This window comes from Streptomyces sp. NPDC090045, from assembly GCF_044747975.1.
In the GTDB taxonomy this organism is placed as follows: domain Bacteria; phylum Actinomycetota; class Actinomycetes; order Streptomycetales; family Streptomycetaceae; genus Streptomyces.
The window spans coordinates 223,584-443,118 of the sequence record NZ_JBIVFA010000005.1 but is presented as its reverse complement, the minus strand read 5'-3'; the positions used below and the strand labels follow the sequence as shown (position 1 = coordinate 443,118).

Annotated in this window: 212 protein-coding genes, 1 tRNA gene, 2 pseudogenes and 1 riboswitch (2 of these 216 only partly in view); of the genes and pseudogenes, 121 read left to right on the top strand and 94 right to left on the bottom strand. The window is 72.5% G+C overall.

The window, feature by feature from the left end:
• The 7 genes from pstB to mshD all read right to left on the bottom strand — a co-directional run.
• On the bottom strand, positions 1-180 hold the 5' portion of the coding sequence (gene pstB, locus ACIPYQ_RS17470; protein ID WP_361769254.1) for a phosphate ABC transporter ATP-binding protein PstB. It extends 597 nt beyond the left edge of the window; the window shows 180 of its 777 coding nt (coding positions 1-180); the start codon lies at positions 178-180; its stop codon lies off the left edge, out of view.
• A 30-nt stretch (positions 181-210) separates the two neighbouring features.
• Complete coding sequence (gene pstA, locus ACIPYQ_RS17465) at positions 211-1,293, bottom strand: phosphate ABC transporter permease PstA (protein WP_401251783.1); 1,083 nt, start codon at positions 1,291-1,293, stop codon at positions 211-213.
• Positions 1,293-2,282: a phosphate ABC transporter permease subunit PstC gene (gene pstC, locus ACIPYQ_RS17460; protein ID WP_393750816.1), complete on the bottom strand. Its 990-nt coding sequence runs from the start codon at positions 2,280-2,282 to the stop codon at positions 1,293-1,295. The genes pstA and pstC overlap by 1 nt, the downstream gene beginning before the upstream one ends.
• 127 nt (positions 2,283-2,409) lie before the next feature.
• Positions 2,410-3,546: a phosphate ABC transporter substrate-binding protein PstS gene (gene pstS, locus ACIPYQ_RS17455; protein WP_401251780.1), complete on the bottom strand. Its 1,137-nt coding sequence runs from the start codon at positions 3,544-3,546 to the stop codon at positions 2,410-2,412.
• A 244-nt stretch (positions 3,547-3,790) separates the two neighbouring features.
• A complete protein-coding gene (locus tag ACIPYQ_RS17450) occupies positions 3,791-4,759 on the bottom strand; it encodes a CHAD domain-containing protein (protein ID WP_401251777.1) in 969 nt (322 codons plus the stop codon).
• Complete coding sequence (locus ACIPYQ_RS17445; protein ID WP_401251774.1) at positions 4,740-7,040, bottom strand: RNA degradosome polyphosphate kinase; 2,301 nt, start codon at positions 7,038-7,040, stop codon at positions 4,740-4,742. The genes ACIPYQ_RS17450 and ACIPYQ_RS17445 overlap by 20 nt, the downstream gene beginning before the upstream one ends.
• A gap of 357 nt (positions 7,041-7,397) precedes the next feature.
• On the bottom strand, positions 7,398-8,324 hold the full coding sequence (gene mshD / locus ACIPYQ_RS17440) for a mycothiol synthase (protein WP_361753159.1): 927 nt from the start codon (positions 8,322-8,324) through the stop codon (positions 7,398-7,400).
• A gap of 170 nt (positions 8,325-8,494) precedes the next feature.
• Here mshD and ACIPYQ_RS17435 point away from each other — a divergent pair, with 170 nt between their 5' ends.
• Positions 8,495-10,312, top strand: a complete 1,818-nt coding sequence (locus tag ACIPYQ_RS17435) for a bifunctional metallophosphatase/5'-nucleotidase (protein WP_401251771.1) — start codon at positions 8,495-8,497, stop codon at positions 10,310-10,312.
• Positions 10,313-10,389: 77 nt separating this feature from the next.
• On the opposite strand, the gene ACIPYQ_RS17430 is transcribed toward ACIPYQ_RS17435, so the two are convergent.
• A complete protein-coding gene (locus ACIPYQ_RS17430) occupies positions 10,390-11,175 on the bottom strand; it encodes an alpha/beta fold hydrolase (protein ID WP_401251768.1) in 786 nt (261 codons plus the stop codon).
• A gap of 122 nt (positions 11,176-11,297) precedes the next feature.
• Here ACIPYQ_RS17430 and ACIPYQ_RS17425 point away from each other — a divergent pair, with 122 nt between their 5' ends.
• A complete protein-coding gene (locus ACIPYQ_RS17425) occupies positions 11,298-11,867 on the top strand; it encodes a helix-turn-helix domain-containing protein (RefSeq protein ID WP_361753165.1) in 570 nt (189 codons plus the stop codon).
• 115 nt (positions 11,868-11,982) lie between these two features.
• Complete coding sequence (locus ACIPYQ_RS17420) at positions 11,983-12,900, top strand: phosphatidylinositol-specific phospholipase C (protein ID WP_401251765.1); 918 nt, start codon at positions 11,983-11,985, stop codon at positions 12,898-12,900.
• Here the strand turns inward: ACIPYQ_RS17420 and ACIPYQ_RS17415 are convergent.
• The 5 genes from ACIPYQ_RS17415 to ACIPYQ_RS17395 all read right to left on the bottom strand — a co-directional run bounded on the left by ACIPYQ_RS17415 (position 12,880) and on the right by ACIPYQ_RS17395 (position 18,372).
• Positions 12,880-14,316, bottom strand: a complete 1,437-nt coding sequence (locus tag ACIPYQ_RS17415) for a sensor histidine kinase (RefSeq protein WP_401251762.1) — start codon at positions 14,314-14,316, stop codon at positions 12,880-12,882. The genes ACIPYQ_RS17420 and ACIPYQ_RS17415 overlap by 21 nt on opposite strands.
• On the bottom strand, positions 14,313-15,044 hold the full coding sequence (locus tag ACIPYQ_RS17410) for a response regulator transcription factor (protein ID WP_401251760.1): 732 nt from the start codon (positions 15,042-15,044) through the stop codon (positions 14,313-14,315). Before ACIPYQ_RS17410 ends, ACIPYQ_RS17415 begins: the two co-directional genes overlap by 4 nt.
• A 75-nt stretch (positions 15,045-15,119) precedes the next feature.
• Positions 15,120-16,319: a S1C family serine protease gene (locus tag ACIPYQ_RS17405; protein WP_401251757.1), complete on the bottom strand. Its 1,200-nt coding sequence runs from the start codon at positions 16,317-16,319 to the stop codon at positions 15,120-15,122.
• Positions 16,320-16,485: 166 nt separating this feature from the next.
• Positions 16,486-17,508 (bottom strand): LacI family DNA-binding transcriptional regulator, encoded by a 1,023-nt coding sequence (locus ACIPYQ_RS17400; protein WP_030387256.1) that lies wholly within the window; start codon positions 17,506-17,508, stop codon positions 16,486-16,488.
• A gap of 24 nt (positions 17,509-17,532) precedes the next feature.
• Positions 17,533-18,372 (bottom strand): response regulator transcription factor, encoded by an 840-nt coding sequence (locus ACIPYQ_RS17395; protein ID WP_401251754.1) that lies wholly within the window; start codon positions 18,370-18,372, stop codon positions 17,533-17,535.
• Positions 18,373-18,830: 458 nt separating this feature from the next.
• Between ACIPYQ_RS17395 and ACIPYQ_RS17390 the strand changes: the two genes are divergently transcribed.
• From ACIPYQ_RS17390 to ACIPYQ_RS17330, 13 genes are all read left to right on the top strand, one after another.
• Complete coding sequence (locus tag ACIPYQ_RS17390) at positions 18,831-19,085, top strand: MoaD/ThiS family protein (RefSeq protein WP_361753177.1); 255 nt, start codon at positions 18,831-18,833, stop codon at positions 19,083-19,085.
• Positions 19,086-19,095: 10 nt separating this feature from the next.
• Positions 19,096-20,841 carry a hypothetical protein gene (locus ACIPYQ_RS17385; RefSeq protein WP_401251751.1) on the top strand — a complete coding sequence of 582 codons (1,746 nt, stop codon included), beginning with the start codon at positions 19,096-19,098 and terminating at the stop codon, positions 20,839-20,841.
• Between the two features lie 64 nt (positions 20,842-20,905).
• Positions 20,906-21,622, top strand: a complete 717-nt coding sequence (locus ACIPYQ_RS17380; protein WP_361753179.1) for a DUF2993 domain-containing protein — start codon at positions 20,906-20,908, stop codon at positions 21,620-21,622.
• A 155-nt stretch (positions 21,623-21,777) separates the two neighbouring features.
• Complete coding sequence (locus ACIPYQ_RS17375) at positions 21,778-21,867, top strand: Ms5788A family Cys-rich leader peptide (RefSeq protein WP_350875872.1); 90 nt, start codon at positions 21,778-21,780, stop codon at positions 21,865-21,867.
• 177 nt (positions 21,868-22,044) lie between these two features.
• Positions 22,045-22,890, top strand: coding sequence for a sulfurtransferase (locus tag ACIPYQ_RS17370; RefSeq protein ID WP_361753181.1), 846 nt, complete (start codon positions 22,045-22,047; stop codon positions 22,888-22,890).
• 61 nt (positions 22,891-22,951) lie between these two features.
• Positions 22,952-23,242 (top strand): DUF1416 domain-containing protein, encoded by a 291-nt coding sequence (locus ACIPYQ_RS17365; protein WP_365482669.1) that lies wholly within the window; start codon positions 22,952-22,954, stop codon positions 23,240-23,242.
• A 131-nt stretch (positions 23,243-23,373) separates the two neighbouring features.
• The gene (locus ACIPYQ_RS17360; RefSeq protein ID WP_401251746.1) at positions 23,374-23,637 is read left to right on the top strand and encodes a DUF3099 domain-containing protein; all 264 of its coding nucleotides are present in this window, start codon (positions 23,374-23,376) and stop codon (positions 23,635-23,637) included.
• A gap of 116 nt (positions 23,638-23,753) precedes the next feature.
• Positions 23,754-24,596, top strand: a complete 843-nt coding sequence (locus ACIPYQ_RS17355) for a hypothetical protein (RefSeq protein WP_401251743.1) — start codon at positions 23,754-23,756, stop codon at positions 24,594-24,596.
• Positions 24,593-25,585 (top strand): hypothetical protein, encoded by a 993-nt coding sequence (locus ACIPYQ_RS17350; RefSeq protein WP_401251740.1) that lies wholly within the window; start codon positions 24,593-24,595, stop codon positions 25,583-25,585. The genes ACIPYQ_RS17355 and ACIPYQ_RS17350 overlap by 4 nt, the downstream gene beginning before the upstream one ends.
• Positions 25,582-26,484: a hypothetical protein gene (locus tag ACIPYQ_RS17345; RefSeq protein ID WP_401251737.1), complete on the top strand. Its 903-nt coding sequence runs from the start codon at positions 25,582-25,584 to the stop codon at positions 26,482-26,484. The genes ACIPYQ_RS17350 and ACIPYQ_RS17345 overlap by 4 nt, the downstream gene beginning before the upstream one ends.
• A 308-nt stretch (positions 26,485-26,792) precedes the next feature.
• Positions 26,793-27,365, top strand: coding sequence for an FABP family protein (locus ACIPYQ_RS17340; RefSeq protein WP_150258047.1), 573 nt, complete (start codon positions 26,793-26,795; stop codon positions 27,363-27,365).
• Between the two features lie 100 nt (positions 27,366-27,465).
• On the top strand, positions 27,466-27,930 hold the full coding sequence (locus ACIPYQ_RS17335; RefSeq protein WP_401251734.1) for a Fur family transcriptional regulator: 465 nt from the start codon (positions 27,466-27,468) through the stop codon (positions 27,928-27,930).
• Positions 27,931-27,951: 21 nt separating this feature from the next.
• The gene (locus ACIPYQ_RS17330) at positions 27,952-28,920 is read left to right on the top strand and encodes a folate-binding protein (protein WP_361753191.1); all 969 of its coding nucleotides are present in this window, start codon (positions 27,952-27,954) and stop codon (positions 28,918-28,920) included.
• 21 nt (positions 28,921-28,941) lie between these two features.
• Here ACIPYQ_RS17330 and dtd read toward each other — a convergent pair whose 3' ends face one another.
• Positions 28,942-29,367, bottom strand: a complete 426-nt coding sequence (gene dtd, locus ACIPYQ_RS17325; RefSeq protein WP_351296765.1) for a D-aminoacyl-tRNA deacylase — start codon at positions 29,365-29,367, stop codon at positions 28,942-28,944.
• A 136-nt stretch (positions 29,368-29,503) separates the two neighbouring features.
• Between dtd and ACIPYQ_RS17320 the strand changes: the two genes are divergently transcribed.
• The 6 genes from ACIPYQ_RS17320 (at position 29,504) to ACIPYQ_RS17295 (ending at position 33,756) form a co-directional block, all read left to right on the top strand.
• Entirely contained in the window at positions 29,504-30,103 is a 600-nt protein-coding gene (locus tag ACIPYQ_RS17320; RefSeq protein WP_361753193.1) for an AmfC protein, read from the top strand.
• A gap of 46 nt (positions 30,104-30,149) precedes the next feature.
• Positions 30,150-31,394, top strand: coding sequence for a GNAT family N-acetyltransferase (locus ACIPYQ_RS17315; protein WP_361753195.1), 1,245 nt, complete (start codon positions 30,150-30,152; stop codon positions 31,392-31,394).
• A 43-nt stretch (positions 31,395-31,437) separates the two neighbouring features.
• Positions 31,438-32,199 (top strand): putative protein N(5)-glutamine methyltransferase, encoded by a 762-nt coding sequence (locus tag ACIPYQ_RS17310; protein WP_401251729.1) that lies wholly within the window; start codon positions 31,438-31,440, stop codon positions 32,197-32,199.
• 90 nt (positions 32,200-32,289) lie between these two features.
• Complete coding sequence (locus ACIPYQ_RS17305) at positions 32,290-32,697, top strand: helix-turn-helix domain-containing protein (protein ID WP_401251726.1); 408 nt, start codon at positions 32,290-32,292, stop codon at positions 32,695-32,697.
• Between the two features lie 17 nt (positions 32,698-32,714).
• Positions 32,715-33,269 (top strand): hypothetical protein, encoded by a 555-nt coding sequence (locus tag ACIPYQ_RS17300; protein WP_401251723.1) that lies wholly within the window; start codon positions 32,715-32,717, stop codon positions 33,267-33,269.
• Between the two features lie 142 nt (positions 33,270-33,411).
• Positions 33,412-33,756 (top strand): DUF2516 family protein, encoded by a 345-nt coding sequence (locus ACIPYQ_RS17295; protein WP_361753201.1) that lies wholly within the window; start codon positions 33,412-33,414, stop codon positions 33,754-33,756.
• A 93-nt stretch (positions 33,757-33,849) separates the two neighbouring features.
• Here the strand turns inward: ACIPYQ_RS17295 and ACIPYQ_RS17290 are convergent, their stop codons facing one another.
• From ACIPYQ_RS17290 to ACIPYQ_RS17280, 3 genes are all read right to left on the bottom strand, one after another.
• Entirely contained in the window at positions 33,850-35,226 is a 1,377-nt protein-coding gene (locus ACIPYQ_RS17290) for a PP2C family protein-serine/threonine phosphatase (RefSeq protein ID WP_401251720.1), read from the bottom strand.
• 470 nt (positions 35,227-35,696) lie between these two features.
• Positions 35,697-36,836 carry an NlpC/P60 family protein gene (locus tag ACIPYQ_RS17285; protein WP_361753205.1) on the bottom strand — a complete coding sequence of 380 codons (1,140 nt, stop codon included), beginning with the start codon at positions 36,834-36,836 and terminating at the stop codon, positions 35,697-35,699.
• Between the two features lie 208 nt (positions 36,837-37,044).
• Positions 37,045-37,878, bottom strand: coding sequence for a class I SAM-dependent methyltransferase (locus ACIPYQ_RS17280; protein ID WP_401251717.1), 834 nt, complete (start codon positions 37,876-37,878; stop codon positions 37,045-37,047).
• A gap of 257 nt (positions 37,879-38,135) precedes the next feature.
• On the opposite strand from ACIPYQ_RS17280, the gene mshA reads away from it, so the two are divergent.
• On the top strand, positions 38,136-39,518 hold the full coding sequence (gene mshA, locus ACIPYQ_RS17275) for a D-inositol-3-phosphate glycosyltransferase (protein WP_401251714.1): 1,383 nt from the start codon (positions 38,136-38,138) through the stop codon (positions 39,516-39,518).
• The gene (locus ACIPYQ_RS17270) at positions 39,511-40,002 is read left to right on the top strand and encodes a YbjN domain-containing protein (protein ID WP_401251711.1); all 492 of its coding nucleotides are present in this window, start codon (positions 39,511-39,513) and stop codon (positions 40,000-40,002) included. Before mshA ends, ACIPYQ_RS17270 begins: the two co-directional genes overlap by 8 nt.
• 94 nt (positions 40,003-40,096) lie before the next feature.
• Here the strand turns inward: ACIPYQ_RS17270 and ACIPYQ_RS17265 are convergent, their stop codons facing one another.
• Positions 40,097-41,413, bottom strand: coding sequence for an MDR family MFS transporter (locus tag ACIPYQ_RS17265; RefSeq protein ID WP_401251708.1), 1,317 nt, complete (start codon positions 41,411-41,413; stop codon positions 40,097-40,099).
• 152 nt (positions 41,414-41,565) lie between these two features.
• Between ACIPYQ_RS17265 and ACIPYQ_RS17260 the strand changes: the two genes are divergently transcribed.
• On the top strand, positions 41,566-42,327 hold the full coding sequence (locus ACIPYQ_RS17260) for a phosphoglyceromutase (RefSeq protein ID WP_319724882.1): 762 nt from the start codon (positions 41,566-41,568) through the stop codon (positions 42,325-42,327).
• 505 nt (positions 42,328-42,832) lie between these two features.
• On the opposite strand, the gene ACIPYQ_RS17255 is transcribed toward ACIPYQ_RS17260, so the two are convergent.
• Complete coding sequence (locus ACIPYQ_RS17255; RefSeq protein ID WP_401251705.1) at positions 42,833-44,335, bottom strand: hypothetical protein; 1,503 nt, start codon at positions 44,333-44,335, stop codon at positions 42,833-42,835.
• 178 nt (positions 44,336-44,513) lie between these two features.
• On the opposite strand from ACIPYQ_RS17255, the gene ACIPYQ_RS17250 reads away from it, so the two are divergent.
• Entirely contained in the window at positions 44,514-45,341 is an 828-nt protein-coding gene (locus ACIPYQ_RS17250; protein WP_401251703.1) for an arylamine N-acetyltransferase, read from the top strand.
• Between the two features lie 133 nt (positions 45,342-45,474).
• Here ACIPYQ_RS17250 and ACIPYQ_RS17245 read toward each other — a convergent pair whose 3' ends face one another.
• Together ACIPYQ_RS17245 and phoU are read right to left on the bottom strand one after the other, a co-directional pair.
• A complete protein-coding gene (locus tag ACIPYQ_RS17245; RefSeq protein WP_281203644.1) occupies positions 45,475-45,624 on the bottom strand; it encodes a hypothetical protein in 150 nt (49 codons plus the stop codon).
• 108 nt (positions 45,625-45,732) lie between these two features.
• Positions 45,733-46,410: a phosphate signaling complex protein PhoU gene (phoU, locus tag ACIPYQ_RS17240; RefSeq protein ID WP_030387284.1), complete on the bottom strand. Its 678-nt coding sequence runs from the start codon at positions 46,408-46,410 to the stop codon at positions 45,733-45,735.
• A gap of 216 nt (positions 46,411-46,626) precedes the next feature.
• Between phoU and ACIPYQ_RS17235 the strand changes: the two genes are divergently transcribed.
• The gene (locus ACIPYQ_RS17235; protein WP_362233142.1) at positions 46,627-47,826 is read left to right on the top strand and encodes an ATP-binding protein; all 1,200 of its coding nucleotides are present in this window, start codon (positions 46,627-46,629) and stop codon (positions 47,824-47,826) included.
• Between the two features lie 41 nt (positions 47,827-47,867).
• Complete coding sequence (locus tag ACIPYQ_RS17230) at positions 47,868-48,548, top strand: response regulator transcription factor (protein WP_030387286.1); 681 nt, start codon at positions 47,868-47,870, stop codon at positions 48,546-48,548.
• Positions 48,549-48,674: 126 nt separating this feature from the next.
• On the opposite strand, the gene ACIPYQ_RS17225 is transcribed toward ACIPYQ_RS17230, so the two are convergent.
• The gene (locus ACIPYQ_RS17225) at positions 48,675-49,364 is read right to left on the bottom strand and encodes a DUF461 domain-containing protein (RefSeq protein WP_401251698.1); all 690 of its coding nucleotides are present in this window, start codon (positions 49,362-49,364) and stop codon (positions 48,675-48,677) included.
• A gap of 626 nt (positions 49,365-49,990) precedes the next feature.
• Between ACIPYQ_RS17225 and ACIPYQ_RS17220 the strand changes: the two genes are divergently transcribed.
• The 6 genes from ACIPYQ_RS17220 to ACIPYQ_RS17195 all read left to right on the top strand — a co-directional run bounded on the left by ACIPYQ_RS17220 (position 49,991) and on the right by ACIPYQ_RS17195 (position 56,256).
• The gene (locus tag ACIPYQ_RS17220) at positions 49,991-50,473 is read left to right on the top strand and encodes a CarD family transcriptional regulator (RefSeq protein WP_003953493.1); all 483 of its coding nucleotides are present in this window, start codon (positions 49,991-49,993) and stop codon (positions 50,471-50,473) included.
• Between the two features lie 277 nt (positions 50,474-50,750).
• A complete protein-coding gene (ispD, locus tag ACIPYQ_RS17215) occupies positions 50,751-51,497 on the top strand; it encodes a 2-C-methyl-D-erythritol 4-phosphate cytidylyltransferase (RefSeq protein WP_362233145.1) in 747 nt (248 codons plus the stop codon).
• Positions 51,487-52,002 (top strand): 2-C-methyl-D-erythritol 2,4-cyclodiphosphate synthase, encoded by a 516-nt coding sequence (gene ispF / locus ACIPYQ_RS17210; RefSeq protein ID WP_401251695.1) that lies wholly within the window; start codon positions 51,487-51,489, stop codon positions 52,000-52,002. The genes ispD and ispF overlap by 11 nt, the downstream gene beginning before the upstream one ends.
• 93 nt (positions 52,003-52,095) lie before the next feature.
• Positions 52,096-53,496: a cysteine--tRNA ligase gene (cysS, locus tag ACIPYQ_RS17205; RefSeq protein ID WP_361753226.1), complete on the top strand. Its 1,401-nt coding sequence runs from the start codon at positions 52,096-52,098 to the stop codon at positions 53,494-53,496.
• Between the two features lie 95 nt (positions 53,497-53,591).
• The gene (gene rlmB, locus ACIPYQ_RS17200; RefSeq protein WP_361753228.1) at positions 53,592-54,563 is read left to right on the top strand and encodes a 23S rRNA (guanosine(2251)-2'-O)-methyltransferase RlmB; all 972 of its coding nucleotides are present in this window, start codon (positions 53,592-53,594) and stop codon (positions 54,561-54,563) included.
• Between the two features lie 157 nt (positions 54,564-54,720).
• A complete protein-coding gene (locus ACIPYQ_RS17195) occupies positions 54,721-56,256 on the top strand; it encodes a DoxX family membrane protein (protein ID WP_401251691.1) in 1,536 nt (511 codons plus the stop codon).
• 156 nt (positions 56,257-56,412) lie between these two features.
• Here the strand turns inward: ACIPYQ_RS17195 and ACIPYQ_RS17190 are convergent, their stop codons facing one another.
• From ACIPYQ_RS17190 to ACIPYQ_RS17175, 4 genes are all read right to left on the bottom strand, one after another.
• Positions 56,413-57,180 (bottom strand): NDP-sugar synthase, encoded by a 768-nt coding sequence (locus tag ACIPYQ_RS17190; RefSeq protein WP_401251689.1) that lies wholly within the window; start codon positions 57,178-57,180, stop codon positions 56,413-56,415.
• A gap of 28 nt (positions 57,181-57,208) precedes the next feature.
• A complete protein-coding gene (locus tag ACIPYQ_RS17185) occupies positions 57,209-57,622 on the bottom strand; it encodes a hypothetical protein (RefSeq protein ID WP_401251687.1) in 414 nt (137 codons plus the stop codon).
• 203 nt (positions 57,623-57,825) lie between these two features.
• Entirely contained in the window at positions 57,826-58,914 is a 1,089-nt protein-coding gene (locus ACIPYQ_RS17180) for a sn-glycerol-3-phosphate ABC transporter ATP-binding protein UgpC (RefSeq protein ID WP_361753234.1), read from the bottom strand.
• Between the two features lie 173 nt (positions 58,915-59,087).
• Complete coding sequence (locus tag ACIPYQ_RS17175) at positions 59,088-59,822, bottom strand: helix-turn-helix domain-containing protein (RefSeq protein ID WP_401251683.1); 735 nt, start codon at positions 59,820-59,822, stop codon at positions 59,088-59,090.
• 244 nt (positions 59,823-60,066) lie between these two features.
• On the opposite strand from ACIPYQ_RS17175, the gene ACIPYQ_RS17170 reads away from it, so the two are divergent.
• The 4 genes from ACIPYQ_RS17170 (at position 60,067) to ACIPYQ_RS17155 (ending at position 62,655) form a co-directional block, all read left to right on the top strand.
• Positions 60,067-60,738: a DUF4097 family beta strand repeat-containing protein gene (locus ACIPYQ_RS17170; RefSeq protein WP_401251680.1), complete on the top strand. Its 672-nt coding sequence runs from the start codon at positions 60,067-60,069 to the stop codon at positions 60,736-60,738.
• Positions 60,739-60,750: 12 nt separating this feature from the next.
• A complete protein-coding gene (locus ACIPYQ_RS17165; protein ID WP_401251676.1) occupies positions 60,751-61,725 on the top strand; it encodes an ATP-binding cassette domain-containing protein in 975 nt (324 codons plus the stop codon).
• Entirely contained in the window at positions 61,722-62,507 is a 786-nt protein-coding gene (locus ACIPYQ_RS17160) for an ABC transporter permease (RefSeq protein WP_401251674.1), read from the top strand. Before ACIPYQ_RS17165 ends, ACIPYQ_RS17160 begins: the two co-directional genes overlap by 4 nt.
• Positions 62,508-62,581: 74 nt before the next feature.
• Positions 62,582-62,655, top strand: a tRNA-Thr gene (locus ACIPYQ_RS17155).
• 64 nt (positions 62,656-62,719) lie between these two features.
• Here the strand turns inward: ACIPYQ_RS17155 and ACIPYQ_RS17150 are convergent.
• Positions 62,720-64,102: an NAD(P)/FAD-dependent oxidoreductase gene (locus tag ACIPYQ_RS17150; RefSeq protein ID WP_401251671.1), complete on the bottom strand. Its 1,383-nt coding sequence runs from the start codon at positions 64,100-64,102 to the stop codon at positions 62,720-62,722.
• A gap of 155 nt (positions 64,103-64,257) precedes the next feature.
• On the opposite strand from ACIPYQ_RS17150, the gene ACIPYQ_RS17145 reads away from it, so the two are divergent.
• From ACIPYQ_RS17145 to ACIPYQ_RS17135, 3 genes are read left to right on the top strand one after another with little or no spacing between them, the layout of a single operon-like run.
• Positions 64,258-64,998, top strand: coding sequence for a DsbA family protein (locus ACIPYQ_RS17145; protein ID WP_401251669.1), 741 nt, complete (start codon positions 64,258-64,260; stop codon positions 64,996-64,998).
• Between the two features lie 39 nt (positions 64,999-65,037).
• Entirely contained in the window at positions 65,038-65,940 is a 903-nt protein-coding gene (locus tag ACIPYQ_RS17140; protein ID WP_401251666.1) for an aminoglycoside phosphotransferase family protein, read from the top strand.
• 47 nt (positions 65,941-65,987) lie between these two features.
• Positions 65,988-66,461 carry a GNAT family N-acetyltransferase gene (locus ACIPYQ_RS17135; RefSeq protein WP_401251664.1) on the top strand — a complete coding sequence of 158 codons (474 nt, stop codon included), beginning with the start codon at positions 65,988-65,990 and terminating at the stop codon, positions 66,459-66,461.
• Between the two features lie 23 nt (positions 66,462-66,484).
• On the opposite strand, the pseudogene ACIPYQ_RS17130 reads toward ACIPYQ_RS17135, so the two are convergent.
• Positions 66,485-67,503, bottom strand: a pseudogene (locus tag ACIPYQ_RS17130) (zinc-binding dehydrogenase).
• An 89-nt stretch (positions 67,504-67,592) separates the two neighbouring features.
• On the opposite strand from ACIPYQ_RS17130, the gene ACIPYQ_RS17125 reads away from it, so the two are divergent.
• The gene (locus ACIPYQ_RS17125; RefSeq protein ID WP_401251661.1) at positions 67,593-68,267 is read left to right on the top strand and encodes a pentapeptide repeat-containing protein; all 675 of its coding nucleotides are present in this window, start codon (positions 67,593-67,595) and stop codon (positions 68,265-68,267) included.
• On the opposite strand, the gene ACIPYQ_RS17120 is transcribed toward ACIPYQ_RS17125, so the two are convergent.
• Genes ACIPYQ_RS17120 through ACIPYQ_RS17105 form a run of 4 tightly spaced genes read right to left on the bottom strand, consistent with a single transcriptional unit; the run spans position 68,197 to position 71,528 of the window.
• Positions 68,197-69,189 carry a hypothetical protein gene (locus ACIPYQ_RS17120; protein ID WP_401251659.1) on the bottom strand — a complete coding sequence of 331 codons (993 nt, stop codon included), beginning with the start codon at positions 69,187-69,189 and terminating at the stop codon, positions 68,197-68,199. The two genes, ACIPYQ_RS17125 and ACIPYQ_RS17120, sit on opposite strands and share 71 nt — an antisense overlap.
• Entirely contained in the window at positions 69,186-69,689 is a 504-nt protein-coding gene (locus tag ACIPYQ_RS17115) for a hypothetical protein (protein ID WP_030718823.1), read from the bottom strand. The genes ACIPYQ_RS17120 and ACIPYQ_RS17115 overlap by 4 nt, the downstream gene beginning before the upstream one ends.
• Before the next feature lie 55 nt (positions 69,690-69,744).
• Positions 69,745-70,368 (bottom strand): response regulator transcription factor, encoded by a 624-nt coding sequence (locus tag ACIPYQ_RS17110; protein WP_319732118.1) that lies wholly within the window; start codon positions 70,366-70,368, stop codon positions 69,745-69,747.
• Complete coding sequence (locus tag ACIPYQ_RS17105) at positions 70,365-71,528, bottom strand: sensor histidine kinase (protein WP_401251655.1); 1,164 nt, start codon at positions 71,526-71,528, stop codon at positions 70,365-70,367. The genes ACIPYQ_RS17110 and ACIPYQ_RS17105 overlap by 4 nt, the downstream gene beginning before the upstream one ends.
• 591 nt (positions 71,529-72,119) lie before the next feature.
• Here ACIPYQ_RS17105 and ACIPYQ_RS17100 point away from each other — a divergent pair.
• A complete protein-coding gene (locus tag ACIPYQ_RS17100) occupies positions 72,120-72,686 on the top strand; it encodes a heme-binding protein (RefSeq protein ID WP_401251652.1) in 567 nt (188 codons plus the stop codon).
• A gap of 32 nt (positions 72,687-72,718) precedes the next feature.
• On the top strand, positions 72,719-74,203 hold the full coding sequence (locus ACIPYQ_RS17095; protein WP_401251649.1) for a M1 family metallopeptidase: 1,485 nt from the start codon (positions 72,719-72,721) through the stop codon (positions 74,201-74,203).
• Between the two features lie 12 nt (positions 74,204-74,215).
• Here the strand turns inward: ACIPYQ_RS17095 and ACIPYQ_RS17090 are convergent, their stop codons facing one another.
• On the bottom strand, positions 74,216-74,740 hold the full coding sequence (locus tag ACIPYQ_RS17090) for a GNAT family N-acetyltransferase (protein ID WP_401251646.1): 525 nt from the start codon (positions 74,738-74,740) through the stop codon (positions 74,216-74,218).
• 187 nt (positions 74,741-74,927) lie between these two features.
• On the bottom strand, positions 74,928-75,503 hold the full coding sequence (locus ACIPYQ_RS17085; RefSeq protein ID WP_361759035.1) for a TerD family protein: 576 nt from the start codon (positions 75,501-75,503) through the stop codon (positions 74,928-74,930).
• Between the two features lie 141 nt (positions 75,504-75,644).
• Between ACIPYQ_RS17085 and arfB the strand changes: the two genes are divergently transcribed.
• The gene (gene arfB, locus ACIPYQ_RS17080) at positions 75,645-76,070 is read left to right on the top strand and encodes an alternative ribosome rescue aminoacyl-tRNA hydrolase ArfB (RefSeq protein WP_401251643.1); all 426 of its coding nucleotides are present in this window, start codon (positions 75,645-75,647) and stop codon (positions 76,068-76,070) included.
• A gap of 20 nt (positions 76,071-76,090) precedes the next feature.
• Here arfB and ACIPYQ_RS17075 read toward each other — a convergent pair whose 3' ends face one another.
• A complete protein-coding gene (locus ACIPYQ_RS17075; protein WP_401251640.1) occupies positions 76,091-76,660 on the bottom strand; it encodes a flavin reductase family protein in 570 nt (189 codons plus the stop codon).
• A gap of 301 nt (positions 76,661-76,961) precedes the next feature.
• On the opposite strand from ACIPYQ_RS17075, the gene cdgB reads away from it, so the two are divergent.
• Entirely contained in the window at positions 76,962-78,701 is a 1,740-nt protein-coding gene (gene cdgB, locus ACIPYQ_RS17070) for a diguanylate cyclase CdgB (protein ID WP_401251637.1), read from the top strand.
• 68 nt (positions 78,702-78,769) lie between these two features.
• Positions 78,770-79,801: a CBM35 domain-containing protein gene (locus ACIPYQ_RS17065; protein WP_401251634.1), complete on the top strand. Its 1,032-nt coding sequence runs from the start codon at positions 78,770-78,772 to the stop codon at positions 79,799-79,801.
• 150 nt (positions 79,802-79,951) lie between these two features.
• Here ACIPYQ_RS17065 and ACIPYQ_RS17060 read toward each other — a convergent pair whose 3' ends face one another.
• The 3 genes from ACIPYQ_RS17060 to ACIPYQ_RS17050 form a co-directional block, all read right to left on the bottom strand.
• Positions 79,952-80,872, bottom strand: a complete 921-nt coding sequence (locus ACIPYQ_RS17060; RefSeq protein WP_401251631.1) for a 1-phosphofructokinase family hexose kinase — start codon at positions 80,870-80,872, stop codon at positions 79,952-79,954.
• Positions 80,873-80,971: 99 nt separating this feature from the next.
• Complete coding sequence (gene nagA / locus ACIPYQ_RS17055) at positions 80,972-82,135, bottom strand: N-acetylglucosamine-6-phosphate deacetylase (RefSeq protein WP_401251628.1); 1,164 nt, start codon at positions 82,133-82,135, stop codon at positions 80,972-80,974.
• Positions 82,135-83,067 (bottom strand): ROK family protein, encoded by a 933-nt coding sequence (locus ACIPYQ_RS17050; protein ID WP_401251870.1) that lies wholly within the window; start codon positions 83,065-83,067, stop codon positions 82,135-82,137. The genes nagA and ACIPYQ_RS17050 overlap by 1 nt, the downstream gene beginning before the upstream one ends.
• A 191-nt stretch (positions 83,068-83,258) precedes the next feature.
• Here ACIPYQ_RS17050 and ACIPYQ_RS17045 point away from each other — a divergent pair, with 191 nt between their 5' ends.
• The 3 genes from ACIPYQ_RS17045 (at position 83,259) to otsB (ending at position 85,751) form a co-directional block, all read left to right on the top strand.
• Positions 83,259-84,545 (top strand): extracellular solute-binding protein, encoded by a 1,287-nt coding sequence (locus tag ACIPYQ_RS17045; protein ID WP_401251867.1) that lies wholly within the window; start codon positions 83,259-83,261, stop codon positions 84,543-84,545.
• 68 nt (positions 84,546-84,613) lie between these two features.
• Positions 84,614-84,850, top strand: coding sequence for a DUF3263 domain-containing protein (locus ACIPYQ_RS17040; RefSeq protein WP_037924728.1), 237 nt, complete (start codon positions 84,614-84,616; stop codon positions 84,848-84,850).
• A gap of 52 nt (positions 84,851-84,902) precedes the next feature.
• Positions 84,903-85,751, top strand: coding sequence for a trehalose-phosphatase (gene otsB / locus ACIPYQ_RS17035; protein ID WP_401251625.1), 849 nt, complete (start codon positions 84,903-84,905; stop codon positions 85,749-85,751).
• A gap of 350 nt (positions 85,752-86,101) precedes the next feature.
• Here otsB and ACIPYQ_RS17030 read toward each other — a convergent pair whose 3' ends face one another.
• Positions 86,102-87,565 carry a trehalose-6-phosphate synthase gene (locus ACIPYQ_RS17030; RefSeq protein ID WP_401251622.1) on the bottom strand — a complete coding sequence of 488 codons (1,464 nt, stop codon included), beginning with the start codon at positions 87,563-87,565 and terminating at the stop codon, positions 86,102-86,104.
• 49 nt (positions 87,566-87,614) lie between these two features.
• Positions 87,615-88,565 carry a glucosyl-3-phosphoglycerate synthase gene (locus ACIPYQ_RS17025; RefSeq protein WP_361759220.1) on the bottom strand — a complete coding sequence of 317 codons (951 nt, stop codon included), beginning with the start codon at positions 88,563-88,565 and terminating at the stop codon, positions 87,615-87,617.
• 185 nt (positions 88,566-88,750) lie between these two features.
• Positions 88,751-88,907, top strand: a riboswitch (SAM riboswitch).
• A gap of 17 nt (positions 88,908-88,924) precedes the next feature.
• Here ACIPYQ_RS17025 and thrC point away from each other — a divergent pair.
• The 8 genes from thrC to ACIPYQ_RS16985 all read left to right on the top strand — a co-directional run bounded on the left by thrC (position 88,925) and on the right by ACIPYQ_RS16985 (position 95,889).
• Entirely contained in the window at positions 88,925-90,199 is a 1,275-nt protein-coding gene (gene thrC, locus ACIPYQ_RS17020) for a threonine synthase (protein WP_327414713.1), read from the top strand.
• Between the two features lie 37 nt (positions 90,200-90,236).
• Complete coding sequence (locus ACIPYQ_RS17015) at positions 90,237-90,515, top strand: MoaD/ThiS family protein (RefSeq protein WP_030718872.1); 279 nt, start codon at positions 90,237-90,239, stop codon at positions 90,513-90,515.
• A gap of 423 nt (positions 90,516-90,938) precedes the next feature.
• Positions 90,939-91,145: a cold-shock protein gene (locus tag ACIPYQ_RS17010; protein ID WP_030009783.1), complete on the top strand. Its 207-nt coding sequence runs from the start codon at positions 90,939-90,941 to the stop codon at positions 91,143-91,145.
• 337 nt (positions 91,146-91,482) lie between these two features.
• Positions 91,483-93,105, top strand: coding sequence for a chaperonin GroEL (gene groL, locus ACIPYQ_RS17005; protein WP_362815150.1), 1,623 nt, complete (start codon positions 91,483-91,485; stop codon positions 93,103-93,105).
• A 155-nt stretch (positions 93,106-93,260) separates the two neighbouring features.
• Positions 93,261-93,857, top strand: a complete 597-nt coding sequence (locus ACIPYQ_RS17000) for a hypothetical protein (protein WP_401251616.1) — start codon at positions 93,261-93,263, stop codon at positions 93,855-93,857.
• 27 nt (positions 93,858-93,884) lie between these two features.
• Positions 93,885-94,421 (top strand): hypothetical protein, encoded by a 537-nt coding sequence (locus tag ACIPYQ_RS16995; protein WP_401251613.1) that lies wholly within the window; start codon positions 93,885-93,887, stop codon positions 94,419-94,421.
• Positions 94,422-94,460: 39 nt separating this feature from the next.
• Positions 94,461-95,060 carry a phosphoribosylanthranilate isomerase gene (locus ACIPYQ_RS16990; RefSeq protein WP_401251610.1) on the top strand — a complete coding sequence of 200 codons (600 nt, stop codon included), beginning with the start codon at positions 94,461-94,463 and terminating at the stop codon, positions 95,058-95,060.
• Between the two features lie 85 nt (positions 95,061-95,145).
• Complete coding sequence (locus ACIPYQ_RS16985) at positions 95,146-95,889, top strand: SDR family oxidoreductase (RefSeq protein WP_401251607.1); 744 nt, start codon at positions 95,146-95,148, stop codon at positions 95,887-95,889.
• A gap of 18 nt (positions 95,890-95,907) precedes the next feature.
• Here the strand turns inward: ACIPYQ_RS16985 and ACIPYQ_RS16980 are convergent, their stop codons facing one another.
• The gene (locus ACIPYQ_RS16980) at positions 95,908-97,527 is read right to left on the bottom strand and encodes a serine/threonine-protein kinase (protein ID WP_401251604.1); all 1,620 of its coding nucleotides are present in this window, start codon (positions 97,525-97,527) and stop codon (positions 95,908-95,910) included.
• 103 nt (positions 97,528-97,630) lie between these two features.
• A complete protein-coding gene (locus ACIPYQ_RS16975) occupies positions 97,631-97,972 on the bottom strand; it encodes a protease inhibitor I9 family protein (RefSeq protein ID WP_401251601.1) in 342 nt (113 codons plus the stop codon).
• Between the two features lie 376 nt (positions 97,973-98,348).
• On the opposite strand from ACIPYQ_RS16975, the gene ACIPYQ_RS16970 reads away from it, so the two are divergent.
• Both ACIPYQ_RS16970 and ACIPYQ_RS16965 read left to right on the top strand, forming a co-directional pair.
• Complete coding sequence (locus tag ACIPYQ_RS16970; RefSeq protein ID WP_401251599.1) at positions 98,349-99,530, top strand: S8 family serine peptidase; 1,182 nt, start codon at positions 98,349-98,351, stop codon at positions 99,528-99,530.
• 63 nt (positions 99,531-99,593) lie between these two features.
• The gene (locus ACIPYQ_RS16965) at positions 99,594-101,000 is read left to right on the top strand and encodes a PQQ-binding-like beta-propeller repeat protein (RefSeq protein ID WP_401251596.1); all 1,407 of its coding nucleotides are present in this window, start codon (positions 99,594-99,596) and stop codon (positions 100,998-101,000) included.
• Here ACIPYQ_RS16965 and ACIPYQ_RS16960 read toward each other — a convergent pair.
• Together ACIPYQ_RS16960 and ACIPYQ_RS16955 are read right to left on the bottom strand one after the other, a co-directional pair.
• The gene (locus ACIPYQ_RS16960; protein WP_401251593.1) at positions 100,987-101,241 is read right to left on the bottom strand and encodes a DUF397 domain-containing protein; all 255 of its coding nucleotides are present in this window, start codon (positions 101,239-101,241) and stop codon (positions 100,987-100,989) included. The genes ACIPYQ_RS16965 and ACIPYQ_RS16960 overlap by 14 nt on opposite strands.
• Positions 101,225-102,061 (bottom strand): Scr1 family TA system antitoxin-like transcriptional regulator, encoded by an 837-nt coding sequence (locus ACIPYQ_RS16955; protein WP_401251590.1) that lies wholly within the window; start codon positions 102,059-102,061, stop codon positions 101,225-101,227. The genes ACIPYQ_RS16960 and ACIPYQ_RS16955 overlap by 17 nt, the downstream gene beginning before the upstream one ends.
• 114 nt (positions 102,062-102,175) lie before the next feature.
• Here ACIPYQ_RS16955 and ACIPYQ_RS16950 point away from each other — a divergent pair, with 114 nt between their 5' ends.
• Positions 102,176-102,397, top strand: coding sequence for a hypothetical protein (locus ACIPYQ_RS16950; RefSeq protein WP_327414702.1), 222 nt, complete (start codon positions 102,176-102,178; stop codon positions 102,395-102,397).
• 98 nt (positions 102,398-102,495) lie between these two features.
• Complete coding sequence (locus tag ACIPYQ_RS16945) at positions 102,496-103,053, top strand: amidase (protein WP_401251587.1); 558 nt, start codon at positions 102,496-102,498, stop codon at positions 103,051-103,053.
• A gap of 33 nt (positions 103,054-103,086) precedes the next feature.
• On the opposite strand, the gene ACIPYQ_RS16940 is transcribed toward ACIPYQ_RS16945, so the two are convergent.
• Positions 103,087-103,290, bottom strand: coding sequence for a hypothetical protein (locus ACIPYQ_RS16940; protein WP_401251585.1), 204 nt, complete (start codon positions 103,288-103,290; stop codon positions 103,087-103,089).
• Positions 103,291-103,432: 142 nt separating this feature from the next.
• On the opposite strand from ACIPYQ_RS16940, the gene ACIPYQ_RS16935 reads away from it, so the two are divergent.
• Entirely contained in the window at positions 103,433-104,869 is a 1,437-nt protein-coding gene (locus ACIPYQ_RS16935) for a hypothetical protein (protein ID WP_401251582.1), read from the top strand.
• 5 nt (positions 104,870-104,874) lie between these two features.
• Here ACIPYQ_RS16935 and ACIPYQ_RS16930 read toward each other — a convergent pair whose 3' ends face one another.
• A complete protein-coding gene (locus tag ACIPYQ_RS16930; RefSeq protein ID WP_401251579.1) occupies positions 104,875-105,459 on the bottom strand; it encodes a GNAT family N-acetyltransferase in 585 nt (194 codons plus the stop codon).
• A gap of 62 nt (positions 105,460-105,521) precedes the next feature.
• The gene (locus ACIPYQ_RS16925; protein WP_401251577.1) at positions 105,522-106,262 is read right to left on the bottom strand and encodes a DUF4232 domain-containing protein; all 741 of its coding nucleotides are present in this window, start codon (positions 106,260-106,262) and stop codon (positions 105,522-105,524) included.
• A 215-nt stretch (positions 106,263-106,477) separates the two neighbouring features.
• Between ACIPYQ_RS16925 and ACIPYQ_RS16920 the strand changes: the two genes are divergently transcribed.
• Positions 106,478-107,959 carry a helix-turn-helix domain-containing protein gene (locus tag ACIPYQ_RS16920; RefSeq protein ID WP_401251574.1) on the top strand — a complete coding sequence of 494 codons (1,482 nt, stop codon included), beginning with the start codon at positions 106,478-106,480 and terminating at the stop codon, positions 107,957-107,959.
• 31 nt (positions 107,960-107,990) lie between these two features.
• Here ACIPYQ_RS16920 and ACIPYQ_RS16915 read toward each other — a convergent pair whose 3' ends face one another.
• The 4 genes from ACIPYQ_RS16915 to ACIPYQ_RS16900 form a co-directional block, all read right to left on the bottom strand.
• Positions 107,991-109,226: an MFS transporter gene (locus tag ACIPYQ_RS16915; RefSeq protein WP_401251571.1), complete on the bottom strand. Its 1,236-nt coding sequence runs from the start codon at positions 109,224-109,226 to the stop codon at positions 107,991-107,993.
• A gap of 72 nt (positions 109,227-109,298) precedes the next feature.
• Positions 109,299-110,813 (bottom strand): PTS transporter subunit EIIC, encoded by a 1,515-nt coding sequence (locus ACIPYQ_RS16910; RefSeq protein ID WP_401251568.1) that lies wholly within the window; start codon positions 110,811-110,813, stop codon positions 109,299-109,301.
• A gap of 69 nt (positions 110,814-110,882) precedes the next feature.
• Positions 110,883-111,806: an N-acetylmuramic acid 6-phosphate etherase gene (gene murQ / locus ACIPYQ_RS16905; protein ID WP_401251565.1), complete on the bottom strand. Its 924-nt coding sequence runs from the start codon at positions 111,804-111,806 to the stop codon at positions 110,883-110,885.
• A 310-nt stretch (positions 111,807-112,116) separates the two neighbouring features.
• Positions 112,117-113,046 carry a MurR/RpiR family transcriptional regulator gene (locus ACIPYQ_RS16900; RefSeq protein ID WP_401251562.1) on the bottom strand — a complete coding sequence of 310 codons (930 nt, stop codon included), beginning with the start codon at positions 113,044-113,046 and terminating at the stop codon, positions 112,117-112,119.
• 100 nt (positions 113,047-113,146) lie between these two features.
• Between ACIPYQ_RS16900 and ACIPYQ_RS16895 the strand changes: the two genes are divergently transcribed.
• From ACIPYQ_RS16895 to ACIPYQ_RS16880, 4 genes are all read left to right on the top strand, one after another.
• Complete coding sequence (locus ACIPYQ_RS16895; RefSeq protein ID WP_361759131.1) at positions 113,147-113,521, top strand: hypothetical protein; 375 nt, start codon at positions 113,147-113,149, stop codon at positions 113,519-113,521.
• Positions 113,522-113,528: 7 nt separating this feature from the next.
• On the top strand, positions 113,529-113,807 hold the full coding sequence (locus tag ACIPYQ_RS16890; protein ID WP_351296400.1) for a DUF4031 domain-containing protein: 279 nt from the start codon (positions 113,529-113,531) through the stop codon (positions 113,805-113,807).
• Positions 113,808-113,886: 79 nt separating this feature from the next.
• Entirely contained in the window at positions 113,887-114,432 is a 546-nt protein-coding gene (locus ACIPYQ_RS16885) for an SMI1/KNR4 family protein (RefSeq protein ID WP_401251558.1), read from the top strand.
• Positions 114,433-114,497: 65 nt separating this feature from the next.
• A complete protein-coding gene (locus tag ACIPYQ_RS16880) occupies positions 114,498-115,634 on the top strand; it encodes a hypothetical protein (RefSeq protein ID WP_401251555.1) in 1,137 nt (378 codons plus the stop codon).
• Positions 115,635-115,661: 27 nt separating this feature from the next.
• On the opposite strand, the gene ACIPYQ_RS16875 is transcribed toward ACIPYQ_RS16880, so the two are convergent.
• Both ACIPYQ_RS16875 and ACIPYQ_RS16870 read right to left on the bottom strand, forming a co-directional pair.
• Positions 115,662-116,873 (bottom strand): Cmx/CmrA family chloramphenicol efflux MFS transporter, encoded by a 1,212-nt coding sequence (locus ACIPYQ_RS16875; protein ID WP_401251864.1) that lies wholly within the window; start codon positions 116,871-116,873, stop codon positions 115,662-115,664.
• Positions 116,874-116,927: 54 nt separating this feature from the next.
• The gene (locus ACIPYQ_RS16870) at positions 116,928-117,608 is read right to left on the bottom strand and encodes a hypothetical protein (protein WP_401251552.1); all 681 of its coding nucleotides are present in this window, start codon (positions 117,606-117,608) and stop codon (positions 116,928-116,930) included.
• A gap of 109 nt (positions 117,609-117,717) precedes the next feature.
• Here ACIPYQ_RS16870 and ACIPYQ_RS16865 point away from each other — a divergent pair, with 109 nt between their 5' ends.
• Positions 117,718-118,404: a copper homeostasis protein CutC gene (locus ACIPYQ_RS16865; protein WP_401251549.1), complete on the top strand. Its 687-nt coding sequence runs from the start codon at positions 117,718-117,720 to the stop codon at positions 118,402-118,404.
• Between the two features lie 368 nt (positions 118,405-118,772).
• Here the strand turns inward: ACIPYQ_RS16865 and ACIPYQ_RS16860 are convergent, their stop codons facing one another.
• Complete coding sequence (locus ACIPYQ_RS16860; RefSeq protein WP_401251861.1) at positions 118,773-120,746, bottom strand: HelD family protein; 1,974 nt, start codon at positions 120,744-120,746, stop codon at positions 118,773-118,775.
• Positions 120,747-121,126: 380 nt separating this feature from the next.
• Here ACIPYQ_RS16860 and ACIPYQ_RS16855 point away from each other — a divergent pair, with 380 nt between their 5' ends.
• Positions 121,127-121,312: a hypothetical protein gene (locus ACIPYQ_RS16855; RefSeq protein ID WP_351296420.1), complete on the top strand. Its 186-nt coding sequence runs from the start codon at positions 121,127-121,129 to the stop codon at positions 121,310-121,312.
• A gap of 95 nt (positions 121,313-121,407) precedes the next feature.
• Positions 121,408-122,238, top strand: a complete 831-nt coding sequence (locus ACIPYQ_RS16850) for a glycosyltransferase family 87 protein (RefSeq protein WP_401251545.1) — start codon at positions 121,408-121,410, stop codon at positions 122,236-122,238.
• On the opposite strand, the gene ACIPYQ_RS16845 is transcribed toward ACIPYQ_RS16850, so the two are convergent.
• From ACIPYQ_RS16845 to ACIPYQ_RS16835, 3 genes are all read right to left on the bottom strand, one after another.
• A complete protein-coding gene (locus tag ACIPYQ_RS16845) occupies positions 122,140-122,421 on the bottom strand; it encodes a hypothetical protein (RefSeq protein WP_401251542.1) in 282 nt (93 codons plus the stop codon). The genes ACIPYQ_RS16850 and ACIPYQ_RS16845 overlap by 99 nt on opposite strands.
• A gap of 32 nt (positions 122,422-122,453) precedes the next feature.
• Entirely contained in the window at positions 122,454-124,097 is a 1,644-nt protein-coding gene (locus tag ACIPYQ_RS16840; protein ID WP_361759159.1) for a DNA repair helicase XPB, read from the bottom strand.
• A gap of 162 nt (positions 124,098-124,259) precedes the next feature.
• Complete coding sequence (locus ACIPYQ_RS16835; protein WP_401251538.1) at positions 124,260-124,880, bottom strand: TetR/AcrR family transcriptional regulator; 621 nt, start codon at positions 124,878-124,880, stop codon at positions 124,260-124,262.
• 118 nt (positions 124,881-124,998) lie between these two features.
• Here ACIPYQ_RS16835 and ACIPYQ_RS16830 point away from each other — a divergent pair, with 118 nt between their 5' ends.
• The 3 genes from ACIPYQ_RS16830 (at position 124,999) to ACIPYQ_RS16820 (ending at position 126,748) form a co-directional block, all read left to right on the top strand.
• On the top strand, positions 124,999-125,571 hold the full coding sequence (locus ACIPYQ_RS16830) for a peroxiredoxin-like family protein (RefSeq protein WP_401251536.1): 573 nt from the start codon (positions 124,999-125,001) through the stop codon (positions 125,569-125,571).
• Positions 125,568-126,032, top strand: a complete 465-nt coding sequence (locus ACIPYQ_RS16825) for an N-acetyltransferase (protein ID WP_401251533.1) — start codon at positions 125,568-125,570, stop codon at positions 126,030-126,032. Before ACIPYQ_RS16830 ends, ACIPYQ_RS16825 begins: the two co-directional genes overlap by 4 nt.
• Before the next feature lie 167 nt (positions 126,033-126,199).
• Positions 126,200-126,748 carry a DoxX family protein gene (locus ACIPYQ_RS16820; protein ID WP_401251530.1) on the top strand — a complete coding sequence of 183 codons (549 nt, stop codon included), beginning with the start codon at positions 126,200-126,202 and terminating at the stop codon, positions 126,746-126,748.
• Here ACIPYQ_RS16820 and ACIPYQ_RS16815 read toward each other — a convergent pair.
• Positions 126,735-127,343: a DUF4291 domain-containing protein gene (locus ACIPYQ_RS16815; RefSeq protein WP_401251528.1), complete on the bottom strand. Its 609-nt coding sequence runs from the start codon at positions 127,341-127,343 to the stop codon at positions 126,735-126,737. The genes ACIPYQ_RS16820 and ACIPYQ_RS16815 overlap by 14 nt on opposite strands.
• Before the next feature lie 210 nt (positions 127,344-127,553).
• The gene (locus tag ACIPYQ_RS16810; RefSeq protein WP_401251525.1) at positions 127,554-130,037 is read right to left on the bottom strand and encodes a helicase C-terminal domain-containing protein; all 2,484 of its coding nucleotides are present in this window, start codon (positions 130,035-130,037) and stop codon (positions 127,554-127,556) included.
• An 86-nt stretch (positions 130,038-130,123) separates the two neighbouring features.
• Here ACIPYQ_RS16810 and ACIPYQ_RS16805 point away from each other — a divergent pair, with 86 nt between their 5' ends.
• On the top strand, positions 130,124-131,146 hold the full coding sequence (locus tag ACIPYQ_RS16805; protein ID WP_401251522.1) for a hypothetical protein: 1,023 nt from the start codon (positions 130,124-130,126) through the stop codon (positions 131,144-131,146).
• A gap of 309 nt (positions 131,147-131,455) precedes the next feature.
• Here the strand turns inward: ACIPYQ_RS16805 and ACIPYQ_RS16800 are convergent, their stop codons facing one another.
• The 3 genes and pseudogenes from ACIPYQ_RS16800 to ACIPYQ_RS16790 all read right to left on the bottom strand — a co-directional run.
• Complete coding sequence (locus ACIPYQ_RS16800; protein WP_401251519.1) at positions 131,456-132,286, bottom strand: hypothetical protein; 831 nt, start codon at positions 132,284-132,286, stop codon at positions 131,456-131,458.
• Between the two features lie 9 nt (positions 132,287-132,295).
• On the bottom strand, positions 132,296-132,820 hold the full coding sequence (locus tag ACIPYQ_RS16795; RefSeq protein ID WP_401251517.1) for a SigE family RNA polymerase sigma factor: 525 nt from the start codon (positions 132,818-132,820) through the stop codon (positions 132,296-132,298).
• A gap of 118 nt (positions 132,821-132,938) precedes the next feature.
• Positions 132,939-133,484 (bottom strand): annotated as a pseudogene (locus ACIPYQ_RS16790) (ABC transporter ATP-binding protein); the annotation flags it as partial.
• 121 nt (positions 133,485-133,605) lie between these two features.
• Here ACIPYQ_RS16790 and ACIPYQ_RS16785 point away from each other — a divergent pair.
• Complete coding sequence (locus tag ACIPYQ_RS16785; protein WP_361759188.1) at positions 133,606-134,232, top strand: HAD family hydrolase; 627 nt, start codon at positions 133,606-133,608, stop codon at positions 134,230-134,232.
• Between the two features lie 92 nt (positions 134,233-134,324).
• Here ACIPYQ_RS16785 and ACIPYQ_RS16780 read toward each other — a convergent pair whose 3' ends face one another.
• Complete coding sequence (locus ACIPYQ_RS16780) at positions 134,325-134,576, bottom strand: hypothetical protein (RefSeq protein WP_361759191.1); 252 nt, start codon at positions 134,574-134,576, stop codon at positions 134,325-134,327.
• A 178-nt stretch (positions 134,577-134,754) separates the two neighbouring features.
• Between ACIPYQ_RS16780 and ACIPYQ_RS16775 the strand changes: the two genes are divergently transcribed.
• Positions 134,755-135,138, top strand: a complete 384-nt coding sequence (locus tag ACIPYQ_RS16775; protein ID WP_030012939.1) for a cold-shock protein — start codon at positions 134,755-134,757, stop codon at positions 135,136-135,138.
• 72 nt (positions 135,139-135,210) lie between these two features.
• Here ACIPYQ_RS16775 and ACIPYQ_RS16770 read toward each other — a convergent pair whose 3' ends face one another.
• From ACIPYQ_RS16770 to ACIPYQ_RS16755, 4 genes are all read right to left on the bottom strand, one after another.
• The gene (locus tag ACIPYQ_RS16770; protein WP_401251512.1) at positions 135,211-136,086 is read right to left on the bottom strand and encodes a 1,4-dihydroxy-6-naphthoate synthase; all 876 of its coding nucleotides are present in this window, start codon (positions 136,084-136,086) and stop codon (positions 135,211-135,213) included.
• Positions 136,067-136,825 carry a futalosine hydrolase gene (locus tag ACIPYQ_RS16765; protein WP_401251509.1) on the bottom strand — a complete coding sequence of 253 codons (759 nt, stop codon included), beginning with the start codon at positions 136,823-136,825 and terminating at the stop codon, positions 136,067-136,069. Before ACIPYQ_RS16765 ends, ACIPYQ_RS16770 begins: the two co-directional genes overlap by 20 nt.
• 13 nt (positions 136,826-136,838) lie before the next feature.
• The gene (locus ACIPYQ_RS16760; RefSeq protein WP_361759200.1) at positions 136,839-137,333 is read right to left on the bottom strand and encodes a DUF2771 domain-containing protein; all 495 of its coding nucleotides are present in this window, start codon (positions 137,331-137,333) and stop codon (positions 136,839-136,841) included.
• A gap of 228 nt (positions 137,334-137,561) precedes the next feature.
• The gene (locus tag ACIPYQ_RS16755) at positions 137,562-138,932 is read right to left on the bottom strand and encodes an MFS transporter (RefSeq protein WP_401251506.1); all 1,371 of its coding nucleotides are present in this window, start codon (positions 138,930-138,932) and stop codon (positions 137,562-137,564) included.
• Between the two features lie 328 nt (positions 138,933-139,260).
• Here ACIPYQ_RS16755 and ACIPYQ_RS16750 point away from each other — a divergent pair, with 328 nt between their 5' ends.
• The 3 genes from ACIPYQ_RS16750 (at position 139,261) to ACIPYQ_RS16740 (ending at position 142,097) form a co-directional block, all read left to right on the top strand.
• Entirely contained in the window at positions 139,261-140,190 is a 930-nt protein-coding gene (locus tag ACIPYQ_RS16750; protein WP_401251503.1) for a DUF3027 domain-containing protein, read from the top strand.
• 56 nt (positions 140,191-140,246) lie between these two features.
• The gene (locus tag ACIPYQ_RS16745; RefSeq protein ID WP_401251500.1) at positions 140,247-140,483 is read left to right on the top strand and encodes a hypothetical protein; all 237 of its coding nucleotides are present in this window, start codon (positions 140,247-140,249) and stop codon (positions 140,481-140,483) included.
• A 138-nt stretch (positions 140,484-140,621) separates the two neighbouring features.
• Positions 140,622-142,097 (top strand): flotillin family protein, encoded by a 1,476-nt coding sequence (locus ACIPYQ_RS16740; protein ID WP_401251497.1) that lies wholly within the window; start codon positions 140,622-140,624, stop codon positions 142,095-142,097.
• A 257-nt stretch (positions 142,098-142,354) separates the two neighbouring features.
• On the opposite strand, the gene ACIPYQ_RS16735 is transcribed toward ACIPYQ_RS16740, so the two are convergent.
• Positions 142,355-143,368 (bottom strand): WD40 repeat domain-containing protein, encoded by a 1,014-nt coding sequence (locus ACIPYQ_RS16735; RefSeq protein ID WP_401251494.1) that lies wholly within the window; start codon positions 143,366-143,368, stop codon positions 142,355-142,357.
• A gap of 76 nt (positions 143,369-143,444) precedes the next feature.
• On the opposite strand from ACIPYQ_RS16735, the gene ACIPYQ_RS16730 reads away from it, so the two are divergent.
• Both ACIPYQ_RS16730 and ACIPYQ_RS16725 read left to right on the top strand, forming a co-directional pair.
• Entirely contained in the window at positions 143,445-144,131 is a 687-nt protein-coding gene (locus ACIPYQ_RS16730; protein WP_401251492.1) for a GDSL-type esterase/lipase family protein, read from the top strand.
• Between the two features lie 59 nt (positions 144,132-144,190).
• Positions 144,191-145,180, top strand: coding sequence for an aldo/keto reductase (locus tag ACIPYQ_RS16725; protein WP_401251489.1), 990 nt, complete (start codon positions 144,191-144,193; stop codon positions 145,178-145,180).
• A 147-nt stretch (positions 145,181-145,327) separates the two neighbouring features.
• On the opposite strand, the gene thpR is transcribed toward ACIPYQ_RS16725, so the two are convergent.
• The 3 genes from thpR to ACIPYQ_RS16710 all read right to left on the bottom strand — a co-directional run bounded on the left by thpR (position 145,328) and on the right by ACIPYQ_RS16710 (position 147,881).
• On the bottom strand, positions 145,328-145,882 hold the full coding sequence (thpR, locus tag ACIPYQ_RS16720) for an RNA 2',3'-cyclic phosphodiesterase (RefSeq protein ID WP_401251487.1): 555 nt from the start codon (positions 145,880-145,882) through the stop codon (positions 145,328-145,330).
• Between the two features lie 177 nt (positions 145,883-146,059).
• The gene (locus ACIPYQ_RS16715) at positions 146,060-147,418 is read right to left on the bottom strand and encodes an MFS transporter (RefSeq protein ID WP_401251484.1); all 1,359 of its coding nucleotides are present in this window, start codon (positions 147,416-147,418) and stop codon (positions 146,060-146,062) included.
• 25 nt (positions 147,419-147,443) lie between these two features.
• On the bottom strand, positions 147,444-147,881 hold the full coding sequence (locus ACIPYQ_RS16710; RefSeq protein WP_319728456.1) for a MarR family transcriptional regulator: 438 nt from the start codon (positions 147,879-147,881) through the stop codon (positions 147,444-147,446).
• Positions 147,882-148,010: 129 nt separating this feature from the next.
• Here ACIPYQ_RS16710 and ACIPYQ_RS16705 point away from each other — a divergent pair, with 129 nt between their 5' ends.
• Entirely contained in the window at positions 148,011-148,193 is a 183-nt protein-coding gene (locus ACIPYQ_RS16705) for a hypothetical protein (protein ID WP_030156886.1), read from the top strand.
• A gap of 13 nt (positions 148,194-148,206) precedes the next feature.
• Here the strand turns inward: ACIPYQ_RS16705 and ACIPYQ_RS16700 are convergent, their stop codons facing one another.
• On the bottom strand, positions 148,207-149,655 hold the full coding sequence (locus ACIPYQ_RS16700) for an NCS2 family permease (RefSeq protein WP_401251480.1): 1,449 nt from the start codon (positions 149,653-149,655) through the stop codon (positions 148,207-148,209).
• A gap of 128 nt (positions 149,656-149,783) precedes the next feature.
• On the opposite strand from ACIPYQ_RS16700, the gene ACIPYQ_RS16695 reads away from it, so the two are divergent.
• Together ACIPYQ_RS16695 and ACIPYQ_RS16690 are read left to right on the top strand one after the other, a co-directional pair.
• Entirely contained in the window at positions 149,784-150,080 is a 297-nt protein-coding gene (locus ACIPYQ_RS16695; protein WP_401251477.1) for a DUF2530 domain-containing protein, read from the top strand.
• A gap of 686 nt (positions 150,081-150,766) precedes the next feature.
• A complete protein-coding gene (locus tag ACIPYQ_RS16690; protein WP_401251475.1) occupies positions 150,767-153,220 on the top strand; it encodes an HAD-IC family P-type ATPase in 2,454 nt (817 codons plus the stop codon).
• A gap of 7 nt (positions 153,221-153,227) precedes the next feature.
• Here ACIPYQ_RS16690 and ACIPYQ_RS16685 read toward each other — a convergent pair whose 3' ends face one another.
• Entirely contained in the window at positions 153,228-153,650 is a 423-nt protein-coding gene (locus ACIPYQ_RS16685) for a nuclear transport factor 2 family protein (protein WP_401251472.1), read from the bottom strand.
• Between the two features lie 95 nt (positions 153,651-153,745).
• Between ACIPYQ_RS16685 and ACIPYQ_RS16680 the strand changes: the two genes are divergently transcribed.
• The gene (locus tag ACIPYQ_RS16680) at positions 153,746-154,315 is read left to right on the top strand and encodes a PadR family transcriptional regulator (RefSeq protein ID WP_401251469.1); all 570 of its coding nucleotides are present in this window, start codon (positions 153,746-153,748) and stop codon (positions 154,313-154,315) included.
• Complete coding sequence (locus ACIPYQ_RS16675) at positions 154,302-155,078, top strand: SGNH/GDSL hydrolase family protein (protein ID WP_401251466.1); 777 nt, start codon at positions 154,302-154,304, stop codon at positions 155,076-155,078. Before ACIPYQ_RS16680 ends, ACIPYQ_RS16675 begins: the two co-directional genes overlap by 14 nt.
• A gap of 482 nt (positions 155,079-155,560) precedes the next feature.
• Here ACIPYQ_RS16675 and ACIPYQ_RS16670 read toward each other — a convergent pair whose 3' ends face one another.
• Positions 155,561-158,692, bottom strand: a complete 3,132-nt coding sequence (locus ACIPYQ_RS16670) for a sacsin N-terminal ATP-binding-like domain-containing protein (protein ID WP_401251463.1) — start codon at positions 158,690-158,692, stop codon at positions 155,561-155,563.
• Positions 158,693-159,326: 634 nt separating this feature from the next.
• Positions 159,327-160,445 carry a phosphoserine transaminase gene (serC, locus tag ACIPYQ_RS16665; protein WP_361767089.1) on the bottom strand — a complete coding sequence of 373 codons (1,119 nt, stop codon included), beginning with the start codon at positions 160,443-160,445 and terminating at the stop codon, positions 159,327-159,329.
• A gap of 174 nt (positions 160,446-160,619) precedes the next feature.
• Between serC and ACIPYQ_RS16660 the strand changes: the two genes are divergently transcribed.
• From ACIPYQ_RS16660 to ACIPYQ_RS16650, 3 genes are all read left to right on the top strand, one after another.
• Positions 160,620-163,361, top strand: coding sequence for an FAD-binding and (Fe-S)-binding domain-containing protein (locus ACIPYQ_RS16660; protein ID WP_401251858.1), 2,742 nt, complete (start codon positions 160,620-160,622; stop codon positions 163,359-163,361).
• Positions 163,362-163,427: 66 nt separating this feature from the next.
• Positions 163,428-164,390, top strand: coding sequence for an EamA family transporter (locus ACIPYQ_RS16655; protein ID WP_361767086.1), 963 nt, complete (start codon positions 163,428-163,430; stop codon positions 164,388-164,390).
• Entirely contained in the window at positions 164,390-164,749 is a 360-nt protein-coding gene (locus ACIPYQ_RS16650) for a DUF1801 domain-containing protein (protein ID WP_401251459.1), read from the top strand. The genes ACIPYQ_RS16655 and ACIPYQ_RS16650 overlap by 1 nt, the downstream gene beginning before the upstream one ends.
• Before the next feature lie 21 nt (positions 164,750-164,770).
• Here ACIPYQ_RS16650 and ACIPYQ_RS16645 read toward each other — a convergent pair whose 3' ends face one another.
• The 4 genes from ACIPYQ_RS16645 to ACIPYQ_RS16630 form a co-directional block, all read right to left on the bottom strand.
• On the bottom strand, positions 164,771-165,112 hold the full coding sequence (locus ACIPYQ_RS16645; protein WP_401251457.1) for a DoxX family protein: 342 nt from the start codon (positions 165,110-165,112) through the stop codon (positions 164,771-164,773).
• A 527-nt stretch (positions 165,113-165,639) separates the two neighbouring features.
• A complete protein-coding gene (locus tag ACIPYQ_RS16640) occupies positions 165,640-166,548 on the bottom strand; it encodes a hypothetical protein (RefSeq protein ID WP_401251454.1) in 909 nt (302 codons plus the stop codon).
• A 260-nt stretch (positions 166,549-166,808) separates the two neighbouring features.
• Positions 166,809-167,687 (bottom strand): S8 family serine peptidase, encoded by an 879-nt coding sequence (locus tag ACIPYQ_RS16635; RefSeq protein WP_401251451.1) that lies wholly within the window; start codon positions 167,685-167,687, stop codon positions 166,809-166,811.
• A 175-nt stretch (positions 167,688-167,862) separates the two neighbouring features.
• The gene (locus ACIPYQ_RS16630) at positions 167,863-169,029 is read right to left on the bottom strand and encodes a transposase domain-containing protein (protein WP_401251448.1); all 1,167 of its coding nucleotides are present in this window, start codon (positions 169,027-169,029) and stop codon (positions 167,863-167,865) included.
• A gap of 187 nt (positions 169,030-169,216) precedes the next feature.
• Here ACIPYQ_RS16630 and ACIPYQ_RS16625 point away from each other — a divergent pair, with 187 nt between their 5' ends.
• Positions 169,217-170,815 (top strand): caspase domain-containing protein, encoded by a 1,599-nt coding sequence (locus ACIPYQ_RS16625; protein WP_401251445.1) that lies wholly within the window; start codon positions 169,217-169,219, stop codon positions 170,813-170,815.
• A 79-nt stretch (positions 170,816-170,894) separates the two neighbouring features.
• The gene (locus tag ACIPYQ_RS16620) at positions 170,895-171,290 is read left to right on the top strand and encodes a hypothetical protein (protein WP_401251443.1); all 396 of its coding nucleotides are present in this window, start codon (positions 170,895-170,897) and stop codon (positions 171,288-171,290) included.
• Here ACIPYQ_RS16620 and ACIPYQ_RS16615 read toward each other — a convergent pair.
• Entirely contained in the window at positions 171,287-172,909 is a 1,623-nt protein-coding gene (locus ACIPYQ_RS16615) for a CocE/NonD family hydrolase (protein ID WP_401251440.1), read from the bottom strand. The genes ACIPYQ_RS16620 and ACIPYQ_RS16615 overlap by 4 nt on opposite strands.
• A 326-nt stretch (positions 172,910-173,235) precedes the next feature.
• Between ACIPYQ_RS16615 and ACIPYQ_RS16610 the strand changes: the two genes are divergently transcribed.
• The 7 genes from ACIPYQ_RS16610 (at position 173,236) to ACIPYQ_RS16580 (ending at position 182,236) form a co-directional block, all read left to right on the top strand.
• Complete coding sequence (locus ACIPYQ_RS16610) at positions 173,236-174,048, top strand: TIGR03084 family metal-binding protein (protein ID WP_401251437.1); 813 nt, start codon at positions 173,236-173,238, stop codon at positions 174,046-174,048.
• Positions 174,045-175,916, top strand: a complete 1,872-nt coding sequence (locus ACIPYQ_RS16605) for an acyclic terpene utilization AtuA family protein (protein ID WP_401251434.1) — start codon at positions 174,045-174,047, stop codon at positions 175,914-175,916. Before ACIPYQ_RS16610 ends, ACIPYQ_RS16605 begins: the two co-directional genes overlap by 4 nt.
• Positions 175,913-177,511, top strand: coding sequence for an acyl-CoA carboxylase subunit beta (locus ACIPYQ_RS16600; protein ID WP_401251431.1), 1,599 nt, complete (start codon positions 175,913-175,915; stop codon positions 177,509-177,511). Before ACIPYQ_RS16605 ends, ACIPYQ_RS16600 begins: the two co-directional genes overlap by 4 nt.
• Before the next feature lie 8 nt (positions 177,512-177,519).
• Positions 177,520-179,448: an acetyl/propionyl/methylcrotonyl-CoA carboxylase subunit alpha gene (locus ACIPYQ_RS16595; RefSeq protein WP_401251428.1), complete on the top strand. Its 1,929-nt coding sequence runs from the start codon at positions 177,520-177,522 to the stop codon at positions 179,446-179,448.
• Positions 179,445-180,650, top strand: coding sequence for an acyl-CoA dehydrogenase family protein (locus ACIPYQ_RS16590; protein ID WP_401251426.1), 1,206 nt, complete (start codon positions 179,445-179,447; stop codon positions 180,648-180,650). The genes ACIPYQ_RS16595 and ACIPYQ_RS16590 overlap by 4 nt, the downstream gene beginning before the upstream one ends.
• Positions 180,651-180,905: 255 nt before the next feature.
• The gene (locus ACIPYQ_RS16585) at positions 180,906-181,643 is read left to right on the top strand and encodes an enoyl-CoA hydratase family protein (RefSeq protein ID WP_401251423.1); all 738 of its coding nucleotides are present in this window, start codon (positions 180,906-180,908) and stop codon (positions 181,641-181,643) included.
• A complete protein-coding gene (locus ACIPYQ_RS16580) occupies positions 181,631-182,236 on the top strand; it encodes a TetR/AcrR family transcriptional regulator (RefSeq protein WP_362237711.1) in 606 nt (201 codons plus the stop codon). The genes ACIPYQ_RS16585 and ACIPYQ_RS16580 overlap by 13 nt, the downstream gene beginning before the upstream one ends.
• Positions 182,237-182,242: 6 nt before the next feature.
• On the opposite strand, the gene ACIPYQ_RS16575 is transcribed toward ACIPYQ_RS16580, so the two are convergent.
• Complete coding sequence (locus ACIPYQ_RS16575) at positions 182,243-182,635, bottom strand: DUF3592 domain-containing protein (RefSeq protein ID WP_401251420.1); 393 nt, start codon at positions 182,633-182,635, stop codon at positions 182,243-182,245.
• A 141-nt stretch (positions 182,636-182,776) separates the two neighbouring features.
• On the bottom strand, positions 182,777-183,883 hold the full coding sequence (locus tag ACIPYQ_RS16570) for a citrate synthase 2 (RefSeq protein WP_361767035.1): 1,107 nt from the start codon (positions 183,881-183,883) through the stop codon (positions 182,777-182,779).
• Positions 183,884-184,083: 200 nt separating this feature from the next.
• Here ACIPYQ_RS16570 and pdxH point away from each other — a divergent pair, with 200 nt between their 5' ends.
• The 3 genes from pdxH to ACIPYQ_RS16555 all read left to right on the top strand — a co-directional run bounded on the left by pdxH (position 184,084) and on the right by ACIPYQ_RS16555 (position 187,150).
• Positions 184,084-184,746 (top strand): pyridoxamine 5'-phosphate oxidase, encoded by a 663-nt coding sequence (gene pdxH, locus ACIPYQ_RS16565; RefSeq protein WP_401251417.1) that lies wholly within the window; start codon positions 184,084-184,086, stop codon positions 184,744-184,746.
• 365 nt (positions 184,747-185,111) lie between these two features.
• Positions 185,112-185,729: a PH domain-containing protein gene (locus ACIPYQ_RS16560; RefSeq protein WP_401251414.1), complete on the top strand. Its 618-nt coding sequence runs from the start codon at positions 185,112-185,114 to the stop codon at positions 185,727-185,729.
• Between the two features lie 164 nt (positions 185,730-185,893).
• Positions 185,894-187,150 (top strand): PAS domain-containing protein, encoded by a 1,257-nt coding sequence (locus tag ACIPYQ_RS16555; protein WP_401251856.1) that lies wholly within the window; start codon positions 185,894-185,896, stop codon positions 187,148-187,150.
• Here the strand turns inward: ACIPYQ_RS16555 and ACIPYQ_RS16550 are convergent.
• Both ACIPYQ_RS16550 and ACIPYQ_RS16545 read right to left on the bottom strand, forming a co-directional pair.
• Entirely contained in the window at positions 187,147-188,472 is a 1,326-nt protein-coding gene (locus tag ACIPYQ_RS16550; protein ID WP_401251411.1) for a serine hydrolase domain-containing protein, read from the bottom strand. The two genes, ACIPYQ_RS16555 and ACIPYQ_RS16550, sit on opposite strands and share 4 nt — an antisense overlap.
• A gap of 83 nt (positions 188,473-188,555) precedes the next feature.
• Positions 188,556-189,311 carry an SIS domain-containing protein gene (locus tag ACIPYQ_RS16545; protein WP_401251408.1) on the bottom strand — a complete coding sequence of 252 codons (756 nt, stop codon included), beginning with the start codon at positions 189,309-189,311 and terminating at the stop codon, positions 188,556-188,558.
• A 192-nt stretch (positions 189,312-189,503) separates the two neighbouring features.
• On the opposite strand from ACIPYQ_RS16545, the gene ACIPYQ_RS16540 reads away from it, so the two are divergent.
• The 3 genes from ACIPYQ_RS16540 (at position 189,504) to ACIPYQ_RS16530 (ending at position 192,241) form a co-directional block, all read left to right on the top strand.
• A complete protein-coding gene (locus tag ACIPYQ_RS16540; protein ID WP_030706734.1) occupies positions 189,504-190,196 on the top strand; it encodes a metal-dependent transcriptional regulator in 693 nt (230 codons plus the stop codon).
• 360 nt (positions 190,197-190,556) lie between these two features.
• Positions 190,557-191,432, top strand: a complete 876-nt coding sequence (locus tag ACIPYQ_RS16535) for an alpha/beta fold hydrolase (protein ID WP_401251405.1) — start codon at positions 190,557-190,559, stop codon at positions 191,430-191,432.
• Positions 191,433-191,722: 290 nt separating this feature from the next.
• A complete protein-coding gene (locus ACIPYQ_RS16530; RefSeq protein ID WP_401251403.1) occupies positions 191,723-192,241 on the top strand; it encodes a hypothetical protein in 519 nt (172 codons plus the stop codon).
• Between the two features lie 99 nt (positions 192,242-192,340).
• Here the strand turns inward: ACIPYQ_RS16530 and ACIPYQ_RS16525 are convergent, their stop codons facing one another.
• The 3 genes from ACIPYQ_RS16525 to ACIPYQ_RS16515 all read right to left on the bottom strand — a co-directional run bounded on the left by ACIPYQ_RS16525 (position 192,341) and on the right by ACIPYQ_RS16515 (position 195,704).
• Entirely contained in the window at positions 192,341-194,047 is a 1,707-nt protein-coding gene (locus ACIPYQ_RS16525; RefSeq protein ID WP_401251400.1) for a transporter, read from the bottom strand.
• Positions 194,044-194,886, bottom strand: a complete 843-nt coding sequence (locus ACIPYQ_RS16520; RefSeq protein WP_401251397.1) for an ABC transporter ATP-binding protein — start codon at positions 194,884-194,886, stop codon at positions 194,044-194,046. Before ACIPYQ_RS16520 ends, ACIPYQ_RS16525 begins: the two co-directional genes overlap by 4 nt.
• A 137-nt stretch (positions 194,887-195,023) precedes the next feature.
• Positions 195,024-195,704 carry a bifunctional DNA primase/polymerase gene (locus tag ACIPYQ_RS16515; protein WP_401251394.1) on the bottom strand — a complete coding sequence of 227 codons (681 nt, stop codon included), beginning with the start codon at positions 195,702-195,704 and terminating at the stop codon, positions 195,024-195,026.
• Positions 195,705-195,926: 222 nt separating this feature from the next.
• On the opposite strand from ACIPYQ_RS16515, the gene ACIPYQ_RS16510 reads away from it, so the two are divergent.
• Together ACIPYQ_RS16510 and ACIPYQ_RS16505 are read left to right on the top strand one after the other, a co-directional pair.
• On the top strand, positions 195,927-197,309 hold the full coding sequence (locus ACIPYQ_RS16510; RefSeq protein WP_401251391.1) for a transcriptional regulator: 1,383 nt from the start codon (positions 195,927-195,929) through the stop codon (positions 197,307-197,309).
• 444 nt (positions 197,310-197,753) lie between these two features.
• Positions 197,754-199,037, top strand: a complete 1,284-nt coding sequence (locus tag ACIPYQ_RS16505) for a hypothetical protein (protein ID WP_401251388.1) — start codon at positions 197,754-197,756, stop codon at positions 199,035-199,037.
• Positions 199,038-199,040: 3 nt separating this feature from the next.
• Here ACIPYQ_RS16505 and ACIPYQ_RS16500 read toward each other — a convergent pair whose 3' ends face one another.
• Positions 199,041-200,330 carry an ABC transporter substrate-binding protein gene (locus ACIPYQ_RS16500; protein WP_401251385.1) on the bottom strand — a complete coding sequence of 430 codons (1,290 nt, stop codon included), beginning with the start codon at positions 200,328-200,330 and terminating at the stop codon, positions 199,041-199,043.
• A gap of 196 nt (positions 200,331-200,526) precedes the next feature.
• Between ACIPYQ_RS16500 and ACIPYQ_RS16495 the strand changes: the two genes are divergently transcribed.
• Together ACIPYQ_RS16495 and purU are read left to right on the top strand one after the other, a co-directional pair.
• Entirely contained in the window at positions 200,527-200,973 is a 447-nt protein-coding gene (locus ACIPYQ_RS16495) for a hypothetical protein (protein ID WP_361771204.1), read from the top strand.
• 14 nt (positions 200,974-200,987) lie between these two features.
• Positions 200,988-201,866, top strand: a complete 879-nt coding sequence (purU, locus tag ACIPYQ_RS16490; protein WP_361771198.1) for a formyltetrahydrofolate deformylase — start codon at positions 200,988-200,990, stop codon at positions 201,864-201,866.
• Between the two features lie 282 nt (positions 201,867-202,148).
• On the opposite strand, the gene ACIPYQ_RS16485 is transcribed toward purU, so the two are convergent.
• The gene (locus tag ACIPYQ_RS16485; RefSeq protein WP_401251382.1) at positions 202,149-202,667 is read right to left on the bottom strand and encodes an EF-hand domain-containing protein; all 519 of its coding nucleotides are present in this window, start codon (positions 202,665-202,667) and stop codon (positions 202,149-202,151) included.
• Between the two features lie 302 nt (positions 202,668-202,969).
• Here ACIPYQ_RS16485 and ACIPYQ_RS16480 point away from each other — a divergent pair, with 302 nt between their 5' ends.
• From ACIPYQ_RS16480 to ACIPYQ_RS16465, 4 genes are all read left to right on the top strand, one after another.
• Positions 202,970-203,533, top strand: coding sequence for a sigma-70 family RNA polymerase sigma factor (locus tag ACIPYQ_RS16480; protein ID WP_319726802.1), 564 nt, complete (start codon positions 202,970-202,972; stop codon positions 203,531-203,533).
• Positions 203,530-204,813, top strand: coding sequence for a maleylpyruvate isomerase N-terminal domain-containing protein (locus ACIPYQ_RS16475; RefSeq protein WP_362242189.1), 1,284 nt, complete (start codon positions 203,530-203,532; stop codon positions 204,811-204,813). Before ACIPYQ_RS16480 ends, ACIPYQ_RS16475 begins: the two co-directional genes overlap by 4 nt.
• Positions 204,814-205,019: 206 nt before the next feature.
• Positions 205,020-205,691, top strand: a complete 672-nt coding sequence (locus ACIPYQ_RS16470; RefSeq protein WP_401251378.1) for a DUF4097 family beta strand repeat-containing protein — start codon at positions 205,020-205,022, stop codon at positions 205,689-205,691.
• Positions 205,692-205,781: 90 nt separating this feature from the next.
• Positions 205,782-206,933: a serine hydrolase domain-containing protein gene (locus ACIPYQ_RS16465; protein WP_401251375.1), complete on the top strand. Its 1,152-nt coding sequence runs from the start codon at positions 205,782-205,784 to the stop codon at positions 206,931-206,933.
• A 6-nt stretch (positions 206,934-206,939) separates the two neighbouring features.
• Here the strand turns inward: ACIPYQ_RS16465 and ACIPYQ_RS16460 are convergent, their stop codons facing one another.
• On the bottom strand, positions 206,940-208,493 hold the full coding sequence (locus tag ACIPYQ_RS16460) for a class I adenylate-forming enzyme family protein (protein ID WP_401251372.1): 1,554 nt from the start codon (positions 208,491-208,493) through the stop codon (positions 206,940-206,942).
• A gap of 136 nt (positions 208,494-208,629) precedes the next feature.
• Here ACIPYQ_RS16460 and ACIPYQ_RS16455 point away from each other — a divergent pair, with 136 nt between their 5' ends.
• The 4 genes from ACIPYQ_RS16455 to ACIPYQ_RS16440 all read left to right on the top strand — a co-directional run bounded on the left by ACIPYQ_RS16455 (position 208,630) and on the right by ACIPYQ_RS16440 (position 212,683).
• Positions 208,630-209,835 carry an amidohydrolase family protein gene (locus ACIPYQ_RS16455; RefSeq protein ID WP_401251369.1) on the top strand — a complete coding sequence of 402 codons (1,206 nt, stop codon included), beginning with the start codon at positions 208,630-208,632 and terminating at the stop codon, positions 209,833-209,835.
• The gene (locus tag ACIPYQ_RS16450) at positions 209,835-210,989 is read left to right on the top strand and encodes an acyl-CoA dehydrogenase family protein (RefSeq protein ID WP_401251366.1); all 1,155 of its coding nucleotides are present in this window, start codon (positions 209,835-209,837) and stop codon (positions 210,987-210,989) included. The genes ACIPYQ_RS16455 and ACIPYQ_RS16450 overlap by 1 nt, the downstream gene beginning before the upstream one ends.
• A gap of 5 nt (positions 210,990-210,994) precedes the next feature.
• Positions 210,995-211,894: an acyl-CoA dehydrogenase family protein gene (locus tag ACIPYQ_RS16445; protein WP_362234812.1), complete on the top strand. Its 900-nt coding sequence runs from the start codon at positions 210,995-210,997 to the stop codon at positions 211,892-211,894.
• 324 nt (positions 211,895-212,218) lie between these two features.
• Positions 212,219-212,683: an ATP-binding protein gene (locus tag ACIPYQ_RS16440; protein ID WP_361769848.1), complete on the top strand. Its 465-nt coding sequence runs from the start codon at positions 212,219-212,221 to the stop codon at positions 212,681-212,683.
• A gap of 153 nt (positions 212,684-212,836) precedes the next feature.
• Here the strand turns inward: ACIPYQ_RS16440 and ACIPYQ_RS16435 are convergent, their stop codons facing one another.
• The 3 genes from ACIPYQ_RS16435 to ACIPYQ_RS16425 all read right to left on the bottom strand — a co-directional run bounded on the left by ACIPYQ_RS16435 (position 212,837) and on the right by ACIPYQ_RS16425 (position 215,150).
• Entirely contained in the window at positions 212,837-213,292 is a 456-nt protein-coding gene (locus ACIPYQ_RS16435; protein ID WP_401251362.1) for a hypothetical protein, read from the bottom strand.
• 99 nt (positions 213,293-213,391) lie between these two features.
• Entirely contained in the window at positions 213,392-214,081 is a 690-nt protein-coding gene (locus ACIPYQ_RS16430; RefSeq protein WP_401251360.1) for a hypothetical protein, read from the bottom strand.
• A gap of 142 nt (positions 214,082-214,223) precedes the next feature.
• Positions 214,224-215,150 (bottom strand): cyclase family protein, encoded by a 927-nt coding sequence (locus tag ACIPYQ_RS16425; RefSeq protein ID WP_401251357.1) that lies wholly within the window; start codon positions 215,148-215,150, stop codon positions 214,224-214,226.
• Positions 215,151-215,258: 108 nt separating this feature from the next.
• On the opposite strand from ACIPYQ_RS16425, the gene ACIPYQ_RS16420 reads away from it, so the two are divergent.
• Genes ACIPYQ_RS16420 through ACIPYQ_RS16410 form a run of 3 tightly spaced genes read left to right on the top strand, consistent with a single transcriptional unit; the run spans position 215,259 to position 218,476 of the window.
• Positions 215,259-216,170: an SDR family oxidoreductase gene (locus ACIPYQ_RS16420; protein WP_361769843.1), complete on the top strand. Its 912-nt coding sequence runs from the start codon at positions 215,259-215,261 to the stop codon at positions 216,168-216,170.
• Positions 216,171-216,185: 15 nt separating this feature from the next.
• Complete coding sequence (locus ACIPYQ_RS16415; RefSeq protein WP_401251354.1) at positions 216,186-217,412, top strand: acyl-CoA dehydrogenase family protein; 1,227 nt, start codon at positions 216,186-216,188, stop codon at positions 217,410-217,412.
• On the top strand, positions 217,409-218,476 hold the full coding sequence (locus ACIPYQ_RS16410) for a Zn-dependent alcohol dehydrogenase (RefSeq protein WP_401251351.1): 1,068 nt from the start codon (positions 217,409-217,411) through the stop codon (positions 218,474-218,476). The genes ACIPYQ_RS16415 and ACIPYQ_RS16410 overlap by 4 nt, the downstream gene beginning before the upstream one ends.
• Before the next feature lie 83 nt (positions 218,477-218,559).
• Here ACIPYQ_RS16410 and ACIPYQ_RS16405 read toward each other — a convergent pair whose 3' ends face one another.
• Positions 218,560-219,177, bottom strand: a complete 618-nt coding sequence (locus tag ACIPYQ_RS16405; RefSeq protein ID WP_401251854.1) for a flavin reductase family protein — start codon at positions 219,175-219,177, stop codon at positions 218,560-218,562.
• A 244-nt stretch (positions 219,178-219,421) separates the two neighbouring features.
• Here ACIPYQ_RS16405 and ACIPYQ_RS16400 point away from each other — a divergent pair, with 244 nt between their 5' ends.
• On the top strand, positions 219,422-219,535 hold the 5' portion of the coding sequence (locus ACIPYQ_RS16400; protein ID WP_361769837.1) for a hypothetical protein. The gene runs 705 nt beyond the window's last position; only the first 114 of its 819 coding nucleotides appear in the window; its start codon is at positions 219,422-219,424; its stop codon lies beyond the right edge, outside the window.

Here is a 219,535-nt window from a genome sequence, read left to right as displayed (position 1 = left end):
GCCGCCGGGGGTGACCTCGTGCATGCGGTTGAGGGTGCGCAGGAAGGTGGACTTGCCGCAGCCGGAGGGGCCGATGAAGGCGGTCACGGAGCGGGGCTCCACGGTCATCGAGATGTCATCGATGGCCTTGTGGGCGCCGTAGAAGGCGGACAGTCCGCTGACGTCGATTCGCTTCGCCATGAGGGGTCACTTCGCTTTCATACAGTCGCGTCAGCGACCGGTCTTCGGGGCCTTCCAGCGGGCGATGCCGCGGGCCACCAGATTGAGGATCATGACGAAGGCGATCAGTACGAGGGCTGCGGCCCACGCCCGGTCGTAGGAGGCTTCACTGCCGACCTTGTACTGCTCCCAAATGTAGAGGGGGAGCGAGGACTGGGCGCCTTCGAAGGGGTTGGCGTTGATCAGCTGGGTACCGAAGACCAGCAGCATGATCGGCGCGGTCTCACCGGCGATGCGGGCCACGGCCAGCATGACGCCGGTGGCGATGCCGCCGATCGCGGTGGGGAGCACGACCTTGAGGATCACGCGCCACTTCGGCACACCGAGGGCGAGGGCGGCCTCGCGCAGCTCGTTCGGGACGAGCTTGAGCATCTCCTCGGTGGAGCGGACCACGACGGGCATCATCAGGATCGACAGGGCCATGGCGCCGGCGAAGCCGGAGGGGCCGAAGCCGAGCATCAGGTTCCAGGTCGTCAGGATGAACAGACCCGCGACGATGGAGGGGATGCCGGTCATGACGTCGACGAAGAAGGTGACGGCCTTGGCGAGGGAGCCCCGGCCGTACTCGACCAGGTAGACGGCGGTCAGGAGGCCGATCGGCGCCGCGATCAGGGTGGCCAGGGCGACCTGCTCGATGGTGCCGAGCAGCGCGTGGTAGACGCCGCCGCCCTCGTCGAAGCTGGTCACGCCGTTCATGGAGTGCGTGAGGAAGTTGCCGGTCAGCAGCTCGAGGCCGCGGCTGATCGTCGTCCACATCAGCGAGAGCAGCGGGACGACCGCGAGGACGAAGCAGACCCACACCATGGAGGTCGCGACGCGGTCCTTGGCCTGACGCCGGTTCTCGACGATCGCGCTCGCGGTGTACGTGATGACGACGAACAGGAGGGCCGCGAGCAGTCCCCACTGGATCTTGCTGTGGAGGCTCAGGGCGAGGCCGATGCCGCAGCCGAGGGCGAGCGAGAGGGCCGCGATGCCGGCCGGGGCCCAGCGGGGCAGGCCGCCTCGGGTGAGGCTGGCGGGGGCGGCGGACTTGGGGGCCCGGGAGGGCCGCTGGTCCTGGAGTGCGTGGCTCATCAGGCGTTCGCCCCCGAGAAGTCCTTGCGGCGAGCGATGATCAGGCGAGCTGCACCGTTGACCAGCAGGGTGAGCAGGAAGAGGACCAGACCCGAGGCGATCAGCGCATCCCGGCCGAACTCGTTGGCCTCGTCGAACTTCGCGGCGATGTTCTGCGCGAAGGTGCCGCCGCCCGGGTTCAGGACGTGGAACGAGATCAGGAAGCTCGGGGAGAGGACGGTCGCGACGGCCATGGTCTCGCCGAGTGCGCGGCCGAGGCCGAGCATCGAGGCGGAGATGACGCCGGAGCGGCCGAAGGGCAGCACCGACATCCGGATGACCTCCCAGCGGGTCGCGCCGAGGGCCAGGGCGGCCTCCTCGTTCATGCGCGGGACCTGGAGGAAGACCTCGCGGCTGACGCTGGTCACGATCGGCAGGATCATGATCGCGAGCAGGATGCCGACGGTGAAGAGCGAGCGGGCGACGCCGATCTGGGTCTTCTCGAAGACGTAGGTCCAGCCCAGGTACTCGTCGAGCCAGAGGTTCAGGCCGTTCAGCTGCGGTACGAGGAAGAGGGCGCCCCAGATGCCGTAGATGATCGACGGCACGGCGGCCAGCAGGTCGACCACGTACGCGAGGGGCGCGGCCAGCTTGCGCGGCGCGTAGTGCGAGATGAACAGGGCGATGCCGACAGCGATCGGAACCGCGATGGCCATCGCGATGATCGAGCTGACGACGGTGCCGAAGAGCAGGACGGCGATGCCGAAGACGGGCGGGTTGGCCGACGCGTTCCAGTCGAAGGTGGTGAGGAAGTTCCCCTCGTTCTTCGACAGTGCGATCGAGGCGCGGTAGGTGAGGAAGGCGGCGATCGACGCCATGATCACCAGGAGCAGGATGCCGGATCCCTTGGAGAGCCCGGCGAAGATCTTGTCACCGGCGCGGCCGGTGGACCTTCCGCTCTTGGCGACAGGCGGAGCCGTGTCTATCTGGGTGGGTGTGGTGGAAGCCATGATCTTTCCGGTCTGAGTGGGGACAGGCCCCTGGCGGCGGTGCACCGGATTTCCCCCGGGTGAAGGGGAAGGGTCCCCGGGTGTCGGCTGCCCGGACGGGGGCGGCCGACACCGCGGGGGTCGGGATTTAGCCCAGCGAGTTGATGGCTTCGCGGACCTTCGTGTTGATCTCGGCAGGGATCGGCGCGTAGCCGTTCTCGAGGAGGATCTTCTGGCCGGCGTCCGAGGCGGCGTAGTTCAGGAAGGACTTGACGGTCGGGAGCGTCTCGGCCTTGTTGCCCTTGTCGCAGACGACCTCGTACGTGACCAGGACCAGCGGGTAGGCGCCCTCGGCCTTGGTGGTGTAGTCGAGCTTCAGGGCCAGGTCGGAGCCGGTGCCGGCGATCTTGGCGGCGGCGATGGCCTTGGAGGCGTTCTCACCGGAGGCCTTGACCGGGGCGGCGGCGCCCGTGTTCAGGTCGACGGTCTTGATGCCCTGGGCGCTGGCGAAGGAGAGCTCGAAGTAGCCGATCGCGCCGTCGACCTGCTTGACCTGCGCGGCGACACCGGCGGAGCCGGAGGCGGCCTGGCCACCCGGGGCGGCCCACTTCTTCGCGGCCTCGTGCGGCCAGGCGTCGGGGGCGGTGGCCTTCAGGTACTTGGTGACGTTCTCGGTGGTGCCCGAGTCGTCGGAGCGGTGGAAGGCCTGGATGGCGGTGGGGGGAAGCGCGACGCCGGGGTTCAGCTTCTTGATCGCCTCGTCGTCCCACTTCTTGATCTTGTCGTTGAAGATGTTGGCGACCGTGGCGGCGTCGAGGTTCAGCTTCTCCACGCCGGCGACGTTGAAGCCGAGGGCGACGGGGCCGCCGACCATCGGCAGGTTGATGCCCTGGCCACCGGTGCAGATCTTCTTCGACTCCTCGACCTGCTCCGGCTTCAGCGCCGAGTCGGAGCCGGCGAAACCGACGGTGCCCTGGTTGAAGGCGACGATGCCCTCACCGGAGGAGGAGGACTTGTAGTTCACCTCGACGCCGGAGCAGGCGGCCATGTAGTTCTTGATCCACAGCTCGACCGCGTTCTTCTGCGCGGAAGAGCCCGAGGCCAGGAGCTTGCCCTTGGCGTCGTCGCACTTGATGTCGCCCGCGGCGGCCGCGGAGGGCTTCGCCGATCCGTCGGCGGTCTTCGTGTTGTCGTCCGAGCCGCACGCCGTGAGGACCAGGGCGCCGGACACGACAAGCGCCCCGAGGGCGGAGGCACGAAGCATGTTCTTGCGCTGAAGCTTCACTTTCGGGTGTTCCTTCCAGAAGCCGCCGGCCGCTTTCTGTATCGGGGCGGCGTGCGAAGAGGACTACGTCGGTTTGCTCGGCTGAGCTGCTCGGTTTCCGGCGACTCGCTCCGTGCATCACCGAAATTAGGCAGAACAGGTGAAGCAGCCGACCGGCCCGAGTGAACGGATGGTGAACCGTGGCGGACGACCCGGTGCGTTCCCGTCCGTTCGTACGTGCTCGTCATCATCCGTTATCCGCCCGTTATCGCGGTGTGACCGCGGGCTCCCGCAGCCACACGTGCTCGAATTCGAGCCGGGCCGCCTCCACCTCGTGGCGCTGGTCGGCGTGCAGGACGCCGAGTGCGTACGCCGTCGCCGGGGCGATGCGGGGGGTGCGGGCCGCCGTCGCGGAGGCGGCCGCCGCCTCCGCCGCGTCGCGGTGGCGGTCCAGGGCCTCGCCCGCGGCCGCCGGCCGGCTCACGTCCTCGCCGAGCGCCTCCCGGGCGTACCGGTGGACCCGCAGGAGGCGGCGCACCTCGTGCCAGAGCCCGTCGTGGTCCGCGTTGTACGGGCTCGGCGCGGCTTCCGAGCCGCGGCACGGCGGCAGCGCCGCGACCGCCGCGGACAGTCGGTTTTCGGCCACCTCTGCCAGGGGGACGAGGACGTCCCCGACCCGCCCCCGGGCCGCTACGGAGTCCAGCGGGACCTCCGAGGCCAGCACGGCCACCGCGTCCGCCACCGCGTGGAAGCGGGAGGAGCCGAGCGCCTGCAGCGTGGCCGAGTGGGCGCGCGTACGGGCCAGGGTGAGCTGGCGCTCCAGCAGCGCGCCGGCCCGCGCCGAGCCCACCGTGAGGGCCCCGGCCGTGCCGCGCGGCGCCGGGAGTTCGGGGGAGCCGGACAGCCGGTGCAGGGCGTCCATCAGCCGGGCCAGCCGGGCGGCGTAGGCGTGCTCGTCGGCCAGCGTCGAGGACAGCCACACCAGCTCGGTGCGCAGCCCGTCGGCCCAGGAGGACTCGGTCACCACCCGGAAGGTGGCCAGGGATCCGCTGATCCGGCGCGCGGCCCCCCGCAGGCTGCGCGCCGCGTCGCTCCCTTCGGCGGCGTCGGCCCCGCTCTCCTCGTGCAGGCGCAGCCCGCGCAGGAAAGCGGTGGCCTGGGAACGCAGGTACGTGCCGAGCACGTCACCCGCGTCCGCCGTGGCCGTAATCGGGTCATGGTTTGGCTGAGCCACGCCGGCGCCTCCGGGCGTCTATGAGCGTCTCCTGTACGTGCCGCAGCGGCTGGCCTTCCGCGTCCGTGCTGTGCCGGGTCCACTCGCCGTCCGGGCCCAGGTGCCAGGAGGAGGTGGCGTCGGACATCCCGGTTTCCAGCATCCGGTCCAGTGCCGCGCGGTGGGCCGGGTCGGCGACCCTGACCAGTGCCTCGATACGGCGGTCGAGGTTGCGGTGCATCATGTCGGCGCTGCCGATCCACACCTCGGGCTCGCCGCCGTTGCCGAAGGCGAAGACCCGGGAGTGTTCCAGGAAGCGGCCGAGGATCGAGCGGACCCGGATGTTCTCCGAGAGCCCGGGGACTCCGGGGCGCACGGCGCAGATGCCGCGCACCCAGATGTCGACGGGCACTCCCGCCTGGGAGGCCCGGTAGAGCGAGTCGATGAGGGCCTCGTCGACGATCGAGTTCATCTTGAGGCGCACGTAGGCGGGGCGGCCGGCCTTGTGGTGGGCGGTCTCCTTGTCGATGCGCGCGATCAGTCCGTCGCGCAGCGAGCGGGGCGCCACCATCAGCCGGCGGTAGGTCTCTCGGCGCGAGTAGCCGGACAGCCGGTTGAAGAGGTCGGAGAGGTCCGCGCCGACCTGCGGGTCGGCGGTGAGCAGGCCGAGGTCCTCGTAGAGCCGGGCCGTCTTGGGGTGGTAGTTGCCGGTGCCCACGTGCGAGTAGCGGCGCAGCTGGTCGCCCTCCTGGCGGACGACGAGGGACAGCTTGCAGTGGGTCTTGAGGCCGACGAGCCCGTAGACGACGTGGCAGCCGGACTCCTCCAGCTTGCGCGCCCACTTGATGTTGGCCTGCTCGTCGAAGCGGGCCTTGATCTCGACGAGTACGAGCACCTGCTTGCCGGAGTCGGCGGCGTCGATCAGGGCGTCCACGATCGGGGAGTCGCCGGAAGTGCGGTAGAGCGTCTGCTTGATCGCGAGGACGTCCGGGTCGGCGGCGGCCTGCTCCAGGAAGGCCTGCACCGAGGTGGAGAAGGAGTCGTACGGGTGGTGCAGCAGGACGTCCCGCTCGCGCAGGGCGGCGAAGATGTCGGGCGCGGACGCGGACTCGACCTCGGCGAGGTCCCGGTGGGTGCCGGCGACGAACTTCGGGTACTTCAGCTCGGGCCGGTCCAGGGAGGCGATGCCGAAGAGGGAGGTCAGGTCGAGGGGCCCGGGCAGCGGGTACACCTCGGAGGCGTTGACGTTCAGCTCCTGCACGAGGAGGTCCAGGACGCCGGGGTCGATGGACTCCTCGACCTCCAGGCGCACGGGCGGGCCGAAGCGGCGCCGCATGAGCTCCTTCTCCAGGGCCTGGAGCAGGTTCTCGGCGTCGTCCTCCTCCACCTCCAGGTCCTCGTTGCGGGTCACGCGGAACATGTGGTGCGCGAGCACCTCCATGCCGGGGAACAGCTCCTCCAGGTGCGCGGCGATGACGTCCTCCAGCGGGACGTAGCGCTGCGGGGAGGCCTCCAGGAAGCGGGAGAGGAGCGGCGGGACCTTGACCCGGGCGAAGTGGCGGTGGCCGCTGACCGGGTTGCGTACGACGACGGCCAGGTTGAGGGAGAGGCCGGAGATGTACGGGAACGGGTGCGCGGGGTCCACGGCCAGCGGGGTCAGCACCGGGAAGATCTGGTTCCGGAACAGCGTGAAGAGGCGCGCCTGCTCCTTCTCGGTGAGGTCGGGCCAGCGGATGAGGTGGATGCCCTCCTCGGCCAGGGCCGGGGAGATGTCCTGCTGGAAGCAGGCGGCGTGGCGGGCCATGAGCTCGCGCGAGCGCGTCCAGATGAGGTCCAGCACTTCACGGGGCTGCAGGCCCGAGGCCGAACGGGTGGCGACACCGGTCGCGATGCGCCGTTTGAGGCCGGCCACGCGGACCATGAAGAACTCGTCCAGGTTGCTCGCGAAGATCGCCAGGAAGTTGGCGCGCTCCAGGAGGGGCGTGGTGGGGTCCTCGGCGAGCTCCAGGACGCGCTCGTTGAAGGCGAGCCAGCTGCGCTCCCGGTCGAGGAAGCGGCCCGGGGGCAGCTCGCCGCCGTCCTTGTCGTCGTACGCGTCCAGGTCGGCGTCGATATCGGGCTCGAGGTCGACGTGCGGGCGGTGCGCGGAGATGGAGCCTATGCGGGCGTGGGCCCCGGTCACTGCGTTGACGGGGCCGGTTGCCTTGGCGGCGGCGGTACCGGACGCCGGGCCTGCGGCGGACGTGTGAGACGGGTGCTGGGCGGGGACCTCGGTGGGGCCTGCGCTGGGCTTGTGGCTCATGACTCCATTCTTCCGCGCACGCGGCAGGACAGGCGCGTCGGAAGTGTCGGCCGTCAGTCGGAGTCGGGGCTGCATTGGGGGAGAGTCGCAAGCGCGTCTTAATGCCCGGTGAATGGCGTGTGGCTTCCCGGGTCCGGCTGGCGCACGAGTCGCCTCCCGGCGGGGGTGGCGGGGGTGGGGCGTGCGCTCCCGGCGCGCCGGGCCCCGCCCCGGGCCCCCGCCGGGCTCCGCGCCCGGACCCCCGCGCCTCAAGCGCCGGCTGGGCTCAAAGATCGGGGCTCCGCCCCGGACCCCGCTCCTCAAACGCCGGAGGGGCTGGATTGGTGCGGCCGGGCTGGATAGGGCGGAGTCCGGGGGTCAGCTTTCTGTGCGGTACATCAGGTCTACCTCGTGGGTGCTGAAGCCGAGGCCCTCGTAGACGGCGAGGGCGGCCGGGTTGTCGGCGTCGACGTAGAGCATGGCCGTCGGCAGGCCCTGGGCCGCCAGGTGGCGCAGGCCGACCGCGGTGAGGGCCTTGCCGAGGCCGCCGCCCTGGGCGCCCGGGCGGACGCCGAGCACGTAGACCTCGCCCAGCTGCTCCGCCGCGTGGACCTTCGTCCAGTGGAAGCCGACGAGCTCCCCGTCGCGCTCCGCGAGGAAGAAGCCCTTGGCGTCGAACCACGGCTGCGCGATCCGGTCGTTGAGGTCCCGCCGGGTCAGCGAGCCCTGTTCGGGGTGGTGGGCGAAGGCGGCCGCGTTCACCGCGAGCCAGGCCTCGTCGTCGGTGCCGGGCACGAAGGTCCGTACGGTCACGCCGGGCGGGAGCACGGGCTCCGGCAGCGGGTCGGCGTCGGCCAGGGGCCGGCGCAGCTGGCGCAGCTCGCGGAAGAGGGTCAGGCCGAGCACCTGCGCGAGGTGCCGGGCGGCCGACTTGCCGCCGTGGGCCCATACCCGCAGCCGCTTCCCGGAGGCGGCCAGCAGGGCCATGCCCATGGCCCGGCCGTGTCCGCGCCCGCGCAGGGCCGGGTGCACGACGAGCTCGGCGGCGGGGGCCTCCACCGGGTCGGTGTCCTCCAGTTGTCCGTATGCGGCGAGCCGTCCGCCCTCGGTGAGCAGGAAGTGCCGGATCCCCTCGCGCGGCCCGCCGCGCAGCTGGAGCCGTCCCTGCTCGGACACGGCGGTGGTGCCGTCGGTACGCGCCGCGTCCTCGATCAGGTCGAGTACGGCGCCGGCCTGTTCCTCCGTCAGCTCGTCGAGGGTCTGAATCTGCCGTCCCGGCTCCAGGGCCGCTGCTGCGTCAGTCATGGCACGAGCCTACGACCGCGGCGGGTGGTGGGCGGAGTGCGGGCGCGGGGTCTGTCCGTCTTCTGCGCGTAACCAACGCGATACCCGTTACCCCCTGGTAGAGCTACGCGCGTTGACCATAGGCTTCCCCGGACCTCCCAAGCAGTATCGCTGTCCACAAAGGGGACTAAATGTCAGCGACGCCACAACGGCACCGCCGAAACCGCCGGTTGACCTTCGCCGCTCTCGCCGTCACGGCCGGGGCCGGGGCCATGGTCGCCGCCGCTCTGCCGGCCGGTGCCGCGGGTGGTGGCGGTGCGGCCAAGAGCCGGACCGTCGACGTGCAGATGCTGTCGTTCAACGACTTCCACGGCACGCTGGAGCCCCCGCAGGGTTCCTCCGGCAACGTGACCGAGCGTCAGGCCGACGGCACCACCAAGGCCATACCCGCGGGCGGGGTCGAGTACCTCGCGACCAGCCTGCGCGAGGCCCGCAAGGGCCACGAGTACTCCGTGACCGCCGCGGCCGGTGACATGATCGGCGGCAGCCCGATGCTGTCCGGTCTCTTCCACGACGAGCCGTCCATCGAGGCGCTGAACAAGCTCGACCTGGACGTCAGCAGCGTCGGCAACCACGAGTTCGACGAGGGCAAGACCGAGCTGCGCCGCATGGCGTACGGCGGCTGCCACCCGGTCGAGGGCTGCTACGAGTTCGGCAAGGAGTTCACGGGCTCCACCTTCCAGTACCTCGCCGCGAACGTCACGGACGAGAAGACCAAGCGCCCCCTGATGTCTCCCACCTACGTGTGGAAGAAGGGCGACGTGAAGATCGGCTTCATCGGCGTCACCCTGGAGGGCACTCCGGACGTCGTGACCGCCGAGGGCGTCAAGGGCCTGAAGTTCGGCGACGAGATCGAGACGATCAACAAGTACGCCGCCGAGCTGAACAAGCAGGGCGTGAAGTCGATCGTCGCGCTGATCCACGAGGGCGGGCTGCCCGCGAGCGGCGCCTACAACTACGACTGCAACGTCCCGGGCGCCGGCGCCGGCATCTCGGGCGCGATCGTGGACATCGCCAAGAACGTGGACTCCAAGGTCGACGCGCTGGTCACCGGTCACACGCACCAGGCCTACGCCTGCAACATCCCGGACCCGGCGGGCAACCCGCGCACGGTGACCTCGGCCGCCTCCATCGGCCGTCTGTTCACGGACACCACCCTCACCTACGACCGGCAGACCAAGGACATCGTCCGTACGCCGGTCGCCTCGCCGAAGCCGGTCAACAAGGTCGTCACCCGGGACCAGCCCAAGGCCCCCGACATGACCGAGCTGATCGACCGCTGGAAGACCCTCGCGGCCCCGATCGCCAACCGCCCGCAGGGCTTCATCGCGGCCGACATCCCGGGCCGCGGTTCCGAGGCGCCCGAGAAGCCGCTCGGCGACCTGATCGCCGACGCGCAGCTCGAGGCGCTGGCCCCGGCGGACAAGGGCGGCGCGCAGCTGGCCATCATGAACCCGGGCGGTATCCGCTCGGACCTCGCCTACAAGGCCTCGGGTGACGAGGGCGACGGCGTGGTGACGTACGGCGAGTCCTTCACGGTCCAGCCGTTCACCAACATGATGAACATCGTGGACCTGACCGGCGCGCAGCTGATCACCGCGCTGCAGCAGCAGGTCAGCGGCCCGGTCAACGGTGCCAACCCGAAGATCCTGCAGGTGTCGAAGGGCTTCACGTACACCCTGGACCTGACGAAGACGGGCGTGGACCGCATCGTCGTGGACTCGGTGAAGCTGAACGGCGCGGCGATCGACCCCGCCAAGACCTACCGGGTCGCGATGAACGAGTTCCTCGCGGGCGGCGGTGACGGCTTCACCGTCCTGAAGGAGCACAAGAACAAGCTGGTGGGCGCGTCCGACCTGGACTGCTTCAACGCCTACCTGATGAAGAACTCCTCGGCGGCCAACCCGATCGCCGTGCCGGCGGCGAACCGGATCACCGTCGTCAAGTAACACCGCGTGCGGTACCCCCGAAGGGGCGGTGGGCCATCGGCCCGCCGCCCCTTCGGCTTTCCCCCGTTCCGCAGGGGTCAGAGGCTTGCCAGGAACGTCCCGACGGCCGCGTGGAATCCCTCCGGGTCCGTGAACGGGACGAAGTGGTCGCCGTCGAGGGGTGCGTACGAGGTCTTCGGCCGCCGGGCGACCATCGTGTCGGCCACGGTCTGCGTGAGCGCCTGGCTGCGGGTGCCGTGGACCAGCAGGGCCGGGCAGGTGCTCGCGAGCCAGGTGTCCCAGTGGTCGCCGTCGCACGCCCGGATGGAGTCGAGCATGTCCTGGGGGTGGTAGGCCAGGCGCCAGCCGCTGCCGTCCGGGAGGGGGCGGATCCCGTCGGCGATGAAGGGTGCGGCGGCCGGTCCGGCGGCGGCGAGGAGTTCCTCGCGGGTGGGGGCGCTGTAGGGGAGGCCGTCGAGGAAGTCGAACCAGTTCGGCCCCGTGGGGATGCGGATGTCGACGGTGGCGTCCACGCCGATGAGCGCGGAGATCCGCTCGGGGTGGGCGGCGGCCAGGTGGTAGGCGTTGAGCCCGCCGAGGGAGTAGCCGAGGAGCGCCACGGGGGCGTCGAGGCCCAGGTGGTCGAGGAGGGCGACGGCGTCGCGGACGTAGCCCTCGCGGCGGTAGTCGGGCGCCCGGCCGGACTCGCCGTGGCCGCGCTGGTCGGGGGCGATGACCCGCCATCCGTCGCCGAGGGCGGCGGCGAGGCCCGTGAAGGCGAGGGCTTCGGACATGCCGCCGTGCAGGGCGAGGAGCGGGCGGCCGGGTCCGCCGAAGTCCAGGTAGGAGAGGGTCCGGTCGTCGATCTTCAGCTCGTGGCGCATGTCTCGTGCCTCCCGTGGGCCCGTGGATCTTCCGATGGCTCCACCTTGCCAGGACTTGGGCAAGCGCGCAATACGATTGTGTAGCGCGCTTGCCCAAAACCTCGCGCGGATACGATCCCGGCATGGGAAATCGCGAGGACCTGCTGGCCGGAGCGCGCCGCTGCCTGGAGGAGAAGGGGTACCTGCGCACGACCGTGCGCGACATCGCCTCGGCGGCGCAGGTGAGCATGGCCGCGATCGGCTACCACTTCGGATCGCGGGAGGCGCTGCTCAACCAGGCGCTCTTCGCCGCCATGGACGAGTGGGCCGCCGGGTCCGGCCGGCTCGCCGGGCAGGGTGACACCGCCGCGCAGCGGTACGCGGACACCTGGGACCGCAAGATCCAGGACTTCGCCGACATGCGCTGGCTCTGGACCGCCAACGTCGAGGCCTTCGTGCACGCGCAGTCCTCGCCCGAGCTGCTCGCGATCCTGGCCGAGGAGCAGCGCAAGGCCCGGCCCATGGTGGCGGCCCAGCTGCGCGGGGTCCCCGGGGACGCGGTCGCCGAGGAGGACGTACGGGGCCTCGGGTCGGTGCACCTCGCGCTGCTGAGCGGGGTGATGGTCCAGTGCCTGACCGATCCGGAGGGTGCGCCGAACGGCCGGGAGATCGTCCAGGGGCTGCGCGCGATGGTGGAGCTGCTCGAAGGCTGAGGCCGAGGTCGAGCCTGCGGGGGCGCCGCCGGTACCGGCCCCTGTCGACGGGTACCCATCTTGAGGTGTCCACGCCATAATCCGGTCCCATCACCGGGTCGGCAAAGGGGCGGGCATGGGCGTGGGCACGGGCATGGGCACAGGCAGCGGCGTGTACGGCGGCGAGGGCATGGGCAGACGGGCCTTCCTGGCCGGGGCGCTGGCCGCGGGCACGGCCCTGGGACTGGGCATCGCGGGAACCGCCTCGGCGGCGGCCCTCGGCACCCAGGACTGGATGGCCGGACTCGGGGACTCCACCGCCCTCCAGCGGATGACCATCCCCGGCACGCACGACTCCGGCGCCACCAAGGGCGGCCTCTACGTCGCCTGCCAGAACACCTCGATCGCCCAGCAGCTCGACTCCGGCATCCGCTTCCTCGACGTCCGCTGCCGGGTCACGGGCGGCTCCTTCGCCATCCACCACGCGGCGTTCTTCCAGGACCTGATGTTCGGGGACGTGCTCGTGGCCTGCCAGAACTTCCTCACCGCGCACCCCTCCGAGACCGTCCTGATGCGCCTCAAGCAGGAATACTCCACCGACAGCGACGCCACCTTCCGCGCTGTCTTCGACGACTACCTCGACCGCCGCGGCTGGCGCCCGCTGTTCCGGATCGCCGACACCCTGCCCCCGCTCGGCCAGGCCCGCGGCAAGGTGCTCCTGCTCGCCGACAACGGCGGCCTGCCCGGCCTGCGCTACGGCGACGGCAACGTCTTCGACATCCAGGACGACTGGAACGCCGAGCCCTTCGCCAAGCGCGGCAAGATCGAGAACCACTTCCGCAAGGCCGTCCAGCAGCCCGGCAAGCTCTTCGTCAACTACGTCAGCACCTCGGCCTACATGCCGCCGCGCTGGAACTCCGACCGCCTCAACCCGCAGGTGCACGGCTTCGTCGACGGCGGGGAGATGACCGGCCGGACCGGGCTCGGCATCGTCCCGCTGGACTTCCCGAACACCCGCTCCGGCCTGGTCGCCTCACTGATCCGGCACAACTGACGGATCGGCGGGCGGCGGGGTGGGCGCCCCCGGGATGCGGAGCACCGCCTCTGTGCCCGGGCCGCCGTCGGCCGCCGCCCGCAGCTCGGCGCTGCCGCCCGCGCGGGCCGCCGTACGGGCCACGATCGACAGGCCCAGGCCGCTGCCGGGCAGGGCGCGGGCCGACGGGGACCGCCAGAACCGCTCGAAGACGTGCGGCAGGTCCTCGGCCGGGATGCCCGGCCCGTGGTCCCGTACGGTCAGCTCGCCGGCCCGCAGCGTCACCTCGACCGCGCCGCCCGGCGGGCTGAACTTCACCGCGTTGTCCAGCACGTTGACCACCGCCCGCTCCAGCGCGGCCGCCTCGCCCCGTACGTACCAGGGCGCCAGGTCCGAGTCGAAGCTCAGCTCCGGACCGCGCAGCCGGGCCCGGGACAGCGCGGCCCCGGTGATCTCGTGCAGGGCGACCACCCCGAGCGGGCCGGGCGAGGCCGCGTCCGGCCGGGACAGCTCCTGGAGGTCGCCGATCAGCGAGGCCAGTTCCGTCATCTGCGCCTTGACCGAGGCCAGCAGCTCCCGCCGGTCGTCGGGCGGGATGGCCCGGCCGGTGTCCTCACTGCGCGCCAGCAGCTCGATGTTGGTGCGCAGCGAGGTCAGCGGGGTGCGCAGCTCGTGCCCGGCGTCGGCGATCAGCTGGGCCTGCCGGTCCTGGGAGGAGGCGAGGGCCGCGGTCATGGAGTTGAAGGACCGCGACAGCCGGGCGATCTCGTCGTCGCCCTCGTCGGGGATGCGGACGGTCAGGTCCTCGGTGCGGGCGATGTGCTCGACGGCGCCGGTCAGTTCGTCGACGGGCCGCAGCCCGGTCCGGGCCACCCACAGCCCGGCCGCGCCCGCGCCGACCACGCCGATGCCGGAGACCAGCAGCAGCACCCAGGCCAGCGTGGACAGCGGCTTGTCGACGTCGGCCAGCGGCTTGGCCACGGACAGCGCGGCGAACTGCCGGTTCACCAGGGCGGGCTGGGTGTAGACGCGGACCGGGACGCCGTCGGAGGTGGTCGAGTCGTACAGGACCGGGCCGCGCAGCCGCTGGGCGACCTCCCGGTCGATGGCGGTGGCCTTCAGGGTGTTCTTGCCGTCGACCCAGCAGGTCTTGCCGTCCGGCAGGACGAGCTGCACCTGCGCGCTGAGGTTGTTCGCGGGCCGTTCCGGCAGGGCCTCGCCGGACACGCAGCCACCGAAGGCGTCGAACACCTGGTTGGCCTGGGCGCCCGCGTTGGTGGCGCGCAGCGAGCTGTCCAGCTGGTCGCGGAGCTGGGTGCGCACCATCACCCAGGAGACGGCGGCGACGGCCGCCACGGCCAGCGCCACCGCGACCGTGACCAGCAGGGCCAGCCGGGAGCGCAGCGGGAGCGCGCGGAAGCGGGCGGTCGGGCTCACTCGGGCCCGCTCTCGCCGGCGCGCAGGACGTACCCCACCCCGCGCACGGTGTGGACGAGGCGGGGCTCGCCGCCCGCCTCGGTCTTGCGGCGCAGGTACATCACGTACACGTCCAGGGAGTTGGAGCTGGGCTCGAAGTCGAAGCCCCAGACGGTCTTGAGGATCTGCTCGCGGGTCAGGACCTGGCGCGGGTGCGCGAGGAACATCTCCAGCAGCGTGAACTCGGTACGGGTCAGCTCCACCGGCCGCCCGCTCCGGGTCACCTCGCGGGTCGCGAGGTCCATGCGCAGGTCGCCGAAGGTGAGGGCGTCCTCGTGGCTCTCGCCGCCGGCCCGCGGGGCCGCGTAGGAGCTGCGGCGCAGCAGGGCGCGGACGCGGGCGAACAGCTCGTCGAGCTCGAAGGGCTTGACGAGGTAGTCGTCGGCGCCCGCGTCGAGGCCGGTGACGCGGTCGCCGACGGTGTCGCGGGCGGTCAGCATCAGGACCGGCGTGACGCTGCCGGAGGCGCGCAGCCGGCGGGCCGCGGTCAGCCCGTCCATCCGGGGCATCTGGATGTCCAGGACGATCAGGTCGGGGGAGTACGAGGCCGCCCGGTCGAGGGCGTCGAGCCCGTCGACGGCGGTCTGCACGGCGTACCCCTCGAAGGCGAGGCTGCGGCGCAGGGCCTCGCGTACGGCCGGTTCGTCGTCGACGACGAGGATCCGCGCTTCGCCTTCGGCGGGAATCATGGATGGGTCTCCCAGGGGTGGTGGTCGGCCGTGGCGTCCGACGGGTGACGGCGCTTCCAGCCTCGCACGGACGGGCTAGAACGAGGTGCCGAAGCCGTTGGCGGCGGAGCCGCTGCCGGAGGAGCCGGAGCCGGAGGAGCCCGAACCGCCGGGGCCGCCCTTGCGGAGGGAGTCCAGGTCGGCCTTGACGGTGTTGACCGGGATGGCGAAGCCGAGGCCGACGCTGCCCGCGGCGGAGCTGTCGGAGGACGGGGAGTAGATCGCGGAGGGCATGCCCACGATCTCGCCGTTCATGTTGACCAGGGCGCCGCCGGAGTTGCCGGGGTTGAGGGAGGCGTCGGTCTGCAGGGCCTTGTACGAGGTGGTGTTCGAGCCGGTGTCGCCGTTGAACTCGCGGCCGCCGAAGGAGAAGGGCCAGCCGTCGCCGTCCTGCTGCCGGCCCTGCGGGGACCGCTGCTCGGACTTCGCCACCTTCACCTCGCGGTTCAGCGCCGAGACGATGCCGCTGGTGACGGTGCCGGTGAGGCCGTCGGGGGAGCCGATGGCGACGACCTGGTCGCCGACCTTGACGCTGCCGGAGTCGCCGAGCTTGGCGGGCTTGAGGCCGGTGGCGCCCTGCAGCTTGATCAGGGCCAGGTCCTTGTCGGGATCGGTGCCGACGATCGTGGCCCTGTACTTCTTGCCGTCGCTCATCGTCACCTGGACCTCGGAGGCGCCGCTCACGACGTGGTTGTTGGTGACGATCTCGCCGTCGGCGGTGACGACGATGCCGGAGCCGGTGCCCTGGCCGGACGCGGTGCGGGTGTCGATGCGGACGACCGAGGGGCTGACCTGTTCGGCGACGCCGGAGACGGTGCCGGTGCCCGCGCCGGTGCTCTGCGAGACGTTGGTGCCGTTGACTCCGCCGGAGCCGCCGTTCTGGTGGACCATCAGCTGCTGGACGGCGGCCGCGGTGCCGCCGCCGACCAGGGCCGCGGCGAGCGCGACGGCCGCCAGCAGGGCCACGGGCCGCTTCGCGCGGGGCGCGGGGGCGGCGGCGTGCGCGGGGCCGTCGTGGCGGGCGGCGGGGACGGTCTCGCCGCGGATGACCGGCGGCTGGTGCGCTTCGTGCCAGCCGGGTGCGGCGGGCGGGTACGCGGGCGGCGGCGGGTACGCCCCCGCCGCGGCGTCCTGCGCCAGCCGGTCACGCCCGCGCTGCCAGTCCTCGCCGAAGGGCGCGTGCGGAGTGGGGCGGTCCTGGGGGTACTCGCCTTCGCGGCGGAAGCTGTCGGTCATGGCTCCGACTCTGCTCGCCGATGATGAGAGCTTCCTGAGCCTGACCTGAGAAGCCCGACAGAACCTTGTATGCCCGTTATAAGGACCGCTGTTGGCGGCACCGCCGCTGCGGGGGCCAGCCCCCGGCCCCCGCTCCTCAAACGCCGGAGGGGCTGAAATGCACTGCTCAGCGGCAGCCGCAGGAGCGGCGGATCACCAGGGCCGACGGGAACTGCTTCAGGCGTTCGCGGCGCGAGCCGGCCACGCGGAGGCCGTCGTCCAGGACGAGGTCCACCGCGGCGCGGGCCATCGCCGGGCGGTCCGAGGCGATCGTGGTCAGCGGCGGGTCCGTGAGGGCCGCCTCCTTCACGTCGTCGAAGCCGGCCACGGCCAGTTCCCCGGGCACGTCGATGCGCAGCTCCCGCGCGGCGCGCAGCACACCGATCGCCTGGTCGTCCGTGGCGCAGAAGATGGCCGTCGGCCGGTCGGGCCGGGCCAGGACCTCCAGGGCGACCTTGTACGCGTCGTAGCGGTTGTACGGGGCCTCGATGAGCCGGCCCTCGACGGAGCGGCCGGACTCCTGCATGGCCCGCCGCCAGCCCTCGACGTGGTCGGCGACCGGGTCGCCGACGGACGGGGTGTTCTCGACGCCGCCGATGCAGGCGACGTACTCGTGTCCGTGCTCCAGCAGGTGGCGGGTGGCGAGCTGGGCGCCGCCGATGTCGTCGGTGACGACGGCGACGTCGTCGATCGCCTCGGGGCGCTCGTGGAGGAGGACCACCCGCGCGTCCCAGGCCTCGATCTCGCTGGCGGCCTGCTCGCTCATGCCCTGGCTGACCAGGATCAGGCCCGACACCCGCATGCCGAGGAAGGCCCGCAGGTAGTGGACCTCGCGCTCGGTGCGGTAGTCGGAGTTGCCGACCAGCACCATCTTCCCGCGCTCGGCGGCGGCCTGTTCGACCGCGTGCGCCATCTCCGCGAAGAACGGCTGACGGGCGTCCGGGACGATCATGCCTATGAGGTCGGTGCGCCGCGACGCCATCGCCTGGGCGACCCGGTCCGGGCGGTAGCCCAGGTCCTTGATCGCGGCGAGGACACGCTCGCGCGTGGCCGGGGCAACCGGCCGGGGTCCGTTGTTGATGACGTAGCTCACGACGGCGGTAGACGTACCCGCAAGTCGTGCCACGTCATCCCGCGTCACCTTGGCCACGCGCGGCAGTCTACGCGGGGTGACCTACCTCTGGGCAGGCCGTCCTGCCGAGTGGACGATCGCGGTCTCCTCCGCCGATCGGGTGACGGCCGCGGACGTCGCCGCGGCCGGCTGCGCGGTCGCCGGCGCGGACGCCTGTGCGGCGGCCTTGGCCTTCGCCTGGGCCGCGGCCTCCGCCGCCGCCCGCTCGACCTTCTCCGGCGTGACGAAGCGGTAGCCGACGTTGCGGACCGTGCCGATCAGCGACTCGTGCTCGGGGCCGAGCTTGGCGCGCAGCCGCCGTACGTGGACGTCCACGGTCCGGGTGCCGCCGAAGTAGTCGTAGCCCCAGACCTCCTGCAGCAGCTGGGCGCGGGTGAAGACCCGGCCCGGGTGCTGCGCGAGGTACTTGAGCAGCTCGAACTCCTTGAAGGTGAGGTCCAGCACCCGGCCCTTGAGCTTGGCCGAGTACGTCGCCTCGTCCACCGACAGGTCGCCGTTGCGGATCTCCATCGGGGAGTCGTCCGAGCCCAGCTGCTGACGGCCGGTGGCCAGCCGCAGCCGCGCCTCGACCTCGGCCGGGCCGGCGGTGTCCAGGAGGACGTCGTCGATGCCCCAGTCGGCGGTGACGGCCGCGAGGCCGCCCTCGGTGACGACGAGGATCAGCGGGCAGCCGGGCCCGGTGGAGCGCAGCAGCTGGCACAGCGACCGCACCTGCGGCAGGTCGCGGCGGCCGTCCACGAGGATGACGTCGGCACCCGGGGTGTCCACGAGGGCCGGGCCCTCGGCCGGCGCCACCCGGACGTTGTGCAGCAGCAGGCCGAGCGCGGGCAGCACCTCGGTGGAGGGCTGCAGCGCGTTGGTGAGCAGCAGGAGTGAGCTCATGACCGACCACCTGCCCGGGTCGGACGGTGCACGGTTCGCTGGTCCATCACGTCGGTTCCTCCTCGGTCCCGTCGAGGACATGCGCGGTACTGCTTCGTACGTCTTGCCCGGCACCCCTGCGGTCCCCGCGCCCTGGGGTCCGCATGGATACCACTGTTCTCGGTTCGTTCAACGCGCTGAAAGCACAAAAGGACCCGGGGGCAACGTTGCCCGGATCCTCTCGCCAAGCAGAATAGCCCACCCGTCCGTGCGTGGCCGAGGCATCTTCGAGATCCCCTCCTGTGGGTTCTGCCACGCCCGCGCCCTGCGTATGCCCCGGTTTCACCGGATCGGCGGCCCGCCGGCCGGTGACGCGGGGTCGCCCGGGCACACACGCGACGCGTTGGTGCACACCGGGGCGGACGGCCGGAGGGGCCATCATGGAGGCCGACGGTAGAGAGCCGACGATAGGAGCTGCAGTGGCAACCGGAACCATCCGCTACTGGGCGGCGGCCAAGGCCGCGGCCAAGACGGCGGAGGAGCCGTACTCGGCGGGCACACTGGCCGAGGCGCTCGACGCCGTGCGGGAGCGCCACCCCGGGGAGCTGACCCGGGTCCTGCTGCGCTGCTCCTTCCTCGTGAACGACGAGCCTGTGGGCAAGCGCCCGCATGATTCCGTCCTGCTGACCGAGGGGGGCACCGTCGAGGTGCTTCCCCCGTTCGCGGGCGGGTGAGCGGGAGCCGATGAGCACGCCTGAAGAACACCAGCACCAGCAGCAGCGCGAACAGCGCGAACAGCAGGAGCAGCACGAGCAGCACGAGCTGCGGCGGCAGCAGTACGCGCAGCACCAGGACCCGTACGGCACCCAGACCTGGCAGTCCGACACCTGGGACACCAGCCACCAGCCGGTGTACCCGGCGCTGGGCGCGGTGCCGGGGCAGCCGGCGGCGCCCGAGGGCTGGTTCCGCGACGAGGCCCCGGCCGCCCAGCCTCCGGCGCAGCCCCAGGCTCCGGCCGGCGGTGCCGGTGCGTCCTGGCCGGACGGTTCCGTGGCCGGGTCCGCCGATTCCTACGCGGCGTCGTACGAGTACCCGGCGGCCGGCGGGCCCGCCCAGCAGCCCGTGGCTCCGGAGGGCTGGTTCCGGGACGAGGTCCCGGCCCAGGCGCCGGCTCCGGCTCCCGTCCAGGACTGGTCGCAGGGCGGCCAGGGCGCGGGGATGCCCGCCTCCGCGGCCGAGCAGACGGCCTACATGCCGCCGTACCCCGGTCCCGAGCAGTTCCAGGCCCCGGCCGAGCAGAGCGCCTACCTGCCGCCGTACCCCGCCCAGGCGCAGCAGCCCGTGGCGCCGGATGGCTGGTTCCGGGACGAGGTCCCGGCCCAGGCGCCGGCTCCCGCCCAGGACTGGTCGCAGGGCGGCCAAGGCGTGGAGATGCCCGCCTCCGCCGCCGAGCAGACGGCCTACATGCCGCCGTACCCCGGTCCCGAGCAGTCCCAGGCCCCGGCCGACGAGACGGCCTACCTTCCGCCGGTGCCCGGCGCCGCGCAGTCGTCGGCCCCGGCCGACGAGACGGCCTACCTCCCGCCGGTGCCCGCCCCCGCTCAGGACGGGGCCGCCGCCGAGCAGACCGCCTATCTGCCGCCCCAGGCGGCTGCCGCCCCGGCCGAGGACGGCGCCGAAGCGGTGGAGGTCACCGCCTGGTCCCCGCCCACCCTCGCCGGGAACACCGTGCGCGCCGTCGACCCGGCCCAGGCCCGCGCCGAAGGCCGGTCGCCGATCATCGACCCCGGCCCGCAGTCGGCCATACTGACCGCCGCCCTCGGCCTGCTGCTCGCCGTGGCCGCCGCCCTCGGGCAGTACGCCCTGCTCGTGCCGCTGATCGCCCTGCAGGGGCTCACCGCGGCCGGCTGGTTCCGCCTCAACGGCATGTGGCCGGCCCGCCAGGGCATCGCCCTCGCCTTCGCCGGGGCCCTGGTCGCCGACGTGGCCGTGCTCGCGGTGGACCGTACGTACGGCCCCGGCGCGATCGTCGGCACCCTCGGCGCCTGGGTGCTGATCACCCTCTTCCTCCAGCTGCGCAGCCGCGCCGAGCCCGACGAGCGGATGTACGGGCTGATGGCCTCGGTGGCCTCGGCCGCCCTCGCCATCGTCTGCGCCGGCTACCTGGCCGCCGGTTCCGCCGCGGTCACGGTCGGTGCGGCCGCCGTGGCGGTCGCCGTGTTCGCCCGTGCGCTGCCGCTGCCCACGGCCCCCTCGGTCGGCGTCTCGCTGGCCGCGGCCGCCGGTGCGGGCATCGCGGTCGGCGGGATGACCTCCGTCGGGGTGGGCGGGGCGCTGCTCGGCCTGGTCTGCGGCGTGTGCGCGCTGATCGGGCTGCGGGTGGCGGCGTACGACTACCCGTCGAAGTTCGTGCACATGACGGCCGGTGTCGCGATGCCGCTCGCGGCCGCCGCTCCCGCCGTCTACCTGATCGGGCGGGTGGTGGGCTGACGTTCCGCTGACGGGCGCACATGGTCCACTAGATCGCTCGTACCGACTAGTAGGGGGAGGGCACGTGCGTGCTCTGCGGATCGTTGTGATCATCGGAGTGGTGCTGGGGGCGATCTTCGCGGGCCTGGACCGATGGGCCGCCGGTTACGTCGAGAACCAGCTGGCCGACAAGATCCAGGCCCGCCAGGGCCTGGCCGGCAGTTCGGAAGTGGAGATCCGCGGATTCCCCTTCCTGACCCAGGCGTTCAGCCACGAGCTGGACCGGGTCGACCTGAAGCTCAGAGGCGTCGAGGTCGTCGCCGAGGGCCGCAAGACGCGGCTCTCGGAGCTCGACGCGAGCTTCCGCAGCGTGAAGCTGAACAGCGACTACAGCGGCGGCACCGCCGAGCGGGCCGAGGGCTCCGGGCGCATCACGTACGCGGACCTGACCGCGGCCTCGCAGACCGGCGCGACCCTCACCTACGGCGGGGCGCCCGGCAAGGTGAAGGTCAGTGCCGCCGTCGACGTGCTCGGCAAGACCGTGGAGCACAGCGTGGTGTCGACGATCTCCCTCGTGGACGCGCCGGACGGAAAGGGCGGCAAGCTCGTCCGGGTGCGCGCCGACGAGGTGCCCGGCTCGGGCATACCCGGGGTCGAGAAGCTGATCCGCAAGAAGACCGACTTCGAGCGCAATCTGGAGGTCGGCATGCCGGCCGGACTCCACCTCTCGGCCCTGACCTCGGACGAGGCCGGTGTGCACCTCACGCTGGGCGGCTCGAACGTGGTGGTGGCCGGATCGTGAGACAGCGCGGTCCGATCCGCAGAAGGACGGGCCGCAGGGCGGCTCCCGGGGGCGGCGCGGCGGCCGCCCGGGGGTCCCGCATCCCAGAATCCGGACGATCCTGTCTCGGAATATGACACACCGGTGACAGGGCGGCTGATTCGTCCCTACGATCCATGGCTATGAAGCATCAGCAGGCGGACCTCACGAAGCGACGGGCAGTAGACCTGTGTCGCGTCGCCGCCATGCTCTGTCGATCCATGTGACCTGTGAGCGCATCCGCTCCATCAGCCGGACGACGGCCCCACGGCCCTTCCCGCGTGACCGCACCCGCCTCCTGATCACCTGACGCCTCCCCGCTCAGGCTCCGGAGCGCACCCGCAGGCACGCAGTACGCGTCACCCCGCACCGCCCCGCCGCACACTGCCCCGGAGGAGAACATCATGAGCCGCAGCGACGTCCTCGTAGACGCCGACTGGGTCGAGGCCCACCTGAACGACGCGAACGTCGTCGTCGTCGAGGTGGACGAGGACACGTCCGCCTACGACAAGAACCACATCAAGAACGCCGTCCGGATCGACTGGAAGCAGGACCTCCAGGACCCGGTCCGCCGTGACTTCGTGGACCAGGAGGGCTTCGAGAAGCTCCTCTCCGCCAAGGGCATCTCCAACGACGACACCGTCGTCCTCTACGGCGGCAACAACAACTGGTTCGCGTCCTACGCCTTCTGGTACTTCAAGCTCTACGGCCACCAGGACGTGAAGCTCCTCGACGGCGGCCGCAAGAAGTGGGAGCTCGACTCCCGCGACCTGGTCGACGGCAAGGACGTCCCGAGCCGCCCGGCCACCGAGTACAAGGCCAAGGCCCAGGACACCTCCATCCGCGCCTTCCGCGACGACGTCGTGGCCGCGATCGGCAACCTGAACCTGGTCGACGTCCGCTCGCCCGACGAGTTCTCGGGCAAGCTGCTCGCCCCCGCGCACCTCCCGCAGGAGCAGTCGCAGCGCCCCGGCCACGTGCCGAGCGCCCGCAACATCCCGTGGTCGAAGAACGCCAACGACGACGGCACCTTCAAGTCCGACGAGGAGCTCAAGGCCCTCTACGAGGCCGAGGGCGTCGACCTGTCGAAGGACACCATCGCCTACTGCCGCATCGGTGAGCGCTCCGCGCTCACGTGGCTCGTGCTCCACCAGATCCTGGGCCAGACGAACGTCAAGAACTACGACGGCTCCTGGACCGAGTACGGCTCGCTCGTCGGCGTGCCGATCGAGCTCGGCCCCAACAAGTAAATCCCGGGCACGCGACGCCCCGTAGTACGACGTACGACCTCTCTAGGACAGGACAGAGAACATGTGTGGAGCACAGATCGGCGGGCCCGACCTCGCGACCCTCAAGCCCGGTGAGACCGCGATCCAGGGCCAGGTGACCAAGGGTGGCGAGCCCGTCAGCGGTTACGTGCGGCTGCTGGACGGCGGCGGCGAGTTCACCGCCGAGGTCCCGACCTCGGCGACCGGACAGTTCCGCTTCTACGCGGCTCCCGGCACCTGGACGCTGCGGGCGCTCGTCCCGGGTGCCCAGGCGGACCGCGCCGTCGTGGTCGCCGAGGCCGGTGGCGTGACGGACGTGGCGATCGCGGTCTGAGCACCGCACGTGTGATCGCTCGATAGATCGGCCGGAGGGCCGCACCCCAGGGGGTTGGACGCCACTGGACGGGGTGCGGCCCTTCGTGCCGTCCGCCTTGTGTTCGCGGGCGGCCGCTCTACGCTGGAGTCATGTACGCCCGGCGCCGGCGCACCTATTTCCTGCTCATGGGCGGATGCCTGGTCCTCTTCGTCTCCGCCTGGACCTTCGTGCGCCTGCTGTCGGTCGAGGCCGCGGTGGCGCTGTGCGTGGTCGCCATGGTCATCCCGCCGGTGGCCGCGATGATCGCGAACCGGCGCGGCCCGGACGACCGCTGGTGGGACGACCCCTCGGGTGATCCGAAGTCCGACGAGTGGTGGGACGAACTGGACGGCAAACGCCGCCACGAGGACTGACGCGGCCGTCAGATACAAGAATGTAATAAGCCGTCATACAACTGCGCCCCTCCCGGTCTGGTCATGGGTTACGCACGGGTATTCGATCTGTGCCTCCAGTCCTGTGGGGGACCCTCTTGGAACACGAACAGACCACCCCTGAGCAGCGGAATGCGGGGGAGGTCGGGGCAGATCCGCACGTTCCGGATGCTCCGGAATCCTCGGACGCCCCGGGTGCACCGGTCGCTCCGGCCCCGCGGCCCCGCCGGGGCCGGGGCCGTACGGCGATCCTGATCGCGGGCGCGGCCGTGCTCGGCGTGCTCGCCGGGACGGTCACCGGCTACGCCGTCCAGTACCACCGCGAGCCCACGCCCCTGGTGCCGCTGGCCCAGCAGGACGTGAAGGGCCCGAAGCCGCTGGCGATCAACGAGACGACGACCCTGCGCTCGATCAACGCGAACCGCTGGCACAAGGCGGACGAGGACCTCGTCAAGAAGCTGGTGGAGGTCCCCGGCGGCGCCCAGGACGTCTTCTCGGGCCCGCAGTCCCCGGACGAGTTCTCCATCGATCACTTCGAGGACCCGTCCGGTGGGGTCGGCGGCATCATCGCCGACGGCGTCAGGCGGATCGCCGCCGTCCACTGGTCCGTGGGCGACCGGGACTTCGTCGAGATCACCCTGCTCCAGTTCCAGAACCGCAAGGGGGCCGAAGCCTTCCAGTCGGGTGCGAACCGCTACATGCCGACGAAAAAGTACGCGGGCAACAACGGCCGGGAGGTTCCGGGCGTTCCCGAGGACTTCGGCCAGTTGTGGATCGACTCCGAAGCCGACGAGAAGCCCGGCTACCACCCGCTCCGCGCGGGCACCGCGATCGTTCGCCGCGGCGACATCGTCATGCACCTCAGGTACATGAACAACCGCGGCAAGGTCGACGAGAACGCCGTCGCCGAGCTGGCCAAGCGACAGATGGAGCGGCTGTGAGCGAGCGGCAGAACCCGACCGACGCCGAGGGCGGCGCGCCCGAGCCGGCCGTGCCCGCAGAGCAGTCCGCACCGGAGCCCGTGGCGCCCGAGGCAGCGGCGCCGGAGGCCGTCGCGCCGGAGCCCGTGGCGGCGGAGCCGGTCGCACCCGAGGCCGTCGTGGCCGAGCCCGTCGTAGCCCCGGCCGTCGTGGCCGAGGCCGTGGTGCCCGAGCCCGTCGTGGCCGCGCCCCTCCAGGAGGCCGCGCCCGCGCGCACGGCGAACCGCAAGGCCGTCCGGCTGGTGGCGGCCGCAGTGGGCGCCGTCGTCCTCGCGGGCGGCGGCCTGTGGGCCGTGGCCGCACTCGGCGATGCCGACCGGACCGCGCCCACGCGCTACTGGCTGGCCGCGGACGCGCCCGTCGCCGGCCCGGCCGAGGCGCCGTCCGTACCGGGCAACGAACTCCAGGACAAGCTGCTGCCGGTCCCCAAGAAGTACTGGCCCGGCCCCGACATCGACGCCGAGGGCAACAACTACTTCATCTCGGGCGAGCGGGCGCTGCAGATCGCCAAGGAGGACCACACGGGTCTCTCCGGCGCCGAGCGTGCCGAGCGCGACAAGGCCCTCGACGGCCTGAAGCTCAAGGGGGTGGCCGGACGCAGCTACGCCACGCGCCACGGCGCCGGTGCGTCGGTGGTCGAGATCCAGCTCACGCAGGCGGATCCCCAGCAGCTCGCCCAGTTCGGCGAGTTCGCCAAGAAGATCGTCTCGCTCGTCGACGCCGACGGGAAGGCGCCCAAGGTGGACGGCTTCCCGGACGCCAAGTGCATGCTGAGCCCCCTCGTCCGGGAGAAGGACGAGAAGATCGACGCCCTCGACTGCCTGGCCGTCCAGGGCGACGTGATGGTGAGCTTCCGGGTGTACGGGTCCGGGGACTTCCTGCCCAATGACGCAGCGGCCCTGTTCAAGGAACAGCTGAACCACCTCAAGTCCCCCGGAGAGTCCGCGTGAGCGAGCAGAACACCATCGACGCGACCGCCGGGGACGAGGCCTCGGCCCCGGCGGTCGAGGACGCGCCGGCGCCCGGCCCCTGGGCGGCCCCGGAGGCCCCGCCCAAGGACCGGCGCCGGCTGTTCGCCGCCCTGCGGTGGACCGCCGCCGTCGCCGTCTTCGCCGTCGTCGGCGCGGGCGTCGCGTACGGGATCACCCGGTCCGAGCGCACCGACATCCCCGGCCTGTCCACCGAGAGCGACGGCCGCTGGACGTTCCCGGCGCTCTCCAGGCCCGCGCTGCCCGCGGGCGCCCCCGTGCCCCAGGGCCCGGACAACAAGGACGAGACGCACTACGCGGTGCTCTCCGGCCTGCTCCTGCCCGCCCCCGAGGGCGCGAAGACCGACGACGCGTTCAAGGTGGACAAGAGCGGGGCGGTGTCGGTCGACGCCTTCCTGGAGGAGTACACCCCCGAGGCCCGCGAGAAGCTGAAGCAGCAGCTCGAATGGGACGGGCTGCGCCAGATCACCGGCCGCGGCTGGACCATGGCGGACGGCACGCGCACCCACGTGTACCTGCTGCGCTTCCACGCGTCGGGCTTCGTGGACGCCTTCAAGGGCTGCACGTTCAACGCGCCGCTGGACGGCGTCTCGGCCCTGGATCTGGACGACGTCTGGAACAAGGCCAAGAACACGCAGGCCAGCACCCTCCCGCTGGGATTCCCGGGGTCGGGCGTGATCGGCGAGCGCGAGGTCACCGTGTACCAGGAGGTCCCGCCCGTCCTCGGCGACGAGCAGACCAAGCTCGGCTGCCTCCAGGCGGGTGACGTCCTGGGCATGGTCGTCCAGACCCGCAAGGGCGAGGTGGCCCCCGTCCCCTTCCACCAGACCGTGCTGCTGCAGGGCCAGCTCCTGAGCTGACCACCGGGGCCGCCGGACCCCGCGGCCCGGCCCCGGCCGACCGCCGGGGCGACCGGTACGGCCCACCTCACACCGTGTGCCGGTCCCCGGGCCAGTAGGCTTGGGGACCGGCCCCGTACAGCCCCGAAACGATTCCGAGGAGCACCCCGTGCTTGAGGCAGTCTTCACCTCCCTGCTGGTCCTGGTCTGCGTCGGCGTCATGGCCTTCACCGGCCTGGCCGTCAAGAAGCTGTACCAGGGTCAGCGCTGAGCGTCGGCTCGGCAGACCGCCCCGGAACCCCTCCCACAGATCGCCTGAGCAGCCATTCATGATCCAGATCCCGTCCGACCTGAACCCGGGCCTCGTCCCCCTCGCCTTCCTCCTCGGCAACTGGGAGGGTGCGGGAGTCTTCGACTTCCCCGGTGAGGAGAAGTGCAACTTCGGCCAGGAGGTCGTCTTCAGCCACGACGGCCGGGACTTCCTGGAGTACACCTCCCACACCTGGGTCCTCGACGCCGAGGGCAACAAGGTGCGGCCGCTGGAGTCCGAGTCCGGTTACTGGCGCATCGACAAGGACCGCAAGGTCGAGATCGTCATGGTCCGCGACCAGGGCGTCGTCGAGGTCTGGTACGGCGAGCTCGCCGACCAGAAGCCGCAGATCGACCTGGCCACCGACGCCGTCGCCCGCACCGCGGCCTCCGGCCCGTACAGCGGCGGCAAGCGGCTCTACGGCTACGTGAAGAGCGACCTCATGTGGGTCGGCGAGAAGGCCACCCCCGACGTCGAGCTGCGTCCGTACATGTCGGCCCAGCTGAAGAAGGTCGTCACGCCCGAGGAGGTCGCCGAGATGGCGCGCAACCTCCCCGACATGCCCGACGACGGCATCGCCTTCTTCCGCTGAGCGCGCGCTGAGCGCGCGCTGAGCGCGGCGTCCACAGGCTGTGCACGAAAGGGGACCGCGGGCTCGCCCGCGGTCCCCTTCGCACACATACACTGGCGGGGTGGTGAGCACCGAGAGCACCGATGGAACCCCAGGCCTTGACTGGAAGAGCGACCTGCGGCAGCGCGGATACCGGCTGACACCGCAGCGCCAGCTCGTGCTGGAAGCGGTCGACGCCCTGGAGCACGCGACTCCGGACGAGATCCTCGTGGAGGTGCGCAAGACCGCCTCCGGGGTCAACATCTCCACGGTCTACCGGACCCTGGAGCTCCTGGAGGAGCTCAAGCTGGTCTCCCACGCCCACCTCGGGCACGGGGCCCCCACCTACCACCTCGCCGACCGGCACCACCACATCCACCTGGTCTGCCGCGACTGCGGCGACGTCATCGAAGCGGACGTGGACATCGCCGCCGAGTTCACCGCGAAGCTCCGTACCACCTTCGGTTTCGACACCGACATGAAGCACTTCGCGATCTTCGGCCTGTGCAAGAAGTGCGCGGCCCGACAGCGTGCTGCCCAGGCGTAGCAGGGTCGTACGCTTGGTCCCATGACCAGCAGCCCCTTGCTCCATCTCCCCGGCGCCGTGCAGGCCGAAGGCCGCGACGAGGGCGTCGCCGCCCACTACGGCGAGCTGTACGGCGAACAGCGCGCCCTCGCGGACGGGCGCGGCTTCGTCGACCTCTCGCACCGCGGGGTCGTCACCGTCACCGGGCCGGAGCGGCTGAGCTGGCTGCACCTGCTCATCACCCAGCACGTGACCGGGCTGCAGGCCGGGCAGGCCACCGAAGCGCTGATCCTCTCCGCGAACGGCCACATCGAGCACGCGCTCTACCTCGTCGACGACGGCGAGACCACGTGGGCGCACGTGGAGCCGGGCACCCAGGGCGAGCTGATCGCCTACCTGGAGTCCATGAAGTTCTTCTACCGCGTCGAAGTCGCCGACCGCACCGAGGAGTTCGCGGTCGTGCACCTGCCGGCCGGCTCCATCGCCGAGGTCGCCAAGGAGCTCGTCGTACGGGAGACCGCGCACGGCCGCGACGTCTTCCTGCCCCGCGCCGAGCTGGAGTCCTTCGCCGCCTCGCACGGCCCGGCCGCGGGCCTCCTCGCCTACGAGGCCCTGCGCGTCGAGGCGCACCGGCCGCGCCTCGGTCTGGAGACCGACCACCGGACCATCCCGCACGAGCTGGGCTGGATCGGCACCGCCGTGCACCTGCAGAAGGGCTGCTACCGCGGGCAGGAGACGGTGGCCCGCGTCCACAACCTGGGCAAGCCCCCGCGCCGCCTGGTCTTCCTGCACCTGGACGGCTCGGAGGTGCTGCTCCCGGCGCACGGCACCCCGGTCCGGCTCGCCTCGGACGGGGAGGAGGGCCGCCAGCTGGGCTTCGTGACCACCGCCGTCCGCCACCACGAGCTGGGCCCGATCGCCCTCGCGCTGGTCAAGCGGAACGTACCGGTCGACGCCCCGCTGCTGGCCGGGAAGACGGCCGCCGCACAGGAGGTCGTCGTAGCCCCCTGAGGGGCCCGGGGAGCCCGGGGATCAGACGTCGATGACGATGGTGAACGGGCCGTGGTTGGTCAGCGAGACGCGCATGTCCGCGCCGAACCGGCCCGTCGCCACCGTCGCGCCCAGCGCGCGCAGCTGCGCCACGACCTCGTCGACCAGCGGCTCGGCCACCGGACCCGGCGCCGCCGCGTTCCACGTGGGACGGCGGCCCTTGCGGGCGTCGCCGTAGAGCGTGAACTGGGAGATGACCAGCAGCGGCGCGTTCACGTCGCTGCAGGACTTCTCCGCCTCCAGGATCCGCACCGACCACAGCTTGCGGGCCAGCACCGCCGCCTTCTCCGGCGTGTCGTCGTGCGTCACCCCCACCAGCACGCACAGTCCCTCGCCGACGATCTCGCCCACGGTCTCGCCGCCCACGACGACGCTCGCGCCGTCCACCCTCTGCACCACAGCTCGCATACCACCTGTGTACCAGCCGTGCACCCGTCCGGGGCCGATCGGGTGGACTGGGACTGCATCGGGGCCACGGAGAGTGGCACGATGCACGCAGGCGGTGCGGGTGCGCCGCACCGGTCGAGGGGACGGACTCGTTCGTATGAATACTTCTGGTACCTCCGTACCTGCATCACCCGCTTCCATCGCAGCTGCCGCGGTACGACCGCCCGCGCAGCGCACGGCCGAGACGCAGGGGACGCCGACCCCGACCACCGCGCTCGGGCTGCCGGAACTGCGCGCGCTGCGCCGCGACGCGCAGCGCGACGAGGCCGATCTGAGCTATGTCCGCAGACTGCTCCAGGGCCGCATCGACATCCTGCGCGCCGAGCTCGCCCGGCGCAGCGATCCCGAGCTCGCCCGCCGGACCGACCCCGAGGCGCCGGTGGTGGACCGGCTCTCGGTGATCCTCGCCGACGCCCCCTCCAGCCGCAGCGCCTCCGCCCGGCACGTCACGCTCGGCACCCCGCACAGCGAGGAGTACCGGCTGCTGGCGGCGGAGATGCTGGCCGACGTGGAGCTCTCGGACCTGGGGGCCCGCACGGACGGCGAACTGCACGACGGGATGGGGCGGCTGGTGAGGTACGAGCAGCAGGTCTCGCGGCGCCGGCAGCAGCTGCAGCGGACGGTGGACGACTGCAGTGCGGAGATCACCCGGCGGTACCGGGAGGGAGAGGCGCAGGTGGACGACCTGCTGGCGTAGGAAATTCGGGCGACTGGCGCCGGTCGGGCGGTTAGCGTGGCCCGCTATGAGTGCTGACGTCCGGCCGATCGCCGCATCCGAACTCCCCGACTGGCTGCGAACCGTGAACGCCGGGTTCCTGAACACGGCCCGCGTGACCGACGCGGACGTGGCCATGCGGGCCAAGTACAACGATCCCGACCGCACCCAGGGCGCGTTCGACACCGGCACCGGCCGTTGCGTGGCGGCCTTCCGCTCCTTCGCGCAGGAGCTGACCGTGCCCGGCGGGGCGGCCGTCTCCTCCACCGCGATCTCCAATGTGGCCGTGCTGCCCACCCACCGCCGCCAGGGCCTGCTGACCCGGATGATGGCGGCCGAGTTCGCCGCGGCCGGGGCGCGCGGCGACGTGCTGGCGACGCTGATAGCCGCCGAGTACCCGATCTACGGGCGGTACGGGTTCGGGCCCGCGACCTCCCTCGCGGAATGGGAGATCGACGTCCCGCGCACCGGGCTGGACCGGCGGCAGTCGGGGCCCGCGGACGGCGGGAGGATCGAGCTGGTGGACGAGGCCGAGGTCCGGCAGGTCGGCCCGGAGCTGCACGAGCGGCTGCGGGCGCGCACCCACGGCATGACCAACCGCCGCGAGCTCTGGTGGCGCATGGGGACCGGCCTGGAGCAGATCTCGTACCGGCCGTACAAGGAGCAGTTCTTCGCGGTGTACCGCACGGCGGCGGGCGAGGTGGCCGGGCTGGTCGCGTACCGGGCCGACGACCACTGGACGGACGCGAAGGTCCCGCAGAACACCGTGCAGGTCCACGACCTGCTGGCCGCCACCCCGCAGGCGGAGCGGGCGCTGTGGCATTTCCTGTGCTCGATCGACTGGGTGCTGAAGGTCCGCACCGGCTACCGGGCCCCCGACGACCTGGTCCCGCAGCTGCTGCCCGACCCGCGGTCCGCCCGGATCGTCACCTCCGCGGACTCCCTGTGGGTGCGGGTGCTGGACGTCGTACGGGCGCTGCGCGCGCGGACGTACGAGGCGCCCGGGGTGCTCGTTCTGGAGGTCACCGACGGGACGGGACCGGCGGCCGGCCGCTACCGGCTGGACGCGGGCACCGGCGCGTGCGAGCGGACCGAGGAGGCGGCGGACCTGCGGCTGGACGTGTCCGCGCTGGGCTCCCTGTACCTCGGCGACGAGTCCGCGCTGCGGCTGGCCGCGCTCGGCCGGCTGACGGAGGAGCGGCCGGGGGCGGCCGCGCTGGCGGACGCGGTGTTCCGTACGGCCCGCCGGCCGTGGTGCCCGGACATCTTCTGACCCGTAGCGTTCTTCTCGTTCGGAAAACTGAGGACTGAGGTTTTTGACGTCACTTGTGGAGTCCCTGCGTGCGGCCGGCTGTGTCTTCGCGGAGGAGGAGGCGGAGCTGCTGACCGGCGCCGCCCGGGACGACGGCCACCTGGCGCAGCTGCTGGCCCGCCGGGTGGGCGGCGAGCCGCTGGAACACGTGGTGGGCTGGGCGGAGTTCTGCGGTCTGCGCATGGAGGTGGGCGCGGGTGCCTTCGTACCGCGCCGGCGCACCGAGTTCCTGGTGCAGGAGGCGGTGGTGCTGGCCCGGCCCGGGGCGGTGGTGCTGGACCTGTGCTGCGGGGTCGGCGCCCTGGGCGCGGCGGTGGCGGCGCAGGTGCCGGGCGGTGTGGAGCTGCACGCGGCGGACATCGACCCGGCGGCGCTGGCGTACGCGCGGCGCAACGTGGCCCCGTACGGCGGCCGGGTGTGGGAGGGCGATCTGTACGCCGCGCTCCCGGAGTCGCTGAAGGGCCGGGTGGACGTGCTGGTGGTCAACGCCCCGTACGTGCCGACGGAGGAGATCGGCCTGATGCCGTCGGAGGCGCGGGACCACGAGCCGCTGGTCTCGCTGGACGGCGGAGCCGACGGCCTCGACGTCCACCGCCGGGTCGCGGCGGGCGCCGTGCCGTGGCTGGCCCCGGGGGGCCACCTGCTGATCGAGACGAGCGCCCGCCAGTCCCCGTCGACGGCCTCGGCCCTGGCATCGGCGGGGCTCGCGGTCCGGGCTGTCGCCTCGGAGGAGCTGTACGCGACGGTGGCGATCGGCACGGCCTGACCGGCAGCCGCCGGGCGGGTGCCGCCACGGGTGGGAGCTGTTGCAAGCAGCCTGCTTGCAAAAGTTAGCAAGGTGCGGCAGGATCACAGCATGGCATCGCTCAACGTCGGAAACCTCGGCGAGTACCTCCGTGAGCAGCGTCGGCAGGCCCAGCTTTCGCTGCGGCAGCTCGCCGAGGCGGCGGGGGTGTCGAATCCGTACCTGAGCCAGATCGAGCGCGGGCTGCGCAAGCCGAGCGCGGACATCCTCCAGCAGCTGGCCAAGGCGCTGCGGATCTCCGCGGAGACGCTGTACGTGCAGGCCGGGATCCTGGATGAGCGGGACCCGGACGAGGTGGAGACGCGAGCCGTCATCCTCGCCGACCCGAGCATCAACGAGCGGCAGAAGCAGGTGCTGCTCCAGATCTACGAGTCGTTCCGCAAGGAGAACGCGCTCGATGTGCCTGCCGAACCCGACGCGCCCGCCGACGAGATGCCGTCGAAGACGAACCGAAGTTGATCCGGGAGGACCAGCACATGGCCATCGCCGATGACCTGAAGAAGACCCTCACCGACCCCACCCCCCTCTACTTCGCCGCCGGCACGGCCGACCTCGCCGTGCAGCAGGCCAAGAAGGTCCCCGAGCTGATCGAGCAGCTGCGCGCCGAGGCCCCCGCGCGCATCGAGGCCGTGAAGAACACGGACCCGAAGGCCGTGCAGGAGGCGCTCACCGCCAAGGTCGCCGAGGTGTTCGGCGCCATCGACCCGAAGAAGCTCGGGGAGACCGCCCAGGACCTGGCGCTGCGCGGCGTGGGCGTGGCCGCGGAGTACGCGGTGCGCGCCAAGGAGACGTACGACAAGGTCGCCGAGCACGGCGAGCAGGCCGTGCGGACCTGGCGGGGCGAGTTCTCCGAGGAGATCGTCGACATCGCCGTGGCCGTCGAGCCCCAGCCGGAGGCCGCGGCCGAGCCGGCCGCCGGGTCCGAGCCCGTGGCCGAGGCCGCCGCCGAGGAGAAGCCCGCCGCGAAGAAGCCCACCGCGCGCAGGACCTCGGCCAAGAAGGCCGCCGTCACGGCGGACGGCGCGAGCTGAACCGGAACGGCATGAGCGACGACGGGCCGGGCACCCTTCAGGGGCCCGGCCCGTTGAAGTTCGTGAGGGCGCCCGTGCCGGTAGCGTGGAGTCGGGCGGCATCGGAAGTGCGAAGCAGAGGCATGAGAAGGCGGTCGAAGCGATGTTGATGGACGGGTTCGATCGGGGCGTGCTCCCGCTGTTCGGGTACGCCATGCTGTTGCTCGCCGTCGCGGCCTTCGTGTTCGCGCTGCTGGCGCGCGAGGACGCGTACCGGGCGGCCGACAAGCAGACCAAGACCTTCTGGCTGGTCATCCTCGGCATCACCGTCGTGGTGGACGTGTTCCTGGGGATGCTCTTCCTGCAGATCGCCGGTCTCGTCGCGAGCATCGTGTTCTTCGTCGACGTGCGCCCCGCCCTCAAGCAGGTCTCGGGCGGCGGTCGCGGCGGCCGGCGCGGCGGAAGCAGCAGCGACGGCCCGTACGGGCCCTACAACGGCGGGCGGTAGCCCCGGCGGGCGCCGACCCCGCTCCCGGGCTCGCCGGGCTCCCCGCCCGGCGGTACGAGCCCGGTGGTCAGCCCTGCGGTCCGAGCCCGGCGATCAGCCCTCGGCGCGGGAGAGCAGGACCACGGCCACGTCGTCGGTGAGCTCGCCGCCGTTGAGACGGCGGGCCTCGGTGACGGAGGCCTCCAGCAGGGCTTCGCCGCTCAGCCCGCGGTCCAGGTGGCGGTTGATCATCTCGACCATGCCGTCCTGGCCCAGCCGCTCCTTGCCCTCACCGATCCTGCCCTCGATCAGGCCGTCGGTGTAGAGCATCAGGCTCCAGGTGCCGCCGAGCTCGACCTGGCGGCGCGGCCAGCGGGCCCGGGGCAGCAGACCGAGGGCCGGGCCGCTGTTCTCGTACGGGAGCAGTCGCGCGCGGCGGCCCGGCCGGGAGATCAGCGGGGCCGGGTGGCCGGCCAGGCACAGGCCCGCGCGGCGGCCGTCCGGGGCGATGTCGACCGTGCAGAGCGTCGCGAAGATCTCCTCGTGCGGCCGCTCCACCTCCAGCACCTCCTGGAGGGTGGACAGCAGGTCGTCACCGCAGAGGCCGGCCAGCGTCAGGGCACGCCACGCGATGCGGAGCTCGACGCCGAGGGCCGCTTCGTCGGGCCCGTGGCCGCAGACGTCGCCGATCATGGCGTGGACGGTGCCGTCGGGGGTGCGAACGGTGTCGTAGAAGTCGCCGCCGAGGAGGGCCCGGCTGCGGCCTGGGCGGTAACGGGCGGCGAAACGGAGGTCGGAGCCCTCCAGGAGCGGTGTGGGGAGCAGACCGCGTTCGAGGCGGGCGTTCTCCTGGGCGCGCAGTTTCGATTCTGCAAGCTTGTACTGGGCGATGTCGGCCCGTTTTCTCTCCACGGCGTAGCGGATGGCGCGGCTCAGCAGCCGGCCGTCCAGCTCGTCCCGGAAGAGGAAGTCCTGGGCGCCGACGCGGACGGCCTCGGCGGCGCGCTCGGCGTCGTCCTCGCCGGTGAGGACGAGGACGGCGTGCCGGGGCGCGATGCGCAGCACCTGGCGGAGGGCGGCCAGCTGGTCCACGGCGGTGGCCGTGGCGGCGCCGGCGGCTCCCGCCGCCGGTACTCCCGGCATGCGGGCGCTGGCGTCCGGGAGGGACAGGTCGAGGAGGATGCAGTGCACGTCGGGGGTGAGCAGCCGCTCGGCCTCGGTGAGGTTGCGGGCGGTGCGGAGCCGGATGCGGTGGCCGTCGGCGTCGAGGATCTCGGGGACGGTGAGGCCGCCGGCCGGGTCGTCCTCGATAACCAGGAGGGTCAGCGGGATCGTGTGAGGGGTCGCTTGCGGAGCCGCCTGCGGAGTCGCTTGCGCGACGGCGGTGGCGGTGGCGGTTGCGGTGGCGGCGGGCGGTGCGGCGGTGTGCAGAACGCCCTGACCGCCCTCCGTGGCCGGGGTGTCCCTCTGCCGCGGTACGGGTACGGACATCGTCTCCGGTTCCTTCCCTCCCCCCGAGGGTGCGCTCGTCCGGCAGACCCTAGCGGTCCCGGCCCGGCGAGCGGAATGCCGTTCTTCGCCGAGGCCTCCGGCATATGCCGTTATCGCGGGGGAAAAACGTCCTCACTGGATGACAAAGGTCACGGCCGGGGTCGCGATCCGTCCCGCCTAACGAGACGTGCGACACACCCTCTTGGTTGCCTCCCCGCGCCCGACGGCCGCCGGAACCCCTCTGTTTCACCAGGGGCTCCGCACCGGACGCTCCCTCGGATCCCCGCCCGGGCCCCACGCCTCAAACTCCCCCAGCTACCGCTGGGAGGTGCCCCCAGGCGAGGCTGGATTCTCAGCCCGTCCGGCGTTTGAGGACCAGGGTCCGGGGCGGAGCCCCGTTCTCTCGGGCGCGGGCCGGCCCGGGGGCCGGGGCTTAGGCCCGGGGGAACAGTTCGGCTCCCCGTGAGGGGCTACGCGTCGGGGCGGACCACGGCCTTGATCGGCATCGAGCCCGCGCCCGCCATCGTCACGTTGCGGCCGGGGCGCGGGGCGTGGACCATCGCGCCGTCGCCGACGTACATGCCGACGTGGCTCGCGTCGTCGAAGTAGATGATCAGGTCGCCGGGGCGCATGTCCTTGAGCGCGACCTTCGGGAGCAGCCGCAGCTGCTCCTGCGAGGTGCGCGGGATGCCGCGGCCCGCCGCCAGCCAGGCCTGCGAGGTCAGCCCGGAGCAGTCGAACGAGGCCGGGCCCACGGCGCCCCAGCGGTACGGCTTGCCTATCTGCGCCGTGGCGAACTGCACGGCCCGCTTGCCGGCGTCCGTCGCCTTGCCGTTGACGTCCTTCATCGCGCCCGTCGACAGCCACGCCGTCTGCGCCTTGTACTGGGCTTCCTGCTCCAGCTGGATCAGCCGGGCCTTCTCCTCGGCCTCCAGCTTGCTCTCCAGCTCCTCCGCCGCCTTGATCTTCTCCTCGATCTGCTTCTTCGAGTCCTCCTGCTTGACCCGGTTGGCCTCCAGCACCTTCCAGCGGTCACTCGCCTCCTGGGCGTAGCGCTGCAAGTCGCTCTGGGTCCGGCCCAGTTCGGAGAGGAGGTCCGAGGTGGCCTTCTCGCCCTGCCGCAGCCGGCCCGCCCCGTCGAGGAACTGGCTCGGGCTGTCGCTCAGCGCCAGCTGCGCGCCCGGCGGCAGCCCGCCCGAGCGGTACTGGGCGCGGGCGGCCGCGCCCGCACGGCTCTTGAGGGTGGTGATCCGCTCCTGGCCGGCGACGACCAGGTTCGCGATCTCGACGATCTTCTCCGACTGGGTCTTGGTCTCGGCCTCGGCGAGGTTGTAGGCGTCCGTGGCGGTGCCCGCCTGCCGGTAGAGCTCCTCGATGTCCTTGCGGACCTGTTCGAGGGACTTCCCGCCCGGCCCGGTCGGCGGAGCGGCGGGATTCCCGGGAGAGGGAGGTGTGGCGGGCGGAGTGGGCGCGCCCGGCGTGGCAGGCGCAGCCGGCGCGGCCGGTGCCGCGTACGCCATGCCCGTCGCGAGACCCGGCGCGGTCAGTATCGCCATCGCGCACAGCAGCACGAGCGAGCTTGCGCCACGTCGTCGCCTTACGGCCCCCATGGTCCCCCCAGGCACCCGGGTCAGACCTCGTATCAGATCTGACTATTCATCAGTAACTTCCCACTGCCATCGGGATGGTGCCACGAGTCGGTGAATTCCGACACCCTTGTGGATGTCTTTCCGATCTTGTCCGCCCCAACGGACGCCGTGTCCCGCCCCTCACGGACCAACGGCCCGCCCGCACCCCCGGTTCCCCACCGCACCGCATTCACCCCACCGGACGCAACGCCTCCCAGTGCAACGTCAGTTCCCCCTGCCGCCACCGCCCCGGCCCGTCCGCCAGCGGCCAGTCGACGGCCAGCGCCCGCGCCGTGCGGATCCAGCGCTGCCGCGCCCCGTAGGAGGCGTACGGGGCCGCCGCCGCCCACGCCCGGTCGAAGTCGCGCAGGAACGCGTGCACCGGCTCGCCCGGCACGTTCCGGTGGATCAGCGCCTTCGGCAGCCGCTCCGCCAGGTCCGAGGGGCGCTCCAGGGAGCCGAGCCGGGTCGCGAACGTCACCGTGCGCGGCCCCTCCGGGCCCAGTGCCACCCACACGTGCCGCCGCCCGATCTCGTCGCAGGTCCCCTCCACCAGCAGCCCGTCCGGGGCCAGCCGCGCGCACAGCCGCGCCCACACCTCCGCGACCTGCTCCTCGTCGTACTGGCGCAAGACGTTCGCCGCGCGGATCAGCGCCGGGCGCGCCCCGCCGTCCAGCGGAACCTCGAAGCCGCCGTGCCGGAAGCTCAGCCCCTCCTGCTCGTACGGCTTCGCCGCCGCCACCCGCGCCGGCTCGATCTCGATGCCGACCACCCGCACCCGCGGCGCCGCCTCCCGCAGCCGCGCCAGCAGCTCGACCGCGGTCCACGGCGCGGCCCCGTAGCCGAGGTCGACCGCGACCGGCGCCTCCGCGCGCCGCAGCGCGGCCCCGTGCGCGGCCGCGATCCAGCGGTCCATCCGGCGCAACCGGTTCGGATTCGTCGTCCCGCGCGTCACCGAGCCCACGGGGCGGCCGGCGGCGCGACCGGGCGCGCGGCTGGTGGGAGGGGTGGTGCGGGAGGCCATGAGCCGAGGGTAAGGGGAGTGTCCGCGCCGGATGAAAACCCGGCGGTGCCCCGAGAAAAACGGGGAAAGCGCAAGGAAAACCGGAGACCCCGGAATGCGGGGGACCGCCATCCGGGTTGCACTCCTTGCAGGGCGCCTCCCGCGCCCTCGTCGGCATGCCATCCAGTCACGCCGTCGGCCCTGCCGTCCGTCAGTCCGCCCGCCCGCCGTCCGAGCGTTTCGTGCGCGCACCGTCCGAGCCGAGAGGAACTGCTCCCTTGAGCCAGTACGTGTCCCGCCTCGGCGGCAGCCTCAGTGGCCGTCTCGCCGCCGCCCGCGCCACCCGTCACGAGCCGCCGCGCCTGCGCCTGCCGGCCGTCGGCCACCACCGCAAGCCGCGCCGCGTGGCCATGCTCAGCGTGCACACCTCGCCGCTGCACCAGCCCGGCACCGGCGACGCCGGCGGGATGAACGTCTACATCGTCGAGCTGGCCAAGCGGCTCGCCGCGATCAACATCGAGGTCGAGATCTTCACCCGGGCCACCACCGGCGGGCTGCCGCCCGTGGTCGAGCTGGCCCCCGGAGTCCTCGTACGGCACGTGGACGCGGGCCCGTACGAGGGCCTCGCCAAGGAGGAGCTGCCGGCCCAGCTGTGCGCCTTCACCCACGGCGTGATGCAGGCCTGGGCCGGCCACCGCCCCGGCTACTACGACCTCGTCCACTCCCACTACTGGCTCTCCGGCCACGTGGGCTGGCTCGCCGCCGAACGCTGGGGCGTGCCCCTCGTCCACGCCATGCACACCATGGCCAAGGTCAAGAACGCGGCGCTCGCCGAGGGCGACACCCCCGAACCCGCCGCCCGCGTCATCGGCGAGACCCAGATCGTGGCCGCCGCCGACCGGCTCATCGCGAACACCGCCGAGGAGGCCGACGAGCTCGTCCGGCACTACGAGGCCGACCCCGGCAAGGTGGCCGTCGTCCACCCCGGCGTGAACCTCGACCGCTTCACGGTCGGCGACGGCCGGGCCGCCGCCCGCGCCCGCCTCGGCCTGCCGCAGGACGCCGTCATCCCGCTCTTCGCCGGGCGGATCCAGCCGCTGAAGGCCCCCGACATCCTGCTGCGCGCCGTCGCCGTCCTGGTCGACCGGGACCCTTCGCTGCGCCGCCGCCTCTTCGTCCCCGTCGTCGGCGGCCCCAGCGGCAGCGGCCTCGCCAAGCCGGAGGGCCTGCAGAAGCTCGCCGCGAAGCTCGGCATCGCCGACCTCGTGCACTTCCACCCGCCGGTGGCGCAGGACGGGCTCGCGGACTGGTTCCGGGCCGCGTCCGTCCTGGTCATGCCCTCGTACAGCGAGTCCTTCGGGCTCGTCGCGATAGAGGCCCAGGCGGCGGGTACGCCGGTGCTCGCCGCCGAGGTCGGCGGACTGCCCGTCGCCGTCAACGACGGGGTCACGGGGATCCTCGTACCCGGGCACGACCCGGTGGACTACGCGCGGGAGCTGCGGCGCTTCGTGGACGAGCCCGGGCTCGCCGACCGGATGGGCGCCGACGCGGCGCGCCACGCGCAGTTCTTCGGCTGGGACACGGCGGCGAGCGGCACGGCCGACGTCTACACGGCGGCCATGCATGATCACCGCCGTCGCGTACGCTCCCACCATGGCTGACGCTGACACCGCCGCGACCATCGAAAGCGCGCTCAACGGCGCCGAGCTGAGCTGGGAGAGCCCCGCGCCGGGCTCGTACGTCGTCCAGCTCCCCGGCACCCGCAAGCTGAGCACCACCTGCTCGCTCCGGATCGGAAAGCACTCCCTCTCGGTGAACGCCTTCGTGATCCGCCACCCCGACGAGAACGAGGCGGGCGTCCACCGCTGGCTGCTGGAGCGCAACCTCAAGCTGTTCGGGATGGCGTACGCGGTCGACCGCCTCGGCGACATCTACCTGACGGCCAGGCTCCCGCTGTCGGTCGTCACCGCCGAGGAACTGGACCGCCTCCTCGGCACGGTCCTGGAGGCGGCCGACGGCTCCTTCAACACCCTGCTGGAACTGGGCTTCGCGAGCGCGATCCGCCGCGAGTACGAATGGCGCGTCTCCCGCGGCGAACCGACCTTCAACCTGGACGCCTTCAAACACTTGACGCAGCCGTCGTAGTCCAGCCCCGCCGGCGTTTGAGGCGTGGGGGTCCCCCCCCGGACGGAGTCTGGGGGAGGGCCTGGGGCGGAGCCCCAGCAGCGGCGCAGCCGCGTCAGGCCTCGGCGTCGGCCGGCAGAGGCTTGGACCTCGGTGCGGGAGCACCACCGGCCACGGCCGCGCCCACCCCCGCATCACCCTCGGAGAGGTTCCGCATCAGGAGCCAGTACCCCCCCGCCGCCACCGTCCCCAGCACACCCGTCGCCCCCCAGAGCCAATCCGCCCCGTACCGGTCGATCACGAAGCCCGCCATCAGCGGCGCCACCAGCGAGGCCACCGCCCAGGACAGGTTGTAGACCCCCTGGTACCGGCCGCGCCCGTGCACCGGCGACAGCCGCACGACCAGGCCCATCTGGGTCGGCGAGTTCACGATCTCCGCCAGCGTCCACACGCACACCGTCAGCGCGTACGCCCACACCGGCCCGGCGAAGGCCGTCAGCGCGAACCCGTACCCGGCCAGCAGCGCCGAGACCACCAGCAGCTTCTGCGGGTCGCGGCGCTCGATGAACGCCGTGACCGGTATCTGCAGCAGCACGATCAGCAGCCCGTTCACGGCGATGACCAGCCCGTAGTCGCCGGGGGAGAACCCGGCGGCGCCCATCGCGACCGGCAGGCCCACCGAGCCCTGCGTGAAGATCAGCGAGATCAGGAACGACAGCCCGACCACGCTCATGAACCGCCCGTCCCGCAGCACGCTCCCGAGCCCGATCGCCGGTTCCGCCCCGGTCGCGCCCCCGGCCGTCTTGCCGGTGCCGGCGGGCGAGCCGGGCCCGCCTTCGGGCCGGGACTCGGGCAGCTTCACGTACACGAGCACCGCGCACGTCAGCGTCAGCGCCGCCTCGCCCAGGAAGCCGGCCAGGTAGCTGTACTCCGCTATCACCCCCGCCGCCGTGGCGCTGACGGCGAAGCCGAGGTTGATGGCCCAGTAGTTGAGCGCGAAGGCCCGTACGCGGTCCTCCGGGCGGACGATGTCCGCCATCATCGCCGCGACCGCCGGCCGGGACGCGTTCGAGGTCATGCCGACGAGCATGGCCACCGCGGCGATCGCCGCCGGGTGCTCCATGAAGCCGAGCAGTGCCACCGAGAACGCGGTGGAGGCCTGGGCCGCCAGCAGCGTGGGGCGCCGCCCCAGCCGGTCGGTCATCACGCCCGCGACGAGCGAGGAGACGACACCGCCGAGGCCGTGGAGGGCGACCACGAGTCCCGCGAAGGAGGCCGAATAGCCCCGGTCCAGGGTCAGGTACAAGGTCATGAAGGTGGCGACGAAGGCCCCGAGCCGGTTGACCAGCGTGCTCGTCCAGAGCCACCAGAACGCGCGGGGCAGACCCGAGACGCTCTCCCGGGCGGCCCGTCTCAGACTGGCAGCGGACATAAGGAATCCCCCCGGAGGTGTAAGCGTCACTTGAGCAGTGGGCACATTACGAGTGACGGGCCCCCGGGCGCCACTGGATTGACGCGCGACGTCAATCGGCAGGACCCCGCCTCGCGCGCGAGCGCCCCCGCCCGTCCATTAGGCTCGTACGCATGGCCGACGCACCGTACAAGCTGATCCTCCTCCGCCACGGCGAGAGCGACTGGAACGCGAAGAACCTGTTCACCGGCTGGGTGGACGTCAACCTCACCGAGAAGGGCGAGAAGGAGGCGGTCCGCGGCGGTGAGCTGCTGAAGGACGCCGGCCTGCTGCCCGATGTCCTGCACACCTCCCTGCAGAAGCGCGCGATCCGCACCGCGCAGCTCGCCCTCGAGGCGGCGGACCGCCACTGGATCCCGGTGCACCGCTCCTGGCGCCTGAACGAGCGCCACTACGGTGCGCTCCAGGGCAAGGACAAGGCGCAGACCCTCGCCGAGTTCGGCGAGGAGCAGTTCATGCTGTGGCGCCGCTCGTACGACACCCCGCCGCCGGTCCTCGAGGACGGTACGGAGTTCTCGCAGTCCGAGGACCCGCGCTACGCGTCGATCCCGAACGAGCTGCGTCCGCGCACCGAGTGCCTCAAGGACGTCGTCGAGCGCATGCTGCCGTACTGGTACGACGGCATCGTCCCGGACCTGCTGGCCGGCCGCACGGTGCTGGTCGCCGCGCACGGCAACTCCCTGCGCGGTCTGGTCAAGCACCTCGACGGCATCTCGGACGCCGACATCACGGGCCTGAACATCCCGACCGGCATCCCGCTCGTCTACGAGCTGGACGCCGACTTCAAGCCCCTCAAGCCGGGCGGCACCTACCTCGACCCGGACGCGGCCGCGGCCGCCATCGAGGCCGTCAAGAACCAGGGCAAGAAGAAGTAAGTTTGTGATCATGCCTCCCACCTGCGCATATGGCGCCGGTGGGAGGCATTCTCATGCCCCGGGTCCACCCTGGGCCCGCGCCGTGCCAGAGCGGCGGCTGACCGAAGTGCGTGCGCGGAGCAGGGCCCTGCCCGGAGATTCCGGGCAGGGCCCTCGTGCTGACCCGGCGGCGTGACGGCCGCCGTGGCCGGTTGTTGAGGTTGTCGAGGAGCGAGAGCAGCGGGTTGTCGGCGGCCTGGGCGGGCGCACCGCCGAGGACAGGACGGCGCCGGCGAGAGCGCCGACGAGCGAGGTTCGATTCAGCCTCATGCGCGGGGAACGCCCCGCCCGTCCCCCCCGGTTACCTCCCCACCCCACCGGTCCCCCGTTCAGCCCCGCCCGCCCCCCCCGTCCGGCCGGACCCGCCCCCAGCACGGATGCGTAGAAGTGGCGCAGGGCGTGCATGCCGTGCTCCCGCGCGGTGGCGTGCTCGCGGCTCCTGGTCAGGGGCTTTCGTGCTGCTCGGTCACTCGTTGTCGTAGTAGCCGAAGATGTCGACGATCAGGTCGGCGCGGTCCCAGCCCTGGTTCCAGAAGTCGACGATGCCGAAGTCACCGGCGCGCGCCTGAACCAGGTTGGCGACGGTCTTGCCCGCCGTCCAGTTCAGGGTGGAGGACAGCGGACGTGCCGGGGAGCCGGCGGTCCCGTTGGTGTAGTCGCCGGTGGAGTTGTAGTCCGGTGCGACCGAGAGGAAGCCCGCGCCGCGCGTGTTGGTGACCGTGGTGTTCAGCACCCAGGCCTCCTGCTCCACCGAGAAGGCCTGCCAGAGGTACTCGCGGGCGGGCCACGGCCCCTTGGACCAGCTCTCGCGCGTGTCGATCTGCCGGACGGGCGCGACCGGTACGTAGGCGCCGGCGCTCGTGGTGCCGTACGTGCCGACCAGCTCCACGATGACGTCGGACGGGGCCCAGGCGCCGTTGCGGACGGTGATCTCGCCGTTCTTGCCGACGGGCACGATCACCGAGTTGGCGACGGTCTGGCCGGCGGTGAAGTTCACGTTCGACGTGGCCGGCGCCGCCTGCCCGGCCGGGTGGACGGTCAGGTGACCGGCCTCCTGCGGGTTGGTGACCGTCACGTTCAGCGCGACGGCGGTGGCGCCCGGTTGGGCCACCTTGACCGTGAAGGACCCCTGGCCGGCGACCGGACCGGGCTGCGTGCCGGTCCCGTTGCGGGTGTCGACGACCCGGGCCGGCGCCTGCGGGGTGTACCCGCTGGCCTCCTGCTGGCCGAAGTAGCCGGTGACGTCCGCGATCAGATCGACCGGCTCCCAGCCGCCGTTGTACAGCTCGACGTAGCCGTCCGCGCCGACCTGCGCGATCACCAGGTTCGGGACGGTCTGACCGGCCTCGAAGTTGATGTTCGATGCGGTCGGCCGCGTGTTGCCGGAGCCGAAGACGCTGACGTGCCCGGCACTGGTGGTGTTGGCCGCGGTCACGTTGAGCGCGACGGCGGTGACCCCGGTGGGGATGCCGCCGTTCCCCGCGATCTTCACGCGGGTCGACGAGTACCCGTTGACCTTGCCCTTGACGGTGCCCGTGCCGCTACGGGTGTCCAGCAGGCGGGTGGGACCGTACGGGGTGAACTCCGAGCCCGCCGTCTTGACCCGGACCTCCTTGGTGTCACTCGTTCCGAGTGCCGGATCGACGACCGTGGCCTTGATCGTGTACTCGCCGAGCTCCTTGTAGGCGTGCTTGGTCCGCGTCTCCCAGGCACCGGAGGCCGTCACCGTCTCCGTGGTCCCGTCGCCCCACTCGATGGTGGTGTCCAGCGGCGGGGCGGCCCTGTTGAGCGAAGTCGTCAGCTCGAAGCCGTGCGCCGACGACACCCGGGCGCTCATGAAGAGGTTCAGCTGCGCGCCGTTGGCGGCGGGTGCTCCCGCCGCCTGTGTGGCGGGCTTGACCGGATCAGCGGCCTGAGCCGTGCCGGGTATGAGACCGATGCTTGCCGCGACGATGGCGGCAGCGGACATTACGAGTCGGCGATTGCGCACCGAACCCCCCGATTTTTAGCTTTTGAACGCGCTCAGCATGAGCTCGCGCACAGCCTACAGAGCAGCGCGCGGGCGATCACCCGGGTATCGGGCCGGGCGGCGACCTAGGTCCAATGGCGCATGGCGCGGCGGGCCCGCGGTGGGAAGAGTGGCGGACATGGAACCTCTCGGCACCGCCCGCACCGACGCCTACCTGCGCCGCCTGGGGGCGGCGCGCCCCGACCGGCCCACGGCCGCCTCGCTGCGCGAGCTGCACCTGTGCCACCTGCGCACCGTGCCGTTCGAGAACCTGTCGATCCACCTGGGCGAGGACCTCGTGCTCACCCCGGACGCCGTCTTCGACAAGATCGTGACCGCCGGGCGCGGTGGCATCTGCTACGAACTGAACGGCGGATTCGCCGCGTTGCTGGGCGCCCTCGGCCACCGGGTGGAGCTCCTCCAGGCCCGGGTGTACGGCAAGGACGGCGCGCTGGGCGTTCCGTACGACCACCTCGCGCTGCGCGTCGACGGGCGCTGGCTCGCGGACGTGGGCTTCGGGGACCACACCGCACTCCCGCTCGACCTGGACGAGCCGGGGGAGCAGAAGGATCCGCGCGGGGTGTTCCAGGTCCGGCCGGCCCGGGACGAGGAGGAGGACGGGGACGGGGACGAGGAGGAGGGCGGCGGCGACCTCGAGGTGCTGCACGACGGGGTGCCGGTGTACCGGCTGGAGACCCGTCCCCGCGTGCTCGCCGACTTCCGCACCGGCGCCTGGTGGCACCGCACCAGTCCGGAGTCCGGCTTCACCAAGGGCCCGGTCTGCTCCCGGCTCACCGAGGACGGAGGCCGGATCACGCTGCGGGACCACACCCTCATCGCCACGTCCGCGGACGGGAACCGCGCGGAGGAGGAGCTGGCGACCGACGAGGAGGTACGGGCCGCCTACCGCACCGGGTTCGGCATCGTGCTCGACCGGCTGCCCGTGCCGCTGCACCCCCGGCCCTGAGTCCCGCACCCCCGCCGCCCCCGCCGGCGTTCGCCACGCGCATCGCGGTCTCGCCCCGGGCACGCAAGAAGGGCCCCGGCCGAGGGAACTCGGACGGGGCCCTTCGTGTGCGTGGAGCCGGTGACGGCGGCGGTCAGCCGCCGCACTGGCACGGGGCGCCGGACTGGCAGCCGCAGCCGCAGCCCGAGCCGCAGCCGCATGCTGCGAGCAGCGGGAGGCGCAGCGGCTCAGGCCTCTGCGGCTGCTCCTGCTCCGGGGTGATGGGGACGGGGGAATCGGGCATGGTTCCTCCTCGCAGGCGGTGTACAGGGAGTCGTACTGCCTTCGCCTCATTCATGCCCAGTGCCACCGGCGCGTCAACGGCGCATTGGGGCTCGGCGTGCCCCGGGGGTCAGACGCCGTCGACCTGGGTCGGCTGCTGGAGGTCGTCCGCGTGCTCACCCGTCACCAGGTAGACGACGCGCTTGGCCACCGACACCGCGTGGTCGGCGAAGCGCTCGTAGTAGCGGCCCAGCAGCGTCACGTCCACCGCCGTCTCGATGCCGTGCTTCCAGCGGTCGTCCATCAGGTGCTGGAACAGCGTGCGGTGCAGCTGGTCCATCTCGTCGTCGTCCTGCTCCAGCTGGAGGGCGAGGTCGACGTCCTTCGTGATGATCACCTCGGCGGCCTTCGCCATCAGGCGCTGCGCCAGCTGACCCATCTCCAGGATGGTGGCGTGCAGGTCCCGCGGGACCGCCGTGTCCGGGAAGCGCAGCCGGGCGAGCTTCGCCACGTGCTGGGCCAGGTCGCCGCTGCGCTCCAGGTCGGCGCTCATGCGCAGCGAGGTGACGACGATGCGCAGGTCGGTGGCGACCGGCTGCTGGCGGGCCAGCAGGGCGATGGCGCGCGCCTCCAGGTCGTGCTGGAGGTCGTCGACCTTCTGGTCGGCGGCGATGACGCTCTCGGCGAGCTTCAGGTCGGCGTCGAGCATGGACGTCGTGGCCCGCCCGATCGCGGAACCGACGAGCCGGGCCATCTCGACCAGGCCTTCTCCGATCGAGTCCAGTTCCTCGTGGTACGCGTCGCGCATGTCTCGTGTCCCTCTCTCGACCTACTACTGCTGTACTGCCCGGGGCGGGCCGGGGCGGCCTTTGGCCCCACGTTGACACGGTGAGCCGCAAACGCGTCCGACTCCGGCATCACAAGTGAATCAACCCCGTCGCCAGGGTGAACTCTGGGCGACGACTGTTCGAGGTGCCACCCGAACGGCTGTGGAAGTGTCGTCGGGCCTGCTTAACCTGGATCCATGGACGTGAACGCGGCGGTCGCCGCAGCTGCAGCGATCGCCGGTCTTTGCACCGGCGTGATCGCGATGCTGGCGTTCCGCTGGAGCGAGCGCGACCAGGCCCGCCCCACCCGGAGCTCCATGCGCCCCGACATCAATGCGGTGCTCCCGCCCGGCGTGGACACCGTCCTCTCCGTGCTCCGCTCCTCCGCCGTCGTACTGGACGAGGGCGACGCGGTGGTCAAGGCCAGCTCGGCGGCGTACGCCCTCGGCCTGGTCCGCGGCGGCAAGCTCGCCGTCGAGCCCATGCTCCACATGGCCCGTGACACCCGGCGCGACGGGGAGATACGCCAGGTGGAGCTGGACCTGCCCCGGCGCGGCACCGGCCGCGGCGAGGCCCTCGCGGTCTCGGCGCGCGTCGCCCCGCTCGGCTCGCGCCTGGTGCTCCTCCTGGTCGAGGACCTCACCGAGGCGCGCCGCATCGAGGCCGTACGCCGCGACTTCGTGGCCAACGTGTCGCACGAGCTGAAGACCCCGGTCGGGGCGATCTCCCTGCTGTCCGAAGCCGTCATGGACGCCGCGGACGACCCCGAGGCGGTCAGCCGCTTCGCGGGCCGCATGCAGATCGAGGCCACCCGGCTGATCAACCTCGTGCAGGAGCTCATCGACCTCTCCCGGGTACAGAACGACGACCCGCTGGAGGACGCCGAGCCCGTGCGCGTGGACACGCTCGTCGCCGAGGCCATCGACCGCTGCCGCCACACGGCGTCCTCGAAGCAGATCACCATGGCCGCGGGCGGCACCGCCGACCTGCGGGTATGGGGCAACCGCGGACAGCTCGCGGCCGCCCTCGGAAATCTGGTCGAGAACGCCGTCAACTACAGCCCCGCCCGCACCCGCGTCGGCATAGCCGGGCGCAGGGTGGCGGCACCTGGGGGAGACTTGATCGAGATCGCCGTGACCGACCAGGGCATTGGCATCCCGGAAAAGGACCGCGAGCGCATCTTCGAGCGCTTCTACCGCGTAGACCCGGCCCGCTCCCGTGCCACGGGAGGAACGGGCCTCGGCCTTGCGATCGTGAAGCACGTGGCGGCCTCGCACGGCGGGGAGGTGTCGGTCTGGAGCTCGGAGGGCCAGGGTTCCACCTTCACCCTGCGACTCCCCGAAGCGGCCGCGCCGGCCCCGGCGCCCGCCCCCCACACCCACCCCACCCCTGCCTGAACCAGAACCGCACCAGCCATTCCTGCCCCGGAGGTCCTTCCGTGACCCGAGTGCTCGTCGTCGAGGATGAGGAATCCTTCAGCGACGCCCTGTCGTACATGCTCCGCAAGGAGGGCTTCGAGGTCGCCATCGCCGCGACCGGGCCCGACGGGCTGGACGAGTTCGAGCGCAACGGCGCCGACCTCGTCCTCCTCGACCTGATGCTTCCCGGCCTGCCCGGCACGGAGGTCTGCCGGCAGCTGCGCGGCCGCTCCAACGTTCCCGTGATCATGGTGACCGCCAAGGACAGCGAGATCGACAAGGTCGTCGGGCTGGAGATAGGAGCAGACGACTACGTCACCAAGCCCTTCTCCTCGCGGGAGCTGGTCGCCCGCATCCGCGCGGTCCTGCGCCGCCGCGGCGAGCCGGAGGAGGTCACCCCGGCCGCGCTGGAGGCCGGCCCCGTACGGATGGACGTCGACCGCCACGTGGTCACCGTCGCCGGCGGCAAGGTGGACCTCCCGCTGAAGGAGTTCGACCTGCTGGAGATGCTGCTGCGCAACGCGGGCCGGGTACTGACCCGCATGCAGCTGATCGACCGGGTCTGGGGCGCCGACTACGTCGGTGACACCAAGACCCTCGACGTCCACGTCAAGCGCCTCCGCGCCAAGATCGAGCCGGACCCGGGCGCGCCGCGCTACCTGGTGACGGTCCGCGGCCTGGGCTACAAGTTCGAGCCGTAAGCCGCGGAAGGGGCTCGAGCCGTAAACCGAAGGCCTCCCGGCAGTACGGGAAGGGCCCCCGGCCGCTGATGCGGCCGGGGGCCCTTCCCGTATGCGTACGTGTACGGCGCTACGCCGCCTTCGGGCTCAGTGGCCCGCGGCGTGCGAGGCGGAACCCGACGGCGTGCCGGCGGCGCTGCCCGAGGGGGACCCGGACGGGCTGCCCGAGGCGGCACCGGTGGCCGCGCCGGACGGGGAGCCCGACGGCGAGCCGGAGGGGGTGCCGGACGGGGTGGAGCCGGCGGCCGGGGTGGCGGCCGGGGCCACGGTCGGGCCGAAGGGCGCGTACATGCCGGTGTTGGGGACCACGAAGGCCTCCAGCTCGATGCCGCCCGTGCTGCTCAGCTGGAAGGCGACCTTCTGCACTTCGCCGTCGCGGACGCTCGCGGCCCCGTTCTCGATCACGGCGGAGGCGTTGCCCTTGCCGCCGATCACCACGGAGCCGAGGGCCGGCACGGTGACCTTGCCGGAGCCTTCGGCCGGCTTCAGCGTGACCTTGCCCTTGCCACCCGGGAGGGTGATGCTGTCAAGGGTCTCCGCCGCGGTGCCGTTGTTGAAGAGCGTCGCCGAAACGACCGCGGGGCCCTTCTCGCCCTTCTGGCCCTGGGTGATCACCAGTGCGTTCTGGACCTCGATCGGGCCCTTGGAGGCGGCGGCGTTGTCCGGCTTGATCTGGAGGGTCTGCGCGTCGTTGCCCGCACCGCACGCGGCCAGCGAGGCGATCGAGAACACGACGGCAGTGGCGGCGAGGGCGCCGCGTCGAAGGCTGCGGCTCACGGCGGCGGCATCTCCTTGGACGAACGGAAGGGGCGGGTGGACGCTCGGAACGGCCGGGGTAAAGCCGCTCTAAGGGTGTGTCAGCGCGCTTAGGTTACCGAGCCGCCGCCCCGCCCCCGCACCCGACCCTCCGCAGCGCAGCCGCCGCCCTGCGGGTGCCCCGCGATCTTGCATTCCGCATGCCGTTCCTACTGCCGTTCCGCGCGCTCTTCGCCGTGCTCTCCGCCGCGCCGATCATCCGGCGCTCGCATATCGTGCGCCGGATGCCCGGTGATCAATTTCCGGGATTCTCCCGAACACCACTTCGTGATCAATTCGGGATTGGGCCGGAACCCGCTGCGCACGGGCGGCGGCCAGTCGAACGGAGTAGTTCGGTTTCCCGACGCGAAAACCGGCAAAACGGGACGTACGTCACACTGATGGGGGTGCCGGGCAGGTGTAGCGTGGCCCTTTCGCCTGGTCCGCGTAGCGCCCCCGACCTGCGAATACCCCCTTCCGCAAGCCTTCCGCAGCACGTTCCTGTCGGTGTTGTCAAGCCCCGAGATGTGCCCTGACCTGCGAAAACGCCATTCATAACAGTCAGTTCTCGTGTTACCCTGGATAGCCACGGAAGGGGTACCTGTCACATGACGTTCAAGGTTGGCGACACCGTGGTCTATCCCCATCACGGGGCCGCGCTGATCGAGGCCATTGAGACTCGTCAGATCAAAGGCGTGGACAAGACCTACTTGGTGCTCAAGGTCGCCCAGGGCGACCTGACGGTTCGTGTGCCTGCGGACAATGCGGAGTTCGTCGGCGTTCGCGACGTAGTCGGCCAGGACGGGCTGGACCGGGTCTTCGAGGTGCTCCGCGCACCGTATGCAGAAGAGCCGACGAACTGGTCCCGGCGCTACAAGGCAAATCTGGAGAAGCTCGCTTCTGGCGATGTCATCAAGGTCGCCGAAGTGGTGCGTGACCTGTGGCGTCGTGAGCGCGAGCGCGGGCTCTCCGCGGGTGAGAAGCGCATGCTCGCGAAGGCACGCCAGATCCTGGTGAGCGAGCTCGCGCTCGCTGAGAACACGAACGAGGACAAGGCCGAGGCCCTCCTCGACGAGGTGCTCGCGTCCTGACGCGAGGCACCCCGTGCACAGCCTCTGTGCACAGTCTGCCGCGGTGCCCGATGACAAGGTCTCTCCTCCACGAGAGGCCTGTTGCCGGGCGCTGCGGCATGTCTGTATCCGCACGTATCCGTACGCTTCACTCCCACACTGCCACCGTCTCGATGGCGTGCCGGGCCCGGGCAGCCTGCTCGACCGGTCGTCACGGAAGGGGCGAGGGCGTCGCACCCGGCACCCTTCAGGCCATACCCATGTCGGCCGAAGTCACAAACCTGGCTCGGAGCTACTGATGTCTGACGTAACGCGCCCCCACCGCACCGCCGCGGTGATCCCGGCCGCCGGCCGCGGGGTACGCCTCGGCCCCGGCGCCCCCAAGGCCCTGCGGGCCCTCGGCGGCACCCCGATGCTCGTCCACGCCGTACGCGCGATGGCCCGCTCCCGCGCGGTCTCCCTCGTCGTGGTCGTCGCCCCGCCCGCCGAGACCGCCGAGGTGCGCCTCCTCCTCGGCGAGCACGCGCTGCCCGAGCGGACCGAGCTCCTCGTCGTCCCCGGCGGCGAGACCCGCCAGGACTCCGTACGCGCCGGCCTGGACGCGCTGCCGCAGGACGTCACCTCCGTCCTCATCCACGACGCGGCCCGCCCGCTCGTCCCCGTGGACACGGTGGACGCCGTCGTCGAGGCCGTACGCGACGGAGCCCCGGCCGTGGTGCCCGCGCTGCCCCTGGCCGACACCGTCAAGGAGGTCGAGCCCGGCAAGCCCGGCGAGGCCGAGCCGGTCCTCGCCACGCCCGAGCGGGCCCGGCTGCGCGCCGTGCAGACCCCGCAGGGCTTCGACCTCGCCACCCTCCTGCGGGCGCACGCCGCGATCGCCGTCGACGGCGAGGGCGCCACCGACGACGCCGGCATGGTGGAACGGCTCGGCGTCACCGTCGTGGTCATCCCCGGCCACGAGGAGGCCTTCAAGGTCACCCGCCCGCTCGACCTGGTCCTCGCAGAGGCCGTACTCGCCCGCAGGAGGGCCACCGATGGCTACTGAGCCGCTCACTGAGCCGACCGCCCCGCTGATCCCGCTCGTCGGCATCGGCACCGACGTGCACGCCTTCGAGGCCGGCCGCGAGCTGTGGTGCGCCGGCCTGCTGTGGGAGGGCGAGGACGGCCTCGCCGGCCACTCCGACGGCGACGTCGCCGCGCACGCCGCCTGCGACGCCCTCTTCTCCGCCGCCGGCGTCGGCGACCTCGGCGCGCACTTCGGCACCTCCCGCCCCGAGTGGTCCGGCGCCGCCGGCGTCACCCTCCTGGCGGAGGCCGCCCGGATCGTCCGCGCCGAGGGCTTCGAGATCGGCAACATCGCCGTCCAGGTGATCGGCGTGCGCCCGAAGATCGGCAAGCGGCGCGAAGAGGCACAGAAGGCGCTCGCCGCCGCGGCGGGCGCCCCCGTCTCCGTGTCCGGCACCACCACCGACGGCCTGGGCCTCACCGGCCGGGCCGAAGGGCTGGCCGCGATCGCCACGGCCCTCGTGTACCGGACGAACCGGGCCTGAACACCCGTAGCGGCGGCACATCTTCCACAACAAAGGTGCCCCGCGTCCCCAAAGGGCGCGGGGCACTGCTACAGGCGCACTACCCTGGATGCCGTGACTATTCGCCTGTACGACACCAGCGCCCGGCAGATCCGCGACTTCACCCCGCTCACCGCGGGCTGTGTCTCGATCTACCTCTGTGGCGCCACGGTGCAGGCGGCCCCGCACATCGGGCACATCCGGTCGGGCCTCAACTTCGACATGATGCGCCGCTGGTTCGAGTACCGGGGCTACGAGGTCACCTTCATCCGCAACGTCACGGACATCGACGACAAGATCATCGCGAAGTCCGCCGAGCAGCGCCGCCCGTGGTGGTCCATCGGCTACGAGAACGAGCGCGCCTTCAACGACGGCTACAGCGCCCTCGGCTGCCTCCCGCCCACCTACGAGCCCCGCGCCACCGGCCACGTCACCGAGATGGTCGAGATGATGCGCGGCCTCATCGAGCGCGGCCACGCCTACGAGTCCGAGGGCAACGTCTACTTCGACGTGAAGTCGTACCCCGACTACCTCGCGCTCTCGCGCCAGGAGCTCGACAACATCCGCCAGCCGGAGAGCACCGGCGAGACCGGCAAGCGCGACGCCCGCGACTTCGCCATGTGGAAGTCCGTCAAGCCCGGCGAGCCCTCCTGGGAGACCCCGTGGGGCCGCGGCCGCCCGGGCTGGCACCTGGAGTGCTCCGCCATGGCGCACAAGTACCTCGGCGAGGCCTTCGACATCCACGGCGGCGGGCTGGACCTGATCTTCCCGCACCACGAGAACGAGATCGCGCAGGCCAAGGCCTTCGGCGACGCGTTCGCGAACTACTGGGTGCACAACGCCTGGGTCACCATGTCCGGCGAGAAGATGTCCAAGTCCCTCGGGAACTCGGTCCTCGTCTCCGAGATGGTCAAGCAGTGGCGCCCGATCGTCCTGCGCTACTACCTCGGCACCCCGCACTACCGGTCGATGATCGAGTACAGCGAGGAGGCACTGCGCGAGGCCGAGTCGGCCTTCGCCCGGATCGAGGGCTTCTACCAGCGGGTCATCGAGAAGGCCGGCGGCCCCGTCGAGCCCGCGGCCGAGGTCCCGCCCGCCTTCGCCGAGGCCATGGACGACGACCTGGGCGTCCCGCAGGCGCTCGCCATCGTCCACACGACCGTCCGCCAGGGCAACAGCGCGCTCGCCGCCGACGACAAGGACGCGGCCATCGCGCGCCTGTCCGAGGTGCGGGCCATGCTGGCCGTCCTCGGTCTGGACCCGCTCGACCCGCACTGGGCCGGCGAGGCCGACCGCGGAGAGGACCTCCACGGCGCCGTCGACACCCTCGTACGCCTCGTCCTCGACCAGCGCGAGTCCGCCCGGGCCCGCAAGGACTGGGCGACCGCCGACGCCATCCGCGACCAGCTCCAGCAGTCCGGCCTGGTCATCGAGGACAGCCCGACGGGCCCGCGCTGGACGCTCGGCCCCCGCTGAGCCCGGGCAGCTGAGCCTGGTGTGCCGCCCGGCGTCCCGGGCCGCACACTCTTCATACGTACATATCGCAGCACCAACGAAAACAGGTAGAGGTCATGGCCGGGAACAGCCAGCGCAGGAACCGCCGCACGTCCAACAAGAAGGGCGCCACGGTCGGCAGCGGTGGCCAGCGGCGCAAGGGCCTGGAGGGCAAGGGCCCCACGCCCAAGGCCGAGGACCGCAAGAAGCACAAGGCGAACCGCATCAGCAACGCCATGGCCCGCCAGGCCGCCAAGCGCCGCCCCGCCCCGCGCCGCGGCGGCCCCAAGGGCACCAGCGAGATGGTCGTCGGCCGCAACCCGGTCTTCGAGGCGCTGCGCGACGGCGTCCCCGCCACCACCCTCTACGTCCAGCAGTTCATCGACAACGACGAGCGCGTCCGCGAGGCCCTCCAGCTCGCGGCCGAGCGCGGCAACATCAACCTGATGGAAGCCCCGCGCCCCGAGCTCGACCGCATGACCAACGGGCTCAACCACCAGGGCATGGTGCTCCAGGTCCCGCCGTACGAGTACGCGCACCCGGAGGACCTCACGGCCGCCGCGTACGACAGCGGCGACGACCCGCTGATCGTCGCCCTCGACGGCGTCACCGACCCGCGCAACCTCGGCGCGATCGTCCGCTCCGTCTCCGCCTTCGGCGGCCACGGCGTGGTCATCCCCGAGCGCCGCGCCGCCGGCATGACCGCCGGTGCCTGGAAGACCTCGGCCGGCACCGCCGCCCGCACCCCGGTCTCCCGGGTCACCAACCTGACCCGCGCCCTCCAGGACTACAAGAAGGCCGGCATCACCATCGTCGGCCTCGCCGCCGAGGGCGAGCACACGGTCAACGACCTGGACGCGCTCGCCGGCCCGGTCGTCATCGTCGTCGGCTCCGAGGGCAAGGGCCTCGGCCGCCTCGTCGGCGAGAACTGCGACTACCTCGTGCGCATCCCGATGCCGGGCGGCGCCGAGTCCCTCAATGCCGGTGTCGCCGCGGGCGTCGTGCTCTACGAGGCGGCCCGCCGCCGCGCGGTCCGCGGCCGCGCCTGATCGACCGGAGCCCCGCTCCCTTGATCCACTTGGCTCACGGAATATGACCCGTGAGCGTGTCACCCCGCCCGTTTCGGGCGGGGTGGCTTGATCTTGACGGGTCTCGGACACATCCCTGACGTCAAGGCAGTGTCCTAAACACTGATCACTCGGTTAGATGAGTGTGGACACCAGAACGTCAGGGTTCGACGACCAGCCCGCGCTGAGCATGGTCAAGGTGCCGTGCGATCCCGCACAGGTCATCGTCAACCACGCCAGCTTCCGCGTGCGGCTCGCACCGAGCCCGAGCGCGCGTTCCAAGCCCGCCAAGGCCCCCGGCCGCGCGCCCGTCCTGGGCGGTGCCGTGGTGGCGGCCGCCGGGGCCACCCGGCGCCGCGCCCCCGTGGTCTGGAGCGGCAAGTCCGACGCCGGCGACGCCGCGGCCATGGGCGGACTGCTCCAGGCCGTACGCGAGGCCGGGCGCGGCCACGACGCCTACGGCGGCGGCGAGTACGACGGAGGAGCCACCCAGGTCATCCCGCGCATCGACCTCGCCCACGACCTCGCCGAGGACACCCTCGCCACGCCGACCGTCATCGGCCAGCGCACCTACGGGGACCCCGCCGAGACCCGCCCGCTGGCCGCCGTACGGGACCTGCCCCACCAGGAGCCGCCCGGCTCCGGGCCCGGGCCGTACTCCCGGCGGTCCGCCGCCGACTCGCGCGGACAGGCCTCGTACTACCCGGGCCGCCGCATGAACCTCGGGGTCGTCCTCCTCCCGCTGCGCGTCTTCCTCGGCTTCATCTCCATCTACGCCGGCATGGGCAAGCTGTGCGACCCCGTCTACTTCGACGGCGGCGAACGCGGCTCCATGGTCACCTGGCTGCACACGCTCAACCCGTGGGCGCTCGCCGAGCCGCTGCGGGACTTCGCCCTCGCGCACCCGGTGGGCGCGGGCCTGAGCGTGGCCTTCCTCCAGGTCATCGTGGGCGTGCTGACGGTGTTCGGCCTGTGGCAGCGGTTCGCCGCCTGCTTCGGGGCGCTCCTGTCCGCCGCGCTGCTGATGACGGTGAGCTGGAAGACCGTCCCCGCCTACGACGCGCCCGACATCATCTACCTCGCCGCCTGGAGCCCGCTGATCATTGCGGGCGCCCCGGTCTACTCCCTCGACGGACGCCTCGCCGGAGAGGCCTGGCGCACCCTCGGGCCGCGCTCCGAGATCTGGCGGCTGCGGCGGCGCGTGCTGCGGCGCGGGGCCGTCATGGCCACCGTCGTGTGCGGGCTCACCCTGCTCGTCGGCTCGCTCCTCGGCGGCGCCGTCCGCTCCACCACCGTCGTCACGGTCCCCGGGCCCGGGGAGGCCCCGAGCAACTACCTGCCGGGCCGGCCGCTGCCGCAGACCCCCGCCAGGCAGCAGCCCTCCGCGCAGCCGACGGCCAAGGCGGCGCCCCCCTCGCCCTCCGCCACTCCCACCGAGCCCGCCGCGAAGTCCGGCAAGGGCGCCTCGGGCGCACCCGCCCGGGAGACCGCCGGGACGGGCTCCCAGTCGCCCTCCGCGACGCGGGGCACCACCGGCACCGGCAAGCAGCAGACCCCGCGCAGCGCCCCCCGGCAGTCCACGTCGCCCCGGCAGCCGTCCTCCTCGGGCAGCTCGAACGGCGGGGGCGGGACTCCGACGAAGCAGCCCGGCCTGATCGGCGGTCTCATCGGCTGAGCCCCACCGGCGGGGAGCGGTACGACGACCGGGGCCCGGCGCGCGCGAGCGTGCCGGGCCCTTCCGCGTGCGCCGGGCGACGCGCGAAGCGCCGTACGCGGGTGGGCGGATGGGTGTTGCGGGTGTGCGGTGGGGTGCCGCGGACCGTGAGCGGGCTCAGGGGCCCGTCTGCGCCGCCAACTCCCGTGCGGCCTCGGTCAGGTCCTTCGCGGTGTCGATGGCCCGCCAGTAGGCCCCCTGGGGCAGCGGGAAGCCCGCCAGCCGCCGCTCGCGCGCCAGCCGCGGGAACGTCGTCCGCTCGTGGTCCCCGAAGTCCGGGAGCAGCGAGGCGAATTCGGGGCCGAAGACGTACACGCCGGCATTGACCGGATACGGGGACGGCGGAGCCTCGATGAAGTCCAGGACATGCCCGAACTCGTTGGTCTCCACCACCCCCCACGGAATCCGCGGCCGGGCCAGCGCCAGGGTGGCCACCGCACCGCGTTCGGCGTGGAAGGCCGCCATCTCGCGCAGCGAGAACCGGGTCCAGATGTCGCCGTTGGTCGCGTACCAGGCCAGGTCCGGGTGCGGGAGGTGCCGTGCCGCGTACTTGAGGCCGCCGCCGCGCCCCAGCGGCTCCTCCTCGACCACCGTGGTCACGCGGAGCGGCAGCCGGGCGCCGGCCAGCCATTGCTGGAGCACCCCGGCGAGGTGCCCGCAGGAGACCACCGCGTCCGTGACCCCCTCCGCCGCCAGCCAGGCCAGCTGGTGCCCGATGATCGGCACCCCCGTCCCCGGGATCTCGACCATCGGCTTGGGGCGGTCGTCCGTGTACGGACGCAGCCGCGAGCCCTGGCCGCCCGCCAGGACGACTGCCTGGGTGGGGGCGGCGGGGAACGCGGCTGCGGAAGGGGAAGCGGGGGCGGGTCGGTGGTCGTCGGTCATGGCGGCCAGCGTAGGGACGCGGGGTGCGTCAGCCCATGGAGGCGACGCCGGAGGCGTACGAGGTGTCGCAGACGGGACGGGCGAAGGACTGGGCCTTCGTCGGGCCGTACGCGTCGACGGCGGCCCGGCCCAGCGCCCTGGCGATCCCCACGCAGTGCTCGGCGAGCGACGGCCGCCGGTTCACCTCCTGCTGGAGGTGGGTGAGGACGTCGTCCGGAGCCTGGCCCTGCTGCAGATCACCGACGAGCTGTTCGCGCAGCACCTCGTGCGAGGCGCGCGGCTTCGCCGGGGCGGAGACGCCCTCGGCGGAAGCGGTCAGGATCTGGGAGGAGGACGTGTCCGCCCAGGGGACCATGGTGACCGCGAGGGTCCCGGACAGGACGAGGACGACGGGCAGGACCAGGGCGAGGGATCGGCCGATACGGCGGGCAGTGTGGGTCACGAGGGCGAGAGTAGCGCTCGGTGAAGATTTGGCGACATTTAGTCACCCTGTCGAGGGATGGTTCGACGTGGTTTTTCGAATTACGGGTTGACGGAGAGGGCCGAATGGCCCGGTCTGCCGGAGTTGGGCAACGCACGGCGGAGGGGCGCCCCTTGCGGAACGCCCCTCCGGTCGTGCGCTGTTGCGGAGTACGGAGTACGGGGTCAGCCGGACAGCCGCTCGCCGGAGGAGGTCGAGAACACGTGGATCTCGTCGGCCCGCGGCACCACGTGCAGGCTGGAGCCCTTCTCGGGCACCTGGCGGCCGTTGACGCGGACCACGAGCTCCTGCGAACCCTTCTCGCCCGGGGTGGAGCCGTAGACGTAGCCGTCGGCGCCGAGTTCCTCGACGACGTTCACGTCGATGGTCAGGCCGCCGGTCTCGGCGAGGTCGAAGTGCTCGGGGCGCACGCCGACCGTGACGGTGCGGTCGCCGGCGTCGGCCGCGGCGGACAGCGCCTCGCGCGACACCGGGACGACGCTGTCGCCGAACTTCACGCCGCCGTCGGTGATCGGGACCTCGACCAGGTTCATGGCCGGGGATCCGATGAAGCCGGCCACGAAGAGGTTCGCGGGACGGTCGTACATGTTGCGCGGGGTGTCGACCTGCTGCAGCAGCCCGTCCTTCAGCACGGCCACGCGGTCGCCCATCGTCATCGCCTCGACCTGGTCGTGGGTGACGTAGACGGTGGTGATGCCGAGGCGCCGCTGCAGGCCCGCGATCTGCGTACGGGTCGAGACGCGGAGCTTGGCGTCCAGGTTCGACAGCGGCTCGTCCATCAGGAACACCTGCGGCTGGCGCACGATCGCGCGGCCCATCGCGACGCGCTGGCGCTGACCGCCGGAGAGCGCCTTGGGCTTGCGGTCGAGGTAGGGGCGCAGGTCGAGGATGTCGGCCGCCTCCTCCACCTTCTTGCGGATGGTGGCCTTGTCCACGCCGGCGATCTTGAGCGCGAAGCCCATGTTGTCGGCGACGGACATGTGTGGGTAGAGCGCGTAGTTCTGGAACACCATCGCGATGTCCCGGTCCTTGGGCGGCAGGTGCGTGACGTCGCGGTCACCGATGCGGATGGCACCGCCGTTGACGTCCTCCAGGCCGGCGAGCATGCGCAGCGAGGTGGACTTGCCGCAGCCGGAAGGACCGACGAGGACGAGGAACTCGCCGTCCTCGATCTCCAGCTCCAGCTGGTCGACGGCGGGCTTGTCGCCGCCGGGGTACAGCCGGGTCGCCTTGTCGAAAGTGACAGAAGCCATGGTGATGAATCCCTTCTACCGGCAGGAACGTGCCGGACGATCCGAGTGGAAGGAAGAATGGGTCTAGTCCAGTAACACCGGACTCCGCCCGACGCTACCTCCCCGGACGCCGTCTGTCAGCACCCAGGGGCCACCGGACCGTCCGGTGTGACCTGCCGCGCAGGGCCACGACGTCAGGTGGTGGCGTCCGAGGGCGGTTCGGGTTTCGTGTGGAGGATCTCGCGGGCCTGGTCCGCGGCGCGGGCGATGCTCTCGGAGACGAAGTCGACGAAGCGGGCGATGTTCTCCAGGCGGGCGGCAGCCGGGGTGCCGTGGCCGAGGATGGTGACGCCCTGGCGCGCGGTCTCGGCGAGCAGGGCGTTGGCCCGGGCGCCGGCGATCGTCGACTGGTACATGACGTCGTCGTCGACGACGTAGCGCTCGCGGCGGCGCTCGTCGCGTTCCCGGCGGATGAGGCCCTGGCTTTCGAGGAACGCGACCGCCTTGGAGATGGACGCCGGGCTGACCTGGAGGCGCTGGACGAGTTCGGCCGCGGTGAGGCTGCCCGCGTCGGTCGTGTAGAGGGACGCCAGCACCCGGGCCGTCATCGTGGGCAGGCCCTGCTGGACGAAGAGGGTCGTGAACGTCTCCTCGTACTCGCGCACGGCCTCGGCGTCGCGTCCGTGGGCCTGCTCGGGGGCCTGCGCCCCCCGGGGTGCGGGCTGCCTGCGGCGGTGGGCGCGGCGTTCGGTGGCGCGGTGGGCCAGTTCGGCGCGGTAGGCGGCGGGGCCGCCGTTGCGCATGACCTCGCGCGTGATCGTCGAGGTCGGCCGGTCGAGGCGTCTGGCGATCTCCGCGTAGGCGAGGTCGTCGGCCAGCCCCACCGCGATCTGCTGGCGTTCCTGCTGGGTGAGTCTGCCTCCCGGCATGGCGGCCTCCTTCGTGGTCCGTAGTGGGTCGAGCATAGCGTTCATTCTTCATCCATTGCAACGTGACGGGTGTGGGTTGTTGCATTGAAATCAGATCCATTGCAATGAATTACTGGCTCTGAGCTGCGGTGATGTGATCTGTGCGCAACGGATCTGTTGCTGGATCTGTGAATGCAACGTAGCTTTTCGTTCATCAGAAACGGCGGGCCGGTGAGGTGCCCGCCGCTGAAGAAGGAGAAGCATCATGCAGAAGTTCGCCACTCCCGCTCCGGTCTCGGCCGTTGTGGACATCGCGGCGGGTCGTGTCCGGTTCATCGCCGCGGATCGCGCGGACACCCGGGTGGAGGTCCTTCCGGTGAACGCGTCGAAGGGGCGCGATGTGAAGGCGGCGGAGGGGACCACCGTCACGTATGCGGACGGGGTTTTGCGGATCTCGACGCCGGAGGCGAAGAGTCAGCTCCTGGGGGCTTCGGGGTCGGTCGAGGTGACGGTCCAGCTGCCGGCGGGCTCGTCTGTGGAGGCGAAGGCGGCCAGTGCGGAGCTTCGTGGGGTCGGCCGGCTCGGTGAGGTCACGTTCGAGGGGGCGCAGGGCACGGTCAAGCTCGACGAGACCGCCGGTGCGCGGCTGACGCTGATGGCGGGTGATGTGTCGGTCGGGCGGCTGGGTGGTCCGGCCCGGATCAGCACGCAGAAGGGCGACATCCAGGTCGCCGAGGCCGTGCAGGGTGCGGTCGAGCTGTCGACCCAGGCCGGTGACGTGACGGTCGGCGCGGCCCGCGGGGTCTCCGCCTCCCTGGACGCCGGTACCGGTTACGGCCGGATCCACAACTCCCTGCAGAACAGCGAGGGCGCCACCGCCGCCCTGACCATCCACGCCACCACCGCCCACGGCGACATCACCGCCCGCAGCATCTGAGGAGCACCCACCATGACGAACCTGGCCATCGCGGCGCACGGGCTGCGCAAGTCCTACGGCGAGAAGGTCGTGCTCGACGGCATCGACCTGACCGTCCCCCAAGGCACGGTCTTCTCCCTGCTCGGGCCGAACGGCGCCGGCAAGACCACCGCCGTCAAGATCCTCTCCACCCTCGTCGGTGCCGACGCCGGCGACCTGTGCGTCGCCGGCCACGACCTGGCCGCCGACCCGCAGGCGGTACGGGCCGCGATCGGTGTCACCGGCCAGTTCTCCGCCGTCGACGGCCTGATCACCGGCGAGGAGAACATGCTCCTCATGGCCGACCTGCACCACCTGTCCAAGCGGGAGGGGCGGCGGGTCACCGCCGAGCTGTTGGAGCGGTTCGACCTGGTCGAAGCCGCGAAGAAGCCCGCCTCCACCTACTCCGGCGGCATGAAGCGCCGCCTCGACATCGCCATGACCCTGGTCGGCAGCCCGCGGATCATCTTCCTCGACGAACCCACCACCGGCCTCGACCCGCGCTCCCGCCACACCATGTGGCAGATCATCCGCGAGCTGGTCACGGGCGGCGTCACCGTCTTCCTCACCACCCAGTACCTGGAGGAGGCCGACCAGCTCGCCGACCGCATCGCCGTGCTCAACGACGGCCGGATCGCCGCCCAGGGCACCGCCGAGGAGCTGAAGCGGAAGATCCCCGGCGGACACGTCCGCCTCCGCTTCACCGATCCGGCCGGGTACCGGGCCGCCGCCCTCGCCGTCGGCGAGGCGACCGGGGACGAGGAGGCGCTGGCCCTGCAGATCCCCAACGACGGCAGCCAGCGCGCGCTCCGCTCCCTCCTCGACCGGCTCGACTCCGCCGGCATCGAGGCCGACGAGCTCACCGTCCACACCCCCGACCTCGACGACGTGTTCTTCGCCCTGACCGGCACAGCCGGCACCACCGGCGCACCCCGCATCCCCAACCAGCCCAAGGAGAACGTCCGATGAGCTCCTTCTCCCTCGCCGTCCGCGACTCGTCCACGATGCTGCGCCGCAACCTCCTGCACGCCCGGCGCTACCCGTCGCTCACCCTGAACCTGCTGCTCACGCCGATCATGCTGCTGCTCCTCTTCGTCTACATCTTCGGAGACGTGATGAGCGCCGGCATCGGCGGCGCGGACCGCTCCGCGTACATCGCGTACGTCGTCCCGGGCATCCTGCTGATGACCGTCGGCGGGACCGTCGTCGGGACCGCGGTGTCCGTCTCCAACGACATGACCGAGGGGATCATCGCCCGCTTCCGCACCATGGCGATCCACCGCGGGGCCGTGCTCATCGGGCACGTCGTCGGCAGCGTGCTGCAGTGCGTGATGAGCGTGGTCCTCGTGGGCGCCGTCGCCGTGGCCATCGGTTTCCGGTCCACGGACGCGACCGCCCTGGAGTGGCTGGCGGCGCTCGGCCTGCTCGTGCTCTTCGCCACGGCGCTCACCTGGATCGCGGTCGGCATGGGCCTGATCAGCCCGAACGCCGAGGCCGCCAGCAACAACGCGATGCCGATGATCCTGCTGCCGCTCCTCTCCAGCGCCTTCGTCCCGGTCGACGCGATGCCGGGCTGGTTCCAGCCGATCGCCGAGTACCAGCCCTTCACGCCCGTCATCGAGACCCTGCGCGGCCTGCTCCTCGGCAGCGGGATCGGCCACAACGGGTGGCTCGCGGTCGCCTGGTGCCTGGGTCTCGCGGTGCTCGGCTACTTCTGGTCGGCCGCGAAGTTCAACGGCGACGCGAAGTAGCCGGCCGGGTGACGTCCGCTGCTTTCAATGTGATGGCCCGCGCGAGAGCGGTCTGTGTAGAGTGATGGCGGCTTGCCTCCTTAGCTCAGCTGGCCAGAGCACCGCTCTTGTAAAGCGGGGGTCGTCGGTTCGAACCCGACAGGGGGCTCCGTGCCCGAAGGCCCCGGACCTGCATGGTCCGGGGCCTTCGGCATGTCCGGGGCGGCCGGGTGTCAGTGGCGGCCCGAGATGCGGTCCGCCAGGCGGGCCAGGGGTGTTGTCGTGGGGCGGTGGGTGGCCGTTTCGCGGCGGTCGGCCTCGCGGTAGGCGGCGTAGAGGGCCTGGACGCCGAGCCAGCGGAAGGGTTCCGGCTCCCAGCGGCGGACCTTGTGGCCCACCCAGGGGAGGGCGGTGAGGTCGGTGGACTCGCCGAGGACCAGGTCGCGCAGGGTGCGGGCGGCGAGGTTGGCGGTCGCGACGCCCGAGCCGACGTAACCGCCGGCCCAGCCCAGGCCCGTGGTGCGGTCCAGGGTGACGGTGGCGCACCAGTCGCGGGGGACCCCGAGGACGCCGGACCACGCGTGGGTGATCTCCGTACCCGTGAGCTGCGGGAAGAAGGAGAAGAGGAGGTCGCGGAGGGACTCGATCGTGGCGGGCTGGGTGCGGCCGTCGTTGTCGGTGCGGGAACCGAAGCGGTACGGGACTCCGCGCCCGCCGATCGCGATGCGGTCGTCCGCGGTGCGCTGGGCGTACATGTACGCGTGGGCCATGTCGCCGAGGACCGGGAAGTCCGACCAGCCCAGTTGGTCCCAGGTCGCGGCGGGGAGCGGGGCGGTGACGATCATCGAGGAGTTCATCGGGAGCCACGAGCGCTTCTGGCCCTTGAGGGCGGCGGTGAAGCCCTCGGTGCAGCGCAGGACGTACGGGGCGCGGACCGTGCCGTAGGGGGTGACGGCGCGGCGGGGGGCGATCTCGGTGACGGGGGTCGACTCGTGGATGACGACGCCGAGGCGTTCGCAGGCGGCGGCGAGGCCCTTGACCAGCTTGAGCGGGTGGATGCGGGCGCCGTGCGGGCTCCAGCTGGAGCCGACGGCGTCGGCGATGTTGATGCGGCGGTGGGTCTCGGTGGCGTCGAACAGTTCGCGGTCGCTCTCGCCGAAGGAGAGCTCGGCGGCGTGGAAGGCCTTGAGGCGGCCGAGCTGGGCGGGGGTGCGGGCGACTTCGAGGACGCCGCCGCGGTGGATGTCGGCGTCGATGCCTTCCTTGGCGGTGACGTCGATGACCTCGGTGACCGTCTCGTTCATGGCGTGCTGGAGCCGGCGGGCGGCCTCGTGGCCGTGGAGTGCGGAATAGCGGTCGCGGCCGGCGATGCCGTTGTAGAGCCAGCCGCCGTTGCGCCCGGAGGCGCCGTAGCCGCAGAACTTCTGTTCCAGGACGGTGATGTGGAGGTCGGGGGCGGCCTGCTTGAGGTAGTAGGCGGTCCACAGGCCGGTGTAGCCGCCGCCGACGATGACGACGTCGGCGGTGCTGTCGGCGGTGAGGGGGGCGCGGGGTGGGGTGGCCGCGGCGCCCGGGTCGGTCGCGTACCAGAAGGAAATACCGCCGTTGATCGTCATGGGGGAGTTGGTACACCCGGTTCCGGTGGGCCGTCCAGGGGCTGGTTGTCGTGCGTTGGGGCGGGTTTCCAGGCCGGATGGCCGATGTGGGAGGGGCGGCGGGGACCGTAGGGTGGTGGGGGTTTTGTTGTGTTTTCGGGTGAGAGGTTCGGTTGATGACGGGCACCATACGCAGGGCAGGGCGCGCGGGGCGGATCGTCACGGGGGTCGCGGCGGCGGTGCTGTCGGTCGGGGCGGTGGCCGGCTGCGGGGCGGACGGCGCCGGGGGCGGGAGCGGGAGCGAGCGGGCCGTCGCGGACTCGGCCGCGGTGCGGACGAGCCCGATCGCGGACGTGCTGGCGAAGCTGCCGGCCCGGGTCGACGGGGCGAAGGTCGTCGTGGGGAAGCCGGACGCGCCGCGCACGGTGCAGGTGCTGGTGGATCCGCGGTGCGGCCACTGCGCGAAGTTCGAGGCGGCGGGCGGCGAGACGCTGCTGAAGCTGGCTGCGGACGGCCGGGTGAAGGTGGAGTACCTGCTGGCCTCCTTCCTGGACCAGGGCGGGGCGAGCGGGTCGGTGAAGGCGGTGAACGCACTGCGGGCGTCGGTGGACGCGGGGCGGTTCGCGGAGTACCACGCGGCGGTGTTCGCCAGCCAGCCGAAGGGGAGGTTCACGGACGCGCTGCTGCTGAAGATCGCTGACGAGGTGCCGGGGCTGCGGGGTGCGGCCTTCGACGAGGCCGTCGCGGGGATGACGTACGAGGGGTGGGCCGGCGAGTCGGAGAAGGCCTTCGAGGCGACCGGGGCGCGAGGGACGCCGGTGGTGCTGGTGGACGGGCGGGCGCTGGGGGCGAAGGACGGGTCGATGTTCGACGCGCAGGCCTTCGCGCGGACGCTGAAGGGCGCGGGGATCGGCTAGGCCGCCCGTTCGGATCCTGCCGGGGGTTACCTTCGGATCATGATGGACATCGGGGAGATTCCGGAAGGGCTGGTCGAGGCGCAGCTCAGGTTCAACGGCGACGCGGGGCGGGAGTTCATCGCGGCACTGCCGGAGCGGGCGGCGCGGTTCCTGGAGCGGTGGGAGCTGCGGTGCGTTGCCGGGCCGCCCCTGCACGGGGTGACGGCGTTGGTGCTGCCGGTGGAGCGGGCCGACGGGAGCGCGGCCGTACTGAAGCTGGTGTCGCTGGACGAGGAGAGCGTGGGCGAGCCGGTCGCGCTGCGCGCGTGGGGCGGGCGGGGGTGCGTACGGCTGCTGGAGCACGACGCGGAGACGGGCACGCTCCTGCTGGAACGGCTCGACGAGCGGCAGCACTTGTCGGCGCTCGCGCAGCGCGACTCACGGCGGGCGGTGGGGGTGGTCGGAGAGCTGCTGGCGCGGCTGACGGCGGTGCCCGCGCCGGCCGGGCTGCGCGGACTGGGGGAGATCGCGGCGCAGATGCTGCAGGACGTGCCGCGCGCGGCGGGGCTGCTGGTGGAGGAGCGGGAACGCCGGCTGCTGCGGGACTGCGCGGCCGCGGTGGCGGAGGTCGCGGACGAGCCGGGGGACCGGCTGCTGCACTGGGACCTGCACTACGACAACGTGCTGGCGGGCGACCGGGAGCCGTGGCTGGCGATCGATCCGAAGCCCCTGGCCGGGGATCCGGGCTTCGACCTGCTGCCGGCGATCGTCAACAACTTCCGTCCGCAGGAGGTGCGGTGGCGCTTCGACCTGCTGACGGAGACGGTGGGACTGGACCGGGAACGGGCGCGGGCGTGGACGCTGGGGCGGGTGCTGCAGAACTGCCTGTGGGACGTGGAGGACGGGGAAGAGCACCTGGACGAGGACCAGTTGACGGTGGCGGAGGCACTGCTGGGACGCTGACGCGCGGACGATCCGCCCCCTTGGGCGGCCCCCCTTAGGCTGCGCGCATGATCCGTAGCGCCGAAATCACCGATGTCCCCGTCATCCACGCGATGATCCGCGAGCTCGCCGTGTACGAGAAGGTGCCGCACGAAGCGCGGGCCACCGAGGAGCAGTTGCGGGAGGCGCTGTTCGGGGAGCGGCCGGCGGTGTTCGCGCACATCGCGGAGACGGAGGACGGGGAGGCCGTCGGTTTCTCGGTGTGGTTCCTCTCCTTCTCGACGTGGCGCGGGGTGCACGGGATCTATCTGGAGGACCTGTACGTGCGGCCGGGCGTGCGCGGCGGCGGCCACGGCAAGGCACTGCTGGCGGAGCTGGCACGGACGTGCGTGGAGCGGGGCTACGAGCGGCTGGAGTGGTCGGTGCTGAAGTGGAACGCGCCGACCATCGCCTTCTACGAGGCCCTGGGCGCGCGGCCGCAGGAGGAGTGGTCGGTCTACCGGCTGACGGACGCCGCCCTGGCGACGCTGGGCTCCGCGTAGCCCGCCCGGGTCGGTCGGGTCGGTCAGGGTTCGAGGATGACCTTGCCCGTGGTGGCGCGGGTTTCGAGGGCGTGGTGGGCGGTGGCGGCCTTGGCGAGGGGGTAGCGGGTCAGGGCTGGGCGGAGGCGGCCGGCCGCTGCTTCGGCGAGGGCGCGGGTCTCCAGGACGCGCAGCGGGTCGGGGGCGCCGACCTGTTGGAGCATGGCGGGGCCGAGGACGCCGCGGGTGGTGATGCCCCGGGCGGTGAGGTCGGCGCGTTCGGCGTCGGTCAGGTCGAGGGGGCCGCCGGACCAGCCGAAGACGAGGTGCCGGGCGCCGGGGGCGAGCAGGGTGAGGGCGGTGCGGGCGGTGTCGCCGCCGACGGAGTCGAAGAGGACGGTGGCGCCGGCGGGGTACCGGGCGCGCACGGCGTCGGGCCAGGCGGGGTCGGTGTAGTCGAGGGCGAGGTGGGCGCCGTTGGCGGCGGCGAGGGCGGTCTTGGCGGGGCCGCCGGCGAGGGCGATCACGGTGGCGCCGGCGTTCACGGCGTACTGGACGAGCAGGGTGCCGATGCCGCCCGCGGCGGCGGGGACCAGGGCGACGGAGTCGGGGCCGAGGTCGGCGAACTGGAGGATCCCGAGGGTGGTGCGGCCGGTGCCGATCATGGCGACGGCCTCGGCGGGGTCGAGGCCGGGCGGTACGGGGTGGAGCCGGTCGGCGTCGGCGACGGCGTACTCGGCGTAGCCGCCGGGGGCGAAGCCGAGGTGGACGACGACGGGGCGGCCGAGCCAGGCGGGGTCGGTGCCGGGGCCGAGGGCGTCGACGGTGCCCGCGACCTCGCGGCCGGTGGGGGCACCTCCCAGCGGTAGCTGGGGGAGGTGGGGAGCTCGGGCAGGGCGGGCGCGGGGCCGCGCTCGCCCTCGCGCAGGGCGGTGTCGAAGAGGTGGACGCCGGCGGCGGCGACGGCGATGCGGACCTGGCCGGGGGCGGGAACGGGCGCCGGGACGGTTTCGTAGGTGAGGTTCTCGGCGGGGCCGAAGGCGTGGAGGCGGATCGCGTTCATGGTGGGCACGGTGGTCATGGGCCCCACGTTCTTATCTGAAGCATGGTTGAGGTCAAGGGGTTGTCAGTGGGGTGGGCCACGATGGGGGCATGGCGAGCAAGGGGCAGCAGCGGACGGTGAAGGCGGCGCGACGGCCGGAGGTACGGCTGCCGGAGCTGGCCGTGTGGGAAGGGGGCGGGCTGGAGCCGGACGGGGACTACGACGGGGTGGAGTTCGCGGACCTGGACCTGGCGGGGCAGGAGGGGATCGGGGCCCGGTTCATGGACTGCGCGGTGCGGCGCTGCGTACTGGACGAGGCGGGGCTCTCGAAGGCGCGGTTCCTGGACTCGGTGCTGGAAGGGGTCCGCGGAGTGGGGACGGACCTGTCCGGGGCCTCGCTGCGGGACGTGGAACTGCTCGACGCCCGACTGGGCGGGGTGCAGCTGCACGGGGCCGTGCTGGAGCGGGTGGTGGTCCGCGGCGGGAAGATCGACTACCTGAATCTGCGCAAGGCGCGGCTCAAGGACGTGGTCTTCGAGGGGTGCGTGCTGGTGGAGCCGGACTTCGGGGGTGCGGTGCTGGAGCGGGTGGAGTTCCGGGACTGCGCGCTGCGCGGGGTGGACTTCAGCGGGGTGCGGATGCAGGACGTGGACCTGCGGGAGGCCACGGAGCTGGGGATCGCGCGGGGAGTGGACGCGTTGGCCGGGGCCGTGATCAGCCCGGCGCAGCTGTTCGATCTGGCTCCGGCGCTGGCGGCGCAGCTGGGGCTGCGGGTGGAGGGGTAGCCGCTGCTTGGGCGGCACGGTCCGCCGCTGCTCGGATGCGGCGGCGGACGACCTGCCAGTGCGGGTCCTCCCCGCGGACGGGGCCGGGGAGGCCGAGCAGGCGTACGTCTTCGAGCAGCTCCTCGGAGGCACCGTGGGCGCGCAGCCGCGCGGGGGCGTGGTGTGCGAACCAGGAGGTGAGCTCGTCGTGGACGGCCACGTCCTCCTCCCAGGTGGTGCTCCCGGAGACCCACGGCAGGTAGCCCACCAGCAGCCCAGTCGTCCAGGAGCTGAGGGTCTCGGCCAGGTGGCGGTCGGCGACGGGGCCTACGGTCGCCTCCCACACCGCCAGCCAAGGGCCCAGCGCGCCGGAGGCCTCCCTGACCAGCGGGAGGAGGTCCTCAGCGGGGACGGCCGGGTCCGGGCTGCGGAGGGTGTGGGCCCACCAGGCGTGCAGGAATTCCCGTACGGCCGCGCTCTGCTCGGCGGGCCACTGCTGCCACTCGCCGCGCTCGAAGGAGGTGCCGACGTGGTCGATGGCGTACGCGTGGGCGCCGAGGCCGGCGGTCAGCCGGCGGGCGAACTGCGGCAGGACGCGGCGCAGCACGGCGCCGTGGTCGTACCAGTCGGGTGTGCTCCAGGCGAGGTGCAGCAGGTCGGGGTCGAGTTCCCTGTCGGGGACCTTCAACTGGGCGAGCTCCTCGGCGCTGCCCCAGTGGCAGTCGCACTGGACCTCGTCGGCCCGGGCGGTCATGCCGCGGAAGGTGACGGCCAGCCGGTCCAGGGCCCGGTCGAGCCGTGCGCGGGCGGCGGCCTCGTCGGGGTCGACCGCCTCGGGGACGGCCGCCTCGGGGACGGCCGCGTCGGCGTCCGTGGCGTCGGCGTTCATCGCACAGGGATCGGTCGTGCCGGGCTCGGTCACGCCGGGCTCGGTCGTGCTCACGCCGGGACGCGGGGGAACTTGGCCTGGAGGGTCCAGATGACGGGGTTGTCGGCGAGGCCGTCGTGCATGTCGATGAGGTCCGCAACGAGGTCGTGCAGGAAGTCGCGGGCCTCGCGGCGCAGCAGGCGGTGGCTGAAGGTCAGCGGGGCTTCCTCGGCCGGCATCCAGTCGGCCTCGACGTCGACCCAGCCGAAGCGGCGCTCGAAGAGCATCCGGTCCGTGGACTCGGTGAAGTCGAGCTCGGCGTGCTGCCGGTTGGCGGAGCGGTTGCCGCGGGGGTCCTGGTCGAGCTGCTCGACGATGTCGCACAGCGCCCAGGCGAAGTCCAGTACGGGCACCCATCCCCAGGCCGTGGACACTTCCCGGTCCGCGTTGGTGTCGGCGAGGTAGACGTCCCCGCAGAACAGGTCGTGGCGCAGGGAGTGGACGTCCGCCGAGCGGTAGTCGGTCTGCGGGGGGTCCGGGAAGCGCCGGGAGAGGGAGTAGCCGATGTCGAGCACGTACCCGATGGTGTCACGGGTCCCGGGACGTCCCCACCCCGGACGGAGTCCGACGTCAAGAAGGGAGGAGGCGTTGTTCCTTCGCCACGGACACCGCGCCCGCGCGGGTGTCGACCCCGAGCTTGTCGTAGATGCGGCCCAGGTGGGTCTTGACCGTGGCCTCGCTGATGAACAGGGCGCGGGCGATGTCGCGGTTGCCGAGGCCGCGGGCGAGCTGGCCGAGGATGTCCAGCTCGCGGTCGGTCAGCGTGGGGCGGGTGCCGCGCATGTGGGCCATCACGCGGCTGGCGACGGGCGCGGACAGGGTGGTGCGGCCCTGGGCGGCCGAGTGGATGGCGGCGAAGAGCTCCTCCGGGCGTTCGGCCTTGAGGAGGTAGCCGGTGGCGCCCGCGCCGATGGCCCGCGTGATGTCCGCGTCGGTGTCGTACGTGGTCAGGACCAGGACGTGCGGCGGGTGGGGGGCGGCGGTGATGCGGCGGGTGGCCTCCACCCCGTCGATGCCCTCGCCGAGCTGGAGGTCCATGAGGACCACGTCGGGGCGGAGTTTGGCGGCCAGGGCCACCGCCTCCTCGCCGCTGCCCGCCTCGCCGAGGACCTCGATGTCCGGCTCGCTGCCGAGGAGGGCGAGCAGGCCGGCGCGGACCACCACGTGGTCGTCGCAGAGCAGGATCGTCGTCATGGGGCCGGCTCCAGGGGGATGGCCGCGGAGAGGACGGTGCCCTCGCCCGGCGTGGATTCGATCGTGAGGGTGCCGCCGAGCTGGCGGACGCGGGCCCGCATCGCGGGCAGGCCGTGCCCGCGTTCGGCGGCGCCGGTGCGGGGCTCGGCGAACCCGTGGCCGTCGTCGGCGATGTCCAGGACCACTTGGTCCCCGAGGAAGCTGAGGGTGAGTGCGGCCGTGCGGGCGCCGGAGTGCTCGCGGACGTTGGCCAGCGCGCCTTGGGCTATGCGCAGCAGGGCGGACTGGACGCGGTCCGGGAGCGGGGCCGGGGTGCCTTCGAGGTGGAAGCGGACCTCGATGTCCGGGCCGGCGTCCAGGGCGCGCAGCGCTTCGGCGAGGCCGGCGCCGTCGGCGAGCTCGGACGGGGCCAGGTCGTGGACGAGCCGGCGCGCCTCGGCGAGGCCGTGGGCGGCGATGCCGGTGGCGGTACGGACGTGCGCGCGGGCGGTGGCCGGGTCGGCGTCCCAGGTGCGGTCCGCGGCCTGCAGCAGCATCTGCTGGCTGGACAGGTTCTGGGCGAGGGTGTCGTGGATCTCCATGGACAGCCGCTGCCGTTCGGCGAGGGTGCCTTCGCGGCGTTCGGTGGCGGCCAGTTCCCGGCGGGTGCGGATCAGGTCGTCGATCAGCTCCCGCTGGGCCTGGGCCTGGCGTTCCATGTGGACGAAGACGGCGGTGGCGAGGGCGGCGACCGCGGGCGGGGCCAGGAGCAGGTTCGGGTCGAAGGACTTGGACAGCTGCAGCTGGGCGATCACCACGAAGCAGGTGAGGAGGGCGACCAGGACGACGGCGGCGCGGGGCGGGAGGGTGCGCAGGGCGGTGAAGAAGAGCGGTACGGCGCACCAGGCGAAGCTCGGCGCGAGGACGACCAGGACCACCCAGGTGGTGACGACCAGGCCGAGCCAGAGGAGCCGGCGGGCGGTGGGGGCGGCGCCGAGGGCGGGGCCGAGTACGTAGAGCAGGGCCAGGGTGATGCTGAGGGCGATGATCCACGGGGTGCGGGGTTCGCCGGGGTGGCGCAGGAGGAAGCGGAGCAGGGAGGCGCCGAGGAGGAGGAAGAAGGCGGTGTGGGCGACCGTGGCCAGCGTTCTCGTGTCTGGCTTGCGGGTGGGGTGGCTCACCGGGGCTCCTGGTTCGCGGGTGTGTCCATTGTCGCCGGTGGCGGTGTTCGGGGGCGGGGCGGCGCCTCCCCCAGACTCCGTCCGGGGGGACCCCCAGAGGGCGCTGCCCCCGCGCCCCCGCGCCTCAAACGCCGGCGGGGCTGGAAGATCGGGGCTCCGCCCCGGACCCCGCGCCTCAAACGCCGGCGGGGCTGGGTTTGCCCCCGGCGGGGCTGGGTTTGTCCCCGGCGGGCTGGATGGTGCGGTGGGCTGGTGTGGCGGGGCTGGGCTGGTGTGGCAGGGCCGGAGTGGTGTGGCAGGGCTGGAGTGGCACGGGCGGCTGGAGGGGTGTGGCGAGGTGGAGGATTGGGTTCCGCCCCGGGCTCGTGCCGGGCCTGGCGCAGGGGCCTGACCAGGAAATACCGCGCCGGAGGCGGCCCGCATCGACCGATTGGATGACCCTGGGGTCAACCGGTGCGGTGGGCGGGGCGAGCCGGTACGGGGACGGGGTGGCGGGGGGTTCGGGGACAGGCTTGGAGCAGTGAAGGAGCCGGTCCGACCGGCCCGGACCGACCCGATGCCGTCACCGTGTCACCGTTCTCAGGAGCAGAGATGAACACCCGCACCCGCGTTCTCACCGGTACCGCCCTCGCCGTCGCCCTGGGCGCCGGAGCCTTCGGCGCCGTGAGCGCCAGCGCCACCCCCGCCGCCGACGCCGCTCCGGTCGCCGCCGAGGTCGCCGGCAAGAAGAACGACGGCCCGAGCGACAAGAACTTCACCACCACGACGCACCTCACCGTCGACGCCGCCACCCGCGCCGCCCAGGCCGCGCTGCAGGCCGCGCAGGCCGAGAACCAGAAGGTGACGGTCGCGGTGGTGGACCGCAACGGCAACACCATCGTCACCCTGCGCGGCGACGGCGCCGGCCCGCAGTCCTACGAGTCGGCGCAGCGCAAGGCCTTCACCGCCGTCTCCTGGAACGCCCCGACCTCGGTGCTCGTGGGCCGCCTCGCCCAGACCCCGAACCTGAAGGACATCCCCGGCACCCTCTTCCTCGGCGGCGGCACCCCGGTGCAGGCGAACGGCGCGCCCGTCGCGGGCATCGGCGTGGCCGGCGCCCCGAGCGGTGACCTGGACGAGAAGTTCGCCAAGGCCGGTGTCGACGCCCTCGCCAAGTAGTCCGTACGGGCAGCCCGCCTAGGATCGAGTGCGTGGAACTCCGTGCGCTCTCCCGTCTGGCCGTCCCTGCCGTCGCCTCCCTCCTCGCCCTCACCACGGCGTGTACGGGGGGCACGGTGCAGGGGCGGCCGGGCGCGTCGGGGCTGCGCGACCCGTACTTCCCCAAGGCCGGCAACGGCGGCTACCAGGTCGACCACTACGCGCTGGACCTGGACTACGACCCCGCCGACGGCGAGCTGCACGGCACGGCCGTCATCACCGCCCGCGCCGAGCAGGGGCTCAGCTCCTTCAACCTCGACCTCAGCGGCCTGAAGGTCGAGGGCGTGACCGTGCAGGGCGTCGGCGCCCGGTACAACCGGACCGGCAACGAGCTGACCGTGCGCCCGGCCGAGGACCTCAAGAAGGGCGAGGTCTTCCGTACGGAAATCGAGTACGGCGGGAAGCCGAAGGCCCTCACGGATGCGGACGGGTCCAAGGAGGGGTGGATCACCACCGAGGACGGCGGGGGCGGAGCCGCCGGCGTGGACGCACCCGCCGGCGCGGACGCGCGGGCCGGCGCGGTCGGCGTCGGTGAGCCGGTCGGGTCGATGACCTGGTTCCCGGGCAACCACCACCCCAGTGACAAGGCCACCTACGACATCACGCTCACCGTTCCGCGCGGCTACGAGGCCGTGTCCAACGGGGAGCTGCGCTCCCGCACCGAAGGCCCGGACGGGCGGACCGCGTTCGCGTGGCACAGCCCGGAGCCGATGGCGAGCTATCTGGCCACGGCCGTCGTCGGCCCGTACAAGGTGACGACGGGGCGGACGCCGTCGGGGACCGCCTTCTACAACGCCGTGGCGCCCGGGGAGGCGGCCGCGAGCGCGGGCACGCTCGCGCGGCTGCCGGAGATGGTGGAGTGGGGCAACGGCCGGTTCGGCCCGTACCCCTTCAGCACGGCGGGCGCGGTCGTGCTGCCGGCCGGGAGCCTCGGCTACGCGCTGGAGACCCAGACCAAGCCCGTCTTCTCCGGTCCCCTGGAGAGCGAGGAGCTCGTCTTGCACGAGCTCGCCCACCAGTGGTTCGGCAACTCGGTGTCGCCGAAGTCCTGGAAGGACATGTGGCTCAACGAGGGCTTCGCGACCTACGCCGAGTGGCTGTGGGCCGAGGACCACGGCGGGCCCACCGCCCAGCGGCACTTCGAGGCGTTCCTGGCCGGTGACACGTCCGTGGACGAGGAGGCCGACTCCGACTGGGACGCCTTCCCGCCGGCCTCCCCGCCCGGGCCCGATCAGATCTCGGACCAACCGGTGTACTACCGCGGTGCGATGGTCCTGCACCGGATCCGCCAGGAGGTGGGCGACGAGAAGTTCTTCGCCCTGGTGCGCGGCTGGGCCGCGGACCACCGGCACGGGAACGCGAGCACGGCCGACTTCACCGCCTACGCGCAGGAGAAGACGGGCCACGACCTGAAGAAGGTCTGGGACGTCTGGCTGTACGGCGAGGGCCGCCCCAAGCAGCCTGCCGCCCCCAAGTAACCGGCCCGTCTTCTACGGGGCTTCGAGCGGCTTGCGCAGCACCGTGCAGTCGCGGCCGAGCTCGCGGTCCTTGGCCCGGCGCAGTTCGGCGTACCCCTGGGACTGCCAGAAGGCGAGGGCCTTGGGGTTGTTGTCCAGTACGGCGATCTGCACGCCCGTGCGTCTGGCGGCGCGGAAGCGGTTCTCGACCAGGGTGGCCACGGCGCGGCCGTAACCCTCGCGGTGCGCGGTGGCGTCGATGAGCAGCAGGCCGATCCACGGGTCGGTGCCGGCGGAGGCCGGGTCCGGGTGGTGGGCCAGGGTGGCGGCCAGGCCGACGAGGCGGCCGGCGGAACGGGCGAGGAGGACCTCGGCGCCGTCATGGGCGAGTTCGTCGGCGAGGGCGGCCGCGACCTGTTCGACGGTGATGCGGTCCGGGTCGGGGAAGTCGCCGCTGAGTTCGAAGAACGCGTGGTTCGTCGAGTAGAGGGCGGCGATCTCGGTGAGGACCGGGCCCGGGAGGGCGCCGTCGACGGGGACGAGCGGTTGGAGGATCACCTACCGAACGGTAGCGAAGCCCCCTCCCCGGACGGCCGGGAGGGGGCTTCGCCGGCGCTGGTGTCCGCCCGGCGATCAGCGCCTCATCTGCAGGGGCTGATCACCGGATCGACCGGAGCAACCGGACGACCGGACCGACCGGACGACCGGACGACCGGAGCGGCCGGGGTTACCGGAGCTGCGGGACTCAGACGTTGACGCCGAAGTCCTGCGCGATGCCGGTGAGGCCGGAGGCGTAGCCCTGGCCGACCGCGCGGAACTTCCACTCGGCGCCGCTGCGGTAGAGCTCGCCGAAGACCATGGCGGTCTCGGTCGCCGCGTCCTCGGAGAGGTCGTAGCGGGCGATCTCGGCGCCGCCGGCCTGGTTCACGACGCGGATGTACGCGTTGCGGACCTGGCCGAAGTTCTGGCTGCGGGTCTCGGCGTCGTAGATGGAGACCGGGAAGACGATCTTGTCCACGTCGGCCGGCAGGCCGGCGAGGTTGACGTTGATGGCCTCGTCGTCGCCCGCGCCCTCGCCGGTGCGGTTGTCACCGGTGTGGACGATGGTCTGGTCCGGGGTGGACTTGTTGTTGAAGAAGACGAAGTGGCCGTCGGAGACGACCTTGCCGGTCGGGTTGACCGCGATGGCCGAGGCGTCGAGGTCGAAGTCGACACCGGTCGTCGTACGGACGTCCCAGCCGAGGCCGACCGTGACGGCAGCAAGGCCGGGGGCCTCCTTCGTGAGCGAGACGTTGCCGCCCTTGGACAGGCTGACAGCCATGGGAATGTCCCTTTCCTCATCGAACATGCACGTACAGGCGGTCAAACTACCGCTGCTCCCTATAACGCGACGAGAGGCCTGTCGGGTTCCCGCCGGGAAATCTGAGTGACGGAGGCGGGGCGGGCACGGATCATAGGGGGCATGCCTGGTCCTTATGTCATCCGCGGTTCGGTCGTGCTCCCCGAGGGCGAGCTCGCCTGGCGCTTCTCGCGCTCCTCCGGGCCCGGCGGGCAGCACGTCAACACCTCCGACTCGCGGGTGGAGCTGATGTTCGACCTGGCGGCGACGAAGGCGCTGCCGGACGTGTGGAAGGAACGGGCGCTGGAGCAGCTGGCGTCCCGACTGGTGGGCGGGGTGGTGACCGTACGGGCCTCCGAGCACCGCTCGCAGTTCCGCAACCGGGAGATGGCGCTGGTCCGGCTGGCTTCGCTGCTGGCGGAGGCGACGGCCCCGCCGCCGAGGCAGCGGCGGGCGACGAAGATCCCCCGGGGTATCAACGAGCGGCGGCTGCGGGAGAAGAAGGCGCGCGCCGAGACCAAGCGGGGCCGCACCGGACGCGACTGGTAGCCGCCGCGGCCGGCCCCGGCCTACTGGCCCAGGTGCCGGTAGCGGCCGCGGAAGTAGGTCAGGGGCTGGTGGTCCGGGGAGGGCAGGGCCGCCGTCAGGACGCGGCCGATGACCAGGGTGTGGTCGCCCGCCTCGACGCGGTTCTCGGTGCGGCACTCCAGGGTGGCCAGGGCGCCGGTCAGCAGGGGGGCGCCGGAGGCCTCGCCGCGTACGTACGGCAGGTCCGCGAAGAGCAGCCGGTCGCTGATCCGGCCCTTCATCGCGAAGCGGCCCGCGACCTGGAGCTGGTGGTCGGCGAGGACCGAGACCGCCCACAGGGGCTGCTCCTCGAGCAGGTCGTCCATCCGGGATCCCTCGCGCAGGCTCACCAGGACCAGCGGCGGGTCCAGGGACACGGACATGAAGGCGGTCGCCGTCATGCCGACGTCCTCGCCGCGCGGGCCGTCGGCCGCCAGGGGGGTCTCGTGCGCGGTGATCAGGCACACGCCCGCCGCCAGCCGGGACATCGCGGCCCGGAACTCGTCATTGCTCACTCCCTCAGCATGCGGGTTTCCGTGGGGCGGGCGGGGCACAGGGGTCGTCTTCAGCACGGTGGAACGCTAATCTCGCCCTTCGCGCCGCACATCGGGCCCTGGTCCGAGTCGCGCCCCCGCCCCTTGGCCTAGGCCCGGGCGTATCGTTTGCTCTCGGGAATGTGGGGGAGCGCTCCCAGTCGTCACGAGCCCCACCACGCACCGATATTCATCTCATGTGACTTGAGTCACAGAGGGCAAGATTTGTTGACCCTGTGTACCTGCCGCACAGCTCACTGTGATTCAGTGGACGGGACACCGCAACGAAACGCCGATGACAAACCTGGAGTTGCTGTCGAGGTCTCGGGGAGAGCGAGCAATGGAGACCGAGTCGGAGCCGTACGTCCGTCTTGCGACCCTGCGGCAGCTGCACCGGGTGGTGGCCGATCTCAATACGGCCAGGAGCCTGGCGGACACTCTGCAGACCGTCGTGGACGGCATCGTCGTGGGCCTCGGCTACGAACTCGCCTGTGTCAACCTCGTACGCCCTGACGGCGATCTGGTCGTCGCCGCCTTCGCCGGAGACCCCGCCGCGGAGGCCCTCATCACCGGCCGCGTCGGCTCCCGCGCCTCCTGGGAACGCCGTCTGACGATGGGTGAGAACTGGGACGGGCTCAGGTTCATCCCGCACACCGAGGGCTGGGTCCTCCTGGAGGACGACGTCCCCCAGTGGCACACCGACGGGCCCGATCCGCGCTTCGAGGACGAGTGGCACCCCGAGGACCGGCTCTACGCACCCATGTACGCGTCCGGCGGGGAACTTCTGGGTGTCATTTCGGTGGACAGACCGCGCAACGGCCGCCGGCCCGGCGCCTGGGGCCGCGAAGCCCTCCAGATGTACGCCTTCCAGGCCGCGATTGCGATCAGCAATGCACGGCTGCGCGCGAACATGCAGCGGGCCCTCGTGCGGCTGGAGCGTGAACAGCAGGCACTGCGCGCCAGCGAGGAGTCCTTCCGGCAGGCCTTCGAGTACGCGCCCAGCGGGATGGCCATCGCCGAGATGGGCGGGGACCAGCACGGCCGGCTGCTGCGGACCAATGACGCGCTGTGCCGGCTGCTCGGCCGGCCGGCCTCCGTACTGCGCCGCTACTCCTTCTCCGACCTGGTCCACCCCGAGGACATCGGCACCCTGCTGCGCACCTCTGCCGAGGGCGGACGCGCCGAGCTGCGCCTGGGCCGGCGCGACGGCACGTATGTATGGGTCTCGCTGCGCAACTCCGTCGTCGCCGACGCCGCCGACGGGCCCCGGTTCCTCCTCACGCACGTCGAGGACATCGAGGAGCGCAAGCGGCACGAGCTCCAGCTCGCCCACCGGGCCAGCCACGACTCGCTGACCGGCCTGCCGAACAGCGCCGAGCTGCGGTCCCGGCTCGGCGCGCGGCTGTGCCGCAGGCCACAGTCCGTGCGCGCCACCGCGGTCGAGGCCCTGGACGCGGCCTTCGAGGGGCGCGACGGGCACGACGGGCGGGCGGTGCACGACGGCTACGAGGTGCGTGCGGAGGCGGGTGGTGCCGGTGAGCACGGCTTTCAGTCCGACGGACCCGACCGGTACACGGGGGCCGATCCCTTCGAGTTCCCCGGGGCGCCGGCCACGGCGGCGGACGGCCCCTATGACCACCACGTGCACACGGTGGCGCCCGCGACCGACATCGACGACGGGACGAAGGGGCTCGCGGTGCTCTTCTGCGACCTCGACGGCTTCAAGTCGATCAACGACCGGTTCGGGCACCACACGGGCGACGCGGTCCTGATCGAGGTCGCCCGGCGGCTGACGACGGGCGTCAGGGACGGTGACACCGTCGCTCGGCTGGGTGGTGACGAATTCGTCGTCCTCGCCGACGGTCTGGGTGCGGCGGACGCCGCCGATCTCGCCGTCCGGCTGCGCAACGCGATCATCCCGCCGATCCGGGTCGACGGCCGTGCGGTCCGTGTCGGAGCCAGTTTCGGCATCGGCTGGGCGAGCTGCGGGATGTCCGCGGACGAGGTGCTGCGCTCCGCCGACCAGCGGATGTACATCGAGAAGCGGTCCCGTTCCAAGGCCCACCGCAGGGCCGGCTGAGCCGGTCTGTCGCCCGTGGGCGCACCTGTTCGGGGTAGGCTCCCGGGGGTCGAAAGGAGTGACCTGCGATGACGACGCCCGCGAACAACGGCCCGCACGGTGGGGCGAACAAGCCCGAGGACGACGATCCGTTCGGCTACCTCTACGAGGATGGCCAGGCGGCCGGAGCCACCCCGCCCACGTCGGGCGGTGGATACGGCTATCCCGGGGCGTCGGCCGGAGGTCACCCCGGAGCGCAGCCGGGCGTCCCCCGCACCTCGCACCACCAGGTGCGGACGGTCGGCGACCGCCGCAACGGCGGCCAGCGCGGCCAGGTGCCCGCGCAGCAGCCCTCCTACCAGGCCCAGTACCAGGCCCCGGAGGCACTCCAGGCGGGCGGCTACGGCGTTCCGCAGCAGCCGCAGGCCCCGCAGCACCAGACCCAGACGATCGCGCCCCCCGGCGGGCACGGCGGCCACGGCGGTGGCGGCGGCTCCAGCCGTCGCGGTCTGCTGATCGCCGCGGTCGCGGTGGTCGGCGCCGTCGTGATCGGCATCGGCGCCGCCGTGGCCTTCGGCGACAAGGACAAGGACAAGAAGGAGCCCGTCGCGGACGGCGGCCAGCAGTCGGCGGCCCCCCAGAACCCGGCCAGCCCGGCCCCGAGCAGCCCGAAGCCCTCGCAGGCGCCGCTGCCGAAGGGCGAGGCGGCCGGAGCGGGCATGGTGCTGACCGGTGGTGCGCGGCTGGAGAACACGGTGCCCGGTTCGAAGAGCTCGGGCGGCCAGTACGTCGCCGGCTTCAACCAGACGGGTGCGGCGCTCACCTGGACGGTGGACGTGCCGGAGGCGGGCGAGTACACGCTGTTCGTCAACTACGGCGTTCCCGGCAAGGACGGCAAGGCGACCCTCACGGTCAACGGGCAGAGCCCCAACCAGTCGCTGAACCTGTCCAACTTCGCCAAGGCGGCGGACGGTGCCTGGGACAAGGGCTGGACGCGCACCTTCGCGTTCATCACCCTCAAGAAGGGCACGAACGCGATGAAGATCTCGTGCGAGCCCGGCAACCAGTGCGACGCCGTCTTCGACCAGCTGGAGCTGGCTTCGGGACACGTCAGGCGCTGACGGCGGGGACGGACGCCCCCGGAACGAATCAGGCTCTGCCGCGCATGCGGCAGAGCCTGATTCCGTTGTGCGCGGGGCCTGCCGGCCGCTGAGCTCGACGCACTGGCCGGCGGCGGAGACGTGGACCGGGCGGTCGAAGCTGCCGGGCCGTCAGCCGCCGTCGGTGACACGTACGGCGTGCCGCAGCTCCTCGTAGACGCCGGGGTCGAACTCCCCCGCCGTCGGGGCCGCGACCGTGGCCGCGGACAGGGCGACCGCGCGGGTGAGGCGGTCCGGCCAGTCCGCGCCCTCCACCAGGGCCGACAGCAGGCCGGCGACGGCGGAGTCGCCGGCTCCGGTGGGGTTGCCGGACAGCCCGCGCGGCGGGGCCGCCTGCCAGGTGCCCTCGGCGGTGGCGGCCAGCAGGCCGTCCGGGCCCAGCGAGGTGACCACGGCGTGCGCGCCCCGGCGGCGGGCGTCGCGGGTGGCCGGCAGCGGGTCGCGGGACCCGGTGAGCTCGGCCAGCTCGGCGGCGTTCGGCTTGATGATCTCGGGCCGGGCCGCGACCCCGCGGCGCAGGGCCTCGCCGCTGGTGTCCAGGAGGACGGGGACCCCGGCCGCGCGGGCCGCCCGTACGAGGACCGCGTACGCGCCGACCGGCACGCCCGGCGGGAGGCTGCCGCACAGGGCCACGGCGCGGGCGCCGCGGACCAGTTCCCCGTACTGCGCGAGGAACCGGGACCATTCGGCGGGCGTGATCACCGGACCCGGCTCGTTGAACTGGGTGGTGTCGCCGGAGGACTCGTCGACCACGGCCAGGGTGCGGCGGCTGCCGTCCGCGCAGGGCACCAGGGCGTCCGTAACCCGCGGGGAGCGCGCGAGCAGTTCGCGTACGACGGAGCCCACCGGGCCGCCCGTGAAGCCCGTCGCCGTCACCTCGTGGCCGAGCGCGGCCAGCACGCGGGCGACGTTGATCCCCTTGCCGCCGGGACGTTCGGTGACGGCGGCGACCCGGTGCGAGGCGTGCGGGAGCAGCCTCGGCACGCGGTACGTGACGTCGAGTGCGGTGTTGAGCGTCACGGTCAGGATCATGGGCACCCCCGGGTCTGTTGCTGCCGGGATCATGCCAAACCCGAGGCGGTCGGCCCAGTCCTAGGGTCGGCCGCCTCGGTCCTTACAGCCGCTCGGCCGTCAGATCGAGGCCTGGGCGGGCGGGCTGACGACCCATTCGCCGCGCCGCATGACGCCCTTGACGTCGAAGGCGGCGTCGAGGACGACGAGGTCCGCGTACTTGCCGGGCTCCAGCGAGCCGATCTCGTCGTACAGGCCGATGAGCTTGGCCGGGTTGGCGGAGATCGCCTGGACCACGGACTCCACCGGCAGCTTGTCGAGGGTCACCGAGCGCTTGAAGGCGGTGTCCAGGGTCAGCGTGGAGCCGGCGATGGAACCGCCCTCCACGAGCCGGGCCACACCCTTCTTGACTTCGACCTCCAGCGGGCCGAGGTGGTAGGTCCCGTCGCCGAAGCCGGCGGCGTCCATCGCGTCGGTGATCAGGGCCACGCGGTGCGCGCCCGCGTGGTGGAAGGCCAGTTCCAGGGCGGCCGGGTGCAGGTGGGTGCCGTCGTTGATCAGCTCGACGGTGATCCGCTCGTCCTCCAGCAGCGCGGCGATCGGGCCGGGTTCGCGGTGGGCGAGGGGCGGCATCGCGTTGAAGAGGTGGGTGGCCACGGTCGCACCCGCGTCGATGGCGGCGCGCGTCTGCTCGTACGTGGCGTCCGTGTGCCCGATCGCGGCGATCACCCCGTGCTCGGCCAGCAGCCGTACGGAGTCCAGGCCGCCCGGGAGTTCGGTGGCGAGGGTGAACATGCGGGCGGTGCCGTGCGCGGCGTCGATCAGCTTGCGGACCTCGGCCGGGTCGGGGTCGCGGAGCAGGTCCTCCTTGTGCGCGCCCTTGCGGCAGGGGTTGATGAACGGCCCCTCGAAGTGGATGCCCGCGATCTCGCCCTGCTGCGTGAGCTCGGCGAGCAGCCCGGCGCGCCGGGCCAGTTCGTCCAGGTCGCCGGTGACGGTGGAGGCGATCAGGGTGGTGGTGCCGTGCTCGCGGTGGGTGCGGACCCCTCGGAGGACGTCCTCGGCGGTGCCGGAGGTGAAGGAGGCGCCGCCGCCGCCGTGGTTGTGCATGTCCACGAAGCCGGGGACGATCCAGTGCCCGGACAGGTCCACGGTCCGCGAGCCCTCGTGGGCGCTGCCGGCGATGCGGTCGCCGTCGACGATGACCCGGCCGTTGGCCACGGTTCCGGTGGGCAGCACCACCCTGGCGCCGGAGAGAACAGTGCTGTGTGCGCTTCCGGACATCAGGCAGGTACCTCCGTGGCGAGTAGGTCCCAGGCGAGCAGCCCTGCGCCCAGGCAGCCGGCGGTGTCCCCGAGGGCCGCCGGCACGATGTGGGGGAGCCGCTGGAACGTCACGCGCTCCTCCACGGCCGTCCGTAGTGGTGTGAACAAGGTTTCCCCCGCCTCGGCCAGCCCGCCACCGATGATCAGCGTGCGCGGGTCCAGCAGGGTGATCGCCGTGACCAGCCCGTCGGCGAGGGCGCCGACGGCGGCCAGCCAGACCTCCCGGGCGCGCGCGTCGCCGGACTCGACGGCCTTGGCGCAGTCCGCGGCGTCGGCCCCGGGGTCGCCGGCGGCCGCCGCCCAGGCACGGCTGACCGCGGCGGCGGAGGCGAGGGTCTCCAGACAGCCGTGCTGGCCGCAGCCGCAGGCCGGGCCGCCCGGGCGTACCACGATGTGCCCGATCTCGCCCGCGTAGCCGTGGGCGCCGGCCTCGATGCGGCCGGCGATGCCGATGGCGCCGGCGATGCCGGTGCCGAGGGGGACGAAGAGGAAGCGGTCGGCGCCGCGGCCGGCGCCGATGCGGCCCTCCGCGAGTCCGCCCGTGCGCACGTCGTGTCCGAGGGCCACCGGGATGCCGCCGAGGCGGCTGCTGAGCAGGGTGCGCATCGGCACGTCGCGCCAGCCCAGGTTCGCCGCGTAGACGGCGATCCCGTGGTCGGCGTCGACGATGCCCGGGACGGCGACCCCGGCGGCGGAGGCGGTCCGTCCGAAGCGTTCCCGGCCGGTGTCGAGCAGCTCGGCGGCGAAGTCCTGGATCGTCTCGACGACGGCGTCGGGGCCCCGCTCGCGGCCGGTGGCCCGGCGCGCTTCGTGGAGCAGGGTGCCGTCCTCGGCGACGAGGGCAGCCTTCATCCCGGTGCCGCCCACATCGAGGGCGATGACGTGTTTCACGGGTTTCACAGAGACAGTCTCGCGTGCTCGGCGGGGAAAGGTCTAGTCCATTGGGAGGGATTGTTGAGTGGCCATACAAAATCCGGGCCCTGGTCGGGATCCGGATGTGGACGAGCCGCCAAAGTGGTGTAGACCTTACGTGGATCGTACGTACAACAAGGGGTGGATCGAGAACTGTGAAGGGCCGTTACCTGAGCCTGGCCGCGTCCGGCGCCGCGCTGTGCCTGACTGCCGTGACGCTGACGGGCTGCGGAGCCCTCGGCGGACTCACCGGAGACAACGAGGTGACCCTGCGGGTCGTGGCGGCCGACTACGGGGACAATCCGCAGAACTCCTCGGCCGGGTACTGGAAGGGCCTCGCCGACGGCTTCGAGAAGGACAACCCGGGCGTCAAGGTCGAGGTCTCCGTCTACTCGTGGTCCGAGGTCGACGCCAAGGTCGCCGACATGGTCAAGGCCGGCAAGGCCCCCGACATCGCCCAGATCGGCGCCTACGCCGACTACGCGGCCGCCGGCAAGCTGTACTCGGCATCGGAGCTGCTCTCGGTGAAGACCGAGGCCGACTTCCTCGCACCGCTCGCGGACGCGGGCAAGGTCAAGCAGGTCCAGTACGGGCTGCCCTTCGTGTCCAGCACCCGGCTGCTCTTCTACAACGAGAAGCTGCTGGCCGACGCGGGCGTGATCGGCAAGGACGCCAAGGCCGGCTGGCAGCCGAAGAGCTGGGCGGACCTGGAGGCGGCGGCCAAGAAGCTCAAGGGCGCGGGCGTGCCCACCCCCTTCGCGCTGCCGCTGGGCCGCGAGGAGGCGCAGGCCGAGACGATGATGTGGATGCTCTCGGGCGGTGGCGGCTACACCGACAACGAGGAGTCCTACTCGATCGACTCCGCCGACAACGTCAAGGCGCTGGAGTTCCTGCGGGACAAGATGGTCGGCCAGGGGCTGACCGGGCCCGTCGAACCGGGGAAGCTGGACCGCCAGGCCGCCTTCGACGCCTTCACCAAGGGCGAGGTCGGCATGCTCAACGGACACCCGTCGCTGATGAAGCAGGCCGAGGCCAAGGGCGTGAAGTTCGGCATGGTGCCGCTGCCGACCGCCACCGGGTCCGCGGAGCCCGCCATGGGCGTCGCGGACTGGGTCATGGCCTTCAAGAACGGCCACCGCGCGCAGTCCGGGAAGTTCCTGGACTTCATGTACCAGCCGAAGAACGTGGCGGCCTTCACGGACCAGTACGACCTGCTGCCGGCCACCACCAGCGGCTACCAGGCCAAGCAGGCCGCCACCGGCGGCCAGGCGGCCAAGCTGAAGCCCTTCCTGACGGCCTTGCCCGGCTCGCGGCTGTACCCGGTCGGCAAGAAGTCCTGGGCGGACGTCAGCGAGGACATCAAGCAGAACATCGGCAAGAGCGTCCAGCCGGGCGGACAGCCGGCGAAGGTCCTGGAGGACATCGCCACGACGGCACGGGCCTCGGACCCGCACTGACGCGGCGAGGCGCCGCCCTCCGGCAGAGCGGGCACGGCTCTGTCGGAGGGCGGCGTTAATCTGGCCGTATGACGGACGACGGGCAGCTGACGGCCACGGAGGCCGCGGTGCTCGCCTACGAGGGACGCACCTGGCCCGGGCCCGGAGCCAAGGAACGGGCGATACGGGAAGGACTGGGGATGACCCCGGTCCGCTACTACCAGCTGCTCAACGCACTGATGGACGACCCGCGGGCGCTGGCCCACGCACCGGGCACGGTCAACCGGCTGCGGCGGATCCGCGAGGCCCAGCGGGCCCGGCGATAGCCCCCCGCCCGTGCCATAGCCGTGGCCGGGCCGGGCCGTTAGGGTCGTCCGTATGGGGAGCCATCCGCACGACTTGCCGATGCCCGTCACCGCAGCCGGACGCGAGGGACTCGAAGCCCTGCTCCGCGCACCCCGCCGGTCCGTGGTCGCCCTGGACTTCGACGGCACCCTCGCCGACATCGTCCCGGACCCGGACCAGGCCAGAGCCCACCCGGGAGCCGTCCCGGCCCTCTCCGCGCTCGCCCCCGAGGTCGCCTCGGTCGCCGTGATCACCGGGCGGCCGGCGGGCGTCGCCGTCCGCTACGGGGGCTTCGCCGGCGTCCCCGGACTGGAACACCTCGTCGTCCTCGGCCACTACGGCGCGGAGCGCTGGGACGCGGTCACCGGGATCGTGCACGCCCCGGCCGAGCACCCCGGGGTGGCGGCGGTACGGGCCGAGCTGCCGGGGTTCCTGGACTCCATCGGGGCCTGGCGGGGCACCTGGATCGAGGAGAAGGGCCGGGCGCTGGCCGTGCACACCCGGCGGGCCGCGGATCCCGCGGCGGCCTTCGCGGCCCTGCGCGAGCCCCTGGCGGAGCTGGCGGCGCGGCACGGGCTGATGGTCGAGCCGGGCCGGGCGGTCCTGGAGCTCCGGCCCCCGGGCATGGACAAGGGCGTCGCCCTGACGGAGTTCCTGGCGGAGCGGGACGCGGAGGCGGTGCTGTACGCGGGCGACGACCTGGGGGACCTGGCGGCGTACTCGGCGGTCGAAAAGCGCCGGGCCGACGGCCTCCCGGGCCTCCTGCTGTGCAGCGGCTCGGCCGAAGTCCCCGAACTGGCCTCCCGAGCCGACCTAGTCCTCTCCGGCCCCGCCGAGGTGGTCACCTTCCTGACCGCTTTGGCCAAGGCCGCCCGAAGCTGAAATACCGGGGCTCCGCCCCGAACCCCGGTCCTCAAACGCCGGACGGGCTGAAAGATCGCCTCAAACGCCGGCCAAAATCCAGCCCCTCCGGCGTTTGAGGAGCGGGGTCTGGGGCGGAGCCCCAGCAGCGGCGCGGGCGCCGAACACTTGGCTTTCGCCCGCGGCGCCGTTGCGGGGGCCAGCCCCCGGACCCCCGCGCCTCAAACGCCGGCGAGGCTAAAAGACCGGGGCTCCGCCCCGAACCCCGCGCCTCAAACGCCGGCGGGGCTGGATTTGGCCGGCGTCAGCCTGCGACTTCCCCCCCCGGAGGGCGAGGAAGGGCGCTCCGCGCAAAATCCAGCCGGGTTGGCTCAGGGGAGCAGGTCGGTGAGTTGGGCTGCGAACCAGGCGGCCGGGGGGAGGGCCGTGGCGGCGGCGGCCAGGCGCTTCGTGCGCTCCGCACGCTCGGCGTCCGGCATGGACAGCGCCGCGTGCAACGCCTCCGCCGTCGCCGACACGTCGTACGGGTTCACCGTCAGCGCGTCCGCCCGGAGCTCCTCGTACGCCCCCGCCCCGGTGGACAGCACCAGCGCGCACCCCGCCTCCGACACCACCGGGATCTCCTTCGCGACCAGGTTCATCCCGTCCCGCACCGGGTTCACCAGCGCCACGTCCGCCATCCGGTACACCGCCAGCGACCGCGCGAAGTCGTCCTGCACCGACACCAGCACCGGCTGCCAGTCCGCCGTCCCGAACTCCTCGTTGATCTCCGCCGCCAGCTCCCGCACCGACTCCGTGTACGCCCGGTACACCGCCAGGTCCTGCCGGGACGGGTACGCCGACGCCAGGTGGACGACCCGGCCGCGCCACTCCGGGTGGACCGTCAGCAGCTCCCGGTACGCCAGCAGCCCCCGCAGGATGTTCTTCGACAGCTCGGTCCGGTCCACCCGGGCGATCGTCTTGCGATCGCCGACCTCCGCCCGCAGCTGCGCCAGCTTCTCGTCCACCTCCGGCCGGTGCGCCAGCGCCCGCAGTTCGTCCGCGTCCACCCCGAGGGGGTACGCGGTCACCTCGGTGAACCGGCGCTTCGCGTAGCCCTGCCCGTCCGGGTCCGCCCGGCGGTGCCACACCCCGCGCTCCGGGTGCCCGGCCGGGAAGTACGCCTGCGCGATGCCGTCCAGGTCGTCCCTGTTCGCGCCGCCGGCGAAGTTGCCCGCCCACCGCGCCGTGTGGAAGCCCAGCCGGTCCGCGCCGAGCATCCCCCACACCAGCTGGCTCTGGATGTCGTCCGGGATCATGTTCATGAACTCCCACGAGGCCCACGGCGTGTGCGTGAAGTGCCCGATCCGCAGGTCCGGCCGCAGCGCCCGCAACTGACCGGGGACCAGCGCCAGGTGGTAGTCCTGCACCAGGACACGGGCCCCTTCCGCCGCCTCCTGGGCGAGGGCGCGCGCGAAGGCCTCGTTGTACGTGACGTACGCGGCCCACCGCCTCCGGAACTCCGCGTCGAAGACCGGCTCGCGCGGGACGTCGTAGAGGTGGTGGTGGGTGAACCAGAGCACGGAATTGGCGATGCCGTTGTAGGCGGCGTCGTACACCGTGGGATCGATGTCCAGCATCCGGACGCCCGGCTCGGTCACCCCCCGGCGGACCGCCTCCCGGTCCGCCTCCGACAGTGCCGCGCAGATCCACAGCGCGTTCGGCTGCTCCGCGAGCGCCGCGGAGAGCCCGGAGACGAGGCCGCCCCCGCCGCGCCGGGCCGTGAGGCCGCCTTCGGCATCGATCGAGTAGGAGAGGGGGCCGCGGTTGGCGGCGACGAGTACCTGAGAAGCCATGCGGCGAACCTAGCCCGGCCCGCACTCGCTCAAACTTTCCAGGCCGACGTCACGCCACGCGGCGCAGCGCGTACTCCTTGACGCCGAGCATCGGCGGCCGCTCCTCGGTGTCCACCGGGTACGTCCGCGGAACGAAGCCCTCCGGCCCCCGCTCGAACTGCGTCAGCTCCGGCCGTACGAGATGCCCGCGCGACAGCCGCAGCAGGGCGGTGCGGTAGATCGCCGCGGCCATCCGGCCGAGCGCCTGCCCGCCCTGGTGGCGGTGGACGCGTACGCCCACGTCCACCTGGGCGAGCGCGTCCAGCCCGACCGTGTGCAGCGCGTCGACCAGCAGGCCCAGCTCGACCCCGTACCCGACGGGGAACGGCAGCCGCTCCAGCAGGGAGCGGCGCACGGCGTACTCGCCGCCCAGCGGCTGGACGAAGCCGGCCAGCTGCGGCCAGTGCAGGTTGAGCAGGGGGCGGGCGACCAGTTCCGTGACCCGGCCGCCCTGGCCGGGGGCGTCGCCGAGCGGGCGGTCGTACATGGCCTTGACGAACTGCACGTCCGGTTCGGTCAGCAGCGGTCCGACGATCCCGGAGACGAAGGAGGAGGAGAAGTCCCGCAGGTCGGCGTCGACGAAGCAGACGATGTCCCCGCTGGTGGCCAGCAGCGAGCGCCACAGCACCTCGCCCTTGCCGGGCAGCGCCGGGATCCTCGGCAGGATCTCGTCGCGGTGCACCACGCGCGCTCCGGCCTTCGCCGCGACCTCCGCCGTACGGTCGGTCGAGCCCGAGTCGATCACGATCAGCTCGTCCACCAGGGGGAACGGCAGTCCCTCGATCAGCTCGCGCCGGATGACCTCGACGATCGCGCCGACCGTCGCCTCCTCGTCCAGCGCGGGCAGCACCACGCTGACCGTGGTCCCGGCCGCCCGTTTCCGGTCGAGCAGCTGGTCGAGCGGTCGGTCGGCGGCTGACCAGGAGCGGTCTGCCAGCCAGCGCTCCACCTCTTCCAGCACCCTCAGCACTCCCTGCTTGTCGGCGTTATCGGCCGTTATGAGATCCATCTCGCGGTTCGGACGGCTGTCTCAACCGCCCGGCCCTTCGGTTACAGTCTTGAACAACGCGAAGGACCACCGCATGCCGGGGGTCCCCGCGCACAAACGCACCGGCGCGCCACAGAGCGCGTGTGCCGGTGCCATACCGCTCATCCAGAGGGGCAGAGGGACACGGCCCGTTGAAGCCCCGGCAACCCTCCAGTCGGTTCTCGCGATCGCTCGTCAGCGACGTCAGCGAGGTCCCCGGCTAGGGAAGGTGCCAATTCCGTCTCATGGCGAAGCGCGCCATGGGGAAGATGAGGAGAAAGGGCCTCGCCATCATGGCTGCACAGACTGTCGCCACCTCTGTCGATCTCGGACCTGCCAACGGTCTTTCCTGTCGCGAGTGCGGTACCCGCTTCGAACTCGGCCCCATCTTCGCGTGCGCCGAGTGCTTCGGACCGCTGGAAGTCGCCTACGACCTCCCCACCGGTGACCCCGAGGCCCTGCGCGCCGCGATCGAGGCCGGCCCGAACAACATCTGGCGCTACGCCCCGCTGCTGCCCGTCCCCGCGGACGTGGCCTCCAAGCCGAGCCTGAACCCGGGCTTCACCAAGCTCGTGGACGCCGCCAACCTGGCCAAGGAGCTCGGCGTCACCGGCAAGCTCTACGTCAAGGACGACTCCGGCAACCCGACGCACTCCTTCAAGGACCGCGTCGTGGCCATCGCCGTCGAGGCCGCCCGCGCCTTCGGTTTCACCACCCTCTCCTGCTCCTCCACTGGCAACCTGGCCGGCGCCGTCGGCGCCGCGGCCGCCCGGGCCGGCTTCCGCTCCTGCGTGTTCATCCCGCACGACCTGGAGCAGGGCAAGGTCGTCATGGCCGGTGTGTACGGCGGCGACCTGGTCGGCATCGAGGGCAACTACGACGACGTCAACCGCTTCTGCTCCGAGCTCATCGGCGACCCGCTGGGCGAGGGCTGGGGCTTCGTCAACGTCAACCTGCGCCCGTACTACGGAGAGGGCTCCAAGACCCTCGCGTACGAGATCTGCGAGCAGCTCGGCTGGCAGCTGCCCGACCAGCTCGTGATCCCGATCGCGTCCGGCTCGCAGCTGACGAAGATCGACAAGGGTCTGCAGGAGCTGATCAAGCTCGGCCTCGTCGAGGACAAGCCGTACAAGATCTTCGGTGCCCAGGCCGAGGGCTGCTCCCCGGTGTCGACCGCCTTCAAGGCCGGTCACGACGTGGTCCGCCCGCAGAAGCCGAACACCATCGCCAAGTCCCTCGCGATCGGCAACCCGGCGGACGGCCCGTACGTCCTGGACATCGCCCGCCGCACCGGCGGCTTCGTCGAGGACGTGAACGACGAGCAGGTCGTCGAGGCCATCAAGATCCTCGCGCAGACCGAGGGCATCTTCGCCGAGACCGCGGGCGGCGTGACCGTCGGCGTGACGAAGAAGCTGATCGAGAACGGGCAGCTCGACCCGACGCTGACCACCGTCGTCCTCAACACCGGCGACGGCCTCAAGACCCTGGAGGCGGTGGCCGCGGAGAGCGGGCAGACCGCCACCATCCGCCCGAGCCTGGACGCGTTCCGCGCCGCCGGCCTGGCCTGACCACCTCCCCCTGCTCTACCGGAAAGGCAGTAGCGCCATGAGCGTCAACGTCCGCATCCCCACCATCCTGCGCACCTACACCGGCGGCCAGGCCGAGGTGCCCGCCGAGGGCGCGACCCTCGCCGAGGTCATCCAGTCCCTGGAGGCGAGCCACCCGGGCATCGCCGCGCGCGTCCTGGACGACCAGGGCAAGCTGCGCCGTTTCGTGAACGTCTACGTCAACGACGACGACGTGCGCTTCGAGGGCGGGCTGGAGGCGAAGACGCCGGACGGCGCCGGCGTCTCGATCATCCCGGCCGTCGCGGGCGGTTGCTGACCCTCTCGGCCCTCTCGGCCTCTTTGTCACCTGATAGGTGACACGCGCAAACCGAAATTGCCCCCTCCGCTAAAAGCGGAGGGGGCAATTCTGCTTGATTGGGCGCGGTAGAGTTGGGGAAGTCCCCTCCGCCGGACTTGCCCGCTGCATATGAACGGGTCGCGTGAGGGTCGACATCGGGTCAACATGCAAGTGCGGTATGGGGCTTTGGCGAGATATGTCGGGCCCGAGTTGCCCTGGAGTATGGCAAATTTTCACTCTATTTCAATGTTTTCCTGTGTCCAGAATTCTCGTCGGATTGACCTGTTGCAGACAGCACTCGCGCAGATACATTCAGCCTCGGTCGACGCGTTCCGACGCAAGTTCTGACCCGGGAACGCGAAGTGCGTTCCCGCGCAAGGGCCAGTAATAGGGGAGTTAGGCATGGCTCAGGGCACCGTCAAGTGGTTCAACGCGGAGAAGGGCTACGGCTTCATCGCGGTCGACGGTGGTGCGGATGTGTTCGTCCACTACAGCGCCATCCAGATGGACGGATACCGCACCCTTGAAGAGGGTCAGCGGGTCGAGTTCGAGATCTCGCAGGGCCAGAAGGGTCCGCAGGCGGACATGGTCAAGCTCGCGCTCGGCTAGTCCTGGAGCGATCGACCACCGACGCACAGTGTTCAACGAAGACCTGCACGACCACACGAGGGGCCCACATCCTGGACACGGGATGCGGGCCCCTCGTGTGTGTACCCGGGCTGTGCCCGGTAGTGGCGGGGCGTTCTCCCGACTCGCTTGCACTCGAGGGGGTCGAGTGCTAATCATTGGCGTTAGCACTCTCCCGGTGAGAGTGCTACTGAACGAGGACCGGGTCGGTGAGGCCCGCAGGGTCCGGCGGGAAGGAACCGCCGGGCACTCAGGCCGTCCGTCGCGGGCGCGGGCGCGGTCCGGAGCAATCCACCGCTGTCCGGGAGGACCACTTCAGATGGCCAAGATCATTGCGTTCAACGAGGAGGCCCGGCGCGGTCTCGAGCGAGGCATGAACCAGCTCGCCGACGCCGTCAAGGTCACCCTTGGCCCCAAGGGTCGCAACGTCGTCCTTGAGAAGAAGTGGGGCGCCCCCACGATCACCAACGATGGTGTCTCCATCGCCAAGGAGATCGAGCTCGAGGACCCGTACGAGAAGATCGGCGCCGAGCTGGTCAAGGAAGTCGCCAAGAAGACGGACGACGTCGCGGGCGACGGTACGACCACCGCCACCGTGCTGGCCCAGGCGCTCGTCCGCGAGGGCCTGCGCAACGTGGCCGCCGGTGCCAACCCGATGGCCCTCAAGCGTGGTATCGAGAAGGCCGTCGAGGCCGTCTCCGCCGCCCTGCTCGCCCAGGCCAAGGATGTCGAGACCAAGGAGCAGATCGCTTCCACGGCCTCCATCTCCGCCGCCGACACCCAGATCGGCGAGCTCATCGCCGAGGCCATGGACAAGGTCGGCAAGGAAGGCGTCATCACCGTCGAGGAGTCGCAGACCTTCGGTCTGGAGCTCGAGCTCACCGAGGGCATGCGCTTCGACAAGGGCTACATCTCGGCGTACTTCGCCACCGACATGGAGCGCATGGAGTCGTCCCTCGACGACCCGTACATCCTGATCGTCAACTCCAAGATCGGCTCGGTCAAGGACCTGCTGCCGCTCCTGGAGAAGGTCATGCAGTCCGGCAAGCCGCTGCTGATCATCGCCGAGGACGTCGAGGGCGAGGCGCTCTCCACCCTCGTCGTCAACAAGATCCGTGGCACCTTCAAGTCCGTCGCCGTCAAGGCCCCGGGCTTCGGTGACCGCCGCAAGGCCATGCTCGGTGACATCGCCATCCTCACGGGCGGCACGGTCATCTCCGAGGAGGTCGGCCTCAAGCTGGAGAACGCCGGTCTCGACCTGCTCGGCCGCGCCCGCAAGGTCGTCATCACCAAGGACGAGACCACCATCGTCGACGGTGCCGGTGACAGCGACCAGGTCGCCGGTCGCGTGAACCAGATCCGCGCCGAGATCGAGAACTCCGACTCGGACTACGACCGCGAGAAGCTCCAGGAGCGCCTCGCGAAGCTGGCCGGCGGCGTGGCCGTCATCAAGGCCGGTGCCGCGACCGAGGTCGAGCTCAAGGAGCGCAAGCACCGCATCGAGGACGCCGTTCGCAACGCGAAGGCGGCCGTCGAGGAGGGCATCGTCGCCGGTGGCGGCGTGGCCCTGCTGCAGGCCTCCGCGGTCTTCGAGAAGCTGGAGCTCGAGGGTGACGAGGCGACCGGCGCCAACGCCGTGAAGCTCGCCCTGGAGGCCCCGCTGAAGCAGATCGCCGTCAACGGTGGTCTCGAGGGTGGCGTCGTCGTCGAGAAGGTGCGCAACCTTCCGATCGGTCACGGCCTGAACGCCGCGACCGGCGAGTACGTCGACATGATCGCCGAGGGCATCATCGACCCGGCGAAGGTCACGCGCTCTGCCCTGCAGAACGCCGCGTCCATCGCCGCGCTGTTCCTCACCACCGAGGCCGTCATCGCCGACAAGCCCGAGAAGGCCGGCGCCGGCGCCCCGGGCGGCATGCCGGGCGGCGACATGGACTTCTGATCGACCCCTGGCTCCGGCCACCGGTTGATCGGCTGTTCTCGAACGAGGGCGGCACCCCCCACGGGGGGTGCCGCCCTCGGGCGTTCTCCCGGCCACCACCGGGCGGCGGGTAAAACCGCTGGCCGGGGTGGGGGTGGGCGTGTGAGCGTACGGCCATGGGCAACTCCGTCGCGTACCCCGTTCACCGCACCACCGATCCCGTCGAGGCGTATGCCAAGGCGCGGGTGCTGTGCGGGCTGCTGGCCCGGCGGTACCAGGAGGTGCGGGTGGGGGCCGAGCTGGGCACGGTGGCGGACGTGCGGCGGATGGCGGCGCTGCTGCCGGACGCGGGCTACGACTACACCGAGATGCGCACGCATCCGGAGACGGGCGAGTTCCTCTATTACGAGGGGGACGTGCGGACGGCGACCGACGCGGAGCTGGAGGCGGCGGTCCCCCTCGACTTCGTCTCCACGGAACTGCCGGCCGCGGTGGCCGAGGAGGAGTTCGTCCGCGCGGTGGGCGCCGGCCCCGCGTCCATCGGCTGGGAGGGCTGCTGGCCCGACGAGCCCGAGCTGGGCTCGTACGGCTCGCCCAAGTACGACGGGGTGCAGCTGGTTCTCAACAGTGACGAGTGCGAGTGGTCCCGGAAGGTCAGCGGGGTCCACACCGTCTACGTCCACGTCACCAAGTTCGGCGATCTGGGCCGCGCCGAGCGGCTCGCCGCCGCGATCGGCGGCAGCGTGCTGGGCGAGCCGGAGTCGGGTCTGTAGGCGATGGGGAGTTCGAGGGCCTACCCCGTGTTCCGGACCGACGACCTCGCCGAGGCGTACCGGCGGGCCCGCCTGCTGTGCGCGCGGATGAGGCCGCTCGATGCGGAGATGTGGCTGTGCGCGCAGGCGGAGACCGTGGAGGAGGCCCGGGGGCTGGCGGTGCTCCTTCCGGCGGGCCTGTTCCAGCCGTCGTACGACTGGGACCGGGACGTCTGGTTCGTGGGCACCGAACTGCCCCGCGACGACCGGGAGCTGGCGGCCGAACTGCCGCTGACCGTCGACGCGTACGCGGCTCCGGGCCCCGTCGAGGAGGCCTTCCTGCGTGCGCTGGGCGGTGGGGCGGCCACGATGCTCTGGTACGGAGCCTGGCCGTTCGTCCCCGAGACCCCGTCCGGATCGCAGGACCCGACGAACCAGCGGGTGGAACTCCACGTCAACGAGGAGCATCCCGACGGCCGGCACACGGTCTACGTGCACTTCGGGTACGCCGACGAGGTGGGCGCGGCCCATCTCGCGGCCGGGATCGGCGGGTCGGTGCTGGGTCCCGTGCAGGTGGGCCGCTGACGCGGCCCGGGGCGGCCCGGGTCGGCATAGGCTGGGCGCATGGCTGATCTCTTCGTCAAGATCTGCGGGCTCAAGACCGCGCCGGACGTCGATGCCGCGGTGGCGGCCGGGGCCGATGCCGTGGGCTTCGTCTTCGCGCCAGGCAGCCCGCGCACCGTCGACGCCGCCACCGCGCGGGAGCTCGCCGCGCGGGTGCCGGACTCGGTGCTCACCGTCGGGGTGTTCCGGGGGCAGACGGTCGAGGAGGTGCGCCGGTTCGCCGAGGAGAGCGGCGTACGGGGAGTGCAGCTGCACGGCGAGGAGGGTCCCGAGGACTTCGCGGCGCTGCGCGCCGAGGGCCGGACGCTGTTGCGGGCCACCGCCGAGCACGTGAAGCGCTGCGGCGAGTACGGAGAGGACCTGCTCCTGCTCGACGCCCCCGACCCGGGCTCCGGCAAGCCGTGGAACTGGGGCTCCGCGGACTTCGCCGCACCCGAGGGGCGGTGGCTGCTGGCCGGCGGGCTGAACCCGGGCAACGTGCGGGAGGCGGTCGAGGTGACCGGGGCCTGGGGGGTGGACGTGTCCAGCGGGGTGGAGCGCGAACGCGGGGTGAAGTCGCCGGAGTTGATCCGCGCCTTCATCGAGGCCGCACGCGGCTAGCCCGGGCTTCAAGTTTCTGTAGTGCTCGTTACAGACATCGTGTTACCGTATTTCTGTAGTGATCATTACGGAATTGGGGGGACCCATGGGCAACAAGAACGCGCTGGTCACGGGCGGCAGCAGGGGAATCGGCCGGGCCATCGCCGAGCGGCTCGCCGCCGACGGGGCCACCGTCGTGCTGACGTACGCGAACGACGAAGCGGCGGCCCGCGAGACCGTGGAGCGGATCACCAAGGACGGCGGCCGGGCCCACGCGCTCCACGCGGAGCTCGGGCACCACGGCGACGCCGCCGCGCTCTGGGCGGCGTACGACGCGCTGGGGCTCGACGGGGTCGACATCATCGTCAACAACGCCGGCATTGGCATGCCTGTTCCGCTCGGCCAGGTCGCCGAGGAGGACTTCGACCGGGTCTTCGCCGTGAACGTACGGGCGCCGTTCTTCGTGGTGCAGGAGGCCCTCGGGCGGCTGCGCGACGGGGGCCGGGTCATCAACATCTCCAGCGGCGCCGCCCGGATCGCGATGCCCGAGATCCTCGCCTACGGGGCGACCAAGGGCGCGCTCGACACCCTCACGCTCAACCTGGCGAAGGCCCTCGGCCCCCGCGGGATCACCGTGAACTCCGTCGCACCCGGCATCGTCGACACCGACGTCAACGCCGGCTGGCTGCGCGGCAACGCCGAGGCCGAGGCGCACGCCGCCTCGCTCGCCGCGCTCGGCCGGGTCGGCCGCCCCGAGGACATCGCCGACATCGTCGGATTCCTGGCTTCCGAGGACGCGCGGTGGGTGACGGGGCGGGTGGTCGACGCGACGGGCGGCGCGGGGCTCTGAGCCGACGGGGGCCGATCGTCAGGTGGCGGGCATCGCCTGTCGCCAGACGGTCAAGTCCCCGGAAATCCACTGGGGCATCCCCGCCACGTCCGCGGTCGACTTGTGCACGAGCACGAGCAGCCCGACGTCCCCCGCCTTGTTCCTGATGCAGAACTGGCTGCCGCCCGCCGCCCCGGCCAGTGTCCAGCTCCGGTCGGTCGTGAGCGCCAGCGTGGAACGGCACGAGTCGAGGGACCCCTGCGTCCCGCCGTACAGCATGATGATCGTGGCGGTGTCGCTCTCCAGGCTGCAGATGCTCCTCTTGCAGCTCATGCGTATCTCTCCGCTGCGGTCCTGGCGTACGAGCGGTTCCCCCAGGGTGATCGAGGTCTGCTCGTCGTTCAGCCGCATCTGGGGGTACGGGTTCGCCTTGGGCGGCTGGGACGCGCTCGGGCTGGGCGTGGTGGCCGAGCCGGCCGAGCCTGCTGACCCGGCGGAGCCGGCTGACCCGGCCGCGCCCGAGGCCGACACCGCCGGGCCCGGGGACTTGGCCGCGGACGCCTCCCTTTCGAACATCCGCTTCGCGGATTCCTTGACCGTCCAGGCCAGGCCGCCCAGCACGAGCGCTCCCACCGTCACCGCCACGGTGACGCCCGCGACGGCACGCCGGCGGCCCTTGCGCCGCTCCTCCGGCGTCCGCGGCTTGGGCCCCCAGACCATCGGCGTCTCGTGCCCCGTGACGGGCTGCGGGGCCGGATCCGGGACCTTCACCTCCGGCCCCAGCACCTCCCGCCAGACGGCCGGGCTGCCGCCGCTCGTGTCGTCGGCGTCCTCGCCCAGCTGCTGCCGGCACCACTCCACGATCTCCGTCGGGGTGGCCCGCTCCTCCGGGTCGGAGGCCAGGCACCGGGCGAGCAGCGGCTGCAGCTGCTCCGGCAGCCGGGACAGGTCTGGCTCGGAGTGGACGATCCGGAACAGCACGGTCATGGACGGACCGGTGCCGTACAGCGGCTCGCCCAGTGCCGCGTACGCCACCGTCTGCCCCAGCGCGAAGACGTCGGTGGCGGGTGTGGTCTCGCCCGCCATCGCCTGCTCGGGCGCCATGTACTGGGGCGTGCCGATGGTGCTGCCCGTGGCCGTGGGCGCGGTGGTGTCGGACGCCGTCGAGATGCCGAAGTCGATGACCCGGGGCCCGTCGGCGGCCAGCAGCACGTTCGACGGCTTGAGGTCCCGGTGCACGACGCCCTCGGCGTGGATGGCCTGCAGGGCCTCGGCGATGCCCGCCACCAGCCACAGGAGCGCGGGCACCGGCAGCGGTCCGCGCCGGGCGACGGCCTCCGACAGGGAGGGCCCGGGTACGTACAGGGTGGCCAGCCACGGCGGGACCGCGTCCGCGTCGGCGTCGATGACCTCGGCGGTGTACGCCCCCCGGACGCGCCGGGCCGCCACCACCTCGCGGCGGAACCGCCGCCGGAACTGGGGGTCTTCGGCCAGCTCCGGCCGGACCACCTTGATCGCCACCGGTCGGCCGCCCGGGGTGTGCGAGAGGTAGACCCGGCCCATGCCGCCCGCACCGAGCCGGGCCGCGAGACGGTATCCGGCGACGGTCCGCGGATCCTCCGCGTGCAGCGGCTCGAACACCTCGGTCGCGCTGTTCATCGGCCTCCCCGATCCCCCCGAACCCCCCGATCAACCGATGAGTTGATCCGCATCACTTTAAGCAACGCGTAAGGGCGGTGCGTGGCCGGGGAGTCCGCGGACGTCAGTTGCCGGGGCCGAACGAGGACGCGCCGCCGTCCTTCTCCACCGACTCCACGATCGGGGTCGCCCGCAGGTCCTCGACCTGCTCGGCGGAGAGGCGGGCGGCGAAGCCGTTCAGCGTCTTGCGATAGACGTGGAGCGGGGTGATCCCGTACGCGTCCGCGACGGCGGCCGGTTCGACGCCGGGGTGCACGGTGACGATGTACGTGGCGTGGTCGGCGGGAGCGGAGTGCCTTACGGGTACGGACTCGGCGGCGGTGGCTGCGGACACGGGCAGGGCGACGGTGACGGCGGCCAGGACGGCGACGGCCACGGGCAGGGCTCGGCTCAGTCGGTTGCGCATGGGTGGAGGGCATCACGCGCTGCGGTGCAGGTCAACGAGGTCCTGGGGTGAGGCGGGGGCACGGGTGGGCGCACCGGCCGTGCGCTCCCCGGTGTGGGGGCGGGCCGCACGGGTGATCTTGCCCGGCGGGCCGTTGGCCGTGCGGGGCCCGTGTGCTGAAGCACGGCCGTGACGGCGCAGCGGGACAACCCTTTCTGCACGGGGTGCAACCGCCCCGCCCGGGGCGCGGGCGCACAACGGGCAATCAGGTGAGCCGGTGGTTCAAGTCGGCCAGAGGTGGCACCGATGGAGCTGAGTGCCGCCCCCGCAGGAGCACCTGGTGCCGTGAGGGCGGCTCACCCATGTTTGCCTTCGACCCCGTCAGGGAGCTCCTTCCATGCGCCTGCTCGCTCGTCTGGCCGCCGCGACCCTCCTCGCCGTGACCCCGGTCGCGGCCGGTACCGCCTCCGCCGCGGCCCCGGAGCCGGAACCGGCTCCGCTGGTCAAAGCAGCCAACCCGGTGCCCGGCAAGTACATCGTGACCCTGGAGAAGGGGCAGGACGCGGCGAAGATCGCGAAGAAGCTGGGCCTGAAGCCGTCCTTCGTCTACACGTCGGCGATGACCGGCTTCGCGGTGCCGCTGACCTCGCTGGAGCTGACGCTCGTCCGCAACAGCCTGGGGGTGAAGTCGGTCGAGGAGGACGCCTCGGTCCAGTCCGTGCCGATGCCGTCCTCCCTGCAGGGGATGCGGGCTCCGTCGGACTCGTGGGGCCAGGACCGCATCGACCAGCGGAACCTGCCGCTCGACAACAACTTCACCACTGATGGCAGCGGCGCCGGGGTGACCGCGTACATCCTGGACACCGGTATCGACTACGAGCACACCGAGTTCGGCGGCCGAGCCACCTTCGGCTTCGACGCGATCGGCGATGGCCAAAACGGCGCGGACTGCAACGGCCACGGCACGCACGTCGCCGGCACGGTCGCGGGCAAGACGTACGGGGTCGCGAGCAAGGCGAACCTGGTCAGCGTCCGCGTCCTCGGCTGTGACGGTACGGGCACGTACTCGGGGATGATCGCGGGCTTCGACTGGGTCGCGAAGAACGCCAAGCAGCCGGCGGTCCTCAACGGCTCTCTGGGCGGCGACAGGTCGACGACGCTGAACGACGCCGCGACCGCGCTCTCCGACGCGGGCGTGCTGCCGGTCGTCGCGGCGGGCAACTCCGCGAAGGACGCGTGCAACGTCTCGCCCGCCTCCGCCGATCGCGTGTTCACGGTCGCGGCGAGCAACCAGTACGACGAGGAGACCGACTTCTCCAACTGGGGCACATGCGTCGAGCTGTACGCCCCCGGCGAGGCCATCGTTTCCGCGAAGCTCGGCGGCGGCAGCATCGCGCTGAACGGTACGTCGATGGCCTCTCCGCACGCCGCCGGTGTCGCCGTCCTCTACAAGGCGGCGCACCCGAAGGCGGAATCGGGCGAGATCGCCGAATACCTCGAAGGAGAGTCCACCAAGGACGTCCTGAGCAAGATCAGCAAGTCCAGCCCCAATGCACTGCTGTTCACCAACGGTCTCTGACCCCGGAGCAGGTGATCCGACCCCCTGACGGGCGCGCCAACTAGGCTGTCCGCAGGGGGGATCATGGACGACCACACATCTCAGGGCGCGCGGTGGCTGCCGCGCGCCCTGTTCGTCGCCGGCACGGCGGTCGCCACCGTGACCGTGCTGTACCTCGTCATGCTCTGGCGGATGGCCTTCGTCGACTGGACCCGGGGCAGGGGCTGGCTGCTGCTGCTCACCCCCGCCTTGGGGCTCCTCGCGTACGTGCTGCTGGCTCGGGCCCGCGGCGCCGCCAGGGGCGCGCTGGTCTGGTGCCTCGCCGTGACCGTCGCGATGGCTGCGCTGTGGCCCGCCTGGCAGGCGTACGAGAGGATGCGCGGACCGCAGGCGTACGTGTGGACCTGGTGGCAGGCGGAGAAGCCGGAGTCGGCCCGGCCGGTGGGCGCCTGGATGCGCCCGTCGTCGGGGCTCGTACGGGTCCGCGCGGACGGCCTCAAGCTCTACGACGGCGGGGGTCGCTCGGCCGGAGGGCTGGGCGCGGGCGGGGAGGTCACCTTCTGCGCCGTGAGCCGGACCATCCCGCACGACATCGGGCTGGTCGCCGCCGCGCGCACTCCGGCCGGCTGCGGCGCGCGGGTGCTGGCCGTGGACCTGAAGAACGGCGAGAAGCTGTGGGCCAAGGACCTTCCGGTGGCGCCGGGCCGCGACGGGGACGAGACGCCCGTGGTGGCCGCGGTCGGCGATACGGCCGTCGCCGTGACGGAGGGCGCCCTCCTCGGCCTGGACCTGCGCACGGGCGGCGAACGCTGGCGGGTCCCGGTACCGGCCGGCTGCCGGGTCCGCGCGCTCGACGGAGCCGCCGACCGGGTGCTGTACGTGGAGGACTGCGCAGGTAGCGGCTCGGCGCGGCTGATCGCGCTGGACGCGCGGACGGGCACCCAGGCCTGGCAGAGCCCGCTGCGCACCGCGGGCCCGTCGGCGCAGGTGCGGATGCTGTCGGCGCAGCCGATCGTCCTGCGCGCCGGAGGCTCGGTGCTGCTCTTCGACGACTCCGGGCGCGAACGGGGCGCGGTACCGGTGGCCGGCCCGCAGGAGGACCTGACCGAGGGGCCCGCACCGGTGGTGAGCGGAGACCTGCTGATCGCCCCGGTGAAGGGCAAGGTCCCGGGAATCTCCGCGTACTCCGTGCTGGACGGCAAGCGGGTGTGGCACGCCGCGCTGGACGGGGCGACGGTCCTGGGGCTGGTGCAGAGCCGCGGCCCGGGCGGGGTCGACGTGGTGACGTCGACCGCCGCGCGGACGCACCTGTGGCACCTGGACGGGACCACGGGCAGGGCGAAGGCCGAGCCCACGATCCTGCGCGAGGTCCCGCTGGGCCGACGGTTCGAGATCTACCCGCAGGGCCCGGAGGGCTACACGTTCGTGAACCTGGACCCGGCCGGCGAACTGCCGTCGTACGTGGTGCTGATGCGGGTCAGAGGCTGGTGACGAACGCGGTCCAGGCGGTGTCCCGGAAGGTGAGGTGGGGGCCGTCCGGGACCTTGGAGTCCCGAACCGGGACGATGCCGGGGTGGCCGTCGGCGACTTCGAGGCAGTTTCCGCCGCTGCCGTCGCTGTGGGTGGACTTCCGCCAGGTGGCCATCTCCAGGCAGTCGCCGCCCGTGCCGTCGCTGTAGCTGGACTTGTGCCAGATAGCCGCCGACAGGTCGTACTCACGCATGCTGGTCATGCTCGTAATCCTCCGCCGCGGACTCGATCATGGCCAGCGATTCGGTCGGTGACAGTGCGCTGGCCGTGAGGAGATCGTAGGTCAGCGAGTGACGGGAAACCGTGACCGGATCGTCCACCAGTACTCCCATTGCGTTGCCTTGGACGTAGGCAAGTGGAGGAGCGTCCTCGAAGGTCATCAGCTTCAGGGTGCCTCCCATCGACGAATGCGCTCCAGCGCTGAACGGCAGTACCTGCACGAAGATCCGACGCGTACGGATCAAGGTTGCGATGTGCCGCAGTGCCTCTGCCATCACTTTCCGGGTCCCGACGACCCTCCGGATGACTGCCTCGTCAAGCACACACCACAACAGGGGGGTTGTTGGATTTTCCAGCAGCTTGGCTCGGTCCAGCCGGTTCGCGACCAGCTCGGTGATGACTTCGTCCGTGGCCGTCGGCTGGTACGCGATGAAGACCTCCCGTGCGTACGCCTCCGTCTGGAGCATCCCGGGCAGTGCCAGAGGCGCGTACTCGCGGATCGTCTTTGCTTCGGCTTCTGCTTCGGCTGCCTCGGCGAAGTGGTTCGGGTACTTGGACTTGGCCAAGGCTCCGCAGTTGCGGACGAAGAAGCCGTTCGTGTCGAGGATGTCGTCTATCTGGCGCGCGAATTCGATGTGCATGCGGCGCGTGCCGGCTTCGAGCTGGCCGATGAACGAGCCGCTGACGAAGAGCGGTTCGCCCAACTCGGCCTGGCTCAGACCGGCCCGTTCGCGCGCCACGCGCAGCTCGGCGCCGAGCAGGGCGCGGGGTGAGGAGGAGGGATCGAGGTTCTTACCTGCCATGGCAACTCCCGGGCCAACAGGTGGGGTTGTTCTCGGTGCTTCCTTGAAGGCTAGCGAGCCCGTCGCCACTCTGTGTGTCGAAGGCGAACACTCAGAGTAGAAAGGTGACATGTCATGGTGCTCACTCCACAGGAGCGCATGCAGGCGGCCGAGGAGGCAGTGCGGCAGCTGAAGGAGTCCCTGGCCGGGGTGGGGGTGCTGTTCCCGTCGCTCGACGTGGAGCGGGTCTCGGCGGCGGGCTCGTACGGGCTGCCGCTCGTCGACTTGGGCCGCTGCAACCTGGACACCGCCCTCCGGCTGGCCGCCGTACTGCACGAGCGGGCGGCGGGCGCGTGAGCGAGGCGGTCGACGCCGCCCAGTTCGCCTTCGAACTGGGCTGGAGGCTGCGCGGCTTGGAGTCAGTGGCGGTGTGCGGCGGGTGGAGACGTAAGGGCATGGGACTTTCCGTGCGCGTGCAGTACGACGAGGGCAGCGGGCTGTGGACGGCGGTCGGCGATGACGGGGACCGGCGGGAGAAGCGGTCGGCCGATACGGCGGACGAGGCGGGGGCGCTGGTGCACGGAGCCTTCGGGCTGACGGCGTGGCGGCCGCTGCCGCCTCTCTCGGCGGGTCGTCAGCGGTTCACGCTGATCCACTGCCCGATCGGGGAGCACACGGGATTCGACGATCCGCGCTACGAGGGGCTCAAGGCGAGGCCGCCGGAGGGGTGCGTGGCCGAGGACGTCGGCGGGTACTTCGGGCTCCGCTGCGAGCGGCCGGGTGCGCGACTGCTGGACGCCGTTGCCGAGACCTGTCGGGGGATCCGGGCGGAGCACGGGCTACTCATGTCCGACCTCGGCATCGAGAAGCTGTGGGAGTGGTCGCAGGACGGTACGGACGGCTGGGGCGCGGAGATCGTGGGCCAGCTGCTGCTGATGGCCGCCGAGCGCGGCCTGAAGCTCGGGTACAGCACCGACGACCTGGTGCGGTTCCTGCGTACCGCCGCCGGCTGAGTCGTGGGCGGGAAGCGCGCGTGCGGCCGGCGCTCAGGACTTGGTGATGAGCTCACCGTCGTACGTGCCGCCCAGGCAGATCCACTGGCCGGCGGTGGAGTCGTACTCCACCGTTCCGTCTCCGTCCGCGCACGCCGGCCCGGTGACAGCCGGTACGGCGGCCTGCGCGACGGGGGCCGTGGCGCCGAGAACGGCCAGGACGAGGGCGGCGGTGAATCCGAGAAGTCGTGCTCGCATGAGAACTCCCGTGGGGACGAGGGACGGCAACACCTCAACACCAGCTTCCCCCTGTGCCGTGCCTGGCGCACCCCGACGTGCGGGCACGCGTGCGGTGCGCGCTCCGGAAGCGCCTTCCGCGGACAGGCGGCAGGCTGGTGTCATGGCGAACACGCGCATTGTGACCGTGGGGGAGCCGGATGACCTGGGCATGCGCAAGGTTCTGATCGACGGCAGGTTGGTGGGCAGGGTCTGGTCCGAGGAGCAACTCGAGACACTCCTGACTCGTGAGGGTGTGGACGACAGACGCTCCATCCGGTTCCTCGGGAAGGACGGCGGCACCTACTGGCCGGACCAAGCGTGGTTCCGACGATCCATCTGCGTCATCGCGGTTGTCGGCCTCCTTTTCACCGCATGTCAGCTCTTCCGGATCGGAATAGCGGACAGTGGTGATGCCCTGACCTATGGCGGGCGCATCGCCGGATTCACCATTCTCGTCGTGGCCTTGGTGGAGGTGATCGCCGCCGCGGCCGCCGTCGACTTCTGGGAATTTCGGCGATGGCGATACTCGGGCGTGGTCGTTCTGGTCGGAGTCCTCATCACCTTCCTGTGTAGCGTTTCTGTCGTTCTTATGCAGATAGGTGAGCGGTTCACCGGCTACACGCTGGTCGCGATAGGCCTCGTCGGCTGGTCTTCGGTGATCCTGTTCGAACTGGGAAATAGTCGGGCGTGGAAGGGTCTCAGCATTCCCAGGAAGATTGCGATCGGGGCGATCGTATCCACCCTTCTCGCCGTCGCCAACCTGGCGTACGCGCAGGTCTATGTTCCCTATGTGACGACGCCGCTGATACTGAGTGGGGCCGAGTTCAAGGAGTCGAACCAGGTGAAGGCCGGGGCGTCGATGTATGTGACGGCCCATCTGTACGTGAAGAACGCCGGACAGGTTCCCGTCTACATCCTCGGCAGCATCTACTGGATCCACGGCGGACCTGCGAGCGGTCCCTCCGAGGTGAAGCCCACCGACTACACGTTGATCTACGATGGCGAGTTCGCGACTCCTGTGGGCCTCGTGTTGAATCCGGGGGAAGAAGTCGCACAGGACGTGGTCGTCGAGATCAAGGATCCTGAGAAGCAAGGTTATGAGGCGATCAGGGCCCAGACCGAGGTGTACGTGATCAGGAAAGACAGAATGACGATGAGAGCTGATTTCAAGCACGCCAGCCTCGAGAAGTGGCGTTCCGGGGTGATGTGCGAGATGGGGGATCCGCCCGGTGCGAAATCAAGATACTGGACCAATATTTCGAACAGTACCGAAATGTTGAACGTGACCCGAGGTCAGCAGCGCATCACCGTGTGGAGGGTGGACAGTGGCAACTGGCCGCGAGTCGACGCGTATGTGTCACCCCCGGGTGAACGGATCTCCTTCGTTCCCAACCTGCCCTTGCAGAACCAGGAGGCCAGTGAGCGGTACGGCCTCTCGCGGGTGCGCGGCGCCACGGCGCAGACGCCCTACCGGGAGCTCCTGGAGAAGGCACGTTCCACCGAGAAGGGTGCGAGCCCGAGTCCGAGCCCGAGCTCGAGTCCGAGCCCGCCCAAGTGACCCGGCTACACCGGGGAGTCGGTGCGCAGGCGGGCGTGAAGGTGCTCGTCGTGCCAGCCGTCCGCGTGCAGCAGGGCGCCGCGCATGGTGCCCTCCAGCGGGAACCCGGCCTTCGTCGCGACGGCGCAGGAGGCGGGGTTGGCCACGGAGTGGGTGATGCGGACGCGGTGCAGGCCGAGGTCGTCGAAGGCCCAGCGGGTGACGGCCTCCGTGGCCGGCACCATGAGGCCGCTGCCGCGGCCGGCGGGCAGCAGCCAGTACAGGATCTCGCCGCTGCCGCCGGTGAGGTCGAGGTCGGCCAGCCCGATCAGTCCGACGGCCGAGCCGCCGGACGGCGGGGCCACGGCCCAGATCGCGGCCTGCTCGGTGTCCCAGTTCTCGCGGTAGCGCGCGATCCGCTCCTCGGCTCCGGCCTCGGTGAAGTGGCCGGTGCGGTTCCAGTGCTGGATGTCCGGGTCGGCCCCGGAGGCGACGAGCGCCGGCACGTCACCCGTCTCCCACGGCCGCAGCACCCACCGGCCGGGCAGTTCGAGCACGGGCTGCGGCAGCGAACGCATCCGTCCGGCCGGGACGACGGGGGTGATCTTCATACCGGAGAGTATGTCGAAGGGGCGTCGCACGCGCGTCGGATCCCGTGGCTCCGCGCTCCGGCTCAAGAGCCGAGTGCGTCCTCGATGTTCTGCTGCCAGTACGTGACCGTCAGCGAGCTGTCGTAGTAGATGCCCTTGGCGGGCAGGGTAGGGGTGGCGGACGCGCCGCCGCTGCTGTTGGGCGTACGGCCCTGGAAGGCGATCGTGAGCCGCTGTGCGGTCATCCCGCCCTCGCCGCTGCCGTCGGCCGCCTCCAGGATGGCTCCCGCGTGGCCCGACTCGCCGGGCGCGAGGGACACCACCGCCTGGGGCCGGGTCTCCTTCAGGGCGGTCGGCGCCCACTGCATCTCGTCGAAGCGGAGCACCGGGTAGTAGGTCAGGTCGCAGGGCTTCGAGCCGGTGTTCTTCACCGAGATCAGCATGTGGTTGAGCGGGCGGGTGACGGGCTGGACGGTCACCTCGGTGTTGGAGCCGTTGCACAGGGCACGGTCGCCCGCGGCGGGCGGGGCCGACGATCCCTTCGCGTCTGCGCCGCCGGTTCCGGAGCCCGTTCCGGTGCCGGTGCCGGCCTTCGTGGCGCCGGGAGTTGTCGTGGCGCCGGGGGTTGGGGTGCTCGAACCGCCCGCCGGGGAGGGGGTGTCCGTGACGGAGCCCGAGGAGGTCGCGGGTCCTCCGTCCTTGAGGCCCGTGTCGTTCTGGCATGCGGTGAGGGCGAGCGCGGTGAGGGTGACGGCGGCTGCACTCGCGAGACGTCGGGTGGTGCGGGCGGTGCGGTTGGTGCGTGCGGTGCGGAGCGCGGTCATGGCTGATTCCCTCTCATATGGCATGGCCGGGGCGGTGGTCGGTCGGGACCGGTGCCGGGGGCCGTGTGCTTGGATGGCCTCAGCCTGTGGGGTGATCCGTCCCAGCCGCGACATCCGGCGCGCAGTCAGGGATACAGGGACGGTCAGACAGGCTCTGAGCTGCTGAAACGGTTCGTTCCTGGAACGCGGGACGGGACACGGGGTGGGAGGAAGCAGTGTCGGAAGACACTGACGGGGCCGGGTTCGCCCGGCTGCTGCGGGAGTTGAAGGACCGGTCAGGGCTCAGCTACGGAACGCTCGCCAAGCGGCTCCACATGAGCACGTCGACCCTGCACCGGTACTGCAGCGGCGACGTCGTCCCGGCGGACTACGCACCGGTCGAACGGCTCGCCCGGCTCTGCAAGGCATCGCCCGAGGAACTCGTCGCACTGCACCGGGCCTGGGTCCTGGCGGACGCGAACCGTCCGCGCAAGGGGGGCGAGCCGGCGGCCAAGGCGACGCCGGGCGCGGGGGCATCCGTAGAGGTGCCTCCGGCGACCCCGGCCGCCTCGGTGCCTCCGGCGACCCCGGCCGCCTCGGCGACCCCGGCTGCCGAAACGCCGACGGCCGATCCGGGCGACTCGGCAGAACCGGCCGATCCGGGCGACCCTGGCGACTCGGCAGAACCGGCCGATCTGGGCGACCCTGGCGACCCGGCAGAACCGGCCAATCCGGCCGCCGCGGCCGCCCCGGCCGACCCCGGCGATCGGCCCGCGCCGAACGGGCGGCGTCGCATCCGCAGGGCCGTCCTCACCGGGATCGCCGTGGCCGCCGTGGCCGGGGCGGTCGCGCTCGCCGCGTACCTGCCGACGGGAGGGGGAGACGTGCGGAACCGGCCCGCCGGTGCGGCGTCCCGCGAGGACGGCGAAGGGCAACGCGCGGACGGCGGGGCGCCGGTGGCCGGGGCGGCACCGTCGGAAATCCCGTCGCCGGGCTCGGCGCCCGCTGCCGGCACCGACCCCGCCTCCACCGCGAGCCCGTCCTCCTCCTCACCCTCGTCCTCCGCCTCGTCCGCCTCCGGTCGAGGCGACGGCGCCGCGTCGTCCGGTGCGCCGGTGAAGGTGACCGCCCAGCCGTACACCTGGGAGTCGCCGTGCGGCCAGCACTACCTGATCGAGAAGCCGCCGGCCCAGGTGTCCCCGCCACCCGTGGAACGCGACGCGCCCGCGTGGGTGGCGGCGGCCGGAGCCGTGTCCGCCGGTGAGCAGTACGTCACGCTGACCCTCCAGGGCTCCGGCAAGGACACCGTGGTCCTGGACGGCCTGACCGTCCGTACGGCCGGCAAGCGTTCCCCTCTCGCCTGGAACGACTACGCCATGGGCTACCCGGGCGTCGGCTGTGGCGCCGGCGTTCCGACCCGCTCCTTCACCGTGGCCCTCGACGCCGCACGCCCGGCCGTCGTGCCCGAGGCGGGGCAGCCGAACTTCCCGTTCAAGGTGAGCGAGTCCGAACCGGAGGTGTTCTACGTCAAGGCCGACGCCTCCGCGTACGACGTGAGCTGGTTCCTGGAGCTGTCCTGGTCCAGCGGGTCCCGGCACGGCACCCTCAAGATCGACAACAACGGCAAGCCGTTCCGCACCAGTGGCCACAACGGGCGGCCCGGCTACGAGTTCCCCCTCGGCGGCGACGGCTGGGTCCGGGAGGGAACGACGTCCTGACCCGCCGCACGCGCGGCCAATGGGTCCCGGTTCACGGCTGGCGCAGGCGGCCGAGGGGTTTCAGGGCGAGGCCCGTGAGGCCCGCGGCGCAGGCGCCCGCCGCGCAGAGCGCCGTGGCGACCGTGGCTCCCCCGGAGTCGGCGAGTGCGCCGAGGGCGTTGTTGCCCACCACCAGCGCCAGGCTCTGAACGAGCGTCAGCAGCGCCTGCAGCCTGGCCAGGTGCGTGCCCGGGGCGCCGCTCAGCACCAGGGGACCGATGTGGCAGGCGAACATCCCGGAACCGGCACCCGTGACGATCGCCCCGGCCACGGCAACGGCCACGCCGGCCTCCCCGGCCAGCGCCACCGCGGTGATGCCCGGCGCCGCGACGCACAGCCCGAGCGCCGCACCCCTGCCGAGCCGCCGCAGGGTGCCCCGCCGCGAGACCAGCAGTGCCACGGCGACCACCCCCAGGCTCTGGCCACCGGCGATCAGACCGGCCGCCCCGGCACTCCAGCCGTGCTCCCGTGCCAGGAGCGGGTTGAGCAGGGACATCACCGGCAGGAGGAAGCACGCGGCAGCGGCCGTCAGCAGCAGCGCGGACCGCAGGACCGGATCCCCCGCGGCGACCCGCACCCCGTCGGCCGCCCCTGCGAGGAGGCCCTCCCCGCGAGGGGACCGTTCGACGTCGAAGGCCGGCCGGACGCAGACGAGTACGACGAGGACGACGGCGAAGGTGGCGGCATCGGCGAGCGCCGCGCCGGTCAGGCCGGCGGCCGCGACGAGTACGGCGCCCAGGGGAGCCCCGAGCAGCGAGGCGAGCTGGCCGGCCGCCTGCTGCACGGCCAGCGCCCGGGGGAGCTGCGCCTTCCCCACCAGGCTGCGGGGCATGGACCCGGCGGCCGGCAGGTAGAACGCGTCGACCGTGCCGACCACGGCCGCGACCGTGACGAGGAGCCAGGGCGAGGCGTCCAGGCGCGAACTCGCGAGGGCCAGCGCGAGCGTGGCCGCGAGCATCACCGCGTCCCCGACGACCATCACCCTGCGCGCGCCGAACCGGTCGCCGACGGCGCCGCCCAGCAACAGCAGCAAGGTGCGGGGGAGGGTGATGGCGGTCAGGACCAGGGCACCCGTCCCGCCACCGTGGGCGCTCGCCGCCCAGCCGAGGGCGAAGTACAGGACGGCGTCACCGAGCAGCGAGGCGCGGGTGCCGGCGAGCCAGACGAGGTACGTGCGGGGAAGCGCCGGGCGCGCCGAGCCGTGCCGGACGGTGTCGAGGGATGCCATGGCCGGTGACGCTAGGGCCCTCGACCAACTGGAGGGCAAGCTCCCCGGGCGCGGTCACGGCAAGGGCTGGGGTCAGGTCAGGGCCGGTTCCTTGGAGGGCTCGGTGGTCGCGGCGGCCGGGGCCGGGTCGGTGTCGAGGTCGGTCAGCATCTGGCGGGTGAAGCCGAAGAAGTAGGTGGCGGCGAAGCCGACCAGGTAGCCGACGGCCAGGCCGCCCGCGTAGATGGCGAGGGTGACGCCGGGGTTCGACTTGCCGTCGAGCAGGGGGAACAGGGCCCAGCCCGAGGGGCCGATGGCGGTGGAGCCGAAGGCGACGCCGAGCTGGTTGAAGAGGCCGACGAAGGCGCCGCCGGCCGCGCCGCCGACGCAGGCGGTGACGAAGGGGCGGCCGAGGGGGAGGGAGACCCCGTAGATGAGCGGCTCGCCCACGCCCAGGAAGCCGGCCGGGAGGGCGGACTTGATGGTGGTGCGGAGCGAACCGTTGCGCGGGAGCCGGCAGTAGACGGCGATGGCCGCGCCGACCTGGCCCGCGCCCGCCATGGCGAGGATGGGCAGCAGCACGGTGTAGCCGGACTGTTCGATGAGCGTGGTGTGGATGGGGATCAGGGCCTGGTGCAGGCCCAGCATCACGAGGGGCAGGAAGAGGCCGCCGAGGACCAGGCCCGCGAAGGCGCCGCCGGTCGCGAGCAGCCAGTCGGCGAAGGTGCCGATGGCCGCGGAGGCCTCACCGGCGAGGAACATCAGGCCGTAGAGGGTGACCAGGCCCGAGACCAGGACCGTGAGGGTGGGCGTGACGAGGACGTCCACGGCCTCGGGGACCCACGTACGGCACCACTTCTCCACGTACACGGCGAGCAGGGCGGCGGCGAGCGCGCCGAGGACACCGCCCTGGCCGGGGGAGAGCTGCTGGCCGAACGCGTCGATCTTGGCGACGCCGGGGAAGACGATGATCGCGGCCACCGCGCCGCCCAGGATCGGCGTACCGCCGAACTCCTTGGCGGTGTTGTAGCCGACGAACACGGCGATCAGCGACATGAACCCGGACGCGATGGCGGCGAGCGCCGGGACGACGGCGGGCAGCCAGCCCAGGTTCGTCAGCAGGCCGTTCAGGCCCGCGATGATGCCGCAGCCGATCAGCGCCGGGATCAGCGGGACGAAGATGTTCGCGATGCGGCGCAGGAGCAGCTTGAACGGGGTGGCGTTGCGTGCCTTCTGCGCTTCCTTCAGGGCCGCGCCCTGCGCCTGCAGTTCCTCCGCGGTGACGGTGTGCGGGGCGGGGGAGGGGGCGGGGCCGGGGCCGGGAGCGGGAGCGGCGGGCGTCGCCGAGCGGGCCTCCTCGACCAGCGCCTCGAACTCCGGGGTGACGCGGGCGACGGTGCCCGGGCCCAGCACGATTTGGTAAGTGTCGTCCTCGACCACGCCCAGGACGGCGGGGAGGGCGCGCAGGGCCTCGTCCTGCACCAGTGAACGGTCGCGCAGCGTGATGCGCAGCCGGGTCATGCAGTGCGCGATGGAGGTGACGTTGTCCGGGCCGCCGACCAGAGGAAGGATCGCGGCGGCTGTGGCGCGGTTCTTGTCAGTGGACATGTGGGGTCGCCTTGCGTCGGGGGGAAGGGATGCGGGCGGGGGTCGGCGGGCGGGGTCAGCGGGCGGGGGTCAGTGGGTTTCTGCGAGGGCCGCGCGGAGGTGGCCGTGCGAGGCGGCGAGCAGTGCGGCGGCCTTCGGGCCGTCGACGCCGCCGAGGATCACGAGGACGGCGTTCTTGACCTCGCCGCCGGTGGCGGTGAGCGCGGTCTCGATCTCCTCGTCGGGCGCGCCGGTGGCCAGCGCCACGATGCGGCGGGCGCGGGCGCGCAGCTTCTCGTTGGAGGAGCGCATGTCGACCATCAGGTTCCCGAAGGTCTTGCCCAGGCGGATCATCGTGATGGTCGAGATGAGGTTGAGGACGAGCTTCTGCGCGGTGCCGGCCTTCAGGCGGGTGGAGCCGGTGAGGAGTTCCGGTCCGACGACGACCTCGATGCCGTGGTCGGCGGCCGCGGCGAGGGCGGAGCCGGCGTTGCAGGAGAGCCCGACGGTGAGCGCGCCGCGCGTACGGGCGAAGGCGACGGCGCCGATCGCGTACGGGGTGCGGCCGGAGGCGGAGATGCCGATGACGGTGTCGTCCGGGCCGATCTCCAGCGCGGTGAGGTCCGCGGCGGCCAGCTCCGGCGAGTCCTCGGCGCCCTCGACGGCCTTGACCATGGCGGAGGGGCCGCCCGCGATCAGGCCGACGACGTCGGCGGGGTCGGTGTTGAAGGTGGGCGGGCACTCGCTGGCGTCCAGGACCCCCATCCGGCCGGCCGTGCCGGCGCCCGCGTAGACGAGTCGGCCGCCGCGGGCCATCCGCTCGGCGATCGCGTCGATCGCGGCGGCGATGTGCGGGAGCTGGGCGGCGACGGCGGCCGGGACGGTGGCGTCCTCGGCGTTCATGGTGCGGGCGATGTCGAGGGTGGGGAGCCGGTCGATCTCGGCGAGGTCCTGGCGGAAGGCCTCGGTTGTGAGGGTGTCCAGCTGGGCGCGGAGGTCTGCGTACGCGGTCATGCGGGGCTCCCTGGGGGTCGGTGCGGGCCGGGCTTCGGGATCGGGGCTCCGCCCCGGCCCCCGCGCCTCAAACGCCGGCGAGGCTGAAAGATCGGGGCTCCGCCCCGGCCCCCGCGCCTCAAACGCCGGCGAGGCTGAAAGATCGGGGCTCCGCCCCGGACCCCGCGCCTCAAACGCCGGCGGGGCTGGATGGTGCGGCGGGGCTGGGATGGTGCGGCGGGGCGGGGCGGGGCGGGGCGGGGCGGGGGTGGGCGGGGGGTGGAGTGGCCAGGGCCGGATGGTGCGGCGGGGCTGATTCTGGCGGCGTTGGTCAGCGGGTTGTGTGGCGGTGGGCCAGGGCTTCGTAGGAGGCGGCCAGGGCGGGGGCGGCGGTTTCGTAGGTGCGTTGGGCCACGCCGACGAAGAGGCAGTCGACGACGAGGAGCTGGCTGGTCCGGCTGGACATGGCGGCCGGGCGCAGCTGGGTCTCCCGGGCGGCGGAGGTGGCCAGGACGAGGTCGGCGTAGTGGGCGACGGGGGCGTTCGGGCGGCCGGTGAGGGCGAGGGTGGTGGCGCCGCGCTCGAAGGCCACGCGGAGCGGCTCGATCACGTCGCCCGTGGAGCCGGAGTGGGTGATCGCGACGGCGACGTCGCCGGGGCCCAGCTGGACGGCGCCCGTGACGGCCAGGTGGGGGTCGCCGTGGGCGTGGGCGACGAGCCCGATGCGCAGCAGCTTCTGGGCGAGGTCCTGGCCGACGAGGGCGGAGGCGCCGACGCCGTAGACGTCGATGCGGCGGGCGGTGGCGAGGGCGGTGACGGCGGCGGCCAGTTGGGCCAGGTCGAGTCCGGCGGCGGTGTCGGTGAGGGTCTGCGCCTCCTCGTGGGCCAGCTTGGCGACGACGTCGGCGAGCGGGTCGTCGACGGCTATGTCGACGGTGACGGCGGGTGCGGCGCCGGACTCCTGCTGTGCGGCGAGGGCGGCGAGCGCGAGGCGCAGGTCGCGGTAGCCGGGGTAGCCGAGGAGGCGGGCGGCCCGGACGACGGTGGCCTCGCTGGTGCCGGTGTGCGCGGCGAGTCCGGAGACGGTGAGCCGCGCGCACCCGGCGGGATCGGAGGCGACGGCCTCGGCGACGGCCTGCACCGAGCGCGTCATCGACGGAGCGAGGCTCCGGACCCGGGCCCGGAGGGCGGAGGGCGCCGGGACGGGCGCGGTCTGCGTCTCCGCAGGGCGACTGAAAGTTTCTTTCGTGTTCTCGCTCACACCTGAAACCTATTTTCGGAGGGGGTGGGCGTCAATACGCCATACGGCCCCCGGAAAGAGGCCCTTCGTCACCGGGCACCCTCGGGGCCACAATGGGCCCATGGACCACGCGACCCCCTTGGAACAGGCGCTGCACGTCGCCCGCGCACTTGTTCTCGCCGATCTCGCTGCCGGCGAGGTCGCCGATGCCGATGTCGTCTCCCTCGTCGAGGACTCGGTCACGCACCGCCGCTGGTGGGTGGAGCAGTGGCCGGAGGGGGTCGACTACCTCGCCGGACTCGTCGCCCAGGACGTGCAGGACGCGCTGCTGGAGAAGTACGGCCGCTGGCCGCTGTGCCCGGTCTGCACCCACGGCGATCCGCACGCGCTCGACGTGGAACCGGAACTCGGACCCGACCCGCACTGGGTGTGCTCGGAAGCGGGCGTGAAAGTGGCCGCGGTCGGAGGCCTCGGCCCCGTCTTCGGTCTCCGGTGAGCCGCCCGTGACCGTCTACATCGACCCGCCGACCTGGCCGGGCCACGGCCGCATGTGGTCCCACCTCGTCAGCGACGTCTCGTACGAGGAGCTGCACGCCTTCGCGGCGGGGATCGGCTGTCCGCCGCGGGCCTTCGAGCGGGACCACTACGACGTGCCCTCGTACCGGTACGCGGACGCGGTCGGCGCGGGCGCGGTGGAGATCGGCAGCAAGGAGCTCGTCCGCCGCCTCACCGAGGCCGGCCTGCGCCGCCCGAAGGGCCGGCCCGCGCAGCCGCAGCCGTAGCGTCCGCAGCCGTAGCGTCCGCAGCCGTACCGGCCGCCGTTTTCGGAAGGCTGTCGGTGGGGGCCGTTAGCCTGCGGGAATGTTCAGCACGACCGGCGACGACGATCGCCGCTTCCCGCCCGCCCTGACCGAGGTCTCCCGGATCGAGTTCGTCTACGGCGACGAGGGCGAGGACGGGGACGAGGGCGTCGACTTCGCCCCGTACGAGGCCTTCCGGTCCGCCGAGGACACCACCGACTGGCTGCGCCACTGGACGGCCAACCACGAGCTCGACGGCGGCGGCCTGCGGATCTTCGGCCAGGACGGCTCCGGCGGCCTCGCCGCGATCTGGTACACGCGCCCGGGGCGGCCGCTCGCCGAGCAGCCCGTGGTGTTCCTGGACTCGGAGGGCGAGGTCGGCGTGGCCGCCGGGAACCTGTCCGACCTGCTGTGGGTGCTGGCCGACGGCTTCGGGCCGCGCGAGGCCGCCCTGCACGGGGAGCGCGAGGCACGCCCCGACGAGGCCCTGGGGGCGATCGCCGAGCGCCACGCGACCACCCCGCGGCGGCCCGCCCGGGAGATCATCGCCGAGGCGCAGGTGGAGTTCGACACCTTCGAGGACGACCTCTTCGAACTCTGCCGCTGAGCCCCAGCCCCCTCTGCCCCGCCCCGGCCGGGGCGTTGTCGGTGGCGTCCGGCATGCTCGGCGCCATGAACCCGTCCGTGCCGCCGGTCCGCTCGTCCTGGGACCGCATCGACGGCTGGCTGCGCGAGCACGCCCCGGCCTCGTACGAGAACCTCGCGCCGCCCGCCGCTCCCGGCGCGGTCGAGGAAGCGCAGGCGGAGACGGGCCTGCGCTTCCCGGCCGGCCTGACCGACTCGCTGTTGTGCCACGACGGACTCCTCGGCTGGGACAACGTCCTGCCGGGCCCGCCGCCGCAGTCGGCGGCGCAGATCGTGCGGCACTGGCGGATGTGCGTGGAGATCGACGGCGACGAGGACCCCTCCGACCCGGGTGAGCCGGGCGAGGAGCCCTGGTGGCACCCCTTGTGGATCCCCTGGGCCCAGAGCGACGGGAACGCGCAGGTGATCGACATGCGCGAGGGCCCGGAGCAGGGCCGGCTGGGTACGGCGTGCCATGACGACACCGCCCACTTCGACGACGGCTGGCCCTCGCTGGCCGCGTACCTCGCGGAGGTGGCCGACGTACTGGACCACGGAGGCCTGGTCGACGGCTGTGCGCCGTACCTGACCTGCGACGGGGAGCTGTGGTGGGACCTGGAGGGGGAGACCGACCTGAACGGCGAGCCCCTCACCCCGGCCCCCGCCCCGGGGCGCGCCGCCGCACTCGCGGCCCGGGCCTCCTGGAGCCTGGCGGAACTGCTCGGGGCGCCGGTCCGTCCGGCCGACGAGGACGCGCCCGTCATCGAGGCCGTCGCGCGCGACTGGTCGGTCGTCCTCCCGCCCGACTACGTGGCCGCGGCGAGCGCGTACGGAGACGCGATGATCTCCGGCTACCTGTACTTCTTCGGCGCCCGGGGCCTGCGCGCGTACGGGGAGAGGCAGGCGCCGACGGCGCCGTCTCCCTCCGTGCCCCATCCCGTCCTGCCCACCTCGGGGGGCGTCCTGGCCTTCGGCCACACGATCGAAGGCGACCGGCTCTTCCTGGTCCCGCACCGGGACGGCAGCTGGACGGTGTCGGCGTTCCGGCGGGGCTGGGCGGACTGGCACGACACCGGGCTCGGCTTCGGCGAGTGGTTCCGCGGCGCCCTCGCCGGGGTGCTCGCCACCGACTGGCTGCCGGAGTGGGAGCCGGGCCCGCACCCCTTGGAGCTCGACGAGTCCTAGCCCTGCGCGCCCCCGGGCCCCGGGCTTTCAGACCCTCTCGGGCGTGCCCGCGAGGGCCGGGGCCGAGGAGGCCACGACGCGGGTCGGGGCGGACCGGCGGCGGTCCAGGCGGAGGGCGGCCACGGCGAGGCCGATCGCGGTGACCGTCATCGCTGCGCCCGCCCAGGCGGTGGCGGCGAAGCCCAGGCCCGCGTCGATGACGGTGCCGCCGAGCCAGGGGCCGCCGGTGTTGCCGAGGTTGAAGGCGGCCGTGGTGGTGGCGCCGGCCAGGGTCGGGGCGGCGCCGGCCACGTTGAACATGCGGGCGTTGAGCGCCGGGGCGGTCAAGAAGGCCGAGAAGCCGAGCAGGAAGGCGAGGGCGACCGCCGCGACCTGGACCGAGGCCAGCAGGGCGAGCACGACGAGGAAGACGGTCGAGGCGGTGATGCCCCAGATCATCACGCCGAACAGGTGCGCGTCGGCGATCCGCCCGCCGACGGTCGTGCCGGCCAGCGCGCCGACGCCGAACAGGGCGAGGATCCACGGGACCCATCGGGAGTCCAGCCCGGCCACGTCCGTGAGCAGCGGTGACAGGTAGCTGAAGGCGCAGAAGACGCCGCCCGCGGCCAGCGCCGTGACGGCGATGGACAGCCACACCTGGCGGTCGCGGTAGATGCGCAGCTCGCGCCCGAGCGAGGGCTTCTCGGCGGGCAGCGGGATCTTCGGGATCAGCGCCAGGATGCCGGCGAGGGCGATCGCGGAGGCCGCGCCGACCGACCAGAACGCGGAGCGCCAGCCCAGGTGCTCGCCGAGGAAGGCGCCGGCGGGGACGCCGAGGACGTTGGCGATGGACAGCCCGCCGATCATGACGGCCATCGCGCGGGCCCGCTGGTCCCGCTCGACCATGGCGATGGCGACGGCCGCGCCGACGGCCCAGAAGCCGGCGCAGGCGAACGCCGAGACCACGCGGGAGGCGAAGAGGAGCTCGTACGAGGGGGCCAGCGCGCCCGCGACCTGCCCGAGGCCGAAGAGGCTGATGAGGGCGATCAGGGTGGTGCGGCGAGGCAGCCGCAGGGTGGCCACGGCCAGCAGTGGAGCGCCGACGACCATGCCGATCGCGAAGGCGGATATGAGCAGGCCCGCCTGCGGGATGGTGACGTCCATGTCCTCCGCGATGGGCGGCAACAGGCCGGAGAGCATGAATTCGCTGGTGCCGAGCGCGAAGACGGACAGTCCGAGGATGTAGACGGCGACGGGCATGCGGGGGCGTGCGGCATCTGCGGGCATGACTCACACCAACCATCGCGAACGCGATCAAATTCCCCCGGCGGCGTCGGGAGCGTCGAGTGCGGCGAGCTCGGCGGCGAGGTTGGCGCGGGCCGGGGCCTCCCAGTGCGTGGTGCCGTAGGGCGTGCGGAAGAGCCGGGGCAGGTCGAGCAGCTGGCGCAGCACCGCGGCGCGGCCGGTGCGGAAGGCCTCGTCGGGGACGAACCCGTACTCGGCGCGCACGGCGGCCGCGTAGCCGGCGTAGGCCTCCGGGGCGCCGGCCAGGACGGCCAGGTCGGCGTCGCAGAGCACCTCGCCGTCGGTGTCGCCGGGGGCGGGGTCGTGGGTGACGGTGAGCCGGACCAGCCGGGCCACCTCGGCGGTGCGGACGTCCGCTATGCCGAGCTCGGGGAGGGCGCGCTCGGCCAGGGCGGCGCTGCGCTCCTCGTTCTCGGAGCGGTCGGGACGGTAGACGGCGTCGTGGAACCAGGCGGCGAGCTGCACGGCGGCGAGGTCGGCGGCGTGCGGAGCCAGTACGTCGATCCGCGCGAGTACGTCGGCCAGGTGCGCGGTGGTGTGGTACCTGCGCTGCGGCTCCGCCCAGGCGGCGAGCAGACGGTCGGCGTAGGGCGCGGGATCGCGGTCTGCGGTGGCGCCGGCGGCGGCGACGGTGGCCCGCCAACGGACTTGGAGGGCCGTGGTGTCGGGGTGCTGGGTGCCTGTGTCCATGCGGACATTGTGGGGGTGGCGTGATGGTGCTGGTGGAGCGTGGGGGAGGCCCCGTACCCTGGATATTGGACTAGACCTATTTTTCATACCGGACGAAGGACGGCAACGAATGAGCAACCGTGCGCTCCTGGAGGTGATCGCCCTCGACGCGGAGGACGCGATCGCGGCCCAGGCCGGTGGGGCGGACCGACTCGAACTGGTCACCGACATGGCCGCCGACGGGCTCACCCCGCCGCGTGAGACCTTCGCGGCGATCAGGGCGGCGGTCGACATCCCGCTGCGCGTGATGCTCCGCAAGACGGACGGCTTCGCGGCGGGCGACGTCTCCGTCCTGGTCCGCGCGGCGCGGGAGCTGCGGGCGGAGGGTGCGCAGGAGTTCGTCCTCGGCTTCCTGAACCCGGACGGGACCCCCGACCTGGCCGCCGTCGAGGCGGTCGTCGCGGAGCTGGACGGCTGCCGCTGGACCTTCCACCGGGCGATCGACCGCGCGGCCGACCGGGACCAGCTGCGCAAGGCGCTGGCCGACCTGCCGGGCCTGGACACGTACCTGACGGCCGGCTCGGCGGCCGGGGTCGACGAGGGGCTGCCGGTGCTGGTGGCCGAGGCGGGGCGGAGGGGGGAGCCGGGGTACGGGGCGCGGATGCTGGTCGGTGGCGGGCTGACCCTTGCGCACGTGCCGGTGCTGCGCTCGGCCGGCATCGACGCGTTCCACATCGGCGGCGCGGCCCGCCCCTCCGGGTGGACCCACCCGGTCTCGGCCGAGGCCGTAGCCACTTGGCGCTCAGCCCTGACCTAACCAAACCGGGGCCCCGCCCCGAACCCCGCCGGGCCCCACCCGAACCCGCGCCTCAAACGCCGGCGAGGCTGAAAGACCCGGGGCTCCGCCCCGAACCCCGACGGCGCTCCGCGCCCGCGCCTCAAACGCCGGCGGGGCTGGGAGTGGCCGGCGCAATTTCAGCCCCTCCGGCGTTTGAGGAGCGGGGTACGGGGCGGAGCCCCGATCTTTCAGCCCCGCCGCACCCTTCAGCCTCGCCGGCGTTTGAGGCGCGGGGTCTGGGGCGGCGCCCCAGGAGACGGCGCCGCAGGTCAGGGCCGAGTGGTGGGGAGCGGACCCGCGGCCAGGGCGGAGCCCCGGGAGGTGGCGCCGCGGGTCAGGGTGCGGCCTCAGGTCAGGGCTGGTGGGAGGGGGGCCGAGTGGAGGGCTGTGAGGCCGGAGACGGCTCGGGTGAGGCAGACGTACAGGCGGCGGAGGCCCGTGCGTTCGTCCGGCTCGCCGTCGACGATGGCCGCGGGCTCGTCCAAGACCACGTAGTCGTACTCCAGACCCTTCGCCAGGGAGGCCGGGACCAGGGTCAGCCGCGACTCGGCCGTGGTCTCCTCGCCCGGCGAAAGGTACGGCAGCCCGGCCGCCAGCAGGGCCTCCGCCAGCACCGGGATCCGCGCGTCCGCCGCGATCAGGCCGATCGACCCCTCGTGGGCGAGCGACGCGCGGCAGGCCGCCACCACCTCCGCCGTCAGATCATCCGTCCGGGAGACGACCAGCGAGCCCGGCGTCTCGCGGACCGAGGAGACCGGGGCCAGCCCCGGGGAGATCGACGGCAGCAGCCGGGAGGCGTACGCGATCACCTCGCGTGGCACGCGGAAGCCCGCCGTCAGCTCCTCCAGCACGGCCTGCGGCTTGCCCATGTGGGCCAGGGCCTCGTCCCAGCTGCGCGTGGCCCACGGGGTGGTGCCCTGCGCGAGGTCGCCGAGGATCGTCGCCGAGCCCGTCGTGCAGCGCCGGCCCACCGCCCGGTACTGCATCGGCGACAGGTCCTGGGCCTCGTCGACCACCACGTGGCCCAGCGAATGCGTCCGCTCCACCAGGTCGGCGGCCTCGTCGATCAGCACCAGGTCCGCCGCCGACCACTTCGCCGACTTCACGCTCCGGAACGGCTTCTGCCAGAGGAGGAGCTTCTGCTCGTCCGCCGTCAGGACGTCCGCCGCGTGCAGCGCCAGGAAGTCGGGGTCCGACAGCAGCCGCAGCACCAGCTTCGCCGGCTCGACGGGCGGCCAGACCGCCTTGACCGCCGCCTTCACCGCCGCGTTGCGGGCCACCGCGTCCTGCACGCGGTCGTCCGGCGCCTCGCCCGCCTGCTCCATCCGTACGAGCACCGCGTGAGCGATCCGCTGCGGCAGCGCGTCCCGGGCCGCGCCGTAGCGGATGTCGCGGTTCTGCAGCTCCTCGACCATCTCGGCGATCTCGTACGCGGGCACCCGCCAGCGGCGCGAACCGCGCACCACCATCAACGGCTCGGCCGGCGCGCTGACGTGCGAGACGAGCGCGCGGCGCAGCACCTCCGCCATCCGGGCGTCGCCCTTGACCACGGCGGTTTCGGCGGCGTCCGTGCCGCGTACCTCCAGACCCTCGCGGGCGACCAGGTCGTCGACGGTGGCCTGCTTGACCTCCAGCTCGCCCAGCGCCGGCAGGACCTGCTCGATGTAGTGGAGGAAGGAACGGTTCGGCCCGATGACGAGCGTGCCCGTGCGGGCGAGGCGGTCGCGGTGCGCGTAGAGGAGGTACGCGACGCGGTGCAGGCCGACGGCGGTCTTCCCGGTGCCGGGGCCGCCCTGCACGCAGACGGAACCGGACAGGCCGGAGCGGACGATTTCGTCCTGCTCGGGCTGGATCGTCGCGACGATGTCGCGCATGGGTCCGACGCGCGGGCGCTCGATCTCCTGCTGGAGCAGCTTGCTGACGGCGGCTGCCTCGGCGGGGTCGGAGAGGTGCTCGTCCTCGTACGCGGTCAGTTCGCCGCCGGTGTAGCCGAAGCGCCTGCGCAGCGCGATGTCCTGCGGGTCGGTCTTGGAGGCCCGGTAGAACGGCTGGGAGACGGGCGCGCGCCAGTCGATGACCATCGGATCGCCGTCGGCGTCGTGGACGTGGCGGCGGCCGATGTAGAACTGCTCGCCCTCCGCGCCCTCGGCGAGCTCGGCGCCGGGTGCGTGCAGGTAGTTCAGGCGGCCGAAGAAGAGCGGGGTGTGGGAGAGGTCCGCGAGGGCCTTGATGCGGTCGTCGATCTGGGCCTGGAGGACGATCGCGTTGACCCAGTTCGCGGTGACGTCGCGGATGTCGAGGGCCTCGACGTCCTCGCGCATGGCGCGCAGGGCGGAGCGCGAGGCGGAGAGGTGGGCCCGTTCGCGGGCGAGCGGGTCGGACTCGGGGGCGTGCGCGGGCACGGGACGGCCTCCAGCTGCTGGTACGGAACAGAAGCCCGCCGGTTCCGGCCGGGGGGCGGCTCTCCCCGATGGGGCGGTGGGAGGCTGGCAAGAGCGGAGATTCTAACCGCGGCGGCCCGGCGGCGCGAACGGATTTGAGTCCCACCGGTGCGGACCGCCGTACGGGTGTCATACCGGGGAGTGTCATACCTCAGGGAGGTCCCTAGGGGTCGGCATGGGCCGGGAGGAGGAGGGCGCGGGGCCCGCGGTTACACCCCCAGAGCGATGTGATCCGCGCGGCGGAAACGCACCATGGATCCATGAGCACCGCAACCTTCACCCCGGTCCAGGGTGGCCGCCCGCGCGGCGCCACCGCCCTCTCCGACGCCCGCCCGCGCCGGCCCCTCGGCCGCGCGCTGCAGGCGGCCAAGATCTTCGCGGCGGCCGCCGTGAGCGTCGTCGTCCTCGGCGAATACGCCGAGGACGCGGGCGTCATACGCCGCTGACCACCCCCGCCGCCCGCGCCTGCCGGCGGCGGGGCGGTCGCGGGTGGACTGGGCGCGCAGCAAGGCGTGTTGGGTGATCCACTAGGGTCACGCGCGTGAACCGGAGCCCTGCCCAGAGCCGCTTACCGTTGCCCTTCGCCGGCGTGCTGGTGACGGGCCCGCTGCTCGTGCTGGGTGTGCTCGGCATCGCCCTGCGCCTTCCGGTGGCCGATGCCCTCGTCGACGGGTTCTGCGCCGCCGAGTGGCGTCCGTCCGCCGTGTACCCGCCGTTCGCGGCGATCCTGTTCACGCCGGCCGCCTGGCTGCCCGCCGCCGTACTGAAGGCCGTCCTCGTCCTCGGTGACGCGGGCCTGCTCGCCCTGCTGATCAGCCTGTCCTGGCGCCTCGCCGGACTGGCGGCCAGACCCGGGCCCGTGCTGGCCGCGAGCGTCGCCGGGCTGTGGCTGGGGCCGCTGTTCCAGGCGCCGCTCCCAGGCCAGATCAACCTGGCGCTCGCCTGCCTGGTCCTGTGGGACCTCGGCCGGACGGACGCCGCGCTCGGCAAGGGCTTCGCGCTGGGCGTCGCCGCCGGGATCACCCTCATCCCGGCGGCCTTCGTCCCGTACCTGCTCGCGACCCGCCGCGTCCGGGCCGGACTGACCGCGCTGGCCGCCCTCGCCGGCACCGCGCTGCTCGGGCTGCTGGTCCTCCCGCAGGACTCGGCCGCCTTCTGGACCCGGCAGCTCCCCGCCACCGCCCGCGCCGGCCTACCGGACTGGCCGTCCCTGTGGGTCTGGTGCGTCCCCCTCCTGGCCCTGCTGATCGCCCGGTGGATCCCCGGGTGGAGATCACCCTTCGGGCAGCAGGATGTCCGCGTCGTCGAAGACCCGCAGAACCACCAGCAGCAGGCGCCCGCGCGACACCATGTACTCGGCCACGATCTGTGAGGTGAGCCGGATCTCGCGGTCCTGCTCGCCCGCTCCTATCGGCCGCGACAGCTCCGTGTACGGATCGCGGGCCAGGATCTCGAGCGCCTTGTCGAAGGAGGCGCGGCGCGCGGGCTCCAGCCGGTCACGCTCGCGGCCCGCCGACTCCGTGAACAGGACCTCGTAGATCTCCTGGTGCCGCATCCGGCCAGCGTAGTGCTCGGAGCCCGCGTCCGTCAGTCGCTCGCCAGCAGCTCGTCGGCGTCCATGATCCGGTAGGCGTAGCCCTGTTCGGCCAGGAAGCGCTGGCGGTGTGCCGCGAAGTCCTGGTCGATCGTGTCGCGCGCGACGACCGAGTAGAAGCGCGCCTCGTGGCCGTCCGCCTTCGGCCGCAGGACGCGGCCCAGGCGCTGCGCCTCCTCCTGGCGGGAGCCGAAGGTGCCCGACACCTGGATGGCGACCGTGGCCTCCGGCAGGTCGATGGAGAAGTTCGCGACCTTCGACACGACCAGCACGCTGATCTCGCCCTCGCGGAAGGCGTTGAAGAGCTTCTCGCGCTGCGCGTTGGAGGTCTCGCCCTTGATGACGGGGGCGTCCAGGTGCTCGCCGAGCTCGTCGAGCTGGTCGATGTACTGGCCGATGACGAGGGTCTGCTCGCCCTGGTGCTTGCGCACCAGCGCCTCCGTGACCTTCCGCTTCGTCGCCGTCGTCGCGCAGAAGCGGTACTTTTCCTCCGTCTCGGCGGTCGCGTACGCGAGCCGCTCCGACTCGGTGAGGTTCACGCGGACCTCGACGCAGTCCGCCGGCGCGATGTAGCCCTGCGCCTCGATCTCCTTCCACGGCGCGTCGAACCGCTTCGGCCCGATCAGCGAGAAGACGTCCGACTCCCGCCCGTCCTCGCGCACGAGGGTGGCGGTCAGGCCGAGCCGGCGGCGGGCCTGCAGGTCGGCGGTGAACTTGAAGACCGGCGCGGGCAGCAGGTGCACCTCGTCGTAGACGATCAGGCCCCAGTCCCGGGAGTCGAAGAGCTCCAGGTGCGGGTAGACGCCCTTCCGCTTGGTCGTCAGCACCTGGTACGTGGCGATCGTGACGGGCCGGATCTCCTTGCGGGTGCCGGAGTACTCGCCGATCTCCTCCTCCGTCAGCGAGGTCCGCTTGACCAGCTCGTGCTTCCACTGGCGGGCCGAAACGGTGTTCGTGACCAGGATCAGCGTGGTCGCCTTGGCCATCGCCATGGCCCCGGCGCCCACCAGCGTCTTGCCGGCGCCGCAGGGCAGCACGACCACGCCGGAGCCGCCGTGCCAGAAGCCCTCGACGGCCTGCTGCTGGTACGGGCGCAGCGCCCAGCCGTCCTCGGCCAGTTCGATCGGGTGCGCCTCGCCGTCCACGTAACCGGCGAGGTCCTCGGCCGGCCAGCCCAGCTTGAGCAGCGTCTGCTTGATCTGCCCGCGCTCGGAGGGGTGCACGGCCACGGTGTCGGCGTCGAGCCGCGCACCGACGAGCGGGGTGATCCGCTTGGACCGCAGGATCTCCTCCAGCACGGGCCGGTCGGTGCTGGTCAGGACCAGGCCGTGCACGGGGTGCTTGGAGAGGGTGAGGCGGCCGTAGCGCGCCATGGTCTCGGCCACGTCGACCAGCAGCGCGTGCGGGACGGGGTAGCGGGAGTACTCGACGAGCGCGTCGACGACCTGCTCGGCGTCGTGACCGGCGGCCCGGGCGTTCCACAGGCCGAGCGGGGTGATCCGGTAGGTGTGGATGTGCTCGGGGGCCCGCTCCAGCTCGGCGAACGGAGCGATGGCGCGGCGCGCGGCTCCGGCGAGCTCGTGGTCGACCTCGAGCAGGAGGGTCTTGTCGCTCTGGACGATGAGCGGTCCGTTCACGCGCGTCCCTTTCCGGCGGTGAGACGGCCGCCCGGGCGCGGGCGGCCAAACCTCCAGTCTGCCGTATCGCCGGGCGGGCCGGGGGGTTCTCGGCGCGCGGGACCGCCGCCGCTGCCGTTTCGGAACGCCGGCTCCGAGCCCGGGCTCCGGCCGGGCGCGGGACTAGGCCCGGTCCAGGCCCGCCAGGAGCAGGGCGAGGCCGCCGTGGAACTCCCGGTCCGGTGTGAGGGAGCGGGCGCCGCGGGCGGCCTCGGTCAGGTACGGGAACGCGTCCGCCGGGAGGTCGGCGATGGCGGCGGTGCCCGCCCCGGAGAGGGCGCCGAGGTGTTCCTGCTGGATCGCGCCGATCACGTAGGCGAGCAGGGCGCGCAGCGCGATGATCCGCTCCTCGGGGCCGAGTCCGGCCTCGGTGAGCACCCCGAGGACGCTCTCGCCCCAGCGCAGCACGCTGGGGGAGCGGTGCCGGTGGGTGAAGGTGAGCGGCAGGACGGCGGGGTGCGCGCCGACCGTGTCCCGCAGCCGGTCCACGAGGAGGGTGACCCGTGCGCGCCACGGCCCGGCGGACGGGGGCGGCGGGGTGCTGTCGACGGCGCTGAGGACGCGTTCGACGACGAGCGCTTCGAGTTCCCCGCGGTCCTGGACGTACCGGTACAGGGCCATGGTGCTGATGCCGAGTTCGACGGCGACGGCGCGCATGGTCAGCCCCGGGAGTCCCTCACGGTCGATCACGGCGAGGGCTGCGGCGGCCAGTTGGTCCTGGGTGAGCGAGCGGGGGCGCGGCATGGTGGTTGACAGCGTACGACATACGCCTACGCTGGTAGGTGTACGACGTACGCCTACCGAGAGGCCCGCGCGGCCTCGTCGCCCGCAGCCTCATCGCCCGTGGCCCGTGGAGGTCCCCGTGCAGCTCGACACCGGTTCCCTCGTCCGTACCCGCACCCTCACCGCCGTCGCGGACGGCTCGCCCGTCGCCGTTCCCGACCCCGAACGACTCGTCCACCTGCAGTTCCGCCGGTTCGCCGGCTGCCCCGTCTGCCATCTGCACCTGCGCTCGGTGGTGCGGCGGCACGCGGAGATCGAGGCGGCCGGCATCCGCGAGGTCGTGGTCTTCCACTCCGGCGCCGACGAGCTGCGCGAGCACGTGGCGGGGCTGCCGTTCGCGGTGATCGCCGACCCGGACAAGCGGCTGTACGCCGAGTTCGGCGTCGAGTCGTCCTACCGCTCCCTGCTGAGCCCGCGTGCCTGGTGGCCCGTACTGCGGGCGGTCGCCGTCGGCGCCGTCGAACTGCTGCGGGGGCGGCAGAAGCCGCCGGCGCGGACCCAGGGCGGCGGGCGGCTCGGGCTGCCCGCGGACTTCCTGATCGCGCCCGACGGGACGGTCCTCGCCAGGTCGTACGGGGAGCACGTCGACGACCAGTGGCCGGTGGGAAAGCTGCTGACGCTGGCGGCGCGGGCACGTACGGTCCGGGCATGATCCATGATCAGCAGAGCTTCGTGCCCGCCGGCTTCGTCGTGCCGCAGACCCTCGTGGCGGACGGCTTCCGGCTGGAGCCGCTCGGCGAGCAGCACAACGAGCGGGACCTCGCCGCCTGGAGCGGCAGCATCGCGCACGTCCGGGCCACGCCCGGGTTCTCCGGGAGGAACTGGCCGCCGCTGGAGGGCATGACCCCGGAGGCCAACCGCGCCGACCTGGTGCGCCATGCGCGGGACTTCGAGGCCCGGACCGGGTTCACGTACAGCGTGCTGGACGGTGACGACGTCATCGGGTGCCTGTACATCTACCCGGCCAAGGAGGCGCCCGGCCGGATCCACGTCAGCTCCTGGGTGCGCGCCGAGCGGGCGCCGCTCGACGCGCCCCTGTACGAGGCCGTGCGGGGGTGGCTCCGCGAGGTGTGGCCGTTCGACCCGGGGCTGATCGACTACGCGGCCAGGTGAGCCGGGCAGCTGAGCCGGTCAGGTGAGCCGGCCGCGTGAGGCCGGGCCGGTGGCGGGCCTGCGGCCGAACGGGTCGTCGGCGGGGACCGGCGACGTTGCGGCCGGGTGATCGCGGACGGGCGTCATACGGTGGCCGTCGCTGACAGGCGACGTAAGGACGGACGCTCATGACGCAGGATCGACGGGACCAGGCGCTCTTCCGTGCCGCCTCGGCCCCCGCCACCGTCAACACCGCCACCCACGACATCGGCCTGCTCGTGCTCCGGCTCGTCGTCGGCCTCAGCATGGCCGGCCACGGCACCATGAAGCTCTTCGGCTGGTTCGGCGGCCCGGGCCTCGACGCGACCGGCAAGGGCTTCACCATGGCCGGCTACCCCGCCGGGGACGCCATGGCCGTCATCGCCGCACTGTCCGAGACCCTGGGCGGCCTCGGCCTCGCCCTCGGCCTGCTCACCCCGCTCGCCGGCGCCGCCCTGATCGGCATCTTCATCAACGTCCTCGACGTCCGCGGCCTGAGCGACTACTTCCCGCCCAAGGGGGTGGAACTCGAAGTGCTGCTCTTCGCCGGTGCCCTCACCCTCACCCTCACCGGCCCCGGCCGCTTCTCCGTCGACCACTACCTTCCGGTGCTGGGCGAGTCGCGGCCGCGCTACGCCTGGTTCGGCGTGCTGCTGGGCGTCGTCGCGGGACTCATCGTCCTCCTCATTCGGGACTGACGGCCGCCCCCGTACGGAGATGCTCCAGCGGGCCCGACGGATAGGGCGTCTCCACCGGGAGCAGGGCGCGGGCGGCCTCGGCCTCGCCGGACCGGAGCAGGCCGTGGATCTGCCGGGCCAGCGGGGTCACATCGCGGATCGCGACCGTCCACTCGTCGGCGTACGCGCGCGAGGCCGGGCCGGACAGGCCGAGCTGGAGCGAGCGGTACGGCAGCGGGTTCAGGTGCAGGTCGCGCTCCGGGTCCCACTGGACCCGGGTGGGCGCCTCGCGCAGGGACGCCTGCCAAGCGGCCCGGTCCGCGTGCACGCCCGGCTTGTAGTGGGAGAGGCACGCCTCGCGCAGGGCCCGGTCGAAGCCCTCGCGGGTGATCTCGATGGCCAGCACGGTCTCCTGGCCGGCCTTGGTGGCCCAGCCGCAGCGGTACATCATCCACAGGAACGAGGGCTTGATCCACGTCATCCGCTCCCGCTTCCAGGCGGGCGGGAAGCGGCCGTCGCGTGCGGCCGGGGCCCCCAGGTGGGGGGCGTAGGCCTGGTAGACGGTGAGGGTGGTGTCGGTGTGCGCGGCGCGGATCTGGTGGGTGGGGGCGTGCATGGCCCCAGCCTGCGGGATGGCCTGGCGGCCTGCCAGCTGTTTTCCGTGCGGTGCCGCGCCGTCTCCCGGGGGCTCCGCCCCCAGACCCTCCCCCAGACTTCGTCCGGGGGGACCCCCAGCGCCTCAAACGCCGGCGAGGCTGAAAGACCGGGGCTCCGCCCCAGACCCCGCGCCTCAAACGCCGGCGGGGCTGGATTTGGCGCGGGTTGGCTAGACCTGGTCCTCTGCCAGTTCGGCTACGCCCGTGATGCGGTGGAGGGCGTAGGTGCGGACTTCGTCCGCGGTGTGGTCGTAGCCCGTGACGAAGCCGCCCTCCACGCGGACCGGGGCGATGACGCGCTGGCTGGCCGCGCCGTCCGCGTTCACGTAGCCGATCCACACCGCCGAGCCGGTCAGGGCCGCCGCCTGGACGGTCGCCAGGGTTTCCGCCGCGCTCGTGCGCGGGAGTTCGCCCGGGGTGCCGGTGGACGGGGTGGGCTCCTTGCGGACCGCCGTCGCCGCGAGGTCGCCCGCGCGGATCGCCCGTACGGCCGCCGTCAGCAGCGTCGCGTCCGGGACCGGCGGACCGTCCGGCACCGGTACGGGCGCCGAGCGGGCCGGTGCGCGGTGGGCGTCGGCCCGCGCCACCAGGACGTCGCCGGTCAGGGACTCCGCGGCCGGCGCGTACCCCATCGCCCGCAACCCCTCCAGGAGGGTGGTCGGTTCGGCCTGTGCGGCCAGGACGGTGGGGGCGAGGCGGCGCAGACCCAGCCCCGCCGAGCGCTTGTCGGCGAGGATCTCGCCCAGCATCGCGTCGTCGTCGCAGCGGACGTACGAGGAGGCAACGCCCACGCGCAGGTGCCCGTGGCGCCGGGCCACGTCGTCGATGAGGTAGGCGAGGGGCTGCGGCACCGGGGTGCGGCTGTGTTCCTTGAGGAAGGCGTGCAGGTCGGCGGCGGCGTGCCCGGCGTCCAGGGCCCGGCGCACCGAGCCGGGCGTGAAGCGGTACACCGTCGCCCCGCCCTTGGACTCCACGTCCGCCAGCACCGCCAGGGTGTCCCCGAGCGGCCGGCGCAGCGGACCGGGGGCCACCGCCGTCAGGTCCGCCTGGAGCAGGACGTGGTCCACCGGCTCGGGAAGGAGGGGCGCCAGCAGCGGCGTCGGGTCCTCGTGCGCGAGCAGGGCACGGCCGGGCCCGGACAGGGCGCCCCGGCCGGTCACGCCGAGGACCTCCGCCTCGGTCAGCGCCCACCGCGCGAGGCGGGTGCGCAGATCGCTCGTACCGCGTACGGGACGCTCCCACGCGAGCCGGTCCAGCACGGCCTCCGCGTCGGGCGAGCCGCCTTCCGGAAGGGCGGCGAGGAGTTCCAGGACGCGCCGGCGGACCTCCGGGGCGGCGGAGCGGTCGAGGTCCGGTCCGAGCGCGGACAGCGTGCGTGCCTTGGCGTCCTGTTCGCCGACCAGGCCGGACGTGCGGGTGGCCGGCAGCCAGGCCCGCACCAGCGCCGTCCACCGTTCGGCGGGCGGGAGTTCGCACCAGTCGTCGAAGGCGGGAGTGGGCGCGTACCGCTCGTCCGCCTCCCCGTCACTGGCCAGCAGCCCGGCCGCGTAGGCGAGTTCGATCCAGAACGCCGCCGACGGCTCGGTCGTGTCCAGGGTGGCGGCGGCCCGCTTCAGGTCCCGTACGGAGAGCCCGCCCGCCCGCAGCACCAGCGGAGCCGCGTGCTCCCAGGACTTCACCAGTTCCTCGACGGTGGACAGCGCGGCCAGCGCCTGCCCGGCGGCGTTCGCGTCCACAAGCTGTGGACGGTGCTCGCGGTGTGCGGCCACCGTCGGAGCCACCGGCGCGGTGTCCCGGTGCGCGAGCCCGCCGCGCAGGTGCAGCGCCACCTCGCGCGGCAGTACGACGGTCCGCGCCGTCGCGGGCAGCAGCAGCCCCCGGTCGCGCAGCCAGCGCACGGGCGCGGTCGGGTTCGGGGTCACCTCCCCGTACGGCGGCCCCCACACGAGCCGCCCCAGCACCTGGTGCGCCTCCGCCGGAGCCTCGTCCAGCAGCGCGGACATCCGCTCCGGATCGGTGAACAGCCCGGTCAGCGCCGAGACCGCGGACACCGGGTCGTGCGTCGCGGGCAGCCCGGCCGCCGCCACGATCTCCTGGACCCGGGTCGGCGACATGCCGGACGTGGCCTCGGCGACGGTGGGCCCGAGGCCGGTCGGCGAGGGCCGCTGCGCGGAGGGCGCGAGCAGTTCGCGGGCGGTGCGCACCAGGCGCAGCCGGTCGTCGTCGCCCCACACCAGGGCCTGGTCGCGCAGGGTGCCCAGGGCCCGGGGGAGCGCGGCACGGGCGCCGTTGTCCTCGCCGGTGGTGCCCTCCTCGCCGGTCAGCAGCGACTCCAGCACCGGGTACGGGCACGGGTCCGGCGCCACGGCGAGCGCCTCGGCCGTCTGCAGGGTGAAGCGGTCCAGGCGCTCCAGCGCCCGTACCACCGAGGCCCGGGTGCCGGCGCGGGTGGCCAGCTGCGTCACGTCGCCGGGCACCGGACCGAGCAGGTCAGGGCGCGCGTGCAGCAGGGTGGCGAGCGCCGCGTCGTCGCGGGCGCGCAACGCCTCGGCGAGGGAGCGCGGGGCTCCGCTTCCGCCGGATCCCCCGGCAGTACTTGCCTCGGGCACAGTCGCCTCCTGGTCGCGTCGGCCGGTCAGTCGGCCGGTCCCCATCCGGCCAACGGTATCCGCTGTGCCCGCGACGGCTCCACGGGCGCACGCGCTACCTTTCGGGTGGGCGGTACGGGAGGAGCCGGGGCATGGGGATCGAAAGCGACCATCTGGTCTACGAATATCTGAGCCGCGTCGGGGACTTGGCCCAGCAGCGGCACCTTTCCTCGGGCGACCGGATGCGGCTGGTGGCGGGGCTGCGGGACGAGATCGACCGTCGGCGCGCCAAGTACGAACCGGAGACCCCGGCGGCCGTACGCCGCATCCTGGAGCGGATCGGGACGCCCGAGGAGGTCCTGGACACGCTCGGCTCCCGGCAGGGCCATGGCGCCCCCGCCGCGGGGGCGGCCGCGCCGTTCGCCCCGGGCGCGTCTGGCGCGTCGGTACCCGTGCAGCGGGCCCCCGGGCGCCTGCGCCGCCCGGGCGCGCCCGCGCCGAAGCCGAAGGCCGAGCCCGAGAACGTGCCGCCGCACCTGGCCGGGCTCGACGAACTGGGCCCGTCCGGCGGGGCCGAACCCGACTGGTGGCGGGTGTCGCCCGCCGCGTACGGCTCGGGCCCGCAGGTCGACGGCTTCGCGGGCGGGATCGAGATCCCGGACCTGTTCGGGGAGGACGCGGAGGAAGAGGCCGACGGGGCGGGGAAGGAGGCGCAGGGCCCGCCCGGGCCCGCGCCGTCGGGGGCGCAGGGCCTCGTACGGTTCCTGCGCGAGCGGCGGCGGGCCAGGAAGGAGGCCGCCGCCGGGCAGCCGGAGACGGCCGCGGCCCCGGCCCCGGCCCGGCCGCGCCCGAACGCCCTCCTGCTGCTGGCCGCGGCCGTCCTCGTCGTCGGCGTGGCCACCGGGTACTGGCTGCTGCTGATCGTCGGCTGGCTCCTGCCGTACGCCTCGCGGGTGCTGCGGCCGGCCGAGCGGAAGTGGGCCGTCTTCGGCCCGCCCGGCGTGGTCCTCGCGGGGGCGGGGGTGTGGCTGTGGGGCCGGATGGACGGCCGGTGGGGTGAGACGCTGGCGGACGAGCAGCTGGGTGGGGCCCTGCACGGGATGTGGCCGTGGCTGCTGCGGGGCGCGGCCGTCGCCTCCGCGGTCTACCTGGTGTGGCGGGCCCGCCGGCGCTGAGGGGCGGGGCCGGGCCTTGCCCGGGCCCCCTGGGGCTCCGCCCCAGACCCCACGCCTCAAACGCCGGCGAGGCTCAAAGATCGGGGCTCCGCCCCGGACCCCGCGCCTCAAACGCCGGCGGGGCTGGATGGTGCGGCGCGGTGAAGGATCGGGGCTCGCCCCCGGCCCCGCGCCTCAAACGCCGGCGGGGCTGGATTGTGCCGCCGGGCTGGAGTGGTGTGGCCGGGCTGGAAGAGCGGGGCCCCGCGCCTCAAACTGCCCCAGCTACCGCTGGGAGGTGCCCGCAGGCGGGGCTGGATGGGGCGGGGCTCACTCGCCCGCCGGGAGGATCTTCTGGGCCTCCTCCACCGGCTCGGCGTCCGCGGACTTGACCAGGTCGAGGAAGGCGGGGGCCTTGGCGAGGGTGAGCAGTTGGTCGTTGGTGACGGGGGCCGAGGTGTGGGAGGCGTCGTGCGGGCTGACGGACAGTGAGACGTTGCTCTTGTTGTAGCGGAAGAAGATCCGGGACTCGGTGACGTCGCCGTCGTTGACGGGCGAGGTCGACGCGATGACCTCGGTGCCGTCGGGCAGGGCGCCCTTCTTGCAGGTCCGGCCCTTGACCTCCAGGCAGGTGCGCGGGTCGGTGTCCGAGCCGGTCGGCCGGACCGAGAAGACGACGGTGAACGTCTTGCCGTCCTTCGTGCCCTGGTACAGCCGCACCGACAGGTCGGTCCGCTGCAGGGTGCCGACCCCCTCGGGCAGCAGGCCCTGGAGGACGGGAACGGCCCGGTTCTGGAACTGCTCCTGCCGGGCCCGCTCGTCGGCCGGCAGGTCGGCCATCGACGACTCGCCCGGGGACGGTTCCAGATGGACCGGTGGCTGGGGCTGGGGCCGGCTGTCCGAGGGCTGCGCCGCCACCCCGATGCCGGTCGCCCCCCAGCCGCTGTCCGGCAGTGCGACGGCTCCGGCCACGGCGACCGCCACGACGGTCAGGACCCCGCCGCCGATCGCCGCCCGGACCCGTGCCCTGCGGCGCAGGCCCTGGGCGCGGGCCGGGCCCGACAGGTCGGGGAGTGCGGGCAGGTCCGCGGTTGTACGGTTCATCGCGTCCCGGACCAGCAGGAGGCTGCTGGCGTGGTCGAGGTCTTCGGTGTTGTTCATGACGGCTCCTCAGCTCTCGGTTGCGTAGATGTGGGCCTCGCCCAGCCGGGTGCGCAGCTTCGCCAGGGCGCGCGAGCACTGGCTCTTGACCGTTCCTTCGCTGCAGCGCAGCAGCTGGGCGACGGTCTCGACGCTGAGGTCCTCCCAGTAGCGCAGGACGACCATGGCCCGGGCCCGCGGCGGCAGTTCGGCGAGGGCGGCGAGCAGGGTGACGCGCAGTTCGGCGTGTTCGGGTCGGGGCCCCGGGTCGGAGTGCCGGTGGGCCAGCAGGTCGCGCAGCCGCCGTCGCCGTTCGGCGAGGAAGGTGCGGGTCAGTACGGTCCTGGCGTACGCCTCGGGGTACTCGGCGGCGGACACCTTCCGCCAGTGCTGGAACAGCTTGGCGAGTGTCGTCTGGGTCAGATCGCGTGCGCCGTCGGCGTCGCCGCACAGCAGGTACGCGGTCCGGTACAGCTTGCGCTGAGCGGTCCGGGCGAAGGCCTCGAAATCGAGGCCGGAATCGTGCCCCTGGTCGTGCTCGGTGCCTGGCGGCATCCGCCCTCCCTCTTCACATCGTGTCTCTCACCCCTGTCCTGAGTGCTGTCGCGCGGAGAAGGTTGAACACGAATGTCGAACACGAAGGTTGAACACGAAGGTGAAGGGCGGGCGGGGACTACGGGCGGGCCGCCCAGGGGGCGCCCGGGATCACCAGGGGCGAGCCCGTCACCGGGTCCGGGATGACGAGCGAGGCGAGGCCGAAGACCTCCTCGACCAGTTCGGCGGTGACCACCGACGACGGCGGGCCCTCGGCCACCACCGTGCGGCCGCGCTCCCGGTTGAGGCGACGGATCAGGTCCAGCACCTCCACCTGGTGGGCGATGTCGAGGAAGGTCGTCGGCTCGTCCAGGAGGAGCAGTTCGGTGTCCTGGGCGAGGGCCATGGCGATCCACACGCGCTGGCGCTGCCCGCCCGACAGGGCGTCCACGGGCCGGTCGGCCAGGTCGGCCACCGAGGTGCGGGCCATCGCCTCCGACACCGCCCGCTCGTCCGCCTCCGACCACTGCTGCCACCAGTGCTGGTGGGGCTGGCGGCCCCGCGCGACCAGGTCGCCGACCGTGATGGCCTCCGGGGCCACCGGGGACTGCGGGAGCAGCCCGATGGTCTGCGCGATCTGCCGGGTGGGCAGCGAGGACAGGGCGGCCCCGTCCAGCAGCACCGCGGGCGCGTCGGAGGGCAGGCGCAGACATGTCACCTATTTCACGAATTGGTAAGGCGACCCTAAGTGTACGTTCCCCCGTTGTAGGCCCGGTGTCGGCCTGCTGTCACCCCACCTCGGCACAATGGCTCGTATGAACCTCACCGTCGGCTTCGACCTCGACATGACCCTCATCGACTCCCGTCCGGGCATCAGGGCCGCCTACCAGGCCCTGTCGGCCGAGACGGGCACGTTCATCGACGCCGACGAGGCGGTCACGCGGCTGGGCCCGCCGCTGGACGAGGAGCTGGCGTACTGGTTCCCGGAGGCGGAGATCCCGGCGATGGCCGACCGCTACCGCGAGATCTACCCCGCGTACGCCATCGAGCCGACCCCGGCGATGCCGGGCGCCCGCGAGGCGATCGAGGCCGTCCAGGCGCTCGGCGGCCGCGCGATCGTCGTCACGGCCAAGCACGAGCCCAACGCCCGGCTGCACCTGGCGCACCTCGGCATCGAGCCGGACGCGGTCATCGGCTGGCTCTGGGCGGAGGCCAAGGCCGGCGCGCTGCGCGAGTACGGCGCGCAGGTCTACGTCGGCGACCACGTCGGCGACGTACGCGGGGCCCGCACGGCCGGCGCGCTGTCCGTGGCGGTGCCGACCGGCCCGTGCCCCGAGCCCGAACTGCGCGCGGCTGGCGCGGACGTGGTGCTGCCGGACCTCACCGCGCTGCCCGAGTGGCTCGCGCGGTACGTCGCCGCCCAGCCCGTCTGAACGGACCCGGCTCGGGCCCGCGAGGCGCAGCGCCCCGCCCGGGCCCGCGAGGCGCAGCGCCCCGCCCAGGCCCGTGAGGGCGCAGCCCCGGCTCAGGCCTGCGAGGCCCGGGCCGCCTTGCGCTGCGCCGCGGCCGAGCGGAGCACGCCCGCCGCGGAGATGGCGAAGCCGACGCCCATGAGCATGCACACCGCCCACGCGTACGGCGGGAACGGATCGACGTCGAGGAACAGCGGAGCCATCGTCGCGAGCGTGGCCACGGCCCCGGCGATGAACACGATGCCGCCGGCCTTGACCAATGCGTCGCCGGGCCGCGCTTCGTCTGAATGAGGAGTAACAGTCACCTCACCAGGGTAGTTCCCTGGCCGAAGCAGCCGACCGTGAAGGACCGGGGAACGTCTTGTCACCCGGCCCCCGACCATTAGCCTTGAGGTGGCGGGTCACACATGGCCCGCTGCGCTGTTGTCCGGAGCCGTTCACGGCACTCCGGGCCCCCGACGAGCACAAGGACAGAGGACGGACGTGCCTACCGGCAAGGTCAAGTGGTTCAACAGTGAGAAGGGCTTCGGCTTTCTCTCCCGCGACGACGGCGGCGACGTCTTCGTCCACTCGTCGGTGCTCCCTGCCGGGGTCGATGCCCTCAAGCCCGGTCAACGAGTCGAGTTCGGCGTCGTCGCCGGACAACGCGGTGACCAGGCACTTTCGGTGACGGTACTGGACCCGGCGCCGTCCGTGGCGGCAGCCCAGCGACGCAAGCCCGACGAGCTCGCCTCGATCGTGCAGGACCTCACCACCCTGCTGGAGAACATCACCCCGATGCTCGAGCGCGGCCGCTACCCCGACAAGGTGCACGGCACGAAGATCGCCGGACTGCTCCGCGCGGTGGCCGACCAGCTGGACGTCTGACCGACGCTCGCACACCTGCGCCCCGCCACTCGGAAGAGCGGCGGGGCGCGGTCGTGCGAGGGGCGTCCGGGACTACGGGAAGGCCAGCGCGCCGGGCGCGATGGCCGGTACCAGTCCCTCCGCCGCCGCCCGGGTCAGCAGCCCGCGCACCGCCGCGTAGCCGGAGTCGCCGAGGTCGGCGGTGAACTCGTTGACGTACAGCCCGATGTGCTGGTCGGCTACGGCCGGGTCCAGCTCCTGCGCGTGGGCTCGCACGTACGGGCGCGAGGCCTCCGGGTCGTCCCAGGCCATCCGGACCGACGTACGGGCCGACTCGGCCAGCGCGCGCAGCCGCTCCGCACCCAGCGTGCGCTTCGCGATGATCGCGCCGAGCGGGATCGGCAGACCGGTCGTGGACTCCCAGTGCTCGCCCATGTCGGCCAGGCAGTGCAGCCCGTAGTCCTGATAGGTGAACCGGGCCTCGTGGATGACCAGTCCGGCGTCCACCCGGCCGTCGCGCACCGCCGACATGATCTCGTGGAACGGCAGCACGACCACCTTGCCGACGCCCTCGGGCAGGACGTCCGCCGCCCACAGCCGGAACAGCAGGTAGGCGGTGGAGCGTTCGCTCGGCACCGCCACCGTCTTCCCGGCCAGGTCCAGTCCCGGCTCGCGCGTCAGGCTGCGATCCTTTACAAGCACCAACGGGCCGCAGCCGCGCCCGAGCGCACCGCCGCACGGCAGCAGCGCGTACTCCTCCAGCACCCACGGCAGCACGGCGTACGACACCTTCAGCACGTCCAGCTCGCCGCGCTCGGCCATGCCGTTGGTGAGGTCGATGTCCGCGAAGGTGACGTCGAGCGCGGGCGCGCCCGGGACCCGGCCGTGCGCCCAGGCGTCGAAGACGAAGGTGTCGTTCGGGCAGGGCGAGTAGGCGATCTTCAGCGGTTCACCGGTGGTCGTGCTCATGGCGTTCTCCCCAGTTCGCGAGTACGGGCCCCAGCACGCGGAAGCCGGCGGTGAGCGCGGTCAGCGCGTCCCCGATCCGCCAGGCGGCACGGTCGCGCGGGCCCACGGCGTTGGACACGGCGCGGACTTCCAGTACGGGCAGCCCGTGCGCGGCCGCCGCCTCCGCGACCCCGAAGCCCTCCATGGCCTCGGCCCCGGCCATCGGGTGCCGGGCGGCGAGATCGGCGGCCCGGGCGGCGGTCCCGGTGACGGTGGAGACGGTCAGCACGGGCGCGAGCAGCGCCCCGGTCGCCTCGGCGGCGCGCGCGGCGAGCTCGGCCGGCGGCAGGTGCACGCTGCGGCCGAAGCCCAGCGCGCTCACGTCGAGGAAGCCCTCGGGGGTCTCGGCACCCAGGTCGGCGGCGACGATCGCGTCCGCGACCACCAGGGAGCCGACCGGGGCGGCGGGATCGAACCCGCCGCCGATGCCGGCCGAGACGACGAGCTCGTAGTCGGCGAGGGCCAGGGCGGTGGCGGTGCCGGCGGCGGCCGCCGCCGGCCCGACGCCCCCGACGAGCACGTCGAAGGCGATGCCCGGAAGGTCCCGGCGGGTGATGAGGTACCCCTCCCCAGACTTCGTCCGGGGATACCCCAGGGGAAGGGTGCGCGGCTCAGGACCGGGAGAGTCCGGATGAGGGGTCAGACCGGTGATGATCGAGTCGGCCTCGGCCACCACCGCGGTCACGACGAGCGCGCGCACCGGTGCCGTCCGGCTACTTGAGCTTGAGGTTGAAGGACCAGACGGCGAGCGGCTTGCCGTCCTCGCCGACCTGCAGGAACGCCAGCTTCTTCGACGCCGGCGCCTCGCCCTGGCCGCCGGTCGCGAAGACGTCGGCACCCGGGAAGCTGCGGTACGTGTTCGAGGAGGGCTCGGTGATCGGCTGGCCGTCGAGCACCGCCGACCACCTCTTGCCGTCCTCGACGACCTCCGGCTCGACCCCGAGGCGCAGGGTGTCGCCACGGGCGTACTCGATGGTCTTGGGGTCCTTGAGGTTGGTCAGGCACTCCTGGACCTCGTCCATGGAGAGCGCCTCGTCGCCACCGTGGCAGGAGGCTTCGGCGGACACCGACGAGCTGCCGACCGTCACGGTCGCCAGGGGGGTCGGCTTTTCTCCGCCGCAGGCGGAGAGGAGGAGGAGTCCGGCGGACACGGCTCCGAGGGCCGCGACGCTGCGGCGGGCCCTACCCGAGAAAAGCGGTGCGGTCATGAGCCGAAGGCTATCGGGCCCCTGGGCTGCGCCGCTGCATGGGGTACCCGTGGCCTGCGGCGCGGCGCGGGACTCGGGTGCGGCCCCGTAGCCGGGGCTCCGCCCCGGACCCCGTACGTGCGCTCCGCGCCCGTGCCCTCAAACGCCGGGCGGGCTGGACGATCCAGCCTCGCCGGCGTTTGAGGCGCGGGGTCTGGGGCGGAGCCCCGGCAACGGCGCAGCAGGCGGTCATGCGACCCGGGGGCGGGAGGCGCCTTGGTGGTGGCGGGGGGCCGAGACGACGCCGCGGAGGGCCATCGTCGTGCCGAGGGCGACGATCGCGGCGGCCACGGACATGCCCAGTACTCCGTTCAGCGGCAGCACGATGCCGATCGCCCCGCCCAGCACCCACGCCACCTGCAGCACCGTCTCCGAACGGGCGAACGCCGACGTCCGCACCGCCTCCGGCACGTCCCGCTGGATCATCGCGTCCAGCGAGAGCTTCGCCAGCGCCTGGCAGAAGCCCGCCGTCGCGCCCAGTACGGCCATGAACAGCCCGCTGAAGAAGACCGCCGCCAGCACCGCGACCGCGAGCGTCAGGCACAGCACCGACGCGATGATGACCTCCGGCGCCCGGGCCCGCAGCCACGCGCCCACCGCCGTACCGCAGGCGTTGCCCACGCCCGCCGAGACGGCCACGATCCCCAGTGACACCGCCGCGCTCTGCCCCTCCAGGGGATGCTCGCGCAGCAGGAACGCCAGGAAGAAGATCAGGAACCCGGACAGCGCGCGCATCGAGGCGTTCGCCAGCAGTCCGCACAGCACCGAGCGGCTGATCGTGCGCAGGCCCGGCCGCTTCGAATGGGCCTCGTGCGTGGACAGCCGGGCACGGCGCTCGCCCTTCGCCTCGTCCACCCGGTGCGGCAGCGTGAACGCGGCGAAGGCCCCCCACACGAAGATGACGCAGGCCCCGTACAGCGGCCACTGCGGCCCGATCGTGTTCAGTCCCGCGCCCACCGGCGCCGCCACGCCCGTGGCCAGCAGGCCCGCCAGGGTGACCCGCGAGTTCGCCTTGACGAGTGAGAATTTCGGCGGCAGCAGTCTCGGCACCACCGCGCTGCGCACCACCCCGTACGACTTGGACGCGACCAGCACGCCCAGCGCCGCCGGGTACAGCTGGATCCCCCCGGTTTCCACGGCGCCCGACATGATCAGCGCCAGCAGCGCCCGGGCCAGCATCGCGGCCGCCATCGACGCCCGGCGGCCGTGCGGCAGCCGGTCCAGCAGCGGCCCGATCACGGGGGCCAGCACGGTGAAGGGAGCCATCGTGATCGCCAGGTACAGGGCCACCCGGCCGCGCGCCTCGTCCGTGGGTACGGAGAAGAACACCGTGGAGGCCAGCGCCACCGTGATCATCATGTCGCCGGCGCCGTTGATGGCGTGCAGCTCGATCAGCTTGCCGAGGCCCGACTCCCCGGCTCCGTGCGCGTGCGTGGCCCGCCGGATCCCGCGCGCCGTACCCGTGAACGGAAGGTGCAGGGCACGCCCGACAGCCCGGCCGGCCCGCTTGGCCGGTCCCGAGCCGTCGTCGGACGACCGTGCGGGTGCCACACTCGACATAGTGCCCCACCGGGCCCCCCGCGGGTGCCTCCCGGCGCGTCACGGAGCCGGTGGCTTGTCCGCGAATCGGACCTTGCATGTGTGCCCGAGGCTTAAGAGGAGGTAGCGTGCGTAGCGCGCCACCGGCGGTTGCTCCTGGCCGCGCGCCTCTTCGTGATCCCGCAGAATGGGTCGCAGTGAGGTGCGCCCGGAGTCCGATCGGGTGCGGACGTCGACGCGGCCCTCTGGTCCGCTCCGCCCGCGCCACGTACGGACAGCACCGACGGGTCGTTGTGGACGACAGTACGGACGGCGCACACGTGAGACGGCGTAGGAGAGAACGAGACCAGTGAGTGCTGCGACGACGCGAAGCCGTACCCCGCGTACCCCCGACCGCCTGTGCGTCGAGGCGGTAGAGCTCGCCCGCGCGGCGGCCGAGGAGGCCGCCTTCCCCGGAGTGGTGGGCGCGCACGTCTCCGCCGTGGCGGAGGGCGACCGCGTCGTCACCCACTTCTTCGAGTCCAAGGAACCGGGCTACCGGGGCTGGCGCTGGGCCGTCACCGTGACCCGCGCCTCCCGCGCGAAGAACGTCACGCTCGACGAAACGGTGCTGCTGCCCGGCGACGACGCCCTGCTGGCCCCCGAGTGGGTGCCGTGGAGCGAGCGGCTGCGCCCCGGCGACATGGGCCCGGGCGACCTGCTGCCCACGGACGCCGAGGACCTGCGCCTGGAGCCGGGCTGGTCGGGTGAGGACACCCCGCCGCCGAACTCGGTGGTCTCCACCGAAATGGCCGAACTGGTCGAGGCCGAGGACGCCGACGTCACCGACCGCGCGGTGGTCCCCGTACGCGGCTCCATCACGTCGGTCGCCGAGGAACTGGGCATGCGCCGGGCGCGCGTGCTGTCGCGGTACGGGCTGCACAGTGCGGCCGACCGATGGGACGAGGGCTTCGGCGCGAAGACCCCGATGGCGCAAGCCGCACCCGCGTCCTGTGTCTCCTGCGGTTTCCTGGTCGCGATCGGCGGCTCGCTCGGCCAGGCCTTCGGCGTCTGCGCGAACGAGTTCAGCCCGGCCGACGGCCGTCTGGTGTCGCTGTCGTACGGCTGCGGCGGCCATTCGGAGGCCGCGGTCATGCCGACGCCGATGCGGCCCGCTCCGCCGGTGCTCGACTCGATGGCCTCGGACGAGTTCACCCTGCGGCCGGTCGCCGCCACGGACACGGGCTCGGTCCCGGTCTCGGCCTCGGACCTGCCGGCCGAGGACCTCGGCCACTCGTAAGGACGCACACCGCCGCGGGCGGGTCGCCGCGCGGCCCGGCGGCGTACCCTCACCCCATGGGGGACACGGGCGCTGACACGGGCATGGACATGGTGGGAATGACCGGCCGGGTGACCGGGACGGTCGGCCCGGGCCTCGTGGGCGAGGTCATCGTACGGATCCGGGGCGGGGCGGAGCACTTCCTCGCCCACCCGATCCACGGCACCGGCCGGCTGGCCGTCGGAACGATGGTGACGGTGGTCGAATACCAGCCGCCGCGCACGGTGTACGTGATGGCTGCCTACGGCGACTGAGACGGCCGCCGCCCCCGCGTGACCTGTACGTATCAAGATGGGTACAAGAACGCGCCCCCGTCTTCACGACGGGTCGCGGCAGGCGCAGACTCGCCCTCATCGGTGCCGAACGGCACTGGAAATAAGGGGGCGTTGCCGATGGCTATCGGCGTCGTGGCGGGAATCGTTCTCGCCGCAATCGTGGCCGCGATAGGCCTGTTCAAGCTCATGTGGCGGGTCGCCGAGCCCAACGAGGCACTCGTCATCTCCGGTTCCACGCACAAGACCGAGGGCGTCGGTCAGGGCATGGGGTTCCGGATCGTCACCGGGCGCGGAACGCTCGTCCTGCCGGGGGTGCAGGCGGTACGGAAACTCTCCCTGGACCTCAACGAGACGCAGCTGTCCGTGGACTGCGTCACCCACCAGGGCATCCCGCTGCGGGTGAAGGGCGTGGTCATCTTCAAGGTCGGCGACGACCTGGTGTCGATCGCCAACGCGGCCCGCCGCTTCCTGGACCAGCAGAAGATGATGCCGGAGCGGGTGCACATCGTCTTCGCGGGCCATCTGCGGTCCATCGTGGGCGGGTTGACGGTCGAGGACATGATCCGCGACCGGGAGAAGCTGACCGGCCAGACCCGGATGGCCTGCGGCACCGAGATGGAGAAGCTCGGACTGATCGTCGACTCGCTGCAGATCCACGAGATCGAGGACCCGACCGGCTACATCAAGAACCTGGCGATGCCGCACGCGGCCGCCGTGCAGCGGGACGCCCGCATCGCGCAGGCCGAGGCGAACCGGCTGGCCACGGAGGCCGAACAGGCCGCCTTCGCCCGGATGGCCGAGGCGACGCGGGACAGCGAGATCCTGCAGGCCGGCTACCAGGCCGAACGCGACAAGGCGGCGGCGACGGCCCGTCAGGCGGGCCCGCTGTCCGAGGCGGCCGCACGGCAGGAGGTCGTCGTCCAGGAGACCCGCGTCGCGGAACTGGAGGCGCACCGGCGCGAGCAGCAGCTGCAGGCGGACGTGCGCAAGCCCGCGGACGCGGCGGCGTACGAGACCCGGACCCGGGCGGAGGCCGAGCGCGACGCACGGATCTCCGCGGCGCAGGCGAAGGCGAAGGAGACGGAGCTCGCGGCGGCCGCGGAGGCCACGCGGGTGACGACGGCGGCGACCGCGGACGCGACGGCCACGGAGGCGCGGGGTCTGGCGTCGGCGAAGGCGACGCGGGCCACGGGCGAGGCGGAGGCGGCGGCCACCCAGGCGCGCGGCCTCGCGGAGGCCGAGTCGGCGAAGGCGCGCGGCTTGGCCGAAGCCGAGGCGATCAAGGCGCGGGCCGCCGCGCTGGCGGAGAACCAGGAGGCGGTCGTCGCGCAGCAGCTGGCCGAGAACTGGCCGGCGATCGTGGAGGCGGGTGCGGGGGCCTTCGGGAACGTGGAGCACATGGTGCTGCTGAACGGGGCCGAGGGCATGTCGGAGATGTTCGCCAAGGCCCTGACGATGGGCGGCACGGGCCTGGGCGTGGCCCGCCAACTCCTGTCCACCATGGGCCAGAGCCCTGCGGGCCGCTCAGCAGATACCACGACTGGCTCAGCGGGTCCTGCCGTAAACGGCCGCGTGCCGATCCGGGAGGAGTAACCCCGCGCATGGTCGGGTGCGGCGCCGTTTCCGGGGGCGCCGCCCCCGCACCCCCGCGCCTCAATCGCCGGCGGGGCTGGGCAATTCAGCCCCTCCGGCGTTTGAGGAGCGGGGTCTGGGGCGGAGCCCCAGCAGCGGCGCGGGCGCCGAAGTACGTGGTCAGGCGCGGCGCCGTTGCCGGGGGCCAGCCCCCGGACCCCCGCGCCTCAAACGCCGGCGAGGCTGGATTTGCCCGGCGGCAGCCGAAGAGGCGCGGGTCAATCGCGGGGGCGGCGGCGCAGGAGGTGTTTGGCTGTGAAGATGATGGCCAGGCCGACCGCCAGGACGACCGCTCCCTTGCCGAAGCCACCCGTCGGCTCCGGCGACTGCGCGGCCTCCGACGGGGAGCCCGGCTTCGGCGGTGCGGCCGAGGCGCCCGGGGAGGCCTGGCTCACCGGGACGGCGATCACGCGGCTGCCCTCGCCCTCCGCGCCGAACATCAGCGTCGAGCCGTCCGGCGTGTACGTCACCGACTCCGCCTGCCCCTGCCACGGTGCGTCGACCCGCTCGCCCTCGCCCTCCGGCCTGCCGTCCTTCCACGGGTACGTGCGCGCCGCGAAGTAGCCCCGCAGGGTCAGCCGGTTCCCGTCGGGGGAGAACGCCCCGTCCGTCACCCACGGCACGTCGGCGACCCGCCGGAACACGTTCGAGCCGTCCGCAGACAGCTCCGCGGGCCCCTCGTACAGGCCGCCCTTGCTCTCGTCCTTGCTCGCGATGTAGACCCGCCCCGTCACCGGATGGACCATCAGCGCCTCCGCGTTGCGCGCCCCGTCGGCGTACCGCACCGTGAACTGCGCGGCCTTGACCGTGGTGTCGCCCAGTTGCTTCGGCTCCGGGAAGCGGTAGATCCACACGTGGTCCCAGGTGCCGTTCCGGTTGTCGCCGATGTCGCCGACGTAGAGCTGTCCGTCCGGCCCCAGCGAGATCGCCTCGACGTCGCGCGGCTTGCCGATCCCGGTCAGCGTCACCCGGGCCACCGTCCGGCCCGTGGCGGAGTCCACCGCGTAGACGTACGGGCCGTCGTCGCTGTCGTTGTGCGTCCAGTACACGCCCGGATGGATCCGGCTGGCCGCGAGCCCGCTGGATTCCCTGATCCGCGGATCGGAGATGGTGAAGGAGGAGGCCGCGGGGACTTCCGCCGCGAAGGCCGCGCCCGGCAGCGCGACGAGGGCGGCAGTGGCAACGGCGACGGCAGCGGCGGCGGCTGCGGCGGACGGCAGGGGCATGCGCATGGCTCCAGCCTGCCAGTTCGTGCCCCGTGTCCGGCGTCACAGAGGTTTCTGTCGCGCGATCCGCGATGATGACCGGATGCGTTTCATGTTCGTCGGCGACTCCATGACCATCGGACGCGCCGGCGATTTCACCTGGCGCTACCGGATGTGGCAGCACCTCGACTCGACCTTCGGCGGCCCCTACCGGATCGTCGGCCCGCGCAGCGAGCTGTACGAGGGTTCCGACGCGTACGCCGACCCCGCCTTCCCCGCTGACGCCCGCCGCCACCTGGCCGGCTGGGGCGAGGGCTGGCAGCACATGGCCCCCCTCATCGGCCCCGCCGCCGGCGCCGCCCGGGCCGACGTCCTGCTCGTCTCCCTCGGCCTGATCGACCTCGGCTTCTACACCGACGCCGAGCAGACCGCCGCCAACGTCCGCCGCTTCATAGCCGGGGCCCGCGCCGCCCGCCCCGCCGTCCGCATGGTGCTGCTGCCCGTCATCCCGAACAGCCGGGCCGAGGAGGACGCGCCCTTCGCGGCCGAGGTCGCCCGTTTCAACGAGCTCCTCGCCAAGGCGGTCGCCGACCTGACGACCGCCGCCTCGCCGGTCCTGCTGGCGGCGCGCCCGGACGCGTACGACATCCACCACGACACCTACGACGGCACCCACCCCAACGCCTCCGGCGAGCACCGGCTGGCGGGGGAGTTCGCGGCCGTGCTGCACCAGGCGTGGGGGATCGGCGGCCCGTACGGGCCCGGGCGGGTGCAGAACGACCCGCTGTAACACCCCTTTCACGGAAGGGCCTTGCTTCGAGTGCACTCCAAGCAGTTGGCTAGTGCCCCATGAAGTACACACAGCTCGGACGCACCGGCCTCAAGGTCAGCCGACTTGTACTCGGCACCATGAACTTCGGCCCCCAGACCGGTGAGCCCGAAAGCCACACGATCATGGACTCCGCCCTCGACGCGGGGATCAACTTCTTCGACACCGCCAACGTCTACGGCTGGGGCGAGAACAAGGGCCGCACCGAGGAGATCCTCGGCACCTGGTTCGCCCAGGGCGGCCGGCGCCGCGAGAAGACGGTGCTCGCCACGAAGGTCTACGCGAGCATGGCGCCCGAGGGCGAGACCTGGCCCAACTACGACCGCCTGTCGGCGCTGAACATCCGGCGGGCCGTCGACGCCAGCCTCAAGCGGCTGCAGACCGACTACATCGACGTCTACCAGTTCCACCACGTGGACCGGCGGACCCCCTTCGAGGAGATCTGGCAGGCCGTCGAGGTCCTGATCCAGCAGGGCAAGATCCTCTACGCGGGCTCCTCGAACTTCCCCGGCTGGAAGATCGCCCAGGCCAACGAGGCCGCGGCGCGCATCGGACGGCTCGGGCTGGTCAGCGAGCAGTGCCTCTACAACCTCGCCGAGCGGCGCGCGGAGATGGAGGTCATCCCGGCCGCGGAGGCGTACGGGCTCGGGGTCATCCCGTGGTCCCCGCTCCACGGCGGCCTGCTGGGCGGGGTCATCAAGAAGGAGGTCCAGGGCGGCCGCCGCGCCTCCGGCCGGTCGGCGGAGGCGCTCGCCAACAGCTCCGTACGCGCGCAGGTGCAGGCGTACGAGGACCTGCTGGACAAGCACGGCCTGGAGCCGGGCGAGGCCGGGCTGGCGTGGCTGCTGACGCGTCCCGGGGTCACCGGGCCGATCGTCGGGCCGCGCACGCAGGAACAGCTCGACTCGGCGCTGCGGGCGGTGGAGCTGGAGCTCTCCGAGGAGGTCCTGGCGGGCCTGGACGAGATCTTCCCCGGCCCGGGAGCCTCCCCGGAGGCCTTCGCCTGGTAGACGGCTCGGGCTACTGCCCGACGGCAGCCGCCACGGCCACGACGACGAACATCAGCACGAGCACACCGGCCATCACACGGTTTCTGGTCTTGGGATCCACCCGTCGAGCCTAACGCGGCCCGCGGGTGGTCCCGCACGCGGTACCGCTCAGCCGCGCAGCGGCCAGGACCCGACCGTCTCGTAGCGGGGCTGCTCGCCGGGCACCCCGCTCACGGGCAGGTTGCTGCGGACGAGGCTGAGCGTGCCGACCTGCCAGGGCGTGCCCTCGAAGCCCGCGAGGGCGTCCAGGTACGGGCGCAGGGGCGTGGCGGCGCCGTGGCTGCGGGCCAGGGTGAGGTGCGGGGTGTAGCGGCGGTGCTGGTCCATCGGCACCCCGGCCCGCCGGGCGGCGGCGTCGGCCCGCTCCGCGAGCATCCGCAGGACGGGCAGCCCCCCGGCCGCGCCGACCCACAGCGCGCGGTCCCCGAAGTGCCCGCAGCCGTGCAGGCGCAGCGGGAACGGCTCCGTGCGGTGGGCTGCGCGCTCCAGGCGGGCGTGCAGGTCGGGGAGCAGGTCGTCGCGGACCTCGCCCATGAAGGCGAGCGTGAAGTGCCAGCCCGCCTGCGCGGTCCACGTCAGCCGGTCGTCGCGGACTCCGTCCACGGCCTCGGCCAGCTCGGCGACGGCCGCGTCGGGCGGCAGCACGGCTGCGAACAGTCTCATGCGCCGAGCGTACGGCTGCAGCGCCGCTGCCGGGGGCTCCGCCCCCGAACCCTCGGTCCTCAAACGCCGGACGGGCTGAAAGATCGCCTCAAACGCCGGCGGGGCTGGAAAATCCAGCCCCTCCGGCGTTTGAGGAGCGGGGTCCGGGGCGGAGCCCCGGGAGGCCGGGCCGCAGGGTCAGGCGACCGTCACCAGTTCGCGGCGGCGCGAGACGGTGGCCGAGGGGACGAACGTGACGCCTCGGCGGCTGAGCCGTACGCGGAGGTTGCCGACGCGTGCCAGGACCACCGCGATCGCGACAGAGGCGACCAGCGAGATCACACCCCCCGCCGCCATCCCGATCCGCGCGCCGTACGTGTCCGTGATCCAGCCCAGCAGCGGAGCACCCAGCGGGGTGCCGCCGGTGAAGACCATCATGAACAGGGCCATGACCCGCCCCCGCATCTCGGGGTCGGTCGCCATCTGCACGCTGGAGTTCGCCGTGACGTTGACCGTCAGGCCGAAGACCCCGATCGGCACGAGCAGCGCCGCGAACAGCCAGAAGCCGGGCGCGAAGGCCGTCACGAGCAGCAGCACGGAGAACAGCACGGCCGCGGTCACCAGCAGCCGCAGGCGGGAGTGGCCGCGTCGGGCCGCGAGCAGGGCGCCCGCCAGGGAGCCGGCCGCGATCAGGGTGTTGAAGAGCCCGTAGGTGCCCGCGTCCCCGTGGAAGACGTCGCTGACGAACGCCGACAGCCAGATCGGGAAGTTGAACCCGAAGGTGCCGATGAAGCCCACCAGCACGATCGGCCAGATCAGCTCGGGGCGGCCGGCGACGTAGTGCAGGCCCTCGCGCAGCTGCCCCTTGGCGCGGGGCCGGGGCTCGACGGGGTGCAGCTCGTGCGTGCGCATCAGCAGCAGGCCGGCGAGGGGCGCGGCGAAGGACAGTCCGTTCAGCAGGAAGGCCCAGCCGGAGCCGACGGCGGTGATCAGCACGCCGGCGATCGCCGGGCCGACCAGCCGCGCGGACTGGAAGTTGGCGGAGTTCAGGCTGACCGCGTTGGCGACCTGGTCCTTGCCGACCATCTCGGACACGAAGGTCTGCCGGGCCGGGTTGTCGACGACGGTGACCAGGCCGAGCGCGAAGGCGGCGAGGTAGACGTGCCACACCTGGACGTGTCCGGCCAGGGTGAGGACGGCGAGGGCGATGCCGGTCAGGCCCATCGCGCTCTGGGTGGCGAGGAGCAGGGGCCGCTTGGGCAGCCGGTCGGCGAGTACGCCTCCGTAGAGGCCGAACATCAGCATCGGCAGGAACTGCAGGGCGATGGTGATGCCGACGGCGGAGGCGGAGCCGGTCAGGGAGAGGACCAGCCAGTCCTGGGCGATGCGCTGCATCCAGGTGCCCGTGTTCGAGACGACCTGCCCGGTCGCGAAGAGCCGGTAGTTCCGGATCCTCAGCGAGCTGAACATCGAGTTCTTGCCCGCGGGGGCCACAGGGGCCTTGGTAGGGGTGGATATGTGGCCGGGTGCGGAGTCTGCTCCGGTTCCCGTACTCAAAAGCGTTCGCCTCCTGGCGTCGTTCCTATAGGTGCGCGAGCTTCTCCAGGACGGGTGCGGCCTCGCGCAGCTTGGCCCATTCGTCCTCGGTCAGCTCGGCCGCGAGCCCGGCCAGGAAGGCGTTGCGCTTGCGGCGGCTCTCTTCGAGCATCGCTTCGGCCTCCTCCGTCTGGCGGACCACCTTCTGGCGGCGGTCGTCGGGGTGCGGTTCCAGCGTGACCAGTCCCTTGGCTTCCAGCAACGCGACGATGCGCGTCATGGACGGCGGCTGGACGTGTTCCCGCCGCGCCAGCTCCCCGGGTGTGGCCTGGCCACAGCGGGCGAGGGTGCCGAGCACCGACATCTCGGTGGGGCTCAGCGACTCGTCGACGCGCTGGTGCTTCAGGCGCCGGCCCAGCCGCATGACGGCGGAGCGGAGATCGTTCACGGCGGCAGCGTCGTCGCCATGGGAAAGGTCAGGCATGTATTTAGAGTAACTCATTACTCTCCCTAAGGAACACCACTTTTGGCCGTCATGCACGAGTCACTCGTACGGGTGAGTCGGCGGCCGAAAGTGACACGCGTCCGCACCCTCTGCCCCGACTCTTTCGACATGGGGACACATGTGCTGAGCATGCGCATAGACGGGGAGCTCCTCGACAGGCTCCGGACTCACGCCGCCAAACGCGGAATGAGCGTCCAGGACTATGTGGTCCGGACGCTCATTCGCGATGACTTCGACGAGCGCTTCAAGGCGGCCGTCGACGAGACAGAGAAGTTCTACGGGCTGACGTGAGCCCGGGCGGGGCCTACGTGAGGCCGAGGGCCGGCATCGCGTAGTAGAAGACGAACACCGCCGCCACGACGTACATGGCCACCGGGACCTCGCGGCCCCGGCCGGTCGCCGCGCGCAGGGCGCAGAAGCTGATGAAGCCGATGCCGATGCCGTTGGTGATCGAGTAGGTGAAGGGCATCATCACCATGGCCAGGAACGCCGGGACGGCGATGGTGAAGTCGCTCCAGTCGATGTCCTTGACCGAGCCCGCCAGGATCAGGAAGCCGACCGCCACCAGGGCGGGGGTGGCCGCCTGGGACGGGACCATCGTGGCGAGCGGGGTGAGGAACAGGGCCACGCCGAAGAGTGCGCCCGTCACGACGTTCGCGAGACCCGTACGGGCTCCCTCGCCGACCCCGGCCGTGGACTCCACGAAGCAGGTGGTGGCCGAGGAGGACGTGGCGCCGCCCGAGGCGACGGCCAGGCCGTCGATCAGCAGGACCTTGTTGATGCCGGGGAACTCGCCGGTCTTCTTGTCGATCAGCTTGGCCTCGTCGCCGACGCCCAGGATCGTGCCCATGGCGTCGAAGAAGCAGGACAGCAGCACGGTGAAGACGAAGAGGACGCCGGTCAGCATCCCGACCTTGCCGAAGCCGCCGAACAGGCTGACCTCGCCGACCAGCCCGAAGTCGGGCGCGGCCACCGGGTTGCCCGGCCACTCGGGGACGGTGAGGCCCCAGCCGGAGTCGGGCACCTCCGCGACCAGCTGGACGAGGACCGCGGCGAGGGTCATGACCACGATGGAGATCAGGATCGCGCCCGGCGTCTTGCGGATCAGCAGGGCGAGGGTGAGCAGCACGCCGATCACGAAGATCAGGACGGGCCAGCCGTCCAGGTGGCCGGTGCCGCCGAGCTGGAGCGGGACCGTGGTGTGGGCGGCGTCCGGGATGCGGGAGACGAAGCCCGAGTCGACCAGGCCGATCAGCATGATGAACAGGCCGATGCCGATGGCGATGCCCTTGCGCAGGCCCGGCGGCACGGCGTTCATGACCCGCTCGCGCAGGCCCGTCGCGACCAGCAGCATCACCACGAAGCCGGCCAGGACCACCATGCCCATGGCGTCGGGCCAGCTCATGCGGGGGGCGAGCTGGAGGGCGACGACCGTGTTCACGCCGAGGCCGGCGGCGAGCGCGATCGGGACGTTGCCGATGGCACCCATGAGGAGGGTGGTGAAGGCGGCCGTCAGGGCGGTGGCCGTCACGAGCTGACCGTTGTCGAGCTGGTGCCCGTACATGTCCTTCGCGCTGCCCAGGATGATCGGGTTGAGCACGATGATGTAGGCCATCGCGAAGAAGGTGGCGAAGCCGCCGCGGACCTCGCGGGCGACGGTCGAACCGCGCTCCGAGATCTTGAAGAAGCGGTCGAGTCCTCCGGAGGAGTCCTGGAGGGAAGGCTCCGGGGCGGTGGCCGTGGGGGTGCTCATACGGTCCTCATTGGGTGGTTCATACGAAGAAAATGGGCCACGCCCAAACCGTTTCAGTATGAACACATGAACGAAAGGGCGTCCATCTCCGCGCGTAGACCACGAATCTGCGCGCCTAGACTTGCCCCATGGCGAAATGGACTGCGAAGCATGAGGCGCCCGAGCCCCTCGAGGGCCCCGTCGTCGCGACGGTCACGGGTGGCACGATCCTGTGGTTCGCCCTCTTCCTCGTCCAGCTCCCCTTCTACGGGTGGTTCGCCGACCGGGGCCAGCTGTGGTGGGTCTGGACCTGCGCGGCCGGCGGCTTCCTCGGCCTGATCGGCATCTGGTACGTCCGCGGCCGCGAGGCGGCGCTCAAGCGCCACGCCGCGGAACAGGCCAAGCAGGCCGAGCAGGCCGAGCAAAACCCGGGCCCCGAGGCCTAGCGCTCCCGCCGTCTCCCGTCGCGCCCCCTGCCGGGGCTCCGCCCCGCACCCCGCGCCTCAAACGCCGGCGGGGCTGGATGGTGCGGCAAGGCTGGACGATGTGACTCAAAGCCCGGGGCTCCGCCCCGAACCCCGACGGCGCTCCGCGCCCGCGCCTCAAACGCCGGCGGGGCTGGATTGGTGCGGCGCAGTTGGACGGCGCGGCCCAAAGATCGGGGCTCCGCCCCGGACCCCGCCGGGCTCTGCCCGGACCCGCTCCTCAAACGCCGGAGGGGCTGAAATTTGCCGGGGTCGGGTGTGTGCAGGGGCGCTCCCCGCAGGGCGTCGAACGCAAGGTGCCCCGGCCCGCCGACCCCCCGACACGTTCGGCGCCCGAGGAGACGCACCGGAACACACCCGGCCCCACCCGCACCGGCGCAGCCGGCCCGCCCCGGCCCGGCCCGAGCGGCGCAGCCAACCCGTACACCGGCCCCCGCCGACCCCGCCCGAGCGGCGCCGCCGACCCCGCCCGAGCGGCGCCGCCGACCCGCCCCCGCCATCCCCGCCCGAGCGGCGCCGCCAACCCGCCCCGCTCGGCCCCCGCCCAGGGTCCGCCCCCTACCAGGGGACGATTCGGGTCATCCCGAGGTCGGATCTTCCCGCCGCTCGGCGGGTGAAGCGTTCGAACCCCGCTTAACGTCGAAGGCATGACGCAGCGGGCGAAGATCGATCGGGACGGGCCGGAGCGAGCCGGCGCCGCCATCGACGCGGGGGCGGAGCTCGATCCGGTCCACCCGGTGCGGCCACCCGCCCCCCGGTTCAAGCCCGGCGGGCTGACCACCGCCGAGGTCGCCGAGCGCGTCGCGCGCGGCGACGTCAACGACGTCCCCGTCCGCAGCAGCCGCTCCACCGTCGACATCGTCCGCGCCAACGTCTTCACCCGCTTCAACGCGATCATCGGCGTGCTCTGGGTGATCATGCTGATCGTCGCGCCGATCCAGGACAGCCTCTTCGGCTTCGTGATCATCGCGAACACCGGCATCGGCATCATCCAGGAACTGCGCGCGAAGAAGACCCTCGACGGCCTCGCCGTCATCGGCGAGGCCAAACCGAGCGTGCGCCGCGACAACCGCACCGCGGAGATCTCCACCTCCGAGATCGTCCTCGGCGACGTCATCGAGCTCGGCCCCGGCGACAAGGTCGTCGTCGACGGGGCCGTCGGCGAGGCCGACGGGCTGGAGATCGACGAGTCCCTCCTCACCGGCGAGGCCGACCCCGTCCTGAAGAAGCCCGGCGACCTGGTCATGTCCGGCTCGTTCGTCGTCGCCGGCGGCGGTGCGTTCACCGCCACCAAGGTCGGCCGCGAGGCCTACGCCGCCCAGCTCGCCGAAGAGGCCTCCCGCTTCACGCTCGTCCACTCCGAGCTGCGCTCCGGCATCTCCACCATCCTCAAGTACGTGACCTGGATGATGATCCCGACCTCCATCGGGCTGATCATCAGCCAGCTGCTCGTCAAGGAGAACAACCTCAAGGACTCCATCGCCCGCACCGTCGGCGGCATCGTCCCGATGATCCCCGAGGGGCTCGTCCTCCTCACCTCCGTCGCCTTCGCGATCGGCGTCATCCGCCTCGGCCGCAAGCAGTGCCTCGTCCAGGAGCTGCCCGCCATCGAGGGCCTCGCCCGCGTCGACGTGGTCTGCCTCGACAAGACCGGCACCCTCACCGAGGGCGGCATGGACGTCACCGAGCTGCGCCCGCTCGGTGGCGCGGACGCGGCGTACGTCAAGAAGGTGCTCGGCGCCCTCGGCGAGTCCGACCCGCGGCCCAACGCCAGCCTCCAGGCGATCATCGACGCCTACCCCGACAGCGCGGAGTGGCGCTGCACCGAGTCCCTGCCCTTCTCCTCCGCGCGCAAGTACAGCGGTGCCAGCTTCAGCGAGGGCGACGGCGAGAACAACACCTGGCTGCTCGGCGCCCCCGACGTGCTGCTCCCCGCCGGGGACCCGGCCCTCGACGAGATCAACGAGCTCAACGAACAGGGCCTGCGGGTCCTGCTGCTGGCCCGCTCCGGCCGCGAACTCGACGACGAGGCCGTCGCCACCGGCGTACGGCCGACCGCCCTGGTCGTCCTGGAACAGCGGCTGCGCCCCGACGCGGCCGACACCCTGCGCTACTTCGACGACCAGAACGTCAAGGCGAAGGTCATCTCCGGCGACAACGCGGTCTCCGTCGGCGCGGTCGCCGGCAAGCTGGGGCTGCCGGGCGCGGAGAACACCGTGGACGCCCGAAAGCTCCCGGCCGAGCAGGCCGACATGGCGCGGGTCCTCGACCAGAACTCCGTCTTCGGGCGCGTGACCCCGCAGCAGAAGCGGGACATGGTCGGGGCCCTGCAGTCCAACGGCCACACCGTCGCCATGACGGGCGACGGCGTGAACGACGTGCTCGCCCTCAAGGACGCGGACATCGGCGTCGCGATGGGCTCGGGCTCGGAGGCCACCCGCGCCGTCGCGCAGATCGTCCTGCTCAACAACAGCTTCGCGACCCTTCCCTCGGTGGTCGCCGAAGGCCGCCGCGTCATCGGCAACATCACCCGGGTCGCGACCCTCTTCCTCACCAAGACGGTCTACTCGGTCCTCCTGGCGATCCTGGTGGTGTGCTCGCAGGTCGAGTACCCCTTCCTGCCCCGCCACCTGACCCTGCTGTCCACGCTCACCATCGGCATCCCGGCCTTCTTCCTGGCCCTCGCCCCGAACAAGGAGCGCGCGCGGCCGCACTTCGTGAAACGCGTGATGCGGTACGCCATCCCGGGCGGCGCGATTGCGGGGACGGCCACCTTCGTGACGTACCTGGTCGCCCGCCACTACTACACCGGCCCCGACGCCCTGAAGGCCGAGACCAGCGCGGCGACGCTCACCCTGTTCCTGACCTCGATGTGGGTCCTGGCGATCATCGCCCGCCCGTACACGTGGTGGCGGGTCGGTCTGGTCGGCGCGATGGGCGGCGCCTTCCTGATCGTCCTCGTGGTGCCGTGGCTGCAGGACTTCTTCCAGCTCAAGCTGGTGGGCACGACGATGCCCTGGATCGCGGTGGCCGTCGCCGCGGCCGCCGCGACCCTGATCGAGTTCACCTTCCGCTGGGTGAACCGCCGGTTCCCGGCCTAGGGGCGCGCTAGGCGAGGCCCTCGGCGACCAGGCCGGCCAGGACCGCCTGGCCCAGGGCCTGGACGGCGGACTGGGGGCGGACCATCACGGTGAACTCCTTGACCCGGCCCGCCTCGTCGAACTGCAGCAGGTCGATGCCGTGGATCTGCTTGCCGTCCACGGTGGCGCGGAAGGCCAGGATCGACGAGGGGGCCTCCGTGCCGTCGGTGCTCGTCTCGGCCGTTCCCTCGAAGTGGCCGACGTAGCGGAAGTCCTCGAAGATCCGCAGCAGGACCCCGAAGAGGCCCAGCACCATCGGGCGGCCCTCGAAGGGGGTGAACTTCACCGGGCTGTAGAACCGGATGTCCTCGGTGAACAGGTCCTCCAGTGCGGCGGCGTCGCGCTTCTCCACGGCGGCGCGGAAGCGTTCGGCGGTCTGCTGCTCCATCATGGCCCCTCCCCATCCCGTCATACTCAAGAAATTGAGTAGTCATATTCATGAGTATGATGCGGGGGAGGACGAGGAAACGGAAGGGGGCCGCTGCGATGGCCTTGCGACACGCCGTACTGGCGGCGCTGCTGGACGGCGAGTTCAGCGGGTACGAACTGGCGAAGTCCTTCGACATCGGCGTCGCGAACTTCTGGCACGCCTCCCCCCAGCAGCTGTACGCCGAGCTGGCCAAGCTGGAGAAGGACGGGCTGGTCGAGGGCCGTCAGGTGGTCCAGGAGACCCGGCCCAACAAGCGCCTGTTCCAGGTCACCGACGCCGGCCGCGCCGAGCTGGAGGCCTTCGCCGCGGCCCCGCCGAAGTCCTCGGTCATCCGCGACGACCTCCTCGTCAAGGTGCAGACCGCCGACCGGATCGGCATCGAGCCCGTGATCGGACAGCTCGAAGCCCGCGCGGTCGCCGCCGACGCCAAGATCGAGCTGCTCGGCAAGGTGCTGCGCAAGATGCGCGGCGACCTGGACGAGGAGGAGTACCTGCTCCGGGGCGAACGGATCGGCGGCTACCTGACCGGCCTGCGCGGCATCGCCTTCGAGCAGGGCCACCGCGACTGGTGCCGCCGCAGCGCGGCCATCCTGAGGGAAAGGCGGAAGACCCGTGCCGAAGGGTGAATACCTGCGCTACGTCGCCCTGGGCGACAGCCAGACCGAAGGCCTCGGCGACGGCGACGACACCACGGGCCTACGGGGCTTCGCCGACCGCTTCGCCGGCCACCTCACGGCCGTCAACCCCGGCCTCCAGTACGCCAACCTGGCCGTACGGGGACGCCTCGCCGGCCAGGTCCGCGCCGAACAGCTCGGCCCCGCCCTGGCCCTGCGCCCCGACATCGCCACCGTCGTCGCCGGGGTCAACGACGTGCTGCGGCCCCGGTTCGACGCGGCGGAGGTCGCGGGCCACCTGGAGGAGATGTTCGCCGCGCTCACGGCCGCCGGGGTGCACGTGGCCACCGTGACCTTCCCCGACCTGGGCCGGATCGTGCCCCTCGCCCGGCCCCTCGCACCCCGCCTGACCGACCTCAACGACCGCATCCGCGACGCGGCCGCGCGGCACGGGGTCAGCGTCGCCGAGACCGCCCGGCCGGAAGCCGTCGCCGACCCGCGGATGTGGACCACCGACCGGCTGCACGCCAGCAGCCTCGGCCACGAACGCATCGCGGCCGCCCTCGCCCACGCCGTTGGCCTGGCCGGCAGTGACGACACCTGGACGCACCCGCTGCCGCCGCAGGCCGCCGGCCCGCCCGGATCGGCCCTGGCGGCCGAACTGCGCTGGGCCGCCGCGTTCCTCGGCCCCTGGCTGGGCCGCCGGCTGCGCGGCCGCTCCTCGGGCGACGGCCGCACCGCAAAGCGCCCCACCCTGCTGCCGCTGAACGAATAGCCGGGGCCGAGTGTGCGCCGGGGCTCCGCCCCAGACCCTCCCCCAGACTCCGTCCGGGGGGACCCCCACGCCTCAAACGCCGGCGAGGCTGAAATACCGGGGCTCCGCCCCAGACCCCGCGCCTCAATCGCCGGCGAGGCTGGAATGTGCGGCGGGGCTGGATGGTGCGGCTCAAAGATCGGGGCTCCGCCCCGGACCCCGCCGGGCTCCTCCCCGGACCCCGCTCCTCAAACGCCGGAGGGGCTGAAATTTGCCGGGGTCGGGTGTGTGCAGGGGCGCTCCCCGCAGGGCGTCGAACGCAAGGTGCCTCGGCCCTCCGACCCCCCGACACGTTCGACGCCCGAGGAGACGCACCGGAACACACCCGGCCCCACCCCTCCGACCCCGCCCGAGCGGCGCAGCCAACCGGCCTGGCCCAAGCCGCACCGCCGAAGCCCGCACCCCGGCCGGCCAAGCCACCGGCGCGGGCCGGAGGGGATGGTCTAGTCGAACCAGCGGTCTCGGGCCAGTTCTGCCGTCCGCGACGGGTCCTCCAGTAGCGCCGCCACCTCGAAGCGGCGCGGCCACTGGCCCGCCGACCAGGCGAGACCGGCCGCGACGCCCTCGAGCGTGGACGCGTGGAGGGTGCCGTCGGGGGTGCGGCGCCAGTCGAGTTCCGTGCCGCCCGCGACCAGCTCCTCGTGCTCGACGTACGTCGCCGGGGTGGCCGGTCCCAGCAGCACGCGCACCGACTCCGGGACCTCGTGCTCCTCGCCCGGCGTCGTCACCTCCGCCGGAACCGTCTCCGACAGCCGGCGCACCTGCAGCAGCTCCGCCAGGTCCGCCGCACGGGACGGCGGCACCGGCAGCAGCGGGAGCCCCGCCGTCAGCGGCAGCAGGTCCGGCGCGTCCGCGATCACCGCGTCGGCCGCGTCCACCACCCGGACCTCGCCGTCCACCACCGCGCGCAGTTCGTCCGGCAGGGTGACCTGCTCGGGGTCGAGATCGGCCAGCGCCCCGTACAGGCCGTGCAGCTGCCGGCCCGTCACCTCGCGCTCCGGGTCGGCCAGCCGGGCCAGCAGCTCGGCCGCACCGCCGGGCTCGTCCAGCAGGGCCGGCACGGTCGTACGTACCCCCAGCGCCCGCAGGACCTGCTCGTCCTCGAAGCCCGTGGCGTCCGCCGGGGTGTAGAGGCCCGCCAGCAGCGGGTCGCCGCCCGCCGCGCGCAGGCCCGCCGGGCGGCGGCCGTCGAGCACCGGGTGGTCGCGCAGCCACCACGCGGTGTACGAGCGCACGGACTGCGTGGTGCCGTCCGGCAGCAGCACCCGTACCGGCTGGGTCAGCGCGTCGCGCAGCGGCGGCTGCGCGAGCATCGCCAGGGCCTGCGGCCAGCAGTCGTCGTCGACCAGGTCGAGGTCCCGTACGGCGACCAGCTCGGTCGCCACCGGCGGGACCGGGGTGTCCGGCAGCTGGTCCAGCAGGTCCTCGCACCACACGTCCACCGCGTCCAGCAGCCCCGCGTCGTCGGGCTCGGCGAAGTCCCCTTCCCGCGGCTCCAGTTCGTCCGGGTCGAGGACCACGTCGGTGGCCCGCACCAGCTGGAACGTCGCCAGCACCCCGCAGGCGGTGAGCGGGCCCTCGCCCCAGCGCTGCGCCAGATCGGCGTCCACGTACGGGACCTCGTCCTCGCGGATGACCGCGGCGAGCGCCGAGCCCGGCATCAGCAGCTCGCCGGCCGGAACCAGTTCCCCGTCCTCGTCGGGCAGGGCCAGCGCGCCCAGCCAGGGCTCGTCGCCCGGTGCCAGATCGGCCTCCCGGACCAGCCCCAGGACCACCTCGGCCAGTTCGTCGGCGTCGAGGGTGTCCGCGTCCTCGTCCCAGATCTCCCCGGCGTCGAGGGAGCCGGCGACGGCGGCCCGCACCTGCGGGGTCGTCAGCACGGCCCGCGCCGTGGCCGGCAGGGCTCCGAGCTTCTCCAGCAGCGGGTGCGCCGCGTCCGGGTGGGCGACCTTCAGCCCCAGCCGGGCCAGGTCCGCCGGGGTGTCCGCGTACGGGAGGAGGACGTGGCGCGGCCCGATCGTGGTGCGGCCGTCGGCGAGCGGCACGGGCAGGCCCGACAGCCGGTCGGGGTCCACCCCGGCGAGGCTGTCGTAGAGCCGGTGCCACCACTCGGGGGTCCGCTCGATGCCCGCGATCCGCTCGATGGCATCGCCCAGCGGGAGCCGGCCCACGCCCAGGGTGCGCAGCTCGGCGCGGCGCTCCAGGCCCGCCGGGAGCAGCGTCGGCAGGACCTCGGCGAGGACGCGTACGGTGTCGGCGCCCGCGCCCTCCACCACCTCGGCCTCGAAGGGGCGCAGGGCGGCCCGCTCCTCGGCGTGCTCGGGCGGTGCGGCCGGTGCGAGGAAGGCGATGCGGGGGAGGCGCCGGAGCACGGCGGCGCGCAGGGCCCCGTCCAGCTCGCCCTTGCCGAGCGGGCCGGGGACCAGGTCGACGAGGCCGGTGCTCACGGGGTCCCAGGCGCCGAGGAGTTCGGCGTACGCGTCGGCCGCGCGCTCCACGAGGAAGTCGGTCAGCGGCCCGGGCGCGGGGTGCCGGCGGGTGGTGTCCAGCGGCAGGGTCGCGATGAGGAGGGCCGGGATGCCCAGGGGTTCGTCGGTGGGGGTCGGCGCGTGCACCACGGGCACCGTGGCCGGGCGCAGCGGGGCGCCGTCGGCGTCGACGGGCACGGCCCAGGACACCGCCCAGGCGGGCCGCAGCCGTTCCTCGACGGGCCGGTCGGCGAGCAGGGCGCGCTCGATGGGGCCGCCGTGGCGGACGGTGCGCCAGCGGTTGGTGCGGGTGCCGGAGGCGGTGGTGTCCTCGATGACGGTGTACGGGCCCTCCTCGCGGCGGTACAGGGCGCGGGAGCCGCCTGTGGGGGTCTCCACCACCACTTCGTGCAGTCCGGGCAGGGTGAGCAGCAGGGCGTCGTCGATGCCCGCCAGCAGCCGCTCCACCAGGTCCTCGGCGGCGGCGTCGCGCAGCGCGAGGACCACGACGGTGTCGTATCCGTCGGGGGCGGTGCCCTCGGCGGGCAACGGGAGCCGCAGCAGCGGAACGTGGCCGTCGCGGCGGCGGAGTTCGTCGCCGAGGCCGGGGCTGCCGACGGAGGCCTCCCGGGCCAGCTCGCGGGCCTCGGCCAGGGACCAGCGGACGCCGCCGTGCCGGCCGAGCACCGCGGGCTCGTCGGAGACGGCCAGGACGGCCGCGAAGCCGACGCCGAAGCGGCCGACGCTGTCAGCGGAGGGCTCCCGCTTGGCGGAGGCGCGCAGGGTGCTCAGCGACTCCACGCCCGTCGCGTCCAGCGGGGCACCGGTGTTGGCGACGGCCAGCAGGGCGTGGCCGTTCTCGCCCTCGTGCAGGGTGAGCCGCAGCCGGCCGGGCACCTTGGCCCGGGCCGCGGCGTCGGCGGCGTTCTGTGCCAGCTCGATGACGAGCCGGTCCCGGTAGCCGCCGAGCGCGAGGTCCTCCTCGGCGTTGGCGTCCTCGCGGAACCGGGCCGGGCCCGCGCCCCAGGCGTCGAGCACCCCGCGCCGCAGCCGGGCCGTGCCGAAGGGGTCCACGCCGCTCTGTGCCGCCGTCACTCGCACGCTCACGCCGCTGCCTCCACGCTGTGCCGCCTTCAAGGGTTGCCCTCCGGACCCTGAAGGTATCGCGTACGGAACCGGGCCTCGCCCGTGAGGTGCGCGAACACGACGGCGTGCGCATCCCGGTGGCGGTGAGAAGACGGCGGTGGTGGTGCCGTGGGCCCGGAACGCGAAAGCGCCGCCGCTCCGGACGCCTGGCCACGGGAGGGGGTGGCCCGGCGTCGTGGGAGCGGCGGCCGGCAGCTCGTGGGCCGTCCTCACCGGGTCAATCGACGAGTCCGGTCCACTGGAGGTCGGCCGAAGAGCGGCGGACCGGCGAGCTGCCACGTGAGCGGGCCCTTGACCTGGTGCGACAGTAGGCGTGGCCCCCTCGGTCGGATCAACCTCGTGCGCCGGCCCGCGACCGTCGAATGGCTTGAACACGACGGTGACCCGAAGGAGGCCCCCGCCCGGCCGGGCACTTCTGCGCCCTGCCCGGCACGTTCCTCCGCGGCGCCAACTGGAATGTCTATTTTCCGTGTACTTGAGCTCGGACGCTGGCCGAAACCGTGCGCGACCGCGCCGCGTTCCCGCGCCTGCGGGGAGGCCGGGAACGCCGAGGCCCCCGGCGACTCCACGTCGCCGGGGGCCTCGGTACCGATCGTCAGAGCTTCTCGATCACGTAGTCGATGCAGGCCGTCAGCGCCTGCACGTCGGCCGGGTCGATCGCCGGGAACATCGCGATGCGCAGCTGGTTGCGGCCCAGCTTGCGGTACGGCTCGGTGTCCACGATCCCGTTGGCGCGCAGCACCTTGGCGACGGCCGCCGCGTCGATGTCGTCCGAGAAGTCGATCGTGCCGATGACCGAGGAGCGCTTGTCGGCGTCCACGACGAAGGGGGTCGCGTACTTCGACGCCTCCGCCCAGCCGTACAGGTTGCGCGCACTGGCCGCCGTACGGCCGGTGGTGAACTCCAGGCCGCCCTGGCTGTTCATCCACTCCAGCTGCTGGTCCAGCAGGAAGAGGGTGGCCAGCGCCGGGGTGTTGTACGTCTGGTTCTTCAGCGAGTTGTCGATCGCCGTCGGCAGCGAGAAGAACTCCGGGATGTGCCGGCCCGACGCGTGCACGCGGGCGGCGCGCTCCAGGGCGGCCGGGGAGAACGCGGCCAGCCAGAGGCCGCCGTCCGAGGCGAAGGACTTCTGCGGGGCGAAGTAGTAGACGTCCGTCTCGGTGATGTCCACCGGCAGACCGCCGGCGCCCGAGGTCGCGTCCACCAGGACGAGTGAACCGGCGTCGGCGCCCGCGACGCGCTTGACCGGCGCCGCGACACCCGTCGAGGTCTCGTTGTGGGTGTACGCGTACACGTCCACGCCCGCCTCGGCCACCGGCTCGGGGTGCGTGCCCGGCTCGGAGGAGATCACGGAGGGCTCGTCCAGCCACGGCGCGAGCTTCGCGGCCTTGGCGAACTTGGAGGAGAACTCGCCGAAGGTGAGGTGCTGGGACTTCCGCTCGATCAGGCCGGCGGTCGCGATGTCCCAGAAGGCGGTGGAGCCGCCGTTGCCCAGGATCACCTCGTAGCCCTCGGGGAGGGAGAAGAGGTCCCGGATGCCCTGGCGCACCGAGCCGACCAGGTTCTTGACCGGGGCCTGGCGGTGTGAGGTTCCGAGCAGGGAGGTACCGGTGGCGGCGAGGGCGTCCAGCGCCTCGGTCCGCACCTTGGAGGGGCCCGCGCCGAAGCGTCCGTCGGCGGGCTTGATGTCAGCGGGAATCTGGATCTCAGCCACGAGCGGAGCGTATCCGGTCAAGGTCCGCGCCTTGGAGGCGCGTCCACCCGATGAGACGCACCCGGACGGTGCGAGGGTGGGAGCGTGACGTCACCCGGGGAACTCGAACGGACATTGCGGGCGGAGCTGCGCGGAGAGGTGGACTTCGGGGCCGCCGCCCGGGCACTGGCGACCATGGACGCCTCCAACTACCGGCGCGTCCCGGTCGGTGTGGTCGCCCCGCGCGACGCCGAGGACGTGGCGGCCGCCCTCCGCGTGTGCGCCGCGGCCGGAGTCCCGGTCGTCCCGCGCGGCGGCGCGACCTCCATCGCCGGCCAGGCCACCGGCACCGGAGTGGTCCTCGACCTCACCCGGCACATGAACGCCGTGGTGTCGGTGGACCCGGCCGCCCGCACCGCCGTGGTCCAGCCGGGCCTGGTGCTCGACCGGCTGCGGGACGCGGTGCGCCCGTACGGGCTGACCTTCGGGCCCGACCCCTCCACGCACTCCCGCTGCACCCTCGGCGGCATGATCGGCAACAACGCGTGCGGCGCCCACTCGGTGGCCTGGGGCACCACCGCGGACAACGTGGCCGAGCTGGCGGTGACGGCGTACGGGGGCGCAGCGCACCGCATCGGGACGGGCTGGTCGGGGGCGCCGCAGGGGCTGCGGGAGCTGGTCGACGGGAACCTGGCCCACCTGCGCACCGGGATGGGCGGCGGCTTCTCGCGGCGGATCTCCGGCTACGGCGGACTGGACGCGCTGCTGCCCGAGCGCGGGGTGCAGCTCGCGCGCGCCTTCTGCGGGAGCGAGGGCACGCTCGGGGTGGTGACCGAGGCCGTCGTGCGCCTGGTGGAGGCGCCGCGCGCGCCGGTCCTGGCCGTCCTCGGGTACGCCGACGAGAGCGCGGCGGCGGACGCGGCCGCCGGGCTGCTCCCGTACCGGCCGCTGACCGTGGAGGGGATGGCGGAGGACCTGGTGCGCGGGGCCACGGGACTGCCGCGGGGCCGGGCCTGGCTGTTCGTGGAGATGTGGGACGAGCCCGCGGCGCGGGAGCTCGTACGGGGCGCCGACGCGCTCGACGCGGTGGTGGTCAGCGACCCGGCGGGGCAGCGGGCCCTGTGGCGGATCCGGGAGGACGCGGCGGGCACGGCGACGCGGCTGCCGGGGGGCGAGATGGCCTGGCCGGGGTGGGAGGACTGCGCGGTGCCGCCGGCCCGGCTGGGCGCGTACCTGCGGGAGTTCCGCGCGCTGCTGGCGGCGCACGGGCTGCGCGGATCCCCGTACGGGCACTTCGGCGAGGGCTGCGTGCACGTGCGCATCGACTTCGACCTCGTCTCGGCGGCCGGGGTGGCCCGCTTCCGCGCCTTCTCCGGCGAACTGGCCGACCTGGTCGTCGCGCACGGCGGCTCGCTGTCGGGCGAGCACGGCGACGGACAGGCCCGGGCCGAACTGCTGCCGCGCATGTACGGGCCGGAGGTGATCGGGCTGTTCGGCGCGTACAAGGACGTGTGGGACCCGGCCGGCGGGATGAACCCGGGGATGCTGGTCCGGCCCGCGCGGCTCGACGAGAACCTCCGCTTCGCGGTGCTGCCGGCCACGCCGTTCGCGGGGGAGGTCGCGCGGTGCGTCGGCGTCGCGAAGTGCCGCACCACGGACGCCGGCGGCGGGCCCGGGGTGATGTGCCCGTCGTACCGGGCCACGGGGGAGGAGCAGCACTCCACGCGCGGCCGGGCCCGGCTGCTGCACGAGATGCTCGCGGGGGAGATCGTCCGGGACGGCTGGCGCTCGGCGGAGGTCGCCGAGGCGCTGGACCTGTGCCTGGGCTGCAAGGGCTGCCTCAGCGACTGCCCGGTGGGCGTGGACATGGCCACGTACAAGTCGCAGTTCCTGCACCACCACTGGTCGGGCCGCATCCGCCCGCTCGCGCACTACACCCTGGGCGGCCTCCCGACCTGGCTCCGCCGGATCGCCGCCCTGCGGCTGGCGCGCGTCGTGAACGCGGCCTCCCGCCTCCTCCCGATCCCGGGCCTGACACGGGAACGGGGCCTGCCGGCCCTGGCCCGCACGCCGTTCACCCGCTCCCTTCCGTCCTTGCTGCACCATCCGGCTCTGCCGCATCATCCAGCCTCGCCTGGGGGTACCCCCGGACGGAGTCTGGGGGAGTTTGAGGCGCGGGTCCGGGCAGAGCCCGGGAGCGGCCCGCAGGGCATCGCACCCACGGCCACCCCCACCGTCACCCTCTGGCCCGACACCTTCACGGAGTACCTGGCCCCGGAGGCCGGCCGCGCAGCGGCAAGGGTCCTGCAGGCGGCCGGCCTCACCGTGACCGTCCCCCGCGGCGGAACGGTCTGCTGCGCCCTGACCTACGTCTCCACCGGCCGCCTCGACCGCGCCCGCAAGGTCCTGCACCGCACGCTGACCGCCGTCGGCGACGTCCGGGCCCCCGTGGTGGTGCTGGAACCCAGCTGCGCCGCGGCCCTCCGCACGGACCTCCCCGCCCTCCTCCCCGACGACCCCCGCGCGGCCCGCCTGGCGGCAGCCGTCCGCACCTTCGCCGAGGTCCTGGAGGAGCACGCCCCGGACTGGCGGCCGCCCCGCCTCGACCGCGCGGTGGCCGGGCAGACCCACTGCCACCAGCACGCCGTCCTCGGCGACGCGGCGGACCGGCGGCTGCGCGAGCGCGCCGGCCTCGTGGGCGAGCTCAGCGGCGGCTGCTGCGGGCTGGCCGGGAACTTCGGCTTCGAGCCGGGCCACCACGAGGTGTCGGCGGCCTGCGCGGAGGAACAGCTGCTCCCGTCGCTGCGCGCGGCCGGTCCGGACGTACTGATCCAGGCGGACGGCTTCTCGTGCCGCACCCAGATCGCCCAGCTGGGCGGGGTCCGGGCCCGCCACCTGGCGGAACTCCTGGCGGAGGGCCTCGCGGACGATCGTTAAGGCAGGACAGGACAGGTAAGGCAAGACACGGCTCGACACTCCTTACGGAGCGCGTAATCTGGATAAATGCCCGCACCTTCCTCATCCCCCTCGCCGTCGCCCGCGCCGGCCGCCACGGCGGTCCCCGCCCCCGTACCGGCCCCGCTGCCCGCCGAAGGCCGTGGCCGTGGCCGTGGTCTCGGGCCGGTCGCGCTGGTGATCTCGGCGGGGATCTCGGTGCAGTTCGGCGCCGCCCTCGCGGTCATGATCATGCCGAGGGCGGGTGCGGCGGGCGTGGTCACGCTGCGCCTCGCGGCCGCCGCGGTCGTGCTGCTGCTCCTGTGCCGGCCCAAGGTCCGCGGCTACTCCCGCTCCGACTGGGGAACGGTCCTCGCCTTCGGCGTCGCCATGGCCGGCATGAACGGGCTCTTCTACCAGGCCATCGACCGGATCCCGCTCGGCCCGGCCGTCACCCTGGAGGTGCTCGGGCCGCTGGCCCTGTCCGTCTTCGTCTCCCGGCGCCTGGTGAACGTCCTGTGGGCCGGCCTCGCCCTCGGCGGCGTGGTCCTGCTCTCCGGACACGGCGGGGGCGGTCTCGGCTTCGGCTCCCTCGACCCGCTGGGCGCGGCCTACGCGCTCGGGGCGGGCGCGATGTGGGCGGCGTACATCGTGTTCAGCGCGCGTACGGGCCGCCGCTTCCCGCAGGCGGACGGCCTGGCCCTGGCGATGGCCGTGGCCGCGGTCCTCTCGCTGCCGCTGGGCATCGTCGGCGCGGGCTCGGACCTGCTGGTGCCGAGCACCCTCGCGCTGGGCGTCGGCGTGGCCGTACTGTCCTCGGTCCTGCCCTACACGCTGGAAATGCTCGCCCTGCGGCGGATGCCGGCCCCGACCTTCGCGATCCTGATGAGCCTGGAGCCGGCCATCGCCGCCACCGCGGGCTTCCTCGTCCTGAACCAGGCCATGTCCGCACTGGACGCCGTGGCCATCGCCCTCGTGATCGCGGCCAGCATGGGCGCGGTCCGCTCCCAGATCCGGAAGCAGCCCGCCTGATGGACGCCGTCACCTACCTGGCCGGGGCCCCCGAGACCCGCCGCCCCGCCCTCACCAGGCTGCGCGAACTGTGCCTCGCGGAACTGACGGACTTCGAGGAGGTCATCGCGTACGGCATGCCCGCGTACGTGCGGCCGGGCGAGACCGCCGCGGAGATCGCCTGGGCGAACCAGAAGCAGTACATCTCCTTCTACCTGATGCGCACGGACGTACGGGACGCCTTCGAGGACCGGCTGGCCGCCCACGACATGGGCAAGGCCTGCCTGCGCTTCCGCAACCCGGCCAAGGTCGACTTCGACCTCCTGCGCGACCTCCTGCGCGCCACGGCGCAGGCCGCCCCGGGGCCGGTCTGCGCCTAGCGGTCCCGGAGGCCGCCGCGTTCAGAAGCCGAGGGCGAGGGCCGCGGCCGCCGGGGCGGCGTAGATGACCGGGAAGGCGACGTGGGCGTAGGAGCGGGCGCGCAGGACGGTGACGACGGCGCCGGTGAAGTAGAGGACCAGGCCGATGGCGGCGGCGATGCCGACGGCCGGGACCCAGAGCCCGACGACCAGGCCGGCGGCTCCGGCCACCTTGGCGGTGGCGAGCAGGTTCCACCAGCTGCGCGGGACGCCGTACTCGGCGAGCGGCTCGACGGTGAACCGCGCGCCGAAGAAGATCGAGGCGCCGGAGAAACCGGCCATGAAGGCGGCGACCAGGGTGACGACGGTGGCGGTGGTGGACATGATGCGGGCTCCCTCTGCTCGGCGGCTCTCTGCGTGCCTTTCACTCCACTGACCCGGGGGAACGCGGGAGTGTGACCGGTCGGGGAAAGTTTTTCTCCCGGTCCAACGGGTCGACGGACCTCTCCCGCCGCCCCTGCCACGTACGTCCGCCCCGTCGGCCATGGGGGCCGGCGGGGCGGACGTATCTCCGGGAGGTAGCTGTTGGCGGTGCTAGAAGGGGAGGCCGAAGCACGCCCCGCAGACGTACGGGGTGCCGCAGACTTCGCCTACTCCTGCCCCGTACTTGTATTCCTGGCAGCAGTCCGTGCACACGTTCACTACTCCGTAGCACTTGGCCGTGCTGTATCCCTGTCCGTGGCACTGGGACGGGAGCGCCTGCGGAACGATGCCGTCCTCCCCGTCGGCCCACCGAACCTCGAGCCGAGGGTTGCGGAGAAGCGGCGGTCTCCGGTCGAGTGTTGCCGCTGCGGAGAATCCGGGATTCGTCATCATTGCCTCCATCACTGCCGGTGCGGATCGGACCTGCGTCATCGCTCGTAGAACGGCGAGAGCTTGGTGACGAGGAAGGGGAATTCCTCGGTCACGTCCACGCGGACGAAGTACTTCTCGGTCGTATCGGCGCGCCGATGCGTGTACGAGAAGATGACGTCCACGATGTTCCGTGCGCCACTCAGGCGCGAGGGCCGGACCTCCACCCCACTGAGAGATGATCCCGCGGCGTGGGATTCGGCCGCCCTGGTGTAGATCGCGTGATAGCGAACCGCCAGGTAGTTGAGGGCCCGGTGCCCGTCGGTCGCCCCCGCGTTGTCCGCCACCTGGCCGATCCTGTCGAAGACTTCGGCAGCGGTGGCCTCGAACTTCTCCTCCGGCTGATCCTGCGGACGCGGGATCTCGCGGATGAGGGCGTCGCGGTCGAAGGAGTACAGCTGGTCGAACGCCACGACGGGAACCATCAGCCCGTTGCACTTGTCCGGCGGGGCGTTGGGGCCGCGCATGCCCACGACCACGTCCACGTCGTGTGCGCCGGGATCGGGCCGCACGGCCTCGACCAGGAGCGCGAAGTCCGCGGGATCGCGAGGAGCCAGGAGGTAGGTCTCCAGCCCTTCGACCGTGAACACCCAGCAGATCTGGCGGGCGAGGTACCTGCCGGCCGGGTCCTCCAGGACCGTCTTGAGCGCCTGCCGGTCGGTCTGCCCCGCGGTGTCTATCCGGCCGGTCGCCTGAGCGAACTCCCGCTCCGCCGCAAGGCCCGAGAACCGGGGCTCCACCTGGCCGACCGCGTAGACGAACGAAGGCGGCGCGGCGTCCGCCCCGGCCGAGGGACATCGACCCGCGGGGGGATCCGCCGGAGCTGGGGGAGCTGGGGGAGCTGGGGGAGCGGGGGGAGCGGGTGCGGGGTGGTCAGGGGTGCTCACCTGCTCTGGTGCCTGTGCCATGACGAACCTCCTCGTACCGGTTGCTTCACGTTGCTTCTCGTTGCTTCACGAATCGGCGGGACCCTTCGGGGAGAAGACCATCCAGTCGTTGAGGCGCCTGGCGCGCTCGCTGCAACCACCGCACGGTGTGATCCCCACGGCTGACGTCACCTTGCGGACGACGTCCCCGAGGCCGATCTCTTCGTCGTTGATGAATCCGGGAAGGCGCACCTTGTGCGGGTTCCTGCGTCCACTTCCGGAACGCGATTCCACGTGTTCGTTCATTGCGTGGCCCTCGCTGACTGTGTGGCCGACAAGGTCTGATGGGCCCCCCAGGCGTCGAGGAGGGGCGGGACGACGCTGGTGCGCCGGGACCCGTGCCCGCCCGTGACGGCTCTCTTGATCTCCGCGACGCCGGCCTTCGGGAACCGTGACCACAGCAACGCGATGGCGCCGGTCACGAACGCCGTCGCGACACTGGTGCCGTCCTGGGTCTGCAGCCCGCCGTTCGGACCGAGGCTGGTCACCTTCTCGCCCGGTGCGCCCAGCCCGCGCTTGCCCATCGAGCTCCCGAGGTTCGACTGCGCCAGGGGCCGCGCGTCCATGCCGTACCCCACGACGGGGATCACCCAGGGATGGCGTGTGAGCGCGCTGCTGCCCAGCGTCCCCTGATTGCCCGCGGCCACGACCACGAGCGTGCCGTGTCCGGCCGCGTAGTCCAGGGCCGTGTGCAGCTCCCGTTCCTGCCGGGTGGAGGGCTGTGACATCCCCGCACTCAGGTTCAGCACCCGTACGCCCGCGTCGACGCATTCGCGGATCGCCGAGGCCAGCCGCGGAGCCGTCACGCTCGGGAGCCGCTGCCCGTCGGATGCCGTCTCGTCGAAAACGGGACGCGTGATGACGGTGCAACCGGGGCAGATGGCCGGAGCCGCTCCGCCACGGCGTGCCACGAGGACGCCGGCGATGAACGTGCCGTGACGGCATGCCGGACTCTCCGGCAGGGAGCACGGGCCGCCGCCGGGAAGCTGCAGGATGCGCGCGGCGGTCAGTGCGGGGTGATCCGTGGCGACCGGTCCGTCCAGCAGCCCGATCGCGATGCCGGGCTCGCCGCTCGTGAGCTTCATCAGCGAGGTGAGTCCGACCAGATCCAGAGGAACCATCGGGAGACCTCCCAACCGAGGGGCTACCTCACCCTCACCACCCCACCATGCCACGATCCGTCCCTTTTGTCTCTTCTTCGCTTGTGAGCAGCGGAGTTGACGAAGGGGCAGGTCCCTTTGCGGGCGGCGTCCTTGCCAGGAGGCAGGGTGTACCGCTGACTTAACGGCCGAACGGTCACGAATCCGTCGCGCGGATCAGGCTGCGGAGGGTGTGGTGGATCAGCAGGTGGCCCCAGACCTCCTGTTCGACGCCGTCGGGCCAGCGCGAGCGCAGGACTTGCGGCCTGCCGGGGGACAGGGTGCCGAGGGACGCGAGCGAGGCGTGCAGGCGCCATCTGTGGTGATGGAGCGCGATCAGCTCCGGGGCGGGGGCCTCCTGGTGGTCCAGGACGGTGGTCGCGAGAGGGGCGCTGGAGGCCGGAGCCGCGCCGATCACACGGACGGTGCCGGGGAAGCCGGCGCGCTCGCAGAGCCGGGAGCCGTCGGGGAGCAGGGCGTTGGTCTGCAGGGGGGCGCGGGTACGTGTCCGCCAGACCAGGTCCGCGCCCGTGGCCCAGGCGCCCGCCAACGTGGCCGGATCGTCGAATTCGTCGCCTGCCAGGAGGAGGTCGCCGGTTCCCAGGGCGCCGCACAGTTCCCGGGCGAGCGTTCCGGCGGGGTGGTCGGGCGGTCGCCCCAGCACCGCGTGGCGAATGGCGTTGCTGCTGTGCCCGCCCAGGGCGAGGACGTGCACGCGGGGAAGGTCCCCCCGGCGGGAGCGGGCGGGCCGGCCCTGGGCGGGCACGGCGACAGGCTGCCCTCCGTAACAGGAGCGGTTCTCCTCGCTCTCCGGGACGGGGACCGCCGCGGCGTCGGCGGTGACCACCCGCCAGTGGCGGTACCGGTCTGCGGATGCGGGAGGCGCAGGGGAGGCGCGGGACACCTCGGTGAAGAGGGCCGCCAGGGGCTCCGGTCCCAAGCGGGCCCGCGCGCGGGAAATGGCGGCGGTCGTCGGCTGCCGGCGCGACGCGCGGTCCACGCCGGCCCAGAACAGCCCGTCGGTGAGGAGCTCGGCGACGCGGGCGTAACTCTCCTGTGTGAAGAGGCATATCGCCAGGACGAAGTAAACGGTGGTCCGTGACGGAAGCAGTCTTTGGCGGACTTCCGTGCGCCCGCACGAGGCGACCGCGGCGTCCACCAATTCCGGGGGGAACGTGCGGATGATCAGTCCTACGGAGATGCGATCGGTGAGTGCGTCGTCCGCCGCTTTTCGGGACTGCCCTGCCCGTGGCACCTGGTCGCCTCCCGTGAACTGTCCAACTGTCAACGGTTTTCTTAAGTCAGCAGTAGTCGATCGTTCCATGTTGCCGGGCAGTCGGACAGGCCGAAGCATGAAGTTGTGCTCAGCGAGAGCCTTTGTCTCCGACCGACGCGAGGAGATGCTGTCCGGTTGCGCGGAAGAATCGATTCCGCGTTTCTCTCCGGACGAGCAAACGATTCTTCCTCGGGGTCCGTGACAAACAATCCGCACGACCAAGAAATGGGATGCGATGACAGATCGCGCACTACTCGTCGGAATCGACGAATACCCGGATCCGGCAAACCGGCTGAACAGCTGTATCGCCGACACGGCAGCCTTCAAGGAACTCCTGGGAAAGCTCGGCTTCGCCGATTCGGAGATCCGCGTCCTGCACGACGCCGACGCCACCCTGGACCGCACCAGGGAGGGACTCGACTGGCTCTGCGAAGGGGCGCAGTCGGGCGATCGCCGGGTCTTCTTCCAGTCGTCCCACGGGTACCGCTACCTCGAGGGCGACGTGATGACGGAAGTCCTCTGCTGCTACGACGAGTTCCTGAAGGACGAGGAACTGGTCCGGCGGACCGCCGGGCTGCCGCCCGGAGTACTCACCGTGATCCTCGACGCCTGCCACTCCGGGGGCATGGAGAAGGCCTTCTTCGTCCAGGAGGCCACCCGCCTCGTGCGGACCAAGGTGTTCACGCCACCGCCGGAGAAGGCCCTCGCGAAGGCGAACACGCTGACGGCCTGTCGTGCGGTGAAGCCGTTCGGCCGGCCCGCGCTGCGCGACCAGCCCTCCCTGCTCTTCAACTTCGCGAACTCACCGGGCAAGGCGTTCGTACCCAAGGGGGTCGTCCCCGGTACCGGTGAGCTGAACGGCATCCTGATCACGGCCTGCCGCGCGGACCAGACCGCCGCCGCAGGCAGCGCGGTCACCGACTGGCTCTCGGCCTTCACCTACGCCCTCCTGCGCGAAGTGGACGGAGCCATCCCGGTCGCCGACCTGGTGTCCCGGGCCGCGGACCGGCTGGCCGCGCTCAACATGAGCCAGACCCCCTGCGTCTTCGCCCCGTCCGGCCGCGAGGAACAGCTCGCCCGGACGCTCATCTCCATGGCCCCGGTGGCCAAGGAGCTGATCCGGAAGGTCGAAGACCTCCTCAAGTCCGCATCCTCCGCCATGGGCGCGGCAGTGAAGTCCCCCTCTCTCTCCTTTGTATCCGGAGGAGACCCGACGAAAGGAACATCCGAGATGACCACCACCCTGAACGTCGACAAGGCTGTCGACGCGTTCCTCGACGACCTGAAGAAGGCCAGCACGCAGACCAAGGAGTTCGTCGCCGGCGACGGCTGGTTCGACGACGTGCAGACGGCCAGCGCCCTCTTCGCCCCGGCCATCGCCGCGGCGGCGCCGCCTCCCGGGCAGGGCAAGGCGCTCCGCCCGGAGCTGGAGAACCCGGACAACCTCGCCGACCCGAAGTTCTGGGGCGCGATCTTCGACGCCGGCCGCGTCCTCATCCCGGCGGTGATCAACGAGCTCACCAAGAGCGCCGCACCCGCCGGCGCCGCGAAGGGTGACGTCCACGCGCAGATCGCGCAGAAGATCCCGTCCGAGTTCCGCGGGAACGAAAAGTTCTTCGGCCTCGTCGAGACGCTGGTGTCGATCGGGCTGCCGCTGGCCATCGAGGCCTTCAGCAAGGACTTCGCCGTAGTCAAGAAGGACTACGTCAGGAACGGGAAGGTCGACCTGCCGCTGCCCGCGGGCCTGTCCGAGCAAGACCGCAAGGACTGGCTCTCGGCCGCGCTCAACGTGGCCGCCGACTGCCTGCCGCCGCTCATCAGGGCCCTCTCCTGACCTGACCCGGAGCCCCGCGTGGTGGCTGCGCCGCAGACCGGCGCAGCCACCACGCTCAGGGGCCGACAGAGGAGGGCCGATGACCAGAACCGAGGACGAAGCGGTCTACCGGAAGGCGGCCGCCGATCTTGCACGGATGCGCCTGCCGGACCTGTCGGAGCTCCCTCCGGATCAGACCGCCGTCGCCATGCTCAGGGCCTTCGGCATGAACGGGCCCGAGGAGGACTGGCTGGAGGAGTTCCGCCGCCGCGTTCACGAGGAGAGCGACGGTCGCGTGACGCTGGTGACCGTTGACCGCGAGGCGGTCCCCCCGCCCGTGGTGAAGAGCCCCGCCGCCTCGTACCAGCGGCTGGCCGACAGCCGGGACGGGACGGAACAGCTGCTGCTCATGGGCCCGTTCGAGCCTCCCTTCGCGTTCGTGGCGGCCGTGGAGAGCGGCGAGGACGCCCCGACGGTCCCCCGGTCCGACGGCTAGCCGAGCGGCAGGTCCAGGTAGGAGGGCGTCGCCTCGGGGGAGGTGAAGGCCAGCGTCGCGCGCGGCAGGTTGGCGTCGCCGTAGAACGGGTCGCGGGCGTCGATCACCAGCATCAGGCGGTGGCCGCGGGGCACGTCGTACGCCGTCGCCTGGAGGTCGACGTCCGCGCTGATCAGGCTGTCGGGCGGGGAGTCGGCGTCGGTGTACGGGGCGTGCGTGACGATGTGGGCCGCGCCGTCGGGCGCCGCGTCGAGGAGGTACGCGACGAAGGTGGAGCCGGGGTTCGCCGCCCGGTACGTCACGCGCAGCCGCGGGGTGCCGCGCAGCCGGAGGGTCTCCGCGGCCGGGTCCGCTTCCCACACGGCGGCGACGGTGCGGTCGATGGCGTCGGTCGGGTAGACCTTCGGGCGGCCGGCGATCTCGTCGTATCCGGACTGGACGACCTGGTCGGCGACGGTCGCCGGGGTGTCCACCCCGCACACCACGGTCGCGGTCCAGCCGGCCTGCGGCTGCTCGGCCAGTTCCCCGCCGTCGGCCAGGTGCAGCCGTTGCACGCTCTCGGTGAGCGAGGGCCAGCTGGGGCGGGGTTCGAGGGTCCTGCTCCACATGACCTCACCGAGCACCTGGCCCTCGGCGCCGATGCCGTTGTCGATCCCCTTGAGGTGGTGGTCGAACCAGCGGTGGGCGTCCGTCCAGATCCGGTTCGGCAGGCCGAGCATGCCGGTCATCTCCGGCCCGGAGTGGTCGCCGACGGAGACGGCGAGGCGCTTGGGGCCGGTCAGCTCGTTGAACATCTTCAGGGTCTGGTTCGGCGGGAAGAGCGTCTCGTGCCAGGCGTGCGAGAAGAAGACCGGCACCTGGCGGCGGTTGAGCTCCTTGATGTGGCTGAAGGGCGAGCGCGTCTCCGCCCAGCGCAGGGTGCCGGGGATGTCGCGGTTGCCGAGGACGTTGTCGAAGACGCTGTGCGTCTGCGGGCTCAGCCGCGCCTTCGCGGCCGCCTTCAGCAGGGCCCGTACGGCGGCGAGGTGGCGGGTGGAGTTCTCGTAGAACGCCTCCCCGAGATCGCCCCAGCTGCTGAGCGCGACCACGGCGTCGACGCGGGTGTCGTGCGCGGCGACCAGCTGGCTGATGCCGGAGCCGTACGAGTCCCCGAGGAAGCCGATCCTGGTCACGGGGCCGGAACTGCGCTCGATGAGGTGGTCCAGGGCCCGGCTGCCGTCGGCGACGTCGAGCGGGCCGGCCACGTCGACCTGGCCCTCGGAGCCGGCGAAGCCGCGGGCGGAGTAGGCCAGGACGTTGTAGCCGCGGGCCGCGAACAGGCTGGCCTGGACGACGTACGGGAGCCAGCCGAGGCTGGTCCAGGGCGAGGGCATCACGATCGCCGGGCGCGGCTGGGCCCCGGTGTGCCGCCAGAGCGCGGCGTCGAGGAGGTCCCCGTCGGCGCCGGTCACCTTCCCGCGGGTGAACACGGCGAGGGAGCGGACCTCGGCGACCTCCGCGGCGCGGGCGGGGGCGAGGCCGGTGACGTCGCCGCTCTCCAGGGCGGTGACGAAGGCGCTGAGGGCGTGGGCGTCGAGTTCGGGATAGAGGGAGAACGGGGGTTGGGCGGCTGGAGTCACGTCAGTCCATCCTCTTCGTCGTGGATCGAACGTGGTGCGCGCGCCCGGGCCCGGAGCGGAACGTTCAGTATCGACGGGACATCCGGTGACGTATCGCGAGTTTCCGGCTTACGGCCTGAATCGCCCCCACCGCGCCCGGCGGGCGCCGCGCCGCGGGACCTGCGGTCGACGGGCCGGCACGACAACTCCCGCTCTGTTGTGGTGGTTTGGTGCGCGTGGCGGGAAGGCGCCGCCGTGGTGCCGCCTTCCGAGAAAATCATGCAAGCGTGCTTGATTGTTTTATCGGGTGCTGCCAGTCTTCCCTCACGCCGAGAGGGGAGCGCACCGTGCCCGATCCGTCCGCCGCCGACGCAGCCGTCGCCGTCTATGCCGATCTGCGCGAGGAGGGTCGTGAACTCGAAGCGCTCGTAGGGGAGTTGTCCGAGGCGGACTGGGCCCGTCCCACGCCCGCGCCCGGCTGGAGCATCGCCCACCAGATCGCCCACCTGCACTGGACCGACCGAGCCTCGCTGCTCTCCCTCACCGACGCCACCGGCTTCGGCCTCATGGTCGAGGAGGCTCTCAAGGCCCCCGACTCCTTCGTCGACGAGGGCGCGGAGGAGGGCGCGGCGCTGCCGCCCGCCGAACTGCTCGCCCGCTGGAAGGCCACCCGCGCCGCCCTCGACGGGGCGCTCGCCGCAGCCTCGCCCGACACCCGCTTCCCCTGGTACGGGCCGCCGATGAAGGCCGCCTCCATGGCGAGCGCCCGGCTGATGGAGACCTGGGCGCACGGCCAGGACGTCGCCGACGCGCTCGGCGTGCGCCGCACCCCGACCGCGCGGCTGCGGCACGTGGCGCGGATCGGCGTACGGGCCCGCGACTACGCCTACGCCGTACGCGGACTGCCCGCGCCCGCCGAGGAGTTCCGGGTCGAGCTGACGGCCCCCGACGGCGCCGGGGTGTGGACGTACGGGCCGCTGGACGCCCCGCAGCGGATCACCGGCCCGGCGCTCGACTTCTGCCTCCTGGTGACCCAGCGGGCCCACCGCGCCGACCTGGCCCTCACCGCGACCGGCCCCGACGCGGACCGCTGGCTGGACATCGCCCAGGCCTTCGCGGGCCCGGCGGGCGCGGGGCGCGAGCCGGGGGCCGCCCGATGACGGCCCGGCCGCCGGCCGGCCGGCCCCCCGCCGGCCGCCCGCTCCTCATCGGCAACGCCTCCGGCTTCTACGGGGACCGCTTCGACGCCCTGCGCGAGATGCTGACCGGCGGCCCGCTCGACGTGCTGACCGGGGACTACCTCGCCGAGCTGACCATGCTGATCCTCGGCCGCGACCGCCTGAAGAACCCGGACCTCGGCTACGCCAAGACCTTCCTGCGCCAGCTGGAGGAAGGGCTCGGGCTCGCGCACGAGCGGGGCGTACGGATCGTCGCGAACGCGGGCGGGCTCAACCCGGCCGGACTCGCGGACGCCGTACGGGCCCTGGCGGCGAAGGTGGGCGTTCCCGTCACGGTGGCCCACGTCGAGGGCGACGACCGCACCCCGCAGGAGGACGGGGCCCTGACCGCCAGCGCCTACCTCGGAGGCGCCGGCATCACCGCCTGCCTGCGGGCCGGCGCGGACGTGGTGGTGACCGGCCGGGTCACCGACGCGGCGCTGGTCAGCGGCCCGGCGGCCTGGTGGTTCGACTGGGCCCCGGACGACTACGACCGGCTGGCGGGGGCGGTGGTCGCGGGCCACGTCCTGGAGTGCGGAACCCAGGCCACCGGCGGCAACTACGCCTTCTTCACCGCGCACGACGTCCGCCGCCCCGGGTTCCCGCTCGCGGAGATCTCCGCCGACGGCTCGGCGGTCATCACCAAACACCCCGGCACGGGCGGGATCGTCTCGGTCGGCACCGTCACCGCCCAACTCCTCTACGAGACCCAGGGCGTGCGCTACCTCGGCCCGGACGTGACCGCACGCCTCGACACCGTCCGCCTCTCCGAGGACGGCCCCCACCGGGTCCGCGTCTCGGGCGTGCTCGGCGAACCCCCGCCGGCCACCCTCAAGGTGGGCGTCACCCGCATCGGCGGCTGGCGCAACGAGGTCGTCTTCGTCCTGACCGGCCTGGACATCGAAGCGAAGGCGGCCCTGGTCCGCACGCAGATGTCGGAGGCCCTGGAAGGCGTGGCCACCGCCGACTGGACCCTCGCCCGTACGGACCACGAGGACGCCCCGACGGAGGAGACGGCCAGTGCCCTGCTGCGGCTGGTGGTCCGCGACCCGTCCCCGGACCGGGTGGGCCGCGCGCTGACCTCGACGGCGATCGAACTGGCCCTGGGCAGCTACCCGGGCTTCCACGTAACCACCCCACCGGGGCCGGCCCAGCCGTACGGGGTCTTCACCTCGACCCTGACCCCGGCGGCCGAGGTCCCCCACGTGGCGGTCCTCCCGGACGGCACCCGCCTCCCAATCCCCACCACGCAAAGCCTGCCCCCCACCCCACCCCAGCCCGAAACTGTGGGCCCCGCCCCCAGCCCGGCTGAATTTGCCCTCCGGGCAAACCAGCCGCGCCCGGCGGACGACGCCGGCCGAAATCCAGCCCCTCCGGCGTTTGAGGAGCGGGGTCTGGGGCGGAGCCCCAGTCTCGGGAAGGGGCGGGTAGGGGAGAGCCCCGCAGGGCCCACCACCCGCGCCCCCCTGGGGGCGGTGGCCGGGGCCCGCAGCGGAGACAAGGGCGGCGACGCCAACATCGGGGTGTGGGTCGAGTCCGACGCCGCATGGGACTGGCTGCACCGCACCCTCACGGTGGAGACCCTCCAGAACCTGCTCCCCGAAGCCCGGGCCCTGCCCGTGACCCGCCACCCGCTCCCGAACCTCCGCGCCCTGAACTTCACCCTCACCGGCATCCTCGGCGCCGGCGTCGCCTCCGGCCACCGCTTCGACCCCCAGGCCAAGGCCCTCGGCGAATGGCTCCGCGCCCGCCACCTCGACATCCCGACCCACCTGCTGCCCGAAACCGCCCCGGAGGGGACCGGCCCATGACCCGCCTCCGCACCACCGTCGACCCGCACGCCCCCGAGCACGCGCAGGCCCGTACCGCCGCCCTGGAACGCCTCGCCGCCCTCGACGCCGAGCACGCCAAGGCCCTGCAGGGCGGCGGCGAGAAGTACACGGCCCGCCACCGGCAGCGCGGCAAGCTCCTGGCCCGCGAGCGCGTCGAGCTGCTCCTCGACCCGGACACCCCGTTCCTGGAGCTGTCCCCGCTGGCCGCCTGGGGCAGCGACTACCCCGTCGGCGCCTCCATGGTCACCGGCATCGGCACGGTCGAGGGCGTCGAGTGCCTGGTCACCGCCAACGACCCGACCGTCCGCGGCGGCGCCAGCAACCCCTGGACGCTGAAGAAGGCGCTGCGGGCCAACGAGATCGCCCGCCAGAACCGCCTGCCCTGCATCAGTCTCGTGGAGTCCGGCGGCGCCGACCTGCCCTCCCAGAAGGAGATCTTCATCCCGGGCGGCGCGATCTTCCGCGACCTCACCCGGCTCTCGGCCGAGGGGATCCCGACCGTCGCCGTCGTCTTCGGCAACTCCACCGCCGGAGGCGCGTACATCCCCGGCATGTCCGACCACACCATCATGATCAAGGACCGTTCGAAGGTGTTCCTCGGCGGTCCGCCGCTGGTCAAGATGGCCACCGGCGAGGAGAGCGACGACGAGTCCCTCGGCGGGGCGGACATGCACGCCCGTACCTCCGGTCTCGCCGACTACTACGCCCTCGACGAGTACGACGCGATCCGCCGGGCCCGCCGCGTCGTCGCCCGGCTCAACCACCGCAAGGCCCAACCGGATCCGGCCCCGGCGCAGGAGCCGAAGTACGACCCCGAGGAACTGCTCGGCATCGTCCCGCCCGACCTCAAGACGCCCTTCGACCCGCGCGAGGTCATCGCCCGCATCGTCGACGCCTCCGACTTCGACGAGTTCAAGCCGCTCTACGGCACCAGCCTCGTCACCGGCTGGGCCACCCTCCACGGCTACCCGGTCGGGATCCTCGCCAACGCGCAGGGCGTGCTGTTCAGCGCCGAGTCCCAGAAGGCCGCCCAGTTCATCCAGCTCGCCAACCAGCGCGACATCCCGCTGCTCTTCCTCCACAACACCACCGGCTACATGGTCGGCAAGGAGTACGAGCAGGGCGGCATCATCAAGCACGGCTCGATGATGATCAACGCGGTCTCCAACTCGAAGGTCCCGCACCTGTCCGTGCTCATCGGCGCGAGCTACGGCGCCGGCCACTACGGCATGTGCGGCCGCGCCTACGAGCCCCGCTTCCTCTTCGCCTGGCCCAGCGCCAAGTCCGCCGTCATGGGCCCCCAGCAGCTCGCCGGAGTGCTCTCCATCGTCTCCCGCCAGTCCGCCGCCGCGAAGGGACTGCCGTACGACGAGGAGGCCGACGCCGGGATGCGCGCCTTCGTCGAGGCGCAGATCGAGTCCGAGTCCCTGCCGATGTTCCTGTCCGGGCGGCTGTACGACGACGGGGTCATCGACCCGCGCGACACCCGTACCGTCCTCGGCCTGTGCCTGTCGGCCGTCCACAACGCCCCCGTCGAGGGCGCCCGTGGCGGCTTCGGCGTCTTCCGGATGTGAGCCCGCACATGACGAACCTGACCTCCCTCCTCGTCGCCAACCGCGGCGAGATCGCCGTCCGGATCTTCCGCACCGCCCGCGCCCTGGGCCTGGCCACCGTCGCCGTCCACTCCGATCCGGACGCCGACGCCCTGCACGTGCGCGACGCCGACGCGGCCGTACGCCTGCCGGGCGCGGCCCCCGCCGACACCTACCTGCGCGGCGACCTGATCATCAAGGCCGCCCTCGCCGCCGGCGCCGACGCCGTCCATCCCGGCTACGGCTTCCTCTCCGAGAACGCCGGCTTCGCCCGCGAGGTCCAGGACTCCGGCCTGACCTGGATCGGCCCGCCGCCCGAGGCCATCGAGGCCATGGCCTCCAAGACCCGGGCCAAGGACCTGATGCGCGCCGCCGGGGTCCCGCTCCTGGACCCCGTCGACCCGGCCGCCGCCACCCCCGCGGACCTGCCCCTGCTCCTGAAGGCCGCGGCCGGCGGCGGCGGACGCGGGATGCGCGTGGTCCGCGACCTCGCCGGCCTCAAGGAGGCCCTCGACGCGGCCTCCGCCGAGGCCCGCTCGGCCTTCGGCGACGGCGAGGTCTTCGCCGAGCCCTACGTCGAGCGCGGCCGCCACGTCGAGGTGCAGATCCTCGCCGACGCCCACGGCACCGTCTGGGCGCTCGGCACCCGCGACTGCTCCCTCCAGCGCCGCCACCAGAAGGTCATCGAGGAGGCCCCGGCGCCCGGCCTGCCGCACGCCCTGCGCGAGAGCCTGCACGCCGCCGCCGTAGCCGCCGCCCGCGCCGTCTCCTACCGGGGCGCCGGCACCGTCGAGTTCCTCGTCACCGCCGACGGACGCCCGTACTTCCTGGAGATGAACACCCGCCTCCAGGTCGAACACCCCGTCACCGAAGCCGTCTTCGGCCTCGACCTCGTCGCCCTTCAGCTGCGCGTCGCCGAGGGCGAGGCCCTGCCCCCGTCGCCGCCGGAGCCCACCGGCCACGCCGTCGAGGCCCGCCTCTACGCCGAGGACCCGGCCCAGGACTGGCGCCCGCAGACCGGCACCCTGCACACCCTCGCCATCTCCGGCGAGATCCGCGTGGACACCGGCTTCACCGACGGGGACACCGTCGGCATCCACTACGACCCCATGCTCGCCAAGGTCATCGCCCACGCCCCCACCCGCGCCGAGGCCGTACGGTCCCTCGCCCACGCCCTCGCCGGAGCCCGCATCCACGGGCTGACCACCAACCGCGAGCTCCTCGTACGGTCCCTGCGCCACCCCGAGTTCACCGCCGGGCAGCTCGACACCGGCTTCTACGAGCGCCACCTCGACGCCCTCACCGAGGGGGCACCGGACGCCACCCCGGCGGCCCTCGCCGCCGCCCTCGCCGAGGCGGCCCCCGCTCCGGACGCCCCGCTCGCCGCCCGCCTCGGCGGCTGGCGCAACGTCCGCTCCCAGCCGCAGATCCGCCGCTACGCGGTGGCCGGCGCCGAGTACGAGGTCCGCTACCAGGCCGGCCGGCTCGTCGACCACCCCGGTATCCGGGTCCTGGCCGCCACCCCCACCCTCGTCACCCTCGAAATCGAGGGAATCCGGCGGGTGTTCCACGTGAAACGAAATTCGAACAGTGGGGACGCGACCGAGATCTACGTGGACTCCGCACTCGGCGCCCACACCCTCACCCCCGTCCCCCGCTTCCCCGATCCCCAGGACCGGACCGAACCGGGCTCCCTGCTCGCCCCCATGCCCGGCACCGTCGTCCGCATCGCCGAGGGCCTCGCCCCCGGCAGCCCCGTCACCGCCGGACAGCCCCTGCTCTGGCTGGAGGCCATGAAGATGGAGCACCGCATCCTCGCTCCCGCCTCCGGCACGCTCACCGCGCTCCACGCCGCCACCGGCCAACAGGTGGAATTCGGCGCCCTGCTCGCCGTAGTCCAGGAGGAATCGCAGTCATGAGCTCCGCCACCAGCACCGTCGAAACCGAAGAGCACCAGGCCCTGCGCACGGCGGTCGCCGCCCTCGGGCAGCGCTACGGCCGCGAGTACCTCACCCGCGTCGCCCGCGAGGGCGGCCACCCCGACGAGCTGTGGGCCGACGCCGCGAAGCTCGGCTACCTCGGGGTCAACCTCCCCGAGGAGTACGGCGGCGGGGGCGGCGGCATCGCCGAACTCTCCATCGTCCTGGAGGAACTGGGCGCGGCGGGCTGCCCGCTCCTCATGATGGTGGTCTCGCCCGCCATCTGCGGCACGGTCATCGCCCGCTTCGGCACGGACGCCCAGAAGGAGACCTGGCTCCCGGGCCTCGCCGACGGCAGCCGCACCATGGCCTTCGGCATCACCGAACCCGACGCCGGCTCCAACTCCCACCGGATCACCACCACGGCCCGCCGCGACGATGGGGGCACCTCCCGCTCGAGCGGAGCCGAGAGTGGGGGAGACTGGATCCTCACCGGCCGCAAGGTCTTCATCTCCGGCGTCGACATCGCCGATGCCACCCTCATCGTCGGCCGCACCGAGGACGCCCGGACCGGCAGCCTCAAGCCCTGCCTGTTCATCGTCCCGCGCGACACCCCCGGCTTCTCCCGCTCCGTCATCGACATGGAACTCCAGGCCGCGGAGAAGCAGTTCGAACTGGTCCTGGACGACGTACGCCTGCCCTCCTCCGCCCTGGTCGGCGACGAGGACGCGGGCCTCCTCCAGCTCTTCGCGGGCCTCAACCCCGAACGCATCATGACCGCCGCCTTCGCCATCGGCATGGGCCGCTACGCCCTCGCCAAGGCCGTGGACTACGCGAAGACCCGGCAGGTGTGGAAGGAGCCCATCGGCGCGCACCAAGCCGTGGCCCATCCGCTGGCCGCGGCGCACATCGAGCTCGAACTGGCCCGCCTGATGATGCAGAAGGCTGCCCGCCTGTATGACGCGGGGGACGACATGGGGGCGGGGGAGGCGGCGAACATGGCGAAGTACGCGGCGGGGGAGGCCTGTGTCCACGCGGTGGACCAGGCCGTACACACCCTCGGCGGCAACGGCCTCACCCGCGAGTACGGGCTCGGCTCCCTCATCACCGCCTCCCGCGTGGCCCGGATCGCCCCGGTCAGCCGCGAGATGATCCTCAACTTCATCTCCCACCAAACCCTGGGCCTCCCCAAGTCCTACTAACCCACCACCCCGCGCCTCAATCGCCGGCGAGGCTGAAGGGTGCGGCGGGGCCTGAAGGACCGGGGCTCCGCCCCGAACCCCGCGCCTCAAACGCCGGCGGGGCTGAGAGTGCGGCCTGACGCCGGCCAAATCCAGCCTCGCCGGCGTTTGAGGCGCGGGGTCTGGGGCGGAGCCCCAGGAGCCGAGCCGCAGGCGGCCCGAATACCCTCCCGTGGGAGGACCCGCCCTCACCCGTACACCCCCTCCGGAGGAGACATGACCCCACTCGTGCCCGTCACAACGGCGGCGGGAGTCACCACCCTCACCCTCGACTCCCCGGCCAACCGCAACGCCCTCTCCGCAGAGCTCGTCGCCGCGGCCCGTGCCGCGCTCGCCGATGCCGGGGCGGACCCGGGGGTCCGGGCGCTCGTCCTCACCCACACCGGCAACACCTTCTGCTCCGGGGCCGACCTCAAGTCCCCCAGCGCCCCCGCCGACTTCCTCGCCCTGCTCCGCGAGATCGCCGAGCTGCCCAAGCCCGTGCTCGCCCGCGTCACCGGCCACGTCCGGGCCGGCGGCCTCGGGCTGCTCGGCGTCTGCGACATCGCCGCCGCCGGGCCGAAGTCCACGTACGCCTTCACCGAGACCCACCTCGGCCTCGCCCCCGCGGTGATCTCCATGCCGCTGCTCCCGCGCCTGGACCCGCGCGCCGCCGCCCGTTACTTCCTCACCGCCGAGGCCTTCGACGCCGCCGAGGCCGCCCGGATCGGGCTGCTGACCCTGCACGCCGAGGACGTGGACGAGGCCCTGGAGCCCGTACTCGCCGGCCTGCGCAAGGCCTCCCCGCAGGGCCTGGCCGCGACCAAGGCGCTGACCGCCGCCCCCGTGCGCGAGGCCCTGCGGCGCGACGGCGCCCGGCTGACCGAGCTGTCCGGGGAGCTGTTCGCGTCCGCCGAGGCCCGTGAGGGCATCACCGCCCGCTTCGAGCGCCGGGAACCGTCATGGGCACTGTGACGGGCGCGGCAGGCGCCGTCGGCCCCAAGCAGGCGCGCAGCCGCGTCACCCGCCGCCACCTCCTGGAGGCGGCCGTGTCCTGTCTGGCGGAACACGGCTGGGCCGGTTCCACCGTCTCCGTCGTCGCCGAACGGGCCGGCGTCTCGCGCGGAGCCGCCCAGCACCACTTCCCGACCCGCGAGGACCTGTTCACCGCGGCCGTCGAGTACGTCGCCGAGGAGCGCTCCACGGCGCTGCGCGACCTGTTCCACGCCGGCCCGGCCGCCCGCCCCGTCGTGGTGGAGGCGCTCGTGGACCTCTACACGGGCACCCTCTTCCGGGCCGCGCTCCAGCTGTGGGTCGCCGCCTCCAACGAGGAGCAGCTGCGCCCCCGGGTCACCGAACTGGAGGCCCGGGTCGGCCGCGAGACCCACCGGATCGCCGTGGAGCTGCTGGGCGCCGACGAGTCCGCGCCGGGCGTACGGGAGACCGTGCAGGGGCTCCTCGACATGGCCCGCGGGCTGGGCCTGGCCAACGTCCTCACCGACGACACGGCGCGCCGGGCCCGCGTGGTGGCCCAGTGGGCCCGCATCCTTGACGCGGCTCTCGGCTGAGCCCGCTCAGCCGAACTCGGACACGGACGCCAGCACGATCGCGAGGGACATTCCCATCAGCCCGAACAGGTCGTAGTTGCGCCAGGGGGCCCGCCGGGCAGCGAGCGTGGTCTCGGCCCTGGACGGGTCCCGCGGGTCGTACAGCACCTCGACCGCGTCCCCCTCACGCGTCCCGGCAGGGCAGTCGCCCTCGCCCGCCAGGTGCGTGCGCGTGCGCCCGTCGGGCGTCGAGTAGCGCAGCGTGAGCCGGGCCGGGCCGCCCTCCGAGGGCCGCTGTACGGCGGAACAGTGGGCCCGTACGGCGACCCCGCGCCGGCGCAGCACCAGGCGGCGCCGCAGCGCGAGCACGGCGAACAGCAGCGCCCCGAGGCCGAGGACGAGGTAGGGGATCTTGTGCACGGGTGCTCCGGCAGAGGGCAGACGGCAGACGGTAGAAGGCAGAAGGTAGACGGCAGGGGTCCGGGAAACGCGGCGGGGGCGCCGCGCCCCGGAGGAGTCCGGGAAACGCGGCGCCCCCGCGGCGGCGGGCGGCCGGGCCGGTCACGCGGTCGAGGCGATGTCCGCGTAGCCCTCGATCTCCTGCGGGTTGCGCCGGCCCGGGCCGGTGTAGCGGGCCGACGGCCGCACCAGGCGGCCCGTGCGCTTCTGCTCCAGGATGTGCGCCGACCAGCCGGCGGTGCGGGCGCAGCTGAACATGGAGGTGAACATGTGCGCCGGGACCTCCGCGAAGTCCAGCATGATCGCGGCCCAGAACTCCACGTTGGTGGCCAGCACCCGGTCGGGGCGGCGCGCGTGCAGTTCCTCCAGCGCGGCCTTCTCCAGCGCGGCGGCCACCTCGTAGCGCGGCGCGTCGAGCTCCTTGGCGGTGCGCCGCAGCACGCGGGCGCGCGGGTCCTCGGCCCGGTACACGCGGTGTCCGAAGCCCATCAGCCGCTCGCCCTTGTCCAGGGCCTTCTTCACGTACGCCACGGCGTCGCCGGTGCGCTCGATCTCCTCGATCATGCCGAGCACGCGGGAGGGCGCGCCGCCGTGCAGCGGCCCGGACATGGCGCCCACGGCGCCGGACAGCGCGGCGGCGACGTCCGCTCCGGTCGACGCGATCACGCGCGCGGTGAAGGTGGAGGCGTTCATGCCGTGCTCGGCGGCCGAGGTCCAGTACGCGTCGACGGCCTTGACGTGCTTCGGGTCCGGCTCGCCCCGCCAGCGGATCATGAACCGCTCGACCACGGACTCGGCCTTGTCGATCTCCCGCTGCGGAACCATGGGCAGGCCCTGGCCGCGGGCGGACTGGGCGACGTACGACAGCGCCATCACGGCCGCGCGCGCCAGGTCGTCGCGGGCGGTCTGCTCGTCGATGTCCAGCAGCGGCTTCAGGCCCCACACGGGGGCGAGCATCGCGAGCGCGGACTGCACGTCGACGCGGATGTCACCGGAGTGGACGGGGATGGGGAAGGGCTCGGCGGCCGGCAGGCCGGGGTTGAAGGCACCGTCGACCAGCAGGCCCCAGACGTTCCCGAAGGAGACGTGCCCGACGAGGTCCTCGATGTCGACCCCGCGGTAGCGGAGGGAACCGCCTTCCTTATCCGGTTCGGCGATCTCGGTCTCGAACGCGACGACCCCTTCGAGCCCGGGTACGAAGTCGGACATCAGGCGGCTCCTCAGATAGTGCGAACACGCGCGGCTCCCGGCGTGACTCGCGGTCCGGCGCGGTCATCCCCGTTGATGCCCGGCACGGCCGTTGGTCACCCGCGTGGCGACCTTCGGACCGGCCCCAAGATTTTGGCCGCTCCGCCCCGACTGCGGAAGCGTGACATACGGCACACCGCCGGCGGCCCGGCTGCGGCAGGATGGCCAGCGTGACCGATCAGGACATTGACCCCGCCACGATGCGCAAGCAGTACCGCTCGGAAATCGTCCTCGAGGAGACCCTCGCCGAGCATCCGATGGACCAGTTCGCCCTGTGGTTCCAGCAGGCCGCGGACTCGCACCTCTTCGAACCGAACGCCATGGTCGTCTCGACGGCCACGTCCGACGGCCGGCCCAGTTCGCGCACGGTGCTGATGAAGCAGTTCGACGGGCGCGGCTTCGTCTTCTTCACCAACTACGCCTCCCGCAAGGGCCGCGAGCTCGCCGAGAACCCGCACGTCGCCCTGCTCTTCCCCTGGCACCCCATCTCGCGCCAGGTGATCGTCACCGGCACCGCGTCCCGCATCGGCCGCGACGAGACGGCGGCGTACTTCCGCTCCCGTCCGCACGGCTCGCAGCTGGGCGCCTGGGCGAGCGATCAGTCGAGCGTGATCGGCTCCCGCGCGGAACTGGACCGCCGCTACGCCGAGCTCGACGCCCGCTATCCGGAGGGCGAGCAGGTCCCGGTCCCGCCGGAGTGGGGCGGCCTGCGCGTGGTCCCGGAAGAGATGGAGTTCTGGCAGGGCCACGAGAACCGCCTGCACGACCGGCTGCGCTACGTCCTGGACGCGGGCAAGTGGCGGGTCGAGCGGCTCTGCCCGTAGCGGTGCGGCGCCGGGCGGGAGGGCGCGGCCGGCGGGCCCGCCCGTAAACGCAGGCGACCCGCGGGCTCTGGGTCTCTCTCCTGCAGTGAGAGAAGCCGGCCGGACGTACCGGCGAGCCCGCGGGTCGGGTGACTGCTGTGGATTGGCGCCTGGCGATCCCGCCGGGCACCGCACTGGGTGCGTGCGACGACGGGCGCTTAGCCCGCAGCCACCTCACGCGTCCGGTTTCCGTACATTGCGGCAACCACCTCCCTTCTCGTGTACGTCCGAGCCTAGGCAGGCGTCGCGGCAGCCACAACTGTTTATTTGCCCGCCGTGGTGGGAGAGAGTGGCGCCTGTACGGAGGAAGATCCAAAGGGGGAGACGTGCAGGAAGTGATGCGGCCACGCGAGTACCGGAGGGGCCCACAGGACTGGCGTTTCCACGCCATGATCGCCCTCGGGCTGGGGAGCCTCTGCCTGAAGCTCCAGGACGGGCCGTGGTCCGACGGGGTCACGTTGCTGCTCACCGGCCTGACCCTGGTCCTCTTCGGACTCGTCGGGTACAGCCTGCGGTTCAGGTTCACCACCGTCGACGATCAGGGCATCACCACGGGCACCTGGTGCCGCGTGCACCGGCTCCCCTGGGACGAGATCCACGACATCCGCACCGTTGCCACCGCCGAGGCCGCCCCCGGACCCACGACCCTCACGTACGCCTACCGGACCGACGGCCGGCGCGTCCTGCTGAGGTGCGTCGACGACGACGAGCTGCCGGTCCTCGACCTGGAGGTCGCCATCCTCCGGTCCCTCCTGCGGGAGCGGCGCCCGGCCCACTGGGCCCCGGACCCGCAGGCGGAGCCGCACATCGCCCGCCAGACGGCGCGGGAGGGCCGCGTGGACCGGTTCTTCCTGTGGATGACGACGGAGCTGATGCTCGTCGTGGGCGCCGTCTTCGTCGGCTTCCTCGTGGTGGGGTGCATCGCCCACGGCGCGTTCTTCTGACCGGATTTCCCGCACCCAATCCGCGGAAAGCAGTGTGGGCTGCGTCACGTTCCAGTTGAATGATCCGACGTGCCGCACACGCGAACACCTGCTGGGGGTGCCAGGTGACTGCTTCCGGACGTAACGAGACCGCCGACGATCTGCTCGCAGCGCTGCTGGACGGGATGGACGCCGCCTTGTGCGCGTTCGACGCCGACGGCGTGATCACCCACTGGAACCGCGAGGCCGAGCGGATCCTCGGCTGGTCCGCGGGCGAGGCCGTGGGACGCAAGGGATTCGAGGGGTGGGCGGTGCGGGCCGCCGACGCGCACGACGTGCAGGACAGACTCATGGCCGCCCAGCACGTGCCCGGCCGGCAGGTGCACGAGTTCGCGCTGCTCACCAAGGACGGCGGGCGCGTCCTCGTACGGACCCAGTCCGCCGGGGTGCCGGGCGCGGACGGAAAACCCGCCGGCGTGTACTGCGCCTTCAGCGAGGTGCACGCGCAGATCGACCTGGAGCGGTCGATCGCGCTGAGCGAGGCCCTGATGGAGGACGCCTCCTGGGGCGTCGTCCTCGTCGACGTCGACCTGCGGCCCGCCGTGGTCAACGCGCACGCCGCGCGCGCCTTCGGGACCGGCCGCACCGCCCTCCTCGGACGCCCGCTCGGGGAGCTGCTCACCCAGGGCGTGGAGGAGCTCGAAGGCGCGCTCCAGCACGTGCTCGCCGAGGGGGCGCCGCCCGCGCCGGTCGAGATGTGGGTGTCGGTGCGCACCGCCGAGGGGGTGCGGCGCAGGTGCTGGCGGTGCGGGTTCCTGCGGCTGGCCTCGCCGCTCGCGGAGGAGCCGGTGCCGCTGGGCGTCGGCTGGCTGTTCCAGGACGTCACCCAGGCCCGGCAGGAGCAGCTGGACACCGCGCAGCTGCGGTTCCGGTCGCACCAGCTCCACCGTGCCGGGCGGGCCGCCGCCGAGTGCGAGGACCCGGCCGAGGCGGCCGCCGTACGTCTGGACTTCGCCCTGGCCGGTTTCGCCGAGCACGCCCTGCTGGACGTACTGGATCCCGCGGCCGACCCCGAGCGGCGAAGGCTCGTACGGTCCGCCGCGTCCCCGCCGGTGCTGCCGGGGCCCGGGTCGATCCCGGTCCGGTACGCGGCCGGGCATCCGGCCCTCCAGGCCCTGGACCGGATCGGCTCGGTGCGCACCAGTGCCCCGCGCGGCGAGGCGGACGCGGAGTGGGCGCGGGCCCGGCAGTGGCCCGAGGGCGCGGCGCACGTGCTGTGCACGGTGCTGCGCAGCCGGGGGCGGACGCTGGGCGCGCTGACGTTCGTACGCGGGCCCACGCGGGTGGCCTTCGAGCGTGCGGACGCGGAGTACGCGGAGGAGGTCGCGGCCCGGGTGGCCGCCGATCTGGACCTGGCGGCGGGAGGGCACCTGCCGGGCTAGCGCCCGCCCTCGTTCCCGCCCTCGTCGCCGTTCCCGTTCCCGCTCTCGTTCCCGTTCTGGTTCTCGCCGATTTGCGACGGGGAGGGCAGGGACCACAGGTGCTCCGGGGTGACGATCTGCGTGACGGCCCGGCCGATCGTGGTGCTGTACGAGCCGCCGCGGTCGACGTCGGAGTTGACGAGGACGACCAGCGTGGCCTTCTGCTGCGGCAGTTGGGCCGCGATGGTCTCGTAGCCGGGCAGCTCGCCGTTGTGCCCGAGCCAGCCGTTGACGTCGGCGATGCCGAGGCCGTACGAGATCCCCGGCACGCCCACCGGCCCGGTGCGCAGCCGCTGCGCCTGCGTGGCGGGGGTCAGCAGCCGGCCGTCCGCCAGCGCCGGGGCCCAGGTGTGCAGGTCGTCGAGGTCGGAGACGACGGCTCCGGCGGCCCAGGCCCAGGAGGGGTTCCAGGTGGTGGCGTCGGTGACGGTGCCGTCCGGGGTGAAGTCGGTGTAGCCCTGCGCGTGCGGTTCGGGCAGGACGGCGTCGGTGGGCAGGGAGGTGCTGGTCAGCTTCAGCGGCCCGAACACGTGCTCCTGGAGGAAGGTGTGCAGCGGCTGTCCGGCGGTCTTCTCGATGACCAGGCCGAGCAGCACGGTGTTGGTGTTGCTGTACTCCCACTTCGCGCCCGGGGCGAAGTTCGCCGGGTGGGCGAAGGCGTGGTCGAGGAGCTGCTGCGGGGTGTAGGAGCGGTGCGGGTCGGCGCGCACGGAGTCGAGGAACTTCGGGTCGCTGGTGTAGTCGTACAGGCCGCTGCGCATGGCGGCGAGTTGGCGGAGGGTGATCTTTTCGCCACCGGGGACGCCGTCCAGGTACGTCGAGACCGGGGCGTCGAGCCGGACGCGGCCCTGGTCGACGAGCTGGAGGAGGGCGGTGACGGTGAAGGTCTTCGTCACGCTGCCGATGCGCGTGTGGAGGCCGGTCTTCATGGGCGTGCCGGATGCCGTGTCGGACACGCCGAAGGACTTCACGTAGTCGCCGCGCCCGGGCAGCCACACGCCGACGGTCACGCCCGGGATCCCGTCCTTCTTCATCGCCGCGGTGATCGCGGCGTCGAGCCGGGCGACGGTGGCCGGGTCGAGGTCCTGGTTCACGGGGCCCCGGCCCACCACGGCGGCGGGGGGCGCCGCCTCGGCGGGCGGGGCGGCGCCGACGCCCGTCACGAAGAGCAGGAGGGCCGCCGCGCCGGCCTGCAGGGTCCGGCGCGCGGCGTGCGCGGTGTGCGGGACGCGCGGGGCGTGCGGTGCGGAGGGTTCGGGGCTCGGGACGGGAGTGGCGGACATGCCCGGTCACCTCTGATGTGCGGGGCCCCGAGTTCCGTACCCGTCCATCGTAGGAACGGGGTGGGGGCGCGGCGACCGCTCGCTCAGTGGCGGAAGAAGATCCGGTCGCCGTACTCCTGCATCACGCGGCCGTTCCACTCGTGGCCGCCGTCGACGTTGCCCGAGCGCAGCAGCGGCGGCTCCACCCCGCGCGCGGCGAGCTCGCCGGCCGCGGCCGCCATGACCGCCTGCATGATCGCGCTGGTCACGACGGTGGAGGCGGGGGCGAAGGGCGCGTCGATGCCGTCGACGCTGAGCTCGGCGTCCCCGACCGCGATCTTGCTGTCGAGGACGATGTCGCAGTGGTCCTTGAGGAAGCTGCCGGAGACGTGCCGCGACTTGGTCCCGGTCGCGTACGCCACCGAGGTCACGCCGATGACCTTGAGGCCGATGGCGCGGGCGTTCATGGCCATCTCGACGGGCAGGGCGTTGCGCCCGGAGAGGGAGATGATCACGAGGACGTCGCCGTCGGAGGCGGGGCTGCTGTCCAGGACGGCGGCGGCGAGGCCGTCGACCCGTTCCAGGGCGCTGCCCAGGGTCGCGGGCATGACGTCGATGCCGACGGTGCCGGGGACGGCGAGGAAGTTCATCAGGGCCATGCCGCCGGCCCGGTAGACCACGTCCTGGGCGGGCAGCGAGGAGTGCCCGGCGCCGAAGGCGAAGAGCCGGTTGCCGGAGGCGACGGCGTCGGCGACGAGGGAGCCGGCCTCCGCGATGTGCGGGGCCTCCTCGTCCCGCACCCGCTCCAGCAGACCGATGGCGGCGTCGAAGAACTGACCGGCCAGCTTGCTCTCGCTCATACGACGATGGCCCTTCCGGAGGTGGGGGGTGCGTCCGTGTCCGCCGCTCACCGTGCGGTCTGGACCAAGGGCGTGTCAATACGAACGCCACGAGATGTCCGGGACCCGTCTTGACGCTCGGCACGGGACGGTTGTCGGCCCGATGCGTCAGAATTGGGGACAGGGCCAGCGCACGCAATCCGAGGGGCACGAATGTCCGGACTGATCGATACCACGGAGATGTATCTCCGCACCATCCTCGAGCTGGAAGAGGAAGGCGTGGTCCCCATGCGCGCCCGCATCGCCGAGCGGCTCGACCAGAGCGGCCCGACGGTGAGCCAGACCGTGGCGCGCATGGAGCGCGACGGTCTGGTGGCCGTGGCGAGCGACCGCCACCTGGAGCTGACGGAGGAGGGGCGGCGGCTGGCGACGCGCGTGATGCGCAAGCACCGGCTCGCGGAGTGCCTGCTCGTCGACGTCATCGGCCTGGAGTGGGAGCAGGTGCACGCCGAGGCCTGCCGCTGGGAGCACGTGATGAGCGAGGCGGTGGAGCGGCGGGTGCTGGAGCTGCTGCGCCACCCGACCGAATCGCCGTACGGGAATCCGATCCCGGGGCTGGAGGAGCTGGGCGAGAAGGCCGAGGCGGACCCGTTCCTGGAGGACGGCATGGTCAGCCTGTCCGAGCTCGACCCGGGCACGGAGGGCAAGACCGTGGTCGTACGCCGGATCGGCGAGCCGATCCAGACGGACGCCCAGCTGATGTACACGCTCCGGCGGGCGGGCGTACAGCCCGGCTCGGTGGTGAGCGTGACGGAGTCCCCGGGGGGTGTGCTGGTCGGCAGTGGCGGCGAGGCCGCGGAGCTGGACGCGGAGGTCGCCTCCCACGTTTTCGTGGCGAAGCGCTGACCTCGGCGACGCGGACGACCTGGACGACCTCTACGACCTCGACGCGGGCGATCGCGAGCGCCGGCGTCGATTCGTTGCCGGAGCGGATTCGTTTCGTTGGACTGGTGGGAAGTGGGCGGTCCCGGCGCCTCGCGGCGCCGGGACCGGTCCTCCCCTTGTGACCCGGAGCCCCGAGCTCTCAAGGTCTCCCCTTCGGACCGTCTTCCCCGAGCGGCCCGCCTCCCTGTTGAAAGGATCTCCATCGGCAGCGGCGGCCAATCCTTGAGCAAGGTCACTCGAAAGAGCGGTGTTGTAGGCGAGAACCCCGTTTTCGAATACGGGTTCGATAGTCTGGCGGGGAGCGAAGGGGGTGCATCTGCGGTGGTACAGCGCGTCGATGTGACAGGGGCCGGAGGTGTCCGCCTGGCCGCCTGGGAGTTTCGCGAAGCGGCCGCAGAGGCCGACCCCCGCCCCGGGGTGCTGTTACTGCACGGGCTGATGGGCCGCGCCTTCCATTGGTCCGGCACCGCCCGCTGGCTCCGCGAGAACCGCCGCGTGGTGGCCCTGGACCAGCGGGGGCACGGGCAGAGCGACCGCCCGCCCGGCGGCCCCGACGTCCACACCTCCTTCGGGCGCGAGGCGTTCGTGGCCGACGCCGAGGCCGCCGTCGAGCAGCTCGGCCTCGCCCCCGTGACCCTGATCGGCCACTCCATGGGCGCCCTCACCGCCTGGCAGCTCGCGGCCCGCCGCCCGGACCTGGTCGAAGCCCTCGTCATCTGCGACATGCGCGCCTCGGCCCTCGGCGCGGCCTCCCAGCAGGAGTGGGAGGACTGGTTCCACCGCTGGCCCCTGCCCTTTCCCACCCAGGACGCGGCCCGCCGCTGGTTCGGTGAGGACGACCCCCGGGTGGAGCGCCCCGACCCCGGCCGCGGTGCCTTCTTCGCCGAGGTCATGCACGAGGCCCCGGACGGCTGGCGCCCCCTCTTCTCCCGCCGCCAGATGCTGAGGGCCCGCGAGACCTGGGTCCACGACGCGCACTGGGAGGAGCTGGCCCAGGTCCGCTGCCCGACCCTCGTGGTCCGCGGCCTGGACGGCGAGCTGGGCCGGGCCGAGGCCCAGGAGATGGTCCGCGTCCTCCCTGCCGGCCAGTACGCGGAGATCCCCGACGCCGGCCACTACCTCCACTACGACCAGCCGAACGCTTGGCGCGCAGCCCTGGAGCCCTTCCTGGACGGCATCAAGGCCGAGGCACCGTGACGGGCCCGGGCATCCCGCGTCCGGCGAACGCCATGGCCTGGAGCAGGACGCGGCCGACCGGGTCGTGACGGGAAGGCCAGCCGGCTTCGAGGGAGACACGGGCGCGGGTGCCCTGGGTGAGCCGGCGGTTCGGGTCAGCACGGAGGTCCCCCTTCGGCCAGGTTCGACTCCGGATCCGGTCAGGGAGGGCGGTGTCAGCGGTCTGTCAGTGGGGTGTCCGGGGGCTGTCAGGGGGCGGGGTCATGGTTACGACGTCACCAGGCAGGCCCCCCAGAAACGAGGAACCCCCGATGAACGCCGTTGCCGCCCTGCAGATCCTGATCGCCCTCGCCTTCCTGAGCATCCCGCTCGTCCGCAGCCGCTACGGGGCCCGCGCCCAGGCCGCCGTCGAGGCCGAGCTGGGCCGGCAGGGAGTGCGCACCACGGTCATGGCCGAGAACGGCATGCGCCTCGACGCCGGCGGTCACGAGACGTGGGCCCCCGTCGGGATCGCCCTGGCCCTGGCCGTCCCGGCCGTGCTCTCCCTCGCCGGCAACTCCTGGGGCGAGACGCTCTCCTGGGTCGTCCAGCCCCTGGTCCTCCTCGTGAACTGCGTGATCCTCTACTCGAACCTGACCGCCGTGCCGTCCGTCACCGCCGCCTTCGCCAAGAGCGGTGACGCCGAACTGCAGCGCATAGACGTCAGGTCCATGCTCGCCGCCGCCGAACAGGGCTTCCCCCGCTGGGTGATGCCGTACCTGCAGAACCTCCGCCACGCCGTCGTGTTCACCGGCTCCCTCGCCGTGCTCGTCCTGCTCGCCGCCCGGTGATCCCCGCGGCACCGCGCCGGACCCGCAGGCGCGGAAAGGGCCGGTCTCCGCCCCCGAGAGGGAGCGGAGGCCGGCCCTTTCGCCGCTCTCAGCCGGTCGTCAGCCCTTGCTGACCGCCCACAGGATCTCCGGCAGCTTCCGTGCCACCGTCGGGGCCGCCAGTCGCAGGCCCGCCCAGGTGGCCAGCGCGCCCCAGGCCACGCCCAAGGGGAGCACGATCCAGGAGACGTCCTGGTGGTCGGCCACGTTGAGCCAGATCGTCAGGGCGATCACCGGGGCGCAGACCACCGCCGAGGCCAGCATCCCGCCGAAGATGCCCGACCAGGCGAGTCCGGCCTGGCCGGGGACGACGTTCTTGAAGGCGCCGTCCGACGGGATGGAGTACGGGAAGCGGGCCGAGGCCAGCGCCCCCGTGCAGAGCATCGAGCCCAGCAGGGCCAGGGCCAGGCCCGTGGCCGCCGGGAAGCCGCTCCAGTTGCCGACCAGCGCGGCCGTGACCGCGGTGACGACGACCGTGTACGGGACCGTGACGAGGGCCAGCGCGGCGGCGCGGGCGCGCAGTTCCACGTACGCCTCGCGGGTGCCGGAGATGGTCTGCGCGACCATCCAGAACGCCGAGGTGTCCTGCCCGAACTGGTTGTACATCTGGACGCCCAGCATGCCCGCGCCGAAGCAGGCGAGGTAGAGGGATCCGGTGCCCTGGAGGGCGTTGAAGACCGGGACGATCAGGCCGATCGCCAGGGCGGTCACCCAGGAGGCCTTGGTCTTCGGGTCGCGGACGGCGTAGCGCAGGGTGCGCTGCATGGCCGCGCCCGTCCGGCCGGCGGGCAGCAGGGACCAGAAGCCGCCGGTGCCCCGCTCCTTCGTCGGCCGGGCGGCCGCGATGGTCGAGCCGTCCGGTGTGACCATCAGCTTGGTCAGGCTCCGCTCCCAGAACCACAGGAGGCCGGCCAGGGCGGCGAGGGTCAGGGCCAGCTGGGCGGCCGCCTCCCCGTACGCGCCCTCGCTCGCCGAGTCCACCATCCCGACGGCGGTCGCCGGCGGCAGCCACCGCACCACCGCTTCGGCGGGCTCCAGCGTCGACATGCCGCCCGCCTGGAACAGCCGCTGGCTGCCGAAGTTGACCAGCTGGGCGCCCACCGCGATCAGCAGACCGCTGAGCAGGGCCAGGTCACGCCCCTTGCGGCTGGTCAGCAGCCGCACGTTGGCCGTGGCCACCGCCCGTGCGAGGGCCACGCAGCCGAGCAGCAGGAGCGGCGCGGCCACCACCGCGGCCACCGCCCCGGCGGCGCCGCGCGCGACGGCCACCACCGAGCCGATCGCGAGGCACAGCGTGAACATCGGCCCGATGCCGACCAGCGAGGAGGCGAAGAGGGCCTGGACGAGGGGGCGCGGGCGCAGCGGCAGCATGACCAGCCGGCTGGGGTCGAGCGTCTCGTCTCCGGCGGGGAAGAACAGCGGCATGAACGCCCAGGCGAGCGCCAGGATCCCGGCCAGCAGGACGACGACCGTGCCCGCGTGGGCGTTCCCGCGCAGCAGGGCCAGGCCGAACGTGAGGAAGAAGCCGACGAGCAGGGCGAACGCGAGCGTCGAGAAGTAGGCGGCCTTGCGCTTCGAGGAGCCCTTCAGGCCGTTGCGCAGGAGCGACAGCTTGAGGCGGATGAAGATCGGGGTCAGCGGGACCGTCGCGACGGAGGTGACGGAGGTGACGGAGGTGACGGAAGGGGCCGACGAGGCGGCAGTGCCGACACCGGCACCGGCCCCGCTACCGGTCGCCCCCGCGGCAGGGGTGGCGGGCGAGCTCATCGCGCGACCGTCCCGGAGCCGCCGCCGAGCCACTCCAGCGAGTCCCCGGCCGCGTCGCGGCCCTGCGCGCCGACCAGTTCGAGGAAGGCCGCCTGGAGGGAGGGCGCGGAGCCCCGTACGTCGGCCAGCGGGCCCGCGGCGCGGATCCGGCCGGCGGCCATCACCGCCACCCAGTCGCACAGCGACTCGACGAGCTCCATCACGTGGGAGGAGAAGACGACCGTGGCGCCGGACCCGGTGTAACGTTCCAGCACCCCGCGGATGGTCTGCGCCGACACCGGGTCGACGCCCTCGAACGGCTCGTCCAGGAACAGCACTTCGGGGTTGTGCAGCAGCGCGGCCGCCAGGCCGATCTTCTTCCGCATGCCCGTCGAGTAGTCCACGACCAGCTTGTGCTGCGAACCCGCGAGGTCGAGGACGTCCAGCAGCTGCGTCGCCCGCTTGTCCGTCTCCTCGCCCGGCAGCCCGCGCATGCGGCCCATGTAGCCGAGCAGTTCGCGCCCCGACAGCCGCTCGAAGAGCCGCAGGCCCTCGGGCAGTACGCCGATCCGCGCCTTCACCTCGGTCGGGTCCGCCCACACGTCGTGCCCCGCCACGAAGACCCGCCCCATGTCCGGCCGCAGCAGGCCGGTCACCATCGACAGGGTCGTCGTCTTGCCCGCGCCGTTCGGGCCCACCAGGCCGATGAACTGGCCCGCGGGGAGCTCCAAGTCGATCCCGGCGACGGCCACCTGCTCGCCGAAGCGCTTCCACAGACCTTCCACCCGCACGGCGGACGGCGCGGTCACCGCGCCACCCGTCCCGTACGTCCCACCCGTCGCATCGCCCTGGTCCGGCATGCGCCTGCCTCTCTTGCGTCCCCGTTGGTCGTTCCTTCCTCACCATAGGAGGAGGGGGAGAGGCCCGAGCAGTTACTTATGTCATGAGTTTCAGGTCATGAACTTCACGTCCAGGACTCCGCGTCCAGGACTCCGCGTCAGGCCTGGCGCCGCTTGCGGTCCGCCGCGGCCTCGCTCCCGCACGCGTACGCCAGCGCGTCGATCAGCTCCTCCGTGTCCGGCAGCCACCGGTTCGCCGGAGTGGGCCGCCGCGCCCACTGGACCGCGCCCCGGCCGCCGAAGCGGGTGGGCGGCGCGGCCACGTACTCGCCCTCGCCGCGCGCGGCCAGGTCGAGGCCGCTCGGCGACCAGCCCAGCTTCCGTACGAGGTCGGCGACCTTGACGCCGGCGCCCGGCAGGACGAAGAACAGCATCCGGTGGTCGGGCGTGAGGGTGACCGGGCCGAGGGTGCGCTGCATCCGCTCCAGCCGCGCCAGCGCCAGGAATCCGGCCGACTCCGGCACGTCCAGCGCGTCGAACGTCCGGCCCGTCGGCAGCAGGATCGAGGCCTGCGGGTGCTTCGCCCAGACCCGCCTGACCTGGACCGCGCTGCCCGTGGCCTGTGCCGCCCAGTCCTTCACCGCCGGGTGCGCGCCGGGCGCGGGGCAGTCCGCCGCCCCGCAGGAGCACAGCTCGCAGCCGTCGCCGGGCTCCAGCCAGGTGCCGGCGAAGACGTCCCAGTGCCGTTCTTCCGCGTACCGCACGGCATGGTCCAGCAGCAGTTCGCCGCGCTGCTTGGGGATGGGCGCGGTCTCCGTGACTCCGATGGTCTCTTCCACGCCCATCACAACTCCCCGGGTCACCCGGGGTTACGGGCGTAAACCATCGGGCGGACGGAGCATCGATCCTGCATACGGGGCGCACTGATGCACGCGTGGGGGCGCGTGGGAGGCCGGAGCGCTGGAGTTGGGTAGCGACACGACGCAGAGCGGAAGATTCTCCGCACATCAGGCGGGAAGTGATCATTCCAACGGATCACCCGCGGCCAGCAGGGGGTTTTCATGGCAGCCAGGCCTCTCGTCGCCCGCCAGCCGAACGAACGGTTGCAGGCGCTCATCCAGGAAGCCGGGTGCTCCAACGCCGGGCTCGCCCGGCGCGTGAACATGTGCGGGGCCGAACACGGCCTCGATCTCCGCTACGACAAGACCTCCGTGGCCCGCTGGCTGCGCGGCCAGCAGCCGCGCGGCCGGGCGCCCGGAATCATCGCCGAGGCGATCGGCCGCAAGCTCGGCCGGACCGTCACCATCGACGAGATCGGCATGGCCAACGGCAAGAACCTCGCCTCCGGGGTCGGCCTGCAGTTCTCGCCGACCGTCATCGGCGCGATCGAGCAGGTCTGCGAGCTGTGGCGCAGCGACGTCGGCCGCCGCGACTTCCTGGCGGGTTCGAGCGTGGCGGCGTCCGCGCTCGTCGAGCCGAGCCGCGACTGGCTGATCACCGGGGCCGACACCCAGGTGGCCCGCAGCGGCGGCTCGCGCGTCGGCATGCCGGACGTCGAGGCGGTACGGGCGACCACCGAGGCGCTCAAGGACCTCGACCACCGCTTCGGCAGCGGGCACGTCCGGCCGGTGGTCGTGCACTACCTCAACTCGGTGGTGTCCGGGCTGATCGGCGGCTCGTACCGGGAGCCGGTGGGGCGGTCGCTGTTCGCCGCCGTGGCCCGGCTGACGGAGCTGGCGGGCTACATGGCGGTGGACACCGGACAGCCCGGCCTGGCCCAGCGGTACTACATCCAGGCGCTACGGCTGGCCCAGGCGGCCGGAGACCGGGCGTACGGGGGGTACGTGCTGGCCGCGTCCATGAGCCACCTCGCCGCCGAGCTGGGCAACCCGCGGGAGATCGCGCAGCTGGCGCGGGCCGCCCAGGAGGGAACGCGGGGGCAGGTCACCCCGCGCGTCGAGGCCATGTTCTACGCCGCCGAGGCGCGCGGGCACGCGCTGCTCGGCGACACCCGGGCCACGGCGGTGCTGTCGGCGCGGGCGGTCAGCGCGCTGGAGCGGGCGGAGCCGGAGTCGGGCGACGACCCGGTGTGGATCAGCCATTTCGACGCGGCGTACCTCGCGGACGAGCTGGCGCACTGCCACCGGGACCTGGGCCAGGCGGACGCGGCGGCCAAGCGGGCGGAGGAGGCGCTACGGGGCCTGCCGGCGGGGAAGGCGCGGCGCCGGGCCATCGGGCTGCTGCTGCTGGCGGCGGCGCAGGTGCAGCAGCGGGAGGTGGAACAGGCCTGCCAGACCGCCACGAAGGCGGCGGAACTGCTGGAGGGGCTCCGGTCGAACCGGGGGGCGGAGTACCTGGAGGACTTCCGTACCCGCCTGGAGCCCTACCGGGAGGAGGCGGCGGTCCGGGAATTCGGCGCCAGGCTGGAATCCAGGGTCGCCTGACCCCCCCCCAGCACCCCCGCCCGCACATTCCGGCGCTGCCGTCGCACATCCCGGCCTCACCCGCGCAATGTGGCGCGGCCGTCACAAATCCAGCCTCGCCCGAGCATCCAGGCGCCGGCCGTCGGAAATTCAGCCTCGCCGGCGTTTGAGGCGCGGGGGGCCGGGGGCAGCGCCCCCGCAACGGACCCGCAGCCGGCCCACGGTCCGGTCACAGATCGGGGCTCCGCCCCGGACCCCGCGCCTCAAACGCCGGCGGGGCTGGAGTGTGCCGGGCGGCGCTGGATGGTGCCGGGCGGCGCTGGATGGTGGCGGGTGGGGGTGGAAGGTTGGGGCCTGCGTGTTGGTCCCGTGGGTAAACGGCGGTGAGGCTGGGTGTGGTGGTGTGTGACCGGGTAGCGTGACCGACGGTTCCGTAGGGTCGGGCTAGTCGGAGAAGGAGTCCCGGTGACGCAGAGCGGACAAGGGGGTGCCCCCCAGCCGGGTGCCCCGTGGGGTCCGGACCAGGCGTCCGGGTATCCGGTGTACCCGGAGCAGCCGCAGCCCGGACCCGCGTACGGGTACCCGCACGTGGCACCGGGACACGTCGTCGGGCCCGGCTACGAGGGGCCGGGGGACCCGCACGGCTACGGGTACCCGCCGCTGCCCGAGGCCGCGACCCAGTACATTCCGCCCGTCCCGGCGGCCCCCGCGCACGACGAAGGCGCGACGCAGTACATCCCGCCGGTGCCGGCCGCCGCCTCCGCGCACGACGAGGCGGCGACGCAGTACATCCCGCCCGTTCCGGCGGCCCCCGCGCACGACGAGGCCGCCACCCAGTACATCCCGCCCGTCCCGGCCGGCCCCGCGCACGGCGAGGCGGCGACGCAGTACATACCGCCGGTGCCCGCCGACCGCTCCGTGGAAGGGTTCGACGGGCTGTTCCGCGGCGACGACGGCTCCGCCGGGCACACCCAGCACCTGCCGCCCGTCCAGGAGCCCGTGCTGCGCCAGCCGCCGCCGCGCCCCTACCCGCCGCGCGCGCAGCGCCCTGTACCGCCCGGGCAGCCCCACCCGCAGCAGCAGTACGCCCCGGCCCCGCCCCCGCCCCCGGAGGCACCCCGCCGGGTCTCGCCCGCCGTCATCGCCGCCGTGGTCATCGGCCTGGCCGTGGTCGGGCTGGGCGTCGGCTCGCTGCTCAGCGACGGCAAGCCGCAGAACAACGACCCGGGCGCGGTGCCCGCCGCACCGTCCGCGAGCGGCGCCTCCGCTGCGTCCGGCGGCGAGGAGCCCGTGGACCCGGCCCGCCCGCAGGCCGTCCAGCTGGACAAGCTCCTCGCGGACAGCAACGACAGCCGGGCCTCGGTGATCAAGGCCGTCGAGGACATCAAGAGCTGCAACAACCTCGGCCAGGCGGCCGCCGACCTGCGCGACGCGGCCCGCCAGCGCGAGGAGCTCGTCACCCGCCTCCAGGAGCTGAAGGTCGACAAGCTCCCGGACCACGTGAAGCTGTCCGCGGCCCTCACCAAGGCCTGGCAGTCCTCCGCGGACGCCGACGACAGCTACGCCGCCTGGGCGGACGACGTGGACGACGACAAGTGCAAGGACGGCAAGGCCAAGGCCACCAAGAACGCCGCCGAGGGCAACAAGTCGAGCGGCGAGGCGACGAAGGCCAAGGAGTCCGCCGCGGTCATGTGGAACACGATCGCGGCCAAGTACGGCCTCACCAAGCGCGACAAGTCACAGCTCTGAGCATCAGGCCATGCGGGGGGCCTGGACCAGGGTCGGGGTCATGTCCAGGGGCTGCTCGCCGGGCTGGGCCACGAGCCGACCGGCCTGGACGATCTGGAAGGTGACCTGGCCGTTGACGATGCGGGGGAAGCCGGAGACGGCCCGCATGTCCTGGTAGCGCCAGCTGAGGTCCGGGGTGAGGCCGCCGGTCCTGATGGGCTGGGACTCGTTCAGCGACCGCTTGACCAGGCGGGCGGTGATCTCCTCGTCCTCCTTGAAGCGCTTCACGACCTCGCTCAGCACGGTGTAGGCGATCCAGGTGGTCTGCACCCCGCCGTCGTCGGGGTCGACGTTGTCGTCGCCGAAGGCGAACTCGGTGACGACCTTCCGCATCGGCGTCCAGACCGGATCGGAGGCCACCGGGTACCAGCTGGTGAGGTACGCGCCCTCGAAGGGGCTCTCCTTGCCGCCCGTGCGGTCCACCAGGGACTGGCTGACACTGCCCAGGACGGAGGAGATCTGCGGCTTCTTGCGCTGGACGTCGGTCCGGCGGAAGGCGTCGAAGAAGGTCTCGGTGCGCGCGCCGAGGACCGCGGTGACGCAGCCCTTCTCCTTTTCCTTCTCCTTCCCGGTGCCGGTGGTGTGGGTGAGGGCCTCCCGGGCCTGCGGTCCGAAGTCCGCGGAGTCCTCGGCGGCCCGGATGTCGGAGGCGTCGGCCATCTTGTTGGCGCGCAGCCCGGCGTTGAGCAGCACCGGCAGGGTGTCGCCCGCGAGGGTGTCGGGGCGGACCAGGGCGACCTGGTCGCACGCGCGGCCCAGCTGGTGGCCGGCACCGGCGATGAGGGTGGGCTGGCCGCCGTTGACGGGGTAGGAGAGCGGGGACTGGAACTCCTCGGAGGAGACCCCGTAACCGCCGATGAAGGGGATGCCCTCCGCCTCCAGCGGGGCCATGAAGGCGCGTCCGTGCTGGCTGTACGAGCCGACGACGGCGACGGCCTTCTCGGCGACGGCCTTGCGGGCGCAGTCGGCGGCGCCGGTGGGCGTGTTCTTCTCGTTGCAGGTCAGTACACGCAGTTTGCGCCCGTTGATCCCGCCCTTGGAATTCACCCAGCGTTCGTATGCCTTGGCCATGCCGGTCATTCCAGGCATGTTGGTTGCCTTGGTGTCCTCCGGGGCGAAGGTCATGACCGTGATGGTCCCCCCGGAGCCCCCCGAGCCCCCGGGGAGCACCCCGCACCCGGCGACGAGACATGCGCCCATCGCCGTGGCCACGAACGTGCGGGACAGGGATGTTGCGCGTCGCGAGATGGTCATGTCCATGCACCATTCCGCCCCACAGGTAACTGTCGAGTGAGATGGACACAACATCCGGTGACGCCCAGGTGAATTACGGGGGTGTGATCCGCCGCAGGCGCCTGAAGATCGCGTTCAACAGGAACGTACGATCGAAAGCGTGACATTCGCCCAAGGTTCGAAGAACTCTTCCCGCCGCGGCGGCCGCTCCTCCACCATGGGCGGCATGCCCCTCAACGACATGCCGTGGTGGCGCTGGCGCGGCAACGTGCGCTCGGCGCTGCACATGCTTTCCGATCCGGTCTTCCACGAGGACACGTGGCTGACCGGCGCCGATGGCTACGGAGACGTCACCGACGCCGTGTACCGGCTCGTCGAGGACACCTGGCTCGACAGCTGGTCGGCCGAGAAGTACGTCGGCACGATCTTCCGCGACTCGCAGGAGGCCACGCTCGTGGACCTCGCCGTGCTGCGGGTGCTCCGCATCCTCCACCAGGTCGGGCCCGACGCCCCGGTCTCCGCCTACCTGGAGCACCACGCGTGGCCCGAGGCGGTACGCGCCGCACGCGAGGCGCACGTACGGCTGGCCGAGGCGGACGGGGACGACCCGGACGTCCGGCCGACCTCGCTGGAAGTGTTGAGGATCCTCACCCGCGCGGTGTGAAAGGCTGTGCGGTCATGAGCGACCCGCACAATGAGGCCCAGGCCCAGCCCCAGTACGTCTTGACCGTGTCCTGCCCCGACAAGCAGGGCATCGTGCACGCCGTTTCGAGTTACCTCTTCATGACCGGCTGCAACATCGTGGACAGCCAGCAGTTCGGAGACCGGGAGACCGGACTCTTCTTCATGCGGGTGCACTTCGAGGCCGAGCCCGCGGTGACCGTCGAGAAGCTGCGCGCCAGCTTCGCCGCGATCGGCGACTCGTTCAAGATGGACTGGCAGATCCACCGCTCCGAGGAGCGCATGCGGATCATCCTCATGGTGTCGAAGTTCGGCCACTGCCTGAACGACCTGCTGTTCCGCTCGAGCATCGGCGCCCTGCCGGTCGAGATCGCGGCCGTGGTCTCCAACCACACCGACTTCGCCGAACTGGTCTCCTCGTACGACGTCCCGTTCGTGCACATCCCGGTGACGAAGGACACGAAGGCGGCGGCGGAGGCGCAGCTGCTGGAGCTCGTGCGCGCGGAGAACGTCGAGCTGGTGGTGCTGGCGCGGTACATGCAGGTGCTGTCGGACACCCTGTGCAAGGAGCTGAGCGGGCGGATCATCAACATCCACCACTCGTTCCTGCCGAGCTTCAAGGGCGCGAAGCCGTACCACCAGGCGCACGCGCGCGGCGTGAAGCTGATCGGCGCGACCGCGCACTACGTGACGGCGGACCTCGACGAGGGGCCGATCATCGAGCAGGAGGTCGAGCGGGTGGGGCACGAGGTGACCCCGGACCAGCTGGTGGCGGTGGGGCGGGACGTGGAGTGCCAGGCGCTCGCGCGCGCGGTGAAATGGCACAGCGAGCACCGCGTCCTCCTGAACGGCTCCCGCACGGTCGTCTTCGCGTAGCCGCTGCCAAATTCAGCCCCTCCGGCGTTTGAGGAGCGGGGGTCCGGGGGCAGCGCCCCCGCAACGGCCCGCACGGGCCACCATGCCTCACCGGTATCCGGCCCCTGCGGCCCGGCTTCCTGGGGCGCCGCCCCAGACCCCGCGCCTCAAACGCCGGCGGGGCTGGATTGGCGCGGCCATGCCGGAAGATCGGGGCGCCACCCCAGGCCCCGCGCCTCAAACGCCGGCGGGGCTGGATTTTGCGCGGCCAAGCCGGAAGGGCGCGGGGCCGGCGGGGGCGCGTTACGCGTCAGGGGCTTCCACCCCGCAGTACGACGCGAACGCCGCCAGGATCTCCTCCTCCGAGATGCGGCCGTCACCATCGGCGTCCAGCGCGGCCGCGACCCGCGGAGCCAGCTCCGGCGAGGTGCCCAGGACGCGCAGGACGCGGGCGGCGGCCTGCGGGGTCGCCCCCGCGCCGTCCTCGTCCGCCACCGCGATCACGGCCCGCAGGAACGGCCGCGCGATCTCCGCGAACCGCTCCGGGTTGTCGCGCAGCCGCTTCGCCGCCCCGGTGATGAACTCCTCGCGGGACACCCGCTGGTCCCCGTCGACGTCCGCGATCCCGGCCATCCCCTGCCAGAACGCCTCGGCCCCCGCGAAGACGGCCTGGCCCTTGTCCGACCGGGCGGTGGTACCGAATTCGGCCAGGACGGCCTTCGCGGCCGCGCTGAAGTCCTCCCGGTCGATATACCCGGACCCGTCCTGGTCGAAGGTGGCGAATCGGGCGGCGATCTTGCGCTCGTATTCTGCGCTGTCCATGTTCGGCGTTCCGCCTTCACGTATGCGGTGGGGTTCAGTTCAAGACAAGGCAGGAGCGTAAGGCCTACGTGGCCTGCGCGTTAAGCGAAGTGGTCAAGGAGGCTGCCGCATCGAACCCGCGCACGGGGAGCGCGGTGGGGCGCGTACACCTGTCCCCATGTGCCGTCGGCCGCACCACCGTTCACGCCCTGCCACGCCCCTATCACGGAGGGCTCACTTCCAGGGGGAGGTTCTCCCAAAACGGGCGCGATCCGCCGTGTGCCCACTACATTCGTTGCGTCGACACACGGCTGGGGGCACTTATGCCGAAGGACGTACCACCGCGCTGGGACCGCCGCATGCAGCAACGCCTGGCCCGCGGCGAGGCCGCCGCGCTCGGAGAGCTGTACGACCGCTTCGCCTCGCTCGTGCACAGCCTGGCGCACCGGGTGCTCGGCGACGAGAAGGCCGCGGACCGGATCACCCGCGAGGTCTTCGGCTACATCTGGGAGAACCCGGACGCCTACGACCCCAAGCAGGGCTCCATGCGCTCCTGGGTCGCCCGGATCACCCAGGGCCAGGCGGTGGCCCGGCTGCGCCAGGCCGAGCTGGGCCGGGGCTCCCGCGAGGAGCTGGAGCAGAAGGTGCGCAGCGCCAACGCGGCCGCCCGCGCGGACTACATCGTCACCTCCATGCCCGCGCCGCTGCGCGCCGCGCTCGAACTCGCGTACTTCAAGCGGCGCGACTACCGACAGGCCGCCGCCGACCTGCAGATCAGCGAGGACGAGGCGCGGCGCCGGCTGCGGCTCGGCCTGCAGCTGCTGTCGACCGCCAACGCCCTCCCGCAGGAGGACACCGCCCGGTCCGGATACGGAACGCCCCGATGAACGGCCCTGCCGAGTCGCCCGACGACGGATACGAGCGTCCCGGCGGCCAGCCGCGGATACCGGGTCCGCGCGGGGCCGCCGACGACCTGGACCCGGGGTGCGCGCCGCAGCCGCCGCGCACGCCGGGGCCGCTCCCGGAGCCCGTACCCGAGGCCTTCCCGGAGCCGGAACCCGTACCGCCGCCCTCGCACGCCGTACTGAAGTCCCTGCTCGGCGCGTGGGCGCTGGCGGCCTGTTCCGCCGAGGAGACCCAGGCGGTCGAGGACCACCTCACCGAGTGCGCACCCTGCGCGGAGGAGGCGTTGCGGCTGCGCGACGCGGTCGGTCTGCTGCACCCCGAGGAGACCCTCGACCTCAAACCGCTGCTGCGCTCGCGCGTCCTGGAGGACTGCCTGGGCAAGCGGCCGGCGCGGATCCCCGTACCGGTGTGGGCGAGCCCGTACGACACGGAGACCGCGCGGCTCGACGCGCTGCTCCAGGACTTCGGCGACTCGGAGTGGCACACCCCGGTGCGGCTGAAGTGGTTCGAGGAGGAACGGCGCCGCTCGCAGCGGACCACCGTGGCGGGCGTGATCGGTCACCTGATGACCGTGGACGGGCTGATCGCCAACGCGCTGGGGCTGGACGACCCGTTGGGGCCGGACGCGCCGAAGGGCGGTCCGACCGCGCGGACGGAGCACTTCTGGAACGCCTCGGCCTACCCGACGACACGGCAGGTCCGCGAGCCGTGGCGGGAGCAGGGGCACACGCTGGTGCGCACGGTGTCCTTCGCGGGCCGGGGCGTCGCCGAGCTGGCCGTGGACTACGGGAGCTTCGCGCTGCCGCTCGGGGACGCGTTCCTGGAGCGGGCCTTCGAGTGCTGGGTGCACGCGTGGGACATCGCGGACGCGGTGGACTACCCGTACGAGCCGCCGTCGGGGCCGCACCTGCACGGGATGATCGACCTGGCGGCGCGGCTCCTGCCGGGCGCGCTGGCCCAGCGGCGGCGCGCGGGCCTGGCGGCCCCGGCGCGGGGCCTGGTCGCGGCGGGCGCGCCCGGGCGGACCCTGCACCTGGAGATCGAGGGCGCGGGTGGCGGCGGCTGGGACATCGCGCTGGACTCGCCGGGGGCGAAGCCGTCGCCGGAGCGCACGGTGGCGGAGATCGCCCTGGACGGCATCGAGTTCTGCCAGCTCGCGGCCGGTCACATCTCTCCCCAGGACGCGGCGGTGGGCCAGCACGGCGACCGCGAGGCCATCCGCGACGTCCTGTTCGCGGCGGCCTCCCTGAGCCGGCTGTAGCGTTCACTTTCAGTTCATTGCAATGAGCCATGCGTTGGGCGTTGCATTGAAATCGGATCCATTGCAATGAATTGCAGGGTCTGAGCTGCGGTGATGTGTTCTGTGCGCAACGGATCTGTTGCTGGATTCGTGAATGCAACGTAGCTTTTCGTTCATCAGAAACGGCGGGCCGATGAGGTGCCCGCCGCTGAAGAAGGAGAAGCATCATGCAGAAGTTCGCCACTCCCGCTCCGGTCTCGGCCGTTGTGGACATCGCGGCGGGTCGTGTCCGGTTCATCGCCGCGGACCGCGGTGACACCCGGGTGGAGGTTCTTCCGGTGAACGCGTCGAAGGGGCGCGATGTGAAGGCGGCGGAGGGGACCACCGTCACGTATGCGGACGGGGTTTTGCGGATCTCGACGCCGGAGGCGAAGAGCCGGCTCCTGGGGGCTTCGGGGTCGGTCGAGGTGACGGTCCAGCTGCCGGCGGGCTCGTCTGTGGAGGCGAAGGCGGCCAGTGCGGAGCTTCGTGGGGTCGGCCGGCTCGGTGAGGTCACGTTCGAGGGGGCGCAGGGCACGGTCAAGCTCGATGAGACCGCCGGTGCGCGGCTGACGCTGATGGCGGGTGATGTGTCGGTGGGGCGGCTGGGTGGTCCGGCCCGGATCAGCACGCAGAAGGGCGACATCCAGGTCGCCGAGGCCGTGCAGGGTGCGGTCGAGCTGTCGACCCAGGCCGGTGACGTGACGGTCGGCGCCGCCCGTGGAGTCTCCGCCTCTCTCGACGCCGGTACCGGTTACGGCCGGATCCACAACTCCCTGCAGAACAGCGACGGCGCCACCGCCGCCCTGACCATCCACGCCACCACCGCCTACGGCGACATCACCGCCCGCAGCATCTGAGGAGGCGGCCGTCAGGCGCGGCCGCCCCTTCCTCCGTCCCTTCCCCTCCCCCCGGTCGACTTTCACCACGCTTCGAAGGAGCACACCACCATGTCCCTCACCCCCACCGGCCAGGACCGTCCGGAGCTGCAGAAGGCCATCGAGGAGATGGTCGAGGCGGGTTTCACCGGAGTGACGATGCGCGTGCACGACGAGCAGGGCGAGTGGGCCGGCGCCGCAGGGGTGGCCGAGCTCGGCGAGAGCGCCGGGCCGCCGGTCGACGGCCACGTCCGGATAGGCAGCAACACCAAGACGTTCACCGCGACCGTGGTGCTGCGACTGGTGGAGGAGGGCGCGATCCGGCTGGACGACCCGGTGGCCGACCACCTCCCCGAGTTCGGGCTGGACCCGCGGATCACGGCGCGGATGCTGCTGCAGCACACCAGCGGGGTGTTCAACTTCACCGGCGAGTACTACGACGACGGGACGGTCGTGCCGGGGATCCCCGCCACGACCGCGGGCCGGGAGTGGGTGGACGACCGGTTCAAGACCTACCGGCCGGAAGAGCTGGTACGGCTCGCGCTGTCCAAGCCGGCGCGGTTCGAGCCGGGGACGGACTGGAGCTACTCCAACACCAACTACGTGCTGGCCCGGCTGCTGATCGAGAAGGTCACCGGCCGTTCGCTCGCCGAGGAGATGCAGCGGCTGGTCCTGGGGCCGCTCGGCCTGTCGGGGACGGTGGTGCCCGACACCGACGTGGAGATCCCCGAGCCGCACGCCCACGCCTACTACCGGTACGAGGACGCCGGCCGTCAGGAGATCGTCGACGTCACCCGCCAGAACCCCTCCTGGATCTCCACCGGCGGAGACATGATCTCGACCACGCGGGACCTGCACACGTTCATCTCCGCGCTGATGGGCGGCAGGCTCCTGTCGGCCCCGCTGCTGGCCGAGATGTGCACGCCGCATCCCAAGGTCGGCTACGGCCTGGGGGTGTTCGTCCAGGACCTGGGCGAGAACCGCGGCACCGTCATCACCCACAACGGCGGCGCGGCGGGCCACGGGGCGCTGATGTACAGCACTCCCGACGGCGGCAAGACCCTGATCGCCGCGCTGAACTACGTCGACGACGCCGCGATGTCCCTGGCGCCGGCCTTCCAGAAGGTGACGCAGAGCCTCGTCGACCAGGTGTTCGGCGGCGGGCGGCCCGCCCCGTCCGAGCCTGCCGAGCAGTCCGACTCGTCCGAGCCGGCGGCTCGGTAGGCGACCTCAGGCGTACCGCTCGCGGAGTTTGTACTTGAGGATCTTGCGCAGGGCCTCGTTGCGCGGGAGGGATTCCAACAGCTCCAGCTGTTCCGGGAGCTTGTGCGTGGCGAGCCCTTCCGCGCGAAGGTGGGCCGTCAGCCGGGACAGGGTCAAGGGGGTGGCGCCCGGGGTCTGTTCGACCACCGCGCAGACGCGTTCGCCGCGGGCCGGGTCGGGGAGGCCGATGACCGCGACGTCGGCGATGCCCGGGAGGAGGTGGAGCAGGTCCTCGATCTCCTTCGCCGAGATGTTCTCGCCCTTGCGGATGATGACGTCCTTGCTGCGGCCGGTGAGGACCAGGTAGCCCTCCTGGGTCAGGTGGCCTAGGTCGCCCGTGATCAGGTAGCCGTCGGCGTCGAAGACCTCCGCCGACTGGTCCCGGTTCAGGTAGCCCTGGCAGACGGCCTCGCCCCGGAGCCGGACCTCGCCGTCCGTGTTCGGGGGGAGCGGGGTGCCGTCCGGGGTGGTGATGCGGATGGACATGCCGGCCGGGGGGCGGCCCTCGGTGGTCGCCAGGCGGTCGGGGGTGTCGTCCGGGGCGCCCATGGTGATCATCGGGACCTCGGTCATGCCGTAGCCGTGGGTCAGCTGGCAGCCCATCTCGCGGATGACGGCGTGGTAGATCTCCGGCGGCTTCGGGGCACCGCCGCCCGCGAGGAGGCGGAGGGTGGGGATGAGCGGGACCGAGGGGTCCTTGCGCTGTTCCGCCAGGAACATGGAGTAGAAGGCGGTCGATCCGCCGGCCACCGTGACCCCGTGGCGGCGGTAGCCGTCCAGCGCGTCCGGCATCGCGAACTTCTCGAAGAGCACCGCGGGGAAGCCGTAGAGGAGCAGCATCACGGTGTAGTCGGGCCCGGCTATGTGCGCGAAGGGGAAGGCCATCGAGCCGACGTCGGACGGGGTCAGGTGCAGGGCGTGCGCGAGACAGGAGCCGCCCGCGATCAGGGAGCGGTCGGTGTGCAGGACGCCCTTGGGGTCGGAGGTGGTGCCGGAGGTCCAGTAGATCCACCGGACGTCCGTGCCGGAGGCCGGCGGCGGCGGGAGTGCGGAGGGGTCCCCGTCCGGGAGGTCGTCGTAGGCCTCGAAGACGCCGCGCGCGCCGAGCCGCCGGGCCATCTCGGGGTGGTCGAAGCCGCGCCAGACCCCGGGGACGGCGAAGAACTCGGCCTTGGACTCGCGGAGCGCGAAGCCGACCTCGCGGTCGCGGTAGAACGGGATGACCGGGGTCTGGACGGCGCCGAGCCGGGCGAGGGCCACGGAGAGCAGGACGGTCTCGATGCGGGTGGGGAGCTGCCAGGCGACGACCGTGCCGGGGCGGACGCCCATGGCGTACAGGCCGGCGGCGACGCGTTCGGAGCGGTCGCGCAGTTCCCCGAAGGTCAGCCGGCGGTCCTGCGCCGGGTCCTCGGCCGCCTCGATCAGGACGGTGGCGTCGGGGGTCAGTGCGGCCCGACGGGTGATGAGTTCCCACAGGGTGCGGGAACCGCTCAGTTCTGTCGCGATCGCGGTGTCCGTCATCCCAGACCTCCCCATAGCTGACGGATAGTCAGATCAAGCGCAGAGCGTAGGGCTCCGGCGCTTGTCGGTCCAGGGGTGGCGGGGCTAGCTTGTTTCTGACGATCCATCAGATTGGCACCGGATTGGGGAGACGGCCATGGGACTGGAATTGCCTCGGATCATCAGCGTCGACGACCACGTGATCGAACCCGCACACCTCTTCGACGTCTGGCTGCCCGCCAAGTACCGCGACCACGGGCCCAAGGCGCTCACCGCCGGCATCGGCGAGCTGGCGTACACGGGCGGCAAGTACGTGATCACCATGGACCCCGACGGACCGCCGACCGACTGGTGGATCTACGAGGACCTGAAGTTCCCGTACAAGCGCAACATCGCCGCCGTCGGCTTCGACCGCGACGACATGACGCTGGAGGGCATCACCCGGCAGGAGATGCGCCGCGGCTGCTGGGACCCGAAGGCGCGCCTCGCCGACATGGACCTCAACCACGTCGAGGCCTCCCTGTGCTTCCCCACCTTCCCGCGCTTCTGCGGGCAGACCTTCGCCGAGGCCCACGACAAGGAGGTGGCCCTCGCCTGCGTGCGCGCGTACAACGACTGGATGGTCGAGGAGTGGTGCGGCGACAGCGGCGGCCGGCTGATTCCGCTGTGCATCATCCCGCTCTGGGACATCGACCTGGCGGTAGCGGAGATCCGGCGCAACGCCGCCCGCGGGGTGCGCGCCGTGACCTTCTCCGAGATCCCCACCCACCTGGGCCTGCCGTCCATCCACTCCGGCTACTGGGACCCCTTCTTCGCCGTCTGCCAGGAGACCGGCACGGTGGTCAACATGCACATCGGGTCCAGCTCCCAGATGCCCGCCGCCTCCCCCGACGCGCCGCCCGCCGTGCAGGCCTCGCTCAGCTTCAACAACGCGATGGCCTCGATGATGGACTTCCTCTTCAGCGGCGTCCTCGTCAAGTTCCCGACGCTCAAGCTCGCCTACAGCGAGGGCCAGATGGGCTGGATCCCGTACGCCCTGGAGCGCGCCGACGACGTCTGGGAGGAGCACCGGGCCTGGGGCGGGGTCCGCGACCTGATCCCCGAGCCGCCCTCCACGTACTACTACCGGCAGATCTTCTGCTGCTTCTTCCGCGACAAGCACGGGATCGCCTCGATCGACGTCGTCGGGCGCGACAACGCCACCTTCGAGACCGACTACCCGCACGTGGACTCGACCTTCCCGCACACCAAGGAGGTCGCCCTCGACCACGTGAAGGGCCTCGACGACGAGACCATCTACAAGCTGATGCGCGGCAACGCCATCCGCATGCTCGGCCTCGACCTGGACAAGAGCCGCCGCTGATGGACCTGACCTACACCGAAGAGGAGCAGGACTTCCGGGCGCGGCTGCGCGCATGGCTCGGCAAGGTGCTCCCCGAGCTGCCACCCAGACCGTCCCCGGACGACTGGCCCGGCCGGCGCGCGTACGACCTCGGCTGGCAGCGCAGGCTGTACGAGGCCGGCTACGCGGGCCTGCACTGGCCCGTGGACGCCGGCGGGCGCGGGGCCACCCCGACCCAGCACCTGATCTTCCTGGAGGAGACGGAGCGCGCCGGGGCCCCGTACGTCGGCGCGAACTTCGTCGGGCTGCTGCACGCCGGCCCGACCATCGCCGCCGAGGGCACGGCCGGGCAGCGGGCGCGCTGGCTGCCGCCCGTACTGCGCGGCGACGAGGTGTGGTGCCAGGGGTTCAGCGAGCCGGACGCGGGCTCGGACCTGGCCTCCCTGCGCACGCGGGCGGTCCGCGACGGTGACGACTACGTGGTCACCGGGTCGAAGATCTGGACCTCGCACGCGGAGGTCGCCGACTGGTGCGAGCTGCTGGTGCGGACCGATCCGCAGGCGCCCAGGCACCGGGGGATCTCCTGGCTGGCCATGCCGATGGACGCGCCGGGGGTCACCGTACGGCCGCTGCGCACGCTCGCCGGGTCGACGGAGTTCGCGGAGGTGTTCCTCGACGAGGTACGGGTCCCGGTCGCGAACCGGGTCGGGGCCGAGAACGACGGCTGGCGCGTCACCATGGTCACCCTCTCCTTCGAGCGGGGCACCGCCTTCGTCGGCGAGGTGGTCGCCTGCCGCCGGACCCTGGGCGAGCTGGCCCGTACGGCGAAGGCGAACGGCCGCTGGGACGACCCGGTGCTGCGGCGCAGACTGGGGCGGCTGTACGGGGAGTTCGGCGCGCTGTGGCGGCTCACCCAGTGGAACGTCAGCGCGTCGGAGGGCTCCGGCGGGGTCCCCGGCATCGGCGGCTCGGTCTTCAAGCTCGCCTACTCGCACGCGCGGCAGGAGCTGTACGACGTGGCGGCGGAGGTGCTCGGCACAGCCTCCCTGTCCCTGGAGGAGGAATGGACCCTGGACCGGCTCTCCTCGCTCTCGTACACGATCGCGGCGGGCACCTCGCAGATCCAGCAGAACATCGTCGCCGAGCGGATCCTCGGCCTCCCGAAGGGCCGGTGAGGGGCATGCACTTCCAGCCGACCGAGGAACAGCGGGACCTGCGGGCGGGCGTACGGGAGCTGCTCGCGGGGCGGTACGGGCGCGAGGCGCTGCGGGCCTCGGTGGACACGGGCGTCGCCGTGGACCGGGGGCTGTGGCGGGAGCTGGGCGAGGCGGGCTTCTTCGCCCTGCGGCTGCCCGAGTCGGCCGGCGGCGTCGGCCTCGGCCTGCCGGAGGCGGTGCTCGTCTTCGAGGAGGCCGGCCGGGCGCTGCTGCCGGGGCCGCTGGTGGCCACGCACCTGGCGGCCGGGGTGGTGCCGGGGGCGGCGGCCGGGACGGCGGTGGTGACCGCCTTCGACCTGGAGGGCGGCCTGGTCGCGTACCTGGGGGAGGCGGACGCGGTGCTGGGGGAGCCCGGGGTGCCCGCCGGCTCACCGGTCCGCTCGGTGGACCCGCTGACGCCGCTGCACCGGGTGGCGCAGGCGACCGGGGACGTGTCGGAGCACCGCTCCGCGGGCGCGCTGCTGACGGCGGCGCTGCAGGTCGGCAGCGCGCTGCGGACGGTGGAGCTGGCGGTCCGGTACGCGGGCGAGCGCGAGCAGTTCGGGCAGCCGATCGGGGCGTTCCAGGCGGTCAAGCACCTGTGCGCGCAGATGCTGGTGCGGGCGGAGGTGGCCCGTACGGCGGTCTACGCGGCGGCGGTCACGGGAGACGCGGGGGAGGTCGCGGCGGCCAAGCTGCTCGCGGACGAGGCGGCGGTGCGCGGCGCCCGGGACTGTCTGCAGGTGCACGGCGGGATGGGCTTCACGTGGGAGGCGGACGTGCACCTGCACCTGAAACGGGCGTGGGTGCGGGCCGGGCAGTGGCGGACGGCGGGGGAGGCGGAGGAGCTGCTGGCGGCGGAGCTGCTGGACTCGGCGGGGTAGCCGGGCGCGGCCGGTGCGGGGCACGGGAAGGACGCCGCGGGACGCATGTCCGATTACAGAGAGTTGATATCGGTTTGTGTCCTTCACCCCCCTCGTTACGGACCGGAGTCGGGGGCTTGCTCCGGTACGCTCCCACAGATGCGAGCGGTTGAGCGGCGCGAGCGTCGCACAGTATGCACCACGCCCACTCCTTCGCGCGGGAATATGCCCGAAGCGGTTGTTGTGGTGACTGTATGTCAACCATGCTGCTCCGCAAGGGGATCACAGTGGGTGATCCCATCCTGTCGCGAGGCGAAGTGTCCGCCGGTTCGGATGGTGTGAGCGGTGCAGGTGCTTCAGGTTCAGCTGGAGGTAGGCGCGGACCCAGCCGAGGTCGGCCGGGCCCGCCGATGGGCCCGTTCCCGCTTGGCGGGGTCGGGCATAGGGGATGACGAGCCGCTCGCCGAGACGCTGATCCTGCTGATCTCCGAGCTGGTCACCAACGCGGTCGTGCACACGGGCTGTCCGGCGGTGCTGCGGATGCTGTTCGGGGGACCCGGGGTGCGGGTCGAGGTGGCCGACGCGAGCGACCGGGCGCCGGCCCGCCGGCGGGCGGCCGGGGACGACACCGGCGGGCGCGGCCTGGAACTGGTGGACGGTCTGGCGGACCGCTGGGGCTGGCAGCGCGAGGGCGCGGGAAAACGTATCTGGTGCGAGATCGACCGCGCGGAGAAGGCGGCGTCGGACTGCGCCTCCGACGGGCCGTCGGACATTCACCCCTCCCTGCGGGAACCGCGCGTGTACCTCTAACGAGGTGTTGACGTTCCGTCACATCTTGATCACCCTGGTGTGGAGCGATTCGACGCGAGGGGACGCCAAGGACACGCCTTGACGAGTGCGGGTCGCGGGGTGGCGGCTGCCGTGCCGCGCTCGGGGCGTGCATGCGCGCCGCCGCCACCCGCATCACTCCGGCTGCGGCAGCAGCGGTGGCAGGTCGTCGGCGAACGGGGTCCCGCCCCCGGCCCAGTCGAAGGTGAACCGCCGTCCGGCCCGGTCGTGGCGGACCGCACTCCCGCACGGAGGGAGCCGCAGGTGCTGGTGGATCCAGCCGTCGAGCGCGAGCGCGGCGACCTCGGACTGATAGTCGGCGCCCGGGTACGCGAGGGAGGCGACCTCCAGGACCAGGTGGCCACGGCCCGCCACGCGCGCGATCAGCTCGTGCGTGTGCAGCGACATCCCGAAGGCGAGCCAGGCGGCGTCCTTCCAGTACAGCCCTCCCGCAGGCAGGGAAAGGTGGAGGCGCCCGTACGCGCGCAGGGCCTGCGGGGGCGGGGAGTCCGCCTCGTACGCCGCGACGCTGATGTCGGCGGCTAGCCCCATGCCGCCGCTCATGTATCGGTACTTGAAGGTCTCGGCCATCACGTGCTCCCGGACTTCCCTGGTCGTGCAGGTGCCCGCCGGCCCCCGCGGTGCGGCGGCCGGTGGGCGGCGTCGCGCGGGGGCGGCGGGGGTGACGGGTCAGCCGTCGGTGCAGATCACGTCGTACGGGCGGCCGATCGCCATGGTCAGCTCGATCGGGTCGGTGGTGCCGGAGGGGCACTCGGCCTTCGTCTTGACCAGGCCGAGGACCTTCTGGGCGCCGGAGCCGCCGCAGGCGACCTCCTTGGCCTGGTTGGTCACGCAGTCGCCCTTCACCAGCTGGCCGCCGCCGGCGCCCGCGTCGCCGGGGTGGTCGTTCGACAGGTTGCGGCCGCAGACGGTGTTGGTGGGGATGCCGCTCGACTTGCCGCCGTAGGAGATGCTCACGTCGATCATCAGGTCCGTGCCGGGCGGGCACTGGATCGCGCCCGGGAGGATGCTGGCCTCCTTGATGTCGATGGCCTTGAAGGAGGCCCCGGAGTCGGAGCAGCCCGTCCGCTTGTACCCGTCGGGGGCCTTGGCCGGGTCGGGGCCGCCGCAGTCGCCGACCTTCCACGCGCTGGAGGTGTCGGAGGAGGACTCGGGGGATCCGGGGTCCTTGGCCGTGGGCTTGGCGGAGGGGGACGCCGAGGTGGACGCGGTGGGCTTGCCGTCGTCCTTCTTGTTGAGCGACTGCAAGGCGAAGTAGCCGCCGACGATGATCACGGCGAGGACGATGACGGCGACGACGTTGCCGCCCGAGCGGCGTCTGGGGGCGGGCGGCGGCGTTACCTGGTACGGGTTGGCCATGCGGGCTTCTCCTGCAGGGAAGGTGGTGGGGACGGGGTGTGACGCGCGTACGGTGACGCGTCATGTCCACCTCATGGTTCCACTGCGGACGGCCCGCGCGCGGCCGGGGTCGTCCTGCCCGGCGCCGCCTGCCCCGCCGGGCTCAGAGGACGGCCACCGGGGCCACCGGGGTGCCCGTGCCGCCGACGAAGGGTTCCGGCATCGCGGAGAGGAAGAAGGAGTACCGGTTCTCTTCTGCACAGGCTGTGGACAACTTTTCGAGATCCCAGTTCTGGCCCTGGTGCATGCCCATCTCGACCAGGTCGAGGGCGTGGACCGGCAGCCACAGGTCCTCGATCTCCGGCGGGAAGATCTCGAAGGTGAGGGTGTCGTTCGCGACGGCCGCCACGTCGCGGGCGTGGAACCACTCCGGGGTGCGGACCGAGAGGCCGGGCGAGGGGAAGCCGTAGCCGTGTTTGTCGCCCGCCAGGTAGACCTGGATCTGGCCCGTGCGGACCAGGACGATGTCGCCCGGGCGGACCGTGACCCCGCCGAACTCCTCGGCCTCCGCCAGGTCTTCCGGGGTCACCGCGTGGCCCCCCTCCAGGCGGTCCAGGCCCTTCGCCCGGGCCACGTCCAGGAGGACTCCGCGCGAGACGACGGGGCCGGCCTTGTCGATGCCGCTGTACTCGGCGCGGCCGTGCGCGGTGATGGTGGCGGCCGGGCGGCCGTTGTAGATCCTGCCCGAGTGCGAGACGTGGGTGAGGGCGTCCCAGTGCGTGCCCGCCTGGAGGCCCATGCTCACGGCGTCGTCGCTGCACGCCACCGTGCCCGGGCCGAAGATCTCCTGGTTGATCTGGACCATTGTGTGCAGCGGGTTGATCCGGCCCGGGATCATCCCGACCTGCACCCCGTCCTCCTTGAGGGGGAGGGCGAGGGGGATGCGGCGGCCGCTGCGGATCTCCGCCGCGGCGGCCCGGACGACCTCGTCCGTGATCAGGTTCAGGGTGCCGATCTCGTCGTCGGCGCCCCATCGTCCCCAGTTGTTGACGCGCTTGGCGATGTCGTGGAAGGCGGCGGGCAGGGTCATGGGCGTCGACAGCTCCTTGCGTGGATGCGGCAACGAGGGCTTGTGCAGGTGCATCTGACTACCCATAGAATCTAACGGTCCGTCAGAAATCGCGGGAAGGGGCCGGACGTGGGGAACTTCTTGGCAGGCAAGGTCGTCGCCGTCACCGGCGCCGGCCGGGGCATCGGGCGGGCCGTGGCACTCGCCGCGGCCGCCGAGGGCGCCAAGGTCGTCGTCAACGACTACGGCGTGGGGATCGAGGGCGGCGAACCGACCAGCGAGGTCGCCGACGGCGTGGTGAAGGAGATCCAGGCCGCCGGCGGCGAGGCCGTCGCCGTGGCCGACGACATCTCCACCATGGCGGGCGGCCAGCGCATCGTGGACACCGCGCTCACGCAGTTCGGCCGCATCGACGGCGTCGTGTGCGTGGCCGGCATCCTGCGCGAGCGGATGCTGTTCAACATGTCCGAGGAGGAGTGGGACCCGGTGGTCGCCACCCACCTCAAGGGCACCTTCACCGTCTTCCGCGCCGCCTCCGCCGTCATGCGCCGGCAGGGCTCGGGCACCCTGATCGGCTTCACCAGCGGCAACCACCAGGGATCCGTGGCGCAGGCCAACTACAGCGCGGCCAAGGGCGGGATCATCTCCCTCGTCCGGTCCGCGGCCCTGGGCCTCGCCAAGTACGGGGTCACCGCCAACGCCGTCGCACCCGTGGCTCGTACCCGCATGTCGGCGAACGTGCCGATGGAGCTCAAGGAGATCGGCGAGCCGGAGGACGTGGCCGCGCTGGTCACCTACCTGCTCAGCGACCGCGCCAAGGCCGAGGACATCACCGGGCAGGTCTACACGATCGCCGGCCCGAAGATCGCCGTCTGGGCACAGCCGCGCGAACTGCGCGCCGGGTACGCCGAGGGCTCCTGGACCCCGGAGAAGATCGCCGACTTCCTGCCCGGGACGGTCGGCACCGACCCCATGCCGATGCTGGCCCAGCTGGAAGCCATGGCCAAGGCGGCGGCCGCCAAGGACCGTCCCAACGCATAGGGGGGCCTGAGCAGGATGGACTTCAGCTTCGGGGCCGAGGACGAGGAGCTGCGCGGGCACGCCCGGGCGTGGCTGACGGAGCACCTCGTGGGCCCGTACGCGCAAGTCCTCGGCCTCGGCGGGCCGGGCAGCGAACACGAGGGGGTCGAGGCCCGGCGCGCGTGGGAGCGCGAGCTGGGCCGGGGCGGCTGGATCGGGCAGGGCTGGGAGGCCCCGGCCGGGGCGTACGGGCAGCGGCGGCTCTCGCTGACCGGCCAGGTGGTGTGGGCCGAGGAGTACGCGGCGCTGCGCGCGCCCGGCCGGGTCGGCCACATCGGGGAGAACCTCCTCGCGCCCACGCTGATCGCGTACGGCAGCCGGGAGCAGCGGGACCGCTTCCTGCCCGGGATCGCACGGGGCGAGGAGCTGTGGTGCCAGGGCTACAGCGAGCCGGGGGCCGGCTCCGACCTCGCGGGGATCCGTACGGCCGCGGTACGGGACCCCGCCGACGGGCTGTACCGGGTCACCGGGCAGAAGATCTGGACCTCCCTGGCCCGGGACGCCGACTGGTGCTTCGTCCTGGCCCGCACCGAGCCCGGATCGCGGCGCCACCGGGGGCTGTCCTTCCTGCTCGTACGGATGGACCAGCCGGGGCGCGTCGAGGTCCGGCCGATCCGGCAGCTGTCGGGGACCTCCGAGTTCAACGAGGTGTTCTTCGACGGGGCGGTGGCGGCGGAGGTCGTCGGCGGGGAGGGCGACGGCTGGACCGTGGCCATGGGCCTGCTCGCCCTGGAACGAGGGGTCTCGACGCTGGTGCAGCAGATCGGCTTCGCGGCGGAACTGGAACGGGTGCTGGCGGCGTACGCGGCACGGTCGGCTCCGGGCGCGGCGGCTCCGGGCCCGGGGGATCCCGTCCTGCGGGACCGGCTCGTGCGGCAGTGGGCCGAGCTGCGCACCATGCGGTGGAACGCCCTGCGCACGCTCGGCGGCGCCGCCGACGACGCGGGCGCGCCCAGCGTGGCCAAACTGCTGTGGGGCGGCTGGCACCGGCGGCTCGGGGAGCTGGCGGTGGAGGTGCGCGGCGCGGCGGCCACCGCAGGTCCGGCGGCCTGGGCGCCCGGGCTCCCGTACGAACTCGGACTCGACGAGGAACAGCGGCTCTTCCTGTTCACCCGTGCCGACACCATCTACGGCGGCTCGGACGAGATCCAGCGGAACATCATCGCCGAGCGCGTGCTCGGCCTGCCTAAGGAGTCCAGGTGAGAGGCGTCGTATTCTACGGCAAGCAGGCCCAGGTGGTCGACGACCTGGAGATCCGGGACCCGGGGCCGGGGGAGGTGCTCGTCGCGATCGGGGCGGCCGGGCTGTGCCACAGCGACCTGTCGGTCATCGACGGGACGATCCCGTTCCCGCCGCCGGTGGTACTGGGGCACGAGGGCGCCGGTGTCGTGGAGGCCGTGGGCGCCGGGGTCACCCACGTGGCGCCGGGCGATCACGTGTCGCTGTCCACCCTGGCCAACTGCGGGGCGTGCGCCGACTGCGACCGGGGCCGGCCCACGATGTGCCGCAAGGCGATCGGGATGCCCGGGCAGCCGTTCTCGCGCGGCGGGAAGCCGCTGTTCCAGTTCGCCTCCAACTCCGCCTTCGCGGAACGCACGATCGTCAAGGCCGTCCAGGCCGTGAAGATCCCCGCCGACATCCCGCTGACCTCGGCGGCGCTGATCGGCTGCGGGGTCCTCACGGGAGTGGGCGCGGTGCTGAACCGGGCCCGCGTCGACCGCGGCGAGTCGGTGGTCGTCATCGGCACCGGCGGCATCGGGCTGAACGTGCTCCAGGGGGCCCGGATAGCGGGGGCCACCACGATCGTCGCGGTGGACGCGAACCCGGCGAAGGAGGCGGTGGCCCGGCAGTTCGGGGCCACGCACTTCATCGACGCCTCCGCGGTGGCCGACTCCTCGGCGGCGGTGCGCGAGATCCTGCCGACCGGCGCCGACCACGCCTTCGAGTGCGTGGGCAACGTCAAGCTGATCCGCCAGGCCGTGGACCTCCTCGACCGGCACGGTCAGGCGATCCTGCTCGGCGTGCCCGGATTCACGGAGGAGGCGTCCTTCCTCGTCTCCTCCATGTACCTGGACAAGACGATCATGGGCTGCCGGTACGGGTCCTCGCGCCCGCAGCGCGACATCGCGTTGTACGCCGAGCTCTACCGGCAGGGCAGGCTGCTGCTGGACGAACTGGTGACGGAGGTCTACCCGGTGGAGGACTTCGCCAAGGCCGTAGACGACGCCCACCACGGGCGGGTGGCACGCGGGGTACTCACCTTCTGACACCGCGCACCACCGAGAGGGCGGCCGGGGATCCCCCGGCCGCCCTCTGGTGTGATCACGTGGCGGGCATCGCCGCGGGCGGGTCAGTCGCTGAAGCGGCCGAAGCGGCCCTTGTGGAAGAGGAGCGGTTCGCCCTCGCCGGCCGCGCCCATGGCCACGACCCGGCCCACGACGATGAGGTGGTCCCCGCCGGTGTGCACGGCCTGGATCCGGCAGTCGATCCAGGCGGGCACGGCGTCGAGCTGCGGCGATCCGGTGACGGGGGCCGGGGTGTGGCCCACCCCGGCGAACTTGTCCGCGCCGCTGACGGCGAAGGACCGGCACAGTTCGCCCTGCTCGGCTCCGAGGATGTTGACGCAGAACACCCCGGCGCGGGCGATCCGCGGCCAGGTGGTCGACGTACGGGCCACCATGAAGGTCACCAGGGGCGGGTCGAGGGACAGCGAGGCGAAGGACTGGCAGGCGAAGCCGGCCGGGCCGGCCTCGTCCTCGCCGGGCGGCGCGGTGATGACGGTGACCCCGCTGGCGAAGTTCCCGAGCACGGCGCGGAACTCGGCGGGGCTGACCGGCGCGCGCTCGTCCTCGCCGACGGCCCGCAGATCGGGGCGCGGCAGGGCGTCGACGGGCTCGGGTTCCCGTTCCGTCGCGGCGGAGGTGGGGGCGCCGACTGACCTGAGGTATCGGACGACGGTGGCCGCCATCCCTGCATGTCCCATCACACGACGATTGAAGCTGACGGTTCGTCAGATAGGAAGGGGTGGGCGCGGGCGCATTGGCGGACGGCGCCGGCCCCGGGCCCGCGCGCCGGGCTCCGGCGGCCTTCCGTGATCCGGCCAATGGCCTGAACTCCCTTGTGAGAAAGGCGACATGGGGTGGTGAGTGGGCGGATGAGCCTCCTGTGTATGGTCGTGGCCAACGACAACGACGTCGGGGGCTGGGGTGGTCATGGGCAATGGTTTTCGCTACCGGGCCGAACGGATCTCACTGGGTGCGATGGCAGCCGCGGGCATCCTGGTCCTGCTCGCCGACGTCCTCGGGTGGCTCGACAGGATGGCCCCC

Excerpts from the sequence above, each read along its gene's own strand:
- ACIPYQ_RS16975 (WP_401251601.1), bottom strand. The coding sequence starts at position 97,972 with ATGCGCAACCGACTGAGCCGAGCCCTGCCCGTGGCCGTCGCCGTCCTG.
- ACIPYQ_RS16910 (WP_401251568.1), bottom strand. The coding sequence starts at position 110,813 with ATGTCCACTGACAAGAACCGCGCCACAGCCGCCGCGATCCTTCCTCTG.
- ACIPYQ_RS17320 (WP_361753193.1), top strand. The coding sequence starts at position 29,504 with ATGAATACTTCTGGTACCTCCGTACCTGCATCACCCGCTTCCATCGCA.
- ACIPYQ_RS16970 (WP_401251599.1), top strand. The coding sequence starts at position 98,349 with ATGCGCCTGCTCGCTCGTCTGGCCGCCGCGACCCTCCTCGCCGTGACC.
- ACIPYQ_RS16640 (WP_401251454.1), bottom strand. The coding sequence starts at position 166,548 with ATGGCACAGGCACCAGAGCAGGTGAGCACCCCTGACCACCCCGCACCC.
- ACIPYQ_RS17385 (WP_401251751.1), top strand. The coding sequence starts at position 19,096 with ATGAGCACGCCTGAAGAACACCAGCACCAGCAGCAGCGCGAACAGCGC.
- ACIPYQ_RS16585 (WP_401251423.1), top strand. The coding sequence starts at position 180,906 with ATGACCCCACTCGTGCCCGTCACAACGGCGGCGGGAGTCACCACCCTC.
- ACIPYQ_RS16455 (WP_401251369.1), top strand. The coding sequence starts at position 208,630 with ATGGGACTGGAATTGCCTCGGATCATCAGCGTCGACGACCACGTGATC.
- ispD (WP_362233145.1), top strand. The coding sequence starts at position 50,751 with ATGTCTGACGTAACGCGCCCCCACCGCACCGCCGCGGTGATCCCGGCC.
- ACIPYQ_RS16755 (WP_401251506.1), bottom strand. The coding sequence starts at position 138,932 with ATGTCGAGTGTGGCACCCGCACGGTCGTCCGACGACGGCTCGGGACCG.
- ACIPYQ_RS17365 (WP_365482669.1), top strand. The coding sequence starts at position 22,952 with ATGTGTGGAGCACAGATCGGCGGGCCCGACCTCGCGACCCTCAAGCCC.
- ACIPYQ_RS16760 (WP_361759200.1), bottom strand. The coding sequence starts at position 137,333 with ATGACCGCACCGCTTTTCTCGGGTAGGGCCCGCCGCAGCGTCGCGGCC.
- ACIPYQ_RS16960 (WP_401251593.1), bottom strand. The coding sequence starts at position 101,241 with ATGACCAGCATGCGTGAGTACGACCTGTCGGCGGCTATCTGGCACAAG.
- ACIPYQ_RS16945 (WP_401251587.1), top strand. The coding sequence starts at position 102,496 with ATGGGACTTTCCGTGCGCGTGCAGTACGACGAGGGCAGCGGGCTGTGG.
- ACIPYQ_RS17165 (WP_401251676.1), top strand. The coding sequence starts at position 60,751 with ATGACGAACCTGGCCATCGCGGCGCACGGGCTGCGCAAGTCCTACGGC.
- ACIPYQ_RS16435 (WP_401251362.1), bottom strand. The coding sequence starts at position 213,292 with ATGGCCGAGACCTTCAAGTACCGATACATGAGCGGCGGCATGGGGCTA.
- ACIPYQ_RS16635 (WP_401251451.1), bottom strand. The coding sequence starts at position 167,687 with ATGGTTCCTCTGGATCTGGTCGGACTCACCTCGCTGATGAAGCTCACG.
- ACIPYQ_RS17290 (WP_401251720.1), bottom strand. The coding sequence starts at position 35,226 with ATGTCCGTACCCGTACCGCGGCAGAGGGACACCCCGGCCACGGAGGGC.
- ACIPYQ_RS17330 (WP_361753191.1), top strand. The coding sequence starts at position 27,952 with ATGACCAGCAGCCCCTTGCTCCATCTCCCCGGCGCCGTGCAGGCCGAA.
- ACIPYQ_RS16630 (WP_401251448.1), bottom strand. The coding sequence starts at position 169,029 with ATGGAACGATCGACTACTGCTGACTTAAGAAAACCGTTGACAGTTGGA.
- ACIPYQ_RS16460 (WP_401251372.1), bottom strand. The coding sequence starts at position 208,493 with ATGACGGACACCGCGATCGCGACAGAACTGAGCGGTTCCCGCACCCTG.
- ACIPYQ_RS16680 (WP_401251469.1), top strand. The coding sequence starts at position 153,746 with ATGGCCTTGCGACACGCCGTACTGGCGGCGCTGCTGGACGGCGAGTTC.
- ACIPYQ_RS16825 (WP_401251533.1), top strand. The coding sequence starts at position 125,568 with ATGATCCATGATCAGCAGAGCTTCGTGCCCGCCGGCTTCGTCGTGCCG.
- ACIPYQ_RS16885 (WP_401251558.1), top strand. The coding sequence starts at position 113,887 with ATGTTCAGCACGACCGGCGACGACGATCGCCGCTTCCCGCCCGCCCTG.
- ACIPYQ_RS17170 (WP_401251680.1), top strand. The coding sequence starts at position 60,067 with ATGCAGAAGTTCGCCACTCCCGCTCCGGTCTCGGCCGTTGTGGACATC.
- ACIPYQ_RS16430 (WP_401251360.1), bottom strand. The coding sequence starts at position 214,081 with ATGGCCAACCCGTACCAGGTAACGCCGCCGCCCGCCCCCAGACGCCGC.
- ACIPYQ_RS16985 (WP_401251607.1), top strand. The coding sequence starts at position 95,146 with ATGGGCAACAAGAACGCGCTGGTCACGGGCGGCAGCAGGGGAATCGGC.
- ACIPYQ_RS17410 (WP_401251760.1), bottom strand. The coding sequence starts at position 15,044 with ATGATTCCCGCCGAAGGCGAAGCGCGGATCCTCGTCGTCGACGACGAA.
- ACIPYQ_RS17125 (WP_401251661.1), top strand. The coding sequence starts at position 67,593 with ATGGCGAGCAAGGGGCAGCAGCGGACGGTGAAGGCGGCGCGACGGCCG.
- ACIPYQ_RS16580 (WP_362237711.1), top strand. The coding sequence starts at position 181,631 with ATGGGCACTGTGACGGGCGCGGCAGGCGCCGTCGGCCCCAAGCAGGCG.
- pstA (WP_401251783.1), bottom strand. The coding sequence starts at position 1,293 with ATGAGCCACGCACTCCAGGACCAGCGGCCCTCCCGGGCCCCCAAGTCC.
- ACIPYQ_RS17040 (WP_037924728.1), top strand. The coding sequence starts at position 84,614 with ATGACGGACGACGGGCAGCTGACGGCCACGGAGGCCGCGGTGCTCGCC.
- ACIPYQ_RS16845 (WP_401251542.1), bottom strand. The coding sequence starts at position 122,421 with ATGCGGCACCAGGAGATCTACGAGGTCCTGTTCACGGAGTCGGCGGGC.
- ACIPYQ_RS16870 (WP_401251552.1), bottom strand. The coding sequence starts at position 117,608 with ATGGACACAGGCACCCAGCACCCCGACACCACGGCCCTCCAAGTCCGT.
- ACIPYQ_RS16915 (WP_401251571.1), bottom strand. The coding sequence starts at position 109,226 with ATGGCATCCCTCGACACCGTCCGGCACGGCTCGGCGCGCCCGGCGCTT.
- ACIPYQ_RS16705 (WP_030156886.1), top strand. The coding sequence starts at position 148,011 with ATGGGGACACATGTGCTGAGCATGCGCATAGACGGGGAGCTCCTCGAC.
- otsB (WP_401251625.1), top strand. The coding sequence starts at position 84,903 with ATGGGGAGCCATCCGCACGACTTGCCGATGCCCGTCACCGCAGCCGGA.
- ACIPYQ_RS16695 (WP_401251477.1), top strand. The coding sequence starts at position 149,784 with ATGGCGAAATGGACTGCGAAGCATGAGGCGCCCGAGCCCCTCGAGGGC.
- ACIPYQ_RS17255 (WP_401251705.1), bottom strand. The coding sequence starts at position 44,335 with ATGTCCGCTGCCGCCATCGTCGCGGCAAGCATCGGTCTCATACCCGGC.
- ACIPYQ_RS17175 (WP_401251683.1), bottom strand. The coding sequence starts at position 59,822 with ATGCCGGGAGGCAGACTCACCCAGCAGGAACGCCAGCAGATCGCGGTG.
- ACIPYQ_RS16475 (WP_362242189.1), top strand. The coding sequence starts at position 203,530 with ATGAACGGCCCTGCCGAGTCGCCCGACGACGGATACGAGCGTCCCGGC.
- ACIPYQ_RS17435 (WP_401251771.1), top strand. The coding sequence starts at position 8,495 with ATGTCAGCGACGCCACAACGGCACCGCCGAAACCGCCGGTTGACCTTC.
- ACIPYQ_RS17145 (WP_401251669.1), top strand. The coding sequence starts at position 64,258 with ATGACGGGCACCATACGCAGGGCAGGGCGCGCGGGGCGGATCGTCACG.
- phoU (WP_030387284.1), bottom strand. The coding sequence starts at position 46,410 with ATGCGCGACGCGTACCACGAGGAACTGGACTCGATCGGAGAAGGCCTG.
- ACIPYQ_RS16880 (WP_401251555.1), top strand. The coding sequence starts at position 114,498 with ATGAACCCGTCCGTGCCGCCGGTCCGCTCGTCCTGGGACCGCATCGAC.
- ACIPYQ_RS17260 (WP_319724882.1), top strand. The coding sequence starts at position 41,566 with ATGGCCGACGCACCGTACAAGCTGATCCTCCTCCGCCACGGCGAGAGC.
- ACIPYQ_RS16770 (WP_401251512.1), bottom strand. The coding sequence starts at position 136,086 with ATGAGCACGACCACCGGTGAACCGCTGAAGATCGCCTACTCGCCCTGC.
- ACIPYQ_RS16495 (WP_361771204.1), top strand. The coding sequence starts at position 200,527 with ATGGGCGGCATGCCCCTCAACGACATGCCGTGGTGGCGCTGGCGCGGC.
- mshD (WP_361753159.1), bottom strand. The coding sequence starts at position 8,324 with ATGACTGACGCAGCAGCGGCCCTGGAGCCGGGACGGCAGATTCAGACC.
- ACIPYQ_RS17250 (WP_401251703.1), top strand. The coding sequence starts at position 44,514 with ATGGAACCTCTCGGCACCGCCCGCACCGACGCCTACCTGCGCCGCCTG.
- ACIPYQ_RS16800 (WP_401251519.1), bottom strand. The coding sequence starts at position 132,286 with ATGAACAACACCGAAGACCTCGACCACGCCAGCAGCCTCCTGCTGGTC.
- ACIPYQ_RS16700 (WP_401251480.1), bottom strand. The coding sequence starts at position 149,655 with ATGAGCACCCCCACGGCCACCGCCCCGGAGCCTTCCCTCCAGGACTCC.
- ACIPYQ_RS17405 (WP_401251757.1), bottom strand. The coding sequence starts at position 16,319 with ATGACCGACAGCTTCCGCCGCGAAGGCGAGTACCCCCAGGACCGCCCC.
- ACIPYQ_RS16785 (WP_361759188.1), top strand. The coding sequence starts at position 133,606 with ATGGCTCGTATGAACCTCACCGTCGGCTTCGACCTCGACATGACCCTC.
- pdxH (WP_401251417.1), top strand. The coding sequence starts at position 184,084 with ATGGCCAGCGTGACCGATCAGGACATTGACCCCGCCACGATGCGCAAG.
- ACIPYQ_RS17015 (WP_030718872.1), top strand. The coding sequence starts at position 90,237 with ATGAGCGTCAACGTCCGCATCCCCACCATCCTGCGCACCTACACCGGC.
- ACIPYQ_RS17150 (WP_401251671.1), bottom strand. The coding sequence starts at position 64,102 with ATGACGATCAACGGCGGTATTTCCTTCTGGTACGCGACCGACCCGGGC.
- murQ (WP_401251565.1), bottom strand. The coding sequence starts at position 111,806 with ATGACCGCGTACGCAGACCTCCGCGCCCAGCTGGACACCCTCACAACC.
- nagA (WP_401251628.1), bottom strand. The coding sequence starts at position 82,135 with ATGTCCGGAAGCGCACACAGCACTGTTCTCTCCGGCGCCAGGGTGGTG.
- ACIPYQ_RS16980 (WP_401251604.1), bottom strand. The coding sequence starts at position 97,527 with ATGAACAGCGCGACCGAGGTGTTCGAGCCGCTGCACGCGGAGGATCCG.
- ACIPYQ_RS16710 (WP_319728456.1), bottom strand. The coding sequence starts at position 147,881 with ATGCCTGACCTTTCCCATGGCGACGACGCTGCCGCCGTGAACGATCTC.
- ACIPYQ_RS17195 (WP_401251691.1), top strand. The coding sequence starts at position 54,721 with ATGAGTGTGGACACCAGAACGTCAGGGTTCGACGACCAGCCCGCGCTG.
- ACIPYQ_RS16465 (WP_401251375.1), top strand. The coding sequence starts at position 205,782 with ATGTCCCTCACCCCCACCGGCCAGGACCGTCCGGAGCTGCAGAAGGCC.
- ispF (WP_401251695.1), top strand. The coding sequence starts at position 51,487 with ATGGCTACTGAGCCGCTCACTGAGCCGACCGCCCCGCTGATCCCGCTC.
- ACIPYQ_RS17395 (WP_401251754.1), bottom strand. The coding sequence starts at position 18,372 with ATGAGCTCACTCCTGCTGCTCACCAACGCGCTGCAGCCCTCCACCGAG.
- ACIPYQ_RS17340 (WP_150258047.1), top strand. The coding sequence starts at position 26,793 with ATGATCCAGATCCCGTCCGACCTGAACCCGGGCCTCGTCCCCCTCGCC.
- arfB (WP_401251643.1), top strand. The coding sequence starts at position 75,645 with ATGCCTGGTCCTTATGTCATCCGCGGTTCGGTCGTGCTCCCCGAGGGC.
- ACIPYQ_RS17100 (WP_401251652.1), top strand. The coding sequence starts at position 72,120 with ATGAACACCCGCACCCGCGTTCTCACCGGTACCGCCCTCGCCGTCGCC.
- ACIPYQ_RS16935 (WP_401251582.1), top strand. The coding sequence starts at position 103,433 with ATGGCGAACACGCGCATTGTGACCGTGGGGGAGCCGGATGACCTGGGC.
- thpR (WP_401251487.1), bottom strand. The coding sequence starts at position 145,882 with ATGAGACTGTTCGCAGCCGTGCTGCCGCCCGACGCGGCCGTCGCCGAG.
- ACIPYQ_RS16990 (WP_401251610.1), top strand. The coding sequence starts at position 94,461 with ATGGCTGATCTCTTCGTCAAGATCTGCGGGCTCAAGACCGCGCCGGAC.
- ACIPYQ_RS17065 (WP_401251634.1), top strand. The coding sequence starts at position 78,770 with ATGACGACGCCCGCGAACAACGGCCCGCACGGTGGGGCGAACAAGCCC.
- ACIPYQ_RS16650 (WP_401251459.1), top strand. The coding sequence starts at position 164,390 with ATGGACGCCGTCACCTACCTGGCCGGGGCCCCCGAGACCCGCCGCCCC.
- ACIPYQ_RS17280 (WP_401251717.1), bottom strand. The coding sequence starts at position 37,878 with ATGGCCTCCCGCACCACCCCTCCCACCAGCCGCGCGCCCGGTCGCGCC.
- ACIPYQ_RS16485 (WP_401251382.1), bottom strand. The coding sequence starts at position 202,667 with ATGGACAGCGCAGAATACGAGCGCAAGATCGCCGCCCGATTCGCCACC.
- ACIPYQ_RS16820 (WP_401251530.1), top strand. The coding sequence starts at position 126,200 with ATGACGCAGGATCGACGGGACCAGGCGCTCTTCCGTGCCGCCTCGGCC.
- dtd (WP_351296765.1), bottom strand. The coding sequence starts at position 29,367 with ATGCGAGCTGTGGTGCAGAGGGTGGACGGCGCGAGCGTCGTCGTGGGC.
- ACIPYQ_RS16425 (WP_401251357.1), bottom strand. The coding sequence starts at position 215,150 with ATGACCCTGCCCGCCGCCTTCCACGACATCGCCAAGCGCGTCAACAAC.
- ACIPYQ_RS16745 (WP_401251500.1), top strand. The coding sequence starts at position 140,247 with ATGGGGGACACGGGCGCTGACACGGGCATGGACATGGTGGGAATGACC.
- ACIPYQ_RS16940 (WP_401251585.1), bottom strand. The coding sequence starts at position 103,290 with ATGCGAGCACGACTTCTCGGATTCACCGCCGCCCTCGTCCTGGCCGTT.
- ACIPYQ_RS17010 (WP_030009783.1), top strand. The coding sequence starts at position 90,939 with ATGGCTCAGGGCACCGTCAAGTGGTTCAACGCGGAGAAGGGCTACGGC.
- ACIPYQ_RS16795 (WP_401251517.1), bottom strand. The coding sequence starts at position 132,820 with ATGCCGCCAGGCACCGAGCACGACCAGGGGCACGATTCCGGCCTCGAT.
- ACIPYQ_RS17060 (WP_401251631.1), bottom strand. The coding sequence starts at position 80,872 with ATGATCCTGACCGTGACGCTCAACACCGCACTCGACGTCACGTACCGC.
- ACIPYQ_RS16805 (WP_401251522.1), top strand. The coding sequence starts at position 130,124 with ATGGGGATCGAAAGCGACCATCTGGTCTACGAATATCTGAGCCGCGTC.
- ACIPYQ_RS16445 (WP_362234812.1), top strand. The coding sequence starts at position 210,995 with ATGCACTTCCAGCCGACCGAGGAACAGCGGGACCTGCGGGCGGGCGTA.
- ACIPYQ_RS17110 (WP_319732118.1), bottom strand. The coding sequence starts at position 70,368 with ATGACGACGATCCTGCTCTGCGACGACCACGTGGTGGTCCGCGCCGGC.
- ACIPYQ_RS17000 (WP_401251616.1), top strand. The coding sequence starts at position 93,261 with ATGGGCAACTCCGTCGCGTACCCCGTTCACCGCACCACCGATCCCGTC.
- ACIPYQ_RS16740 (WP_401251497.1), top strand. The coding sequence starts at position 140,622 with ATGGCTATCGGCGTCGTGGCGGGAATCGTTCTCGCCGCAATCGTGGCC.
- ACIPYQ_RS17190 (WP_401251689.1), bottom strand. The coding sequence starts at position 57,180 with ATGACCGACGACCACCGACCCGCCCCCGCTTCCCCTTCCGCAGCCGCG.
- pstC (WP_393750816.1), bottom strand. The coding sequence starts at position 2,282 with ATGGCTTCCACCACACCCACCCAGATAGACACGGCTCCGCCTGTCGCC.
- ACIPYQ_RS16685 (WP_401251472.1), bottom strand. The coding sequence starts at position 153,650 with ATGATGGAGCAGCAGACCGCCGAACGCTTCCGCGCCGCCGTGGAGAAG.
- ACIPYQ_RS17315 (WP_361753195.1), top strand. The coding sequence starts at position 30,150 with ATGAGTGCTGACGTCCGGCCGATCGCCGCATCCGAACTCCCCGACTGG.
- ACIPYQ_RS16690 (WP_401251475.1), top strand. The coding sequence starts at position 150,767 with ATGACGCAGCGGGCGAAGATCGATCGGGACGGGCCGGAGCGAGCCGGC.
- rlmB (WP_361753228.1), top strand. The coding sequence starts at position 53,592 with ATGGCCGGGAACAGCCAGCGCAGGAACCGCCGCACGTCCAACAAGAAG.
- ACIPYQ_RS17085 (WP_361759035.1), bottom strand. The coding sequence starts at position 75,503 with ATGGCTGTCAGCCTGTCCAAGGGCGGCAACGTCTCGCTCACGAAGGAG.
- ACIPYQ_RS16835 (WP_401251538.1), bottom strand. The coding sequence starts at position 124,880 with ATGCCGCGCCCCCGCTCGCTCACCCAGGACCAACTGGCCGCCGCAGCC.
- groL (WP_362815150.1), top strand. The coding sequence starts at position 91,483 with ATGGCCAAGATCATTGCGTTCAACGAGGAGGCCCGGCGCGGTCTCGAG.
- ACIPYQ_RS17305 (WP_401251726.1), top strand. The coding sequence starts at position 32,290 with ATGGCATCGCTCAACGTCGGAAACCTCGGCGAGTACCTCCGTGAGCAG.
- ACIPYQ_RS16545 (WP_401251408.1), bottom strand. The coding sequence starts at position 189,311 with ATGAGCGAGAGCAAGCTGGCCGGTCAGTTCTTCGACGCCGCCATCGGT.
- ACIPYQ_RS16860 (WP_401251861.1), bottom strand. The coding sequence starts at position 120,746 with ATGCGCGAGGACGTCGAGGCCCTCGACATCCGCGACGTCACCGCGAAC.
- ACIPYQ_RS16520 (WP_401251397.1), bottom strand. The coding sequence starts at position 194,886 with ATGCCGGACCAGGGCGATGCGACGGGTGGGACGTACGGGACGGGTGGC.
- ACIPYQ_RS16895 (WP_361759131.1), top strand. The coding sequence starts at position 113,147 with ATGGACCACGCGACCCCCTTGGAACAGGCGCTGCACGTCGCCCGCGCA.
- ACIPYQ_RS16470 (WP_401251378.1), top strand. The coding sequence starts at position 205,020 with ATGCAGAAGTTCGCCACTCCCGCTCCGGTCTCGGCCGTTGTGGACATC.
- ACIPYQ_RS16655 (WP_361767086.1), top strand. The coding sequence starts at position 163,428 with ATGCCCGCACCTTCCTCATCCCCCTCGCCGTCGCCCGCGCCGGCCGCC.
- thrC (WP_327414713.1), top strand. The coding sequence starts at position 88,925 with ATGGCTGCACAGACTGTCGCCACCTCTGTCGATCTCGGACCTGCCAAC.
- ACIPYQ_RS16540 (WP_030706734.1), top strand. The coding sequence starts at position 189,504 with ATGTCCGGACTGATCGATACCACGGAGATGTATCTCCGCACCATCCTC.
- ACIPYQ_RS16855 (WP_351296420.1), top strand. The coding sequence starts at position 121,127 with ATGAGCACCGCAACCTTCACCCCGGTCCAGGGTGGCCGCCCGCGCGGC.
- ACIPYQ_RS17430 (WP_401251768.1), bottom strand. The coding sequence starts at position 11,175 with ATGCGCCACGAGCTGAAGATCGACGACCGGACCCTCTCCTACCTGGAC.
- ACIPYQ_RS16865 (WP_401251549.1), top strand. The coding sequence starts at position 117,718 with ATGAGCAACCGTGCGCTCCTGGAGGTGATCGCCCTCGACGCGGAGGAC.
- cdgB (WP_401251637.1), top strand. The coding sequence starts at position 76,962 with ATGGAGACCGAGTCGGAGCCGTACGTCCGTCTTGCGACCCTGCGGCAG.
- ACIPYQ_RS17270 (WP_401251711.1), top strand. The coding sequence starts at position 39,511 with ATGGCTGACGCTGACACCGCCGCGACCATCGAAAGCGCGCTCAACGGC.
- ACIPYQ_RS17140 (WP_401251666.1), top strand. The coding sequence starts at position 65,038 with ATGATGGACATCGGGGAGATTCCGGAAGGGCTGGTCGAGGCGCAGCTC.
- ACIPYQ_RS16950 (WP_327414702.1), top strand. The coding sequence starts at position 102,176 with ATGGTGCTCACTCCACAGGAGCGCATGCAGGCGGCCGAGGAGGCAGTG.
- ACIPYQ_RS17360 (WP_401251746.1), top strand. The coding sequence starts at position 23,374 with ATGTACGCCCGGCGCCGGCGCACCTATTTCCTGCTCATGGGCGGATGC.
- ACIPYQ_RS16405 (WP_401251854.1), bottom strand. The coding sequence starts at position 219,177 with ATGGCGGCCACCGTCGTCCGATACCTCAGGTCAGTCGGCGCCCCCACC.
- ACIPYQ_RS16625 (WP_401251445.1), top strand. The coding sequence starts at position 169,217 with ATGACAGATCGCGCACTACTCGTCGGAATCGACGAATACCCGGATCCG.
- ACIPYQ_RS16955 (WP_401251590.1), bottom strand. The coding sequence starts at position 102,061 with ATGGCAGGTAAGAACCTCGATCCCTCCTCCTCACCCCGCGCCCTGCTC.
- ACIPYQ_RS16555 (WP_401251856.1), top strand. The coding sequence starts at position 185,894 with ATGGACGCCGCCTTGTGCGCGTTCGACGCCGACGGCGTGATCACCCAC.
- ACIPYQ_RS16550 (WP_401251411.1), bottom strand. The coding sequence starts at position 188,472 with ATGTCCGCCACTCCCGTCCCGAGCCCCGAACCCTCCGCACCGCACGCC.
- ACIPYQ_RS16810 (WP_401251525.1), bottom strand. The coding sequence starts at position 130,037 with ATGGGGACCGGCCGACTGACCGGCCGACGCGACCAGGAGGCGACTGTG.
- ACIPYQ_RS17245 (WP_281203644.1), bottom strand. The coding sequence starts at position 45,624 with ATGCCCGATTCCCCCGTCCCCATCACCCCGGAGCAGGAGCAGCCGCAG.
- ACIPYQ_RS16450 (WP_401251366.1), top strand. The coding sequence starts at position 209,835 with ATGGACCTGACCTACACCGAAGAGGAGCAGGACTTCCGGGCGCGGCTG.
- ACIPYQ_RS16875 (WP_401251864.1), bottom strand. The coding sequence starts at position 116,873 with ATGCCCGTCGCCGTCTACATCCTCGGACTGTCCGTCTTCGCGCTCGGC.
- ACIPYQ_RS17425 (WP_361753165.1), top strand. The coding sequence starts at position 11,298 with ATGGGAAATCGCGAGGACCTGCTGGCCGGAGCGCGCCGCTGCCTGGAG.
- ACIPYQ_RS16925 (WP_401251577.1), bottom strand. The coding sequence starts at position 106,262 with ATGACCGCGCTCCGCACCGCACGCACCAACCGCACCGCCCGCACCACC.
- ACIPYQ_RS16930 (WP_401251579.1), bottom strand. The coding sequence starts at position 105,459 with ATGAAGATCACCCCCGTCGTCCCGGCCGGACGGATGCGTTCGCTGCCG.
- ACIPYQ_RS16735 (WP_401251494.1), bottom strand. The coding sequence starts at position 143,368 with ATGCGCATGCCCCTGCCGTCCGCCGCAGCCGCCGCCGCTGCCGTCGCC.
- ACIPYQ_RS16570 (WP_361767035.1), bottom strand. The coding sequence starts at position 183,883 with ATGTCCGACTTCGTACCCGGGCTCGAAGGGGTCGTCGCGTTCGAGACC.
- ACIPYQ_RS16525 (WP_401251400.1), bottom strand. The coding sequence starts at position 194,047 with ATGAGCTCGCCCGCCACCCCTGCCGCGGGGGCGACCGGTAGCGGGGCC.
- ACIPYQ_RS17420 (WP_401251765.1), top strand. The coding sequence starts at position 11,983 with ATGGGCGTGGGCACGGGCATGGGCACAGGCAGCGGCGTGTACGGCGGC.
- ACIPYQ_RS17030 (WP_401251622.1), bottom strand. The coding sequence starts at position 87,565 with ATGGCTTCTCAGGTACTCGTCGCCGCCAACCGCGGCCCCCTCTCCTAC.
- ACIPYQ_RS16605 (WP_401251434.1), top strand. The coding sequence starts at position 174,045 with ATGACGGCCCGGCCGCCGGCCGGCCGGCCCCCCGCCGGCCGCCCGCTC.
- ACIPYQ_RS17375 (WP_350875872.1), top strand. The coding sequence starts at position 21,778 with ATGGCTATGAAGCATCAGCAGGCGGACCTCACGAAGCGACGGGCAGTA.
- ACIPYQ_RS16500 (WP_401251385.1), bottom strand. The coding sequence starts at position 200,330 with ATGACCATCTCGCGACGCGCAACATCCCTGTCCCGCACGTTCGTGGCC.
- ACIPYQ_RS16510 (WP_401251391.1), top strand. The coding sequence starts at position 195,927 with ATGGCAGCCAGGCCTCTCGTCGCCCGCCAGCCGAACGAACGGTTGCAG.
- ACIPYQ_RS16730 (WP_401251492.1), top strand. The coding sequence starts at position 143,445 with ATGCGTTTCATGTTCGTCGGCGACTCCATGACCATCGGACGCGCCGGC.
- ACIPYQ_RS17160 (WP_401251674.1), top strand. The coding sequence starts at position 61,722 with ATGAGCTCCTTCTCCCTCGCCGTCCGCGACTCGTCCACGATGCTGCGC.
- ACIPYQ_RS16600 (WP_401251431.1), top strand. The coding sequence starts at position 175,913 with ATGACCCGCCTCCGCACCACCGTCGACCCGCACGCCCCCGAGCACGCG.
- ACIPYQ_RS17220 (WP_003953493.1), top strand. The coding sequence starts at position 49,991 with ATGACGTTCAAGGTTGGCGACACCGTGGTCTATCCCCATCACGGGGCC.
- ACIPYQ_RS17370 (WP_361753181.1), top strand. The coding sequence starts at position 22,045 with ATGAGCCGCAGCGACGTCCTCGTAGACGCCGACTGGGTCGAGGCCCAC.
- ACIPYQ_RS17300 (WP_401251723.1), top strand. The coding sequence starts at position 32,715 with ATGGCCATCGCCGATGACCTGAAGAAGACCCTCACCGACCCCACCCCC.
- ACIPYQ_RS16815 (WP_401251528.1), bottom strand. The coding sequence starts at position 127,343 with ATGCACGCCCCCACCCACCAGATCCGCGCCGCGCACACCGACACCACC.
- ACIPYQ_RS17180 (WP_361753234.1), bottom strand. The coding sequence starts at position 58,914 with ATGGCTTCTGTCACTTTCGACAAGGCGACCCGGCTGTACCCCGGCGGC.
- ACIPYQ_RS16725 (WP_401251489.1), top strand. The coding sequence starts at position 144,191 with ATGAAGTACACACAGCTCGGACGCACCGGCCTCAAGGTCAGCCGACTT.
- ACIPYQ_RS17445 (WP_401251774.1), bottom strand. The coding sequence starts at position 7,040 with ATGAGCCACAAGCCCAGCGCAGGCCCCACCGAGGTCCCCGCCCAGCAC.
- ACIPYQ_RS16530 (WP_401251403.1), top strand. The coding sequence starts at position 191,723 with ATGAACGCCGTTGCCGCCCTGCAGATCCTGATCGCCCTCGCCTTCCTG.
- ACIPYQ_RS16415 (WP_401251354.1), top strand. The coding sequence starts at position 216,186 with ATGGACTTCAGCTTCGGGGCCGAGGACGAGGAGCTGCGCGGGCACGCC.
- ACIPYQ_RS17265 (WP_401251708.1), bottom strand. The coding sequence starts at position 41,413 with ATGTCCGCTGCCAGTCTGAGACGGGCCGCCCGGGAGAGCGTCTCGGGT.
- ACIPYQ_RS17295 (WP_361753201.1), top strand. The coding sequence starts at position 33,412 with ATGTTGATGGACGGGTTCGATCGGGGCGTGCTCCCGCTGTTCGGGTAC.
- ACIPYQ_RS17285 (WP_361753205.1), bottom strand. The coding sequence starts at position 36,836 with ATGGGGGCCGTAAGGCGACGACGTGGCGCAAGCTCGCTCGTGCTGCTG.
- ACIPYQ_RS17235 (WP_362233142.1), top strand. The coding sequence starts at position 46,627 with ATGGACGTGAACGCGGCGGTCGCCGCAGCTGCAGCGATCGCCGGTCTT.
- ACIPYQ_RS16590 (WP_401251426.1), top strand. The coding sequence starts at position 179,445 with ATGAGCTCCGCCACCAGCACCGTCGAAACCGAAGAGCACCAGGCCCTG.
- ACIPYQ_RS16645 (WP_401251457.1), bottom strand. The coding sequence starts at position 165,112 with ATGTCCACCACCGCCACCGTCGTCACCCTGGTCGCCGCCTTCATGGCC.
- ACIPYQ_RS16595 (WP_401251428.1), top strand. The coding sequence starts at position 177,520 with ATGACGAACCTGACCTCCCTCCTCGTCGCCAACCGCGGCGAGATCGCC.
- ACIPYQ_RS16660 (WP_401251858.1), top strand. The coding sequence starts at position 160,620 with ATGGACGCCTCCAACTACCGGCGCGTCCCGGTCGGTGTGGTCGCCCCG.
- purU (WP_361771198.1), top strand. The coding sequence starts at position 200,988 with ATGAGCGACCCGCACAATGAGGCCCAGGCCCAGCCCCAGTACGTCTTG.
- ACIPYQ_RS17135 (WP_401251664.1), top strand. The coding sequence starts at position 65,988 with ATGATCCGTAGCGCCGAAATCACCGATGTCCCCGTCATCCACGCGATG.
- ACIPYQ_RS16480 (WP_319726802.1), top strand. The coding sequence starts at position 202,970 with ATGCCGAAGGACGTACCACCGCGCTGGGACCGCCGCATGCAGCAACGC.
- ACIPYQ_RS16620 (WP_401251443.1), top strand. The coding sequence starts at position 170,895 with ATGACCAGAACCGAGGACGAAGCGGTCTACCGGAAGGCGGCCGCCGAT.
- ACIPYQ_RS16965 (WP_401251596.1), top strand. The coding sequence starts at position 99,594 with ATGGACGACCACACATCTCAGGGCGCGCGGTGGCTGCCGCGCGCCCTG.